General features: G+C 39.0%; 190 protein-coding genes and 3 pseudogenes (2 of these 193 running past the window's edge). 88 read left to right on the forward strand and 105 right to left on the reverse strand.

The window, feature by feature from the left end; translation table 11 throughout:
• The 5 genes from cobU to EHQ52_RS02405 all read left to right on the forward strand — a co-directional run.
• A protein-coding gene (gene cobU / locus EHQ52_RS02385; RefSeq protein ID WP_135613688.1) for a bifunctional adenosylcobinamide kinase/adenosylcobinamide-phosphate guanylyltransferase crosses the window boundary here: on the forward strand, positions 1-282 show its 3' portion. The gene continues 273 nt to the left of window position 1, outside the view; the window shows 282 of its 555 coding nt (coding positions 274-555); its start codon lies off the left edge, out of view; the stop codon is at positions 280-282.
• A complete protein-coding gene (locus EHQ52_RS02390; RefSeq protein ID WP_135613689.1) occupies positions 279-2,879 on the forward strand; it encodes a cobyric acid synthase in 2,601 nt (866 codons plus the stop codon). The genes cobU and EHQ52_RS02390 overlap by 4 nt, the downstream gene beginning before the upstream one ends.
• Positions 2,876-3,847, forward strand: a complete 972-nt coding sequence (cbiB, locus tag EHQ52_RS02395; RefSeq protein ID WP_135613690.1) for an adenosylcobinamide-phosphate synthase CbiB — start codon at positions 2,876-2,878, stop codon at positions 3,845-3,847. Before EHQ52_RS02390 ends, cbiB begins: the two co-directional genes overlap by 4 nt.
• A 9-nt stretch (positions 3,848-3,856) precedes the next feature.
• Complete coding sequence (locus EHQ52_RS02400) at positions 3,857-4,456, forward strand: histidine phosphatase family protein (protein WP_135613691.1); 600 nt, start codon at positions 3,857-3,859, stop codon at positions 4,454-4,456.
• Between the two features lie 414 nt (positions 4,457-4,870).
• Positions 4,871-7,021, forward strand: coding sequence for a TonB-dependent receptor (locus EHQ52_RS02405; protein WP_135613692.1), 2,151 nt, complete (start codon positions 4,871-4,873; stop codon positions 7,019-7,021).
• A gap of 3 nt (positions 7,022-7,024) precedes the next feature.
• On the opposite strand, the gene EHQ52_RS02410 is transcribed toward EHQ52_RS02405, so the two are convergent.
• The 10 genes from EHQ52_RS02410 to EHQ52_RS02455 all read right to left on the reverse strand — a co-directional run bounded on the left by EHQ52_RS02410 (position 7,025) and on the right by EHQ52_RS02455 (position 21,462).
• On the reverse strand, positions 7,025-7,786 hold the full coding sequence (locus EHQ52_RS02410) for a response regulator (RefSeq protein WP_135613693.1): 762 nt from the start codon (positions 7,784-7,786) through the stop codon (positions 7,025-7,027).
• A 60-nt stretch (positions 7,787-7,846) separates the two neighbouring features.
• Complete coding sequence (locus EHQ52_RS02415; RefSeq protein ID WP_135613694.1) at positions 7,847-8,326, reverse strand: response regulator; 480 nt, start codon at positions 8,324-8,326, stop codon at positions 7,847-7,849.
• Positions 8,323-9,498, reverse strand: a complete 1,176-nt coding sequence (locus EHQ52_RS02420; protein WP_244244765.1) for a sensor histidine kinase — start codon at positions 9,496-9,498, stop codon at positions 8,323-8,325. The genes EHQ52_RS02415 and EHQ52_RS02420 overlap by 4 nt, the downstream gene beginning before the upstream one ends.
• 5 nt (positions 9,499-9,503) lie before the next feature.
• Positions 9,504-15,554, reverse strand: a complete 6,051-nt coding sequence (locus EHQ52_RS02425; RefSeq protein WP_135613695.1) for a hybrid sensor histidine kinase/response regulator — start codon at positions 15,552-15,554, stop codon at positions 9,504-9,506.
• Positions 15,555-15,748: 194 nt separating this feature from the next.
• Complete coding sequence (locus EHQ52_RS02430; protein ID WP_135613696.1) at positions 15,749-16,381, reverse strand: response regulator; 633 nt, start codon at positions 16,379-16,381, stop codon at positions 15,749-15,751.
• Positions 16,378-17,736, reverse strand: coding sequence for a GAF domain-containing sensor histidine kinase (locus tag EHQ52_RS02435; RefSeq protein WP_135613697.1), 1,359 nt, complete (start codon positions 17,734-17,736; stop codon positions 16,378-16,380). Before EHQ52_RS02435 ends, EHQ52_RS02430 begins: the two co-directional genes overlap by 4 nt.
• A 122-nt stretch (positions 17,737-17,858) precedes the next feature.
• Positions 17,859-19,007 carry a hypothetical protein gene (locus EHQ52_RS02440; protein WP_135613698.1) on the reverse strand — a complete coding sequence of 383 codons (1,149 nt, stop codon included), beginning with the start codon at positions 19,005-19,007 and terminating at the stop codon, positions 17,859-17,861.
• 87 nt (positions 19,008-19,094) lie between these two features.
• On the reverse strand, positions 19,095-19,487 hold the full coding sequence (locus tag EHQ52_RS02445; protein ID WP_135613699.1) for an OsmC family protein: 393 nt from the start codon (positions 19,485-19,487) through the stop codon (positions 19,095-19,097).
• 103 nt (positions 19,488-19,590) lie between these two features.
• Complete coding sequence (locus EHQ52_RS02450; protein ID WP_135613700.1) at positions 19,591-20,850, reverse strand: MFS transporter; 1,260 nt, start codon at positions 20,848-20,850, stop codon at positions 19,591-19,593.
• A gap of 15 nt (positions 20,851-20,865) precedes the next feature.
• The gene (locus EHQ52_RS02455) at positions 20,866-21,462 is read right to left on the reverse strand and encodes an NADPH-dependent FMN reductase (protein ID WP_135613701.1); all 597 of its coding nucleotides are present in this window, start codon (positions 21,460-21,462) and stop codon (positions 20,866-20,868) included.
• Between the two features lie 186 nt (positions 21,463-21,648).
• Here EHQ52_RS02455 and soxR point away from each other — a divergent pair, with 186 nt between their 5' ends.
• The gene (gene soxR, locus EHQ52_RS02460) at positions 21,649-22,101 is read left to right on the forward strand and encodes a redox-sensitive transcriptional activator SoxR (RefSeq protein ID WP_100724480.1); all 453 of its coding nucleotides are present in this window, start codon (positions 21,649-21,651) and stop codon (positions 22,099-22,101) included.
• 2 nt (positions 22,102-22,103) lie between these two features.
• On the opposite strand, the gene EHQ52_RS02465 is transcribed toward soxR, so the two are convergent.
• From EHQ52_RS02465 to EHQ52_RS02490, 6 genes are all read right to left on the reverse strand, one after another.
• A complete protein-coding gene (locus EHQ52_RS02465) occupies positions 22,104-23,231 on the reverse strand; it encodes a sensor histidine kinase (protein WP_135613702.1) in 1,128 nt (375 codons plus the stop codon).
• A gap of 4 nt (positions 23,232-23,235) precedes the next feature.
• Positions 23,236-26,886, reverse strand: coding sequence for a response regulator (locus tag EHQ52_RS02470; protein WP_244244782.1), 3,651 nt, complete (start codon positions 26,884-26,886; stop codon positions 23,236-23,238).
• Between the two features lies 1 nt (position 26,887).
• Positions 26,888-27,457, reverse strand: a complete 570-nt coding sequence (locus tag EHQ52_RS02475) for a chemotaxis protein CheB (RefSeq protein WP_135613703.1) — start codon at positions 27,455-27,457, stop codon at positions 26,888-26,890.
• A gap of 18 nt (positions 27,458-27,475) precedes the next feature.
• Entirely contained in the window at positions 27,476-28,300 is an 825-nt protein-coding gene (locus EHQ52_RS02480; protein WP_135613704.1) for a CheR family methyltransferase, read from the reverse strand.
• Positions 28,301-28,489: 189 nt separating this feature from the next.
• Entirely contained in the window at positions 28,490-29,686 is a 1,197-nt protein-coding gene (locus tag EHQ52_RS20010) for a hypothetical protein (protein WP_167492151.1), read from the reverse strand.
• 10 nt (positions 29,687-29,696) lie between these two features.
• Positions 29,697-30,404 (reverse strand): OmpA family protein, encoded by a 708-nt coding sequence (locus tag EHQ52_RS02490; RefSeq protein WP_244244766.1) that lies wholly within the window; start codon positions 30,402-30,404, stop codon positions 29,697-29,699.
• 244 nt (positions 30,405-30,648) lie between these two features.
• On the opposite strand from EHQ52_RS02490, the gene EHQ52_RS02495 reads away from it, so the two are divergent.
• The 4 genes from EHQ52_RS02495 to EHQ52_RS02510 all read left to right on the forward strand — a co-directional run bounded on the left by EHQ52_RS02495 (position 30,649) and on the right by EHQ52_RS02510 (position 35,934).
• Positions 30,649-33,786 (forward strand): DUF1554 domain-containing protein, encoded by a 3,138-nt coding sequence (locus tag EHQ52_RS02495; protein ID WP_167492152.1) that lies wholly within the window; start codon positions 30,649-30,651, stop codon positions 33,784-33,786.
• 82 nt (positions 33,787-33,868) lie between these two features.
• Positions 33,869-34,171, forward strand: a complete 303-nt coding sequence (locus EHQ52_RS02500; protein ID WP_100709835.1) for an ArsR/SmtB family transcription factor — start codon at positions 33,869-33,871, stop codon at positions 34,169-34,171.
• A gap of 134 nt (positions 34,172-34,305) precedes the next feature.
• Positions 34,306-35,055 (forward strand): SDR family NAD(P)-dependent oxidoreductase, encoded by a 750-nt coding sequence (locus EHQ52_RS02505; RefSeq protein WP_135613706.1) that lies wholly within the window; start codon positions 34,306-34,308, stop codon positions 35,053-35,055.
• Positions 35,056-35,151: 96 nt separating this feature from the next.
• Positions 35,152-35,934, forward strand: coding sequence for an enoyl-CoA hydratase/isomerase family protein (locus EHQ52_RS02510; protein WP_135613707.1), 783 nt, complete (start codon positions 35,152-35,154; stop codon positions 35,932-35,934).
• Positions 35,935-35,948: 14 nt separating this feature from the next.
• Here the strand turns inward: EHQ52_RS02510 and EHQ52_RS02515 are convergent, their stop codons facing one another.
• Positions 35,949-37,769: an FG-GAP-like repeat-containing protein gene (locus EHQ52_RS02515; protein ID WP_135613708.1), complete on the reverse strand. Its 1,821-nt coding sequence runs from the start codon at positions 37,767-37,769 to the stop codon at positions 35,949-35,951.
• 170 nt (positions 37,770-37,939) lie between these two features.
• Here EHQ52_RS02515 and EHQ52_RS02520 point away from each other — a divergent pair, with 170 nt between their 5' ends.
• From EHQ52_RS02520 to EHQ52_RS02550, 7 genes are all read left to right on the forward strand, one after another.
• Entirely contained in the window at positions 37,940-38,290 is a 351-nt protein-coding gene (locus tag EHQ52_RS02520; RefSeq protein WP_135613709.1) for a hypothetical protein, read from the forward strand.
• 94 nt (positions 38,291-38,384) lie between these two features.
• A complete protein-coding gene (locus EHQ52_RS02525; RefSeq protein WP_135613710.1) occupies positions 38,385-39,185 on the forward strand; it encodes a hypothetical protein in 801 nt (266 codons plus the stop codon).
• Between the two features lie 167 nt (positions 39,186-39,352).
• Complete coding sequence (locus tag EHQ52_RS02530; protein WP_135613711.1) at positions 39,353-41,020, forward strand: hypothetical protein; 1,668 nt, start codon at positions 39,353-39,355, stop codon at positions 41,018-41,020.
• 27 nt (positions 41,021-41,047) lie between these two features.
• Entirely contained in the window at positions 41,048-43,465 is a 2,418-nt protein-coding gene (locus tag EHQ52_RS02535) for a hypothetical protein (RefSeq protein WP_135613712.1), read from the forward strand.
• Positions 43,466-43,502: 37 nt separating this feature from the next.
• Positions 43,503-44,021 carry a DUF1993 domain-containing protein gene (locus EHQ52_RS02540; RefSeq protein ID WP_135613713.1) on the forward strand — a complete coding sequence of 173 codons (519 nt, stop codon included), beginning with the start codon at positions 43,503-43,505 and terminating at the stop codon, positions 44,019-44,021.
• A 263-nt stretch (positions 44,022-44,284) separates the two neighbouring features.
• Complete coding sequence (locus EHQ52_RS02545) at positions 44,285-44,632, forward strand: ArsR/SmtB family transcription factor (protein WP_135613714.1); 348 nt, start codon at positions 44,285-44,287, stop codon at positions 44,630-44,632.
• The gene (locus tag EHQ52_RS02550) at positions 44,619-45,107 is read left to right on the forward strand and encodes an SRPBCC family protein (RefSeq protein WP_135613715.1); all 489 of its coding nucleotides are present in this window, start codon (positions 44,619-44,621) and stop codon (positions 45,105-45,107) included. Before EHQ52_RS02545 ends, EHQ52_RS02550 begins: the two co-directional genes overlap by 14 nt.
• 73 nt (positions 45,108-45,180) lie before the next feature.
• Here EHQ52_RS02550 and EHQ52_RS02555 read toward each other — a convergent pair whose 3' ends face one another.
• Genes EHQ52_RS02555 through EHQ52_RS02575 form a run of 5 tightly spaced genes read right to left on the reverse strand, consistent with a single transcriptional unit; the run spans position 45,181 to position 50,378 of the window.
• Positions 45,181-45,648, reverse strand: coding sequence for a hypothetical protein (locus EHQ52_RS02555; protein ID WP_135613716.1), 468 nt, complete (start codon positions 45,646-45,648; stop codon positions 45,181-45,183).
• A 56-nt stretch (positions 45,649-45,704) separates the two neighbouring features.
• Positions 45,705-47,483, reverse strand: coding sequence for a nitric oxide reductase activation protein NorD (locus EHQ52_RS02560; protein ID WP_135613717.1), 1,779 nt, complete (start codon positions 47,481-47,483; stop codon positions 45,705-45,707).
• A gap of 1 nt (position 47,484) precedes the next feature.
• Positions 47,485-48,306, reverse strand: coding sequence for a CbbQ/NirQ/NorQ/GpvN family protein (locus tag EHQ52_RS02565; RefSeq protein WP_135613718.1), 822 nt, complete (start codon positions 48,304-48,306; stop codon positions 47,485-47,487).
• Positions 48,290-49,660 (reverse strand): cbb3-type cytochrome c oxidase subunit I, encoded by a 1,371-nt coding sequence (locus EHQ52_RS02570; RefSeq protein WP_135613719.1) that lies wholly within the window; start codon positions 49,658-49,660, stop codon positions 48,290-48,292. Before EHQ52_RS02570 ends, EHQ52_RS02565 begins: the two co-directional genes overlap by 17 nt.
• Positions 49,661-49,691: 31 nt before the next feature.
• A complete protein-coding gene (locus EHQ52_RS02575) occupies positions 49,692-50,378 on the reverse strand; it encodes a c-type cytochrome (protein WP_135613720.1) in 687 nt (228 codons plus the stop codon).
• Positions 50,379-50,553: 175 nt separating this feature from the next.
• On the opposite strand from EHQ52_RS02575, the gene EHQ52_RS02580 reads away from it, so the two are divergent.
• On the forward strand, positions 50,554-51,240 hold the full coding sequence (locus EHQ52_RS02580) for a Crp/Fnr family transcriptional regulator (RefSeq protein ID WP_135613721.1): 687 nt from the start codon (positions 50,554-50,556) through the stop codon (positions 51,238-51,240).
• 67 nt (positions 51,241-51,307) lie between these two features.
• The gene (locus EHQ52_RS02585; RefSeq protein WP_135613722.1) at positions 51,308-51,778 is read left to right on the forward strand and encodes a MarR family winged helix-turn-helix transcriptional regulator; all 471 of its coding nucleotides are present in this window, start codon (positions 51,308-51,310) and stop codon (positions 51,776-51,778) included.
• Here the strand turns inward: EHQ52_RS02585 and EHQ52_RS02590 are convergent.
• Positions 51,775-52,680 carry an NHL repeat-containing protein gene (locus EHQ52_RS02590; RefSeq protein WP_244244767.1) on the reverse strand — a complete coding sequence of 302 codons (906 nt, stop codon included), beginning with the start codon at positions 52,678-52,680 and terminating at the stop codon, positions 51,775-51,777. The genes EHQ52_RS02585 and EHQ52_RS02590 overlap by 4 nt on opposite strands.
• Positions 52,681-52,704: 24 nt before the next feature.
• On the opposite strand from EHQ52_RS02590, the gene EHQ52_RS20215 reads away from it, so the two are divergent.
• The gene (locus tag EHQ52_RS20215; RefSeq protein ID WP_244244768.1) at positions 52,705-52,842 is read left to right on the forward strand and encodes a hypothetical protein; all 138 of its coding nucleotides are present in this window, start codon (positions 52,705-52,707) and stop codon (positions 52,840-52,842) included.
• Positions 52,843-53,149: 307 nt separating this feature from the next.
• Here EHQ52_RS20215 and EHQ52_RS02595 read toward each other — a convergent pair whose 3' ends face one another.
• From EHQ52_RS02595 to EHQ52_RS02635, 9 genes are all read right to left on the reverse strand, one after another.
• Complete coding sequence (locus EHQ52_RS02595) at positions 53,150-54,772, reverse strand: glycerol-3-phosphate dehydrogenase/oxidase (protein ID WP_135613724.1); 1,623 nt, start codon at positions 54,770-54,772, stop codon at positions 53,150-53,152.
• Positions 54,769-55,617 (reverse strand): phosphotransferase family protein, encoded by an 849-nt coding sequence (locus tag EHQ52_RS02600; protein ID WP_135613725.1) that lies wholly within the window; start codon positions 55,615-55,617, stop codon positions 54,769-54,771. Before EHQ52_RS02600 ends, EHQ52_RS02595 begins: the two co-directional genes overlap by 4 nt.
• A gap of 77 nt (positions 55,618-55,694) precedes the next feature.
• On the reverse strand, positions 55,695-56,045 hold the full coding sequence (locus EHQ52_RS02605) for a DUF3147 family protein (protein WP_135613726.1): 351 nt from the start codon (positions 56,043-56,045) through the stop codon (positions 55,695-55,697).
• A gap of 69 nt (positions 56,046-56,114) precedes the next feature.
• Positions 56,115-58,250, reverse strand: a complete 2,136-nt coding sequence (gene amt / locus EHQ52_RS02610) for an ammonium transporter (protein ID WP_135613727.1) — start codon at positions 58,248-58,250, stop codon at positions 56,115-56,117.
• Between the two features lie 75 nt (positions 58,251-58,325).
• Positions 58,326-58,604 (reverse strand): GFA family protein, encoded by a 279-nt coding sequence (locus EHQ52_RS02615; RefSeq protein WP_167492153.1) that lies wholly within the window; start codon positions 58,602-58,604, stop codon positions 58,326-58,328.
• Between the two features lie 129 nt (positions 58,605-58,733).
• A complete protein-coding gene (locus EHQ52_RS02620) occupies positions 58,734-59,162 on the reverse strand; it encodes an SRPBCC family protein (protein ID WP_135613729.1) in 429 nt (142 codons plus the stop codon).
• Complete coding sequence (locus tag EHQ52_RS02625; protein WP_135613730.1) at positions 59,159-59,488, reverse strand: ArsR/SmtB family transcription factor; 330 nt, start codon at positions 59,486-59,488, stop codon at positions 59,159-59,161. Before EHQ52_RS02625 ends, EHQ52_RS02620 begins: the two co-directional genes overlap by 4 nt.
• A gap of 147 nt (positions 59,489-59,635) precedes the next feature.
• Positions 59,636-60,349, reverse strand: a complete 714-nt coding sequence (locus EHQ52_RS02630) for a tail fiber protein (protein WP_208653438.1) — start codon at positions 60,347-60,349, stop codon at positions 59,636-59,638.
• 80 nt (positions 60,350-60,429) lie between these two features.
• Complete coding sequence (locus EHQ52_RS02635) at positions 60,430-61,098, reverse strand: hypothetical protein (protein ID WP_135613731.1); 669 nt, start codon at positions 61,096-61,098, stop codon at positions 60,430-60,432.
• A gap of 179 nt (positions 61,099-61,277) precedes the next feature.
• Between EHQ52_RS02635 and EHQ52_RS02640 the strand changes: the two genes are divergently transcribed.
• The 3 genes from EHQ52_RS02640 to EHQ52_RS02650 all read left to right on the forward strand — a co-directional run bounded on the left by EHQ52_RS02640 (position 61,278) and on the right by EHQ52_RS02650 (position 64,220).
• Positions 61,278-61,976: a lysozyme inhibitor LprI family protein gene (locus tag EHQ52_RS02640; RefSeq protein ID WP_135613732.1), complete on the forward strand. Its 699-nt coding sequence runs from the start codon at positions 61,278-61,280 to the stop codon at positions 61,974-61,976.
• Between the two features lie 291 nt (positions 61,977-62,267).
• The gene (locus tag EHQ52_RS02645; protein ID WP_135613733.1) at positions 62,268-63,230 is read left to right on the forward strand and encodes a lipin/Ned1/Smp2 family protein; all 963 of its coding nucleotides are present in this window, start codon (positions 62,268-62,270) and stop codon (positions 63,228-63,230) included.
• A gap of 252 nt (positions 63,231-63,482) precedes the next feature.
• Positions 63,483-64,220, forward strand: a complete 738-nt coding sequence (locus tag EHQ52_RS02650; protein WP_135613734.1) for an MBL fold metallo-hydrolase — start codon at positions 63,483-63,485, stop codon at positions 64,218-64,220.
• A 13-nt stretch (positions 64,221-64,233) separates the two neighbouring features.
• Here the strand turns inward: EHQ52_RS02650 and EHQ52_RS02655 are convergent, their stop codons facing one another.
• The gene (locus EHQ52_RS02655) at positions 64,234-65,799 is read right to left on the reverse strand and encodes a helix-turn-helix domain-containing protein (RefSeq protein ID WP_135613735.1); all 1,566 of its coding nucleotides are present in this window, start codon (positions 65,797-65,799) and stop codon (positions 64,234-64,236) included.
• Between the two features lie 85 nt (positions 65,800-65,884).
• On the opposite strand from EHQ52_RS02655, the gene EHQ52_RS02660 reads away from it, so the two are divergent.
• From EHQ52_RS02660 to EHQ52_RS02670, 3 genes are read left to right on the forward strand one after another with little or no spacing between them, the layout of a single operon-like run.
• On the forward strand, positions 65,885-69,130 hold the full coding sequence (locus EHQ52_RS02660) for an efflux RND transporter permease subunit (RefSeq protein ID WP_135613736.1): 3,246 nt from the start codon (positions 65,885-65,887) through the stop codon (positions 69,128-69,130).
• A complete protein-coding gene (locus EHQ52_RS02665; RefSeq protein ID WP_135613737.1) occupies positions 69,127-70,341 on the forward strand; it encodes an efflux RND transporter periplasmic adaptor subunit in 1,215 nt (404 codons plus the stop codon). The genes EHQ52_RS02660 and EHQ52_RS02665 overlap by 4 nt, the downstream gene beginning before the upstream one ends.
• Positions 70,338-71,954: an efflux transporter outer membrane subunit gene (locus tag EHQ52_RS02670; RefSeq protein WP_135613738.1), complete on the forward strand. Its 1,617-nt coding sequence runs from the start codon at positions 70,338-70,340 to the stop codon at positions 71,952-71,954. Before EHQ52_RS02665 ends, EHQ52_RS02670 begins: the two co-directional genes overlap by 4 nt.
• Positions 71,955-71,986: 32 nt before the next feature.
• On the opposite strand, the gene EHQ52_RS02675 is transcribed toward EHQ52_RS02670, so the two are convergent.
• A complete protein-coding gene (locus EHQ52_RS02675; RefSeq protein ID WP_135613739.1) occupies positions 71,987-73,585 on the reverse strand; it encodes a Na+/H+ antiporter in 1,599 nt (532 codons plus the stop codon).
• A 108-nt stretch (positions 73,586-73,693) separates the two neighbouring features.
• Here EHQ52_RS02675 and EHQ52_RS02680 point away from each other — a divergent pair, with 108 nt between their 5' ends.
• Positions 73,694-74,989: a phospholipase C/P1 nuclease family protein gene (locus tag EHQ52_RS02680; RefSeq protein ID WP_244244769.1), complete on the forward strand. Its 1,296-nt coding sequence runs from the start codon at positions 73,694-73,696 to the stop codon at positions 74,987-74,989.
• A gap of 67 nt (positions 74,990-75,056) precedes the next feature.
• On the opposite strand, the gene EHQ52_RS02685 is transcribed toward EHQ52_RS02680, so the two are convergent.
• Complete coding sequence (locus tag EHQ52_RS02685) at positions 75,057-78,509, reverse strand: adenylate/guanylate cyclase domain-containing protein (protein WP_167492154.1); 3,453 nt, start codon at positions 78,507-78,509, stop codon at positions 75,057-75,059.
• A gap of 253 nt (positions 78,510-78,762) precedes the next feature.
• On the opposite strand from EHQ52_RS02685, the gene EHQ52_RS02690 reads away from it, so the two are divergent.
• The 3 genes from EHQ52_RS02690 to EHQ52_RS02700 all read left to right on the forward strand — a co-directional run bounded on the left by EHQ52_RS02690 (position 78,763) and on the right by EHQ52_RS02700 (position 84,175).
• Positions 78,763-80,385, forward strand: coding sequence for a 7TM diverse intracellular signaling domain-containing protein (locus EHQ52_RS02690; protein WP_135613741.1), 1,623 nt, complete (start codon positions 78,763-78,765; stop codon positions 80,383-80,385).
• Between the two features lie 172 nt (positions 80,386-80,557).
• Positions 80,558-81,580: a VOC family protein gene (locus tag EHQ52_RS02695; RefSeq protein ID WP_244244770.1), complete on the forward strand. Its 1,023-nt coding sequence runs from the start codon at positions 80,558-80,560 to the stop codon at positions 81,578-81,580.
• A 306-nt stretch (positions 81,581-81,886) separates the two neighbouring features.
• Positions 81,887-84,175, forward strand: a complete 2,289-nt coding sequence (locus tag EHQ52_RS02700) for a glycoside hydrolase family 5 protein (protein WP_135613742.1) — start codon at positions 81,887-81,889, stop codon at positions 84,173-84,175.
• Positions 84,176-84,277: 102 nt separating this feature from the next.
• Here EHQ52_RS02700 and EHQ52_RS02705 read toward each other — a convergent pair whose 3' ends face one another.
• Positions 84,278-85,123, reverse strand: a complete 846-nt coding sequence (locus EHQ52_RS02705; protein WP_135613743.1) for a class I SAM-dependent methyltransferase — start codon at positions 85,121-85,123, stop codon at positions 84,278-84,280.
• 99 nt (positions 85,124-85,222) lie between these two features.
• Between EHQ52_RS02705 and EHQ52_RS02710 the strand changes: the two genes are divergently transcribed.
• Entirely contained in the window at positions 85,223-86,074 is an 852-nt protein-coding gene (locus tag EHQ52_RS02710; protein WP_135613744.1) for a helix-turn-helix domain-containing protein, read from the forward strand.
• 28 nt (positions 86,075-86,102) lie between these two features.
• Here the strand turns inward: EHQ52_RS02710 and EHQ52_RS02715 are convergent, their stop codons facing one another.
• Complete coding sequence (locus EHQ52_RS02715; protein ID WP_135613745.1) at positions 86,103-87,257, reverse strand: adenylate/guanylate cyclase domain-containing protein; 1,155 nt, start codon at positions 87,255-87,257, stop codon at positions 86,103-86,105.
• Between the two features lie 187 nt (positions 87,258-87,444).
• Between EHQ52_RS02715 and EHQ52_RS02720 the strand changes: the two genes are divergently transcribed.
• Genes EHQ52_RS02720 through EHQ52_RS02735 form a run of 4 tightly spaced genes read left to right on the forward strand, consistent with a single transcriptional unit; the run spans position 87,445 to position 90,161 of the window.
• Positions 87,445-88,485, forward strand: a complete 1,041-nt coding sequence (locus tag EHQ52_RS02720; RefSeq protein ID WP_135613746.1) for an MBL fold metallo-hydrolase — start codon at positions 87,445-87,447, stop codon at positions 88,483-88,485.
• 5 nt (positions 88,486-88,490) lie between these two features.
• Positions 88,491-88,916 carry a YeeE/YedE family protein gene (locus EHQ52_RS02725; protein ID WP_135613747.1) on the forward strand — a complete coding sequence of 142 codons (426 nt, stop codon included), beginning with the start codon at positions 88,491-88,493 and terminating at the stop codon, positions 88,914-88,916.
• A complete protein-coding gene (locus tag EHQ52_RS02730) occupies positions 88,913-89,350 on the forward strand; it encodes a DUF6691 family protein (RefSeq protein ID WP_135613748.1) in 438 nt (145 codons plus the stop codon). Before EHQ52_RS02725 ends, EHQ52_RS02730 begins: the two co-directional genes overlap by 4 nt.
• A 4-nt stretch (positions 89,351-89,354) precedes the next feature.
• The gene (locus tag EHQ52_RS02735) at positions 89,355-90,161 is read left to right on the forward strand and encodes a sulfite exporter TauE/SafE family protein (RefSeq protein ID WP_135613749.1); all 807 of its coding nucleotides are present in this window, start codon (positions 89,355-89,357) and stop codon (positions 90,159-90,161) included.
• A 99-nt stretch (positions 90,162-90,260) separates the two neighbouring features.
• On the opposite strand, the gene EHQ52_RS02740 is transcribed toward EHQ52_RS02735, so the two are convergent.
• From EHQ52_RS02740 to EHQ52_RS02775, 8 genes are all read right to left on the reverse strand, one after another.
• Entirely contained in the window at positions 90,261-90,977 is a 717-nt protein-coding gene (locus EHQ52_RS02740; RefSeq protein WP_135613750.1) for a DAPG hydrolase family protein, read from the reverse strand.
• 183 nt (positions 90,978-91,160) lie between these two features.
• Entirely contained in the window at positions 91,161-92,141 is a 981-nt protein-coding gene (locus tag EHQ52_RS20015; RefSeq protein WP_167492156.1) for a sulfatase-like hydrolase/transferase, read from the reverse strand.
• Positions 92,142-92,791: 650 nt separating this feature from the next.
• Positions 92,792-94,972, reverse strand: coding sequence for a transglycosylase domain-containing protein (locus EHQ52_RS02750; protein WP_135613752.1), 2,181 nt, complete (start codon positions 94,970-94,972; stop codon positions 92,792-92,794).
• Positions 94,973-95,011: 39 nt separating this feature from the next.
• Positions 95,012-100,783, reverse strand: a complete 5,772-nt coding sequence (locus EHQ52_RS02755; protein WP_167492157.1) for an Ig-like domain-containing alpha-2-macroglobulin family protein — start codon at positions 100,781-100,783, stop codon at positions 95,012-95,014.
• 169 nt (positions 100,784-100,952) lie between these two features.
• Positions 100,953-101,780, reverse strand: coding sequence for an SH3 domain-containing protein (locus tag EHQ52_RS02760; protein ID WP_135613754.1), 828 nt, complete (start codon positions 101,778-101,780; stop codon positions 100,953-100,955).
• A 52-nt stretch (positions 101,781-101,832) separates the two neighbouring features.
• Positions 101,833-103,260, reverse strand: a complete 1,428-nt coding sequence (locus tag EHQ52_RS02765) for an aldehyde dehydrogenase family protein (RefSeq protein WP_135613755.1) — start codon at positions 103,258-103,260, stop codon at positions 101,833-101,835.
• Between the two features lie 9 nt (positions 103,261-103,269).
• Positions 103,270-104,565: an MFS transporter gene (locus EHQ52_RS02770; RefSeq protein WP_135613756.1), complete on the reverse strand. Its 1,296-nt coding sequence runs from the start codon at positions 104,563-104,565 to the stop codon at positions 103,270-103,272.
• Positions 104,562-105,572, reverse strand: coding sequence for an NAD-dependent epimerase/dehydratase family protein (locus tag EHQ52_RS02775; protein WP_135613757.1), 1,011 nt, complete (start codon positions 105,570-105,572; stop codon positions 104,562-104,564). The genes EHQ52_RS02770 and EHQ52_RS02775 overlap by 4 nt, the downstream gene beginning before the upstream one ends.
• A 247-nt stretch (positions 105,573-105,819) precedes the next feature.
• Here EHQ52_RS02775 and EHQ52_RS02780 point away from each other — a divergent pair, with 247 nt between their 5' ends.
• The 5 genes from EHQ52_RS02780 (at position 105,820) to EHQ52_RS02800 (ending at position 111,609) form a co-directional block, all read left to right on the forward strand.
• The gene (locus EHQ52_RS02780; RefSeq protein WP_135613758.1) at positions 105,820-106,791 is read left to right on the forward strand and encodes an AraC family transcriptional regulator; all 972 of its coding nucleotides are present in this window, start codon (positions 105,820-105,822) and stop codon (positions 106,789-106,791) included.
• Positions 106,792-106,892: 101 nt separating this feature from the next.
• Positions 106,893-107,831 carry an alpha/beta fold hydrolase gene (locus tag EHQ52_RS02785; protein WP_135613759.1) on the forward strand — a complete coding sequence of 313 codons (939 nt, stop codon included), beginning with the start codon at positions 106,893-106,895 and terminating at the stop codon, positions 107,829-107,831.
• A 781-nt stretch (positions 107,832-108,612) separates the two neighbouring features.
• Entirely contained in the window at positions 108,613-109,008 is a 396-nt protein-coding gene (locus EHQ52_RS20360) for a helix-turn-helix domain-containing protein (RefSeq protein ID WP_425269374.1), read from the forward strand.
• Between the two features lie 228 nt (positions 109,009-109,236).
• The gene (locus EHQ52_RS02795) at positions 109,237-110,709 is read left to right on the forward strand and encodes a pectin acetylesterase-family hydrolase (protein WP_135613761.1); all 1,473 of its coding nucleotides are present in this window, start codon (positions 109,237-109,239) and stop codon (positions 110,707-110,709) included.
• A 114-nt stretch (positions 110,710-110,823) separates the two neighbouring features.
• Positions 110,824-111,609, forward strand: a complete 786-nt coding sequence (locus tag EHQ52_RS02800) for a LamG domain-containing protein (RefSeq protein ID WP_135613762.1) — start codon at positions 110,824-110,826, stop codon at positions 111,607-111,609.
• Between the two features lie 80 nt (positions 111,610-111,689).
• Here EHQ52_RS02800 and EHQ52_RS02805 read toward each other — a convergent pair whose 3' ends face one another.
• A complete protein-coding gene (locus tag EHQ52_RS02805) occupies positions 111,690-112,262 on the reverse strand; it encodes a hypothetical protein (RefSeq protein ID WP_167492159.1) in 573 nt (190 codons plus the stop codon).
• A 376-nt stretch (positions 112,263-112,638) separates the two neighbouring features.
• A complete protein-coding gene (locus tag EHQ52_RS02810; RefSeq protein ID WP_135613764.1) occupies positions 112,639-113,208 on the reverse strand; it encodes a hypothetical protein in 570 nt (189 codons plus the stop codon).
• A 173-nt stretch (positions 113,209-113,381) separates the two neighbouring features.
• Here EHQ52_RS02810 and EHQ52_RS02815 point away from each other — a divergent pair, with 173 nt between their 5' ends.
• Positions 113,382-114,113, forward strand: a complete 732-nt coding sequence (locus EHQ52_RS02815) for a hypothetical protein (RefSeq protein ID WP_135613765.1) — start codon at positions 113,382-113,384, stop codon at positions 114,111-114,113.
• A 135-nt stretch (positions 114,114-114,248) separates the two neighbouring features.
• Here EHQ52_RS02815 and EHQ52_RS02820 read toward each other — a convergent pair whose 3' ends face one another.
• Together EHQ52_RS02820 and EHQ52_RS20025 are read right to left on the reverse strand one after the other, a co-directional pair.
• A complete protein-coding gene (locus EHQ52_RS02820) occupies positions 114,249-117,299 on the reverse strand; it encodes an STAND family AAA ATPase (protein ID WP_135613766.1) in 3,051 nt (1,016 codons plus the stop codon).
• Positions 117,300-117,566: 267 nt separating this feature from the next.
• Positions 117,567-119,879 carry a hypothetical protein gene (locus EHQ52_RS20025; RefSeq protein ID WP_244244784.1) on the reverse strand — a complete coding sequence of 771 codons (2,313 nt, stop codon included), beginning with the start codon at positions 119,877-119,879 and terminating at the stop codon, positions 117,567-117,569.
• 118 nt (positions 119,880-119,997) lie between these two features.
• Between EHQ52_RS20025 and EHQ52_RS02830 the strand changes: the two genes are divergently transcribed.
• A complete protein-coding gene (locus EHQ52_RS02830; RefSeq protein ID WP_135613767.1) occupies positions 119,998-120,657 on the forward strand; it encodes a site-specific integrase in 660 nt (219 codons plus the stop codon).
• A 606-nt stretch (positions 120,658-121,263) separates the two neighbouring features.
• Here the strand turns inward: EHQ52_RS02830 and EHQ52_RS02840 are convergent.
• Positions 121,264-121,716: pseudogene (locus EHQ52_RS02840) on the reverse strand (nucleotidyl transferase AbiEii/AbiGii toxin family protein); the annotation flags it as partial.
• A 102-nt stretch (positions 121,717-121,818) separates the two neighbouring features.
• The gene (locus EHQ52_RS02845; RefSeq protein WP_135613968.1) at positions 121,819-122,400 is read right to left on the reverse strand and encodes a hypothetical protein; all 582 of its coding nucleotides are present in this window, start codon (positions 122,398-122,400) and stop codon (positions 121,819-121,821) included.
• Positions 122,401-122,572: 172 nt separating this feature from the next.
• On the opposite strand from EHQ52_RS02845, the pseudogene EHQ52_RS20220 reads away from it, so the two are divergent.
• Positions 122,573-122,824, forward strand: a pseudogene (locus EHQ52_RS20220) (transposase); the annotation flags it as partial.
• Entirely contained in the window at positions 122,796-124,070 is a 1,275-nt protein-coding gene (locus EHQ52_RS02855; protein ID WP_135613768.1) for a transposase, read from the forward strand. The pseudogene EHQ52_RS20220 and the gene EHQ52_RS02855, both read left to right, overlap by 29 nt.
• Here EHQ52_RS02855 and EHQ52_RS02860 read toward each other — a convergent pair.
• Positions 124,038-124,901 carry a flagellar hook-basal body protein gene (locus tag EHQ52_RS02860; RefSeq protein WP_135613969.1) on the reverse strand — a complete coding sequence of 288 codons (864 nt, stop codon included), beginning with the start codon at positions 124,899-124,901 and terminating at the stop codon, positions 124,038-124,040. The genes EHQ52_RS02855 and EHQ52_RS02860 overlap by 33 nt on opposite strands.
• Positions 124,902-125,571: 670 nt before the next feature.
• Between EHQ52_RS02860 and EHQ52_RS02865 the strand changes: the two genes are divergently transcribed.
• From EHQ52_RS02865 to EHQ52_RS02880, 4 genes are read left to right on the forward strand one after another with little or no spacing between them, the layout of a single operon-like run.
• On the forward strand, positions 125,572-126,822 hold the full coding sequence (locus tag EHQ52_RS02865) for an ATP-grasp domain-containing protein (protein ID WP_135613769.1): 1,251 nt from the start codon (positions 125,572-125,574) through the stop codon (positions 126,820-126,822).
• Positions 126,809-127,444, forward strand: coding sequence for a class I SAM-dependent methyltransferase (locus EHQ52_RS02870; protein ID WP_135613770.1), 636 nt, complete (start codon positions 126,809-126,811; stop codon positions 127,442-127,444). Before EHQ52_RS02865 ends, EHQ52_RS02870 begins: the two co-directional genes overlap by 14 nt.
• Positions 127,420-128,307: a class I SAM-dependent methyltransferase gene (locus tag EHQ52_RS02875; protein ID WP_167492162.1), complete on the forward strand. Its 888-nt coding sequence runs from the start codon at positions 127,420-127,422 to the stop codon at positions 128,305-128,307. Before EHQ52_RS02870 ends, EHQ52_RS02875 begins: the two co-directional genes overlap by 25 nt.
• A complete protein-coding gene (locus EHQ52_RS02880) occupies positions 128,304-130,556 on the forward strand; it encodes a YhjD/YihY/BrkB family envelope integrity protein (RefSeq protein WP_135613772.1) in 2,253 nt (750 codons plus the stop codon). The genes EHQ52_RS02875 and EHQ52_RS02880 overlap by 4 nt, the downstream gene beginning before the upstream one ends.
• A 39-nt stretch (positions 130,557-130,595) precedes the next feature.
• On the opposite strand, the gene EHQ52_RS02885 is transcribed toward EHQ52_RS02880, so the two are convergent.
• The 4 genes from EHQ52_RS02885 to EHQ52_RS02905 form a co-directional block, all read right to left on the reverse strand.
• On the reverse strand, positions 130,596-131,546 hold the full coding sequence (locus EHQ52_RS02885; RefSeq protein WP_135613773.1) for a sensor histidine kinase: 951 nt from the start codon (positions 131,544-131,546) through the stop codon (positions 130,596-130,598).
• Between the two features lie 394 nt (positions 131,547-131,940).
• On the reverse strand, positions 131,941-132,891 hold the full coding sequence (locus tag EHQ52_RS02895; RefSeq protein ID WP_135613775.1) for a fumarylacetoacetate hydrolase family protein: 951 nt from the start codon (positions 132,889-132,891) through the stop codon (positions 131,941-131,943).
• Between the two features lie 16 nt (positions 132,892-132,907).
• Complete coding sequence (locus EHQ52_RS02900) at positions 132,908-134,017, reverse strand: VOC family protein (RefSeq protein WP_135613776.1); 1,110 nt, start codon at positions 134,015-134,017, stop codon at positions 132,908-132,910.
• Complete coding sequence (locus EHQ52_RS02905; RefSeq protein WP_135613777.1) at positions 134,010-135,608, reverse strand: FAD-dependent monooxygenase; 1,599 nt, start codon at positions 135,606-135,608, stop codon at positions 134,010-134,012. The genes EHQ52_RS02900 and EHQ52_RS02905 overlap by 8 nt, the downstream gene beginning before the upstream one ends.
• Before the next feature lie 131 nt (positions 135,609-135,739).
• Here EHQ52_RS02905 and EHQ52_RS02910 point away from each other — a divergent pair, with 131 nt between their 5' ends.
• Positions 135,740-136,372, forward strand: coding sequence for a TetR/AcrR family transcriptional regulator (locus EHQ52_RS02910; RefSeq protein ID WP_135613778.1), 633 nt, complete (start codon positions 135,740-135,742; stop codon positions 136,370-136,372).
• Between the two features lie 4 nt (positions 136,373-136,376).
• Here EHQ52_RS02910 and EHQ52_RS02915 read toward each other — a convergent pair whose 3' ends face one another.
• From EHQ52_RS02915 to EHQ52_RS02940, 6 genes are all read right to left on the reverse strand, one after another.
• A complete protein-coding gene (locus EHQ52_RS02915) occupies positions 136,377-136,850 on the reverse strand; it encodes a rod-binding protein (RefSeq protein WP_208653448.1) in 474 nt (157 codons plus the stop codon).
• Positions 136,847-137,914 (reverse strand): flagellar basal body P-ring protein FlgI, encoded by a 1,068-nt coding sequence (locus EHQ52_RS02920; RefSeq protein ID WP_135613780.1) that lies wholly within the window; start codon positions 137,912-137,914, stop codon positions 136,847-136,849. Before EHQ52_RS02920 ends, EHQ52_RS02915 begins: the two co-directional genes overlap by 4 nt.
• The gene (locus tag EHQ52_RS02925; RefSeq protein ID WP_135613781.1) at positions 137,911-138,576 is read right to left on the reverse strand and encodes a flagellar basal body L-ring protein FlgH; all 666 of its coding nucleotides are present in this window, start codon (positions 138,574-138,576) and stop codon (positions 137,911-137,913) included. Before EHQ52_RS02925 ends, EHQ52_RS02920 begins: the two co-directional genes overlap by 4 nt.
• Position 138,577: 1 nt before the next feature.
• On the reverse strand, positions 138,578-139,486 hold the full coding sequence (gene flgA, locus EHQ52_RS02930; protein WP_135613782.1) for a flagellar basal body P-ring formation chaperone FlgA: 909 nt from the start codon (positions 139,484-139,486) through the stop codon (positions 138,578-138,580).
• Between the two features lie 5 nt (positions 139,487-139,491).
• The gene (gene flgG, locus EHQ52_RS02935; RefSeq protein WP_008590869.1) at positions 139,492-140,289 is read right to left on the reverse strand and encodes a flagellar basal-body rod protein FlgG; all 798 of its coding nucleotides are present in this window, start codon (positions 140,287-140,289) and stop codon (positions 139,492-139,494) included.
• 106 nt (positions 140,290-140,395) lie between these two features.
• The gene (locus EHQ52_RS02940; protein ID WP_208653439.1) at positions 140,396-141,547 is read right to left on the reverse strand and encodes a DNA methyltransferase; all 1,152 of its coding nucleotides are present in this window, start codon (positions 141,545-141,547) and stop codon (positions 140,396-140,398) included.
• Positions 141,548-141,813: 266 nt separating this feature from the next.
• On the opposite strand from EHQ52_RS02940, the gene EHQ52_RS02945 reads away from it, so the two are divergent.
• The 3 genes from EHQ52_RS02945 (at position 141,814) to EHQ52_RS02955 (ending at position 145,414) form a co-directional block, all read left to right on the forward strand.
• Entirely contained in the window at positions 141,814-142,320 is a 507-nt protein-coding gene (locus EHQ52_RS02945) for a hypothetical protein (RefSeq protein WP_135613783.1), read from the forward strand.
• Complete coding sequence (locus EHQ52_RS02950; RefSeq protein ID WP_135613784.1) at positions 142,317-143,177, forward strand: penicillin-binding transpeptidase domain-containing protein; 861 nt, start codon at positions 142,317-142,319, stop codon at positions 143,175-143,177. The genes EHQ52_RS02945 and EHQ52_RS02950 overlap by 4 nt, the downstream gene beginning before the upstream one ends.
• Before the next feature lie 77 nt (positions 143,178-143,254).
• Positions 143,255-145,414, forward strand: a complete 2,160-nt coding sequence (locus EHQ52_RS02955) for a cation:proton antiporter domain-containing protein (RefSeq protein WP_135613785.1) — start codon at positions 143,255-143,257, stop codon at positions 145,412-145,414.
• A 10-nt stretch (positions 145,415-145,424) separates the two neighbouring features.
• Here the strand turns inward: EHQ52_RS02955 and EHQ52_RS02960 are convergent, their stop codons facing one another.
• The 7 genes from EHQ52_RS02960 to EHQ52_RS02990 form a co-directional block, all read right to left on the reverse strand.
• The gene (locus tag EHQ52_RS02960) at positions 145,425-146,096 is read right to left on the reverse strand and encodes a response regulator (RefSeq protein ID WP_135613970.1); all 672 of its coding nucleotides are present in this window, start codon (positions 146,094-146,096) and stop codon (positions 145,425-145,427) included.
• A 10-nt stretch (positions 146,097-146,106) separates the two neighbouring features.
• The gene (locus EHQ52_RS02965) at positions 146,107-148,782 is read right to left on the reverse strand and encodes a sensor histidine kinase (protein WP_135613786.1); all 2,676 of its coding nucleotides are present in this window, start codon (positions 148,780-148,782) and stop codon (positions 146,107-146,109) included.
• Between the two features lie 10 nt (positions 148,783-148,792).
• Positions 148,793-149,362 carry a potassium-transporting ATPase subunit KdpC gene (gene kdpC, locus EHQ52_RS02970; protein ID WP_135613787.1) on the reverse strand — a complete coding sequence of 190 codons (570 nt, stop codon included), beginning with the start codon at positions 149,360-149,362 and terminating at the stop codon, positions 148,793-148,795.
• Complete coding sequence (kdpB, locus tag EHQ52_RS02975; RefSeq protein WP_135613788.1) at positions 149,359-151,449, reverse strand: potassium-transporting ATPase subunit KdpB; 2,091 nt, start codon at positions 151,447-151,449, stop codon at positions 149,359-149,361. Before kdpB ends, kdpC begins: the two co-directional genes overlap by 4 nt.
• Positions 151,450-151,460: 11 nt before the next feature.
• The gene (gene kdpA, locus EHQ52_RS02980; RefSeq protein WP_135613789.1) at positions 151,461-153,197 is read right to left on the reverse strand and encodes a potassium-transporting ATPase subunit KdpA; all 1,737 of its coding nucleotides are present in this window, start codon (positions 153,195-153,197) and stop codon (positions 151,461-151,463) included.
• Positions 153,198-153,206: 9 nt separating this feature from the next.
• Positions 153,207-153,290 (reverse strand): K(+)-transporting ATPase subunit F, encoded by an 84-nt coding sequence (kdpF, locus tag EHQ52_RS02985; RefSeq protein ID WP_008590037.1) that lies wholly within the window; start codon positions 153,288-153,290, stop codon positions 153,207-153,209.
• Positions 153,291-153,407: 117 nt separating this feature from the next.
• Positions 153,408-154,121, reverse strand: coding sequence for a nitroreductase (locus EHQ52_RS02990; protein WP_135613790.1), 714 nt, complete (start codon positions 154,119-154,121; stop codon positions 153,408-153,410).
• A 104-nt stretch (positions 154,122-154,225) separates the two neighbouring features.
• Here EHQ52_RS02990 and EHQ52_RS02995 point away from each other — a divergent pair, with 104 nt between their 5' ends.
• Positions 154,226-154,819, forward strand: a complete 594-nt coding sequence (locus tag EHQ52_RS02995) for a TetR/AcrR family transcriptional regulator (RefSeq protein ID WP_135613791.1) — start codon at positions 154,226-154,228, stop codon at positions 154,817-154,819.
• Positions 154,820-154,855: 36 nt separating this feature from the next.
• Here EHQ52_RS02995 and EHQ52_RS03000 read toward each other — a convergent pair whose 3' ends face one another.
• The 4 genes from EHQ52_RS03000 to EHQ52_RS03015 form a co-directional block, all read right to left on the reverse strand.
• Positions 154,856-155,356 carry an LIC20153 family lipoprotein gene (locus EHQ52_RS03000; protein WP_244244772.1) on the reverse strand — a complete coding sequence of 167 codons (501 nt, stop codon included), beginning with the start codon at positions 155,354-155,356 and terminating at the stop codon, positions 154,856-154,858.
• A 189-nt stretch (positions 155,357-155,545) separates the two neighbouring features.
• Positions 155,546-156,589 (reverse strand): arsenosugar biosynthesis radical SAM (seleno)protein ArsS, encoded by a 1,044-nt coding sequence (arsS, locus tag EHQ52_RS03005; RefSeq protein WP_135613793.1) that lies wholly within the window; start codon positions 156,587-156,589, stop codon positions 155,546-155,548.
• A 14-nt stretch (positions 156,590-156,603) separates the two neighbouring features.
• The gene (locus tag EHQ52_RS03010; RefSeq protein ID WP_135613794.1) at positions 156,604-156,945 is read right to left on the reverse strand and encodes an arsenosugar biosynthesis-associated peroxidase-like protein; all 342 of its coding nucleotides are present in this window, start codon (positions 156,943-156,945) and stop codon (positions 156,604-156,606) included.
• 21 nt (positions 156,946-156,966) lie between these two features.
• Complete coding sequence (locus EHQ52_RS03015) at positions 156,967-157,452, reverse strand: DUF4395 domain-containing protein (RefSeq protein ID WP_135613795.1); 486 nt, start codon at positions 157,450-157,452, stop codon at positions 156,967-156,969.
• Positions 157,453-157,532: 80 nt separating this feature from the next.
• Here EHQ52_RS03015 and EHQ52_RS03020 point away from each other — a divergent pair, with 80 nt between their 5' ends.
• The 4 genes from EHQ52_RS03020 to EHQ52_RS03035 all read left to right on the forward strand — a co-directional run bounded on the left by EHQ52_RS03020 (position 157,533) and on the right by EHQ52_RS03035 (position 164,391).
• Positions 157,533-158,906: an MptA/MptB family glycosyltransferase gene (locus EHQ52_RS03020; protein WP_135613796.1), complete on the forward strand. Its 1,374-nt coding sequence runs from the start codon at positions 157,533-157,535 to the stop codon at positions 158,904-158,906.
• Between the two features lie 38 nt (positions 158,907-158,944).
• Positions 158,945-160,249, forward strand: coding sequence for an adenylate/guanylate cyclase domain-containing protein (locus EHQ52_RS03025; RefSeq protein ID WP_135613797.1), 1,305 nt, complete (start codon positions 158,945-158,947; stop codon positions 160,247-160,249).
• Positions 160,249-160,977, forward strand: a complete 729-nt coding sequence (locus EHQ52_RS03030; RefSeq protein ID WP_135613798.1) for a class I SAM-dependent methyltransferase — start codon at positions 160,249-160,251, stop codon at positions 160,975-160,977. Before EHQ52_RS03025 ends, EHQ52_RS03030 begins: the two co-directional genes overlap by 1 nt.
• Positions 160,978-161,103: 126 nt before the next feature.
• The gene (locus tag EHQ52_RS03035) at positions 161,104-164,391 is read left to right on the forward strand and encodes an efflux RND transporter permease subunit (protein WP_135613799.1); all 3,288 of its coding nucleotides are present in this window, start codon (positions 161,104-161,106) and stop codon (positions 164,389-164,391) included.
• Positions 164,392-164,400: 9 nt separating this feature from the next.
• Here the strand turns inward: EHQ52_RS03035 and EHQ52_RS03040 are convergent, their stop codons facing one another.
• A complete protein-coding gene (locus EHQ52_RS03040) occupies positions 164,401-165,000 on the reverse strand; it encodes a TetR/AcrR family transcriptional regulator (RefSeq protein WP_135613800.1) in 600 nt (199 codons plus the stop codon).
• Positions 165,001-165,003: 3 nt separating this feature from the next.
• Positions 165,004-165,993, reverse strand: a complete 990-nt coding sequence (locus EHQ52_RS03045; RefSeq protein WP_135613801.1) for an aldo/keto reductase — start codon at positions 165,991-165,993, stop codon at positions 165,004-165,006.
• A gap of 151 nt (positions 165,994-166,144) precedes the next feature.
• On the opposite strand from EHQ52_RS03045, the gene EHQ52_RS03050 reads away from it, so the two are divergent.
• Entirely contained in the window at positions 166,145-167,719 is a 1,575-nt protein-coding gene (locus EHQ52_RS03050; RefSeq protein WP_135613802.1) for an FAD-dependent thymidylate synthase, read from the forward strand.
• Positions 167,720-167,952: 233 nt separating this feature from the next.
• Positions 167,953-169,131, forward strand: a complete 1,179-nt coding sequence (locus tag EHQ52_RS03055; protein ID WP_135613803.1) for a M20 metallopeptidase family protein — start codon at positions 167,953-167,955, stop codon at positions 169,129-169,131.
• Positions 169,132-169,537: 406 nt separating this feature from the next.
• Here the strand turns inward: EHQ52_RS03055 and EHQ52_RS03060 are convergent, their stop codons facing one another.
• The 4 genes from EHQ52_RS03060 to EHQ52_RS03075 form a co-directional block, all read right to left on the reverse strand.
• Positions 169,538-169,966 (reverse strand): hypothetical protein, encoded by a 429-nt coding sequence (locus EHQ52_RS03060; RefSeq protein ID WP_135613804.1) that lies wholly within the window; start codon positions 169,964-169,966, stop codon positions 169,538-169,540.
• Between the two features lie 324 nt (positions 169,967-170,290).
• Positions 170,291-171,580: an aminopeptidase P N-terminal domain-containing protein gene (locus EHQ52_RS03065; protein WP_135613805.1), complete on the reverse strand. Its 1,290-nt coding sequence runs from the start codon at positions 171,578-171,580 to the stop codon at positions 170,291-170,293.
• Positions 171,581-171,582: 2 nt separating this feature from the next.
• A complete protein-coding gene (locus tag EHQ52_RS03070; RefSeq protein WP_135613806.1) occupies positions 171,583-172,605 on the reverse strand; it encodes a glycosyltransferase family 9 protein in 1,023 nt (340 codons plus the stop codon).
• The gene (locus EHQ52_RS03075; protein ID WP_135613807.1) at positions 172,605-173,729 is read right to left on the reverse strand and encodes a thiolase family protein; all 1,125 of its coding nucleotides are present in this window, start codon (positions 173,727-173,729) and stop codon (positions 172,605-172,607) included. The genes EHQ52_RS03070 and EHQ52_RS03075 overlap by 1 nt, the downstream gene beginning before the upstream one ends.
• A 131-nt stretch (positions 173,730-173,860) precedes the next feature.
• Between EHQ52_RS03075 and bfr the strand changes: the two genes are divergently transcribed.
• The 4 genes from bfr (at position 173,861) to EHQ52_RS03095 (ending at position 178,185) form a co-directional block, all read left to right on the forward strand.
• Positions 173,861-174,328, forward strand: a complete 468-nt coding sequence (gene bfr, locus EHQ52_RS03080; protein ID WP_135613808.1) for a bacterioferritin — start codon at positions 173,861-173,863, stop codon at positions 174,326-174,328.
• 1,146 nt (positions 174,329-175,474) lie between these two features.
• Positions 175,475-176,641: a THUMP domain-containing class I SAM-dependent RNA methyltransferase gene (locus EHQ52_RS20365; RefSeq protein ID WP_135613971.1), complete on the forward strand. Its 1,167-nt coding sequence runs from the start codon at positions 175,475-175,477 to the stop codon at positions 176,639-176,641.
• An 18-nt stretch (positions 176,642-176,659) separates the two neighbouring features.
• Positions 176,660-177,838, forward strand: coding sequence for an acetylglutamate kinase (locus EHQ52_RS03090; protein WP_135613809.1), 1,179 nt, complete (start codon positions 176,660-176,662; stop codon positions 177,836-177,838).
• Positions 177,838-178,185, forward strand: coding sequence for a DCC1-like thiol-disulfide oxidoreductase family protein (locus EHQ52_RS03095; RefSeq protein ID WP_135613810.1), 348 nt, complete (start codon positions 177,838-177,840; stop codon positions 178,183-178,185). Before EHQ52_RS03090 ends, EHQ52_RS03095 begins: the two co-directional genes overlap by 1 nt.
• On the opposite strand, the gene EHQ52_RS03100 is transcribed toward EHQ52_RS03095, so the two are convergent.
• The 3 genes from EHQ52_RS03100 to EHQ52_RS03110 are packed head-to-tail and all read right to left on the reverse strand — an operon-like array spanning position 178,182 to position 181,230.
• Positions 178,182-178,859 (reverse strand): iron-containing redox enzyme family protein, encoded by a 678-nt coding sequence (locus EHQ52_RS03100; RefSeq protein ID WP_135613811.1) that lies wholly within the window; start codon positions 178,857-178,859, stop codon positions 178,182-178,184. The genes EHQ52_RS03095 and EHQ52_RS03100 overlap by 4 nt on opposite strands.
• Positions 178,856-179,959, reverse strand: a complete 1,104-nt coding sequence (locus tag EHQ52_RS03105) for a D-alanine--D-alanine ligase family protein (protein ID WP_135613812.1) — start codon at positions 179,957-179,959, stop codon at positions 178,856-178,858. The genes EHQ52_RS03100 and EHQ52_RS03105 overlap by 4 nt, the downstream gene beginning before the upstream one ends.
• On the reverse strand, positions 179,956-181,230 hold the full coding sequence (locus tag EHQ52_RS03110) for a KamA family radical SAM protein (RefSeq protein WP_135613813.1): 1,275 nt from the start codon (positions 181,228-181,230) through the stop codon (positions 179,956-179,958). The genes EHQ52_RS03105 and EHQ52_RS03110 overlap by 4 nt, the downstream gene beginning before the upstream one ends.
• 98 nt (positions 181,231-181,328) lie before the next feature.
• Between EHQ52_RS03110 and EHQ52_RS03115 the strand changes: the two genes are divergently transcribed.
• The 6 genes from EHQ52_RS03115 to EHQ52_RS03140 all read left to right on the forward strand — a co-directional run bounded on the left by EHQ52_RS03115 (position 181,329) and on the right by EHQ52_RS03140 (position 185,908).
• Positions 181,329-182,000 carry an HAD family hydrolase gene (locus tag EHQ52_RS03115; protein WP_135613814.1) on the forward strand — a complete coding sequence of 224 codons (672 nt, stop codon included), beginning with the start codon at positions 181,329-181,331 and terminating at the stop codon, positions 181,998-182,000.
• Positions 182,001-182,057: 57 nt separating this feature from the next.
• Positions 182,058-182,891 carry a GerMN domain-containing protein gene (locus EHQ52_RS03120; RefSeq protein ID WP_167492163.1) on the forward strand — a complete coding sequence of 278 codons (834 nt, stop codon included), beginning with the start codon at positions 182,058-182,060 and terminating at the stop codon, positions 182,889-182,891.
• Between the two features lie 66 nt (positions 182,892-182,957).
• Positions 182,958-183,578, forward strand: coding sequence for a TetR/AcrR family transcriptional regulator (locus EHQ52_RS03125; RefSeq protein ID WP_135613816.1), 621 nt, complete (start codon positions 182,958-182,960; stop codon positions 183,576-183,578).
• A gap of 11 nt (positions 183,579-183,589) precedes the next feature.
• Complete coding sequence (locus EHQ52_RS03130) at positions 183,590-184,054, forward strand: hypothetical protein (RefSeq protein ID WP_135613817.1); 465 nt, start codon at positions 183,590-183,592, stop codon at positions 184,052-184,054.
• Between the two features lie 2 nt (positions 184,055-184,056).
• Positions 184,057-184,359 carry a DUF3817 domain-containing protein gene (locus EHQ52_RS03135; RefSeq protein WP_135613818.1) on the forward strand — a complete coding sequence of 101 codons (303 nt, stop codon included), beginning with the start codon at positions 184,057-184,059 and terminating at the stop codon, positions 184,357-184,359.
• Positions 184,360-184,657: 298 nt separating this feature from the next.
• The gene (locus EHQ52_RS03140; protein WP_135613819.1) at positions 184,658-185,908 is read left to right on the forward strand and encodes a GGDEF domain-containing protein; all 1,251 of its coding nucleotides are present in this window, start codon (positions 184,658-184,660) and stop codon (positions 185,906-185,908) included.
• Here EHQ52_RS03140 and EHQ52_RS03145 read toward each other — a convergent pair.
• Together EHQ52_RS03145 and mqnC are read right to left on the reverse strand one after the other, a co-directional pair.
• A complete protein-coding gene (locus tag EHQ52_RS03145; protein ID WP_135613820.1) occupies positions 185,856-186,254 on the reverse strand; it encodes an LIC11299 family lipoprotein in 399 nt (132 codons plus the stop codon). The two genes, EHQ52_RS03140 and EHQ52_RS03145, sit on opposite strands and share 53 nt — an antisense overlap.
• Positions 186,255-186,344: 90 nt before the next feature.
• Complete coding sequence (gene mqnC, locus EHQ52_RS03150; RefSeq protein WP_135613821.1) at positions 186,345-187,445, reverse strand: cyclic dehypoxanthinyl futalosine synthase; 1,101 nt, start codon at positions 187,443-187,445, stop codon at positions 186,345-186,347.
• A 266-nt stretch (positions 187,446-187,711) separates the two neighbouring features.
• Here mqnC and EHQ52_RS03155 point away from each other — a divergent pair, with 266 nt between their 5' ends.
• Together EHQ52_RS03155 and EHQ52_RS03160 are read left to right on the forward strand one after the other, a co-directional pair.
• On the forward strand, positions 187,712-189,793 hold the full coding sequence (locus EHQ52_RS03155; protein ID WP_135613822.1) for a heterodisulfide reductase-related iron-sulfur binding cluster: 2,082 nt from the start codon (positions 187,712-187,714) through the stop codon (positions 189,791-189,793).
• 21 nt (positions 189,794-189,814) lie between these two features.
• On the forward strand, positions 189,815-190,036 hold the full coding sequence (locus tag EHQ52_RS03160; RefSeq protein WP_135613823.1) for a hypothetical protein: 222 nt from the start codon (positions 189,815-189,817) through the stop codon (positions 190,034-190,036).
• A 291-nt stretch (positions 190,037-190,327) separates the two neighbouring features.
• Here the strand turns inward: EHQ52_RS03160 and EHQ52_RS03165 are convergent, their stop codons facing one another.
• The 5 genes from EHQ52_RS03165 to EHQ52_RS03185 all read right to left on the reverse strand — a co-directional run bounded on the left by EHQ52_RS03165 (position 190,328) and on the right by EHQ52_RS03185 (position 193,669).
• Positions 190,328-190,528, reverse strand: coding sequence for a DUF4926 domain-containing protein (locus EHQ52_RS03165; protein WP_135613824.1), 201 nt, complete (start codon positions 190,526-190,528; stop codon positions 190,328-190,330).
• 42 nt (positions 190,529-190,570) lie between these two features.
• Positions 190,571-190,966 carry a hypothetical protein gene (locus tag EHQ52_RS03170; protein ID WP_135613825.1) on the reverse strand — a complete coding sequence of 132 codons (396 nt, stop codon included), beginning with the start codon at positions 190,964-190,966 and terminating at the stop codon, positions 190,571-190,573.
• Between the two features lie 12 nt (positions 190,967-190,978).
• A complete protein-coding gene (locus tag EHQ52_RS03175) occupies positions 190,979-191,380 on the reverse strand; it encodes a hypothetical protein (RefSeq protein ID WP_135613826.1) in 402 nt (133 codons plus the stop codon).
• A gap of 13 nt (positions 191,381-191,393) precedes the next feature.
• Complete coding sequence (locus EHQ52_RS03180) at positions 191,394-191,798, reverse strand: DUF7878 domain-containing protein (protein ID WP_208653441.1); 405 nt, start codon at positions 191,796-191,798, stop codon at positions 191,394-191,396.
• Positions 191,799-192,043: 245 nt separating this feature from the next.
• Positions 192,044-193,669 (reverse strand): peptide chain release factor 3, encoded by a 1,626-nt coding sequence (locus tag EHQ52_RS03185; protein ID WP_135613828.1) that lies wholly within the window; start codon positions 193,667-193,669, stop codon positions 192,044-192,046.
• Positions 193,670-193,963: 294 nt separating this feature from the next.
• Between EHQ52_RS03185 and EHQ52_RS03190 the strand changes: the two genes are divergently transcribed.
• The gene (locus EHQ52_RS03190) at positions 193,964-194,896 is read left to right on the forward strand and encodes an ornithine carbamoyltransferase (RefSeq protein ID WP_135613829.1); all 933 of its coding nucleotides are present in this window, start codon (positions 193,964-193,966) and stop codon (positions 194,894-194,896) included.
• Positions 194,897-194,998: 102 nt separating this feature from the next.
• The gene (locus EHQ52_RS03195; RefSeq protein ID WP_135613830.1) at positions 194,999-195,988 is read left to right on the forward strand and encodes an HpcH/HpaI aldolase/citrate lyase family protein; all 990 of its coding nucleotides are present in this window, start codon (positions 194,999-195,001) and stop codon (positions 195,986-195,988) included.
• Positions 195,989-196,113: 125 nt separating this feature from the next.
• On the opposite strand, the gene EHQ52_RS03200 is transcribed toward EHQ52_RS03195, so the two are convergent.
• Together EHQ52_RS03200 and EHQ52_RS03205 are read right to left on the reverse strand one after the other, a co-directional pair.
• On the reverse strand, positions 196,114-196,557 hold the full coding sequence (locus EHQ52_RS03200) for an LIC11177 family protein (protein ID WP_135613972.1): 444 nt from the start codon (positions 196,555-196,557) through the stop codon (positions 196,114-196,116).
• 137 nt (positions 196,558-196,694) lie between these two features.
• A complete protein-coding gene (locus EHQ52_RS03205) occupies positions 196,695-197,720 on the reverse strand; it encodes a rhomboid family intramembrane serine protease (RefSeq protein WP_135613831.1) in 1,026 nt (341 codons plus the stop codon).
• A gap of 162 nt (positions 197,721-197,882) precedes the next feature.
• Here EHQ52_RS03205 and mtnA point away from each other — a divergent pair, with 162 nt between their 5' ends.
• Complete coding sequence (gene mtnA / locus EHQ52_RS03210; protein WP_135613832.1) at positions 197,883-198,962, forward strand: S-methyl-5-thioribose-1-phosphate isomerase; 1,080 nt, start codon at positions 197,883-197,885, stop codon at positions 198,960-198,962.
• On the opposite strand, the gene EHQ52_RS03215 is transcribed toward mtnA, so the two are convergent.
• The 4 genes from EHQ52_RS03215 to EHQ52_RS03235 form a co-directional block, all read right to left on the reverse strand.
• Complete coding sequence (locus EHQ52_RS03215) at positions 198,963-200,453, reverse strand: DUF342 domain-containing protein (protein WP_135613833.1); 1,491 nt, start codon at positions 200,451-200,453, stop codon at positions 198,963-198,965.
• A 254-nt stretch (positions 200,454-200,707) separates the two neighbouring features.
• The gene (locus EHQ52_RS03225) at positions 200,708-201,733 is read right to left on the reverse strand and encodes an alpha/beta hydrolase family protein (RefSeq protein ID WP_135613834.1); all 1,026 of its coding nucleotides are present in this window, start codon (positions 201,731-201,733) and stop codon (positions 200,708-200,710) included.
• 25 nt (positions 201,734-201,758) lie between these two features.
• Positions 201,759-202,271, reverse strand: coding sequence for a chemotaxis protein CheX (locus EHQ52_RS03230; protein WP_135613835.1), 513 nt, complete (start codon positions 202,269-202,271; stop codon positions 201,759-201,761).
• The gene (locus EHQ52_RS03235; RefSeq protein ID WP_135613836.1) at positions 202,262-203,362 is read right to left on the reverse strand and encodes a hypothetical protein; all 1,101 of its coding nucleotides are present in this window, start codon (positions 203,360-203,362) and stop codon (positions 202,262-202,264) included. Before EHQ52_RS03235 ends, EHQ52_RS03230 begins: the two co-directional genes overlap by 10 nt.
• A 67-nt stretch (positions 203,363-203,429) precedes the next feature.
• Here EHQ52_RS03235 and EHQ52_RS03240 point away from each other — a divergent pair, with 67 nt between their 5' ends.
• Together EHQ52_RS03240 and lpdA are read left to right on the forward strand one after the other, a co-directional pair.
• Entirely contained in the window at positions 203,430-204,173 is a 744-nt protein-coding gene (locus EHQ52_RS03240) for a class I SAM-dependent DNA methyltransferase (protein ID WP_100711522.1), read from the forward strand.
• A 56-nt stretch (positions 204,174-204,229) separates the two neighbouring features.
• Positions 204,230-205,648, forward strand: coding sequence for a dihydrolipoyl dehydrogenase (lpdA, locus tag EHQ52_RS03245; protein ID WP_135613837.1), 1,419 nt, complete (start codon positions 204,230-204,232; stop codon positions 205,646-205,648).
• Between the two features lie 6 nt (positions 205,649-205,654).
• On the opposite strand, the gene perRB is transcribed toward lpdA, so the two are convergent.
• Positions 205,655-206,104 (reverse strand): peroxide-responsive transcriptional repressor PerRB, encoded by a 450-nt coding sequence (gene perRB, locus EHQ52_RS03250; RefSeq protein ID WP_135613838.1) that lies wholly within the window; start codon positions 206,102-206,104, stop codon positions 205,655-205,657.
• 408 nt (positions 206,105-206,512) lie between these two features.
• Here perRB and EHQ52_RS03255 point away from each other — a divergent pair.
• A pseudogene (locus tag EHQ52_RS03255) lies at positions 206,513-207,817 on the forward strand (sodium:proton antiporter); the annotation flags it as partial.
• A 39-nt stretch (positions 207,818-207,856) separates the two neighbouring features.
• Here EHQ52_RS03255 and EHQ52_RS03260 read toward each other — a convergent pair.
• Entirely contained in the window at positions 207,857-208,855 is a 999-nt protein-coding gene (locus EHQ52_RS03260; RefSeq protein ID WP_425269375.1) for a hypothetical protein, read from the reverse strand.
• Positions 208,836-209,450, reverse strand: a complete 615-nt coding sequence (locus EHQ52_RS03265) for a helix-turn-helix domain-containing protein (RefSeq protein WP_100707703.1) — start codon at positions 209,448-209,450, stop codon at positions 208,836-208,838. The genes EHQ52_RS03260 and EHQ52_RS03265 overlap by 20 nt, the downstream gene beginning before the upstream one ends.
• Before the next feature lie 96 nt (positions 209,451-209,546).
• Between EHQ52_RS03265 and EHQ52_RS03270 the strand changes: the two genes are divergently transcribed.
• Both EHQ52_RS03270 and EHQ52_RS03275 read left to right on the forward strand, forming a co-directional pair.
• Entirely contained in the window at positions 209,547-210,254 is a 708-nt protein-coding gene (locus EHQ52_RS03270) for an RluA family pseudouridine synthase (RefSeq protein ID WP_135613840.1), read from the forward strand.
• 31 nt (positions 210,255-210,285) lie between these two features.
• Positions 210,286-211,131 carry an SDR family NAD(P)-dependent oxidoreductase gene (locus EHQ52_RS03275; protein ID WP_135613841.1) on the forward strand — a complete coding sequence of 282 codons (846 nt, stop codon included), beginning with the start codon at positions 210,286-210,288 and terminating at the stop codon, positions 211,129-211,131.
• Between the two features lie 90 nt (positions 211,132-211,221).
• Here the strand turns inward: EHQ52_RS03275 and EHQ52_RS03280 are convergent, their stop codons facing one another.
• From EHQ52_RS03280 to EHQ52_RS03300, 5 genes are all read right to left on the reverse strand, one after another.
• Entirely contained in the window at positions 211,222-212,046 is an 825-nt protein-coding gene (locus EHQ52_RS03280) for an HAD family hydrolase (RefSeq protein ID WP_135613842.1), read from the reverse strand.
• Between the two features lie 5 nt (positions 212,047-212,051).
• The gene (locus EHQ52_RS03285) at positions 212,052-212,837 is read right to left on the reverse strand and encodes a M23 family metallopeptidase (RefSeq protein WP_425269370.1); all 786 of its coding nucleotides are present in this window, start codon (positions 212,835-212,837) and stop codon (positions 212,052-212,054) included.
• Between the two features lie 571 nt (positions 212,838-213,408).
• Positions 213,409-213,822 (reverse strand): thiol-disulfide oxidoreductase DCC family protein, encoded by a 414-nt coding sequence (locus EHQ52_RS03290; RefSeq protein ID WP_135613844.1) that lies wholly within the window; start codon positions 213,820-213,822, stop codon positions 213,409-213,411.
• A gap of 65 nt (positions 213,823-213,887) precedes the next feature.
• Positions 213,888-216,044 carry an alpha-glucosidase gene (locus EHQ52_RS03295; RefSeq protein ID WP_135613845.1) on the reverse strand — a complete coding sequence of 719 codons (2,157 nt, stop codon included), beginning with the start codon at positions 216,042-216,044 and terminating at the stop codon, positions 213,888-213,890.
• A 62-nt stretch (positions 216,045-216,106) separates the two neighbouring features.
• Complete coding sequence (locus tag EHQ52_RS03300) at positions 216,107-216,958, reverse strand: sulfurtransferase (RefSeq protein WP_135613846.1); 852 nt, start codon at positions 216,956-216,958, stop codon at positions 216,107-216,109.
• A gap of 194 nt (positions 216,959-217,152) precedes the next feature.
• Between EHQ52_RS03300 and EHQ52_RS03305 the strand changes: the two genes are divergently transcribed.
• The 4 genes from EHQ52_RS03305 (at position 217,153) to EHQ52_RS03320 (ending at position 221,861) form a co-directional block, all read left to right on the forward strand.
• Entirely contained in the window at positions 217,153-218,037 is an 885-nt protein-coding gene (locus EHQ52_RS03305) for an LIC11113 family protein (protein ID WP_135613847.1), read from the forward strand.
• Complete coding sequence (locus EHQ52_RS03310) at positions 218,030-219,499, forward strand: S1C family serine protease (RefSeq protein WP_135613848.1); 1,470 nt, start codon at positions 218,030-218,032, stop codon at positions 219,497-219,499. The genes EHQ52_RS03305 and EHQ52_RS03310 overlap by 8 nt, the downstream gene beginning before the upstream one ends.
• Complete coding sequence (locus EHQ52_RS03315) at positions 219,496-220,869, forward strand: PDZ domain-containing protein (RefSeq protein ID WP_135613849.1); 1,374 nt, start codon at positions 219,496-219,498, stop codon at positions 220,867-220,869. Before EHQ52_RS03310 ends, EHQ52_RS03315 begins: the two co-directional genes overlap by 4 nt.
• 92 nt (positions 220,870-220,961) lie before the next feature.
• Entirely contained in the window at positions 220,962-221,861 is a 900-nt protein-coding gene (locus EHQ52_RS03320; protein WP_135613850.1) for an ATP-binding response regulator, read from the forward strand.
• A 60-nt stretch (positions 221,862-221,921) separates the two neighbouring features.
• Here the strand turns inward: EHQ52_RS03320 and EHQ52_RS03325 are convergent, their stop codons facing one another.
• Positions 221,922-223,223 (reverse strand): oligosaccharide flippase family protein, encoded by a 1,302-nt coding sequence (locus EHQ52_RS03325; RefSeq protein ID WP_135613851.1) that lies wholly within the window; start codon positions 223,221-223,223, stop codon positions 221,922-221,924.
• A 4-nt stretch (positions 223,224-223,227) separates the two neighbouring features.
• Positions 223,228-224,232, reverse strand: coding sequence for a phosphatase PAP2 family protein (locus EHQ52_RS03330; protein ID WP_135613852.1), 1,005 nt, complete (start codon positions 224,230-224,232; stop codon positions 223,228-223,230).
• A gap of 198 nt (positions 224,233-224,430) precedes the next feature.
• Between EHQ52_RS03330 and EHQ52_RS03335 the strand changes: the two genes are divergently transcribed.
• From EHQ52_RS03335 to EHQ52_RS03355, 5 genes are all read left to right on the forward strand, one after another.
• Positions 224,431-227,799 carry a methylmalonyl-CoA mutase family protein gene (locus EHQ52_RS03335; RefSeq protein WP_135613853.1) on the forward strand — a complete coding sequence of 1,123 codons (3,369 nt, stop codon included), beginning with the start codon at positions 224,431-224,433 and terminating at the stop codon, positions 227,797-227,799.
• 83 nt (positions 227,800-227,882) lie between these two features.
• Positions 227,883-228,194: a hypothetical protein gene (locus tag EHQ52_RS03340; protein ID WP_100711408.1), complete on the forward strand. Its 312-nt coding sequence runs from the start codon at positions 227,883-227,885 to the stop codon at positions 228,192-228,194.
• Entirely contained in the window at positions 228,191-228,637 is a 447-nt protein-coding gene (locus tag EHQ52_RS03345) for an LIC_11090 family protein (RefSeq protein WP_135613854.1), read from the forward strand. The genes EHQ52_RS03340 and EHQ52_RS03345 overlap by 4 nt, the downstream gene beginning before the upstream one ends.
• A gap of 97 nt (positions 228,638-228,734) precedes the next feature.
• The gene (locus EHQ52_RS03350; RefSeq protein WP_135613855.1) at positions 228,735-229,679 is read left to right on the forward strand and encodes an MbnP family copper-binding protein; all 945 of its coding nucleotides are present in this window, start codon (positions 228,735-228,737) and stop codon (positions 229,677-229,679) included.
• Between the two features lie 51 nt (positions 229,680-229,730).
• A protein-coding gene (locus tag EHQ52_RS03355) for an MbnH family di-heme enzyme (RefSeq protein WP_425269376.1) crosses the window boundary here: on the forward strand, positions 229,731-230,686 show its 5' portion. 190 nt of this gene lie beyond the right edge of the window; the window shows 956 of its 1,146 coding nt (coding positions 1-956); it begins with the start codon at positions 229,731-229,733; its stop codon lies beyond the right edge, outside the window.

Below are 230,686 nucleotides of genomic sequence, written 5' to 3' on the forward strand. Positions count from 1 at the left end.
CTATTTGAAGCTAATAATAAAAACCAGAGTCTTACTCAAGACCAAATTAAAGACATTTGTACAAAACTAGGAAAACATATCATAGCTTCAAAAATGAAAAATGTATTTTTAGTTACGAACGAAGTTGGAATGGGTCTAGTTCCAGAAAACAAAGAAGGTAGATTATATAGGGATCTACTGGGGATATGTAATCAAACCTTTGCTTCCATCGCGAATGAAGTGTATTTTTTAGTAAGCGGGATTCCAATCCAAATTAAATTTTCTCCGGAAATCAATATATGAAATCAGATCAGATAAATTCACATGGAGGAAATTTATATAAAATGGCAAATATTGCCGGAGTAGGTCCTGAAGAAATTTTGGACTTCTCTTCTAATCTAAATCCTCTTGGTTTTCCGGATTGGGTCCGCCCACTGATCAATTCCAGGATCAGCGATCTGATCCATTATCCAGATCCAAATTATACTAATACCAGAATTTCCTTAGAAAAATATTGGAATATTCCAAAAGATGAAATTGTTTTTGGAAATGGTGCCTCGGAATTAATACATATTCTGCCTAAGATCAAAAAGTTTGATTTAGCTGTAATCGCTCAGCCATCTTATATAGACTATCAAAAAAGTTTAAAATTAGCCGGACTTCAAATCCAGGAAATTTATCTACAAAGAGAATCCGACTTTGAATTAGACTATGAGGTGCTGGCCGGGATCCTCCAAAGGAATCCTGAAAAACAAATATTCGTTCTATTAGGCCATCCAAATAACCCATCTGGAAAATTATTAGATAGAGATAAAATCCTAATATTATCCTCAGAATATAAAAATGCATTTTTCGTAATAGATGAATCTTTTATAGATTTTTGCCCAGGCGATGTTTCTTTTAGAAATTATAGATCTGAAAATCTAGCTGTTCTTTGGTCTTTGACTAAAATTTTAGCTCTTCCTGGGCTCAGGATTGGTCTTCTACTAACAGATCCCAAGAATGCTTCCAAAATTTCCGAACTTCTTCCCAGCTGGTCCGTAAATAGTTTAAGCGCTTCAATTCTAGAAAAATTTGGAGAAGATCGAAACTTTTTGCTTAAGACCAAAGAAAAAATTTTTGAATGGAAGCATTCATTTCAGAAGGAAGTAGAGGATTTAGGTATTTTTAAGATCTTTAATACGAATGCAAATTTCATTCTGTTAGAACTTACTGACACAAAATATAATATTTCGGAATTAGAGAACCTTCTTCTTAAAAAATTTAAAATTGGGATCCGAAATTGCAGCAATTTTACAGGATTAGAAAATAATTATATAAGGATCGCGATAAAAACTCAGGAAGAAAACGAAAAGCTTATACAAGCTCTTCATTCTATATTTAAGAAAAATCCTAAACCTTCTAAAATCAAAAAAGAAAAACCGGCTCTTATGTTCCAGGGAACTGCTTCCAATGTTGGAAAAAGTATATTAGCTACTGCATTTTGTAGGATATTTACCCAAGATGGTTTCAAGGTTGCACCTTTCAAATCCCAAAATATGGCCTTGAACTCTTTTGTAACTTATGAAGGAGCAGAAATAGGAAGAGCACAAGCTTTACAAGCGCAAGCTTGCAAGATCAAAGCGGATTACAGAATGAATCCTATCCTTCTTAAACCTTCCAGCGAAAAAGATTCACAGGTTATCTTAAATGGAAAACCAGTGGAAGCAATGGATTTCAGAGATTATATAAAATTCAAAGTAAGCGCTTTTGACGAGGTTAAAAAATCATACGATTCACTTTCGGAAGAATTTGATATGGTAATTTTAGAAGGAGCCGGCGGAGTATCAGAAGTTAATTTAAAAGATAAAGATATAGTAAATATGAGAATGGCCGAGTATGCCAAAGCAAAAGTATTATTGATCGGGAATATAGATCATGGAGGAGTATTCGGGTCTTTTGTGGGCGCAATGGAAACGATGTCCGAATGGGAAAGAAGACTAGTTTCAGGTTTTCTAATAAACCGATTCAGAGGAATAAAAAGTCTACTCGATCCCGGTCTGAAGTATTTAGAGGAAACCACTCGTAAAAATGTATTTGGGATAATTCCATTTTTAAATGATCTGAGATTACCCGAAGAAGACTCCTTAGAATTCAAAGCTGGAAGTTTAAATGATACTTCTCCATTGGGAGACAGGATAGATATAGTCTTAATCGATACACCCAGAATCTCAAATCATACAGATCTTGATTCTCTCAGAATAGAACCAGATGTTAGAGTCAGGATTGCTCAAAGAAAAGAAGAAATAGGAAATCCGGACGTTTTGATACTCCCCGGAAGTAAAAATGTGATCACGGATCTGAACTACCTAAAAGAATCCGGAATTTCAGAAACTATTTTAAATTTCCATAAAGAAGGAAAAACTGAAATTATAGGAATTTGCGGCGGCTACCAAATGTTGGGAGAATCTGTCCATGATCCTTTTCAAATAGAAAGCAATTTAGGCTCCGCAGAAGGTCTAAATCTAATCAGAGTCAAAACTATATTAGAAAAAGAAAAATTACTAAAACAAACAGAAGGGACTCACCTTCTGTCAGGAAAAAAAGTATCCGGCTATGAAATACACCATGGAAATACAAAAGAAATATCCGCAAAATCTATATTTCATAGTGACTCAGGGGAAAGTTTAGGCCACCAAGGAATTTCAGAACAAGTCTGGGGAACTTATCTGCATGGAGTGTTCGACGAAGACGAGTTCAGGAGATGGTTCTTAGATAGGATACGAATTAAAAAAGGAATGAGGCCCTTGGGCAAGATCCAAGCAAAGTATGAATTGGAAACCAATCTCGATCGTTTAGCGGATGAGGTCAGAAACTCAGTTAATATGTCAGAAATTTATAAGATCTTGGGACTTACATGAATTCCATTTGGGTTCTTCCAGCTTCTCTACTTTTAGACTTAGGCTTTGGAGATCCTCAAGGTCTTCCTCATCCAGTTAGGTTCATCGGAAAATTTGCTAGATATATGGAGAAGGTCTCAAGAAAATATATTCGCTCCGAGCGATTCGCTGGATGTATCACTGCATTTTCAGTATATTTACTTTCTTTTATATTCCCTTGGATCATTATAAAATTATCAAGTTACATTCATCCTTTTTTAGCAGAATTAGCATCTGCATTTATTATATATACAAGTATCGCGTTAAAGGACCTATTAGATCATAGTAATGATGTATACTCTGCGCTCAGAGAAAATGATCTAAAAAAAGCCAGGATCATGGTGGGCAAAATTGTAGGTAGGGACACTGCAAATTTAGAAGAACCTGAAATAGTCAGAGCTGGCCTCGAAAGTCTGGGGGAAAGTCTGGTAGATGGGATCACTGCTCCCCTATTTTTTGCAGCCTTGGGCGGCCCTGCTTTTGCAATGTTATACCGTTCCATCAATACGTTGGATTCCCTATTCGGCTATAAGAATGAAACCTATCTGAAATTTGGTTGGGCTTCTGCAAGAATAGATGATATAGCGAATTATATTCCAGCGAGACTAACTGCTCCCATACTTTGTGTTTCTGCTGCAATTTTAGGTTTTCATCCATTAAGATCCTTTAAAATACTAATACGAGATGGGAGAAAGCATCCAAGTCCTAATTCCGGACTTTGTGAAGCTGCCTTGGCTGGAGCCCTAAAAATACAATTAGGAGGCCAAAATTATTACTCAGGAATTCCAAGCGAGAAACCAAAATTAGGAGATCCTGATCGAAAATTGGCACCAACTCTTATCTTAGATGCAAATAAAATTATATTCTTAACTTCTATCCTATCCTCACTTTTGTTCTTAGGTTTGGGACAGATATCTCATTTAATACTTGGGACCTTCTACAATTTATAAACTAATCCTATGAAAAAAGAAGAATATAAACTTTTCCTAATTAGGCATGGGGAAACAGAATGGAATAAAGAAAGAAGGTTACAAGGACAAATAGATACCTCTCTTTCAGAATATGGTATAGAACAAGCCTTCGCATTAGCCAATAAGTTAAAGAATAAAGAGATAGAGATAATCTTTAGCAGTGACTTAAAAAGAGCGAAAGAAACTTCTGAAAAAATATCTGATAAATTAGGAATAGAGATCGTATATGATCCAGGTCTCAGAGAGATCCATTTAGGAGAAGCACAAGGAATTTTAGAATCGGAACTTTCTAGTATATTTGGAGAAGGATCATTTTCCAACTGGAAGAGTTCTGATCGGATCCACGATCAGTTTAGATTTTCTGGTGGAGAAAGTAAATCCGAAGCAGGGTCAAGGATCATCAAAACTATATTAAATTTATTGAAAATTTATGGAAAAAAGAATGTAGCGATTTGCAGTCATGGATTTGTTCTATCTAGATTTTTTGAGCACTTTTCTCTACAGGAATTTCCTCATTCTAAAATTGGAAATTGTGAAGTATTAGATTTATCTATTTCGTTAGAGATTTCGGAAAAAATTTATCAATAATGATTAAAAATTAGAACAATCTTTTTTGAAACTTATAAAACTTTTTTCATTGAATAAAAAGATACGATCCAAAAGATCGACTTAACTTTCAGGATGAAGTTGGGTGTAATTCCCACGCTGACCCGCAACTGTGATCGGAACAGATCAGAAAGATTTTATCTTTTTGTTTTTACTCCGCAAGCCAGATCTCCCTGCAGACTGATACCTCGAGGTTAGGTACGTTAGCATTCTCGCCAAGCACGTCCGTGCATTCGCGAAGGGCCCCGGAAGTTAAAAATCGGGGCTCCGCAAACCAGGATAAATCCTAATTTTGTATATTAGAATATTTATATATTCCTATTTTGACATAAATTAGACTAACATTTGTTAGTTTATCTTTGTTTCGGAAGTTTTCCAAAGAAAACGGACGAAAACATGAGGCAAAACATTCTTCGGTATGCCGGCATCGGCATATCCATATCGTATTTTATATGTGCGATCTTCTCCCCTATCCTTTCTCAGGATGAGGAAACAAAACCGACTAACGGAAAAGAAAGGACAGAAGCAGAAAAATTAGAGCTTAAGAAAAAAATCTCTGAATACAAACCGGATGCTATCGTGATCAGAGATAGAAGATCTAACTTAATAGGGATCGCTTCTTCCGCAAGTGAAGGAGTTGTAGGTTCCGATCAGATTAAAACAAGACCAATCATGAGACAGGGAGAAGTCGCAGAGTTAATCCCAGGTGTGATCGTAACCCAACATAGCGGTGGAGGAAAAGCAAACCAATTCTTCTTGAGAGGTTTTAACTTAGACCACGGAACCGATCTTGCTTCCAATGTGGATGGAATGCCCGTCAATAATGTTAGTCACGCCCACGGCCAAGGTTATACCGATCTGAACTTTCTTATTCCAGAACTTGTGGAACAAATGCAATATAAGAAAGGAGTTTATTACGCAGACCAAGGAGATTTTGCATCTGCAGGTGCATTCAATATTTCTTATTTTAAAAGTTTAGCAAAAGGTATTGCGAGTGTGGAAGGTGGAACCTTAGGTTATGCAAGAACTCTTATAGCAAAGTCACATAAAGTCGGACCAGGAGATCTTTTATACGCAATCGAAGCATCTCATAATGACGGTCCTTGGGTGATTTCAGATAACTTTAGAAGAGTAAATGGTGTTACAAGTTATTCTGTAGGTGATAAACAAAAAGGATTTAGCATCAGTCTTATGGGCTATAAAGGTAGCTGGCATTCAACAGGACAGGCACCTAAAAGAGCACTTAGAATGGGAGATTCTTGGTTAGATCCTGATTCAGGTTTGAGCAGATTCGAAAGTGTGGATCATAACGATGGTGGATGGTCAAACAGAGCAAGTGTTAATTTTGAAGCTCATCGTTTAGAAAGAGGATACGAGGCAAAAACTCAATTTTATGGAATATATTACGATTTACGATTATTCTCTAACTTCACTTATTATTTAGATGATCCAGTAAGAGGAGACCAACACGAACAAGCAGATAGAAGAACGATAGCTGGAAGTAAATCAAGTTATAAAGATATCAGCGAATTTTGGGGGCTTCGTATAGAGAATACGATTGGGCTCCAAATCAGAAGAGATTACATCCAGAACGGTTTATTTCATACTGAAAAAAGAGCCAGGTTAGAAACAGTTAGAGAAGATGGAATTATTCAGTTAAGTTCAGGACTATATTATGAAAACAAGATACAGTGGTCTAAAAAATTCAGAACAGTACTCGGCGTCCGAGGAGATTATTATAAATTTAATGTAGATGATTGGGGAACGAAAGAAAGATCAGATAGAAATGCAAGGATCTATAGCCCAAAAGGAAGTATTATTATAGGACCATGGTATAAGACTGAATTTTATATAAGCGGCGGCTACGGATTCCATAGTAATGATGCAAGAGGTGTGGTGCAAAAAACAGATTCTGCGGATCCACTGGTTCAAACAAGAGGTGGAGAAGTTGGACTAAGGACCGAACCAGTACACGGTTGGCAATCCACATTCTCAGTTTGGCAATTGGATATGAATTCTGAACTTTTATTTACAGGAGACAATGGAACCACAGAAGCAAGTAGACCAAGCACTCGAAAAGGATTCGAATGGGCAAATTATTATTCTTATAACTCTTGGCTCATGATAGATGCTGACTTTGCAACTTCCAGATCCAGATTCAGAGATGATGATCCTTCAGGAAATTATATCCCAGGATCCATACGCAATACATTAGCATCAGGGATCACATTAAAAAATCCTGATGGATTTTTTGGATCTCTAAGAGTAAGATATTTCGGAAATCGTTCATTGATTGAAGACAATACAGTCCGCTCTCCTGCAACAACTACTGTAAACTTCCAGTTTGGAAGGAATTTTGGAGAAGATCTGAGTATTGTTTTCGAAGTATTCAATTTATTGAATACTCATGTAAGCGATATAGATTATTATTATGCTTCCAGATTAAAGAATGAAGCTGTCGGTCCGAACGAAGGAGGATATAATGATATTCATACCCACCCAGCTCAGCCAAGATCAATTCGACTTTCTATGAGGTCTTCTTTTTAGGATCTATTTTTTGACGTAGTCTCGTATTACTAAAATACGGTCTACGTCTACTTCCTTATTTTTAGGAACGGATTTAGTGAATGTAAAAACCTCAGTACTAAGTCCATTTTTAGAAAGTAAAACACCATGCGAAGGAACTGACTCCAAAGGGATTTTTTCTGCTAGATGATTATCTAACTCGAAACTTTCCATATCAGGAAGATTTTTCATACTCAATACATCACCAAGAGGTTTCCCAATTGCATCAGATTCCAGCCAACCGGTGAGCTTTTCTGCAGACAAATTCATAAAAGAGATCTGCCCTTTTGAATCAAAAGCAATCACTCCTTCGTGCATATTTCGAAGTTCAGTAGAAACGAGCCTCGCCTTCTCCAATAGCTCCTTCTCAACTTCATGTTTATAAAGGATCAATTCGATCACAATCTGCAGTTCTCTTGTCTGAAAAGGTTTCAGGATATATGCATTCGGTTCTGTTAATTTAGCTCTGGTCAATGTCTGAGAATCCGAAGAAGCAGTGATATAAACAATAGGAACATCTAAAAATTTCCTGATCCTTTTAGCAGCGTCTATCCCATCCAAATATCCATTCGCAAGAACTATATCAATTAAGATCAGATCAGGCTGAAGAGCAATTGCCTGTTTGACCGCAGTTTCGCCTGTATTTGCAATACTAGGCTCGGGATATCCCATCCTTATCAGTCTATGACGGATATCCTGGGCAACAAGCCCTTCGTCCTCTACGATCAAAATCCTAGTATCTTTCATTTTCTTTTCCAAAATATTCGAACTTTATTAAATTAGAATATTATTATTCCTCTAATTAGATCAAACACCAGCTTCTTCCGAGGAAGGTTTGATCAGGTCTCTTACTCCGTGGAGTATGGCAGACATATTCCTTCTTTCTCTTTTTCTTTTTTTATCCAACCCATGTTTATTCAAAGCGATCTCAATCGCTATTTGCAATTCTTTGGTTTGGAAAGGTTTAAGTAGATAACCGTATGGCCTTGTTGGTTTACTACGAACAAGAGTAGACTCATCTGCATAAGCAGTAAGATAGATCACTGGCAGATCCATCTTATCCAAAATTTCCTGGACTGTTTCTATTCCGTCGTAATTCCCTCTAGACAACATAATATCCATAAGAAGAAGGTCCGGTTTATCTAAATAAACCTTTCTTAATGCTTCATTTCCTGTAGAGGCGATACTTACGAAATCATAACCGAGATCGGATAATTTACTAAGTATATCTTTGGCTACGATACTCTCGTCTTCTACTATCAGTATTTTTGCTTCGCTCGAGATCATTTTCGGACACGGCTCCTTTCGCGAAAGACTAACGTGAACTTAGTCCCCTTGCTCCGATCCAAGATCAAACTTCCGTCTATTTGCTGGGTCAAAGTATTGACTAATTGTAAACCCAAAGAATCTGTTTGTCGATAGTCAATTTCTTCCGGAAATCCCACCCCATCATCTTCTACAGTCAATGAATACTCTTCGTATTTAGCTGTAATAGAGATCTGAATAGTCCCTTCTTCTCTGTCCCTAAATCCATATTTTAAGGAATTTGTAACAAGTTCTGTGACAATTAACCCGCAATGGATCGCAGTATCTAACGTTAGATGGACTGATTCTGCGTGTATTTCAAATCTGATCCTAGAATTTACCCTGTAAGTTCTTAAGAGGTTGGTAACCAAACTGTTGAGGTATTCTTGGAAGTCAGTATGCGCCAGATCTTCATTTTGGTATAACAACTCATGAATGAGAGCTATAGACTTGATCCTGGATTGGCAATCCTGGAACATTTCTAAAGACTTACGATCCGTTATATAGTTTCCTTGCAGACTTAAGATACTGGAAACAATCTGAAGATTGTTCTTAACCCTATGATGGATCTCTCTTAACAGAACTTCTTTTTCTTTTAAAGAAGCGGTTAATGCTTCTTCGGCCCGCTTCCGTTCTGCAATCTCGGTCATTAGCTCATTGTTTACTCTATGTAGCTCGAAAGTCCTTTCTTCTACACGGATCTCCAACTCATCATGACTTTGTCTCAGAAGCTCTTCTTGGATTCTTAATATTTTATTTTTCCTATGCAGATCAACGAAAACGGCTGCTTTAGATCTAAGTATCTCCGGTGCAGTTGGTTTTACTAAGAAGTCCACCGCTCCCAAAGAATACCCTTTGAACATTCCAGTTTCGTTATTTGCGTAAGCAGTAAGAAAGATGATTGGGATCTTAGCACATTTTTCCCTTTGACGGATGAGCGCCGCCGCTTCGAAACCATCCATTCCAGGCATTCTTACATCCATGAAGATCAATGCAACTTCGTCCGGTTCGTCCAGAAGTGCCTTTAATGCTTCTTCTCCTGAACCAGCCTTGATCAAATTTAATTCAGGGCTCTTAAGAATATGCTCCATTACCTGTAGATTATCAGCATGATCATCTACTAACAGAATACTCACTTTCATTGGTTGTTCCATATCTTCTACCTGCACAACAACACCCTAAGTAGAGAAAGCAAATGGTCCACACTTACCGGCTTAGTTATATATTCGGTCGCGCCGGCCTCTATACATTTTTCTCGATCCCCTTTCATCGCTTTTGCTGTAAGCGCTAAAATAGGGAGGTTTACAAATTCGGCTTTAGACCTGATTACTTTCATTGCCTCGTATCCGTCCATATCAGGCATCATCACGTCCATGAGAACGATTTCTATGTCCGGATTTTTTTCCAAAATTTTAATTCCGTCTAAGGCATTCTCCGCATAATGAATTTTCATTTTATGTAATTCTAACATACTCGTTAATGCAAATATATTCCTTACATCGTCATCCACGATCAGTACTTTATGACCTTCGAGAGAATAAGTGTCTCCTGATTTAGAAATAGATTCTGGTTCATGTAAATGGATCTTCACTTCTTCCAAAGAAGTCGCATAAGAACTTACAAATTTCAGAATATTCGAACCATTAAAAGATAGAAGTTTCTGAAAATTTTCCGGACCATTCTGCTCATCGGAATAAAAAAGTATCAATGTTCTTTCCGGATCCAATAAAGTGATCTTGGAAACCAAATCAGAAACAGACATATCCTTAAATTCGTTTCCAATCAGTATACAATCCGGGATCTCTTTTTTCAGAATGTCCAAAAGTTCCTGACCTGAATCAATACTTCTCAGTACAAGATCCTTAGAGGTAAGTTTATCCATTAGGAATTCAGAATGTTCCTTCCCTATTCCACAAACATAAAGTGTTTTGTCTGTTTTGTGTAGATAGGTTTTGATCTTCTCGAATGCCTCGTTCAAAGATTCTATTCCTACAGGTTTTCTCAAATGAGAGATCGCTCCTATTTCCAGACTTCTTCTCCAATCATTTTCTCCGGAAAGAACATGAACTGGAAGTTGTCTGAGTTTAGGATTTCGTTTTAGCCAATTTAGGATTAAACTTCCATCCATATCCGAGAGTTGGACGTCCAACAAGACTGCATTAAAAGAAGATTCCTGCAATGCAGAGATCCCGCTCTTTCCATCTAATGCAACTGTTCCTTTAAAACCGTTACTTTTAGCGATCTCTAAAAGTGATTTAGCGAATGTTTCATCCTCTTCTATGATCAAAACCTTTTCTTTGGATTCGTTTTCCGTCTCATCTTCCAGAACTCTTCGAGTGGCTTTGATCTTACTTCTTACATAAGAATCGCTGGAGCTAGCAGGATCATAGTCAGGATTTTCAGACCATTTGATTGAATCTGGTTCGATTGGATTTTCTTCTACCTGGATATAATCCAGCGGAAGGTATAAAGTGAACTTACTTCCTACCTCTGGCTCACTTTCCAGTTTCAATTCTCCACCTAAGATACGTGTAATCTCTTTACTGATAGAAAGTCCGAGTCCTGTTCCTCCGTATTTCCTACTCGTACTACCATCTGCTTGTCGGAATGCTTCGAAGATCAGCCCCTGTTTCTCTGCAGAAATTCCAATACCCGTATCTATCACGGAGAATGCGATCACACCGCCTGCTTGGCCTAAGATTTTATGATCTTTACTCCAGCCGGAAGGAGAAGATTCGATCCTTAATTTCACTCCACCTTTATGAGTAAATTTGAATGCGTTTGATAGAAGGTTCTGCAGGATCTGCTGCAATCTTTGTAAATCAGTAGTGATCCTGGAAGGTAGTTCATGGTCTATTTCAACTTGGAATTTTAAATCCTTATTCCTTGCAGTTTCTCTAAAGGAACGATCCAGATACCCTCCTAATTCTTCTATGGAAACCGAATCCAGATCCACACTCATTTTACCGGACTCAATTTTAGAAAGATCTAATATATCATTAATCAATTGTAATAGATCGTTTCCGGAACTATGGATTGTTTTTGCATATTCAGTCTGCTTTTCAGAAAGGTTTCTACTCTCGTTATCATATAATAAACGAGAAAGGATCAGCATATTATTCAAAGGAGTTCTTAACTCATGAGACATGTTTGCCAAAAACTCAGATTTGTATCTGGAAGTGAGCGCAAGCTGACGCGCCTTTTCTTCCAAGGAATGTCTTGCTTGTTCTACTTCTCTGTTTTTTCTTTCTACCTCACTGTTCTTTTTGGCAAGTAGCCTAGCTTTTTCTTCCAACTCTTCGTTCTTTTCCTGCAACTCCTCCCTTTGGTCCTTGAGCATATCCTCGGAAGCTTTCAGGGATTTGGCTTGTTCTTCCAAACGTTGGTTGGTATTGGTCAATTCTTCTTGTCGTCCTTGCAACTCTTCCGTCAAAGTTTGAGATTGGATCAGAAGTTCTTCTGTTCTCATACCTGCAGCAATCGTGTTCAATACAATCCCGATACTTTCAGTCAACTGATCCAAGAAGTTCAAATGGATAGGAGTGAAGTTGGAGAAGGAGGCAAGTTCTATCACTGCCTTCACTTCTCCCTCGAATAACACTGGTAAGACGACTATATTAATAGGAGGCGCTTCTCCTAAAGCCGAATTGATCATGATATAGCTGGAAGGAACTTGTGTAACGAGTATCCTTTCTTTCTCGAGGAAACATTGACCAATCAAACCTTCTCCCGGATAAAAACGATTGGATACATTCTTTCTTTCTTGGTAAGCATAACTTACAAGTAGTTTGAGTAATGGGCCTTCTTCCACGTTTTCTGTAATGAAGAAAGCTCCATGTTGTGCAGAAACAAGTGGCGCAAGTTCAGACAAGATAAGCTTACTTACGTTGACTAAGTTTCTTTGCCCTTGTAATAATCTTGTGAATTTTGCAAGGTTTGTTTTTAACCAGTCTTGCTCTGTGTTGATCCGAGTTGTTTCCCTTAAGTTTCGGATCATTTCGTTGATGTTATCCGATAAAGCTGCCACCTCACCGGCTGCTTGGATAGTAACTGTTCGAGATAGATCTCCCTTGGTCACACCCGTTGCCACTTCTGCAATTGCTCGTACCTGTGTGGTCAAGTTAGATGCAAGCTGGTTCACGTTATCTGTGAGGTTTCTCCAAAGTCCTGCAGCACCAGGCACACTCGCTTGGCCTCCTAATCTTCCTTCGATACCCACTTCTTTTGCAACAGTAGTTACCTGGTCTCCGAAAAGTCCTAATGTATCGATCATGTCGTTGATCGTATCGGAGAGTTCTGCGATCTCTCCTTTTGCTTCTAAATATAATTTTTTCTTTAAGTCTCCATTCGCAACCGAAGTCACGACCTTCGCGATACCCCTAACCTGTGTGGTGAGATTATTCGCCATGAAGTTCACACTATCTGTTAAGTCTTTCCAGATACCTCCAACCCCTTGCACATTTGCCTGACCACCAAGTTTTCCTTCTGTACCTACTTCTCTCGCAACCCTAGTTACCTCAGAAGCGAATGAGTTCAACTGGTCCACCATCGTGTTAATGGTGTCCTTCAATTCAAGGATCTCACCCTTAACATCCACTGTGATCTTCTTAGACAAGTCACCTCGAGCCACAGCTGTAGTAACTTCAGCAATATTACGAACCTGACCGGTTAGGTTGGATGCCATCGAGTTCACACTATCTGTTAAGTCCTTCCAGGTTCCCGCAACTCCTCGAACGTCTGCCTGACCGCCTAACTCTCCTTCAGTACCTACCTCTCTCGCAACCCTGGTTACCTCAGAAGCAAATGAGTTCAACTGGTCCACCATCGTGTTAATGGTGTCTTTTAGTTCTAGGATCTCACCCTTAACATCCACTGTGATCTTCTTAGATAAGTCACCACGAGCCACAGCTGTAGTAACTTCGGCAATATTACGAACCTGACCTGTTAGGTTGGATGCCATCGAGTTCACACTATCTGTTAAGTCCTTCCAGGTTCCCGCAACTCCTCGCACATCCGCTTGCCCACCCAGTTTACCTTCCGTTCCTACCTCTTTAGCAACCCGAGTCACCTCAGAAGCAAACGAGTTCAACTGGTCCACCATTGTGTTGATTGTGTTTTTGAGTTCTAAGATCTCTCCTTTAACATCCACTGTGATCTTTTTAGATAAGTCACCAGTCGCAACTGCCTTGGTAACTTCTGCGATATCACGAACCTGGCCAGTTAAGTTACCTGCCATGAAGTTCACACTATCCGTTAAGTCTTTCCAGGTTCCTGCAACTCCTCGCACATCTGCTTGTCCGCCCAGTTTACCTTCTGCACCTACCTCTCTTGCAACCCTGGTTACCTCAGAAGCAAATGAGTTCAACTGGTCCACCATCGTGTTGATTGTGTTTTTGAGCTCTAAGATCTCTCCTTTTACATCCACTGTGATCTTTTTAGATAAGTCACCTGTTGCAACAGCTGTAGTAACTTCGGCAATATTACGAACCTGACCAGTTAAGTTAGACGCCATTGAGTTCACACTATCTGTTAAGTCCTTCCAAGTTCCCGCAACACCCTGAACGTCCGCTTGTCCACCCAGTTTACCTTCCGTTCCCACCTCTCTTGCAACCCGAGTCACCTCAGAAGCAAACGAGTTCAACTGAACCACCATCGTGTTGATCGTGTTTTTGAGTTCTAAGATCTCTCCCTTAACATCCACTGTGATTTTTTTGGATAAGTCACCTCGAGCTACCGCTGTAGTAACTTCGGCAATATTACGAACCTGACCCGTTAGGTTGGATGCCATCGAGTTCACACTATCTGTAAGGTCCTTCCAGGTTCCCGCAACTCCTCGCACATTTGCCTGACCACCAAGTTTTCCTTCTGTACCTACCTCTCTCGCAACCCTGGTTACCTCAGAAGCGAATGAGTTCAACTGGTCCACCATCGTGTTAATGGTGTCCTTTAACTCAAGGATCTCCCCCTTAACATCCACTGTGATTTTTTTGGACAAGTCACCACGAGCCACAGCTGTAGTAACTTCGGCAATATTACGCACCTGGCCGGTTAGGTTGGATGCCATCGAGTTCACACTATCTGTAAGGTCTTTCCAAGTTCCCGCAACACCCTGAACGTCCGCTTGTCCACCCAGTTTACCTTCTGTACCTACCTCTCTCGCAACCCTGGTTACCTCAGAAGCGAATGAGTTTAACTGGTCCACCATCGTGTTAATGGTGTCCTTCAATTCAAGGATCTCACCCTTAACATCCACTGTGATTTTTTTGGATAAGTCACCTCGAGCTACCGCTGTAGTAACTTCGGCAATATTACGAACCTGGCCGGTTAGGTTGGATGCCATCGAGTTCACACTATCTGTTAAGTCTTTCCAGGTTCCCGCAACACCTCGCACATCCGCTTGTCCACCCAGTTTACCTTCAGTTCCTACCTCTTTCGCAACCCGAGTCACCTCAGAAGCAAACGAGTTCAACTGGTCCACCATAGTGTTGATTGTGTTTTTGAGTTCGAGGATCTCCCCCTTAACATCCACTGTGATCTTTTTAGATAAGTCACCTGTTGCAACTGCCTTGGTAACTTCTGCGATATCACGAACCTGGCCAGTTAAGTTAGACGCCATTGAGTTCACACTATCTGTTAAGTCTTTCCAGGTTCCAGCAACTCCTCGCACATCTGCTTGTCCACCAAGCTTACCTTCAGTTCCCACCTCTTTTGCAACCCGAGTTACCTCAGAAGCAAATGAGTTTAATTGGTCTACCATGATGTTTACGATCTTTGCAGTTCTAAAAAATTCACCCTTAAGAGGTCTTCCTTCTATTTCCAAAGACATGTTCTGAGAAAGGTCACCACCCGCAACTGCACCGATCACCCTCATCACTTCAGTGTTTGGTTGTACTAAATTTCCGATTAGAGAGTTGATAGAATTCATACAGGTGCCCCAAGAACCTGTAGAAGAAATTCCGCTTACCCTTTGGGAAATTTTACCTTCTTGTCCTACTTCATTACTGATCCTTTCAAACTCTTTGACCATTCTATCGTTCTGGTCCATGATATCGTTTATTAAGTCTGAAATTTTGCCTGCGATCCCTACTTGATCCAAAGGCATTCGTTTTGAAAAGTCCCCTCGCTTAAATGCTGTTAGAACTTCTAATAATTGTTTTGGATTTATAGAGTCTTTATCTTGTTTGGGTTCTACTGTTGGGGCATTCTTCATATTGGGACCTGAACCTATAATAAAAGGTTAATGCGCACGAAGGAGAATGATGACGTAAAATGAAAGGAATAACAACAAAAATTATTTCATAAATAGATCGTACGGATTAAGTTAAACGAGGAATTTTTCTGTCACAAGAAATGTGACAGAAATCAAAAGACATTACAAAAACAAGCTAGTTCAAGTTTAAAGATCTATTCCAGAAGTTTATGGTCGTAAGCGTAACGAACAAGTTCTTGTGTGGATTTCAAACTCATCTTTTCAAAAATCCTAGCTCTATATGTGTTCACTGTATTTACACTTAAGCCAAGATCTTCTGAAATTGATCGAACATTTTTGCCTTTTACCAAAAGCATAAGTATCTGAAATTCTCTTTCAGAAAGAGTTTCATGAGGAAGTCTATCAGAAGGTTTAGAAAGTTCTCTGACCAACATCTCTGTTGCTTCCGGACTAATATACCGAGCACCTTCAATCACCTTACGCACTGCAGAGATAAGTTCATCCCCTGCACTTGCCTTAGTGATATAACCGGAAGCACCTGCCTTTAAAGCTCGAACTGCAAATCTATCTTCTGGATACATACTCAAGATAAGAACTCTTGTATCCGGAGAAAGTTTATGAACATATTTTAATATATCCAAACCGCTCATCAAAGGCATATTGATGTCAAGGATCAGAACTTGCACGGATTGACTTGCAAGATAATCCAAAACCTGTTGTCCATTTTCTGCCTCGTAAACGATCTCTATATCTTCCTCTTCCGATAGGATCTTTCTTAAACCTTCTCGGATCAATAAATGATCATCAGCAATCAATGTGGAAATCATAGGAAATCCTCCTTATTTCGATTTGAGATTGGTATTTTTACGATCACACTTGTACCTTTTTCGGATCCACCTGAGATGGAAACTTCGCCGCCTAAGACTACCGCCCTTTCTCTCATTCCTATGAGCCCTAGAGATTTAGATTGGTTCATTTTTTTAGGATCGATCCCGATCCCGTTGTCTTGGATTTTTAGAATTAGAAATTGACCTTCTTCCAAACAGGATACTTGGATAGAACTTGCCTTGGAGTGCCTTGCTGCGTTAGTCAATGCTTCTTGGAAAATTCGGAATAATGCAATTGATGCGTCTTTTTCTAAAGATAGAATTCCTGCAGGGATCTTGATTTCGCAGCGAATTCCCGATCTTTTCTCGAAATCTTTAGCATACCATTCTATCCCTTCCAATAGCCCTAAATCCTCTAAAATCAGGGGTCTAAGCTCTGTAGCAATCCTCTGCACAGATTCAATTCCTGAGTCGGCCACCTTGATCATGGATAGAAGTTCAGATACTAATTTAGAATCCGATCCTTTCGATTTCTGAAAATTATTTTTTAATAATGTAAGATCTATTTTGAGAACAGTTAATAATTGTCCCAACTCATCATGGACTTCTCGAGCAATCAGAAGCCTTTCTTCTTCCCTTACCTCTTGTAATCTTGCTGATAATGCTCTTAACTGTTCTCCGGAGGTTTTTAGATGGTTCTCAGCTTCCCTTCTTTCAAATACTCTACCGATCTGAGAACTAATATGAGAGACCGCCTCGAAAAAAGAAGGGTCAGTAGATTCATTTCCCGAATAAAATTCCAAAACTCCTACTAGGTTTTCCTTTACTAAGATTGGAATTCCAATTGCCTCTTTGATGCCTGCTTTAAGTGAAAGTTCTCTTATATCTCCTTTTAAATAAGAAGAAAAGTTTTCGAGTAGGATTGGTTTTCTGCCGCTTCTTACTCTTTCAGTAAGAATAGATTCTTGTTTTTTAGATTTGGTCCTTAATAAATTCCTAAACTCCTTTAGGAATTTATCCTCTCTGGAGAAGGAGATGGAAGAATATTCTGGCCTTTCAGACTCTTCCAATACTAAACATACGAGACCTAATTTCCAATCTGCAATCGCACAGATCCTATCCACAGAGAATTGAAGCACTGATTCTACATCATTTGCTTCGTTTGCAGCAGTAGCTACTTGTTGTAGAAGATTTAAAACAGAGATCTTTTTTAAGAGTTCGTCTTTTGTGTTCTGGTCTTCTTGATTTGATCTATCAGCCGGATCTTCTTTAGAAAATCCTTCGGATTCGCGAGGAAAAGGTTCAGAGAAAGAACCGTAACTCGGCTCTTGGTCGATATTCGAAAAGCCTTGCACCCCGCGATTATCTAATTAAAATTTCCATCTTTCAATCTGTTTTTTCGCCTAACAGCGAAGAAAAAGAAAATAGTAATACATTAGATCAAAAGTAGTAGTGATATAAATATTGGAGAATATTCTTATTTTTTAAAGAATAAACGGATATAAGAGGACTTCACCTCTTTCCCGGAAAACTCTAAACCTAAATCTTCCTTTCTTTCTCTAAGTTTCTGATAAAGAGTTCCACCGTTATATAACGCTTCTATTTCTAAAACAATTCCTTTATTAGGGTCAGAACCAGAACTTTCAGTAACCCGATTCACTCCCTGGATAGTCTTGATTATCCCTTGTACATCCTTATCCAAGTATTCATCATAGCTTAACCCTTCTATTTTGATACGTATCAGATTTCCAGGTTTCCATTTATTAGAGATCTGTTCTTTGATCTTAGGATAAGCTTTCTCCACTGATCTTTTGATAGATTCTTGTATGCCTGTATTCGGATTAATATGAGGTGAGACTCCGGAAGAATTATCTGCTGCAATAATACGCGCTGTATTTACATCAAAAATTTTGAATCTTAGAACAGATTGATAAGAATGAAGTCCTGTATCTTCTATCCTTCCCAAATCAGTGACCTCTGTTTGTCCAACGAGTAAGATCTGTGCATCCGATTCAGATGCCAAAGATAATATTTTATCTTCAAAAGAATATTCGGGAGAAGCAGCCGGATCCACCTTACCTTCTTTAAAAAGGACCCGATAGAATTGTTTTTTATCTAAAAAATCAAAATCCGAGAAAACCCTTATGATCTCATTCTCAGTAATCCCGACCTTCTCCTTTATATTTTGTTTTCCTAATATTTTTTCTTCTATAAAAACTAAAAACTTAGGTTTTCCAATATCCTTGTATCTTTCTTTCAAAGCGTCCTGGACTGCCTTTTGGTTTACTTTACCTTTGGCGTCTATTTCTAAAAGGCCGGTAGATAATTTACGAGTAGCTCCAATTTTAGAATATTCTAATACAAATCCCTCCACAGAAGAATTTACGATACTTTCCCTCAATTTGCCGTTTACAACCTGAGAGGATCCTTGGACCAATTCTCCCAGTCCATTCTCCAGGATTTTCCGTTTAGCATTTAATTCTAATTCTTCTTCATTTTTTCCTGGGATGTTTTGTACATAAACAAACTCGTCTTTCGGATCTTTTACGGAAGAAAGACAAGAAATTAAAAATACAAAACTAAAAGATAAGAAAAATGGAATGATCTTGCAGATATTGAATTTCATACAATCGAAAGGATATCGACTTATTGGACCTGATTTTCCAGCCTCCCGTTTCCTAAAGAATAGATAAAGAGGCTTGGAAAAATAATTTTAGCCCAGTTTGGTATCTATCTGAATAGGATGAGTCAGGGTTTTGTGGACTGGACAAGCATTTGCAACTTGTAAAAGTCTCTCTCTTTCCTGTTCGCTTAAATTCCCTTCCAGTTTTACGACCCTTTGGATCTCAGTGCGATCCGTCCATCTAGTCAGATTTAGTTCGACTGTTACTTCCTTTAGATCCATTTTTTTTCTTTGGGCATACATTCTGATAGTGATATCAGTACAAGCTCCCAAGGAAAGAAGAAGGTATTCATGCGGAGAAGGTCCGAGGTCCCCACCACCATCTTCTTTGGATTCATCTGCGATTACTTCGTGGTTTTTACTGCGAAGGATTGTTTTGTAATTTTCAGGAGTGCTAAGTACTTTAACTTCTATATCGCTCATAAGGTAAAGAGGATAGGAAATCTGCTTTTTAATGCAATCTTAAATCGTATATTAGAATTTCCAGAGAAGAAGAGTTAGCCTTCTTCCCTGAAATATAAAACTATTAGGTTTCGGAAACTAAGGCAGCTTCTTTTTCACCTTTAACAGGTACCGGATGTTTAGAAGAAACGTATTCGTTTACTTTGTACATAATCGCCACAGTGATCAAAATAGCTACAACCACAACATAACCTAGGTTTGGATAACCCTGGATATATCCGCTTGGAGTTTGGACTACAATAAGCCCGGCCGCATAAGAAGCGATTCCTCCGGATAATTGTTGCAGAGAAGAACTGATCGCCATATAAGCTCCTCTATCTCTTAGTTCAGGCATCGCAGAATTCAATGCTTGAGCCGAAATCACTCTACCTGTAATCACTACAAATAATGCAGAGTTGATCAATATCACTAACCAAAGTGGAGTGATCCCCATTGCGGTGTAATAGAAAAGGATCCCGCAAGCAATTAAAGAAGAAATCATAAATACAGGATACTTTCCGAATTTGTCCGCAGCTCTACCGATCAAAGGACCAGCAGCCATACTTACAATCCCAGTTACAAAATACACTAAAGGAAGATCTTCTAAAGTAATTCCTAGATTATGAACACTGAATGCAGAACCGAAAGGCATAAGCATATACCCGCCAGTCGCCAAAAGCATTGTTGCTAAAAACCCAGGAAGATAATTTGAATTTCCAGCTGTTACAATCAAATGTTTGATCGCTTTATTTTCGGTTCCATGACCCAAGTGAGAAACGATTGGCTCTAACTTAAATAGAGCTGCAACTCCCACAAGACCACTAATGATAGCGATCATCCAGAAAGGAGACTGCCATCCCCAAAGATTAGAGAAGAACACACCGATCGGAAGACCAAAAACTTGGCTGGCAGCAAACGCTGTCATCACAAGTCCCATCACTCTTCCTCTGGCTTCCATAGGAAATAGATCTGCAATGATCGCAAAGCTGATAGAAGCGATTACTCCACCGAAAAGACCAGTTACGATCCTAGCAAATAGTAGAAATTCGTAATTTGGTGCGATCCCGCAAAGAACAGTTCCTAAAACAAAACCAGTATAAAAGAATAGTAACATCTTTTTACGATCGAATCTATCCGCAAAACCAGCAGCCAAAATCCCAGAAATTCCCGCGCTAAATGCATAAGCAGAAACTACTAAACCGAACTTGGTTGTGGATATTTTTAATTGATCCATGACCTGAACTCCTAATGGAGATAAGATCATAAAATCAAGAACCACTGTGAATTGGATAAATGCCAATAAGGCGACTACAAAGATTTGGTATTTACTAAACGTAAATTTCATATTTATTCCTTAAAATCAGGACCTAAGAACAGATTGTGGGAAATTCGTTCTAGCTTGTTTCAAAACGTTTCCCCACCAATACAATTCATTCAATAATTTCTCAGCCGAAGATGCGTAGCGAAATTCCTCTGTGGGTCTTCCGTTATGGAACCTGGCATGAGCCCAATGAAAACTAACACAGTCTCGAATGGTAGTCATTCTCAATTCTGCAAATACATTGCGAAGTTGTTCTACCGCTCTTAAACCGCCGGAACTTCCTCCATAGGAAACGAATCCAAGAGGCTTCGCATTCCATTCTTCATGAAGTGAGTCAATTGCCAACTTTAAATAAGCAGGATATCCGTGGTTATACTCCGGTGTAATTACTACAAAAGCGTCCGCTTCTGCTATTCTATCCGAGAATAAAGGAAGATCCGAGTCCATATCCTTTGACATGTCCCAAGGTAAAGAAAATTCAGAAAGATCGATCAAATCAGTTTCAAATCTATAATCCTGTTTCGCAATCTCTTCAAACCATTTTGCGACAGTTTCTCCGAATCTACCCTTTCTGGTACTAGCTAATATAATTCCTAATCGAAGGCCTGAGCCTGTACTGATCTTTTCTAATAACATTATAGAACACCCTTTCTTTATTTAGGTGATCATATTCTACAAGTTAAAGTGAACTTGAAGTAAAGAGTCGAGAGCTGTTTTTTTACGATTTTTCGAGAAAAAATTCGAAAATGTTTGTGCTTAGAATGCTGTTTATATAAAATAAATACCTAAAGTTCACTTTAAGTTTAGATTTAGGAGAATGTAGTGGATAAGGACGAATTTTTAAGTATCGGTCAAGTATCCAAAAGAAGCGGGGTTGCTTCCTCTGCATTACGTTTTTATGAAGAAAGAGGACTGATCCGCTCCGTAAGAGCAGGTTCCGGCCATAGACAATACCCCAGACACGTTTTGAGAAGGATCGCATTCGTAGTATTTGCACAAAGAGTAGGACTTTCTTTGGATGAGATCGCGGCAGAGATCGCAAAACTCCCGGAAGATCATACTCCTAATGGACAAGATTGGTCCAAACTTTCTAAAACCTGGAGCTTACGTATAGAGGAGAAGATCGCAGAACTTCATAGATTGAAAAATGGACTCTCTGTTTGTATTGGTTGCGGTTGCCTTTCTCTTCTTACCTGTAAATTAGCAAACCCACAAGATAAGTTAGGAAGATATGGAAGTGGGCCTTTACGTTGGATGGGAAAACCTAAAAAATAAAATTAAATTTCTTGGATCTGTGGAAATGTAATATAGAAGGTCGCACCCTTGTCCACTTCACCTTCTGCCCAAACTTTTCCACCATGACGAGTGACAATCCTATGAACGATCGCAAGTCCTATGCCGATCCCCTCGAAATCCCGATTATCGTGTAGTCTTTGGAACACTCCGAAAAGTCTGTTCTGGTATTTCATATTAAAACCGGCGCCATTATCTTTTACGAAGTAAGTATTTTCTCCGTTGGATTGGTTACATCCTATCTCTACAATCGGTTTCTCTTTTTTGGAAGAATACTTGATCGCATTAGAGATCAAATTTATAAAAACCTGACCGAGTAATTCTATATCTCCCATCACTGGAAATAATTCTCCAATCTGGATCTTTGTTTTTTCATTTTGTGTTCCTGTTTGTAATTCATCCAGAGTATGTTGCACAAGTTCTGAAACATTTACTATAGTTTTAGTAATTTCCTTTTTACCCATTCTAGAAAGTAGAAGCAGACTATCTATCAGACTGTCCATCTTGAGAGTGCTTCCTATGATCACTCCCAGTATCCTTTTTGCCTCATCGTCCAGATCTTTTGCGAAATCTTCCTGAAGTATTTTTGCAAAACCTTCTATAGCACGTAACGGTCCTCTTAAGTCATGGGAAACAGAATAACAAAATGCATCCAGTTCCTTGTTCGCAATTTCTAATTCTTCATTTTTCTTTTGTAGATCCTGATTTAGATTATAGAGAGAGATCTCCTGCATATGCTTATCTACAAAAAATTTCACCTTATTTCGAAGTATTTGAGGCTCGAAAGGTTTGGTGATGAAGCTGAACGCTCCTCTTTCGTACCCTTTAAATACGTTCAGATTATCCGTGTACACGGCAGAGATAAAAATAAAAGGAAGCCTGGAGGTCTTCTCTTCTTCCCTTAGAATACTCGCCAATTCGTATCCGTCCATTTCTGGCATTTGGATATCCAACAATGCCAACGCAAAATCATGATGTAATGTTGCTCTTAATGCCTCGTTACCGCTTAACGCACGGATCAGATCCACATCTAGATCTTTCAATACAGTTTCCAATGCGACCAGGTTTTCCGGCCTATCGTCTACGATCAGGATTTTAGGCTTAGTATTCATAAATTTAACGACTCAACCAAACTCTCATCAAGGAAAGTAATCTTTCTACATCTACAGGTTTTGAAATATAATCGTTTGCACCTGCATCTATACATTTTTGACGATCATCCTTCATTGCCTTTGCAGTAAGCGCAATGATTGGAAGTTTATTGTATTTAGCGTCGGAACGTATATGTTTCATGGTTTCGTATCCGTCCATCTCAGGCATCATGATATCCATTAGAACAATATCCATATCCTGCCTGGAATCCAGAGAGGTAAGAGCGGTCTTCCCATTATCCGCTTTAAATACTTCCATTCCCCTATCTTTTAGGATTTTAGATAATGCGAATACATTCCTCATATCATCATCCACTAGCAGAACTTTCTTTTTCTGAAAAATAGCTTCCTTATCATAAAGATTGTTTATGATCTTTTGTTTTCCTTCTGGAAGCTTACTTATTGTCCTATGTAAAAATAAAGCAGTTTCATCCAATAATCTTTCTTCTGATTTTACTCCTTTGATTATAATACTTTCTGCATATTTTTGGAGTTCCGCATTTTCTTCCCTGGTTAGTTCTTTTCCAGTATAGATAATAATAGGAGGCATGGTTTGACCTTTTATTTTTTCCAGCTCGTAGATAAGTTCGAATCCGCTCATGTCCGGAAGACCTATATCTAAAACGATACAGTCGAAATAATTTTCTTGGTAAGCCTTGATTGCATCCTTACCATTACTTGCCTCGAAACATTTTACGTCCCCGTTACCGATCAGCTTTCTCATGGCAATCCTGGAACTATCATCATCCTCTATGATCAGAAGATTTTTCATTTTACGATTAATAAAGTTCTCTATTCGATTGAATGCCTCTTCCAATTCCTTTTTGTTTACTGGTTTTACCAAATATTCTACGGCACCTTCTTTAATAGGTTCTATAGAATACTCACTACCCGAAATTACATGAACAGGAATATGCCTCACTTTAGGATTCGATTTGAGTTCATTCAGGACAGTATGACCATTGATCCCAGGAAGATTTAGATCTAATATAATCGCGCTCGGTAAATGTTTTTCAGCAAGCACCAGCCCATCCTCACCCGTAGAGGCGGATAAACATTTAAAATCCTTATCATGAGCCTGTTTGATCAAAACGGATGCGAATTTCAAATCGTCTTCGATCACCAAAACTACTTTATCATTCTCTAAAATAGTATTTCTATCATCCTCTGCGTTTGGAGAATCTATAAATCTATTTTCCCTAAGGGCATAAGGGACTTTTGTTTCTAAAGAATGACTTTCTTGCGGGAAAGAAGAAGTAGAGGCAAAAGTTTCTTTTTGGATCTCTAAAGGGAGCAAAAGAGAGAATGTAGATCCTTGGTTGATCTTACTTTCTAAATTGATATAACCTCCTAAAATTTTGGCCAATTCTCTGGAGATAGATAATCCAAGACCAGTTCCACCATATTTACGGGAAGTACTTCCATCCGCCTGTTGAAATGCTTCGAATATAGACATTTGTTTTTCTTCAGGGATACCAATTCCAGTGTCTGAAACAGATATTAGGATTTTCTGATGTCCATCCGGACGGATTTCTATAGAGATTTTTCCTTTTTCAGTAAATTTTAAAGAATTAGACAATAGATTTTTGAGTATCTGGTTCAAACGCAGAGGGTCCGTAAAAATAAATTCAGGTGAGTCTGAAGTTATATTACCTGTTAAACTTAATCGTTTTTTATCTGCCTGGTGTTTAAAATCTCTCAGCAACCCATCCACAAATTCTCGAAGTGATACTTTTTCAATATTGACCTGCATTTTTCCGGATTCAATTTTAGAAAGATCCAATACTTCGTTGATCAGAACGAGCAGATCTTGGCCGCTTTTATAGATGATATTTGCACTTTCCACTTGATCAGAATTCAGATTCTTTTTACTGTTTTCAGATAGGTCCTTAGAGAGGATCAAAAGACTGTTTAAAGGTGTCCTAAGTTCATGGGACATGTTAGCTAAAAATTCCGATTTATATTTGCTGCTGACTTCTAGCTGTTTACTTTTTTGTTCTATATCTACTTTGGCCGCTTCAACTTCTTTGTTCTTTGCTTCCAAGGATTGGGTTTGTTCCTCTAATTCTTCATTCGTGATCCTAAGTTCTTCTTGTTGTTGTTTTAGAGTTTGGGTCTGCTCCTCCAACTCCTCGTTCATTTGTTTCAATTCTTCCTGCTGAGATTGTAGTTCCTCGCCTTGGGCCTGGGTTTCTTCTAATAACTCTTGGATCTTTTTTCTAGAGATGGCAGAATATATGCTAATCCCTATATTCTCCATACAATTTTGAGAGAATTCAACTTCCAACTCAGTGAATCGGTTTAATTTTCCTATCTCTATCACTCCCAGAGTTTGGCCTTCATATAAAAATGGCAGGACGAGCAGATTTGTAGGTTTTGTATCTAAGATAGAAGAAACAATTCGTATCTGTTCATCCTTCAGATCGGTCAATAGTATTGCTTTTTGTTCGAATGCAACTTGGCCTACTAAACCTTCTTTGAGAGAAAACTTTTCAGAATTTTTTCCTCCGCTAAAAGCATACTCTCCAGTCAATCTAAGAGATTTATCTCTCTCATCTAAAAGATAAATGGCACCTATTTGTGCTTTCACGTATTCACCCAAAAAATTTACGATTTCTTGAGCGAGAACTTCTACGCTCTGGTCCCCTTTCAATTTTTCGTTCAATTGATTTTGGCCTTGGGTTAACCAATTATGCCTTTCGTTCTCTGAAGTTGTTTGTCGAAGAGCCTGGGTCATCTTCTTTAGTGCAATTCCCAAAGCATCCTTCTCAGATCTGGGAACAGGATCCATGGAATAATTTCCGGAAGCGACTGTGTTTGCATTATATGTAACTTCTCTAAAACTTTCGTTGATATTCACTAAAGAATCAAATATCAATTTGAGTTCGTCCTTAGTAGGATCCGAGAGTGTCTGCCCAGTGAACTCCCTACCTGCGATCTTTTCCGCCTCGCCAGCCATAAAACGAATTCTTTTTGTGATACTTATAACGATCCAATATGCAAAAGCCACAACCACAGACGCACTTAAGATAACTATAACGATCAAAAAGGAGAAGGTATATTCGTAATCTTTGATATTTGTCTGTTTTTCGGCCTCCATGGCTTTCTGGTTTTTTTCCACTATCTTGATGATCTGTTTGATTGCCAGATCCCTTAAGGTAAGTCCCCTTCCTGCAGAAAGGACAAATGCCTTTTCATTATCATTTTTTAATGCGAGTGAAACGATCTCATCTAGATAGACCTTGAATTCTTTCCAGGTAATCTTAAATTCTCCTAATAATCTCTTGCCCTCCTCATCCAAAAGCCCGTCCAGTTGAAATATTTTTTCGTCTACTGCTTCGGAAGCAAGATTGAATCGATCCCTGAAATATCCCATTTTCGTAGGAGATTTTTCTAGGATGATATTTTTTTCATGGCGAGTCGCTTCTAAAAGATTGATCAAAATTTCATTGGATAGATTCACTTTTTTTGCGGCACCATCTACGATCTTCTGTAATCTAAAATTAGATTCAGATAGTTTATCTATCATAAATATGGATGTGCCTACGAGTATCGAAAGCAGTATGGAAAAACCTATAAATAATCTAGCTCGGATAGTTAAGTTTCTAAAATACACGTTAACCACTCTTTCCCAATTGGATCAGAAGTTTCTGGATCTCTTCTATAGGAAGAATATAATCTACCGAAGAAGTAGATATCGCATGTGCTGGCATAGAAGGAGATTCCGCGGTCTCGGGGTCTTGTACGATAGTCAATCCGCCTTCTTCTTTTATTTTTTTAAGTCCAAGAGCTCCATCCGAATTGGAACCTGTCAAAATAACCCCGATCAATTCGTTCCTGTAAACTTCTGCAGCTGATTCAAAAAATACATCTATGGACGGTCTTGCAAAATTCACCTTTGATTCTGTACTTAATGAAAAGGTTCTATCTTTTTCTACCAAAAGATGGTAATTTGCAGGAGCCATATAAATATTCCCTCGTTCTATTTGTTCTTTTTCATTTGCTTCTTTCACAAACAATTTACAGAGTTTATCCATACTCTCTATCCAGTATCCATCCGAACGAGGACTCAAGTGTTGCACGATCACTATCGGGATAGGATAATTTTGCGGCAGAGAAGGTAAAAGTTTTGTAAGAACATTTAACCCTCCAGAAGAAACTCCGATTACGATCGCGTCGTATCCCATAAATTTAATTAAAGATCCTTAATACTTCTTCTTGAATATTTTCTGCCTAAGATCTAATTCTTGGTAGGCATCTTTTAGTTCACTGAAATACATCCCTTCTTTCGAACCCAAACAAAGAACTCCTCCATTGATCAAACTTTCATAAAACATTCTATGCACCTTGTTCTGAAGTTCCCTTTTGAAATAAATAAGTACATTCCTGCATAATATCATATGCACTTCTGCAAACACGCTGTCGGTCACTAGGTTATGATTTGCCCAGACTATATTCTTCTTTAGATCTTTATTCATGATTGCCATATTTTCATCGGCGGTATAATAATCAGAAAAAGAGGACCTTCCCCCAGAAGCTTGGTAATTGGCAGTATATTCCTTTATTAGATTATTCGAAAATATGCCTAGCTTGGCGTCGTCCAAAGCACGCTGATTAAAATCTGTTGCGTAAATGGTTGTTCTCTCGATAAGACCCTCTTCCAATAGAAGGATTGCCATGGAATACGCTTCTTCGCCGGTGGAACAACCCGCATGCCAGATCTTTATAAAAGGATACGTTTTTAAGATAGGTATGATCTTTTCACGAACGGATCTATAAAAGTTTGGATCTCTGAACATCTCTGTAACCGTGATGGACAGATCATGCAAAAGATCGTTCGCAAAACTTTTATTATGTAGAAGTTGAAACTGCATCTCCGAAACCGTACTATATCCCGATAATACCATCCGATTCGTGATCCTGCGTTTTATATGAGCATCTGAATATTGCCTAAAGTCGTACCCATATTTCTGATAGATAGCCTCCAATAATAAATCGATCTCTATCTCAGTACTATCCTTAGCTGCCATATTTTAATATTTTATAAAACTTCCCTGAGCCAAACCGAGGGGATATTCTACGGTTTTTAGGAAACGGAAATCAACTATTTATTTCAAATTTGAGGCAAAATGGAGGAAATTATGCGGTTTTAATCGGAAGGGATTTAGTCATAAAATCTAGGAACTGAGATCTCCCTCAAGGACCCCCATTAGAATGGATTAATAGATCCCGTCAGAATCGTAGAAAAAGGAGGCTCCAGGCATGATATAAATTTCAGTTAAAACCTGTTTGGAATGATGACTCATTTGCCCCAGATCTATATTCGGGAAACGTAATAGATAATCATTTGTAGAGACACTTCCTATAGTGTTACCCACATACATAGAATAAGATCTAGTAATATCTTGTCGGATCAACCCGATATCTAAACTGAATCTGCAGTATCTAAAAGATGACTCGAACATAAAGATGGTTCCCTTATCTGAAACCTTTCCTGCATATGCAGGAACAGAGATACTATAAGTTCCAGGTCCTGCGGAAATTGACTCTTGCAAAACTTGAGTTCCTATTGCGGAAAAATCCCCCTTTCTATCCAGATATTCCAAACGAGAACGGATCTCCCACCATTCAGTAATTTTGAATTTCAGATAGATCCCAGGAAGGACACCCTTCATGGAAAAATTAGATTCTACATTTCCGCCTACGGACCAAGTCGCCTTATCCGGAACAGGAGCACCAGGGCGAGAAGTAGAATAAGACCCATAAGAACTAGTATCTTGTTCAGTATATCTATGAAAATTTACAGAAGGCCCAATCCTAAATCTGGAAGTAAAAGGATGAATATAAGAAAATCTTAAATGATCATTTATTCCGTTAAATCTAAGCAATCGATTCCCTTCGAATGCAGAAGCCCAATATAGATCCGTTCTAGGAGTAATAAAACTTGCGGAAGCAGGTTCTTCTTTACCATATTTTCCTAATGCAGAATTTCTAGCAGATTGGATCTCAAAACGATTTTTCCATCCATAACTGATATCCCAGGCTTGGGTTTGGACTCCTAAAGATTTCGCTTCTTTATATGGAAAAGAAGAAGGAGAATCAGGATCCATTAGATTTCGTAAAATAGAATCCTTGGACCAAGCAGGTCCTGTTTCATTCAATATAGCAGGAGAAAGATTTCCAATTCCTGCACCAGCTCGAAACATCAATCTATGTTCGAAAACTTTACTAAACTTATCATTTGGATCAGTAAACCAAGAAGAAGTTTCTTTAGGAGTCTCGTCCTGCTTAGGTGCAGGTTGTTGCTCTGTCTTTTCCGGCTCCAGAGTTTGGCCTTGGGCAAAAACTGGGTTTATAAAAGATAATAATAATAAACTTAATAAAATTCTAAAATTCAAAATGGGAGAGAATTTCATTCAGATCCTCTTAATACACGATCCGAACTGTTCCGACATATATTTCGGTTCTTCGATTCTTTTTTTCTGAGAAGAAAGTATCTACGATCTTGCGCAAATCTGCGTATCCATCTACTTCCTTAAATCTTTCCTCTGTAATATCGTGAGATTGTTTAAGTTCTTGTTTTACTGCCTGAGATCTTTCTTTACTCAATTTTAAATTTGAAGTAAATGACCCCGGAGTATCTGTATGTCCCCCGATCCTAACATTTGTTTCAGGATAAGCAACTAACGCGTCTGCGATTTTAGAGATAAGTTCCTTTGCCTTTGGGGTCAAAGTAGATCTTCCGGAAGGAAACGCAACGTCCCCATCTATGGTGATCAAAAGTTCTTTTAACTTTTTATCTTCTTCTATTCGTTTGAGTTCTACACCAGGAGCCTTAAGACCTTCTTCTGATTGTTCAAATGTTGTACCGGAATATTCGAATGCCTTTTTCAAGCCACGATACATGATCTCCAGGTAATTTGGAGTTCCTAAATCATCTAATGAGCCTTCGCTTAATTTGCCTAAGGCCTCTTCTTTAGAGTTTGCAGGAATTTCGTCTTCAGGGACGCATCCACAGAATTTTTGGAATGATTTAGACTCCATAATAGCATATCTGGTCCGAGCACAGTTCAGGAACAAAAGTGATATGAGTAAGAAGAATAAGAATAATATACGAGAATTAAAAATCAGCACTCGAGTTCGGTTAGAAGAAGAAAGTTATGACCCTTGTGCAGGATAGAGTCCGGACAAGATACTATTTTTTATAATATTCATGAAGTCTTATGTAAGTTTTAGAATTTTCTGAAAGACGAAATCACTACTTGGCACTTAAGGAATGGTCTAAAACTTTTTTACGAAATTTCTGAAAAAGGTTAGAGTTAATATTCGTCTGAGAATGCGTAGACTTAAACTGCAGAATATTACTGGACCGAGGTCGATGAAAAGAATCCGCAAAAGTCATCCAATTTCTATCTCTATTCTTCTGGTTTTATTTTTGCTCCAATGTAAGGGTTCGACGAATTCTTTAGATTATATACTCTTCGGCGCGAGCGAAAAATATCTACAAAGTTCAAATGGGGTCGCGATCTCTTCTCCCAATTATTCATATGCAGTTCCGGAAAATCCCACAAATGGGACTTTGGATATAGAAATCCGGCTGAATAAGATCCCAACAGCGGACGTTACATTACCTCTTAGCCTCAGCCATACTGATCGAGCTACAGTTTCTGTTTCTACAGTAACTTTTACTGCAGGCAACTGGGATTCTCCCCAGACAATCACGATCACTGGTATAGATAATTTAGCAGTCGAAGGAAATAAGGACATTTCCCTTTACGTAGGCAAGGCAACTAGCGACGATAAATCGTACAATGGCCTATATACTCCTTCTATCGGGATCACAGTAATTGATGATGACTCTTATAGTATTGTAGTTTCTCCCAAAAAGAATCTAATCACTACCGAAAAAGGAAATACTGCCAGTTTCACAGTGGTTTTAAGTAAGGCACCTTCTTCTAATGTTGTAATTCCTACAGTCCAGAGTTCTGATCTTTCAGAAGGAACAGTATCCCCTTCTTCTTTAACATTTACTAGTGGAAATTTTAGTATTCCTCAGATCGTCACGATCACCGGAGTGGATGATGTTCTTACAGATGGAAATATCCAATACAAGATCAATTTAGGAAATTCCACTAGCTCAGATACAAATTATAATAATATAATATTACCTTCTGTTTCTGTCACAAATATTGATTACGAAGAACCTGCAATTATAGTAACACCTACTACTTTGAATATCAATGAGGCCGGTGCTGCAAAAACGTTCACAGTAGTATTAACTGTAGAACCTCCTGGAAATGTAACAATTCCTGTTTCCAGTTCAAATCCATTAAGAGCGACTGTAGATACTTCGCTACTAACATTTACTCCTGCAAATTATAATACACCTCAAACTGTGACTGTAACTCCGGTCAATAATGAGATCGCGGATGGGAACGTGATCGCAAACGTAGTGTTAGGAACAGCTACTGATTACGGAAATGAAAACCCTCCTGATGTAAAAGTAAATATTACGGATGATGATAGTCCAGGGATCACAGTTTCGACCTTAAGCACGAACACGAATGAGGCGGGACAAAACGCATTTTTCACAGTAGTTCTTACAAGCGAGCCTACATCCAATGTTACTGTTTCTTTTAATGAAAAGAAAGATTCAGTAAACTCAAGCAACCAAGAAGGTACGATTGACCAAACCCAGGTTGTATTCACTCCTTCTAACTGGAATACACCTCAATCAGTTGTGGTTACCGGAATTGACGACGATGTGATGGATGGAAATGTTCAGTATCAAATTAGAGTGAATAAGGCCACAAGTTCAGATTCTAAATACAGCAACAGAACTCCTAGTCCGAATTTTGTGACTGTAAATAATTTGGATGATGATACTGCCGGATATGTGATCGTTGCTAATGGAAATACCACTCTTACAAGTAATTCTTCAGTTTCTATCAATGGGTTTGCTACTGATGATTCGGCAAAACTGGATCCTCAAACTTATTCCAAATTTACGATACGATTGAGATCCCAACCTCTTTCCAATGTTACTTTAAATCTGTCTAGCGGCAGCTCAACGAATGACGGAATATTAAACGCCTCTAACTTAGTATTTACTCCTTCTAAAGATGTGGCGGGCGGATGGAACCAAGATAGAGAAGTTTACGTAACAGGAAGTTCCAACGGTGCGAATGAAGGAAACCATGATTATACTGTTTCCACGTCTACAACAACTACTGACGATAAATACGGAAGCACTACATTTGTAAGAAATCCTTCCTTCGTTTATTATAGTTGTGATAATGACGTTTCAAATCTGATCTCTTCCTGCAGAAGGTCCGGAGGATTCTCCACAAGTGAAGGAGGAGGAACCGCGACCATTTATCTGATCACACAATCTTCTCCAAGTTCGACAGTAACCGTTCCTGCTTCTAGTGATGACACTTCAGAAGGAAATGTGACAGCATCCGCTACAATTACTTCAGGGAATTGGAATACAATGATCTCTTCTGGAACGAATAAGATCGTAGCAACCGGTGTGGATGATGCGCTTGTAGACGGAAATGTTCTATATAATATAGTTTATGGAGCTGCAACAGGCGGATTAATATTTACTTCACCTTCTACTCCTATCCGAAATATTGACGATGAACAAGTATTAACATTCTCGAATATATCAGGGGACACTAGCGAAGATGGTACAAGCGCCACTTTCAAAGTAAAACTGGGACTTGCCTCTCCACCTACTGGGGATGTTACATTTACTCTTTCCTGCAAATCAGGAAGCACTGAATGTGCGAGTGTGAGTCCTACGAACCTAACATTCACTTCTTCAGATTATAATGTGAACAAAACGATTACAATCACCGGTAAGAACGATAATCGAGTGGATGGAACCCAAAGTAGTTGTGTATCTTTCAGTCTTCTAACAAGCAGTGATGCAACTTTTGATCAGTATCAACCTCCTGATTATTGTGGAGTCCAAAATTTGGATAATGATAAGCTGATCTGGGTAACCTCACTTACTAAAAGTGGAAACCTGAACTCAGGAATGACTGTTGCAGACGATAGTTGTAATGATGGTGCAGATCCGAATAAACCAACAGATATGGGAAGCGCCACTTACAAGGCATTGATTGTAGATGGTTCTACGAGAGTTGCGACCACTACTGGGACCAATGCAACCGGACAAACCAACTGGGTATTAGATGCGAGCAGAGACTATTATTTGAAGAGCGGTAGTTTACCTTATTCTAATAAAGTATTTACTACAAATTCTTCTAAACTTTTTAGTTTTGGAAGTTTAACAACTGCATTTACTGCGAGTGGTTCCGACTCATTCTGGACTGGTTTGAACTCCAACTGGACCACTGCGAGCAACCATTGTAATATGTGGACTGATGATATTACTTCAGGAATTACAGGACAGTATGGAATTGGAAATGCTCTGGGTTCAGGGGCCATCAGTTCCGGAAATGATAGCTGTTCTGTTTCCAAAAAGTTCATCTGCATTCAGCAGTAAGAAGAATCTTCCAAAGAGTTTGGGTCAGGATCACTCTCAAAAATGAAAATTTCTTTAGACAGAACCGTCTAAAGAAGTAATCATGGAGAGAGTGCCGAACCCCAAACCTGTAAAACTAACGGAAAAGGAATTTACTAAAATTTCCAGGGCCCTTGCTGAGCCTAGGAGATTTCAGCTTCTACAATGTATCGGCTCTACTAAAGAACCTACTGCCTGCAGCGCCTTGAACAAATCTCAAGATATTAGCCCTGCTACCCTATCTCATCATATTAAAGAATTAGAAAATGCTGGTCTGATAGAAACCTCTAAGGATGGTAAATTTGTGAATATCATTCTCAGAAGAGATGTATTCAAGGCCTACCTTGATAAACTTTCCCAGATCTAGATCAAACCGACCGACGCTCATTCTAGTTTCGTTATTTTGATAATTATCGAAATATCAAAATATTTTCAAAACAAACACTTCGATACTTGTCTAACTATAAAATTATTTAGATCCTAATATTCAGGAGAGATCTTATGAGTCAGTTGAAAGGTAAAGTCGCAGTGGTAACAGGAGCTTCTAAAGGAATTGGAGCAAGCATCGCTAAGACATTAGGTTCCGCAGGTGCTTCCGTAGTAGTGAACTATTCTTCCAGTAAAGAAGGTGCAGATAAGGTTGTAGCAGAAATCAAAAAAAGCGGAGGTAAAGCAATCGCAGTCCAAGGTGATATGTCCAAATCTTCTGACGTTAAACGTTTATTTTCAGAAACGAAGAAGGCTTTCGGTTCTGTGAATATTCTAGTGAATAACGCAGGTGTATTTGAGTTCGCTCCGTTAGAAGCAGTTACAGAAGATGAATTCCATAGACAGATGAATACAAATGTGCTTGGACCAATCCTTGCTACCCAAGAATCTATAAGTCATTTTTCACCAGAAGGTGGTTCAGTGATCAATATCAGTTCTGTTGTCAGTGAGATCCCTGTGCCAAATTCAGTTGTATATGCTTCCACAAAAGGAGCTCTGGATACTGTTTCGAAAGTATTAGCATTGGAGCTTAGTGCTAAAAAGATCAGAGTGAATACGATCGCTCCGGGCGGTGTAGAAACAGAAGGAGCTCATCGACTTGGAATGATAGGAAGTGAAATGGAAAAACAGATTATTTCCAAAACTCCTTTGGGAAGATTAGGCCAACCAGACGATATCGCGAAAGTTGCGTTGTTCCTAGCTTCTGAAGATTCTTATTGGCTTACTGGAGAAAGGATCAGTGCATCCGGTGGTTTTAGATAAAATTTTCAAATAGAACTGCGAAGTGCATGATTAGTTTGTAATTTAAACAATAAAATTCGAGTGGATCACTTATGTTGGAGTTCCTAATCATGCACTATGAACTATTTGCGGGAACCAATCCAATTAAAAAACGGCAGAGCCGAATGTATAAAAATACAAACTAACGATCAGAATTCTCTAACTAGGGAGAATATGATAGAACTGGAAAATATCCTGGCGGAGATCGATAAGGATGATAATATCCGTGCAGTCCTTATAAGTTCCGACAATCCTAAATTTTTCTCCAATGGTATCGACGCTGAGAATATCTTAAATACTCCTAGAGAAAAACTCACAGCAGAAATGGGTCAAATCGTGATCCTATTCGGCAAACTTTTGAGTTTTGGAAAACCTCTTCTGGCGGAGGTAACCGGTTACGCGATGGGCGGTGGTGCTGTAATCACCCTATCCTGCGATTTTAAATTTATGTTAGAAGGTAAAGCGAGAATCGCTTTTACAGAAGTTCTGGTTGGACTTCCACTTCCTATCAGTTTTATTGATAAATTAAAGATCACTGTTAAATCAGAATACCTAAACGAGGTTTGCCTTTTGGGAGCTGCTTATAAAGCAGGAGAAGCAAAAGAAATTTCTTTGATCAATGAAACTGCAGAGAATAAGGAAGATTTACGTAAACTTGTTCTGAAAAAATTGGATGAGGTAATGGCAATCGCACCAAGTGCCTACAGAAGAACAAAACTTGCGATTAATAAAGAGATCAATGATAAATTCGAATCTCAATTGGAATTTACTAAGAGTAGTTTCGAAGATCCTAAAGTAGTTGCAAATCTATTAGAAGCAATGAGCGCTTTGAAAGAAAAAAGAAGACCAAAGCTGACTTAAATATTATAGCTTTCTTAAATTTGGATCCTATAATTTTCTAAACTCCCGAAGACCCAAACTCCTAAAAATTTAGGATAAAGGTCTTTCGGAATGTTTGCATCTACGACATTACTTCCGAATTCACCTGCTGTAACTCCGGAGATAGTTGTATTTGCCATGTTTGCACCTGACGCTGGATACCCGTTTCCGAAACTATGAAAAATATAAACTCTTCCGAATAATGCAACTCCATCCGGATAGGTAGTCGCTCCTGCAACCAAGTCCCCTAACCCATCTCCATTTATGTCTGAGATCATAAGGGAATTTCCGAAAGTCTGACTAGCTGCTTCTCCCACAATTATATTTACGGAACCACTAGAGACATCGTTTCCATTGCTTAAATTTACAAAAACTCTTCCCTGGGCAGAATTATAGACAGGGGCGCTCGTAACAAAATCGTCAAATCCATCTCCATTCACATCTCCCAAAATAACTGAAGATCCCAAACCACTAAAAACTGCAGAACTGACTATCGAGGTAGCACTTGTAGCAGCAGAGACAGTGATCCCACTCGTAGTTCCCGTACTATTAAATACATAACTTCGCCCAACAAAGCTGCTGTATTGAGGCCCGCCTACAGCAAGATCTGCATACCCATCTCCATTTACATCTCCGGTAAAAATACGGATCCCAAAATTACTAGCAGATTCGCCGACTATCGTAGTGTTTGCTGATGTATAAGAAGTTACCGTAACTCCAGCAGATCCAGTGCTGTGGAAGATCCAAACTCCTCCTGTAGAACCGCCGGCGTATGCATTTCCACCTACTACCAGGTCTGAAAATCCATCCCCGTTAATATCTCCTAACCCTATCCCACAGGCGAAATTGCTTCCTCCAGGACCTGAAATAGTTGTTCCGGCACTAGAAGAGATACCACCGGATCCAGTGCTATAATAGATAAATGCAAGCCCTGCAAATCCACCAACACGATACGCACCATTTGCAAGATCATCGTACCCATCACCATTCACATCTCCGAGTGCAATAGCATATCCGAATTCATTTGAACCTGTATAATTTAAGATACGATTTGCACCTGCAGCAGTACTTGTGATAATACCTGAAGTACTTCCATGAAAGATATAAGTGATCCCTTGTAATCCTGAATAATCAGAGGCTCCTATCGCAAGATCTCCGTATCCATCTCCATTCACATCTCCCATCGCAGTAGTATATCCCATTCTTCCCTGGCCAGTGATGGAATGATCTGCCATGGTCGTGCTTGTTGCAGCGATACCTGCAGATCCTCCGTAAAAAATATAAGCCACACCCATTCCAGAAGCATCTCCAGGAGCCGTCGCAACTACGTCTGCATAGCCGTCTCCGTTTAAGTCTCTATTATAACCTTTTCTAATATTCAAACTTAGAACTGAGGAAATATTTCCGCTAGAGTCAATACTTCTGATATCGACAGAATGAAAAGAACCATGCCTCCAAGTAAAAGAACCACTTGGCAAAGCAAAACTCCAACTAGTAGTTCCGGCAGCAGCTGTATAAGTTCCCCCATCAATGCGGATCTGGACTGAGGAAACTAAAATATCATCTGTAGAAGTCCCGTAAAGAAATCCAGTCTCCGCTGTAGGTCTTCCTGTAGTGGGAAGATTTGTGATTGTGACTGTAGGGGGTGTTACATCACCTACTGGCGTGGTGCTTGCATCTACACATGTATCACCCGCAACTAAGCAAGCGATCTGTGCCTCAAGCATCGCTTCGAATGCAAGATTCATAGATTTGAGTGAGCAGGACTCTAAAAAGAAAAGAAAAAGTGCCGCTAAGATGTAAGAATATTTTCGCATTCGAATATATTTACATTCGATCGCAGTCCCTGTTACAATCCAATTCTAAAAATTTGAGAAACAAACCGGGATTTTAGAAAAAAAACCTACTCCCTCGTTTGGGGGATATCTTCGAAATTTCTAATTTTCAATTTGGCCGGTTTTTAAAAACTGTCCTTAGGTTTCTTTGAATGCCTCGTTTGAATATATTCATACTGGCCTTGGTAGCATTCTTTCTGACTGCGCCAAACGATTACGAAGAAACTGCTTATCAAAACTACCTCCTTTATAAAAGAAATCATTCTTCTAATTTCAGACTTCCTTCTCAAAAATCTAAACTAAGATTTTCTTCTAATCATTTTGCACAATTCGACCAAAATGAGGACTATCACCAAAAGGATAAGAACAAAAAAGATCCTTCTTCTTTGGGAGATCTTAAAAGAACTTTTTCAATCTGCTTAATTGTATATTCCAGAACGTATCTTCGTTCTTTTGAATTAGAAACTTATTTATTTGCAAGGCCCCCACCTATTCTTTCTTAATCCGGCTCTTCGCCCAGTGCGAAGAATATTATAAATTCTAGATATTCTCATATTTTAAGAATATCCATATATTTATGGATCAAAGGAATTCTATTTGGGTCAAAAAATTTTCCCTTCTTTCAAAAGGGTACTCATATATTTTAAACTATTCTTACTTCCCTCTGGGTTTTTATTCTCCCAGCAGGATCTATTCAATGTGCCTGACATGAAAATCACAGGAAAAGATAGGAATTTTGTACAAGAACAGGTCATATTTTATTCTGATAGAACACAGTTTGATACAACCTACATGTATGGACTCGGGGATAACCAAGAGATCGGATTGTATGCTGGAAATTATTTTTTACAAACTTACTCTCCTCAAACTGGAAATTACCCAACTACAAACATTTTGTATCCTGAAGCCTATGTTTCTCCTAACTTACTCTTAATTTATCAGAAGAAGATTGAAGCTTCTGAATCCTTAGCATTCAGTTTCGGAACAAAGTCAGGTGTTAGCCTCGGCCAAACAGTTTCCGATTCTAGTTTTGCGAGTTTCAATTTTGGAATGGGCTCTTACGAGCTCAAAAGTTTGGGCGCTAAATTTTATTTAGGAGCCTATATGGGAAATAACGCGTTCTTTGGAAGATATAAACAAAAACTGCTTCCGAGTCCAGAACCTGGCGTCCAGTTAAGCGGGTTTATGTACGGACTCAGTGTAGAGATCATTCCGAATCGTTTGGATTTTTTATGCGATAGTATCTCTGGAGTAAATTCTCTAGGAGTTTCTGTCTGCGGTTTTTCTCATAATCTAAGCGAAGAATATTCCATCTCTTTTGGCTATCAGATCCCAAATTATAGGGGAAGTAACTTCAATCCTCACGCTTTTCTAATAGAGTTGAACGGATATTTTTAGAAAAAAAATGCAGACGATTTCTTAACTGCACCCCCATTCCGGAATCAGTAGCGTTCATTCCCAGATCGCTTCCAAACCGGCTTTTCCTCTCAAATTAAACGGAACGACTTGTCTGTTTTTTAGAAGCCAACCCTAAAACAGTGAGAGTTACACGAGGGAGTTAAGACATGCAAAAATTTCTGAAAGACGAGGAAGTCCAAGACATTCTCCTAAAAGCTGCCCTAGTTGTGACCTTCTTACTCTTGATCGTACTTCTTTTCACTGGGTGTAATAACGCAAAAGCAGTGAGTATAGACGCAAGCTCCTCCGCGATAGGCGCAATTGCATTCGACGGAAACATAGGAGTTTTCGGTAGCAATACTTCTGGGCCTTCTCTTGTTAAAGTTAATATTATCGGATACATGAATAAGTCAGGTAATGAGATGAATCTGACCTTAACAAATACTGATACTTCTGAGACACAAACATTACAGATTTCGAATAACGGGACCTTCTCCTTTCCTGACTCTTTAGATGCGGGAACAAATTTTACTGTAGATCTTGGAACTTATACTGGAGGACAAAATTGCACTCTAACAGGAGATTCCGGAAAAGTCGGTTTAACAGCTGCATCTAAAATCGACTGTGAAAGGAACTTAGCTGTTTTCGGGAACTGGTTTTCAGGAAGCACTCCGGTCATGAATCTATATCAGGTAAATCAAAAGACTTCTACAGTGGTAGGAGCTCCTATGTTTTTCGGCACCAGTGCAGGACTACCTATGCTGGATCTAGTTTGGTCTGGAAGCAAATACCTAGCGGTTTGGACTTCCACAGGAAATACGATCAAAGCTAGATTATTGGATATAGAACAAATTGCTATAGGTTCAGATATTACAGTAGCTGGAGTAGTTTCTACCGGATCAGGAGCAAAGTTCAGCACATTATCTGCTGCATATAATTCGGACCTAGATGAATTCGTTGTCGTATTTGTAGAATTCGGAGGAAGTACTTCTTTCTCGAATTTAGTGAGATATGTCCGCATTCATCCGGATGGAACCTTGATTGGAACTCCTACAACCATTAAATCAGTTCTTGGAACAATAGGGTCCACTTTCGGATATTCAGATGTAATTTGGAACGGAAGTAAATATGTAACTGCATTCGAATTTCATGATAATGATACGGATGATGCTCCTAATAATTACTTATCAGTATATAGTTTTACAAATGGTGCTGCAACTCAAGTAAATCAATTGTTCTTATCTTCCGGAAGCGGTTCCACTGGAGCAATCTTCCCGGTAAGTTCCGCAGGTGCGGCTTATCCAAAATTTGTAAGAACGTCTTCAGATGTATGGCTTTTTTATAATAGATCCAATATGGGCACTGTAGACAACACAATTGATTCCAGCTTAATGGAATGGAGAAATTTATCCGGAGTTCCTACTCAAATCAGAAGGGACACAGTCCCGAATGGCTGTAATCCAAACGGCACAGGTTTCCAAACCTATGTACCTTCTCCAGGAAATATAGGCTCAAGAGTTTTGCTAGGCTATGATCTTAGATGTACCCAAAGCGGTTCCTCATTCTTTGATGTATATCATGGACCTTTAAATTCAACGAGCGGTGCTTTAGGAACTATTACAAATTATTCCGGAAGTATGCTTGGCATGAACATTACAATGGGAAGTTCCACTACTTGCAGAACTTCCAGATGTTATACTAGTGCAGGCGCATTAGGAGACGGAGTTTATATTTTCGATCCTAATTTTGATGGAAGCACTCATACGTTCTACCCGATCAAAATCTCTTCTCCAGGGAATTCTGTGGATTTTCCAGCCCAGACTTCCATCCAGTAAACTTCAACCGGACCCTAGTTAAGAAAAATGAAATATTACTCTTACAGGGTCCTATTTTTTTTCTTCTTCTTTTTATCAAATATTTATTGCTATAAACCACCACAAGCATCTACACTTTTAGATCTTTTCAGCCTAAAAACAGATCTGGATGCATTCAATACTCCGATCAAAGTTTTTGTCCAAGTTTCAGGCTTAAGTTCAGGAACTCTTACTGTTTCCAATCTATTGGGAGAAACCTTAGATTTTCCGAGTAATGGGACTCAACAATTCCCTACTCTTGTTAGAATAGGAAAGGAATATTCAGTTTCTATAATAGGAATATCTGGAGCTTCTTCTCAACAGGAATGTAAGATCAGCAATTCAGAAGGACCGATCCTATATCCAAAGACTGTAATTTTCATAAGTTGTGGAAAAATATTCTATGATCTATCCGTAAAAGTGATAGGTCTGGATCCTTCTGTTGCAGGGACTTCTCCCTTAGTTTTGCAGAATCAGTCTGACAAAATTACTTTTGCTGCGGATGGGACAAAAACATTCGCACATAAGGTGGGAGATTCTGCGAATTATTCTGTTAGTTTCATTTCTATTCCGACAGGACATTCTTGTAGTTTTATTCCAAACGGATCGGAAACCGGGAACATGTCTGGAGCACCTCTCACATTACTACTGGATTGTATTTCCGTTTTAGAAATTTTTCCTAAATCTAAGATACTCACTCCGAATGGAAATATTTCTATTAAACTATCCTTTCACGGAGTGGACCCGGGAAGCTGCAGTTTCGATCCAATCACTATTGCTGGAAAAAATAATGTGGCTTCTCTAGGAAATCCGCCTAGTATTACTTATCCTTCCGCACCTAGTGATCATACGATTGTAATCACTCCGAATTCTCCAGACAAATGGGGACCTCCTGGAAATTCTTTCTTTGAATTAGTCGGGTGTACTGCAAAAAGTTTACCCGTCCAAAATGGAAATCCAATCCATTACGATTTTGTAACTTCTTCCAATATTCGTTTGGTAGATGAAAGTAATGGAATAGATGATCCAGGATGCGGAACAGGTTCTGGCCCGAGCGCTTTCTGCAGAAGTATAGAAAAAGGTGTCCAAGAATGTGATTTAAGCGGATCTATCTGCTCTGTTTTTGTTGCAGAAGGAAGTTATACTCCTCTTTCCCAAATTTTCTTAGGTGGAACTACTTCCTTATTCGGTGGATTTGCTTCAGGTTTTCCGGATCTGGATTCGGACCCAAATATTCATCCTACAAGAATTATAGATGATTCACTTTCCAGTTGTGGGACTTCCTTCACAAATTTTTGTAATACAATTTTGATCTCTACTACTTCTTTAAGTTTGCCCACTACAAACCTTTCAGTGAGTGGATTCCAAATACAAATGAATCAAATTGGGGATTATTCTACTGGGATCCAAGTTTTAAACTCAAGGACCAATCTAGGACAGATCATTATTTCTAAAAATATGGTCTTTGGAAATGAAACAAACTCAAATGGTTTCGGCATTCGGGCGGGATTAGTTATCAATCTATCGGATAATGTTATAGTGACAGAAAATTGGTTGAGAGGAGGTTCAGGAAGATCTCATTCAATAGGAGCAATGTTAGAAGGAGCCGGTTCAGCCGCACAACCTATCATACTTTCCAGGAATATTTTAGATGGACTGGTTAGTATAGAACCTGCAGGATTCAGTGCAGGAATTTGGATTGAAACAGGGATTTTCGAAGGTGCGATCATTTCTGAAAACAAGATCAATGCGTATCAATATTTAAATCCAAGTTTAATTTCTGAAAATTCCTATGGGATCGTTTTTACGGATGCAGTAGATTCTAGTAATATTATAAATAATGATATTTATATAGGTAATTCTACAAATTCTTCTCTTGGAAAATCTACAGGGATATTTACTCAGGCAGGATTCGGAGTTCATAAAATTCTAAATAACCAAATTTTCTCCAGAAATTTATCCGCAAATAGCGCTGGGATTATTTTTGGAAGTCCTCCTGAGACACCTTCCATCATAAGAGGAAATAATTATTTTGTAAGTGTTCCAGTGGTCATAGGTTTCGACCAATATATCTTCTGCGGAACAACATTAAACCAAGAAGATTGTGCTCATCCAATTTCTGGACAATCCGTAGGAGATTTTTCGAATAGTTACGGTGCAGATCCTAAATTTGTAGATACAATAGATATAGAAAAAATTTGGAATTTTAATCTTCCTTTTGGAATTCCATCATCTGCAAATTCTCCATGTTCTTCTCTTTTTGGTGGAGTGGATCTAAATACTATTACACTTCCGATCACAGCAATCCCATTTATTCAAATTGATTTTTATGGAAGTCCAAGGACAAATTCTAACAGCCCATTTACTCCTCCGGGAGCTGGTGCCATTTCGATTGGCGCAATAGAATCAGATGCAAATTGTTTTTAAGGCTTGATCGATCCTTATCTGAGCTTTCCATGGAAGTATGTCAGACATTTCGATTTACGAAATCACAGTAACACAAGTAATCAAAAACCTAGAGCTCCTAAAACGATTTATAGATAAGGGCAAAAGTTTCGCCGAATCCAAAAAGATCGATATAGATGTTTTGTTAAATTCAAGACTCGCTCCGGATCAGTATAATTTCATCCGCCAGATCCAATTGGCCTGCGATACTGCAAAATTAGGAGCAGCCCGCTTAACCGGAAAACAATTCCAAACTCATGATGATCAGGAAAAAACTCTTTCTGAAATAACCGACAGGATCGATTCGGTCGTTGGAATTCTGAAAGGCCTGAAACCAGAAGATTATAAAGAAGCTTCTGATCGGACAATTTCTCTACCTCGTTGGGAAGGCAAATCCCTGACCGGAAAAGAATATGCTCTTCATCATATGATCCCAAACTTCTTCTTTCATATCGTAACTGCTTATGATATTCTCAGACATAACGGAGTCGAACTCGGTAAGAAAGATTATCTGGGAGATTTTCCTTTTAAATCATAGATTTCAATTTTTGAAAGTTTGGGCGCCTGCCGCTTCGCGGCACCGGACTCTCCGCTCCAATCAGCGGTTCGCCATAAACGGCGCACCACCGGATTTCCGCTTCGATTCCTGGCGTAAGCTGCAATAATCTCACGCAGAGCCGCGAAGACGCAGAGATCTGCAAATGTAGTAACTTCGACATTTCTCAACTTTTTTCCCCAAATCTCCACTTTTTATAAACTTAGGTATTTACCTAAGTTTATTCTTATGCTATAGTTAGGTAGGTGCCTAAGTATAGTAACAGTCTGGATAATCTGTTCCACGCTCTCGGAGACCCTACAAGAAGGTCCATTTTAGAACGTTTGAGCATGGGATCAGCAAGCGTAGGAGAACTGGCGGAGCCATTCCATATGGCCCTTCCATCTCTAATGCAACATCTTGGTGTGTTGGAAGATTGTTCTTTGGTTCGGTCCCAAAAAGTGGGTCGAGTACGAATTTATAACCTTACCCAGGACAGCATGAAAACAGGAGAAGACTGGTTCGTCAGACAACGCACCCATTGGGACAAAAGGTTAGATCAACTGGACAGTTACTTACTTGAAATGAAGGAGAAAGAAAATGGCAAAAACTAATTATTACCAACCGGACCCAAAAACAGATTTAGTTCTTGAGAGGATCGTAGATGTTCCTACAGAACTAGTTTGGAAAGCATGGACCACTCCGGAACATATCTTGAAATGGTTTACCCCTGCCCCTTGGAAAACTATTGATTGTGAGATCGATCTTAAGCCTGGCGGGATCTTCCGCACAACAATGTTGTCTCCAGAAGGACAAGAGTTCCCCAATAGCGGATGTTTTTTAGACATCGTTGAAAATGAAAGACTTGTATTCACTGATATTTTCGAACCAGGTTTTAAACCCACTGAAAGTGGCGGATTTTTTACTGCGATACTTACATTAGAAAAACATGGTAATGGAACTAAGTATCATGTTCTTGCTCGTCATAAAGACGAAGAGACTAGAAAAAAACATGAAGATATGGGTTTCCACGACGGTTGGAACGCAGCTCTAGACCAATTAGTAGAACTCATGAAAGCGGTTCGTTAATAATTAAATAAAGACTATCATCTAAAATCGGGAGAGGTAAATCTTCCGGTTTTTAGTTGGTCTTTCTTCGATCCTAAAATGCGATTTTATACGTAGCGTGACATCTAACACAATTTTGAGTGAGTTTATCTAATTCTTTTAGAATCAATTTTGTATCTTTCTTTTGTCTTAGATCTTCTGCGATCTTATCGAATTGGCCATGAGTGCCAAATCCCAATTGTTTGAATTCGATCGGTAATTTTAGAAGGATCGTCTTTTCCTCATCTTCCAGTTTTTTTACCATCTCCATTCCGCTCGCAGAAGCTGCTAATTCTGCCCTTCTATAATCATCCTCTGCTAATGCAGAAACAATCCCGTTTACGGAAGTAAGCAATCCCCTCATCTCAGTTAAAACTAAATTTTTTTCTTGAGGATTTAAGTGGATCGCAATCCTTCCGTCTATCGACTCTGAAACATTTCCGGAGAAGAAAAAATACAGAAAAACAGAGGCAGAGATTGCCCATAACACAAAAGAGATCAATCCTAAAGGAATTTTTTTCACAATTTACTCCAGTCTATATATAAATTTTTCCTAATACAATAAAAGATTTTCCAGGCTTAACGGATTAGTTTAATAAAAAAATCAGTAAGAGCTTCTGGTAATTCTTTTGGATTTGGCAGGATCCTGTAAGATTCTTTCCCGATCATAGCGGGAAGATATTGTTTCGCACTTTTATCTATTGCAAGTGCAAACACTCCCACGTTCGATCTTTCACATTCTTTGATCGCTTTTTTGACATCTTCTATTCCATATTTCCCTTCGTAACGATCATAATCATTCGGCTTGCCATCCGTCAGAAGAAGTATCCAACGTTTTTGGCTCTTCTCCTCTTGCATCAAAGAAAGAGAATGCCTGATCGCGGGTCCTATTCTTGTATATCCTTTTGCTTCCATGAGTCCGATCTTGTCTCTGGATCTTTCCCAAGGTTCATCAAATCTTTTAATATTAGAATAATCGCAATGGTTTCTGGTATTTGAATAAAATGAATCTATCCTAAAACGATCCCCAAATTCAGAACAGATCTGCCCGAATAATACTAAAGATGTTTTTTCCACATCTAAGATCCTTTGGTTATCCACATAAGAATCCGTAGACAAACTCATATCAGCAAGTAGAAGTATAGAAACTTCCCTTAGTCTCTTTTTATCTGATAAATATACATTTTCACTAGGAGTTTGTCCACAAGACAGATCCGAAAAATATTGTAGAGCTGCATCCAGATCCAAATCTTCTCCGTAAGGTTGTTTTTTGAGAGAAGTTTTAAGATTAAAGAATCGATTCATCCTAGATCGAAGTGAATTTAATGTCCTGCAATTTTCCTCTAAGATTTTTTGAGTAAATCCGTAATTGCCATCTGGAAATCTTTTAGGAAATACCTTACAATGATCTTTTCTATATATCCTTTTTTTAAAGTCCCATTCATCGTAAGAAATTGGATCTTCTTCTGAACGATCATTATCTACTTCTCCTGCAAATAATCCGGAGAAAAAATCAGTCCTAAAAATAGAATGTGTAGGCTCATTGGAACGAACTGTATGCCTAAGATCCAATTCTCGGATCGCCTCTTCTTGTTCCGATAAAGTATCGGATCCATCAAAGTCTCGCCAATTTCCTTGGAATTCTTCTGCAGTTTCTACCTTTTCGAATTGATGTATTAAAGTATAATCTTCTTGTGATTTCAGATCCGCTTGGATTGTTTCTATTCTTTCCCGAGCAATACCTTCTAATTCTGTTTCAATCTTATCATTTTCATTCTTTTGGGAATATAATTCTTGAGAAGAGATAGAACTTTTGAGTTTAGATAAATAAGAAGACATCCAAATTCCATGCAGCATAGAAAGATCCTCAGAAATGTTCTTATTTTTTATTTTAGATTTTTGGAATTCTCTCTCATTTTCTATTACAGATCTAAAAAGAAGTTTTGCATCTGGATAATTTTTTCCCAAGCTTGCGAGAACCTGAGGATATGTGCGCTCCGCAGCTTTTAAGGATTGTTCCCTGCTCTTATTTTCTCCCTTTTTCCAGCAGAACCCTAATCTTCTTTGTTCAGTAATATAAAGTATTCTGAATATATAAAATTGAATATTGGCGTCAATATCCGGTCCATTCGAATAGAATGGAGGCAAAAAGTAGATTTGGTCCTGGAATCCTCCTTCTTTTTCCGCAGGGAATATTTCTATATTTTCTCCCGTTAAGGATTTTGCCAAAAGTAAGATTCTCGGCTTAAGTTCTGATAGTTTTACTATTTTATCTTTTAAGGATGGATCTTTTTTATAAGAGAAAATTTCTCTTACAGTATTATAGGTTTTTTTGAATACAAATTCTTCCCAACCCATATCAGATCATCAAAGAGACCAGATCTTTTAAAGAACGGATCGTTTCTGGATCATCACTTAATGGTTGTACAATTGCAACTTCACAAGACAAACGTGAAGGTAAACCTGTAGAAATTAATTTTGAAGCATCTACAAGTAATCTAGTGGAACAAGATTCTAATAATCCTAACTCCGTAAGATTTCGGATCTTTTCCGCAATTTTTACAAGTTTAGAAGCGACTAAAGAAGAAACTCCAGTTTCCTTACTCAATATCTCCGCTTCTGTTTCCTTATCCGGATAATCAAATTGAATAGATATAAATCTTTGCCTTGTAGAAGGTTTTAATTCCTTCCAACCTCTTTGGTAACCAGGATTATAAGAAGCTACTAAAACGAAAGAATCTGGAGCCTTTAAATTTTCATTCTTTCTATCTATAAAAATTTCTCTTCTATGATCCGTTAAAGGATGGATAGAAACAATAGTATCGGGTCTTGCTTCAGCAATTTCATCTATATATAATATTCCACCTGATCTTACACTTAAAGTCAAAGGTCCATCCTGCCAGACGGTTTCCGAACCTTGGATCAAAAATCTTCCCAGCAGATCTACTGCAGAAGTTTCCTCATGACAAGATACACTTGTCATTGGAAGACCTAATTTAGAAGCCATAAATTCTACAAATCGGGTTTTGCCACAACCAGTAGGGCCTTTGAGCAAGATAGGAAGTTTATTCTTATACGCGTGTTCGAATATTTCTATTTCTTGCCCAATTGGTTTATAATAAGGAATGTCAGCTTGCGCTAACATTCCATTTTTATGATCTATCTTAGGATCTGCGGGCAAGAGAAATATCTCCTGAAGATTGTTCCGCACCCAAAGCCTCGTCTGTAGGAGTTCCAAAACGTATGAAGTTTATAATAAACGCGGCAATCCCTGAAGTAAACACAAGTGCCGCAAGTACCAAACCTAAGAAATGAACTTGGATCTCCTTCTGAACAGTTAAGAAGTCTAGTCCAAGCTTTCTTTCCAAGTAAACCTGCGCAATACCCGCCACCGCAAAAGCTCCAGTCATTCCTAACATCCCAATATTAGAAGCCCAGAATGCAAAAAGTCCTGTTGGATTATTCCAAAGTTTTCTGCCTGTAAGTAAAGGCATCGCGTATGTTAAGATAGCAAAGACGATCATTGCATAGGCTCCCCAGAAAGCGAGATGTCCATGCATAGCAGTTATTAATGTCCCATGAGTATATAAATTCACCTGAGGAAGAGTATGAGCAAATCCTAAAAATCCAGCCCCCACAAAAGACATGACCGCACTTCCGATAGTCCAAAAAAGTGCGATTGTATTCGGATGGTTTCTTCCGCTTTTTCTATACATGGAGATTGCAAACATTGCCATTGCAAGGAATGCGAGAGGCTCTAACATAGAGAAAAATCCACCTACCCATTTCCAATATTCAGGAACTCCAATATAATAATAATGGTGGCCTGTTCCCAAGATCCCGGATAAAAATGTTAATCCTACAATCACATACAACCATTTCTCGATAACTTCTCTGTCCACGCCGGTGAGTTTGATGAGAAGGAAAGAAAGTATCCCTCCCATGATCAATTCCCAAACTCCTTCTACCCAAAGATGGACTACCCACCAACGGAAATAAGAATCCACTGTTTGGCTATTGAATTGGATCATTCCCGGAAGATATAAAAGTGCGGCGGAAAAAAGACCAAAGTATAAAACAAGAGCAGTTGTAGTATATCTTTTTCCTTTCCAAACAGTCATTCCTATATTAAAAAGGAATAATAGAACGTTAACCACTACTAGATAATCCAAAGGACGAGGAATTTCTAAAAACTTTCTGCCTTCCCAGAAATTAAAATGGAATCCAATAATGGATACAACTCCGACCAATATCAGAGAGATCAGCTGAATATAAGCAAGTTTTTCGGAATAGATCTCTCTATCAGATTCGTCTGGAATAATATAATGAGCAGCCCCCATAAAACCTGTGAGTAACCAAACCACCAATAAATTAGTATGAGTTGCCCTGGCTGCATTGAATGGGATCCAATCATGCAAAACATCGAATCCCATTCTAGCAAACCCCATCACGAATCCATAAATTATCTGCAAAGATAATAAGAGCATGCAGGTAGCAAAAAACCAATATGCAATTTTTTGAGATTTATATTTCATAAAGAAACCGTTATATTCTAATCCTATTTGTTTATTTCAATTGAGAGAGATATGAGGATATATCTTTGATCTCACCATCACTTAGAGGAAGTTTAGGCATTGCAGTTCCAGGTTTGATCTTTTGTGGATCTCTCAGCCAATTTTGTAGATATGCGATATCATATTTTTTCCCGACTGAGTCCAATGCTGGGCCAACATTTCCTCCAGCACCTCCAACAGAATGACAGGCAGTGCAGATCTGTTTAAACTTTTCGGGTTGAACAATAGCGGCCGACGTAACATCTACTAGTTGGGTAGAAGATTTGTATTCTGGCTTAGGGGGAAATCCTTTCAGATCCAGCTCTCCATTCCATTTTAAGAATGCGATGATATCCGAGATCTGAGATTCAGAAAAATCGTATTTCACCATTTTTCTTTCTCCAGGATACATAGCTTGTGGATCCTTTAAGAAAACACGGATCCATTCAGGACCTCTTCTTTCATAAACCTTGGTTAATTCAGGTGCGTAATACGCTCCTTCTCCCAAGATTGTATGACATCCCATACAATTATTCTTTTCCCAAAGTTCTTTGCCTCGAATTACATCCTCACTTAAGGTTTTGGAAGAAGGAGAAGAATAAACGTATTTTAAAGAATCATAAGTAAGAAGCAGGAAAACTGCGGAAAATAAAAATGTCCCAACCAGGAAAAATAATTTCGCCTGAAATTTTGTAAGCATACCCTCTTCCTTATATTTAAAAAACCGCGAGCTCGCGGGAAACAGTGATTTAGAAATCGGGAGTATTTTCAGTGATGTCTCAAAAAATTTCCTTGATATAGATCAATTTGGTTAAGAAAATTTTCGAACTCTTTTGGCTTGAATTATTTCATAAAACGAACATAAAACAAGTGTTATGGCTAAAACGTTAAGTGTTCAAGCGAGCGACCATTGGACCGAAATTCAAAATGAGTTCCCTAACGAACTTTCATCCATCGGTATTCGAAAAAAAATTCTAAAAGGCGAAGTGGTTTTCGGAGAAAGAGACCCATACGATGGTTTTTTTGAGATCGTATCCGGTATCTTTAAAGTGTATTCTTTATCTCAAGAAGGTAAGGAAGCCATCTTAAAAGTATTTTATCCAGGTGAATTGATAGCTTCTCATCCAATCTTTCAACCAAATGAACCTTGTTTTTACCCAGCTTTCTGCGAAGCGCTAAAAGATGGAGAACTGGTCTATTATCCTAAAAGAGAATTCACGGCCTTCTTGTTCGAAAACACAAAAGCACTGTATTTATTTTCAGCAGTTACAATCCAACATCTCAACTATTTTAGAAAAAAATTGGTAGAGAACCTATATCTCTCCGTAAAAGACAGGATCTTAAATTTTCTAAAAGAATGCGGAGCCTCTCAGAAATTTATAACACTTCCTATCACAAAAAATCAATTAGCTTCTCTGATTGGAACCACTCCTGAATCAGTGAGCAGAGCGTTTAGATCTCTTTTAGATGAATGTATTCTCGAAGAAAAAGATTCTGCTTACCACATAATAAAAGAGAACAGATCCAAACAAACGAATGAATACCCGGTTTTAAGGCAATAGACTAGATTAAAGAGCACTTTTCCACTTGACCTAAGAATAGTGCATACACACCATTTGGACAAAAGATATGAAAACTAAACCTTCCTCTTTAGAACTCAAAAAAATAGGACTTTCTTGCTTGAACGTAAGTTTAAGAAGAACTGCAAGATTAGTTACTTCCTATTATGATTTTATACTTAAACCTTCCGGACTTAGGATCACACAATTTAGCATCCTAGTAGGAATAGGACATGAAGAAGAATGTAGTATCACAGATCTTTCCAGGCTCACTGATATAGATAGAACTACTCTACAAAGAAGTTTGGAGATCCTAAAAAGGGATAATCTGATCAGGATCGAAAAAAAAGAAGCCGGGAATATCAGAAATCTTTCCCTAACTAAAAAGGGAGAATCTAAATTAGCAGATGCTATTCTACTATGGGAAGAAGCACAGAGTAAACTCACTAAATCATTAGGAAAATCTAAATTCCAAGAAACCTTAGGGATACTTTCTGAAGTTAGAAAAATTCCAGTTCTGGAAACCCAAAACCAAGTTTAAGGGAAAAAGAGGACTCGCCTATTGAAAGAATCAGTTACCCAAAGGCCGCAAGGAGCAACTGCCACAGAAACAACAGTTCCAGTATTTTTTGCATTAGCAGTGCCGTCAAAACCGGCATTAAAATCAGGTTTACCAAGTATTCTATCTGCTCCTTGCCCAATCGTAAACGGAGGGGAGAAACGGACAGCTCTTCCGTTATTCGAATCAGCTACCCAAACTGCCCCATTGGGCTCGATGCTAATTCCATTCGGGCCCTGTAAGGCAAAACGGCTTGCTCCTCCGGCTGAGGCAGAAAAGTTAGGCTGCCCTAGAACCATGTTTGCTTGCATTCCATTAGTAAAAGGAGGGCTAAATCGAAGAACCCGATTATTTGTAAAATCTGAGACCCAGATATTTCCTGCTAAATCTGCTGCAATACCGGTGGGACCGGTAAACCTAGTATTCGATACTGTCCCGCCTCCCAATGTCGTGAAGTCATCTGCGCCGATTACCAGGTCAGCATTCTGGCTTGAACTAAATGACGGTGAAAAACGTACGACCCGATTATTAAAATAATCCGTAACCCAAACTTTGTCCCCTGGGTCTACCGCAACCCCGTATGGATTACTCAGAGTGTTTATAGTCCGGGAGGATGCTCCAGTTCCAAGCATCAGATCAGACGAATCTCCGGAACTCATTCCAGTAGCAAAATGTAGAACCGCGTTCCCAGTTGAAGTAGTTCCAGAAACCACCCAGATCCCACCGCTTAAATCCATTGCGATTTGTCTCGCCTCCATTGGGGAAGCAGTAAGTATAATGTCTGCGCTCTCATTAGTTTGCAAAGGTGAGGGAAAATGCATGATTCTGGCATCAGTCGGACTGCCATAAGAATCCGTTATCCAAAGACCACCTTGACGGTCCATTGTGGCTCCGGAAACCGATCGAAATTGATTAGGGGCTGTTCCAAAAGAACTGTTGTCCGTAAAATCCGATTGGCCTATAACGATTGTAGCCGCTTCTCCGTTCTTAAAAATACTGCAGGAATTTCCGGCCACTCCGGTACAGGTGGAGCTCGTATCGTTTAGAAGGAATTTTATAAGTTGAGTGTTCAAAAAAGCATTACTTGAGGGATCACAAGGGTTCTCGGTGGAAATGGCCCCACAATTTGCAAAGAATGAGAAACAGATAATATATAATAAATTCTTAATATTATTAAACAAGGGGAAGATCCGGGTATTCGATAAGTAATTTAGACGAACTATATTCGGCTGCAAAGCAATTTATTTACCAAACAAGCAAAATCCGGATCCCTCAAACGAGTAGTTTCTTTCGATTTAAATAGAGTTTGTTATGATTTTGATGCAGCAATTCCCCGATCGGGAAAGATCTAAATTAGAAAGAAACTGGAAGTTGTAGTCTTCTTTTTAGTTTCTGGATCTCTTCCGATTTTTTTTCAAGAGACCAATTCCATTCTTTTCCAGCAACCTCAGCCACTTTAGAAAGCACCTCATCGGATGGAAGTCCAACAGTCCCAAGACCTGTTCGTCGGAGAAAAATATCGGAAAGTGTCATTGCCATTTCGAAACGAATTGCATATAGAACTTGAGCCGCTAATTCTCCATCATCATCTAATACTTCTGATAATTGTTTGGAAGAATTCGCTAATTCCAGAATAGGTTCATATTCAGTTCCATAATGTCGGACCAGATACTCAATCGTATTTTCTGGAAAATTAGAGTGAGAAGATTTCGCATTTTCTAAATAAGATTCTATATTTGGGATCTCACATCCTTTTAAGAATTTTTTTCCAGAAACATTCGGTCCTGTTTTTTTAGATAATTTCTTTTGGATGAGTTTAAATATCTTTTCTGCGAAATGACGACTAGTGGTATATTTCCCACCACCTGCACTGATTAGCCCCTCTATTTTATCCTTAGAATGATCCTGTAGTTCTGATTTTCTGGATGCAGAATATGTTTCTTTATCTTCTCCACCAGATTCTGCCAGAGGCCGAAGCCCGCCATAAGCAAACTCAATATCTTGGACTTCTAATTTTTCAGAAAGTAAGCCGGATGAATTGATATATTCCAGAAATTCTAAAATACTTTCTTTAGAAAGTTTCCAATCTTCTACAGAGCCATAATATGCTTTTTCAGTCGGCCCAATCATATTTTTACCTCTCCAAGGAGCAAAACTGAAATGACCTTTTTTACCTACGTGAAGCACCATTGTATCAAAGTATTTTTTAGTGATTAGATAGATCCCTTCTGATCTTGTTTTAGGAACAGGGACTTTTATCTTTTTAGTTCTATTCAGAAGTTCCTGGCTCCAAGAACCGGATGCATTCACGACTACTGAAGCTTTTAATTTTACGTTTTTATTATGAATTGTATCTCTAACAAGCGCTCCAATAACTCTGCCTCCATCAAATATGAGCTCTTCTGCTATTGTATAATTGGAGACTGATGCACCTTCTTGGACTGCTGATTTTAAAAAAGCCAAAGTTAATCTTTCTGGACTGGGCATAATACAATCATAAAAATAGATCGCGGAATCCATTTCTAAGCCACGACTTTGGATCTCTTTCTTAGAAAGCAATTTATGTGCAGGGATATTTTTAGATTTGTCCCAGGTCCGATTTCGATCAAAAGAAAGTAGATCATATACAAATAGACCAACTCTCTCCAAAAGACCAGGATTTGGGAGAATCATTGGATAAGGATAGACTAAGTTTGGAGCAATATTAGAGAGTATTCTTCTTTCTTTAAGCGCTTCTCTGACTAACGAAAGATCAAAACGTTTTAAATATCTGAGACCACCATGGATCAGTTTTCCCGTGGCAGATGATGTTGCTCCACCAAAATCTTCTTTTTCTACCAATACAACAGAAAGTCCCCTGCTTGCTACTTCATAAGCCAAGGCACAACCGGTGATCCCTCCACCTATGATCAATACATCAAAATAAGCTTCATCACCTATGTTTTCGATAAATCTTTCTAATTTTTGAGGACTCATTTACCTGCCTTAGAAGAAGAAATGATCTCTTTGATCTCTTTTTGGAGAGCCGGTCTTTCACTTTCTATATTCCATAGTCCTAAACGAAAAATTAATATAGGAAGCCTCCATCTTTCCACTTCTTTCCAATCCATTCCTGAAACAGAAAGATATCTTTTTAAATAACCTTTTAAGATGAACTTTCGAACTATATTATAAAATATCACTTTTAAGAATGGAGTTCCTGGCCAAAGCTCTGCGTCCTGAAAGAGAAAAACAGTGGAAGCGACGTCCGCAGCAGGTTCTCCTTTTAAAGCAGTCATCCAATCTATGATCACATTAGAATCTTTTGTAACGATCACATTCTCCGGATGAAAATCCATATGTAAAACGGAAGATCCTTTCGGCAAATTTTCTATAAATTGTTTTGCGATCTTCTTTTCTTCTTTGCTCAAAAAAGAAAGCGGATCTCTGGAAAGGATTTTAACGGCCTCCAATCTTATATCCTGCATCTTTTTGGTTTGTTTATTATGCAAATCCAGATGCAAGTCCGCGAGTATTTTAGAAAGACTGAAAAGAGCTAAAGGATTTTTGTCTGGAAGTTTTGTAAGAGAAATCCCATCCAGTCTATCAAAAATCAATCCATGTCTATCTCCTATCTTTACCTTCTCATAACATTTCATAGAAGTAGCACCGGAAGAGAAAGCGATTACAGAATTAGAATATTCTGTATCTACTTCAGATACTGGGAATTCTTTAAAAAATAGTTTTAGGATCTTATTCGGTCCATATTCCGAAATTTCGGCTGACCTACCTATTGCGAGTGATTTTCCAGGACTTGGTCGGTTTGATTTTTTAGCAGGCATGATTCTCTTCTCTATCTATTAAGCAAAAACTGATTCTATACTCATAGATGGACGAGCAAGAAGTAATTTCAGGAAACTTAAATAAGTTTGATGCCGAATCTTTCAAGAACGCAATTGAAAGATATAAAAAGTAAAACAGTCAGTAAAATGCAGGATCCGAGTGCGGCCCAAAAACCGAATATAGAATACAATTTAGGAAATACCAAAAACATAGGTAAGGTGGGGATCACAAACCAAAAAGTATAATATGCATGATTAGATATCTTTTCAGGATCTGTTTTTTCAAACTGTAACCATAGTAATGTCAGAATGGTTATTAAAGGAAGAGAAGCAATTAATGCTCCGACCTTATCATTCCTGCGAGCAATTTCAGAAATTAGGACCACTAATGCAGAAGTCACTGCGTATTTAAGTATAAGATATAACATAGAACTTGAGAATTATCAAAGTAGAAATTTACAGATTCAGTAAAGGTTTACAACTTAAAAAAGGAAATTTTACTTTTTACTCTTCCTACTAATTCCTAAAACGGAAATATCATCTTGTTTAGGAGAACTAGCTAAAAATTCATCTAATTTCTTTAATATTTGATCAATCCCTTCTCCAATAGGAATTCCTTTTAGATTGCCGATGATCTCTTCTACCCTTTCTTCTCCAAACTCTTCTTTATTAGAGTTCCATTGTTCGAAAAGACCGTCCGTAAAAAGTATTACTTTAGAATCTTGGGTAAATTGTATTTCATTGGAAGTGTATTTAGTATTCGGGATCACACCCATAATCCTTCCGGTTTTTTCCAGAGAGTGAATATCTTGATCCTGGATCAAATATTGAGGCACATGTCCTGCGGAAGAATATCGGATCAAATTCAAATTAGTATCAATATCGACCACTATACAAGTAAAGAATTGATTCAGATTTTTGAACGTATGTAAGAATTCATTATTTAGATGATATAAAATCTCGGTAACACTATAAATCCCACGCTTTAAGGATTCATAAATTGCTTTGATAGCCATTGTTAAAAGAGCCGCTTGCACTCCATGACCTGTTGCATCTGCAAGAAACACACGGGTCAACCCAGGACGAAGTTCCATGATATCGAAAAAATCTCCTCCTACTTCTGTAAGTGGAAGATATCTTACTATAATTTCTAAATCTCCAGTAAGTTTATCTTCTTGGGAAATGATCCCAGATTGGATCTTTCGAGCAGTAGACAAATCACTTTGGAGTAAACTTAAGTTATGTTCTAACTCAATAGCCAAAGTTTCCTTTTCTTTAATATTGGTTCTGATTTTATCCAATACCAGATTATATCTCTCTGCGATCTGTCCTACTTCTGTAAATGGCTCTATCGAAAGATCCTGGCTTAGATCCCCAGTTTGTTTCTGGTATTCCATTTCTAAAAACAGATCAATTAGCTCTGTAGTCGCTCTATGTTCTGTGTAATTCAAACCCTGGTATTCATTTTGAGGAGAAACTCTCAGGCTATAAAAACGATGTATAATAAAAAGAAGAGGATAACTTACACCAAAAGAAAGAATAGCACAGGAAACCACCCCAAGTAACTGAACAAGAACCTGAGTAGTTCGATCCAACCCAGTTCCTAAAATGGAAAGATCTCCAAAAAACCCAACCGCTAATGTGCCCCAGATCCCCGAAACAAGATGAACAGGGATAGCTCCTACAGCATCATCCAGTTTTAGTTTATCTAAAAGAACCCCGGCTTCGAACATTAGAATTCCTGCAACAAATCCAATCAATAGTGATTCTATTGAATTTACTGCATTACAAGGAGCGGTGATTGCAACAAGTCCTGCCAAAGTTCCATTTAAAGGAAGAGTGGCTTCTGCATATTTTAAACGGATCCAACCATAGATCAAACTAGAAGCCATTCCTCCGGAAGCTGCAAACATAGTATTTACAATGATCTTTGGAACTTCAGATGTGAATGCAAGTGTGCTTCCACCATTAAATCCGATCCAACCAAACCAAAGGATCAGTGTCCCAAGCATAGCAAGTGGAAGATTATGCCCAGTGATCTTTCGGACAGATCCATCTTTGCTGTATTTACCAGTCCTGTTTCCGATGAGCATCATCGCAGAAAGCCCGACCCATCCGCCTACACTATGCACAGCGGTGGAACCAGCGAAATCCATAAAACCTAAATGAGCAAGCCAACCAGAAAATTTATCCCAGTCTTGCAGGTCTCTTCCCCAAACCCAATGACCAAAAATCGGATAGATCAAAGAAGAAATGATAGTAGTAACAATGATATAAGCGCCGAACTTCATTCTTTCCGCAACAGCACCGGAAACAATAGTGGCCGCAGTCCCGCAAAACATGAGTTGGAATAAAAAGAAAACAGAAATTTCAGGACTTGTTTTTGAAAAATCAGGAAAGAACATATCTTTTCCTATCCAACCATAATAGGTTGAACCAAACATAAGCCCGAATCCTATCGAATAAAAAACAAGAGTAGCAATTCCGAAATCTGTAATATTCTTAATTGCTACGTTAATCGAATTCTTGGTGCGCGTTAGGCCGGATTCTAAACATAAGAACCCAGCTTGCATAAAAAACACCAATCCGGAAGAGAGGATGATCCAAAGAATGTCGAAATTCGTTTTAGGCATCGAATTTCTTATTTCAGGAGATGATAAGCGAATTGGCAAGAACCATTTCTTCCAATTACTTAATATACGATCCTTTTAAAGGTGAGAGAAAAATTCCGGTTCTCGGTCCCAACGATCATGTAACCCATCATAGTAGCTGACTGGAGACTCCACCCATTCCTTAGGGTCTAAATTGTCAAAGGTTCCCAAATTAATTGAGATAAACTTTCCTCCTGCCTCTGGAAAATCGCCTCGTCCCCCAATTCCCACTCCACAATGCTTACAGAATATTCCATCGATACGACTAGGATAAACTGTTACTTCTTCCTCGCCTTTTAAGAATCTAAAATTTTCAGGTTTAACAGAGACTCCCAAAATCTTCTCTTTACACAATTAGTACAATTACATTTAAAAGTCCCGAGAGAAAGATCGATCAAAGCCTCGAAAATCACCTTCTTACAGAGACAACTTCCCAAATATTTTTTCAAAGCCATACTTAATTCGTTATGAAAACTGTAGTTCCAGATTTTCTAAAGTACTGATCCAACCTTCTTTATGGCCTTCCATAGAACCTTCACTAGGAAGTTTTTCGTGTGTAAGGATCACTTCTGTTCCGTCTTCTTTGTCCCTAAAGATAACTGTGACTAAAGTATGACCTTGGTCAGGCCCTTCCCATCCATGAGTAAAACTGAGTTTTTCGTTTAAAACGATTTCTTGATATACTCCTGTAGCGATATAGACATCTCCGTTTCCAAGCATAGAGGTCCTAAATTTGCCTCCAACTCTGAAATCCATTTGGATCTCACCAATCTTTAACTCCTTGGGACAGCCCCATCTTTTCATAATTTCAGGGTTAACCCATGCTTCGAAGACCTTCTCTCTTTTGGCCTTTATAAACTTAGATATTTGCAGTTTGTATTCTGCTGTTTTCATTCTATTTCCTCCAACAGTTCCTTGAGAGAATCCAACTGATCCTCCCAGAATTTCTTATAATATTGAATCCATCTATCAGCACTCATCATCGCCTTTCCGTTCAGGCTTAAATAGGAGAAGGAACCTTCCTTTCTTCGATTCACTAACTTCGCCTTTTCCAAAACCTTAATATGTTTAGAAGCGGCAGCTAAGGACATTTCGAACGGTTTTGCGATTTCTGTGATCACCCTCTCCCTTTTGGAAAGGCTTTTGAGCATTGCTCTCCTCGTAGGGTCAGACAATGCCTGGAAGATCAGATTGAGGTCGTATTTCCTAGATTCAACCATATGGTTAAATGCATATCATAAGGCGAAAACGGAGTCAACCATTTGGTTGAATGTTTTTAGAAAAAAATTTTCAGACTGAAGCAGGTCTTCGAATCAGATATAATATTTTAAATATTCGGATAGAGATCTACTTCAGCCCTTATTCTTTTAAATTACTCTTACTATGTATTGTACGGAAGTCGAAGCAGGCGAAGTCTCAGTCCCAATCCGAGGAGCTCCGCTCGGCCCGTCCGTAATCGGATCTAATACATAGACCATACCTTGCCCAATTTGAGAAGTTCCTGCTCCAGAATACCCATCCGGATGGATCAAATCAGCGGATATTCCGATTGCTGAGTGCCTATGACTTTGGAATCTATCCTGGTTTTCTTGACCAATTCCCCCGCCATCGTAATTTCCTCCGGCAGCTTTTGCCCGACTAGAATGTTGTCCAGAACCTCTGGCAAAAATTCCTCTTCGATCCGGCACGTTGAACGTTGTGGATCCGTTCCCAAAACCATACTGGCAATGAGTCAAGAGATCTCCCGTTTGATTCGTAGTTAGATCAATTGCGGATCCCCCTTGAGTGAGAGAGATTTGAAAGTCATTAGAGGTCGGATTTAATACAAAGTAAGGAACATTAGTTGTGATCCCTCCTCCGGTAAAAGAAAACTTAACCAATTGACCTGCACTAAGTCCATGAGAAGTTGATTGTATCCTGTCTGTAGCTGGAACAAGACCAGCTATAGTTCGATGCACAAGGTTCCAAAGAGAAGAATATGTAATCCTTGAAATCGCCTGACCGTTCGCGGTCATATAGGTCGAAGGAATATTTGGAAAATCAAATTCAATAATTGCACCAAATAGGATAAAAAAAGACATATATTGTTATCCGAAGTAGATAACGGAACAAATTCTATATTAGATTTTATATGGATTTTCTAATCTGAGAACTGCTACAATTAAGAAAGAATAGTAGCAGCAGTACTTTGATCTAAGACACAATAACATATGTAAGCTTGCGAGTGAGCTGAAATTGCCTTCTCTATCGTTGAATAAAATTCTAACCAAGATGGATCTGTCCAAGTCGAGTTCAAAACAGTGCACCCTGCACTTGCCATTTCTACAAACTTAGAAGAGCTACTCTTGGCATGAATATCGATCGCAAAAAAACCAGTTTGAGTCACAACCGAAGATTCGTCTTTCCACTTGAACCATGGTTTTGTGTTTTGATGAGGAGCATATCGGTTAACGGTTACTTTTGCATATTGGTTGAATGCCTTATGCCCTCTATGCATTCCTAACTTGTATTTGTAAATTCCTTCTGCTACCCTAGCCGTTCCGGCCGGATTCATCGGTTTATTTAGCCAATAACGACCTGGATCAATCGTACATGAGTATGTTTTGAATTCCAAAGATTTATTCACAGTTCTGATCAAAAATAAAGCATCATTATATTCGTTTATAGCATCGTTATTCGCCTTAACAATACCATCTTTAAAATCAATTCCCCTGACTCCTATAATTACCCAACGATCATAAAGCAGACCATATTTTTTAGAACCATATGCCATAAGTCGCTTTACGAATTTTTTTGTATCCATCGTACCTTTTTTGCGTAAGATCGGCATATTAATTCCCCTATGAACAGTTTCTGTTCAAATTAACTGTGATGGCGCAAAATAATTCTCCTTCGAAAAACATGTCAACTAAGATCTATTAAATTTTTCTTCTAAATGAATACAATATCGTCAAAAGAAGGAGCTCGGAAAAATCATTGCCATCCAATCTCGAATAATAAAATTTCCTCATGCGTTTCTGCATTACCACCTCACTGCTCTTAATTACATTTTCTATTTTTGCTAAACCATCCGAACCGGTAGACGTATGTTCTAAGATCAAAAGCAAGAATGACCAGAAAAAATGTTATTCTAAAGAATACCAAACCTCTGACAAAGAATTGAATGTGACTTATAAAAAGATAAGAGAAGGTTTATCTGAATCCCAAAAAGAAGATTTAAAAAAATTACAAATTCTTTGGATCGGATATAGAGATGGGGTTTGTGAAGGTCCTATGTATGCTTCGGATGAATCTGGTATAGAAACAATCATCTGTAAAGCGGGAACTACCGCAGAAAGAACTAAATATTTAAATCATGTTTGGAAATTCGGCACAGCTTCTAAGGAAGGACTTGGTTCTTATACGGATGGTTTTGGTGGTAGTTTAAAACTTTTCAAAGATAAATCGACTAAGGATATCCAATTTTCTTTCGAAGTTGTCAGAGGTCCTACAGCTCATTTGGGAGAAGTGAGCGGGAATTGGACTCCAGCCAAAGAAGGTAAATGGACCTGGGCCTCCACCAAAGATTGTAAATCTGAAGATCCTGATTGCTGCTTATTAGAATTTGAATATTTTCAAAACAGGATAGAAGTGGAAGAAGTTTCTTGTTCTGCGTATCACGGAGCAAGAGCCTATTTCGGCGGAAGTTATAGATACGAATTCAAATAAGGAATATAGAACGCTAAACAGTTTGACTTCGAACTGAAATCATAATGCGATTTTTATTCTTTATGCATTTCTTATATATTAATTATATATAAGTTATTTATAACAGTCGCATCTCATTTTATTATTCTTTTGTATTTTATATTTATATAAATTGTCACGCTCATATTTACTTTATTCTTGCTCTGCATACCTAACTCCAATATATTCGCCGCTGTTTGGATAATTTTTGTAATCAGTTTACAAAAATTTTTCAAAAGAACTTTCAGATGAAAAAAATATTTGGAGATCCCTATGCGATTCTTTTTGTTAGCACTATGCTTAACCGCGTTCTCGATGGGCGTTTGGGCAGATTGTCCGGACTATACCACTCCTTCTAACCCACCTACCTTTTCAAAACCTACCAAAAGAAGTTTTCGAAATTTCGGAAATACGATTTTAGCGGGTTTATATGTACCTTATCATATGGTTTACGATACGATCGTAAAATCAGGATCGAATGCAACTATGGTTGGTAAATTTGATTATGATGCAGTATTTCATAAAGATTTGGAAAATGAATACATTCACGTTTATATCTACGGAACTGCGATGAGTGGCTGGACTTATGTTGGTCGTTATACCACAAATGGTGATGGTAAGATCACTGCGAACTTAGGTATTCGTGCAACTGGCGACTATATTGTTCGTATGGTGGTAGAAGGTGATCTATCTAGTGCTGACGGTTATTTAACTGTGGCTGATCCTGGTCGCCAAACTGTTCTATTCGATGTGGATGGAACCTTGACCACAAATGATTTCGAAGCTCTTGCAGATTATGCAGGTATCAAAATTGCGGACGCATATTATTATGCTCCGGAAACCGTGAATGCATATCGTAACAAAGGATATCAGATCGTTTATTTAACTGGTCGTCCTTATTGGAATACAAAGGATACTCGTGAATGGTTCCCTCTAAAAGGAATGAAATCTTGGCATTACCATCCTAGTTCCGATTATTTAGGCGCGAATGTGCAAGCTTACAAAACTGATTATATCAACTATTTGCGTAATACAGTTGGCCTGGATATTATCCGTGCTTACGGAAATGCAAGTACTGATATCGCTGCATATGCAGCAGGCGGTATTCCAAAAGCGGATACATGGATCATAGGAGAAAATGCAGGCAAAGAAGGGACTCAATCTATTACTGGAAATTATTCTCTTCATTATAATACTGTAGTAGCTAGTACTCCTCAAGCTTCTTCCTGTTATTAAAATTAAGGAAAATATCTCCCTCATTCGTGGGAGATATTTTCCTTATTACAAATCAGATTCAGGAAATTAATTTAAGAGAAGTATAAACTATATTGACCCTCGGTCGATCACCATACTTATCTTTACAAACCACAAAACGAGAAATAGTCTGGCTCTCCGGATCTATTTAGTTTCCAAACATTTTGGAAAAGAATAGATCAAAAATTAGGAGAACTTATGCAATCCATTCAAAATGTTTTTCTCAATAAGAGAATGATTACGGCCCTTGTCCTTGCTTTTACACTCGCCTACTGTGCAACAGTAGAGCCAAAACCTAAAATCGAGATCCCAAGTTCTAAAACTTCTATCCAAATCCAGCCAATTTTTCATGGAAGTTTAGTTCTGACAATTGGCGAGAAAACAATCTATGTAGATCCTTCTTGGGGAGGAGAGAAATATAAGGATCAGAAAAAACCAGACCTGGTCTTAATCACTGATATTCACCCGGATCATATGGATCTGAAAACTTTAGGAGAGATCGCTACTAAGGAAACCCAGATCATTGCTCCAGAAGCAGTTGCGAAAGAAGCAAAAGAATATACCAATATCACTCGTTTAAAGAACGGACAAGCTACCTCAGTAGGTGATATTAATATATCTGCTATTCCTATGTATAATATTACCAAAGAACATTTGGATAAACATACTAAAGGAAGAGGAAATGGTTATCTCATCAAGTTTGGCGGAAAGACCATCTACATTTCCGGTGATACTGAAGATATTAAAGAAATGAGATCTTTGAAAAATATTGACATCGCATTTCTTTGTATGAACCAACCTTATACCATGACTGTTGAAAAAGCAGCAGACGCAGTGAAAGACTTTAAACCTAAGGTTGTGTATCCATACCACTACCGTGGTAAAGACGGACTAAGCGATACTGAAAAGTTTAAAGCGCTTGTAAAAGAGTCCAGCCCTTCTACACAAGTTGAATTGATCAACTGGTATTGATCCCAACACCGAATCATTTCCCCTCAGGATCAGGCGAAGCTGATTTTTTGAATTCCTGAGGGGTCTGTCCCGTATACTTTTTAAAAGAATCGTAGAAGGACGACTTAGATTGAAAACCCACAGAAAAAGCAAGATCCAGTATATTTGCAGAAGGATCAGTCAAAATAATTCGTTTAGCCTCTTCTATCCTATATTTCTTAAGCAGATCTGGAAAAGAAATATTCAAGACTTGGTTTAGAAGTTCTGAAACCTGATGCACAGATAAACCTAAAACCGCAGCAAGATCACTGATCCTCAATTCTTCTTCTAAATAGATCTTATCCTCATCTAAAAGTTTATTCAATCGAGCTAATGTAATATCAACATTGATACCAATGATCTGGGATTTTTTCTTTCCAGATATATCCGAAGATGTCTTATCTATTTGGAAATTCTTAAGTTCTTCTCTTCTTAATGAAATCTCATGTTCCAATTCTCTGATCCTTGTTCGAACTGAGCGGCTGGTCAGGAATATGTTTACCGGGACGAAGAATGCTATGAAAAATAAGAAACTTTTCCCGTCGAAGGAAAAGAATGCCTTATATGAAATGATATTTAATACTTCTATCGCAAGTAATGAGAACATCCCAAACACAAACCAACGAGTCTGGATTGTCTTTCTTTTTGTAGCAACCAAACTAAGAATGATCGCTGTCCCAGTCACAGCCAAATAGAAAATAGTAAAAGAACGAGAAATAAACTGCCTTGGAAATTGAGTAAAACTTAAAGCGATCATGATCGCAGTCAGAATATTCACTACATTATAAAAGTACCAAACTGGTTTGAAATTCTGTCTGATCTTTAAAAAATGAGAAACCCAAAGAGTTCCTGAAATGATCAGAGAGCCTATCATGATCTTCTTCCCTAAAGAAAGAGGGAAACCAAACCCTGGAAATAGATACCTGGAAGCTATCCCAGACACGAATAAAAATGTAAGACCTATACCAAAAGAAAATAAGATCTGATACAAGATCCATTTGGAACGAAGTCGAATATAAGAATTGATCAGATAAGCGATCTGAACGATCACAAGTGCAAGAAGTGAAAATACAATCCCTGAATACACAGTGGAAATGGAATATAACTCTTCTGCGCTTACTAAACGAACCTCTGAGAGTATATAATTCCTAGACTGTATCCTAATATTGATCTCTTGGCTTTCTTCCAGGAATTTCCTGAGAGGAAAAACAGGGAAAATCCCAGGGATCAGCCATTCGTCCACAGGATGAATAAAACCTGCCTGTAAACAATCTCCTTTTAGATCGCAAACTCGAACTGAATCCAGCAGACTCCAAGGAAAGATCAAAAATTCTGTCTTAGATTCCTCTGGCAAATTACCAATTCTAAAACGCAAATCGATCGGTTCCGGATAAAATCCCCAATCAAGCAAAACTGAAAAGTCATCTATCTGCTTCCAATGAGTTTGATCAGAGTCCAGGATGCGAAGATGCCCTACCTTCTTCTCATCCCCTTGGGAATAGACCTGGGCAGAAATCCCTAAAATCAGGACACAAATCAAAAATACTTTTATTCTAGACATATTGATCATTCAAGAATCCTGTCCAAACTTATAAACCGGGACGATTTTCTCCACCTTAAATGCTACTAATATATGAGGAAACAAAATGAATGAAATCGTTCTCATTGCTCTAAAAAGACCCTACACCTTCGTGGTCCTCGCTATTCTAATCCTGTTCTTCGGGATACAATCTATTTTCAAGGCCCCTACAGATGTTTTTCCAAACATCAAGATACCGGTGATTTCGGTAGTATGGGGATACCAAGGTATGCTTCCTGAAGATGTTGCAGGAAGGATCACCTACTTTTTTGAAAGAGCATTAACTAGTACTGTAGAAGGGATCAAGAGTATCAATAGCAGATCCTATTACGGAAGTAGTATTATCAATATCGAATTGCAACCTCATACAGACCTTGCGGGTGCAGAAGCGGAGGTGGCTGCGATTTCGCAGACAGTAGTCACGTCCTTGCCCCCGGATATTTCTCCTCCTATGATCATGAGGTTGGAGGCGTCTTCTGTTCCGGTTGCGATGCTCCAAGTTACATCCGAGAAGATGACTCCTGCGGAACTTTATAACCTCGCATTCATGAGGATACGTTCTCTACTCGTTACCATCCCTGGCGCAATCATTCCTCAGCCTTATGGAGGAACTCCTATGCAATTGCTTGTCTCCCTAGACAAACAAAAACTTTTGTCTAGGAACTTATCTCCTATGGATGTATTCAAAGCGTTTAATGAACAAAGCGCTGTATTACCTGCGGGAGACCAGAAGATCGGCAAGACTGACTGGATGGTAATGACAAATGCAATCCCAATCCATGTAGAAGATTTTAATAATATTCCAATCAAGAGAGTTGGGAATAGCACATTCTTCATGAGAGACGTTGCAAGCGTTGCACTCGGCGGCCCTCCTCAATTGAACTCAGTTCTCGTGGATGGAAAACAATCCGTACTAATTGTTGTAATGAAAAGTGGTGATGCATCCACTCTGGATGTGGTAGACGGAATTCGTAAGACCATGCCAAGGATCAAAGAGATCTCTCCGGACGATGTAGAGATCAAACTATTAAACGACGCTTCCGTATTCGTTAAGGATTCTATTGAGAATGTTGTTCACGAAATGGTATTGGCTGCGGCTCTTACTGGACTTGTGGTATTACTCTTTTTAGGTTCTTGGAGAGCGACTACGATTATCGCTACTTCTATTCCTCTTTCTCTTTTAAGTTCCATTATCGGCCTTCATTTGATTGGAGAATCTATCAATGTAATGACCTTAGGAGGTCTGGCCTTAGCCGTGGGTATCCTTGTGGATGATGCCACAGTGATGATCGAGAATATAGACACTCATATTGAAATGGGTAAACCATTGGAGACAGCGATCATTGATGCTGCGAACGAGATTGTAATTCCAACATTCGTAGCAACTCTTGCGATAGTTATCGTATGGTTCCCTCTATTTCAATTGAGTGGGGTTTCCGGTTGGTTATTCAAGCCAATGGCAGAAGCGGTGGCACTCGCAATGATCGCTTCCTTCATTCTTTCCAGGACACTTGTTCCGACCATGGCGAAATATTTGCTAACTGCTCACCATTCTCCAGATCACGGTAAACATGGATCCCATTCAAAAGCAGCAGCAAAACATATTCCTTATACTACTCCTAAGAAAACAAACTCTCGCTTTGCTTTCCTTACTGAATGGATAGATTTCTTAATACGTTTTCAAAAAGGATTCGAACGTAACTTCACTGAATTCAGAGAACGTTATTATATTCTTCTACAGAAAGTAATAGCGGATCGTAAAAGATTTGTGAAGATATTCTTAGCGATAGCAACCGGATCTCTTATTCTATTCTACATGAATGGTAGAGACTTCTTCCCTGAGATCAAGGCTGGAACCTTACAGATGCATATGCGTGCACCTTTGGGAACCAGGATAGAAGTTTCCGGAAGGATCGCCACTTTGGTTTCGGAAGATATTAAAAAATTACTTCCGGGAAAAGTAGAAAGTGTTTTGAGTAACTGTGGTCTTCCAGTTGGACCCCATAACCTTGCATTCATTCCTACCCCTACAATCGGTTCTCAAGATTGCGACTTAACTATTTCATTAAAGGATGAGGAATCTCCTGTTTGGGAATATAGACAAACTCTTAGAAAAGGATTGAATGAATTGTACCCAGGAACTGTATTCACATTCCAACCTGCGGACTTAACTTCAAAAATTTTAAACTTCGGCTCACCTTCTCCAATTGATATTCAGATCAATGGAATGGATTTAGAGAAGAACTTCGAATTCGCTCAAAAACTTCAGGGTAAACTGAAAACGATTCCAGGCGCAGCAGATGTTGTGATCCAACAAACTATGAGCACTCCTACTCTTCTTGTAGATGGAAATAGAAGTTTAGGGATCAACGTTGATCTTCCTATGAAATCAGTTGCAGAAAATATGTTACTCGCAACTTCGGGAAGCCAGCAGATAGACCAAGAGTATTGGATGGATCGTAAAACCGGTCTTTCTTATCAGATCAATATCTATGTGCCTCAGCCTCAGATGAGAAGAACGGAAGATTTACTTACTGTTCCTGTCAATCGAGGAGACTTGCAGGATAATACAGAAAATGGAATACAACTCTTAGGTAACGTTGCCAATATAACTCCAACAGGAACTCCAGGTTTAGTAACTCACCAAAACCTTTTACCTCTCATAGACGTGTACGTTTCTGCAGAAGGTAGAGACTTAGGAGGAGTTTTGAGTGACGCCCAAAAGATCATGGACTCAATGAAAAGCGAACTTCCGAGAGGAGCCGCAATTGAGATCCTTGGCCAGGCAGACACAATGAGAAGCGCCTACATAGAATTAATAGGTGGTCTTTTTGTAGCAATTCTTCTGGTTTATCTTTTGATCGTAGTAAACTTCCAGTCTTGGACAGATCCATTCATTATCATTACTGCATTGCCTGGCGCATTAGCAGGGATTGCTTGGTCTCTATTTCTAACACGCACATATATCTCAGTGCCTGCATTAACTGGAGCAATCATGTGTATGGGAACTGCAACTGCAAACTCTATATTAGTAGTTTCTTATGCAAGGGACCGTTTAGAAGTTCATGGGGATGCCGTGAGAGCCGCAATTGAAGCGGGATATTCCAGGATTAGACCAGTTCTTATGACTGCTTCCGCAATGATCATAGGAATGGTTCCTATGTCCATAAGTAACTCTCAAAATGCTCCACTCGGTAGAGCAGTGATCGGAGGACTTGCTGTTGCTACTTTCGCAACACTATTCTTCGTGCCTTGTATCTATGCGATCATCTATAATAACCGTGCAAAAATTCAAAAGGAAAGTTCCAAATGATCCCAACAGTACCTAAAAAGAAACTTGTAACACTATCTTCAATCTCATTCGGAGTTATATTCCTGTGCTATATATTCTACCAACAGATACATAGCGCAGAAGAATTCAAAAGGGAAGCCTTGGAAGCATCTATTCCAAATGTTTCTGTAGTAAATCCTACACCTCCCAACCCTCTGGAGACAATCACTCTTCCGGGAACAGTTCGTGCATGGTATGAGGCAGTCATCTATGCTCAGGTTCCTGGTTACGTTAAGATGTGGTATAAAGATTATGGAGCAGAAGTGAAAGAAGGAGACGTACTTGCCCGTATTAAGGTCCCTGCTTTGGATGCAGAATATGCACAAGCAGAAGCAGATTTAGATTCTCAAAAAGCAAAATACAAACTGGCAGCAGTTACTGCGGATAGATATCTAGCATTAAGAAGTTCTCATGCAGTTTCAGAACAGTCTATCTCCGTAGCGGTAGCTGATAAAAACTCAGAAGAAGCAAAAATGAAATCTGCAGAGAAGAATGTGGATAAGTATAGGGCCAGGATCAATTTCAAAACGATAGTCGCTCCTTTTAATGGAGTGGTGATCCAAAGAAATATAAACGTGGGTGATTACGTAACACAAGAAGGTAATATCGATGATAGCAAAACACCTTCTAACCTATTTACTGTAGCAGATATTCATAGAATGCGTCTATTCGTTTCTGTTCCTGGAACCTTCGCTTATTTATTGAAGCCTGGATTAACTGCAGAACTCACAGTACAACAATTCCCTAACCGAAAATTTGTAGCAAACTTCCTTACTCTTTCTAAAGGGTTCGATCTAAATATGAGAACTGTAATTGCAGAATTCACTATAGATAATAAGGACAGATCTTTATGGCCGGGTTCTTATGCACAAGTGACTCTTACTGCACCTGTTAAAAAAGATCTTTTAACAATCCCTTCCAGCTCTTTGGTCTTTGATGAAAATGGCACCCAAGTTGCAACTGTCACCGAAGACAATAAGGTACATTTCAAACCAATCACTGTGAATAAGATCATAGATTCTATTATAGAAGTAAGAGATGGAGTTAGCACAAACGATAGAATTGTGAATAACCCTTCTGCTTCTTTATTGGAAGGTGATCAAGTTAGAGTGGTAGAACCAAGAAACGGATATTCGGATATGAATTCTTCTAAAAAAGAAGATACAAAACATCAGCCAGTAGCATCCAAATGAACCCATCTCAAAAAAAATACAAAACAAAAGAGAGGAACATCGTCTTAGGACGATGGATCTCACTTTTACCATTGGCAGTCTTATTGGTTTCTTGTTTGAATGGTCCCGCATTTGATCTTGCTCCTAAGTATCTAAGTCCGGACTATGTGGTCCCTGATTCTTGGAGTGGATCCGGTCCTTTTGTAAAAGCAAATCCTTCTGAAGGAGAAGCGATACAAGCAGATTGGTGGAAACTTTTTAACGATCCTGTATTAAACAAATTAGAAGAACAAGCAATCGCTGCGAACCCAGATCTGCAAGCTGCCGCAGAAAGATTTGTGCAAGCAAGAGATGCAATGCTTAAAGTTCGCTCTCAGTTGATCCCTCATCTTGGAGTTGGGCTAAGCGGTTCCAATAATAGACAATCCGACAATCGACTTTTCAGAGGAGCTGGAGAAGCAAATCAAGAAGGAACGGCATCCTTAGGCGGAATTGCCTCTTGGGAACCTGACTTTTGGTCTTCTATCAGAAATTCTACAAGAGCACAAATTTATAATGCACAATCAGTCGCTGCTGATTTCGCTTTGGCTCGGTTGAGTTTGCAAGCAGAACTTGCCGCTGATTATTTTACTTTTAGAGGTTTGAATGCTCAGGATACAACGTACCGTCAATCCATAGAATTTTATGAGCAATCTTTAAATCTAGTAAATGAAAGATACAAAGGTGGAATCGCACCTGAACTGGATGTGCAGAGAGCACAGTATCTTCTATCCAGCACCCAAGCAAAACGTTTAGATATTCAATCTAAAATGAGAGTCACTGAGAATGCGATTGCGATCTTACTCAATAGAGCTCCTACAGGATTCAGTATCCCTCCAGTAGAAGAGATCCAAGTTGTCGCATTTAAAGTGCCAACTACCCTTCCTTCTACCCTGCTAGAACGTAGACCTGATATTGCTTCGATGGAACGAAAAATGGCAATCGCTAATCGTAATATTGGAATAGCTCGCGCAGCATTCTTTCCTAATATTTCGTTTAGCGCTAATGGAGGATTCGAAGGAGGAGTGAATTTAGTCCAACTTGCAAATAGTTTTTGGTCTTACGGCTCCACAGTTTCTCTTCCAATATTTCAAGGTGGATATCGTAGAGCTCAATTACAACAAGCATGGTCTGCTTATAGAGAAACAGAAGATGTATATCGTTCTACTGTCCTAAACGCTTTTAGAGAAGTGGAGAATGGACTTACAGAAACTACATATATGTCCGAGCAATCCCAAAGACAGGACCAGGCAGTAGAAGCAGCTTCTCAAGTGCAAAACATGACGATGGCTTTGTATAAAGGAGGTTTAAGCAACAGTTTGGAATTGATCTATGCCCAAGTAAATACTCTGGATGCTCGTATAGACGCAATCCTTGTTAAGACTGAATTAAACAGGGCATCTGTCAGATTGATCAGAGCATTAGGTGGCGGTTGGAAAAATACCCAATTACCTGGAGACGATGAGATCCAACCTTTCAATATATTTGATTTTTCTAATTCCAAAAAACCTGATGCAGCTGGTGGAATAGATGTAAATGCTGAAGAGGATAATTCCAAGAATAAGAATTTAACTGCACCTATTCTAGATAAATAATCCAGAGTAGACCATAAGAACCAGAGAAAAAATCAGTCACTTTCTCTGGTTTTAAATTCTTCAATATCAATGAGCGCATGGTATTTACGGATCACTTCTTCGTCGAACCCTGAATCATGATTTAGATCGTTCAAAACATCTCTCTGGAATTGAAGAAGTTCTAAATATACATCTCCATATTCTTTCCTTTCTCCCCTATGGGTTCCAGACATTCCTTTTAGTTCTTCTTCAAAATATCCTAATTCAGTTTTCAAACGGGAAATCAGATTTTTAAGATGTTTATTTTTGTGGGTGCCTGCTTTATTTTTATCTTCTAGATAATGAAGCGACTCTGTTGCTAACTTTTTCTGGATCATCACTTCCTGTCTATGAACAGGAATAGGAGTTTGGAAATCCATTACATTCAATTTTCGAATAAGCCATGGGAGAGTTAGTCCATTAAAGATCATAGTAGTCAAGATCACTATGAATGTGATAAACAAGATCAAATTTCGATACGGAAATGGAGTTTCTCCAATTGTATATAATGGAATAGAAAGTGCTGCCGCAAGTGATACAACTCCTCTGATCCCTGCCCATCCTAAAACAATTGGGATCTTCCAACCAGGATTTACTTCTGTTACTTCTATAAAATTACTCATGATCCGAGTAAAACCAGATGTACAAAGCGCTATAATGACCCTAATGAATACCAAAGCAAATGAGATCAATACTCCATAAAGAATTGCACTCGTTAAACTTATATCCCCTAGTTGATTTACTATAGAAGGAAGTTGTAAACCAATCAGTAAGAATACAAGTCCATTCAGAATAAATACTATACTACTCCAAACATTCTCACCCTGGATACGACTCGCATAACTCAAAAGACCTTGGCGTTTGCTGGAAAGAAGAAGTCCCCCACATACCACAGCCAGAACTCCAGAAACATGAAAATGTTCCGCCAAATAATACATACAATATGGAGTCACAAAAGTTAAAACGATCTCTATACTTGGAGTAAGTGGGAGCCATCGATGGATCCAATAAAATACAAAACCCACTGCCAAACCAATCAATGAACCAGCAATCACTACCCAAACAAAACTGAAAGTTGCTTCTTGGAGATTAAACTGCCCGGTAATCACCGCCGCCAAAGCAAATCTAAACACGATCAAAGAAGAAGCATCATTCAGTAAACTTTCTCCTTCCGCGATGCTTACCACAGATTTAGGAGCCTTCGTCTGTTTCATGATAGTCACAGAAGAAATAGAATCAGGAGGAGAGATAATCCCTCCCAATAAAAATCCTATCGCTAAAGTAAATCCAGGGATCAATGAATTAGAGATAAGAGCAATTACACAAGAAGTGATGATAACAATTGGAAATGCAAAACCTGCAATGATCCTTCTCCATTTCCAAAATTCTTTCCAAGAGATTTGCCAGGCAGCCTCATATAATAAAGGAGGAAGAAATATTAGAAAAACAAGTTCAGGTGTGATCGTAATATTTTGGAAGAATGGAATTGTACTTACGACAAGTCCTCCGATCAAAAGAACAATCGGATAAGCAAGCCCAAGTCGATTGGCAATCACAACCAATCCGAGAATGATCAAAATCAAATAAACGTATTCAACTAGGATATTTTCCATCTGTTCCTGTTTGAGTAATAGATTTAACAGATCATCACGAACCTTTTCTTCTACTCAACAACTTTACAGTTTGAGTTGACTTCTCTTCCTTATCGAAAATACTTTGGTGTGCTCAAATTCAAATATTATTCTAGTCTAATCTGTATCTTCTCCCTTAGTTTGTTTGCTACACCTGCAGAAGCATGGTGGAATCACTTTCTATTCAACCGACCTGCACTCGAAGCTATGCCAGAATTGGTATCTGCTCCTAAGGTAAAAGTAGAATCTCTTGAAGATTTTTTACTTAAAGAACAAGACAAACTCATCCCTCTTATGAGGGATATGGAGAAGGAAGCAAATCTAAATTATGATAAAAAAGCACCTCTTCCTGAAGCGCTCTCATTCAAAGGAGGAGATAGAAAAACAATCCGAAATCATTTCTTAAGAGCACTTAGATTAAATACCGGAACACCGTTAGGTTATTTTTTACAGAATCTTCCAGGGAATCCTTTGCCTGGAAAAAAATCGGACCCGATGACAGTGAGTATTTACGGGAAAAAGGATCTAAAAGAAGATTACGAATTTTATGATATTCGAATAGGCGAGCTTGTAAGTCCACTTGAGGTGCTCGCAACCGCTGGCGACGAGCCAGATTTCGGATTAGATCTAAATCTATTCGAAGATAATGGAGAAAGTTTCGGAAAAGATTATGGTTTTGGAATACAGTCTTTTGGAGATCCAAAGATCTATTATGCAACCCAAGTTCCATTTCATATAGGTTATTATCATGAATCTCCTATTATCTTTGCAGCAGCAGACTTTTTAACACACACCTATCCTAAATATAGAGTATATCAATTCATGACACTCTCTCGTTATGCTTTTGAGACTGGACATACATATTGGGGTTATCGGTTCTTAGGTTGGGGAATGCATTATGTTGTGGATTTAACCCAACCATATCATTCCAGAGTTCTTCCAAATTTTGGGACAATCAGTATGCTTTGGATCAATATAAAAGCAATCCTTGGATTTGAAAACGCCAAGAATGAAGCAATCGAGAGGATTTCCAGCCGCCATACCACCATCGAAAAATACCATTTCAGTACATTAAGAAATGCTTATAGAGCTAAGAATCTAAATCACCCCTTTATAGTAAGCGTAAAACAAACTGATCTGGATAATACTTACGGTAAATATGATAACTCTTATATTGTAGATGTAGTCACAAAACAAAGCTACGATATTTCAGATAAAATTGATACTCTCATAGATGAATCGAATCTATTAAAAGGTTTTTCAGAAGATAAACTATTGCCTGAGATCAATCAAAAGTCATTAGGAGACTTAAACTCTACAATTACGGATCATATGAAAAGTGTAGGTTCTCATATCCGTAATTATGTGAGAAATGGATTGAAATAGAGATTAAATATTTTCAGGCTGATGATTCAAAACAAAAAGGGAAAGCAAAATCAGCCTGAAATTTCGTTCAATAAAACGAAAGATATTTCTCATGAAATATTTTATTAGGGACCTTTCCGTCGGTTAAAGAATACTCTTCTCTAAGCCCTTCTAAAAAATACATCGCCATATAACCCTTGTTCTTAACGGGCACAGTGCCTCGATATTCAGTTTTAAAAAAATCATCCACGAGCTCAAAAGTATTTTGAGAAATATTGACCTTCCCTACTTCTCCACCGGACTCCAAACGTGAAGCAGTATTAACTGCATCTCCCCATACATCAAAAGCAAATTTTTTCTTTCCGATCACGCCTCCTATAACCGGACCCGTATGAATTCCGATCCTCATCTGCCAATATGGTAATCCTAATTGTTTCTTAATTGATTGCATCTGATTCATAAATGCCTGAAGCTCTAAAGCTGCCAAACAAGCATCAATTGCATGGGTCCTATTTTTTGCAGGGATCCCGCCCACACACATATAAGAGTCGCCGATCGTTTTCAATTTTTCCAACTTATAACGATGCACTATTTCATCAAATTGAGTAAAACAACTATCCAACTCTCTAATCAGATCAGATGGGGAAAGTGTTTCTGCGATTTGAGTAAAACCTTTAAAATCAGTAAATAGAATGGTAGCAGATTCGTATAAGATTGGCCTGACTTCTCCTTTTTCTTTTAATTCCTCAGCAATTTCAGAAGGAAGAATATTCAGAAGTAATGAATCTGCTTTTTCGCGGGAAGTCTCCGCTTCAGTGAAAAGATTTTTGATCTGATCATACAAAGAAGCATTATGTAATGCAGTAGTAATTTGTTCGCAGATCCGCATGATCTTATTTCTTGCCTTAACACTTAAACCTATTCTTTTTTCGAAAGCAGTTAAGTTCAAAATTCCTATCACTTCTTGATTCAGCAGTAGAGGGATTTGGAACATTGAGTATAAGTGGCAGTTCTTTGCGATCCTAAGATCTAACTTAGAAAAGCGGACCTTGTTCCCATTGAGTAGATTTGTAAAACCGTTCTCAGATCGTATATCATCTATATATAATGGTTCTTTTTCAGAAAATGTTTGATACATACTTCCGCCAGCTTCGTTTAACGGAATTTCCAAATCGCGAAAGTATTGCATTTCCTTTTCTGTAAGTCCATGCATAGCCGAACCGCCAGAATAGGTTTTTAGCACTCCATTCTCTTTATCTTTGAGTAGTAACCACATAGTGTCCACTGTGGTCTTAGAAACAATATAATCGAATGCAGACTGAAAGACTTGATCCAGGTCCAGTGAAGAATTTAAAATCCTTGCGAACTGATTTAATTCTTCTATTTCTTCCGCAGAATCCTTTGTCTCTTGTAATAAGACTGCATTTTGTACAGCACCTGCAATTTGATCTCCCAATGAAGCTATTTCTTTCAGATCCTTCTGAGTCAGAGATTGGATTTTTGACCAAGTTACGGAAAGAACTCCTAACGTTTTTTCCTGCACTACCAATGGAACATGAAGAACCGATTCCAAATTAAAAGTCCGAACAAGTATCGCATCAAAAGGAGAAGCATCCAACCATTCCGATTTTATTTCTGCCAAATAGATTGGCTTTTGCCTTTTGGATGTCCTTGCAAGAATCCCTCCTTCTAACCCTAGAGGAATCTTAAGATCCGAGATCTTATCCATAATATCCGAATCAGTGTTTGAGATCAGATGATATAATGCTAATGCTTGGTGAGCATCGTTGACCGTAAAGAGAGCAAGTATAGGATTTTCACCAAATCTTAAAGAAATATGATCTTTAACAAATTGTAAAATTTCCGTTAGGTCGCTAGTCGAATTGATCCGCTTAGTAAGTTCAGCGAGGATTTCAGCTTCTTCTCTTGCCCGATCCAATTTTTGCAATAAAAGATCCAACTCAGAAGAAATTGGTCTAGTTAAAAAGAAAGCGAGTTGGTATCCCAAAAGAAGTATAGGAAATAATATTAAAAGAATATAAAGTATCCTTGAGTCTAACGGACTGCTCTTTGGCAAAAAAGGAAACAATAGAAAAGTAAATAATGGGATCAAGGAAAGCGATAAAAGAGAGATCCTATGACTAATCTTAAACGCTTGCTGGGTTTCTAACCTCGTGGATTTTTTTAAAACTCCATAGGCTAGTATTCCAGTTGGAATAATAGTTAAATTCCCAAGAGGATAAATAGGAAATCCTTGGGTTGCAGGAAGATTTAAAAGAAGCATAATACTTCCTACAACTAAAAATAGAATTGCTAAATTACCTAAGAAGTCAGACTCCTTTCTTTTTAATACGGAAATCCATTCTAATAAAACAATCAGGATCCCGATAAAACCTATTGCCCCAAATCCTTGCACAACAGGTCCCGATGCAAGTATCCTACCCCAAGGAAATTCATAATATCCTACGAAGAGCCAAGGAGAAAGAGCGGCTATACTTAATAAAAACACCAAAGTATCAAAAACAGGAAAGTATTTCGGTAAAGGCCTCTTTAGAGCAAGATATGCAAACCGTATATGGATCGAAGGCGCAAGGAAAAAGATTACGTAAGAAATCTGAGTAATCCTAAGACCTATTATAGGATCTGAGATTATATTGATCGCAAGAACAGATACTAGTTGCGCACCATAGATATAAAGAGAGAATGCAGCAATCTGATTTAAGGGAGAAGCAGGATTTGTTCCTCCAACAATAATCCCTAACCAAAAAACCGCCAAAGTAGAAATCAGCGGAATAAAAACCCAATGTATGCTTTGAGATTTGGCCAGTTCTTCAGGGGAAAGCAGATATACAACCGCCCCTGATATTCCCAAGAATAAGAACGCAATGATCGCATTCAAAAAATAAAATAAAGCATTTTTATTAAATAGAAAATCGCTTAAATTAAGAAAATCAGATCTAAATACTCCATACGCGAGTATAAGCATAGGAATAAATGAAAAATTCCCACCAGGGAAAAATGGGATCCCTACAAAACTAGGCAAATTGGAAGCGGTTAAGATGATTAAAAGGTTTTGTGCAAGTAAGAGTGTCTTCTTATTCTTTAAAGAATTATGTTTTAGAAAATGCAGAATACATGGAACACCAAAAAGAAAATAAGAAAAAACTCCAATAATTCCCCAAGGTTTTAAGAAGAAAGTAGAGACAGGATACTTTCCGAATGAATAGAGAATAAAATCTCCAGTGAAGGCCCGATTTAAAACGATTCCCGATAGAGCAAATACGACTGCTCCCCAATTCAACCAAGTTATCCAACGAATGATCCTGTATTTTTTTTCCAGGATCTGATCCAAAATATGGCAACTCATAGGAGTGAATAAAAGAACAATAGGATAAAGGATCGTATTGATCGCTAATAATATACCTTCATTCAGGATGATTGCCCTTAAACCTAAAAGAAGTCCAAGAGTTCCAAAGGAAAGGCAACTGATTGCAAAACTAATTAAAAGGGCTTGAGATCCGTTCTTTTTTGCCCTGATCATGCCTGCGACAAATAACAGAAACCCTACAATGAAAGTTGTGAGCCCAGGAACGGCAAATGGCAACTGGTACCAAAAATACTGAAGGTCGGTCGGATTCGAAGGAATAATTGGCCAAGGATTTTGCGATAGAGCTTCCATATTCGGGACAATATAATAGGCATAAAACATCATCCGTCGTCTGTGGTTATAATTCTGGACATTTATTTCCAATAAGTATTGCTATCTTTTCTTTATCTGAAACAACTCGCCGTGAATGTGGAGATCCTATATAACCTGCCTCCTGGTCTCCTTACTCGCGATAGGCGCTTGTAAGTTGCCAAACCAAGGAGAGAAGGAAACAAATTGTAGCCTTGAGGTTCTACAACTAAGAACGAGTTCAGCTGGAGAAAGGGACCCAAATTCTGCATTTACTCAGGTTTTTGAGGATTTGGGCCAACCAACTATTGATTTTGGATTTACAGACCGTACGATTTGGATAAAACTAAAGAGTAAACCTTTCTCAAATGAAAAAAAATGTTATGCAATACTCGAATGGCCTACTATTACTAATATAGATTTTTTTCTGCAAACTAATACCGGTGAATGGAACTTATACGGCCAGGCTGGATCCATTTTAGAAAGAAGTAAATGGAAAGTTTCATGGTTGGATCATCCGAGCATTCCACTTCTTCAAAATAAAGAAATACTAGTCAGGATCAACACTCGGTCTCTTATTCGTATACCTATCACTATTCTTTCGGAAGAAGAAGCCAGAGATAGAACCAATGACCGCACAATGTTCAGTTCGTTCTATGCTGGGTTCATGCTCGCTATATGTTTGTTCTCTTTATTCTTCTTTTATACCCTCAAAGACCAAATCTATCTTTGGTATGGAGGTTATATATTCTGCGTAACTTTAAACTTTAGCCTGGTATATTCTTCTGCACCTAGGATTATTTGGCCTGAATCTCCTTATTGGATCAATCACGGAATTTTTTTCAGCCAGGCTTTGACATTATTTTTTGGGGTCGCTTTTTTCAGGGAGTTCGTGGATTTGAAAACATTCTTTCCACGCATCGATAAAATTGCCGTAGCTTTACTAATCTTTTCCCTTATAAGCTCCATAGCTTCCGTACTTTCAGATTGGAACCGATTATTTTCGAGAGGATTCTCTCTTATTTATATGATTTGGCTCCCTGCTTTCCTAATCGTCACGATCAGAATGTTAATACAAGGACAAAACCATCTATTGACGTTCATTATCACATGGGGAGCATTTTATTCTGCTGCATTCGTATATATATTATGGATTATGCAAGTTCTGCCTCCTAATCCATTATTCCTTTATCTGCCTGCCTGGGCTCTACCATTGGAAGTTATCTTTTTCGCAGCAAGTATCTACCAAAGATACAAAAATTTAGATTTAGTACGAAAGAAATTAGAAATGGAAATGAAAACCGCGATGGATCGGTTATCGGAATTTTCTATCAACTCAGAAGGATCAAGGATATCAGATCAAAAGAGCTCTAAATATCTTAGAAGTAAGATCCATAATACAAATGTTAATGAGATCTTGGGAGAAATAGAAAGATTATTCACCCAAGAAATGATCTTTAAGGAAGAAAATCTTTCTTTAGCATCTCTTGCTGCTAGGTTAGAATTAAATCCTCACCAGCTTTCGGAAATATGTAATACTCAATTGAATACCACATTTCCGAGACTTTTATCCTATTACAGAATACAACATTCAATCCAACTGCTAAAGGAAAAATCTGAATGGAATATTTTAGAAATTGCTTATGAATCCGGATTCGGTTCCAAAGCGGCGTTCAATGCAGAGTTCAAACGGATAACAGGAAGGACTCCAAAACAATTTAGAATGTTTGAATTTCCTTAATAAAAATTCTTTCTTAAACTAAGGAAAAAATAACACTCTATTATTAGTAACATCCACACCCCATACTCCGCAAGGGGTTACTGCCACTGCTAAAAGGGGTCAGAATCACTTGTTCAGGAGGCACAGTTTTTTCGCTCATACCGGATTCATTCAAGCCTAGAATAGAATACCCATGCTATTCTTAGTATACATGAAGAAGTTTCTGATCGTTCTATTCTCTATACTTTTCTTAATTACTATCTGGTGGATTTTAACTCCTTCTCCCCATGAATATCAAAGGATCCCAAATTCGGATTTTACCTTTGAGACTGTAATTTTCAGAAGTCCAGAGCCAAAACGTCTTGCGGATTTTTACAAAAACGTATTTAAAGCAAAAGAAGCAACGACGGAACAAAGCTGGACCCTCGGAGATCCCCCCTCTTCTGTCATTTCTCTCAGAACTCCTGATTACCAAGAAGAAGGCCCAATATTTACTATATTAAAATCAGAGAAATCGAATCACGGAACACCTGGTGCAAACGACCTGGGTTACGCTCATATATGTTTCGAAACGGATAATGTTCCAGGTCTCATCCAAACAATACAAAAGAACGGAGGAAAGATAGACAGTAGTTTCGAGGATTTGCAAAAAGTTCCTGCAATCTATGGAAAGGATCCGGATGGGAATATAATCGAGATCCATATTCCATTTCCAACTCCTCTTAGCCCAAGCACTATCTTTCGAAGTATAGACTCATTCGTAAGAACCCGCTTTAAGCTAGATCCGCCTGGGATCGATAAGATCCGATTCCTTCACGTAAATATCAATTCCAAGGATTGGGCTAAGGCCCTCTCATTCTATGGCAAGGTATTTGGGACAAATCCTACTGGCTTCGAAAGGGATTATAAGGGAGACTTTATAGAAGACCTAACTGGGATCCAAGGTGTAGAGATCAAAGGTCGCCATCTTCCCCTCCCCGGATATGAGGAAGGGGGCCCTACCTTCGAAATTTTTACTTATAATAATTTCAGCACAAGAGGCCCATTAGATAAATCTGATACTGGAAGAATAGCAGTGGGATTCCGGATTTTGGATTTAAGATCATCAGTAAACAAAGTGCTCGAAGAAGGTGGGATCAAACTAGAAGAACAAGGCAATACGGCGATACTTAAAGATCCAGAAGGAAATCTTATCCTTCTATCCCAGAAAAAATGAAAACCTTAAGCCGATCGGTCCCTCTTGAACACTTGAACAAGTTCTATTCAAATAACAGAACCGCCCTACTGAATATATTATAAATTCATAATGTATGAATGTTTTGCAATATATGGATTTTAAATATATGGACTGTTCGTTCAATATTTTTTATCATAACAAACGCTTTAAAAAGAAAAAACTTCAGATATAAAATAGAATCTTGGAAAAAAATAAACGGTATATAAGTATGTACTGTTTAATATCCCCCACACATATATAAAAACAATCCGTGATTGATTGGGAATTCAATGGAGAGAATTCAAAATGTTTAACAGAAGAAAAATGAAAATTTTTTGTTCTGTTTTGGTGGTCTTTGCTATATTAGCAAGTTGTTCCCCTGAAACGGACCAAGCGTATTTACCTTTCTCACTTCCAAAATCGGCTCAGTCCGCATATCGCTCCGTGATGTCTTTAGCAGTAGCGACCACTCCTCCGGTCGTTCCTCTGAGTACTAACGGTAGATATATCGTGGATTCGAATAATAACCGTTTCAAATTGAAAGCGGTAAATTGGTATGGTGCAAGTGATACCCGTCAGGTAGTGGGAGGACTGGATAAACAACCTATCTCTCATATTATTTCTCTGATCCAGGAATGGGGCTTTAACTCAGTTAGATTACCTTTTTCCAATATAATGCTTCATGATAATAATATCGTTCCGGACCAATATGTGGCAGCTAACCCACAATTTTTCGGAAAGACTGCATTACAGATCTATGATGAAACAGTTGCTGCTTTAACTGCTGCAGGGATCGTAGTTGTATTAAATAACCATACTACCTTCTCAGAATGGTGCTGTGGATTTGACTATAATGGTCAATGGTATCATACAGGATCTTCCTTCGCTTATAACCAAACTCCTGAAATGTGGAAAGCAGATTGGGTGTTCCTCGTAAATCGTTATAAGAATAATAAGTTAGTTGCTGCTGCGGATCTTAGAAACGAAGTTCGCACCCAACGTTTTAACGATACTCATTTACCGAATAGCCCTAACTGGGGTTGGAATAATATAGACGATTGGCGTAAGGCTGCTGGCGAAGCTGGAAATGATATCTTACGAGCAAACCCAGACATGGTAATCGTTGTCGAAGGTATCAACTGGTGGGGAGCGATCCCAATCTTAGGTTCAGGAGAACGTCCTCACTTAAAACCTGTTAGAGATCTTCAAGTCCATATTCGTAATGTAAACAAACTGGTGTATGCCGCTCATAACTACGGATTTATCGGACCTAAACATAACGGTGACGATGCTACTTCCGGCGGAAATATCAAATACAAGGATATGGATCTAAATACATTCAGAAACACTATCACAGACGAATGGGGATATGTAACTGATCCAGACGCAGTTACTACGGCTCCTGTTTGGGTAAGTGAATTCGGAGCTTCTCCAGGGGAAACAAATCCTGCAGATAGAGAATGGCTCAAAAGACTTGTGGATTATTTAATTGAGAAGGATCTTGATTTCGCATTCTGGCCTCTGAACGGAGAGGACGAATGGGGACTTGTAACTTCTGACTGGTCTCAAACCAAAAGAGGAAATTGGCGTGATGAGCATATGGATCGCCTTCTTGCTTTCAATGGTAAGACTGGATCTGTTGCATATGTAGATCATTTGACTAAGATAGGATTTAACGGTGTAGATGATAACGTAAGTACTATCGATAATGATTGGTTATCAGGTGCAAACAAAGGAACCTGTCCGGATGGAGAACGTCTATTAGGATTAAGCCGTGACCAAAGAGCACTTTGTAGTGATACAAAATATGGAAAACTTTGGCATGCAGACCGTGCGACTAACGTGCAAGCAGTCTATGAAACCACTACTCGTTACCATGGAACAGGAGATTGGGCAGGCGGATTTACAAAATACGAATGTCCTAATGACTATTATGTTGCAGGAGCAACTAAACACTCTTGGGGAACAAGTGGTATCCTTTGTGCTCATAGTAAGGTCCCTCTTGCTAACTCTTGCCGCACAATCTGGTTCGACAGAGGAGACAGCCGTTCTTCTCAACGCGGAGGAGATTGGGCTCCAGGTTCTTACAAAGGACAATGTGCTGATACTGAATACGTAGCTGGAGTTGCTCAAAGAGATGGAGGAGGAGCTGCACTACTTTGTTGTGCTTCTCCATTGAGCGGAGAATTACCTTTAGTGTATAAGGCAAAAAATCTTTCTCACCGCATTGGATTCGCAGAAGGTGATGCTTGGGTTGTTACCACAGCTGATCATTGGGCAGACCATATGATATATGGACCTTATGATAGAGGTCGCTGGGGAACTGGGAACAAACGAGCAGTATTCCGCATGTTAGTAGATGTTACTAACGCGAATAATGATAAGGTTGTGACCATAGATGTTTACGATGGCCAAGAAGTATTAGCAAGAAGAGACGTATACAGACATGAGTTTGTAGGTCCAGGCCAATACACTAACTTCTCATTAGATTTTAATATAGCACCTGATAAAGCAGATCGTCCTATGGAAGTTCGTGCTTGGTGGTTTGATACTTCTTATGTGAAGACTGAGAATGTAACCATTCAAAATAGATAATCTTATACTAAGTAGATCTTACTTGGTATAAGATAATTCGAAAAAGCCGGCTCATATGAGTCGGCTTTTTTATTTTAAAGTTTAATCTATATAATTTTGTGATTATAGCTCAACAGTCACCCTCAAAAAAGTAGCAGGAATTGAAATTCCGATCGAGCCACTTTGATTCTGAGAAGTAGCAAGCTCAATTAGCTGCCTACGTAACTCTTTTATTCTTCCGCTCTTCTGCGCAGCCTCAAAAGCATTCATAGTTGGTCCGTAAAATTTTCCGAGTAACTCAATCAAATCTTCAGGAGTTTTATCTGGTGAAATAAAACTATATGTGTCTTTAAGTAGAGAAATTTTCTCCGCTTTTGCACCAGCCTTAACAAAATAATCCATCACATAAGATTTCATTCCCCAGGTCATTGGGCTTACAAAACCTTCTGGAGGCGGAGGCGAGAAGGATGCGCTAATCTTCAATAGTTGAGAAACAAATGAAGTCGGATCATTTGGGATCCAATTCCCCATAACGATACGACCACCAGGTTTGGTGACCCGGACCATTTCGCTTGCTACATCAAATGGTTTAGGAGCAAACATTGCACCAAATACAGAAAGAGTAAGATCAAAAGAATGATCGGAGATTTCTTTTAAATCACATGCATCTCCTTCTTGGAATTTTAAATTGTAAAGACCTTCTTCTTTTGCTCTTTTATTTCCTGCCTTCACTAAGTTTTTTGCGATGTCTATCCCGACTACCTCTGATCCGGTCCTTGCGAGCGGGATTGCAGTAGTCCCATCTCCAGATCCTAAATCTAAAATTTTTAATGGAGATATTATTCCAAGATGAATTACGAGCTCTTCTCCCGATTTGCGCATCAAAGAAGCGATCTCAGTAAAATCGCCTTTCTCCCATAACATTTTGTTTGGATTTTCCGATCCAGATTCCAAGGCAAGTTCGATCATATAAGTGTAAATCCTATTATAGAGTAGTATCTTCTTTCCAACCTTCTACCCAAATCAGGGCAGAATAAATTCTCAGTGACAGGATGATTATATTTGCAGATGATGAAAGCTCCTTGTATAATTCTGCAACCTATGGAAATTAATTCTCACCCACTCGATCGACAAGAAAGGATTTGTATTTGGGGGAGCCGTTGTTTGTTTGCGGGATATCTTCCCGATCTAACATTACGTCGAAGAGCCGCAGCTACAGTTTGTATCAGCTTGGACGGAGAATTCCAAATTTCTTTAAATGATACTGATTGGATCTCTTTTCGTTCCGCACTCATCCCGCCGATGGTAGATCATTCTATCCGATTTACGGGAAAGTTCTGCATATTACTCTTTATGGATTTAAGTAGTCCTAATTATGAATCGTTAAGAGCAACTAATCTTGAAAGTGAAACAGACGGTATCTTTATTTCATTAAGGGAAGAAGAACAATTATTCAGTAAGATCAACCAAATCCTTTCTAATGATCCTAACTCAGAAGAAACATTATTAGAATTATTAAATCAAATCCCTCCGATCGTGGAAAATGATTCCAGAACGATAGACCAACGTATCCAAAAAATCGTAGAATTGATCACTACAATGCCTCATGAAGATCATTCAGCAAAAGATCTGGCAGAATTTGCGGGAATGTCTGTATCTAGCCTAGAACACCAATTTAAGAAGGAGATTGGTATTCCATTTCATTCTTTTCGCACTTGGTTTAGACTCAAATTAACAGTGTATTCACTTTTACATGGAATGAGTCATACTGATTCTGCACATCGTGCTGGATTTTTTGATTCCGCTCATTTTACTCGGACCTTTCGAGCAACATTTGGTTTACCTCCTTCTGAAATATTCAGAAGTACAAGACATCTGAAATCATTTATAGAAGTACCGGCAAGCTACGCAGAAGCTTAATAGAATCTGCGTTTTTTATAATTTTCTTCTATTCGTAACTAAGATACGTTCTCATCTCCCCCTTACCTTTCACATCTATTAATCTTCGAATTTCTATTTGAGAAGTATCTTCCAGAAGCTCATAAGTTGTTTCAGAGATTTGGATCCGGCCTGGTACACCATGAGATTCTAAACGACTTGCAGTATTCACAGCATCACCCCAAAGATCGTATGCAAACTTTTTTTTACCGATCACGCCTGCAACAACCGGTCCAGAGTGGATGCCAATTCTCATTCTTAAAGGTTTTCCAGAAGGATCATGCAAGGTTTTTACGAACTTTTGCATTTCAATCGCCATCTTCATTGCTGCTTCCGCGTGCTTTTCATTCCAAATCGGAATACCAGAAACAGCCATATATGCGTCTCCGATCGTTTTAATCTTTTCCATACCGTATTTTTCAGCGAGAAGATCAAAATGGGAAAATACATCATTCAGAAAATGAACCAAAGTTTCGGGAGAAACCTTTTGAGAAATTACAGTGAAGTTTTCTATATCTGCAAATAATATAGAAACCATTTTATATCCATCTGCAATTGTAGATGGATTATGTTTTAATCTTTCCGCAATAGGTTCAGGCAGAATATTCAGAAGAAGATTTTCTGCTCTATCATGCTCCTGTTTGTTTTTAGAAATAAAATAGTATAAACTAAAAAAAGTAAGAGTCCCTGCTCCTACAATATTGATCACAAAAAATAATATCTGCATATTACGCTCTACCTTTGGCACGGGCAGATGCAGATAAAATTCTGCAATTCCAGTTAAAACTAAAACGATCAGAAATAATCCAAACCAGACTAGTCCCTGACGAATTGGAGCGAAAGAAAGAGCTCCCAGTGGACAAAGGATCGCCCAGATGATCACAGCTCCAGAATTTTCAAAACCACCTAAACTTAATTGTAAGAGTACAGGAAGTATTAAGATAAAAAGAAATTGAAGAAATCTAAAAGCTAAGTATTTACCTGTAACAAAAACAAAAAACAGGCTCAATAAACTTAAGACAGCATAACCTCCCGGGATTACAGCAGATTGAGGAAAACCTAATATAAAATATAAAAAGCTCCATAAAAAACCAGCAGCAGTAAATGCCATCGAAAAATTGATGAGCCCATCCTTATGAAGTTTATCTCGTTCTTTAGTTCTCATAGTTTTTAACTCTCATTTCTTCAATAGACTAAGAAGAAAAGATCCAACATTTGTATAATTCTGCAAAACCCTAAAAAATCTTCGGCCTCTATAAATTTTTTCCAAGTATTGCAGGATTATACAAGATCAAGAGATCGAAGAATCGTATATTGATGTATATGCACGTTACAAAAGGTAAAAACAAAAAATGAATGATATTCTTTTTTACCAACTATACGAATCTCAATCTTCTACCTATACTTACTTGATTGCTGATCCGGAAACCAAAGAGGCAGCGATCATAGATCCGGTTTGGGAAACTGTTGATAGAGATCTAAAACTGATCAGAGAATTAGGTCTCTATCTAATGTATATTTTAGAAACTCATATACATGCGGATCATATCACAGGAGCTTCTGAGATCCGTAAAAACACTATGGCTCAAACTGCAGTAAGCGCTCTGGCGGAAATAGATTGTGTAGATATTCTTCTGGAAGATGGACGAATACTTCCTCTTGGAAACAAAAGTATAAAAGCAATCGCAACTCCTGGTCATACAAACGCATGTATGAGTTTTCTATTCGAAGGAATGGTATTTACAGGAGACTCTCTATTAATTCGAGGCACAGGAAGAACAGATTTCCAAGAAGGATCCTCTGCAAAACTTTATGAGAGTATTACTCAGAAATTATTCTCACTTCCAGATGAAACCAAAGTTTATCCAGCTCATGATTATAAAGGACTAACTAGCACTACAATCGCTTTAGAAAAGAAATTTAATCCAAGGATCGGAAGAAACCGTTCTAAAGAAGAATTCCAAAAGATTATGGAGGAATTACAATTTACAACTCCTAAAAAAATGCATTTGGCACTGCCCGCGAATGCAGGCTGCGGTAATTTAGAAATCGTAAGAACCATGAGCCCTCTAAGTATATCAGGAATTCCTACTGTTCTGAATGAAGACGTATTTAAGAAAATTGGAAACATTAAGATCATAGATGTACGTTCTCCAGAAGAATTTCGCGGAGAGTTAGGACATATTCGAACTTCTCAACTCGTAACATTAGGCCCTGATTTAACAAAATTTTTAGAAACAGGTGATCGTTTCGAAGAGATCATCTTTGTATGCCGCAGCGGAAAACGCTCACAACAAGCAACGGAAGAAAGCATTCGTTTAGGATATAAATTCACATCCAATATGGCAGGAGGGATGGTGAATTGGAATGAGAAATACCTGCCCAAGGAGTAAGAAGAATGGAAACAGATTGGATAATGGGACTCGTTGGCGGAGTGATAATTGGTATCGCTGTCTCTTTAATGCTTTTATGGAACGGAAGAGTAACCGGAGTCAGTAGTATTGTGTATGGCGTATTGATCCCTGTCAAAGGAGATCTAGCTTGGAGATGGTATTTTATAATTGGATTACTATTAGGCGGTCTTTCTTTGAAAATCTCAGCGCCGGAACTTTTAGCTGCAGAATTACAGACAACGGCATGGATCGGATCACTTGCAGGAGTGCTCGTTGGATTCGGAGCAATGTTAGGAGGAGGCTGCACGAGTGGACATGGAGTTTGTGGAGTAAGTAGAGTCTCTCCAAGATCCATAATAGCTACAATCGTATTCATGAGTGCTGGAATGGCAGCAGTAGTATTCCTCAGAAAAACAGGGCTATATATATGAAATATAATATAGGAGCACTCATCGTAGGTTTATTATTTGCAATTGGGTTAGGAATGTCCGGAATTTTACAACCTTCAAACATCCTAGGATTCTTAGATGTATTCGGAAAATGGAATCCTACCCTACTTTTCACAATGGCTGGAGCAGTTGGAGTTCATTTTATCACTTACAAATTGATACGAAAAAGAAAAACTCCAATGTTCTCAAAAGACTGGTTTATTCCGACCAGGCAAGAAATCACTCCTGCTTTGATAATCGGAAGTTTGATTTTTGGAATCGGCTGGGGACTTGGAGGTTATTGTCCTACAGTTTCAGTCACAACTCTTGCAAGTTTTGAAACAAGACCTCTAATCGTTTTTGTGAGTATCATTATAGGAATGTTTCTGTTTTGGTTCCTGGATAAAAAAATGAATTTAAAAAGCAGATTAGAATAAACGAATGCTAATCCTAGGATATATATCTTCCTTTATCATGGGAACTATGCTCGGCCTCATTGGTGCGGGAGGTTCAATTCTCACAGTTCCCATTCTTTTCTATTTCTTTGGACAAGATGCAATTTTTGCCACAACAAACTCTTTGTTCGTAGTTGGAATAGCAGCTTTAGTCGGAGCAATCATCCAAGCAAAAAAGGGAGATACAAATATAAAAGTTGGAATATATTTCGCAGTACCCAGCTTTTTAGGAATTTATATTGCGAGATATATACTTCTTCCCTCCATTCCGAATATCTTAATTTCTGATTTCGGGGTCACACTCACAAAACCTTTATTGGTAATGATCATTTTTTCGGTATTAATGGGTTTTAGTTCTTGGGCGATGATCCATTCAAATAGCTCATCTAGCATAGAGAGAACTAAACTCTCAGCAATACCACCTAATATTATATCGATTGGAATCAAAGGATTTATAATCGGGATAATCACAGGCTTTGTAGGAGCAGGAGGAGGATTTCTGATTATTCCAGCTCTGGTAATTGTACTCAAACTTCCAATCAAAAAGGCAGTAGGTACATCACTTGCGATCATTGCCGCAAATTCCCTTTTCGGGTTCGCGATCAGCTTCAGAACAGCACAAACTGAAAATTGTCCGTTACTTCTCACTATTTGTGCTTTAGGAATTGCAGGAATGTTTTTAGGACAGAATCTTTCAACCAGAATGAATGAAAGAAATCTGAAAATTGGTTTCGGTTATTTTACGTTGGCTATTGCTTCTTTCATCTTATGGGATCAGGGGTTTAATTTATAGAAAACATAATTTTATTTATTCCAGAAATTCAAACGAACACATTGAAAAAATATTATAAAATCATAATTAATAATTCTTGCACACTTCATTAAATATACATTAGATATTTGAGTTTTCCTTATGGAGTGAAGGAAGAAATCCAGATAGTATGCTCATTTCTTCCAAACAATGAATCTGCAGATCTTTCCCTCCAGAACGACTTACAGCTACCAGCCGAATAATAGGCAAATTGGCAAAAGATGAAAGCCTGAAAATACTGAATTTAGAGCCTCGAGCCTTTACATGACCCAGCCAAAAACGAGATCGCATTTCAGAACCATCTTCTGTTCGCTTAACCGCATGGCATAAAAGACCAAAATTTACTGGCAAATCCAAATCACCTACGATAGCACAAGCAACAAAATGATCCTTATCATTCGGATCCACATCGAAGAACAAAGCCGGATCTACAAAGTTGATCCGGAGTTTCATCAGAATAGAGCCTATATATTCATGAACAAGGTGACTTGCGCCGACTAAGGCTCCGGGCTCTTTCGATTCCCAATCCATCCAGACATGAGCTTTGGGATGCCAACGTTTATAATCTTCCGTAGTTTGGAGATATTCAGAAAACCAGAGCCTCACCATTTCCGGCGTCACTCCTGGCATAGGAGTAAGTGCCGAGACTTGCAATGTGCCATTCAAAAGTCTTTCTAAGGCTGTCGCGAAGTCACCGTTAAGAAGATCATCCAGTTTCCTAGGTTTGGAAAAGGCCGATAACCCCAAATTCAAAATCAGAAATATTAATACAAATCCGGCAAACCACAGTAATCCCATAATACAACTCTGTGCATTTTCTTAAGATCTGTCAATAAATTAGATCATGTTCTAGTTTTATTTAAAATCGGTTTTCAGCCTAAAAGCCTCCTACTTACCAAACTTAGGCTTTCCAGATTTCAGATTTAATTTCTTCTCCAATTCTACTAAGAACTTCCCGTATATTTCCTGCACTTTCTCTCATCAATGTCTTTGCAAAAATTTTAAAATATTATAATTTTTTGATACTTTCATTTCGGATTCACCCAAATCGCTTTCAATAAGATCTCCGCCATTTTCTTCTAAAAAGTATTTTTTATCCTTATACAAAATTCCTCTGGAGTTTTTCGGCCCCCAGGAATAGAGCGGCATTTGAAACTCGTAGTTAGAATTAAAAAAGGAGGTCCCATCCTTTTCATCATAAGATCCAAAATCCAAAAGTTCTAATAAAGATGGAAATACATCATGGATCCCACCCTTTTCCGCACTTGACATCAAAAGCCCCGGAGAATAATAAAGAAAAGGCACTCGTACTTCCTCGTTTCGAATCGAGAATCCATGCTTATAAACCCCGAACTTTCCAAAGGACTCTCCATGATCCGAAAGAAGTAAATAAATTGTTTGGTTTGGCGTCCTATCTTCATTTTTTCGCACAAAAGAATCTATGAGATGGAGTTCGTTCTCCAAGGAATTTAAATAGCGTCCGTAATCAGAATCTTCTTCAAATTTATGAAATTTCTCGGGAAGGGGATTAAAGTAAGGAGAATGAGTATTCGTAAAGTATAAAATATACAAATAGGGAGAAACATCTAATTTAGAAAAATCGGATGCAAAATCTACAAGGACCGAATCTTCCAAGCCCCATTGAAACTCTTTGTAATCCTTTTTTGCATTGCTTCTAAAATAATTTCGATCGTAAAAATAAATTCGCCAATCCTCCATCATCCTTCGAATATTTTCGAAATAGCCTGGGCCAGAAAATAAAAATCGTATCTTATAACCAGCTCTTTCAAACTCTGCTGTTATAGGTTTTGCAGACTTTATATCTTCAGAATTTGGCTCTCTTCTCGAATCAGAATAGTTCCCAGTAAATAATGAAAATAAAGAATTCGAACTATGAGGAACTGGTACAAAAAAATATTCAATCTCTCCCCAATTTTTGAATGAAGACCGATCTACTTGCATAAAGGCTTCTTTACTAACACCTTCCAAAAGAAAAATAATTATATTTTTATTATATTTTGGTTTAGAATTCGAATTTGATTTTGAAAATCGATTTAAGGTCTTTAGGTCCGGATCAGAGACTAACTTTCCTGCAAATAACAGGGTATAATTACACCCGACTATGAGAAGAAAAATTAAAATTGGAATCGCGGGAAATCCGGTTCTACCCTTTTCCAAAAATAGCCTATTGGCTTTCGGGATAAAGAGAAGACATACTATACTAGAGAATAAGAACCAGAAATGGTAAAGGAACCCTAACCTACTCAAGGCAGAAAAAGAATCGTAATATAAAATTCCTAAATTTTGAAAGAAATATAATGTTAACCCAAAATCGGGAACTAATTTCAGGTTTGCATACGAAAGCCCAGAAAGATAGAAGATCAAATGAATTAGGATTAAATATAGAATTTGAACATAGCCCAGATAGGGAGATCCGTCTTTCTTTTCGAAAAAATATAAGGCAATAAATAAAAAAATCGTTAAGAAGCAGATCGCTACAAAAAGAAAAAGCGAGATCCGAAACAAGCCAGGCCCTATCAACAAACCGAAGTAAGATGAAAACAAGGAAATGATTGGAAAGATCAAATAAAATCCAGATCGCCAAAACATTTCTATTCCACTTTAAAATAAAATTCTTCCAATACAACTTGGTTGCGATAAATCGAAAATCGATGGGTACCTTTACTCAAAGAAATCGTTAACTCAACCTCCGCAAAGAATGGTTTTCTTCCTTGTTCGTCAATCTCATAGGAGTATTCTTCGCTTCGAGCTTGGCCTGGATATAGAATTCGAATCGGAATTTTCTGTAGCTTGCTGGGTAGATTCGAATCGATTATATATGTCTCTCCTTCCGCTGGAGACAAGACAGAAGGAACATCCTCGTGATAAAAATTAAGTTCTGAAAAATTTTTGGGATGATCCAATTTGCAAACTTCATTATTTGAATCTGATTTAGGAAATATCTCCCGATATGTAAGGCAATTTTCTCCAGCAGGGGATCCGCTTAATCTACAATACGTCCTTTCCTCGAATTCGGAAGGATACAGAAATGAATGTTTTTTATCCTTATATAGATGCCTCATAACTGATTGGAAAATCCTGCCCGCGCCAAAAGCTCCTGATATATTTGCAGTTCTCTCTCCATTAAAATTTCCAACCCAAACCGCAACGATATACTCTTCCGTAAAACCGATTGTCCAAGAGTCGCGATAATCTTTTGAAGTCCCCGTCTTTGCCGCAACCGCAAAAGGAAAATCGAGAAAGTTACGCGTCCCAAAGACCCTGCGACGAATTTCTTTGTCTGCAAGTATATGTTTGATCTGGATGGAACTCCTTAAACTTAGGACTTTTTTCGCAGAGCCAAAATTAACAGACTCTCCATTTTCCATTCTACCTAATCGAATAGGAGTTAGCCTTCCCTCATTAATAAAAAGAGAATATACTCTCGCGAGTTGAATTAGATTCGACTCTCCCACCCCTAATGCGATTCCCGCTCCATAATATTCGGGTTCTTTAGTTAGATGAGCCATTCCCACGTCTCTTAAGGAACGAAGAAAGAAATCGATCCCTAATTTTTGCATCATTCGATATGCCGGAGTATTTCTGGATAATGCCAATGCTTCTCTCAGAGTCATTCTGCCCCAAAAACTTAGATCGCTATTTTTGGGACGAAAACTGGACTCAGAATCCACTTTTACACTCACTTCGGAATCGGTCAGAATTGTGCTCGGTTTGTATCCGAATCGATCCATCGCAAGCGCATATAGAAATGGTTTTAGGGTACTCCCTGCATTTCTCAAGGCAATGGTTCCATTTATTTGGCCGGAAACCTCTTCACTATAATCTTTAGAACCGACCATGGATACCAATTGTAAAGCTCCGTCTTCTTCACTTTTTCTTAATACTAGAACAGCACCGTCATTCGCACGAAATTGTTTTAGGTAAGTAAGTTCGGCGGCTAATATACTACGAATTGTTTCCGTCAAATTCAAAGAAAATTCTGATTGGAATTTACCAGACAGATTCGGGTATTCCTTCCGAATCCAATCGATATAATGAGAAGCGACCGTTCCTTTAGAACCGTTTGAATACTGCCTATTTTCAAATATTCCCGTTTCGATCTGAGAAATATTCGCGGAACATTCAGCACAAATCTTAAGGCGAACAGATTCATATCGTTTCAAAAAAGATTCCCTCGTCATCGATGGATTTCTAAGGAGAATAACTAAGGATATCGAATCTTCTCTCGTCAGGAAATGTACATCTTTCCCTAAAATCCGTTTGGAAGCGACAGAAAAGCCAGATTGATTGAATTTTGTAGGAACTCGATTTAAATAGGCTTCCAAAATCCTATTCTTGTCGAATGCAAGGTTTAAATAAATAGCATATAGAATCTCTTGCAATTTACGCAAATAGATATTCTTGGATAATGTAGAAGAAAAAACGATCCTAGCCAATTGCTGATGGATTGTGGAGCCTCCAGAAACGATACGACCTTTGGAATAATTTTGGTAAGAGGCTCTAACGATCGCAATTGGATCTATTCCTAAACTATAATAGAACCTCTTATCCTCCAATTCTAGCACAGTTCTTTTCAGGTTTTCAGGATATTCGGAAATAGGAATCCATTCTGTGAATGTCTCCTCTTCCTTTGTAGGCAAACGACTCATTGCAATCTTCTCTGAAGAATAAAATGCAAGAGACTGCTCCCCCTTTAAATATGCCCCGTCGATAGGTAACAACCTTAGGATAAAAAAAAGAAGTGGGATAAGATAAAATTCAAGCCAAAGCATGATTCGCTCCGGAAAATTTCAACTTCCTCATCTCACAACCTAATGAACATTAATCGGACCACCTGCAGTTCGTCCGAAAATTTCTGGCTCATACATCAACTTCGCCTGTGCGGCAGGGAAATTCGCAGTCCCTCTTTGGGTAGGCCTTAGGAAATAAAAATACTCATGTGCGCCTTCCCAAAGATAATTTGCGGTGAACAGGAATTGATCGTCTCTGTATTCGGTCCTTTCTCCAGAATAATTCCAATAGTATTCTTCATTAAGAGTCTTTTTGGGTAGATTCAATGAAACACTTTCCGTATCGAATTCAGGATTCATAATCTCCATATTGGAAGGGATCGGATCGGTCAAAACGAATTGTCTTGCTGGTTTCGGATTGATCACCGTCAATTTCACCAGATAGATTTTACCTCTTACGAAATCGTTTTTGACCTTACGTCCGAAAGGAAACGCCTTGGATTTGTCGGAAATATCGAAAATCTCCCGATGAACTTCAAACCCTTCGTCTCTTGCTTTTACTTTAGGTAAGATTGGCTTATATTCCAAAGATGCTCGATAATACATTCTCCCGGAGGACTTTTCGTTTCTTACGATAAAGTCCTGAACCGTTCCTGGACTCACCAAAGAGTAGAGATCGTCCAAAGAGAACGTGAAATTCGCAGATCGTAATTCATTCGGAGGAAATGTGGTCTTCGCAATCTGTTTACTCCCGATGGACGCGCTTATTATTTTTTCTTCGGTAAAATTCTTTTCGTAAACGTCACGATACATCTTGAGACTGTAAGCCATGGCACCCGTACTTTGGCTATCGACCCAATATCTATTATCTCGATCACTTATCACTGCTGAAACGATCTTAGGTATCAAAGGATTTCCTGAATCAAGAATCATCAATGCCCTCAAAACAATCGCCAAACTTGAGGAAGACGTATAGAACGCTCCTCTGTAACTTCCCCAACTATGTTCCTTTACAAATACATTTTCGTTCGTGATCTCCAAGGAATTCAAAATCGATTCTATTAAAAACTTGGTATTACTATCTTCTTTGTAGTTTTTCACCTTTTCGATCTTACTGATCGCGATCGCAAGATAGGCCCTGGCTCGAATCGAGAGCGACTTTTCCTTATCCATTAATACGGATACAATTCCTTTATCATAAATGCCCTCTTCGGAAAGAACATACGCTATATAGGATAAGGTTTCGAGGATGTAAGAATAACCATCCTTAGGCGGCTCTTTTACATAATTCCTTAAATAAGAAATACCTTTAGAATATAAGGATGAGTTCACAGAATAACCCGCCTTCTTTGCAGCCTGTAATGTAAACATAACATGGGCGCTCAAGTACGGATCCGAGATTTGTTTAAAACTACTATCTTTCCAAAGAGTGAATCCTCCGTCCGAATTCTGAAATTCGTCTATCTCATCTAAGAATTGATCCTTGATCTTAAAAAAATCATATCCGCTAGAATCGGAAGGTTTAAATCCAAAATCTTCAAGTAGGTTTCCGGATGTCATCGCCAGTAAGAAAGCTGAGGTTCGTTGTTCGGCACAAGAATAAGGATTTGTCTTATAAAAATGGAACCCCTTTTCCAGACCGATAAGAGCACTCGTTGAAAATCGAATATTCAAAAAACCGGAACCAGGCTCAATCCCGCTAGGACTCGGAAATTTTATCGCTTCCTTTTCTTCTTTCTCTGTGAACCAAGAAAGTGCAAAGGCTTCTTCTGGATTGGATTCCTTGATAGGGAATTGGAATGCGAGACGATCCTTATACTCGAATTGAGGAACCTTTTTATCAATATATCGCTGCCAATTGGTAGGTTCCGCCCCTAAGACTCCTTTTATTATTGGAAGAAAATTCTTTTTTGTCTTTTCTGAATTCTTTTCCAACTCGATAAGTTTATAATTCAAAGAAACACGGAAGGTAACTTCTACTGACTCGTCCTTAAATACGAAAACTTTTTTTGCAAGTTCATTCGATCTCAGATAAGGACTTTCCAAGTAAACCTTGAATTCTTGACTATTTCCCGTTTGGTTGATGAGGGTAACGCCAATTTCCATCGAATCTCCGGAGCGAATAAATCTAGGAGTGTTGCCGAGTAAAACAGTTGGCTTAGCTACCTTGAATTCTTTTTCGAATTCGTCGTATTTTCCATTCAAACTTCCAGTAGCCATCATCTTAAATGTAGTGAGGTTATCCGGAAGTTTGAATTCGATATTCTTTTTTCCGTCGGCTCCCATGATGATATTCGGGGACCAAAATGCGGTATAACGTATGTTTTTCCGAGTTCCGTCTTCCGAATCCACATTAAATCCTCCGGATCCGTTTCCATACACATCTCCTCCCGGGTTTTCCCCTTTCTGGGCTGCATAGAATTGGTCGATCAATAGTTTCCGTATTTCTAATATTCCTACCGATAGAGGCCAGTTTTTATAAAAGAAATGAAGGGGATCTTCATAGGAATAAGAGATTAGATCTAAAACCCCTCTGTCTGCTACACTTAAGGAAACTTCCGCATTCGGTTCTGATTCAATTGAGAGACGAACTATTTCTCCGGGACGATAATAATCCTTATCTGCATTAATTACTAATTTCAAACGTTTAGATTCGTTGGAAACATCCAACTTAATTACGTTGGTCTTAATTTCCGGTTTTCCCAGATCCTTTTCAAGAAAATCTTTCTTTTCCTTGGGACTGAGTGAGTCAGCAGGAAACGTTCTAGGTCGGATCACAGTCACGCCTACATAAACGTTTGGAAGATAGTCTTCCTTAATCGGAATCTCCAAAGGAACTCCCGCCTGGGTCAGATCTATACTTTTCTGCCAAAGCACCTTTTCCCTTTCTATAGTCACGATCGCCTTAGCTTTCGGAAAATTTGATTTAACTAGGATCTTAGCAATATCTCCAGGTTTGTAATTTGTCTTATCCGGAATAAGTCCTACAGTATTATCGTCCTTAGAATCCCAATAGATTGCTTCTCCACCATATGCATAGAAGAGCACTTTAGCAAATCCTAACCCACCTTTCTCTTGGACAGTAATGCTATAGGAGCCTGGAGAATTCGGTTGGTAAATAAAATCGATCGGATTAGAAGAAAGGACCACCTCCGATTGAGAAACAAGTTCGTTCATTAGAGTATTCTTAGTTTGGAAAGAACCGTTAGGTCCCTTTGTCCTTACAGAACTCCATACACGTTTTAAAACGCGAACCACCGCAGACTTACCTGAAATTGCTATTCCTCCCTTAGGGTCCACAGCGATTAGATTAAAATGGAATTTTCCAGTATATACACCATAGCGGTTAATTGATTTTATACCTGGAGAAAAATTTCCAGAATATACATTAAACTCTTTGGTCTTGGTTACCGTTTTATCGTCCTTATCATGAACGGTAGCAGAAGCTGCTACTCGATAAGGAGAACTCATACGGAACTCCATTACAGAAGGTTTATGGATTTTCTCCAAAATCAGCATCGGTTTTAAATCCACGCTGAATTTAGCTTTTCCGTCGATACCTAATTTTTTTTGATCTCCACTAAAAAAACCAGTTTGAGAATAATCTCTTTGTTCACCGTAATCATTTTCTTCTCCGAATTGGTATTCCGGATAACCTTGGTGATTGGAATTTTTGTAACGATCTAATTTATAATCATAGATTGCCTGTGACATAGGAGCTCCAAAAAGATAACGCCCTTCGACACTGATCTCTTTTTTAGCACCTACCTTATCATCTTCCAATCCGCTCAAATCCACATAGAAGTTGACCGGACGGAAATCCTCCACCTGGAAAGTATTATCCGCAAACGTATTATCTCCCTTAGAAACCGAAATCGTGTAATGCCCGAGATTCGCATCTTCCGGAATTTCGTAATCCCCCCAAATCCCACCTTGTTCTGAAGTCATTAAGCTCTCCGATTTTTCTTCGGAGTTCTCAGGATTCGTAATCTTAACGATAACGGTTTGCTTTTTGAGTGGATTCAGTTTACCATTTCTGATCTCAGAGAGAATTGCCTTCCAGTGCATCTTCTCTCCTTTTTTATATAGCTTACGATCAAAGTATATATTTCCTCTCAAAAAGAAGTTATCACTGGAATAACTGAAATGATTTGAAAAAGAATACATAGAGACACTGTAATTCTTATCTTCTACGAAAGATTTGTCTTCTCCAGACTCTGCTAAATAAATATTTCCAGTTACAATCGAACAATGACCCGACTCATCAGTTTGACAGTTCCCCAACTGTTTTTTATCCTTGGAGAAAGATTTTATCGAGACTCCTTTAATCGGAGTTCCTAACGTAATGGAATGCACCCATACTTCGGAGCCAAGCATAGATCTCTTTACCGTTAAACCCAAATCTGTGGACTGAACGAATTGTTTCGCAGGTTCCCCATCCACGGAATCCGATGAGAGTTTAATGGCGAGCCAACCTGTTTTATTCTTCTTTAAATAAGGAGAAAGATCCAAACCGACTTTTGCACCCTGATGATGTCCTACACCTGTTTTCCATTCATAAGATTTGAAGCGGAGCCGATTAAAATTATATTTAGAATGATATTCTCTTTCGAAGTCGTAAACGGAAGAAAATGGAACTTCTGCAACTTCCAACTTCATGTTTTGAATATTGGCAATATCGATTCCTAAAGTTTGTTTGAGACTTGATTCTAATACTGAGTCATATGTATTTAAATAATAAGAAGGGCGATAATCCGGCATCGTAAATGTAAATTCGCGACCCCCTACTAATGGATGCCCGTATTCATCTCGTAGAGTCTCAGGGAATGTGAATTTATATGTCACACCTGACTTTAGATCCCAGGAAGAAATTCCGATCGAACGTACGGATCCAGCATATTTTTCTAATATTCTTGCTTGAGGTTGGATCTGAACCGAATCATAGACAGTTTTTCCGTTCACAGGATTATTAAAAGAAAGCCTGCAATATCCTCTTCCTTGGAAATACTCGAAATTACAATCGTTCAAACTGATCTTTAAATTTTCCGGTCCCTTAAAATCTCCGCTTAATTCCTTTGAAAGAGAAACATCAGTCTTACTCGCCTTTATACTCTTGTTTGCCTGCAAATGTATGGCAGAATCGATTGGAAATGCCTGAGAGGCTTTTAGAATAATCAGTCTTTTGGAATTTTTGGCAAACCGAGTCTGAAACGGGAACGGCTTTCCATTTACTAAGAGTTCGATTCCTTTATCCAAAGATTTCGGATCCACATCTTCGCTGAAAGAAAATTGGAATTCCTGATTGGGGTGAATCGGCGCCGAACTGTCTTGATAATAATAGCCGTATTCTTCATCCTCATAATCGACGTTATAATCCTTCCTATCTTGGTACAAGGATATATTATGAATTTCCAATTCCGGATATTGTATAATGAAATTCTCTTGAAAGTCTTTTGGGAGATTTTTACCATTAATCGACTTTAGGCCGGCCTTGACAGTGAAGGTATATTCCTTTCCGGCAATCCATTCTCCGTCCGGAACAAAGGAGCAGATCCGAGTTCCGTACCAACGGAATTTTCCTGCAATTGCAGGTTTGATTTCGAATACCCCTTTTGTCTCCTCTTCTAAACTTGTAAGAGGAATGAGAGGGTGATTGAATACGACAGTGACTTCTTTCTTACTTCCTGTATATGGGAGATTTCCACTAGGAGTCGCTTGCAATACGAGTAATATAGAATCATCTACAGGAGGAGGGGGTTCTGAGAATTTTCCCAAATCCAAATCCAGTTTTTGCTGCCAAGGGAATCTAAATGGAAGATCAAATGCAAAGAGTGTCGCACTGAATAAGAGCATGACTGCGATGCAAATAACGGCAAAAGGTCTAATTCCTAGGATTCTCAATAGCGCAAGTCTCATCAATAATTCTCTCGTAGAAATGATTACTAATGAAATCCCCTGGCATTTTCGTTAAGCCATTTTCGAGCAAGATTTTGAGGTTTTTTCAGATTTTGGTATTCGATGCCTATCTGATACTTATTCCAAACTGTTTACTCTCCCCTTGAAGCCATGGTAAAGGCCTCATACATCCCATATCAGCCGAACCAATATAGTCACCTGTCACGTAAACTTCCCCATTTTCCGATATAGATATTTCGTAAGATCTCTTCCTTAACCAACATCCTTCTTCGCATTCTTCTAATTTCGAGCGGGAAAGATTTTCTTCTCTACATCTTTGTTCACAAACATTCCGACTGTCTTGATCAGTTGTCTCATGCCCGGTAGAAATCTTGATACGATTTCCCTCTATTTGCCAAGACCCATAACGTGAAATCCAATCGCTTTCATGCAATCCAACACCATGATCCGGATATAATTTAATGTCCATACATCCATTATCTGAGCCACTGCATTCCTCACCGGTGCAGCTTCCGATCATTCCTGATTTAAAATCTTTTGGGAAGTTCTTGCGATTCACTTTGTAACAGCCGTTTTCCGTTTCGTATTTATTAACTAAAGCTAATTGTATATTAGTTGCATTTGTTAAAAACGCAGAAAAAATCCAACCAGTAAATTCAGTATTGTCAGATTGAACGTCTGGGTATTGAATCGGAGAATACTTAACTCTAACCCATTTGCCAGACTTGCCGGAGATTTTCATTTCAGTCGGACTTTCTTCCAATATCAGAACGGGGGTTGAATAATTGATTACCTTCAATTTTTCAGAATCAGCACTTGGCTTTTCGCGAAGTATAATTCCGTTCAGGCTATTTACATAAAGAAAATTTGACGTGTTTTTATCAGGTGCACATGCGATAAAGAAAGTAACTATAAGAATAAACCAGAATTTCATGGAAGCAATTGTATAATCCTAACTTCAAGAAACAAGATATTTAACGGACAGCCTATCCATAGATAGACTGTGTTTGCAAATACTCTTCTATTCCGTATACTCCTAGCTCTCGTCCGATTCCTGATTGTTTCATTCCACCTGCCGGAATTTCCGGATAAGCGGCAACATTCTTAAACTCATTGATCATAACTCCTCCCGCTTCTATCCTCTCGGCAACTCGCTTTGCCCGAGACTTATCTTTGCCGCTAATCCATGCGAAAAGACCGTACGGCGAATCGTTCGAAATCTTGATCGCTTCCTCCTCCGATTCGTACGTAATAACCGAAAGAACAGGGCCGAAAATTTCCTCCTGAGCAATCTGCATGCTATTCTTGACATTCACAAAAATCGTCGGCTTCGTAAAATATCCATCTTCCAGTCCATCAGGAGATCCAAGTCCCCCTATAAGTACTTCCGCACCCTCATCGATTCCTTTTTTGATATAGTTCTGCACTCGAATCCATTGCTTCTCCGAAACAAGGGGACCAATGACCGTATCGGACTCAGACGGATTTCCGACTTTTATATTCAAAGCGGCTTTCTTGAGCATAGATTTGATCTCCTCAGCACGGCTCTCCGGAATTAGTAGCCTGGTCCCTGCTATACAAGCTTGTCCGTTATTCATGAAAGCTGCTCGAAGAGAAAATGGAATCGCTTCCTCAAGGTCTGCATCATCAAGAAGAATTGTCGCTGACTTTCCACCTAGCTCTAGAGTAACCCGCTTCATCGTATCGACTGCTGCTCGCAAAATATGTTTTCCGACGATCGTCGATCCGGTGAAGGAAATCTTATCTACGAACGGATGGGTGATCATTTCCTGACCGACTACTTCCCCTAATCCGTTTACGACATTGATTACTCCGGATGGAAGTCCTGCTTTGTCGATGCATTCTAACATAACGTTCGTTTGTATCGCGCTCAACTCGCTCGGTTTTACAACGACCGTGCATCCGGCAGCAAGGGCAGGAGCGATCTTAATAGCAGTATTGAATAAATCCGCATTCCAAGGAGTGATGAGAGCCGCAACCCCGATCGGGCGCAAAACAATCTCTGCTTCACCAAAGTTTCGAGAAAAGGGAACCTTATCTATCAACTGCTGAACAGTCTTATATGTTTGAATCGCTGCATCGACGGAAGCAGCCGCCCCGGCCAAAGTGCGACCCGCGTATTCTTCCATAATCGCATCGATATGATCCTTTCGCCTACTTTGAAGAGATTCATAGATCGCTTGAAGATATTTCTTTCTTTCCTCTATCGTTGTCATAGACCAATTTAGAAACGATACTTTCGCGGCGTTCACCGCCAGGGAAACATCTTCCCGATTTCCGAGAGTTACTCTTCCGATCACTTTTTTGTTTATCGGACTGATTAAATCGAGCGTCTCTTTTCCTTTTGATTCGATGAATTTTCCATCAATATAATGTGTGGTGATTATTTTCATTACATCCCCCTATCCGTTTTGATCCGGAATCAAAGCTCCGTATTTTCGGGAAGCAGCCGCTGCATGAGATTTTCCTAGCCAAAGAAACAAGGAGGCAAGAGATCCCATTACAGCAAAATTGATTGCAATTGCTATCCCGAGTCGCTCCGGCCCAACCACATAATCGCTGATAAAGGCGATGAAGCTAGGTCCCAAAGTCATCCCCACTGCATTATAGAACATAATGAACGCGGCGGAGATCCTTCCTCGAACCGCACTCGGAGTAGATATTTGCAAGGATGCCCCTGCTACTCCCGAAAACGGTTGAATCAATCCCATGAACGCGAGAGCGGCGATCGTCAAAGGAGCGGATTTAGAAAATGAGAAAGTAAGGCCACCTATTAAAACCATAACCGCACATACATTAGAAAAATGAGATAAATGGATATCATGGCGACCTTGTGCATAGGCTCGATCCGCAAACCATCCTGCAAAAATCACCCCGAATGTACCGATTGGAAATGCAAGGATCGCTAAAATAACTCCAGTGGTCGTGACACTAATCTCTTCGATGCGTTGCAAATATGTAGGTATCCATGCCGCTGCGCCGAGAACCATCGCGCACTGGAATCCGAATCCGAGAAAATGGTAGGTCAGGAACTTTCTTTCCTCATGAATAAAGGATTTAAGGCCTAACGAATTTTCTCCTGTATCTTCCCTATTTCCTTTTCTCTCTTTGGGAGCGATGAATATAAGAAAAGCCAGAAAGATTCCTGGAATTCCCGAGACTAAAAATACAATTTGCCAAGGAGTAAGAAGTCCGACGAAAGAGCTCGCAAAAGAACCGATACGTACAGATTCCGCAAGAATCAAGCCGCCTAAAATATATGAAAAAGCGGCTCCGATTTGTGCTCCTGAAGAAAGAATGCTGATCGCAAGTCCGAATCGTCGCGCAGGAAAAATCTTTGCGACCATGCTCCATCCTGCCGGCTGCAGAGTCGCTTCTCCCAAACCGACGATACATCGAGCGATTACCAAAGCGAAGAACGAATTTGCAAATGCGCTCGCTATCGTAGCAAGAGACCAAACGGTTACACCAAGATAGATCGTCCACCGTTTCGAATAACGATCTACGATCCATCCCATCGGCAGACTCCCCAACAGAAAGAAGAGCGCGAAAGCTGGACCCTGCAAAAGTCCCATCCTGAAATCATCTATTCTAAAGGAGTTCTTAATCGGATCGACCATCAGGGAAATGGAAATGCGATCGATGAACGCTAGGATTGCAAAGATTAAAATGATGAATGTCGTTGCCCAAGCTCTCATAATCTTACAGAATTCCTCAAGCTATTCGCACAATCGACTATGGTTTCAACGGCGGAACGAGCCTGAAAACCGAGAATACGCTTCGCCTTTTCGGAGGATTGCTCGAATTTCTTATGAACCAAAGGACTGATACTTCTCATTTGTGAACTGAAAGGTGCAAGAAGCTTTACCACGAAGCCGGGTAAACTACTTGTAGAAACCTTTGTGGCCACCGTACCAAGATGTTCTTTCAGGGTTTGCGCAATCTCCTTCATCCACATAAATTCGCCAGCGACAATGAACCTTTCCCCCGCAGCATTGGGACTTAGTATGGCACGGATATGTGCATCTGCTAAATCACGAACATCGACGACGTAAAATCCTATCGGAGCTAAGAGGGGAAACTTTCCTTTCAACATCCCGTCGATTATTTGAACCGAACCATGTAAGTTCTCTTCGCTCATAATCGGACCGAAAACTGCTCCGGGCAAAATGCTAGTAAATTCCGTTTCTCCTCCTTCGGAGCGCATGAACTCCCAAGCGATTCTCTCCGCACGGATCTTAGATTTTCGATACTCGTCGAATTGAGAATCCTCAGGATCCGCCCATACATCTTCCACGCTCTCCCTTCCCGAGTCTAATGGTGGGCGAGCTGCTGCAGCTGCAGAAGTCATCACCACACGCTTTACTTTTTCCCTTACTGAAGCTCTTAGGACGCGCAAAGTTCCTTCTTGAGCAGGCAAGGCGAAAACATCCGGATTTCCCTCATCTTTTCCTATTAAGGGAGAAGCGATATGCAGAACAAATCTACATCCACGAACAGCCTCATCCCAACCCGCATCACTGGTAAGATCAGCCACAAATACTTTGAGCCGCTCATCGAAAACGTTCAATGTCGAACGGAGCAAAGACTCCTTTCCTGAACTACGAATCGTAGTATGCACAATAAAATTCTTATGAAGAAGTTCGCGAATGCATCGGCTTGCAACGAATCCGGTCCCGCCGGTTACTAAAACTGTTTCGGCCACATTCCCTCCAATTCATATTGAATCTTACACATCCAAAAATTCTGCGCCACGCTATTCGTCCGAAAATATTGCATAAAAATTTTTTTGAGTGATCTTCGATAGATTGAGGTTGCATTTTCTTTGGAATGGCATTGCAACTATTTAGGCCGCCAATAAATTGAATGAAGTTTTATGCAATAATCTTGCAGTAATGGGCGAGACTAGTTTATATTTTAACCTTACAATTCCGGAATAGGTAGGCTGTAATATGAAGGGACCATTACTCCATGTTAAGAATACGGAAGAGACTTCAACACAGACAAACTTTCAGAAATTGTTGGATGAAGTCGTAGCATTAACCCATGGCTACGGCGAAGGAAAAACACAGACAATTATTCCCTTTTTGCATATCGCTCGACGGAGTGCTCCGACTCAAACCAGCTGTGGAATTATCAATCCTTCCTTTTGCATAGTTGCTCAAGGGAGGAAAACCGGATTTATCGGAACTGAAGTAGTCAGTTACGGTGCAGGTGATTTCGTCGCTGCCTCTGTGGATATGCCTGCGACAGGACACGTATCTAAAGCGAGCCGAACCTCCCCTTACGTCGGAGTTACGTTAGACTTCAATCGTAAGGAAGTTGCTACAATCATTACCGAAGCAAAAATTAGAATCCAGCAGTTCGATGTAAAACCTATGGCCGGAGCATTGATCGGAAAATTCGACTCAGGAATTCTCGAACTTTTTATTAAACTCTTAAAATTATTAAAAAAATCGGAGGAAGAGGCACTTTTCGTGGGAGCTCTCGTTAAGAAGGAATTAATTTACCGCATTTTAATAAGCCCGTACGGACAATTATTCGCAAAACAAGCAATATCCGAACAAAAGTCCGATCAAATTGAAAGAATTGTAGAATGGATTCGGGACAACTTCAATGTACCGATCACGATCGAACAGTTAGCTAAAAAACATCATATGAGTGCATCCGCTCTTCACCAAAAATTCAAGATCGTGACTACAATGGGACCAATCCAATATCAAAAAAGACTAAGACTGCTCGAAGCGAGGAAGCTGCTACTAAGCGGGATGATAGATGTGACTACAGCGGCTTTTGAAGTCGGATATGAAAGTCTGTCCCAATTTAACAGAGAATACAAAAGACTTTTCGGGTTAGCTCCACTGAAAGATATCAAACGAATTAGAAATACATCCGGTTTGTTCTCGGAACTACGAGGCGAGTAATTTGTTCAGATTACCGTCCGCAATATCCGTTTTCTGCATAACGCAAACGATGTCGAATAATCAAAGCAAACATTTATAAGATGTAACGGAGATAAGAATATATGAAAGTATTAGTAACTATTGTAAGCCTGATCGTACTTACAGGACTGCAATTAAACGCGAAAAGTATTGATGAAAGCCAACGTGCTATACTTCTACAAAATGGAGACGCAAGTGAGTTTATCTCATTGCCCATGGGAGTCATGCATGTACGAATTTCCGGTCCTAAAGACGGCCCGGTAGTTTTACTCGTTCATGGTGCGGTAATTGGAGGCTATGCATACAAAAATTGGCAAAAGCCACTTGCAGATGCAGGATTTCGAGTTATCGTTCCCGACTTATTCGGCTACGGACTTTCGGATCGACCCGACATAGACTATACAAAGGATTTCTATGTTTTACAGTTAAAACAACTGTTGGAAAAACTTCGGATTGAAAGTCCCGTTCAAATCGTAGGCGCCTCCATGGGGGGAGCGATTGTTGCAGCGTTTACTGCAAATTATCCCGAGAAAGTAAAGTCCGTCGTATTAATGGCACCGGCTGGAGTTGGTAAAGACAATCGTCCCACAAGCAGTATTTTACTTTGGCCGGGTTTGGGAGACTTGATTTTTCATTTCTTTGGGTCTGCTCAGATGAAAAGACAAATGGATGAGGCCAACGTAAATTCTCCGGACCGTCAAAATATTGCTCACTGGATGGAATTGCAGACGCAATACACTGGATTTGCCGAAGGAATATTGAATACCCTCCGACATTATAAAATATATTGGCAACCGGAAGATTTCCAAGCACTTGGAAAAACGAAAAAGGCGGTACTTACACTCTGGGGAACTTCGGATACCGTGAATGCATTTGAGCAATCTCAAACACTTCAAGAATTCGTTCCTCAGGCAAAAATCATTCCGATTCAAGACAAAGGTCATGCGATTACGTTTAACGTAAGTGAACGCGTATTGGAATTCGTAATCGACTTTCTGCTGGGAAACTCTTTGCGCAAATAACAGGCGCTCACGTTGCCCGTCATGATCGCTTTAACTATGGACTCTTCGAACGATATCTTTCTAGTCAAAGAGATTTGAAAGATATATGAACGCATATTTACTTTTTATTTACCTTGGCCTTTCCCTTTCTCTCCTATTGCTACTGAGAGGCTTACTTTTATTCAAGAATCAATATCCCTTATCCTCATACTCTGTTCCTCTGTACGGATTAAAATTTGCATTCTTTTTCTTCGGATATATGTTTATTTCCGAAAGCTACTCTCAATGGAGGATCTTCAATTATTTATATATTCCGGCAACGAGCGCTTTCGGATATATCGTCTATCATTTCTATTTTTATATATTTCGAGACAGACGCCGACGAAAACGTTCTCATTGGATCGGTCTTCTGCCGGCATTTTTCTCTATAGCAATATTAACCGGATCAGAACATTTCAATTTCCCTTTACCGGACCGTCCAGATACGATTTTCAAAGGATCAGAAACCGTTTGGACCGATTGGCTATTTAGAGCCTCGTCCGTCGTTCTTCTATACTTTTATGCATCTATTTTCGCAGATTCAATTTTATTGTTTAGAACTTCTAAGAATGAAAAAGGAAAGAAGGTCAGAAAGGGACTCATCGCTTTATGGATCGGTCTATCGATTAACTTAATTCTTTGCAGCGCCTTCTATTTGGGCAACCAAACCGTACTAAAACTGGGACTAACAGCGCTGACAATACAATGCGCTCTCGCTTTCGCTTCCCTAGATTCGATCAATCTTTGGAAAGAAATATATGAAATGTCCAAAAGGTCTGCGGACCGAATTCGAAGATTTACATCCTATAAAACTATTAGCCTCTCCGATTCCTTGGACCACGCTATTTATGTAGATAGGATCTACCAGAAAGAAAGACTTACGATTGAAGATCTAGCAAAACATCTGAAAGTAACGGTCCGACAACTCTCTCAGTTTATTAACGAGGAAAATCGCCAAAATTTTTCTCAGTATATTAACGGAAAGCGAATTGAATATGTGCTTCTTCGATTAGAATCCGAATCGAAACCCAATTTGCTTCGAATTGCCCTCGACGCCGGATTCAATTCGAAATCCAGCTTTAATTGGATTTTTAAATTAGAACTGGGTATGTCGCCTTCTGAATATATAAAATCAAAACGCAAAATCCAAGTGAGATGACGAATTAATCTTTCAAGGAGAACATTCTAGATTAAGATACCATTCCCATCTCGCTTCTTTTTTGATAAGGTTTGTCGGGCGGCTTTTTCTAAGCTCCTTTTTAACAAAAATCGGGTCCAGAATTGCGATCCTGGACGCAGCGAGGTCGTCCCCAGGATACAATCTCTTCCGTCAAGTTTCGGTAAATTCCGACACATTGCCATATATAGAATAGGAAGAGAAACCACTATGAAATATTCATTTTGCCTAGCTTTGATAGCATTGGCATTCTTAATCACGTGTAGAAAAGAAAGCGAAGGAATCAGTTCAGAAGAACTACTTCTATACTCAATTTTTTATACTCCATACGAAGAGATCAGCGTTGGCCCGGGAACGATCCAAATAAATACAGCAGCAACAGCCGGTTCAAGTTATCAGACTGGCCGCTCCTACACTCCTAAATGCCCAGATAAAAATGGATCCGGAGAATTGCCTTTCACATTCTATCGAAGAAAAACTGCGGAAAAAAATTCCAAGTTACTAATCAACTTCATGGGGGGAGGCAGCTGCTGGAGCAGTTACAATTGTTTCGGAAGTAATACTACAACATATGTAAATTACAAAGATTACCCGTTTTTCATCGTTTCTAAGTTTTTCTTTAGTGAAGGGATATTTAATAAGGATATAGCAAGCAATCCGCTCAAAGATTACGATGTAATCATTATTCCACATTGCTCTGCTGATTTGTTTTTTGGATCCAAAACGGCAGCATACCAAGATCCGACTAAAGGAAACACCAATGTGGATTTTCCCCATTACGGGCATGACAATTTCCTCGCAGTCTTAAAATATATTCAGGAAAATTATCAGGGGGTCACAGATGTATTTGTCCTCGGACAAAGTGCCGGAGGATATTCTGCAATATTAAATTATCCTCATATAAGGGAGGCTATAACAGAACTCAGTCCATCGGCTTCGGTTAACGTTTTAACTGATTCATCCGTAGGGGTAACTTCAGCCAGCTTATTCAGTGCCATGGTAGGCAATTGGGATGCAAATAAAAATCTACCGACATGGGTAACCGGAATCAACTCGACTTATTTTTCAGGAAGCCCATCGTTCGACGATTATATTAAAAAAATTGCTGCCTATTATTCAAGCGATAGAGTCGGAATGTTGACATCAGCATTTGACACTACCCAAAGATACTTTTACAAGTTAGTAGATACAGTAGCTGGAATTTCTGATCCTAGCGAATATACGAATGCGATAATACAAGATCCATATGATTCTAATAGAAAAAACTCCGCGCTTTTCGGGAGTTTTCCTCTTGGAGATACTGTACCTGACGGATCGGTGGGGGTCTCAGGTTCAAACTGCGATTGGGTAAGTCAGACAATCCAGAAAGCAAAATCAATTGCAACTGCCTCGCCAAATTTCAGTTATTATATTGCTCCAGGAGATATTCACACAAGAACAGGACATAACGAAATGTTCCAACTCAAATCGGCAAACCAACCGTTTGTCTCCTGGGTAAATTCGATGGTAAATGGTCCGTTACCGAGTTCCGTTCGATGTTATGATGGCGGGAGTTCCTGCATATTAGATAATCTAACACCTACATTTATCAATCTGGCGTTAAAAAAACCTACCTCAAACGAATCTTATGCTTCGAGTAAGGACCTAAGCCAAACCTGTAACACCGCCTCTTTTTTTAACTAGAGCACTTCAAACACGGTCGCTTCATAGCGACCGTGTTTGAATAAAGAGTGTTTCGATAATGATTGCGTTGCATCTTTATTTTCTCCACTATTGGTCAAACTTTAAAATGCGACTATGTCTAACCTCCGTTATCCTCTCATCGTTATCCTTTTCGTAATTTTCAGTTTTCAAAATTGCGGAACTGCTCTTCTCTTGAATGCCCTTTGGCCTTCAGGAGGAGATGATCGTATTGAGAACATAGGAGATCTTTTCCTTGCGAACATAAACGTTGGCTTGATCCATTATTGGCCCTTGGATGGGGACGCAACCGATAGAGTCGGATCTATCCACCTAACTGCATTTGGAACCGCCGGACCTAAGCTAATCTCCGATCACAATGGTTTACCCAATGGAGCCTACAGTTACGATGGTATAGACTCATGGCATAGCTCGGATGCGATTGCTGGGGAACCTATACTAACTGGAATCGCTTCCTTTACTCTTAGCGCTTGGGTAAAAGGAAAATTTAAACCCTCTGCAGGAGGTACAATTATGGGACAAGGAGACGGTCTAGGATTTCAGTTTTTAGACGGGTCCACCAATTGTTTACATGGAATCCGAATTTACACAGTAAGCGGAGGATCGGGAGTCGTGAGCAATGTCAGTCCTTGCGGAATCTACCAAGACGATGTTTGGTATCATGTAACTTTCATCTGGGATCTTCCTAATAATACTGCCAACTTATATGTTGGAAATGATCTAGTAAAGTCGGTAGTATATAATCCAAATGGAACCCCTTGGAACTCCGGTGCCCCCTTTACCTTAGGATACGGCACACTTGGCGGAGGCTCTCAGCCCATCAGTATAGACGAAGTTCGAATTTATGATAGAATTGTTCCTCCGATATTTTTCAGTTTTTAATTCCTATCCGCATAACGGATACCGCAGATCTAATTAAGAAGCTTCACCTAACTATCGCCGAATTTCTAAAATGAATTTCTTTAGAGGGAAGCTTGGAAACAATACAAGGCTCTCTGGACATCGCAAGGGGCCCAACCTGTATCGTTCACCCAAACCCAGAAAGAATCCAGCCTAGAAACAAAACCAACTTCTCCCCAATCCGGATTGGAACTAGACGTCCAATCTTTGCAGGAAGTCTTGGTCCCGTTCACGTAATATCCGTCCCATCTGGTTCCGGTCCAAACCGAACGATACGTCCCGGAAGAAGGAGCATAGTTGCCTTGCTCATTACGAATCTGTGTCGCGATCGTCCCGTCAAAAAGATCCGAGACGGAAAGAGCGATCGTTTCTCCTGCGGTCGTCACATACTTCGCATTTGGCATCCTACCTCGAGCATGCATTGCAGAAGTAGAAATAACCGCTTGAAAAGTTCCTGATAAACCGCCCGCTCCTGCAGTGGAAGCACAACGAAAATCCGCTCCGCTTACTCCACCTAGATTTCCGTTATAGACGCTGCTAGTAATGAAAAGAATTCGGGAAGGATCCTCCGGGGGAGGAAGTTCTTCTCCCGGAGTAGTCCCGCCACCTCCGGAATTCGACAAGGCTAATGCCAAAATCGCTTGGGATCCGTCCGATGAACCTTGTTCGCAACCAATCAAGGTGAAGAATAAAAGAATCACACATGACGACGAAAATACACGTATCATAAAATGAATATAGACCTTTTCTTTTTTTAAAAGAGCCCTGCAACTTAGTTATTCGGCTCTTTCTTCTTTATATACATGTCTGATTCCAAGTCGGACTATATAAATATTTTTTTAAGAACACTTGGAACTACACTGCCAAACTCTATAAGAAAAACTTTTACAGCGGCGATCTAAGCAAAACGAAAACTGAATCGGATATCCCAATATGGTTACTTAACTTCAAGATACCATTTGCTGAACCCGATTTAACATATTCTTCCGCAGGTTTTCGTGAAAAGAAAGTTCACTTGCCTAACTTAGGCTTTCCGGATTTTAAGTTTAATTTCCTCTTCAACTCTGCCAAAAACTTCCGAATATTTTCTTGTGCAGCCGCTTCAGTAGCCATTTGTGCTCGATAAAGCGCAACGCGTTGGTCCGAAAATTTTCCAATTCCCTGAGCCTCAATAAGTTCATTGAATACAGAGGTTCCTTTATTCTTCAGGATATACCTAACTGTAAGCTTATGAGTAAAATCCATAGCTCCAAATGATGGATTCTCTAATTTCATAATCGCTGCGCCCAAAGTCCAGTCTTCGTTCATATTTATAGAAATGGATTCGCATAAACCTGAATTGATAATTGATTCTTTTAAAGCGTTTGTAAAATTTCTATCTGTAATTGTAGGAGATCCCCAAGGGACTGTCATTTCTCCCCCTGTAGAATCACTTATGTAAATTCTATCTGCCACTTTCTTATTTGTGCCAGAGTCCCAAACAATCATCTCAGTAATTCCAGCCGTAGTTACACAACTATGATTAAGACAAATAACTGCAAAATGGCTACAGTAAATAATAGCAAATTTCAGATATTTCAAAATACACCTCAAATTTACACGATAGTCTATTATTGATATATCTTGAAATTATAAAGTTGAGTCAACTTTTTCTAAAAAAAGAGAATATGACTCAGTATTAAATAATTTAATTTTATTGCATTCAATGTTTTACAATAATTTGTTTAACTACTATCACTCACCTGGAGTTTACATTGAACAAAAATTTGGGCCTTACGGTTCTCGTTTATCTGCTTCTTCTGACACCACTTAATGTATTGAGATCCCAGTCTCAAGGTGAAATTAGAGAAAGAAAACCCTTTTCCATAAGTGCAGGTGCATCGACAAATGCAGCATTCAATTATTGGAATGTTAATTTTGGATATAATATAAACAAATTCGTCAGTGTCGGAACTTCCATTCAATACACAATCCGCCAGACCAATAACTACGATAATCAGGTAATTAATTGTTCGTACGATGCTGACTATATTACAAATTTAAAAACCTGCGATATGTATAAGTCTTGGGATAAAATTTCAGGAGATTTATTTATAAACTATTTCCCTTTCGAAGGTATTTTTTTCATTTCGGCGCATGTTAGTACTATGCCTACTTCACGAAGTAATGTCCATTTTACGGACCCTTATCAAATTTATCCAGGATCTGTTTCTTACTCGGCAGAACGAAAAAATACTGTAATGGGAACACTCGGTATAGGTCTTCAATGGACGCATTCGACCGGTATTTTTATTAAAACGGAGCTTGGTGTACAGAATCAAATTTATGGGCAAGAGAAAATATATATCTATAATGATGACCGTGGTTTGTTTGGATTAGGTCGAGCTGCATCTCTTGCTGAATTAGAACTCTTAAAATCAGGCGCAAGTTTTCCATCTCTTCATGGACTTAGCTATATTAGTATTGCAGCGGGTGTATCTTTTTAAGCTATTTGGACTTTACGTAGCATCTCAAATAGAAACCTTGCTCAATGCGACAGATTGTCAATTATGGGAAGTAAGAAAAAATCTCAACCATTGATCGTTTAGAAAATAGTATCAGTAAATATGCGACTTGAAAAATCAATGCGTTTTACGATTATTAATGATCTTCATATCAAGAATTTGAGCTAACTTCATTTTTTCTCTATGATCAACATAGTTATAGTAGATATAAGATTTAACTCGAGCCTTTAAAATAAATAACGCTACAAAATTATCTTTGAACTCTTCCGCTAATTCTTTGACATCTTCACTCGTCACTTTGTTAAAATACGAGTTAATACTGAATGAAACAAGTTTTGCTGCAGGAGTACCAATTTCTTTTGCAACTTCCATATATATTTCTTTAAGATCTCTCATTCCAGTTGCTTGGATTATTTTCGCAAATACAGATAAACAAGTCTCCAATGTAATCAAATTAAAAAATACCTTAATCCTTTTCGAAATCTTGTCTTCGTCTTCACTCTTCTCCAACATCCATTTTTTATCTTTATATTTCTCTTCTCTCTCTTTCTCGAATTTTAATTTAATTTCTTCCGTAATAAGATCCTTCTCTGCAGACAAAATTCCACCAAAAGAAGAAATCATACGGAACCCATTTAGGTATATTTCTTTTATCATATTGGACAATTCATCTTTTTGCAGTGATCCTTTTCTATTCTTTGCAATTTGTCCAACAATGTCCATCAGTCTAAAAGCCTTCAAAAACGGCATCATTGTGTCTCTAATCTCTTGATTAATGGTTGATGCGTCTACATTCCTTCGTTCCGTTTCTCGATTAGCAGAATCCTGTGCTTGTAACGCCTTTTTTCGCTCTTCCAAAGGTTTATTTCGAGAAGCGTCAATAACATCGTTTTTAATTGATTCAATTATATCTCCTATTTGGAGATATGAATGACAATCCTTATCTAAAGTAATTTCCTTAGTTTCGGAAAAAGATAACATCGCATGCAAAACAGAATCTTGGATAAACGATGAGTCTATATTGTGGTGAGTAATAAAGACCAATATATTTGCATTTATTTCAGCTTCTAAATTTTCAAACAGAGATTTGATAGCCTCTTTGCCGTCCTCAAATGCAATTCTTTTCGCCAAATATTTCGCAACTAAATAATAAAAAATATATTTATATCCAAACTCGTAAGTTCCATTTTCATTCCTTAATATTTGTGAATCGACCAATTTTTGAGTAACTCTACTAGCATCTGGCAATATCCATTTTTTTGCATATTCAGCCTGAAAACCAATATAATCAGCTTCTGAAATTTGATATTTTGGCAACGTAAAAAGCTTATAAGAAAGAGATTCTAAAAAGTTAAAATAGACACTCAGATCTTCATTTTCAACTTTAGCTTTTCCAACAAGAGCGAGAGTTAAAAGGGTTTGATAACAATAAGCAAACGATGTTTCCTTTAGCTCATACGAAGCATTACTTAAAGCATGAAGCAAGGTAAGCAAAAAAACAGGATATGATGGTAAAACTTCATTACCCAAAAGATTCCCAATTTGTTCATATGTATTTTGAATCTTCTTTAAAAATTTTTCTTCATCGATGATTGAAGTATTGTCTTGTAATTTTAAATACTTCTCTATGATCTCATTTCTTTTCTTATAGCCAAAGGCTTTGATTTTAAAGCTCTTATAATTACTAAACTCAGAGTGAACAAAAGGCAAAATCCCGTTAGCCGTATCTATAGTCAAAATCACATTGGAAAACTTTTCAGTCAATTTTCTAAGAAAATCCTGCTTTAACTCCGATCCTCCTTTCATTCTATGAAAGTTATCGATCAAGATTACTTTTTCGCTTTTAGGCAGTTGCTTATATCGATCATATAATTTAGAACTTGTTTCATATATTCTATTTAATGAATTTTTAATAAATTGATCAGATTCGACATTCTTTATTTCCGTTCCGTCAATCAATATTGGGTAGACACCCTTTTCATAAAATCTTGTAAAAATTGTTTTCAACAAGGAAGATTTCCCGGATTGGCTCTCCCCCTCTAAAATACAATACTGTAAATCAGAATCGGATAATAAATCTCCCGACTCTGTATATTCGTCAATTTTTGTATCCTCGACGCCCATTCTTTCTAAATGAGGATAAATAAAAATATCGCCAAGTTTTAACTTGTGGCTATTTATATTGAGGGGAATTCCAATTTCAGCAATCTTACTCAAAAATTCCTTTTTAATTATTAATTCTCTTTTTTCTTTCTTCGAGTAATTTATTTTTTTAGATTCGGAAGATATAAAAATTTCGCCATCCCAAGAATATTTCGTGTATTTCAAATCTTCATTCAATAAATCTACTTCGATTAAGTTGAAACCACAACTACCCGGTTGGTTTTTAAGATTAAAATTTTGACCCGAAATACAAATTGTATATTCAATTTTATCTAAGTTTTCAGCAGCACTACCAGTAGCAATGTGCTCATGGCCAACCAGCTGAATAGAACAGGTCTTTTCCAAAAATAATTGAAATTCAATTTTATTATTCTCCTCTGTTTTCGGTGTAAACCAATTGATCGGATGATGATATAGTCCGATATCAAGGTGAAAGTTCTGCCCATCTGCCTGAAAGTTCTTTACTGGAAAGAATAAAGTTCCGGGTTTCTCTTTTAAATTTGACATCCATGCAGTGTTATAGCAATGAAAACATATCGCAAAGTTTCCAATTTTATCTTCAACACGGTAATATAATTTATTTTCAGGAATGGATCGAAACTTAGAATAGTATTCCCAAAATTCGCTCTGAACAGAAAGAGCACAGTCAATGACGCTATTGTCCGATCCTAAAGAATTATAACTGATGTTATTAATAATACTTTTTCTCAAATCGCTTTCAGATTCAAAATTACAATCATGATTTCCAGGAACAAAAAGAATCTCAATTGCAAGCGAAGGTTGAACAGCTTTTAAGCCTTCTATTAATTTCCGAAAGAAATCCTCAGCTACTAAATATTCTTTCGTTGATCCTTTTTCAGCAATATCTCCAGTTACTGCTATATACAACTTCTCAATACTTATAAAATTCGAATTAACAATATTCTTAATACTTTCAATTTTGGGTTGGACATTAGTTGTTGGAGAAAAGTGAATATCTGTTAAGTGCAATAGCCCTATTTTCATTTTGTTCCCTATATAGAGACTAATCCGGAATTATCTTGGATTTCAAAAAGGAATCCAAAAGATCACCGCGATGTCTGACGTAGCTTTCGTGAATTCATAATCATGAATTCACAATCATTATGTCAAGAACATCTAACGTTTATATCCCTCATTTCGAAGAGAATTTTTCCATTCAGATTTTATTCGAATTTTTTTCAACTTCCGAAAAGAGGAAGTTTTCAGAAGTTAAATTATAAATAATCATTTCTTAAATTTTATCATACACCATTAACTCGTAACCGCATCCTCCGTTTCTGAGCGTTGATACATGGCAATATAGTGATAGGGGATTTCCTCATCATCGACATTTTTAGCAATCACTAACGATTTCTTCACATGCTTCGTTTGAAACACTTGGGATGCTGCATTTTCAATGAACTCATATTTTCGATGCAATGTTGAGTCACTAAATAAAACATATGCTAACCCATACTCATTTCCTACGGGAGGCGCATATAATAATATGTTTTTCAGGTCAGGCGAACTCCACTTATTCTTCGCTTGCATTTTCAGCTTGCTAAGAAAATTTTCAATTTTTTCTTGATCATCAGGAGTAAACATATTTAAGGCGACGCCTATCTCAGTCCATCCTGGAATAGATCGTTCTTCTAATTTTAAAAATATTTCTTTAAACAACTTCTTAATTTTTGGTCTTGGCTTTGGAACTTCTTTTCCAAGATCCCTGGAATGATAATAATGATCAATGGGAGATGACATAGAAGTAATCACTAAAAGATCCCTACCATTTTCATAAACGTAACCTTGGCTGAGAAGAGTGGATAAATAGAATCCTAGATAGTCCAACTCATCTCCAATTATCTCTGTCTTTACATCTCGTTCCAATTCTGCTCGCCTTTCGAAATAGTGAAGAATCTGAACTGGATGCTCGAGAAAATCAAAAACAGTCTCGAAGTCTGCTAAATTTAATGTAGGACAAGGTACGAACGATTGTGGGAACCACTTTGTATGCTTAAATCTGTTTAAATTAGATTGAACAGTTGCAAAATCTTCCAAAGAAACAGATATTCTTATAATTTTACGAATTGTGCTTAAATCGACAGGTAATTTTTGTTTTAGTGGATCTTCAATTCCCGGGTTTGCAATAAGCAACCGAAGTCTATCCTCAAACCTTTTGGATTGAATACTAGGTTCCACAATTAGATCCTTTATATGCCGCTTAACTCTTTCCGGGGCTCCTCTTAATCCTTCTTTGCTAACTTTTGCAGACTTAGCTTCAATAATAATTGCATAAGAATCTATAAAAGTAATTAAATCTGTTTCGTATTCCTTATCACCATCTTTCCATTTAGTTTTAGGAACGGTTAGTGTTTCTGGAAATCGACGCTTTACAATCGCTTCTATTTTTTGCTCAAGATATTTAGATCTCCTCTCATGTAAGGAATCCTTGTCTATTTCTGAAAGCATAGAATCAATTATAAAAAATGAAGACCCAAAAAACAACTGCGCTATAATACAAAAATACTCTTCACCTACTTTCAAAATTGATTTATTCCAGACTGGATTATCTAAGAAAAAATGCTCTGACTCCCAATTCTCTAAATCTCCAGGTTTTAAAGAAAAATAATCTACTATTCTACCGATAATCTTCTCATCTATCCCACACTTCTTACATAAGTCTTTCGATGATAATTGAAACATCTTATAAAGACTATGATCTTCATGAACAATTAGCCTAATCAGAAGTTCTTCTTGACTCAATTCCAAGTCGGCTAATTTTTGTAAGGCTTCACTAATTTCTAATTCGCTCGCCCCTTTACCTTCATAGTATTTCATTATTATTTCAGATTTAGAGTTTAAGCCTCCCAATGAAGAAAAATGCTTAACACGCTCAGTCATTAATCTTCCGGTTTCTGCAACTAAGGTTTTAAATAATACAATTGCATCGCTAATCGAAAAACCAAACCTTTGTTTCGTGGAACTATCAAAAGGGGAATACAACTCAGTTAAAATCACAATAACTTGTTTAAAATAACCCCAATATCGAACGCCCGCTGTATGGCTCCTAATCATTTCTTGAAATTGAATAATGCTTTGCTCTTCAACTGGTAAATCAAGTATTTCCGATTTCATTCGAGATAAAGAGAATGATGAGGTAATATTCTTTAAATTATTTACTACAAGTTCTATCGTATCTGGGAATGCCGGCATTTTACCCCAGGATTCTTGTTTTACTTTTAGCATTAAAGCTTGAAATATTTCCACCTGAGGTTGACCAATAGGACGTTCACCGTCTAGTAAATCGGCTCCGTCATCACCAACATTCAAGCTTAAATAATAATTTGCCAATATCGAGATAATTGATAAAGGATTATGTTTATGAATTATCTCGATTAGCGTATTTAGAGAATCGCGTAGCGATATAGAATTTTGATTACCGACCTCTGCTATAACCTTCTTTCGTTCATCAAGCGAAAGTCCAGCCAGAGGACTTTCAAATGTTCTTAAAAATGCAGACTTATTCTCTTCCTGAGATTTTTTACCCGCCTTTCTTCGACTACTTCTTCTCTTAACCATAATCATCACAAGACTTTATGATTTTTTTATATTTAAAGAAATCTCAGTTTCCAAAAAAACCTTTTCGAAAATTCCAATAAAGAAAAAAGTCCGCTTAGATTAATTTTTCACTTTTTTAATATTCATGTCAAGTAGATCTAACGTTGTAAATATTATAGATTATCAAAATAGAAGACCTACAGGTCCTAAAAATTCGGATCCAGAATCGGGAATCATGCTCGGAAAAGGACTTACCGATCAGACGATGATTGAACTGGTAAGAAGGTTTTCCGAGCCTACAATGGAAAGAGATTATCGAAACCGAGCCCTGCTCTCGCTAATGAGTAAAACTGGACTCCGAGCTAAAGAGATCGTTTCTCTAAAGTTTTCTCACCTCTTCCAGGCTCCATCTGGCGAAATGCTAATTTCCTATATTAAGAAAGGCGGAAGGACCGGATTTTCAGTTATCTCAGAGGAAACATTAGAGTTTATTCGGGAGTATCATTCCATCACTGGGGAGAGTCATGACTACTTTTTCCTATCTCTCCCAAGTAGAAACGGAACCTCCCGCTCCAATCTTAGCACAAGAGGATTACAGCTAATAGTCAATTCCTGGAGAGTAAAGACTTGCTCTGGACGGCTTGTGCATCCTCATGCAATACGACATACAACCGGAGCTAAACTCTTAGAAACTTCCGGTTCAATAGCTGCACAGAAAGTTTTAGGTCACTCTACACCTGTGACTACTTCGAAATATTACACCAAACCCTACTTTGACGGATCAAAATATCTTACTTGGGAATGAAATGACCTTATTAGACAAATTGGAAAATAGCTCGATCAAGTAATTAATCAAATCCGGCGAAGTCGTAAGCTTAATGGTGATTCCATATAAGTATAGAGTGGAAGAGTTTTACAATTGTCCGGTTTATGTTTCGAGAACGGTCTGGGATGAGTTAAACTCAGTGTTCAACAAATCAAGAGATAAGAAATCTCCATCGAGAATAATCTACAATCTAATGTCAGGCAGCTTAAATCGAATTATTGCCGAAGCGGAAGAAGGTATAGAAATATTCTTAGTCTATTTTAAGTATCTACTACCATCCTTAAATAGATACAGAGCTTTTAGAAAAATTCTACTACCAAAAGATTCGGAAGATCAATACCTACTAATTTTAAGTATAAACGAAGACTAAGTTTCTTTTTTTTATAATTTCCGTTTTTTCCTTTTCGTATTTCACTCTTTTCGAATATTATTTTCGTGACTGAAATACAAAATCAAAAACATGAATGGCTTCAAATAAATAGCGATGGATTAGAGATATTCAATAAAATCCTAAACATGACAGATATTTACCTAAAACATTGTGAGCCTTATCTAGGAGAAATGTGCAGTATTTCTATCTCTAATTTATAATTCTTTTAGATATGCGCGGAGTCGTTCAATAATGGAAGTTAGAGAAGGCATTTCTCCATAATAAAGTGCCTTTGTAGTTTCAGATCTTTCCTCAATTTTCTTTCGCATATCGGGATTACTTAATATGAAAGCATCGTTCTTAGTTAAATCCTTTTCATCACCATTCCTAAATCTATTTTCTTTATGACTTTTATACTTATCAGTTCCAATGAAATCTTGAACTTCTTTCATCTCCAACAACTTATAAACATCGTAGTAATGCCTTGCAAAATTTGCTATTTCTTGTCCGTCTGCAAGTTGACGATACTTAGTGGATATAGCCTGCAACTTCTCCACAAAAGTGTATTCGGGATGATAGCAACGAACTCCAACTGCTCGATTATCTATATAATCTTGCATCTTATTGTTCTTAATCAAATACTCAGTAACCCAAGAAGAAATCGTCTTCTCGCTAAATAGTCTTTCTCAATCAAACTTGGAGAGAGATTTTCGGCAGAAGCTACCACTCGAACTAATTCTTTCCATTCTTCATCGGAATGTACAAAAGGTTTATTCATTTATGGAAGACAGTAACTCTCTAAACTTTTTCCTAGCAGCGACTTTTCCGAATTGCTCCGCAACCTTTTTCAGCTGAGTCGAATTCAACTTTTTAACAAGCTTCTGCATTTTCTCATTTAGATTAACGGGAACCTCTGCTAACGCTTTACGTTCATTCAATAATTCGACCAGTAAAAATTCGCGTGAAAGGGTTTGCGGGTAACCAGGACGTCTTTTAAAATTAAACTTAACTCCTCCAAGTTCAACGAGGCCATGTCTTTTTTGATTATAAACAGTTAGCCAAGTATAAAGCTGTGTTAAACCTAAATCCAAAGAATTCAGCGCATTATAATCTACGATTAAGAAATCTTTTGTTTTCAAATACCTTTCCACAAGTGAAGAGGCATCTGCTGAAACATCCCCAAACTTACTTTTCTTAGGGCAGAAATATAGTCCTGTACGCTCTTTCTTAAGAAATCCTTGCTCAACAAGTTGTTTTAACTCACGATCAACGCTAGAGGAAAAAGCGGTCAAATCACCACGCCTATAAACCTTGCCAGGCTTTAAGTGCAATTTGAGGGTATCCAGACTCATGATAATAATTAGACGTTTCATAGAAAAAACGTCAACGTTTTTTGTAAAAATTCATGCATTTAAAGAAAAGGAAAAAACTGTAAAATAAGTAATCTTTTTTCTACTTCTACCCTCCCCTGTAAAACGTAGGGGAAAAGAAAGTATAGGTAGTTTATTTCTATTAGGGGGAGTAGATAATAGATATAGATTTGCTCGTAATCAATGGAGCAAGCATGGAGTTCATTCTCAAGTAGCAGAAGGAAACCAGAGATTACTCAAAACTTCCTTCGGTGCATATTGTTATACAACACCAGAATACTCGACTCCGTATCTGAACGAATTTGCCTTCCTCAAGAACGCAAAAGTCCTCGGACTCGACGCTTTAGTTCAGAAGGAAGAGGAAGGTTCTGTGAGGATTGGAGCTAGGTTATTTTTACCTATTTAATACACGTAATCCGAACCGAGGACCACCTTTCCTCCAATCCAGAACCGCCCCTTCCATTAGAAATACCGAAAATATAAACCTCTTCCCAACACCCCTACCTAAACACTACAACCCAGCACTAAACACTGATTACTTCACGGAAATAACCAAGAAGATACTTAATGACTTCTACCCAAAACACTGTCCTACTCCTGAATGTAACAATAGAATCTTAGATAAGGAAATCTCAACAAGACCAGATCTAATTAGATGTCCTCAATGTAGATATCTAACATCAAGACTAAGTTACACTCCCCTTCATCATTTCAAACTTCCAATATGGATGTTCGGATATATCCTTTATGAATCACTAATACAATACCCAAAGGTAGTAACAGCAACAGAACTAAGTAAGAGGCTAAGAATAGGATATAATGCAGCCAGCTTACTAAAGAGAAGATTCCAACTCTTTGCATCAAACCAATTACCAAAGTATAAGAAGCTAACCTACGAGGCTCTAAATGATCAGTTCAAGGACTTCCTACTCCCTCCAAATGAGAATAGAGACATTACTAAGATCATGGCAAAGAAGCCTTATACTTGCGTAGACACTGTTGTATTATATTCAGCAGGTGAAAGAGCGAGCCAAGGTAGGAAACGTTACAGACATAGTGGACAAACCGCTTCTATATACCTTTCAGAGAAATTAGGAGGGAGACAAGTCGGAACTCTCGTCCAAACTATAGCAATAAAACAAGGACCAGTATTCTTCTCATCAGTATCTAATCAGAAAGCGGATACGCTTGGACCTCTAATCAAAGAACATCTCCCTACTTGCACTCCCCTTTTTACAGACCAAGGATACCCATGGCTTTGGGGAATATACAAGAACCACAGATCAGTAAATCACTCTGCAAGATCAAAGGACAATAGATTCAGATTCGCTCGAAATCGTTGGTCGAAGAATGGAGTCCACAATCAAGTAGCAGAAGGAAACCATAGAGTTTTAAAAACTGCTTTTGCTGCTTACGGATATATCAAGCCTAAATATTCCCAAATGTATCTGAATGAGTTTAGCTTCATTAAGAATGCTAACGTATTCGGACTGGATGTGCTGGTTGAATGTGATGGTGATGATGCCAACGAAGGAATGAGGTGTAGAGATAGGGATGCTTTTGCTGTCAATCCGAGAGCCGGGATGAAGGAGGCGGTTCGGATTGAGAGGAAAGGATTTTTACCTCAACACATCATTCAGAAGTTTGCCTAACATCTGATCCTGAGTTTGAACAGTTTTCTGATTCGCCTCGTAAGAGCGGTTAACTTCGATCATCTCTACCATTTCAGTCACGACACTTACATTAGAAGCTTCTAAATAACCTTGGAGAAGATTTGGTTCTTCTTCTAAAAGAAATGGTCTTGGTTCGCCCGATTCAGGAGTATCATTATAAAAAGAGTCCCCTTCTTTATCCAAGTGACGAGGATTTTCAACAGTGCGGATCTTGATACGATCTAAAAGAACAGGAGTTTCAAATCTATTCTTATCTGCTCCGACAGAATTACGAGGATCGTTACCGATCTCACCGTTGATCCAAACTTCTCCGTTCTCTTTCACCAAAAAATTACCACGAGCAACTTTGATCGGGCCATTTTCACCCATTAAAGGAAAACCTTGAGGAGTCACGAGGTAACCATTCGTATCCAAAACGAATGCACCTGAACGTGAAAGTCTTTCCCCTCTATTGGTCAGAATGCTAAAAAATGCAGGATGTTCAGTGCCGGGCCTATCTTGCAACATCATGTCGAAAGGATTGTCTGTCTTCTTCACAGCACCTTGCTCGAATCTTGTATAAATTTCATTCACCTCGGCGCCTAATCCTAGTTTGCCGACCACTGGAGCAGTATCAAACGAGCCCATAGGCACCTTGCCCACGCCGTCCTCGCTGAATCTATGGATCAAAAGTTCAGGGAAAGTTTTGAACAACGTTGTGTCTCTTTTGAAAGCAGTCTTGTCCACGTTTGCAAGATTATTGGAGATCACATCCATGCGCGTCTGCTGCACGATCATCCCATTGGATCCGGTGTACATTCCTCTTAACATTCTACTTTCTCCTGCTCCATTTAAGGATCGGAGTTTTTCAAAAATCCCATTACGCTTTTGAAGACATAAAAAGAAAAAATAAGAAGGAGTTCCTACCAATTTCAAAATCCCATTATGGGATTTGGCCGCCTCCCGCCCGATGGCGGGACCGGGCTGCTACGGGTTCGGCGAGTCCGCCTCATCCCACCTTTGGTGGGACAAGCCCTTCGCATCCCTGGCGAATAGTGATTCGGGATATTTTAGCCTAAACTGGAACCAGCCCGGAATTCAGAATCTACATTCCATCCCAATGCAGGGCGGAGGCTCCCTTCATTTCATTTATGTTGGAGTTCCCACTCAGTAGAAGTATCACCCGAAGCTCTTAAGATAAGAAGCTATCGGATGTCCAACTGGGGAACCTTCTTTACTTAGCGGCTTTGCGTGAAAAAAAACTCCCCTGCTGGCAGAATGTGGTCGTTGCCTCGCTCCCGATGGGTCGCTGCGGCAGGGATACGAAGGGCTTTAGTCCGGCTTGCCGGATGAGCGCATGCGCGAACCCGTAGTAGCCCGATACGAGCAAAGCGAGTAGCCGCCCAAATCCTTTGTTGGAGTTCCTACAAGGAAGCTGGATTTAGTCTCATTTCCAAAAAACCTTTGACATCTCTTGTTCTGAGCACTATCTATCCAGAGGATGAAGAAAAAAGGGTATTTTCTCTCCTTAGGAGCCGGTAAAAACCAGGTACCCTTAATCTCTGCCGCGAGAGCCTTAGGCTTAGAAGTAGCCGCAGTAGATAAAAACGATAAGGCCCCTGGCTTTGCCTTGGCGAGCATGAGGATCATAGAGTCCACCTTCGAATATAGAAGGATCTTAAGAGCTGTCGCCGAAAACCCATTGCCCACTCCAATTATCGGAGTAGGAACAAGATCCTTTGGCAAAGCCACTTATAGCACAGCCTATCTTGCAGAAAAATTAAAACTAAAATATGCAAGCACACAATCTGTATTAAAATTTTCTGATAAACAAATTTTGAAAGAAACCCTGGCTCCAAAAGGGATCAGAGTTCCAAGAGAGATCCCTTCTTCTGAGATCAAAGCAAAGTCTAAAACTTTTCCTTATCCTTGGATCTTAAAACCAAGCCAAGGCAGCGGCAAATCAGGGATCCAACTCGTGGGATCCGATTCTGATCTGAAATCACTTACAAATATATTATCTCCTAAAAAACAGCCCAAATCAAAAACTACTGCAAATTCTCCTCATCCTGAAACCTGGCTTTTGGAAGAGTATATTCCAGGTCCCGAATATACTGTTTTGGGATTGGTAGAAGGTTCTGAATTTCATTTAGTAAATATTTCCTTAAAGGAAACTTCTTCTTTTCCTCCTTTTTTAGAAGCAGCTCATAGACTTCCCTTCCCTAAATCTGAATTGGAAGGCGAGATCAAAATGTTATGCAGAGCAATCGTAAAGGCTACTGGTCTGAAAAACTGCCCTTTTGTGGCGGAGTTTAGATCGGACGAAAATGGAGATCTTGTTTTGATCGAAGCCGCTCCAGAAGTAGGCGGAGAATACTTGGCAGATGTTCTGGTTCCTGGTTACTCAGGTTACGATTATTTCACGAATCTGGTAAAACTTTTGGTGGGAGAACCAATCACTCCTCCTCCTTCTAGTTTAGAAATTCCTAAAAGACTAAAATCTCAAGTTCGTTTTGATATTCCGCCCAGAGGTGTTTCTGTCCTAAAATCCTGGGAAGATTTTCCTACAAATTCTGGTGAAACAATTCTTTTCAATCAGAACTTAAAAGAGCCCGGTACTAAATTGGATACTTCATTAGGAAATGAAACAAGAACAAGAGTTCTTTGTTTAAGATCAAAGGTTTCTTCTTCAGAAGAAGAATGGAATGGTTCCGTTAAAAATCGTTTGAAGGCGGAATATGAAGCCCGCTGATCATCCTTCCAAAGAAGCTTGGGAAACTCATTATACCAGACCTAAGGCCAAACTTTCTTATCCGGATGAAAACTTAGTTCGTATGATCTCTAAGTTTCCCTCTTCTTCCCCTTCTCCCAAAGCTTTGGATTTTGGTACTGGTTCAGGAAGACATTGTGCTCTTTTAAAAGATTTTGGTTACGAAGTTTCTGCCGCGGATTATAGCGAGAATTCTATCCAATCAGTTAAGGAATCTTATCCTTGGGCAAAAACTTTTCTTCTAAATTCTCCCCCTTATCCTTTTGCGGATGAAGAGTTTGATCTTATTGTAAGTTGGGGAGTTCTACATTATAATTCTCCAAATCTCGCAAAATCGATGTTAGATGATACCTTTCGTATTTTAAAAAAAAGTGGTTATCTGGCAGCTTCTGTAAGAGCAGAAGGTGATACTCATCTTAAGGCAGAAAAAGGTAAAATAGGAACCGCGGATCTTGCTGGCGGCGCCACTTGGTTTTATTCCAAAGAAGATTTGCAAAACCTTCTTCAAAAATTTTCTTCTTTTGAGATCGGTTATACGGAGAGAACTCCATTAGGAAAATTGGATGAGAGGATTTGTCATTGGATCTTTCTCGCCAAAAAATAATCCAAGAAGAATGTCCTCTTGGCGGGGACTGCGACTGGGAACCTTTATACAGATCCGAATTCGGAAACTTCGATCTTTCTATCCAAACTTGTAAGACCTGCGGTTTCCAAGCCCAATTCCCAAGACCTGAACCTGAATCATTATATACGGAAGAATATTATACTGGTAACCAGGAATTCACTTATAGAGACGAAAGAAAGACTGAAAAATTTGATCGTTATGTTTGGTTTGCTCGTTTAAAAAATATTTCTAAATTCAAATCTTCCGGAAATTTCTTAGATATTGGCTGTTCCTTCGGTGGTTTTTTAGAATGCGCTAAAGAAAAAGGATTCATGCCTTATGGTGTGGAAATTTCTCCCTTCTCCGCCAAACAAGCAGAAGCGAGAGGTTTCAAAATTTGGCAGGGCCAATTCTTAGATGCAGATATTCCAGAAAACTTTTTCGATGTGATCACACTCATTGAAGTGATAGAACATCTAGAAAACCCAAAAGAAGTATTTAATAAACTCACCAAAGTTTTAAAACCTGACGGATTACTTCTCATTCAGACTGCAAATTTCGACGCCTGGCAGGCAATGGAAGCAGGTAAAAATTATCACTATTATTTGCCCGGCCATGTGTATTATTATTCTGCAAAAATCCTTCGGAAAATTCTTGCCAGAAGAGGATTCGAAAGACAGATTACTTACCTCGGAGTGGACTTCCCTCTTTCCGCCAAACTTTTAAAATCCAGGGGAAGTTTTTCAAGCTGGAAGGATTATTTAAAATGGTTTCGGATCTCTTTTTACCATTTTAAAAGTAAACTTTCCAAAAAAGGAATACCACTCACATCTTCTATGGTGCATTACGCGATTAAGAAATGAATTCTCATCCGAATACAAAGTACAGTAGATTTTTTGATTATATTCCGGACGCTGGTTTAGGACGAAAGCTGAACTTTACAGTCCGAGTGTTAGCAGCTTCGGCTTATCGTTTTGTCAAAGACGAATGCCTTATCAAGGCTTCCGGTATTTCTTATACCACAATCGTTTCCCTGATCCCAATGCTTGTTGTGGCTCTTTCACTTTTGACAATCACTTCCGGATTGGACAATCGTAAAGAAGAAATATTCGATAAAATTAATGCGTTTTTCTTAGTTAGCAATATCAATTTAGATATCAATCCTTACTTAGATACTCTAGGAGAATTGATTGATGCTGCCAGGCAGATCGGAGCGATCGGTTTTATCCTTTTAGTCTTTTCTGCAACTACCGTACTAAGATCTTTAGAAAACTCTTTTAACTCCATCTGGAGAATAGAAGAGAAAAGATCTGTTCTGCAAGAATTCGTATTTTACTTTTTTGTTCTTTCTATAGGACCTTTACTTCTTGTTATCGGAGACAATCTTGCCAAAAAAGTGACCGATGTATTTCGCCCTCCTCATTATCTGAGTATGGACAAAGATCTAGAAAATCATATTTGGATTTCAGGAGAGAATGGAACACTATTCCGAATGGATTCCGGCTTAAAACAGGATTATTATCTAGACGAGAAGGACATTGATCTCAAAAATATTCGATGCCTTGATTCTTTCGGGGTTCGTGTAGACTTTTGCGAAAAACCAGACATCTCCAAAGAAAATTTTGTTAGAGTTTCCATCAAGGACGGAAAAGTATATGCACTTTCCGAAAAAGGACTATTTCTTTCTAAACCAGTGGATGGCTCTGTATGGAATGCAATCTATTTCGATAATTCTAATTTTAAAGATTTTGAATATATTAACGAAGGTAATTTTTACCTAATATTCTCCAACGGAGAAGTCCTACACTTTTTTGCCCAAGGAAGAAGTTATAAACCAGTATTCACAAACGTTCTGAAAATCAGAGCAAATCGTGTTTATTTTCCGGAACCATATCTAGGATACATCGTAGATGAGGACGGAAATGTTTGGAAAAGTGAAGACGGTGGTTATACCTGGAACGCAACTAAGATCACTGGCCATGGTTTAAAAGATATTCATCGGATCAGACCGGGAGAATTTTTTGTAACAGGAGAAAGAGGTTCCGTTTTCAAAACAGAAGATGGTGGTTATTCCTGGAAAAACCTCAGTCATAAAAGATATACATTCACTAAAGTTTGGTCCATAGAAAACGAAGAATCGGCCGACATTTTCCTTTTGGATGCTCTTGGAAATATTTTAGTCTCCATAGATGGTGGAGAACATTGGAATACATTTTATATTCCTGCCAAAGGAAAAGTATTCGCTTCAGGCTTACTAGACAGAAGTGAAAACGGAAGATTCAGATTATTGAATATTGGAGAATATAGAAAGATCAGTCTTTCAGAATATAAGGATGTTAAGTACGAAACAATCATCCTGCAGGGGGGAGAGTCAGTATTCTCACCTTATAATATTCTAAAATTCTTCTTCCCATTGATAGGCATCTGGCTTTTCTTCTTAGCCTTATTCACTTTGATCCCTAATACAAAAGTCCCTATTAGAGCATCTTCCTGGGGAGCAGGCTTTACAAGTGTGATCTTTTTGATCTTCCTGTATGGATTCCAAGTTTATATTACCTCCTTCTCCGAAACCACAATGATAGTGTATAAGGCACTCGCTTCCATACCTATCTTCTTGATTGGAGTATATTCATTATCACTCATCGTTCTATTCGGTGCAGAAGTGACTGCATGTGTGCAATACCCAGAAAGATATTACGCGCCTTTCCAATTGATAGAAGAGCATCATACTTCTTTCAGTTATGAATTTAGAAAACTGATCGGAGTTTTGAAAGCAGTCTACTCTGTACAAAAAGAAAGTAAAATTGCTCCTCGCAGTGGAGACCTTGCAATCAAATCTGGCCTGCACGCAGAAGAGATCCCAAGATTAACTAAAACATTATCCGCAGCAGGATTACTTGTAGAAACAAATGAAGGTGGAGCCTGGCTGCCTGTGGTCTCTGGAGAAGATTTAACTCTCGGAGATTTTTACCGCAGGATACCAGAACCGCTCCTAAAAGAAGATCCGTCTTTCCATGTATATCCTGATAAGGTCAGAGAAAAAATGGATAAGGCAGAAACTTCTCTCCAGAAAGATTTGGATGCGATCAGTTTTAGAGATCTGATCGATTGAGGCGAGCCATATTAAAAAATTATAAACTTAAGAAATTTCTCAAGGAAGAGAAAATACTATGTTAGGTCTTCCTTCCTTGGGAACCGCGATCCTTACTCGCATCCCATCTTTGGAATCTACACGAACACTTCCCCTAACCTGCAGCACCAAACTTTCGACCAATTTCATTCCGATCCCTTCTGTCTGATTAGCTGCATCTTCTATTCCTTTTCCGGAATCTGAAACTAGTAATATTAGATTTTTATCATCCTGTTCCAATCGAACTGAAATTTCACCATTTTCTCCTTCACAAAATGCATGTTTTAAGGAATTTGTAACTAGCTCATTTAGGATTAATCCTAAGGGCATTGCAGTATCCGGATCCAATTTGATATTTTTATCTATTTCAATATTAACTGATATTTTTCCAGAGGTATTCTTATAAGTATTTTCCAAATTTTGGATCACAGGATCTAAAATTGAATCGGCACCTATCTGCAAAAGATTATTAGAATCATAAATAATCTGATGGATCTTAGCAATAGATTGGATCCTATTTTGTGCGATCCTCAGAGCTTCCGAAATATTTTCATCTTCCTTATTCGCTCTTTGCATAGAAAGAAGACTCGAAACTATCTGTAGATTATTATTCACCCTGTGATGGATCTCAGTAAGTAAGAATGCTTTTTCCCTCAGCTCATTTTGTATTCTTTTTTGGTCCTTCTCTCTTTTCGCCTGTTCTCTATGCATGGAATCCACATATAAAAAGATGAGAAGAAACATCACAAAAAGATCTCGAGCAAATCCCTCATAATCATCCAAAATATCACTGATGCCTGAATGTTCTAAAAAATTGGAAACACATACAAAAAATCCGGTAGAAAGAGCAGCTGCAGCAAATATCCCAGGCCCAAACTTTACACGATTTTTCATTATACTTTTGATCAATAGAGTTAAAGAGATCGCATATAATAGAAAAGTCACGAGGCTCATGGAAGATATAACATTCATTTCAGACTTCCTGCCGTTTTAAGAAATAAACGTTTATACCGAATAAAAAGAATACTCCGGACAATAAGAAAGTGAAATGTTCTAGAAAATTCAAGAAGACCGGCCAGAAAAAACCTTCCAGGACAGTAAAAAGACTACTAAACCAGACGCAAAGGAATCCAATAAATAGATATTTATATTTTGGTATGAGTCCGATCCGATAAAGAGCGACTATCGCAATCAAACCTATGGAGTCGAAAATCAGATTTAGAATTTCGCTGATTTGTATCATGCAAACCGGAAGTAATTTATAGAAGAAACGAGCGAAATGTCAATTCTGTTTCTCCTACAAATCTAAAACAGACCGGTCTGCGTTAAGAATAGAAAGGGGATACTTAAAAAAAATTGATCTGACTTACGATCCTTGGACCACCTTTAAAAATTGGTCTCCTAGATCAATCCTACGATCCGCAGTTCGAATAGTAGAATGGATCATATCCCCAGGTTGTAAATACTGAGATCTTTTACTTTGCCCTTTTACGAACAGCTCCCATTTTTTTCTTTCGGAAAGAAGGCCAGCGATCTTTTGTAATATCTTTCCCGGAGCTCTAAGAGCACATCCAGAAGGAGTACCTGTCAACAAAACGTCACCAGGAGATATATTACAAAAACTAGATAATTCAGTAATAGTCTCCTCCGGTTTAAATACTAGATTAGAAATAGTATCATGCTGTCTGACTCTATCGTTCACAAGCAAAGTTAATTCCAAACTATTCAATATTTCAAAATCTCCCGGCTCCAAAACTGCTAAGACTGGCCCTGCTGGCAAAAAAGTACGATAAGATTTTCCTTTATACCACTGCAATTGAGGAAGTTGTATATCTCTTGCGGATACATCGTTCGCCATAAAGATAGCAGCAACATATTCTGATATATTTTTAGAATTTACTTCTGTATAAGATTCGATTGATTTTCCAAAAACAAGGCCTAGCTCGATCTCATAATCCAGAAGTTTAACATGTTTAGGCCGGATCACCTCTCCTAGGGGAGAAGTTAAAGATGCATCTGATTTAGTGAAAAATAGATTATAACTCTTATCATCTGGATCAAGCCCAGATTCTATCAAATGTTGTCTATAATTCGCACCTTGGCAAATGATCTGACAAGGCGAAGAAATCGGAGAAAGTAATATTATATCCGAAAGATTATAACTCTTGGATCCAGGATTAGTGCTGTCCGTCCTAGCGAATTCCAAAAATTTGCGGGTATCTAAGTCCCCTAACCCGAGAGGATATACCTTACCCTCTGTAACTTTTGCCCAATCTATCTGTTTATTTTTTTGAAAACGTATATAATTTTTTGCCATAGTATATTCCTTTTTCTCAATATTTGATCCAACTTCTGGGAGATAGTTCCGCTACCTTCTTTAATTCAATCAGCTTTCGTAGCTCAATTTTCCTTCCTGAAAATATCCCTTTTATAAGCTGGATCAATTTATCTAAAGAAAGTTCCGTATCTAAAAAATCCTCAGGCATATCTTGTCCCCATTGGTACAGACTCTCTCTACTGATAGGATGAAAGCCTACGGGAACAGTATCATCAAATTTATCTCCATCAGTATAATGTTCCACGAGCATCCCGCTTGGATCTCTCTGATAATCGAATATCTGGCTTCCTAAAATATGCCTTCCAATTCCCCAAGCAGACTTCCATCCTCTTTTCAAAAGCCATTCCCTTCCCTTAGCAACCTCATCCAAATCTTCCAATTCGAAAGCACAATGTTCCAATCTATCGTCTATTCCAGAGGCAATTACTATAGTATGATGATCTGTGAGTTTTTCTCCCAAATCACATCTTAAAAAAGCGATCACAGGTTCCTTGGATCCTGGAAGTATTTGTATATCGGATGGGATCATTCCAAATACATCACAATACCACTGTGCATTCTTTAAGAACTCCTGTTTTAAGAAAACTGCATGTCCTAAGCGATTTACTTTAGCTGGTCCTATATCATATGGTTGGGGCGTATTTTTGCGTAAGATCTTTCCATCACTATTCCAATTTTTAGACCTTCCATCCTTCTTTTTTTCTTCCAAGGAAGAAGGGAGTAATACTACATCTACTGGAAGACCAGAAGGATCTTTAATCGTTACCGCTGGAAAATGATCCCTTCCGAATCTTCCTTGAGGCCAGACCTCGGCTCCATCCATCTGTTTTAACCTTTCAAATTCTTCAGCAGAAGATATATAGAATCCGAATCCGAGTAAAAAGTCCCTGTCGGCCTTTTCCAAAGACCAACAGGGAAGATTGGAGCTAAAGCCATGAAACAAAATCCTGTCCTTAGACAATTCAAAAAGAGAAAGCCCAAAATCCTTATAGTATTCGCCAGCCAATTCCAGATTTTTTCTTCCTAATCGAACATAAGCGATATCTCTCGCCTTACTGATAGGATACTTCGATCTCCTAGGACATTCGGAAGGTAATTTATTCATGGCACTTCCTTTGGTAGATTTCTGCAAATCTCAAAATTGTATCATCTAGTTCCTTTCCATAAAAGACTGCGGCCACAATCTTATCCGGACGAACAATCGCGAATCGATCCGCGCCACCGAAAAATTTCAAAAAAGAAGAAGTAACATCTTCAGCTGAATTAGAAATAATCTCAGAAACCTGCTGTTGATTCGAAATATATAATATTCTTCCTCCCATTTTTTTCCAAATTTCAATATTAGATCGGCTTAAGTTACGGGAAGGATCTGCTCCATAACCAACAAGACAGAGATTTGAGCCTAATAAAGAATCTGATAATTCCCAATTCCCTTCTTTTAATCGGAGAGGAGCTTGTGGGAAAATGGATCCTGGAGAAAGTGAAGATTTTTTTAAAGTATTCGTCTTTAAGAATAGACCTTTACCGAACGAATTATCCGGTTTTAATCTCAGATCCGATAAATAAGGACGAGCAGGAGTAAAAGACAGGAATATCATCAAAAAATCCCTAAAAAAAGCAGCGATCCTACTTCTAGTCATAATGATCGATCCCAAAAACACAGCCAAACGTATCATCTTTTTTGCATGTGGTTTTCTCTCTAGGTTATAGCTCGAAAGTATATCCCTAGAAGCTTCTTTACGTAAAACGGATGCAATTTTCCAGGCAAGATTGAAAGAGTCTCTCATGCCACTTACTAATCCTTGTCCAGCGAATGGAGGAGTTAAATGAGCAGCATCTCCCAGTAAGAATACTCTTCCCTTTCCCATACATTCTGCTGTCTTAGCTTGGAATCTATAAACGGCCTTTCTTTGTACCTTCATGGAAGAAAGTTCTCCCCAAGGACGAATGAGTTCCGCGACCTTTTCGGACTTTTCCATTTCTTCCCTGGTTTCTCCTTCCTTAAGAAGAAACTCCCAACGTTGTGATTTTCCTGGACCAGGAACATGTGCGATAGGCCTTTTAGGATCACAAATAAATTCGACCTTACTAAGAACGTTAGGCATATCTTCTACATCTAAGATCAGCCAATCTTCTTTGTAAGCAGAACCTTTCAGTTTCCATCCTTGTTTTTCACGGATAGGACTATGAGCGCCGTCACACCCTAATAGAAAACCTGTCGAAATTTTATAAGTAGTTCCGTTACATTTTACTTTTAAGATAATTTCCGAATCCGACTCAACATGAGTTAAATATGTACACTCTGACCAAAGCCTTACATGATCGAATCTTTCGAGACCCTTTCTTAAAAGTCTCTCCAAGTCCGGTTGATAAATTGAAACCAAACGAGGATGTCCGTCCATAGATCCCATCGAATTAATCTTAGCTAATGTTCCTACGTAAGGAGAGATCATTTCGACCCAGGAGATAGAAGGCATAATTTTAGAAGCTTCTTCTCCTAGCCCGGAAGCTTGGAGAATTCTCAAGGCATCTTGGTCCAAGGAAATGGCTCTCGGAATTTCCAAAATTCCTGGATTCTGATCTATAATTAGGACTGGAATTCCTTCCCGTCCCAATAGGTTCGCAGTCAGAAGTCCTACCGGACCCGCGCCTACGATCAAAACGTTCGGTTTCTCCAACTCCTCGATCCTATCCATAAAATGATATACTAATCAAAAATGATAAAAACGTCAATTAATTAAGATCAAAAATAGATAAATCTTTCTATTTTTGATAAATCTATCAAAAATGTATTTGTGTCACATTACAAATAAGGGATTGATATCTTATGAGTTCTCCCCCCAAAAAACTACTCCCGAAAAGAGAACGGACCAGGCTCCAGATCCTGAAAGCTGCCCTCAAACTATTCGCAAGAAAAGACGCAGGAGAAGCATCAATCTCAGATGTGATTGCAGAAGCTGAAATCGCAAACGGAACCTTTTATAATCATTTCAAAACCAAAGAAGAACTTTTAGAAGCTTCTTCCTTATCTTTAATAGAATCTTTAGCATCCGAAGTGGAAACTCTTATGGGAGATATGGATGACCCTGCAGAAAGAATGGCGCTTGCAGGGATCTATTTTTTCAAAAAAGCCAGGATGGATTCGAATTGGGCCTGGGCACTGATCCGGATCGCAGCTGTAGCGCCAAGAATGAGTGATATGCTTTTAAGTTATCCATTGAGAGATCTGCAAAGAGGCGTAACATCAGGAAAATTCTCTATTGAATCTACTGAAACCGCACTAGGACTTTTTGTGGGTTCCCTACATTACGGGATCAGGAATATATTAGAAGGAAGAGCGAAAAATAGATTACACGATAGAGAGATGATGACTCTTGTACTCAGAAGTTATGGAGTAAAGGCCGAGACTGCAAAAAAACTTGCTTCCAAAGGTTTCGAAAGGGCCTGGAAAGAAGACTAACCTATTAAATTTTAGAATCTAGCTTAGAGATCGGCGGAAGATTAGAAGATAGAGACTGATAGATCTGTTCCGCAAGTCCCAAAGATGAATTCGCAGATAAATTCTTAGAATATTCGTCATAGAGCATATCTTCGAAAATTTCTTCCGCGTATCCACCGTCAATAAGCCCAGACTTATGAACTGTAGCCTTCATCTCTTTCAACATCATCTTAACAAACATGGATTCGAATTCACCGGAAGCATCGAATAACTTTTTGCGATATGGATCAGCAGAAATTTCCTCTTTAATATTATGAGGCATTCTCACTTCAGAAGAAGAAATTTTTCCAGATAGAGTATTATTAAACTCTTCTCTTAATTGATCAGGGAAACTTTGGCCAGGCTTTGCATTTTTTTCTTCACGCAAAAGTTTTTGGACTTCCGGTCTTTCAGTAAGATCCAATTTAGATCGATAGTCTTGTATTTTATCTATCATTATTGTATCTCCAGTTCTGCATGAAGAGCACCTGCTGACTTCAATGCTTCTAAAATTGCTATAATATCTTTTGTAGAAGCTCCTACTTTGTTCAATGCTTCCACCACATCAGAGACCTGAGTGGCCTCTTCTATTACGAAAGATTCTTTTGTAGGAGGTTTCTCTCCGCTCAGTCTCAAAGGTCTTCTGTTCTTATCTGCGACGGAAAGACTTAAGCCAGATCTTGCAACTGCAACTTCATCAATCGTGATGTTTCCACCCATCACGATCACCCCAGATCTTTCATTGATCACTACTTTCGCTCTTGGATTTGATTCTACAGTGATGTTTTCCAGATCAGAAAGAAGATTGAGTAAACCCGGAGACTTAGCAGAAAATCCAGCACCGACTTCAATCACGATCTCAGAAGGAGTTAACGCTTGAATAGATTCAGCTTTTAGTCCAAATTTTTCAGGGACAGTTTCTTTGATACGATTCACTACATTATTCATCAAAGAGAAGTCTTGGCTGTTCAATCGAATGACTACTCTTTGGTTAGAAAAGAAATCTTCTTTCAATTCAGTTTCTACAATTGCACCTGCGTGAACTATCCCTACTGTCTTTTTGGAAGCTCTTCCGAGTCCACCTGCGGTGTTTTCTTTTCCACCGAAAGAGATAACTCCACTTGCAACTGCATAAATTTTATCGTTCGCAGTTTTCAAAGGAGATTGAAGAAGAACTCCTCCTTCCAGAGACTTTGCATCTCCGATAGAAGAAACAGTCACGTCTAATCGATCACCTTTACGAGCGTAAGAAGGAATATTAGCAGTAATTAATACGGATGCTATGTTCTTAGTTTGTTCTGGCTTTAGATTTGCATCCACTCCCAAGTTCTTGAGGTAATTTTTCATACTCTCAGTAGTCATTGGAGTTTTAGAATCTCCAGTACCAGGAAGACCAACTACGATCCCATAACCAGTGATCTGATTATCTCTAATCCCTTCTATCTTAGCTAAATCCTTTAAACGAACTTCTGCGCTGGAAAGAGATAGGGAGAATATTATAAAAAGTAAAATTGCTCTTTTCATTTAGATTCTCCCAATAAACGATTCAACTGCTCCAGAATATATCTTTGTTTTTCTTCTTCCGAAAGCTCAGCTTTGACAGTTACTGTTCCATCAGGGTTATTGATCGTTTTTAAAGTAATAGGAGGTTGTAAATTTTTAGGTTCTATCCTACCAGTAAACTGGATCTGTAAATCAGCAATACGATCCGCATCCACAGAATTGTCTCTGGAAATAAACTCAGGGGATAATCTTCCAGTTAAAAGAACTTGAGAAGGTTCCCCATTATAAGTAGAAGAACGTTGTCCTTGTAAAGTTAAAAGACCGGTATTTGTATCAATCGCTGTTACTACGGCAGTCAAATTTCCTTTTAGCTTACCTAAAGATTTGATCTTACCTTTATTTTTACGAACGATTGTTCGATCCGTATTATAAGTAGGATTCTCAGGGATCACTTTTTTATCAGGAACAGCTTTGATAGTGATATTCTCATCTGCAGTTGACTCGATCTCGAACTCTGCCGTAAAACCTTCTTTCAATTTTACAAATATAGTAGTTCCCACTTTTAGATTTTGGCTTCTGGAGTAAGGATTTTTGTCCTGCCATTGAGAAAGATCCTGAGCAAAAAGTGCGATCATTCCGGATAAAAATAAAAGTGGAAGTATAAATTTCAAACTACGGATCATATCAATTCTCTAAAAGGACTGTGCCCTTCTCCACTACTCTTGCGGAAATTTTTCCTTCTTTGGAATGAGAAGAAACGTCTACGATCTCCCCAATATTACCGGAACTTAATGCTTTTGTCTTGGATTTTACTACGAGGTTCCCCTTGGTATAAACAAGGTTCACATCCCCGCCTCTTTGCACATCGAATAGAAATCTAAATTGTTTTTTGCGGAGAAGTTCCCCTGGAAGTAGATCCTTAAGTGCAGTGGAGCCAATATCCTTACCGGAAATTCCATCCGTAAAAGATTCTTCCATATAGACAGTTTTTTCTTCCAAATCTTCTGCCTGTAATTTTTGTCCCTTACGGATCTCTTTTTTGGCGAAAAGTGCGTTCGTTCTTCTTTCCAATTTAAATTTGATCCTTTGGGTATGGACTTTTCTATTCTCGAAATAAAAATCCAAAGAAGCAACAACTTGTCCTGGATGGATGACTTGAGGAAGACCTGCCCATTTCAATTCCACACCTTGGCTTGGAACAAATCTGTCTCCGCCCAAATAGGAAATTTTAAAATCCCCTTCTCTATCCTGAGGAAGTTTGGAAACTTCTTTTTTAAGGCTTTCTTCTAAGTCTTCCGGATCCAATTCAGAATCTAAAGGTAATACTAATGTTTCTTTTCCAGAAACTGGAGTTCCTGCCAAAACTTCTTTTAAACTTTCTGGACGGATCACTGTAGGTGCATTTAGATTTCTTAATACAACCTTATCTTTCATTCCGTCCGGAAGTTTTGCGATCTCAGACAGTAGGACTTCTTTCTTTTGGGTTATAAGTTTTCCGCGTAAATAAACCGCTTCCATTCCTTCTATCCTTCCTAAACCGGATACAAATAGTCCGGTCAAGATAGATAACGAAATGTAATAGCGGAAACTCATATTAATTAACGTTTCAGTCCGATTGCAGTAGATAACATGTTATCGGAAGTCTGGATGGCTTTAGAATTAGATTCATAAGCTCTTTGAGCCACGATCATATTCACCATCTCTTCTACGATTTTAACGTTAGACATCTCTAAGAATCCTTGCAGAACATTCCCAAAACCTTCCATACCAGGAGTTCCAGGAATTTCGGGACCGGAAGCAACAGTCTCTTGGAATAAGTTTTTACCGATCGCTTGGAGACCCGCAGGGTTCACGAAACGATAAAGTTCCACCTGACCGATCACAGTGGGACGGATATCCGCTCCAATCTTAACTGTAACTTCTCCCTGCTCTGAGATCATCAGAGTGTTTAGGATTGCTCCTTCTGGAAGAATAAGAGGCGGCTCCAACAAATACCCGTTAGATGTAACTACTTGTTGGTTAGAATCTATTTTATAAGAACCGTCACGAGTGAATGCAAAACTTCCGTCAGGCATTTGGATCTTGAAAAATCCCATCTCACTTGTGATCGCAAGGTCCAACTTGTTACCTGTTGCTTGGAAGGAACCGATCTCGAATAATTTCTGAGAAGCAGCTGCCCTCACCCCGTGACCCACATTCACACCTGTAGGAATTTCGCTCACGGAAGTAGCAGGAGTTCCTGCCAAAACCATATGTTGGTAAACTAAGTCCTCAAAATCCGCGCGGTTCTTTTTGAAACCGGTGGTATTCACGTTTGCCAAGTTGTTGGAAATAGTATCTATATGAAATTGCTGAGCGATCATTCCGGTCGCGGCAGTCCAAAGGGAACGCATCATTTGAGTTTATACCTCGATCCCTTAACCTATCGGCCAATCCCCAAAAATCCTCAGGGTAAATAAGGATTTTTGAGACAAAATACAGGTTTTTAGGAAGATGTAGGAACTACTTCAGATTCCGGAAAACAACACAGCGATTTGAATTTGTGCCCTTTTCGTTATTGGAAACATTCCAGCAATTGGCAAGTTTCGTGAACTTCTGATCGTTAATATATGTATTTTCCCAAACAAGGCCGGTGGATTCCGCACATTTGATCACATATTCGTCCAAGTTGAAGACTGTTTTACCTTTTCGAACTTCTCCTACTTCCATGACCACTGTTCCGCCGGGTTTTACTACTCTGGAAAGTTCTGCCAAGGTTCCTTGGATAAATTCACACCAACCTGCAAGAGTTGCGAATATACTTGGTTTCTGGTCCTTCTCCAGTTCAATATCTAGGAACCAATATCTAAGCCAATTATCCTCTTCATAATTTACCTTGTCCAAAAATGGAGGGCTTGTCACTACAAGATCAACTGAATCATCTTCGAGACCAAAAAGATCCAAGGAAGAATGATTTGTGTATTCGTTTCTGGAAGAAAATTCATGATAAAAAGGAGTAAGAGATTCTTTTAGATCCCTTCTCATCTTTTGTAGAATTCGAGGTTTGATCTCTCTATAATCAGGGATAACTCCTCTCTTCTCATTATTTCTTTTTTGAGCCAAAGTAGGAATGGAGATCTGAGGAAAACTATATACTGAAAAGAATCCATTACTATGGCCATGGAGCCTGGATAATGCGGTCAGACCCAAATATCTAAGTTCAGGAGAATCTGAATCAGCCAGGATCTTTTTCAGGTTCTTAATCTCTTTTAAAGTATCTTTATGATAAAAATGTAAAAGACCTTCGTCTTCTTTTTCTTCTTTGATCTTAGAATTCAGATTGAGAGAATCAAGCGCTCTTTCTAGTTTTTCGATAGAAGGAACAGTTTGTCTAGACTTCGCCAAAAATAAAGACATTGGACTGATATCATTATGGATGGCAGCATAACCTTCTAAATTTGCTTGGACCGCAGTGGTCCCTCTTCCTCCAAAAGGATCAAATACGATTCCTTTTCGATTCTCTAAATATTTTCCAATGAAGAAGGCAGGCAATTCAGGCTTGAACGAAGCTCTGTAACTAACAACGTAATGGATTGGATGAGCCTGTCTTTGTTTAGATGTCCAAAATTCACCGGTGAGTATCTTTCTTTCTTTTTTACGAACTGCGCCGCTCATCCGTTCCGCCTTTTCTTTTTTCTTATTTTCGGAAGAAGGAGCGATTTTCAGTTTTGCTTTTTATAATCTTGCCTGAGACATAAGAGCCTTTCGGCTCTTGAAGCCCGGGACAAGACACTTACTAGGCAACCTAAGTGTACCGAAACGGACTATAAGAACAGATTGGCGGAAGTGAGATCAGAAATACTTGTCTCCCTGCCGAATCCAAAAATCTTAGCATTCAGATCCAGAATTTTGGAGAAGTCCAAGCTCGGATTGATAAGAGAATGAAAACTGTATCCTCTCAACTGTACGAAGAATTTTTAAAAGAGAAAAAAACGAATCGAAGATTCGAACTCGCCGGGTTATATATAGGATATGGAGCTTATGTGGTAAGTCTTGGGATCGTTTTCTGGTTCAAAAGAGAAAATCCACTCTTCTCAGCCATGTTCTTCCTAGGATTATTTACAAGAGTCTCAAGCCTAATGATTGGAAGAGTGTTCTTAGTTCCTAAAGTTTTTTTACAACTTCTCTCCTCTAATGCCTCGGAAAGAGAAGAAGCCTGGGATACCATCCAAGCTCATAAAGACGAGATTATAGGAAGACTCGCCAGGAACATCTATGGTTGGAATGACGCAAGCGAACTTTATTCCATGGATAAGGAAGAATTAACCGAGTTTGTGAGAGAAAAGACGTCGACCAACTGGAGAAAGATCGGAAAAATTTTCCTGCTGTTCTATGTCCCACTTGCACTATTCGTTACTTATCTTACGATTTACGCCTGGTTCCTATGAGGGGAATATTATATTTTTCTTTTGCGGTATTTCTTCTTTCCTGCTCCGTAAAAACAGGAACTGAATCACTAGCCATACAAAAAGACGAACTCAATCTCTCCGACAGAAAAGTCTGCCTATTCCTTGCCGAAATGGAAGAAGGTACACTTTTAAAAGTGGGAGAAGACAACTGCAAAAAAACCTCTCCTTCTATGTATGTATTCCAACCAGTGCTTGCTCTGGCGGCATTGGAACTAGGAACATTAAAAGATCCTCATGGATATTTTCCTTGGGACAAAACCAAATTCCCCTATATCAGATGGCAGAAGGAACAGAATCTAAGGTCTTCTTTGGAAAATTCTACAGTTTGGTACTTCCAAAAGATATGGACTGATACAGGAACTACTAAACTTAAACCTTGGTTGTCTTCTGTTGGACTTCCTACATCGGTCCCATTTGAACCTTCTAAATCTTTTTGGATGGATGGAGGATATTCTTGGACCGCAGAGGAATTCTATTTATTCTTATGGAAACTATTCAATGGAGAGTTAGAGGTCAGAAAGAAGAATCTGAACTCAGTCTTAGAAGGCTTAGAAAGAAATCCAGGAGAGATCAAAAACCCAACAGGTACTCACAGATTAGATGGCCACTTTGGGAATTTCTCCGGTTTTTATTCTGATTCAGCAACAGGATACGCCCAAGGAAGATCAGTCTCTTGGTATTGGTTTTTTTGGAAAGGCCCAAAAAGATCTTATCTATTCTTATCTCGAATAGAAAGTGAATCCGAAACCTTATCTCCCTTAGAGGCTGCAAAGTTTGGTATGGAATATCTAAGAGAAAAAGGCTTTTGGGAAAAATATTTCTATTCATCAAACTAAGTATTATTCTTTTCTCATTCTTTCCATTTTTATAGTATGGAGGAACTCCAACATTCCGAGGGTTTCTGATTCTAAGAATGAAACGAAACGCGATTTTCTACATAACCCTATTAGTATTTTCTTTCGGAGCCTTCTTCTTTGTAGCGAATCAAGGCAAGTCATTAGAAATTGGTAAAGTTACTCGTGTCGAAGTTAACACTTCTACCTCGGTCGAGTCCACTGAAGATACGATAGATGTTTGGAAAAAAGCTGGGGCGAAACTTTGGAAGGGTTTTCATGAGCCTCTTCCACTTTTATTATTACAGATCGGAGTCGTAATAGCAGCCACTCGAGTAATGGGTAAACTTGCAGTTATTGTAAGACAACCCTTCGTAGTCGGAGAGATCCTCGCAGGTATATTATTAGGCCCATCCTTATTCGGGTTATTATTCCCAGAACAGTATCAATTCTTATTCCCCAAAGTTTCCTTAGGTTCACTACAATTACTAAGCCAGATCGGTTTAGTATTTTTCATGTTTGTAGTCGGAATGGAATTAGATCTAAAAATACTTAAAAACCAAGCAGATTCCGCGATACTTATCTCTCATACGAGTATCCTTCTTCCATTCTTACTAGGTGCGATCTTAGCCCTTTCTATTTATAAAACATTAGCTCCTCCGGAGGTAAGCTTTCTCTCCTTCTCCTTATTTATGGGAATAGGTATGAGTATCACTGCCTTTCCAGTACTTGCTCGAATCGTTCAGGAAAGAGGACTTACCAAGACAAAACTTGGGGGACTTGCACTTACTTGTGCAGCTTCTGATGATTTGACTGCTTGGTGTTTACTTGCAGTAGTGATCGCCCTTGTGCAAGCAGGCGGAATTCTTGCGGCTTTATTCACTATAGTTTTAGCAATAGTTTATGTTTTCATAATGTGGAAGATCGTTCAGCCTGCAATGCATAGAGCAGGAAGGATTTTTACAAACAGGGAAGCGTTCACTAAAATGGCTGTGGCTCTGTTTCTTCTCTTCCCTATCGCATCCGCTTGGATCACTGAATCAATCGGTATTCACGCATTGTTTGGAGCGTTTTTAGCTGGTGTTGTTATGCCAGACAAACCTAAACTTAGGACACTTCTTGCCGAAAAGGTAGAAGATTTAAGTACCGCAATCTTTCTTCCGTTATTCTTTGCGTTAACCGGGATCAGGACCCAAATCGGTCTATTAAACCAAGGTAATCTATGGTGGGATTTCCTAATGGTACTTATAGTTGCCATTTTAGGTAAATTCGCAGGAAGTACGATTGCTGCGAGAGCTTCCGGAAATAATTGGAAAGATTCTCTATCCTTGGGCGCACTCATGAACACCAGAGGGTTAATGGAATTAATCGTACTCAATATCGGTTACGATATTGGAGTATTATCCTCTGAGATTTTCTCTATGATGGTACTTATGGCATTGGTCACAACTTATATGACCGGACCAAGTTTGAATTTAATAGAGAGAATTTTCTCAGTAGTCAAAGCTAAAAGAGAAGAAGGTATATTACTCGCTTTTGCGTTACATTCCAGAGGTGTGGATCTATTAAGACTCGCTTCCGGCTTATTCCAAAGCGGAAACAAAACAAAAGAAGTAACAGCACTTCACCTCACTCCAGATTCTTGGATCTCAGGTAAAACCGCTCAAAAATATGAGAAAAAAAGTTTTGAACCTTTATTCAAACTTTCTAAAGAACTTGGGATCAAATTAAATACTTTATATAAGCCTTCTGACAACGTCACAAGAGATATACTAAAAACTATCCAATCGGGAAATTATAATATATTCCTAACTGGTGGAGCAAGATCCTTATTCAGCGACGATGTGCTTGGAGGAAAGATCAGAACACTCCTTTCTGAGTCTGCGACAAACGCAGGGATACTCGTCGCAGAAAAATTAAAAGAATTAGATAGTTTTATCTTAGCGGTTTACTCAGACAAAGATGTAAAACTATTAGGTTTTTCTCTCGCGATGGCAAAGAAGATAGGAGCTAAACTTTCCATCTGGGACCCAAGAGGTAAAGTTCCTCAATTCTCTCAAAAGGAAAGAAACCTTCTCAAAAAGGAAAAGATCATAATCCTAAAAGGAGAAAATCCTCAGGTGCTCTCAGAAGCAGACTTAGTGATCTGTGATCTGGAAACCTGGGAAGAAGAAACCGAATTTAGAAATTGGGAACTTTCAGACGGTTCAGGATTATTTTTAGTTCGTTATAAAGATTAAGAAAACTTAATTATCCGTCTGATTTTAAAAAATAGCCAACCCCGGGTTCAGTGATCAAAATTTCAGGATTACCCGGGTCCCTTTCTATTTTTTTACGGATCTGATTTACGTATACTCTCAGATAACCAGATTCTGTTATTTGGTTAGGACCCCAGAGCTCTTTTAATATTTGGGTTTGAGTTACTATCTTTCCTGGATAAGTGGCTAATAATTTCAGAAAAGAATATTCAGTCGGAGTCAGACGGACCTCTTTACCTTCTTTTAAAACTTTTCTGGTACCAAAATCCAATTCCAAAAGACCAATTCTTACTTTTACATCAGTCTTTTCAGGAGAAGAATGTCTCAATAACACTCTAATCCTTGCAAGTAACTCTCCAATCCCAAAAGGTTTGGTAAGATAATCATCCGCACCTCTATCTAACAAAAAGATCTTATCTTTCTCTGAATCTCTAACGCTTAAAACAAGTATTGGAATTTTAGAACCTGATTCTCTTATCTTTTTTAAAAATTCTTCTCCGCCTTTTTCTGGCAGGCCCAAATCCAAGATAATACTATCAGGACGAACCATATAAACTTTTGATAATGCATCGTCTACTGAAATTGCTTCTTCTACTTTATACCCTTCTTTTTCAAGGGCTACTCTGAGAAGCCGACGGATCTGGATCTCATCGTCTATGATCATTATGATTGGACTAGACAATCGAATCCTCCAAAGGAGGAAAAGTAAGCACTGGAATTCGTATTAAAAATCTGGCTCCACCCTCTTGTTTATTTTCCGCCCAGATCTTTCCACCTTGAGCTTCCACAAGTCCCTTGCAGATAGAAAGTCCAAGACCTGTTCCTTGCATAGAACCGGAAACTTTGGTGAACTTTTCAAAAATCCTATTTTCTTGTCCGGCAGGTATTCCAGGCCCATTATCTTCTACGGTTAACAAAAGATGATCCTTGGGAACACTCGCTCTTACTATAACTGTACTATTCTTTTCAGTATGTAAAAATGCATTTTGTAAAAGATGGATCAACACTTGGATCATCAATCTTCTATCCATTCGAACAAGAGGCATAGTTTCATCCGTTTGAACTGATAAAATATGTTCTCCCTTTTCATATTCTGCGATCCGAATTGTTTCATTTACTAAGTCTAGGGGATCTTCCCATTGTAGATCCAGCATCAATCTTCCAGACTCCAATCTGGACATATCCAAAAGATCTCCGACTAATCGATCCAATTTTTTATAAGCAATTCTGATCTCAGAGAATAATTCGGACTTCTCCTTATCATTCTTTCCATTACCTGTTTCTAATAGATCTAAAGAAGCACGGATAACAGTTAAGGGAGTCCTGAAATCATGACTAACAGAATTAAATAATGCAGAATAAAACTTTTCAGATTCTTCTACTAACTTTGCGTTTGCTCGGATCCCAAGTAATTGTATTCTTTCTAAGGATAAAGCAATTTGATTTAGCATAGAAAATAGAAGTGTCTCTTCTTCTAATTCCAAACTTTCCTTATTTTCTCTATCTAATCCAATAACTCCGAAACAACCTCCGGGAGTGAGTAACGGGAGATACAAACCCTTAGACATTGGAACCGTATCTGTATCTTTTCCAGATGATTTTCGATTTTGAAAAGTCCAGGCAGCCAGGGCGGACTCTTTCATATCCGGTTTAAAATTACTTTTAGGCTGAGGAGTGAGAGAAAGTAAAGAATCCTGATCTGAAAGTAAGATCAAAACAGAAGATTTAAATGTATTTTCTATCGTTTCCACAGCTACGGATGTAATTTCATCCAGGCTATGAGTCCGGGAAAGTGCAACAGAAAGTCTATAAAGACCGGAGAGAGCTTCTTCTCCAGTTTGTAATGCTTCTTCTCTATCTCTTAATCTTGTGGTCAAAACTCCTAAGACTAGAGCCAATACAAAATAAGTCCCAAACATCATCCAATCTTCTACTTTTTCAATATAGAATGTGAATTTAGGAGGAATGAATAAAAAGTTCCAGAAGATAGCACTCAAAGAAGCTGTGATTAAAACAGGGCCTCTTCCCGCAAATAGCGCCACAAACATTATAAAAAACAGATATATGAGGCCTATGGACCAATAACCTGCAAAAATATTTAATAAAAGATTAAAAGAAGTGATCCCAAGTAATGCCAGAAAAGCAAAAAAATACTGAATAGGTTTGGATCTAGTTCCTCTTGTAAAAAATCCGAATCGAATTTTAGGTTTTTCCTTAGAAATTTCAGTAGGAGCAAGAAGTATCTGAAAATCCCCAGGCTGCTCGCTCAATTTATCTATGAAGGAGCCACCTTTAAAAATCCTAGAAAGTTTAGATTTACCACTTCTGCCTATTACAACATGGGTTGCCTTGGCACGGTTGATTGCTCTTAAGATCCCAAGAACTGGATCTCGATCTGAAATATTTAATATCTCTGCACCTAACTCTCTTGCAAGACTTAAGTTTTCTCTTAAAAGTTCCTTTTCTTCCGGAGATAATACTTTGCCGTCATCCACATGCACTGCCACCCAATTACATTTTAATCCGAATGCAATTCGTTTTGCATAACGTATCAAATTAGCGGCTTGGGGAGAAGAAGATACTGCGACTAAAATTTTATCTGAAAGTTTGGAATCCTTAGTCGGCTCCAAACGAGAAAGCTCTCTATCCACGAGTTTCGAAGTAAAATTTAAAGAAAGTTCCCTAAGTGCAGTCAGATTCGGGATCTTAAAAAATGAATGAAGTGCCTGAGGAACTTTATCAGAAGGATATACTTTTCCCTCTTTCAAACGTTTGATCAAGTCATCTGGAACAAGATCGATCAATTCTACTTCATCAGCAATTTCTAAAATAGAATCAGGAACTCTTTCAGAAACGGGGGCTCCTGAAATTTCCTCCACTATACCTGCCCTACTTTCCAAATGTTGCACATTTAAAGTAGAATAAACGTTTATTCCTTGGTCCAAAATTTCCAGAACGTCTTGGTATCTTTTGGGATGTCTGGAACCTGGAACATTTGTATGAGCAAGTTCGTCTATTAATACAAGATCCGGCTTTTTCTCCAGAATTGTATCTAAGTCCATTTCTTCCAGATCAACTGATTTATACTTAAATTTTTTCCTCGGAATAATAGAAAGACCTTCTGCCTGAGCTTCTGTATCTTTTCTATTATGAGTTTCTAAATAACCGATCCATACATCAATTCCTTCCGACTTTGCTTTTTGAGCATCACGGAGCATTTCAAAAGTTTTACCTACACCTGCGGCCATACCAAAGAAAATTTTCAATTTTCCTCTGATCTTAGCCTCTTCTCCTCCGATCCGAGAAAGTAATTCGTCCGGATCCGGTCTATTTTCTTCAGCAGGTCTCACTCTATGTACTTTATTTTTTTAGAATCTTATTCTCTAAATAAACAGATCTCAATTTTAGATTCAATTTTAGAATATTCACCTTATGAGAACCGAACAGTCCCCATTCAGGAGATTCAATTGTCTCTTCTACCAATCGAACTAGTATATCCTCCGAAATTCCATTTGTTTTCGCCACCAATGGAATTTGATATTTCACAGCTTCTGGACCCAAATGAGGGTCTAATCCACTTCCTGAAGAATATAAAAGTTCAGAAGGCACAGGCTCAATCCCTCCTCTTGCAACCCAATAACTTCTTCTCTCCTCCACTTTTTTAGAAAGTTGAGCGCTAGTAGGCCCAAGATTAGAAGCACCAGAAGAAGAAGGATCATATCCAATTGCAGAAGGCCTGGAATGAAAATATTCTGGAGATTCAAAAGACTGAGCGAGTATCTCAGAACCGATCACCTTTCCATCTTCCTCTACCAAGGAGCCTGAACTCTCTTTTGGAAAAGAAAATTTAGCAAATCCATACACAAGAACAGGATAAAAGATCCCACATACAAAAGTCCAAAGCCCTAATTGTAAAACTGCTCTTATCATGCGAAAACTCCCTTAGTAAAACCCAAAATCAGATCGATTGTTTTAATCCCGAAAAATGGAAGTATGAGTCCACCAAAACCATAGATAAATACATTTCGAGCCAGAACCGAATCAGCACCTGCAGGCCTATAACTCACACCTTTAAGCGCGAGAGGGACCAAGAATACAAGGATTAGTGCATTAAAGATCACTGCACTTAAAACCGCAGATTCGGGACTTGCAAAACCTAGAATATTCAAAATAGATAAAGCACCAATTCCGCCGATTGGAAATAATCCTGCAAACATAGCAGGCAGGATCACAAAATATTTAGATACATCATTTGCTATACTGAAAGTAGTCAAAGACCCTCTTGTCATCAAAAGTTGTTTTCCTATCTCAACAATCTCTATCAATTTAGTGGGATTACTATCCAGATCTATCATATTCCCTGCTTCTCTTGCAGTTTGGGTTCCTGTATTCATCGCAACACCTACATCGGCCTGTGCTAAAGCGGGAGCGTCATTTGTCCCATCACCTATCATCGCTACAAGTTTTCCTCCGGACTGTTCTTCTCGGATACGTCTTAGTTTTGTTTCAGGAGTTGCCTCTGCGATAAAATCATCCACTCCTGCTTCCGCTGCAATTGCAGCCGCAGTCAAAGGATTATCTCCTGTGATCATCACAGTTCTAATCCCCATTTGCCTAAGCCTTGCAAATCGTTCTTTGATCCCGCCCTTTACGATATCTTTCAGATGAATGACGCCTAAAATTTCTCTTCCTTCTGAAACTACTAAAGGAGTTCCACCTTCTCTTGCGATCTCATCAACTATTGCGGAAATTTCCTTTGGATATTCTCCACCTAAACTTGTAATATGATTTCGAATAGATTCTGAGGCTCCCTTTCGGATCGAAGGTTTTGTTTTTCCTTCTGAGTCCGGATCAAAATCTACACCACTCATTTTACTTTTCGCAGTGAATGGAACAAATCGTCCTCCTAACTCAGACAGATTTCTTCCTCTTAAATCGAATTTTTCCTTTGCGAGTACTACGATAGATCTTCCTTCCGGCGTTTCGTCAGAAAGAGAAGCAAGTTGTGAAGCATCTGCGATTTTCTTTTCTGAAATTCCAGGAGCGGGAACGAACCTAGTAGCCATTCTATTTCCTAAGGTAATTGTTCCTGTCTTGTCCAATAATAGAACGTCAATATCTCCTGCTGCTTCTATTGCTCTACCTGATTTAGCAATTACGTTCCTTCTCATGAGTCTATCCATGCCGCTGATCCCAATCGCGGACAAAAGTCCGCCAATTGTTGTAGGTATTAAACACACCAAAAGACCAACTAACGCAGGAAAAGAGCCTGAAAGTCCTAAATTCCCACCACCTTCTTTTTGGCTATAGAATACTGCAGGCACAAGAGATGTGATCGCGACCAAGAATACCAATGATAATGCAGAAAGAAGAATGGAGAGTGCGATCTCATTCGGAGTCTTCTGTCTGGAAGCTCCTTCTACAAGAGAGATCATTTTATCTATAAAAGTTTTTCCTGGATCTGTCGTGATCTGAACTACAATCTTATCACTTAAAACTTTTGTGCCTCCGGTAACTGCAGATCTATCTCCTCCGGATTCTCTAATCACTGGTGCAGATTCTCCAGTAATCGCAGACTCATCTACAGAAGCTATACCTTCTACCACCTCTCCATCACCAGGAATTTGATCTCCCGCTTGGCAAACCACCCTGTCTCCAGTTCTTAACTCTGAAGAAGGAACTATGATAACAGAACTCCCGCTTAATTTGTTTGCCTTGGATTCTTTTCTATTTTTTTTCAAGGATTCCGCTTTTGCCTTTCCTCTACCTTCTGCCAGTGCTTCGGCAAAATTCGCAAATAGGACAGTCGCCCATAACCAAATTGAAATTTGTAGGCCAAAACTTAAATTTACAGGATGGAAAATAATATCATAAGAACTTAATATTGCCCCTATATATACTATGAACATTACAGGATTTTTCCATTGAACTCTCGGATCCAATTTTACAAAAGAATCCAAAATCGCCTTTAGCAAAGACTTCGGATCTTGGAAAAAAGAATTACTTTTATTTTTCATAATATTAAACCTTAAAATTTCGAACCTGAATGAAGTAGTATATGCTCACTTCCAGGTCCTAAAACCAAAACAGGCAAGAATGTTAGAGCTCCTACCAAGAAGATTACAGAAAGAAGAAGTAACACAAACAAAGGACTTTCCGTAGAAAAAGTACCTTCTCCTTTTGGAGCGATCTTTTTACCCAGTAGCGCTCCGCCGAGCCCCAGAGCAGGAATGATCACTGCAAATCTTCCCACTAACATACAAACTGAAAGAGTTATATTATAAAATGGAGTGTTTGCATTCAAACCTGCGAATGCAGATCCGTTATTCCCGGATGCAGAAGCAAATGCGTATAAAATTTCAGTCAGACCATGAGGCCCCAAATTTGTCCGAGACGAAAGAGCAGATTCATGAAGAAGTGAAAATGCAGTGAATAAAAGAATACAAAGCCCAGGAACCAAAACTCCAACAAGAGCGAGTTTAACTTCTTTTGCTTCTATTTTTTTTCCTAAATATTCAGGAGTCCTTCCTACCATAAGTCCTGCGATAAAAACAGTAAGGACCACATAGAATAACATTCCTATAAGCCCAACTCCTACACCTCCGAATACAACTTCGCCCAGAAGAATATTCCAAATAGCGAGTCCCCCGGCTAGAGGAGAAAAACTATCATGCATCGCATTCACTGAACCGTTAGATGCTGCTGTGGTTGCCATTCCCCAAAGAATACTTTGGGCGACTCCGAATCTTGTTTCTTTACCTTCCCAATTTCCGACAAAGTTACTTTCAGACCAAAGAGATAGAGAAAGACTTAAGATAAAAAGAAGAGTCATTCCAAGAAAAATTGATAAGCCTGCTTTCCAGGAACCAACCCATCTTCCATAAGCAAAAGGTAATGCTCCAGGAAGAAGTAAGATCAAAATACATTGGATCCAACTGGAAAAAACAGTAGGATTCTCAAATGGATGAGCTGAATTTACTCCAAAAAATCCTCCCCCATTCGTTCCTAACTGTTTGATAGCAATTTGAGAAGCAGCAGGCCCAAGCGGGATCTTTACAGACTGACCCTCTATTCCAATCGCAGTTACATATTGAGAAAAATCCATGACCACACCTTGAGAAACCAAAATGAATGCGACCAAGATTGAAATTGGTAAAAGAATATATAATATACTTCTGGTTAGATCAATATAGAAGTTACCGATCCCAGAGGATTCTCCTGGCTTAGAGTTCATTCCTCTTGCCATGGCAGCTAGTACTGCAATTCCAACTCCTGCGCTTACAAAATTCTGCACTCCTAAGAGTAACATTTGGCTTAAATAAGAGAGAGAAACTTCTCCAGAATAAGCCTGCCAGTTTGTGTTCGTCACAAAACTAACAGATGTATTCCATGCCAGTTCCCAAGGAACTCCTAACTTACTTTCCGGGTTTCCAGGAAGAAGATCCTGGAAATGTAAGCCTAATACAACTAAGCCCAGGCTTAAAAGAGTAAAAATCCCAATATCAAATAGATAAACTTTCCAATCCGAATTTTGATCTTCCTTTATTCCAGAAATCTTATAGTCCGCTTCAAAGCTACGGGCTTCAAGAGCGGGGACCTTTAGGGACAGGCTCTTATATAAGAAAGATTCGAATTTGGAAAGGAATGGTAATCGTCTGGAAACTTCTCCCTTGAGAACATCCGCTATATAAATTCCTAAAAAGGGAGAGAGAAGAAATAAAACTGCAAAATATAAAAAGAAGAAGATCGAGTCGTTTCCGTTCATTGGCATCTCCTAAAATTTTTCCGGTTTTAAAATGGAGAAGGAGAGATAACCACATAATGCGATGACTAAAACGATTAAAAATGTATAAGACAAGATTCCTCCCAGGCAGAAACATTCCGTCTATTCCAAAAACATAACCTGCTTTTCGGAATTCGTCAATGCGAACCTGCGTGAGAGGAGCCGAGATTAGCGTTAATTTTGCGTTAAGATCTAGGTGTAAAATTTCACTAAATCAGATACCTCTTCCCTAGGTGTATGAAACTTATTTAATGTGGAATCCGGTTTAGGATAACCCAAACTTAAACCGCAGACTATTTTTTCGGATTCAGCTAGACCCAATTCTTTTCGTACCACTTCAGGGAATGCAGATAATGCAGCCTGAGGAACAGTGCCAAGTCCATAACTTCTGGCAAGAAGCATAACTGTATTTAAAAAACAGCCTATGTCCAATGCGATATAAAAATTGAGTTCGAATTCAGTTGTGATAAACACTGCTGTAGGAGCTCCAAAAAACTCAAAGTTGCGGAGCATGAACTTATCTCTGGCTTCCTTATCCTTTCTTTCAATTCCAGCAGCGCCGTAGATCTTCATTCCAAGATCAAACATTCTACGCTTTGCATCGGAAGGAAAGCCTGTAGGCCAAATTGTATCAGGCACAGGAGTTTCGGATTGTTTTGCTCTTTCTTGTAGTAGTTCCGCCATTCTATCTCGTTTAGCGCCGCTCACTACGTGCACCTTCCAAGGTTGGCTATTTTTCCAACTTGGAGCTCTCAAAGATTTAGAGAATAATTCCTTTAATACAGAATCTTCCACAGGTTTTGAAAGGTAATCCCGGATGCTATGGCGGGTAAAGATCGCTTCTTCTACACTGGAAGCAATTCCTGAAATATCAATTGATTCGGTTTCTGAGGGTAAAGAAGACACACGACCTCCGATTTAGACTTGCATTTTAATTAATTTAGGTCTTTCTATACATAGAAGAACCGGACAGACAAGTCTGTCTGTTATTCGATCCCAGGAAAAAGAAAATGTCAACCAAAGAAAAAGGGGTAAAAGACAGGATTTTGGAAACAGCAGTCAGGCTTTTTCAAACCCAAGGTTATGGGAACACTGGGATCAATCAGATCATCCAAGAATCCCAGACCGCAAAGGCTAGCTTCTATGATTATTATCCTTCTAAAGACCTATTGGGAAAGGCATATATAGAGTTTTATGGGAAAGAACAACTTATCTTATTAGAAAAACTACAATCCAGATCGGAGAATGCCAGAGACTTTATACTAGCCTGGACACATATCTTAAGAAGACAGACTAGGAATAGCGAGTTCGCTGGTTGTCCTATGGCAAACACTGCTGCACAAATTGCATCCACTTCTCCTTCCATCTCTGAAGAAGTAAAAAAATTGGCCCTCAGAACTGTGGATTTTCTTTCTATTTATTTAAAAGAAAGACAGAAGAAGGGGCAAATCCCTAAGAATGCTGACACACAATCCTTAGCCAGAAAAATTTTTGCTAGTTACGAAGGAGTATTACAGATCTGGAAACTAACCGGAAAAATTTCCGCGTTAGACGATTTGCCAGAGATGGTAGATGCGATTATTAAAAGTTCAGGGAAGAAGTAAGCGGACCTGGCATTTCACCAGGTCCTGAAAGAGTGATTAGTTTTGGAAGTCAACAGTGACAGTTGGAGGTGTTCCAGCTCCAACGATGTAAAGTAGGAAATAATAAGATCCTGCTACTGTATTTTGATAGTTATATGGATCAGACCCAGAAACGTTAAATTTGACAGTTGTATTATTGTCAAATAGATCAGATTCAGCTAACGGACAGTCGGAAGCTTCATAAATAGTAGGTTGAGTTCCAGAGTAATTTGGATTATCAATCACATCCAATCCATGAAAAACAATAGTGTCACCACCTTGCACTCCAAGAGTTTCCACAATTGCAATCGGGTGATTTACAAATGGAATTGTTCCCCAGATAACTTCTACCCCACTAGCTCCACTAGTTACTCGAGTACGATTCACAGTTACAGCAGCCTTACCAGGGAAGTCAACTACGCAGTCTCCCCCACCGCTAAGAGCGCTTAATACTGCCAAATCATTCAGACCATCATCTTCTTTTTTACAATCAACGAAAGAGGCCGAGAGCAAAAGCACCAATAATAACCATATAGCTTTTTGTTTCATTTTAGGTTGTCTCCACAGAACAGTCGTTCCTTATACTCGTTTCCCAAGAACGGGTCTGAGTTTCAATCTCAATATTTAAGAAAATATAGAAATTGATATTAATTTCTGTCAATGTGGCTTGATATTTGGAAAAAAAGTCAGGTTTCCTGTACTTTTTTTTTAAGCGATGGAACCACCGCAAGAAGAGCCTGCTCCTGCTGTACATCCATAACAATGTTGGTGTAATAATATCTCTCTGGAATCAAGCACCGATTTATTAAATTCGGATATTTTGCTAACCTTACCTTCTATCTTCATATCCAACATCTGGTTAAAATCACAATCGTATAGGCTTCCGTCCCAACCAACACTTAACGTGTTTCGGCACATAACTCCTGCGGCGGCTACAGGATTAAAAGCGGTCACTAGTTTTTCCATATATGCTTCTAAATTTCCACTTTCAAGTAAGGACTCCAAAAAACGACTGATTGGCATATTAGAAAGAGCAAATAATGAATTAAATTCAACGTCGTGGACTTGTTTTAATTCTTTTTTGAAATCGTTCTCTAAAGTGGATTGCCCTCCTGCGAGAAAAGATCCTACAGGATTATAGACTAAATTTAATACTAAGTCAGAACCTGAGATACCATATCCAATAGAATTCAATTTTCTTAATGCTTCGATAGAACGATCGAATACACCTTCTCCCCTTTGAGCGTCTGTTCTTCTTTTTTGAAAATAAGGAAGACTGGAAACTACTTCAACTTTATGTTTTGCAAAAAATTCAGGAAGGTCTTTGTATTTTTCTCCGGCAAGAAGAATGGTAAGATTACAACGGATCATGATCTTCTTCCCGAGTTTGGAAGCTTCTTCTACGAACCATCTAAAATTAGGATTCATCTCAGGCGCACCACCTGTGATGTCCAAGGTAGTAACACCAGGTGTTGCTAATGCAACCAAACATTCCTGTAAGGTTTCTTTGCTCATGATCTCTCTGCGATCCGGACCGGCATCCACATGACAATGTTTGCAGGTCTGGTTGCAGAGTTTCCCTACATTCACTTGAAGTATATCCACCCCCGTCGGGCGCAAAGGATAGAGTCCCGCTTCTTTTAATTTTTCGGAAAAACTAGGCAGATTATTTTTTCCGGAAACTTCCGTAAGAATTTTTAATTGTTCTTTGGAAGAAGCGAGTTCGCTCCCTCTTGCTAATAGGGATTTCATACTTTAAAAACTTCTTATAAACCGAGTTCTTTAACTTTATTTAATGCTTGGACGCTATGAACTAGGCTTGCTCCTCCACGGATGGCTGCTCCAACATGGATTGCTTCCCAGATTTGTTCTTCGGTTACACCTTTTTCTACTGTGTCAGTAGTATAAGCGTCTATACAATAAGGACATTGTACTACATGCGATACTGCAAGAGCGATCAATGATTTTTCCTTAGCAGATAAGGCTCCATCTGCAAAAACTGCTCCGTAATAATCGAAAAACTTCTTTGCTAGATCTGGCTCGAATTCTCCGATATTTCCGAATTTTTTCAGATCTTCCGGTTTGTAATAAGTTGTTTCTTGAGCCACGAAAGGCCTCCGTCGTTTGATTTATTTTTTAATAGCGAACTGGATATTATTGCACTTCTCGCAAACTTCTTCCGGGATCCATCCCCATTGTATCAGAAATCCAAAAACAAAACAACCGGCACAGAATCCCAAAATAGATTCTAAACTTGCAAAAAGTACAAGAACTCCAAGCACAAGTTGGAAGGCGAATATCTGTCCGAAAAACAGAAGAGCAAATGCTGTCCCGCTGAAGATGACTCCTACAAATTGTGCAAATCTTTTAGGAGGGCCTGCCACTGTTTTGGAGCCAAGACCGAGTAACGGTACAATCCCATGTATCGCGAGTTTTGCAAATGGTGAAAACTTCGGTCCGTACAATACTCTGGCTGAAAATCCGTAGAAAAGTGCTCCCACCAACCAAAGCGATTGCGTAATTATTGCGGCCAAACTTAAGATGACAACCAGGCCCGCAACGGTCCTTGCTGCATATTCATTGACAGTGTCTGGAAAATTACCGATTCGAATCATTCTTTCTTGCCTAATGCCTTTTCGCCTAGTTAGACTAATCCTCTCGGAAATACAAGAATATTTTCGTTATATTGGACAAAATGGTTAATATATTCATACGATACACAAATAATTACCGGGGTTTTGTAGTAACTTCGACAGTTTTACTCCTCTGGGCCCTTCCCCTCGCCTTCTTCCCATTATTCTTCGGAAGAAGTGATATTTGGTTACTCTGCGGAGCATTCTTTCTTAGCCTAAGTGTCTATCTCATATTTCTAAAATTCTTTTCAGTAGGAAGAGAGAAGTTCGGCATCTGGGCGGGGATCTTACTTAGGATCTGGTTCTTATTCACTCCAGTATTTTTGTCGGAAGATACATTTCGTTTTTTATGGGACGGGCTTTTGGTCTCAGAAGGTTTATCACCTTATTCTGAACTTCCAACACATATAAGTTTAGGATTTAATCAAAACTTGGAGAAGGAACTGATCTCCAAGATGAATTCTCCCAATTATTATTCAGTATATCCCCCTATATTACAATTTTTATTTATAATTCCTGTATTCTTCTTAAAAAAAGGAATTTCTGTCTTCTGGGCGATCTCCATCTGGAAAGGAATTTTAATTTTATTTGAATTAGGAATTCTTTATATATTTTCAAAAAGAAAAAAAGAAGAAGGTTCCGGGAATTTTCTGAAATACTGGCTCCATCCTCTCGTCCTTTGGGAAGGAATTGGGAACGGTCATCCGGAGCCAATTCTATTCTTCTTTCTATTTTTAGGAATACTCTCTTGGGAAAAAGGAAAAGTCCTGAGAGGATCTATACTTTACCTCGCTTCCATTCTAACAAAAATACTTCCTTTATTAGCACTCCCCTTTTTATTTTTTTATTGGTGTAGAAGGTCCACTACTCGTAATATTCTACTCTTCTTCGGCACTAGCTTTCTGATTTTCGGGTCTGCACTTATTTGGTTTTTATTTTCAGAAGCAGGAGAAAAAATTTTAGAAGAACATTGGAGAAAAGGAATAGGGGTATATTTTACATTATTCGAATTCCACGGAGGATTTTATTATCTTCTGAAAAACCTAATCAAGCTTACTTGGTATCCCTATTCCACAGGGATTCTATTAGCTATCTTAAGTATATTCACTATTTGTTTTTATTCTTTTAGAATTTCGAAAATCGAAACAGAAAATAAGACAGTTTTTCTTCTGACTGTATGGATCCATTTATGTGGAATTTATTATTTGTTCTCTAGCACTGTTCATCCTTGGTATTTTCTTCCAATTTTAGCAGCTTCCGTTTTTACAAAAACGATTTGGCCCTTGGCCGCATCGGGTATTTGGATTTTATCTTATTCTACTTATTCTTCTGCTCCATTTTATGACAGGGATTGGGTCCTGGTCCTGGAATATTCGATTGTGCTCGGGGCTTTTCTCTTTGAAAATTTTCTCTTGCTTAAAGAAAGAAGGAGATGAACATACTTCGAAAATTCTCCCCTTCTTAGGAATCATTCATGTTATCCAGACATTTCGAAACATTATCAAATACCTTGGAAAAAGAGATCCTTGCAAGTGAGCAGATCCGAAGTAAGATCCTTTTGGCAGCATTCGCATTTGCTGGAATTTCCTGGACTGTCCTTTTCTTATTCTTAAAAGAAGAATTCAATCAAAGTACTGGGATAGATTTTCCTTTCGAAGTATTAATTGGCGCACTTACATTTGGGACGGTTTACGAATTCGGATTTCTAAAATTACTGAACTATCTTAAAAAAAGAGAATTCAAACTTCCTCTTCTACCCAGATTCGGGAACGCGCTGATAGAAACCTCTCTACCGGGGATCATATTATTTATTTTGATCCAAAAACATTCCCATCCGGTTGTTCCTTCTAATTCTCCTATCTCGAATTTATATTTCATTTTTATAATACTTTCAGTATTGAGGATGGAGTTTGGGCTTTCTTTCTTTACTGGAGCGATAGCAGCGGCCCAATATTTGATCACTGGTTTATTTTTTGTTCCAGACTCTCCTTTAGATGGAGAATCTGCTTATAGCTTCTTCTATTCTAAAGTTCCTACATACATGCGTTCTGGATTATTTTTAGCTTCAGGGATCGTGGCAGGACTCGTGGGACTCCGACTTAAGAAAATCCTTAAAAACTCAATAGAACGTTTAGAAGAACGAAATGAAATTTTAGGAATGTTCGGACAATATGTTTCTCCTTCTGTAGTGGATAAACTGATGAGCCAAAAAGCAGACACCGCATCCGAAAACAAAGATGTATGTGTAATGTTTTTGGATATCCGCAATTTTACAAAATTTTCAGAAGATAAAAGCCCTTCTGAAGTAATCTCTTACTTGAATACCCTATTCGAAGATATGATAGAGATCGTAAATAAACATAATGGTATCATAAATAAGTTTTTGGGAGATGGGTTTATGGCAGTATTTGGCGCCCCACTTTCAGATAATGGAAAAGATGCAAAGAATGCAGTTTCTGCCGCGCTGGAAATTCAGAAAAAAGTAATGGAGATGAATGTCTCCGGTAAGATCCCTGAAACTAAAATTGGTATAGGTTTACATTTTGGAGAAGCAATGACAGGAAGTGTAGGTTCTTCTCAAAGAAAAGAATACACGATCATCGGTGATACAGTCAATCTTGCCTCCAGAGTGGAACAATTGAATAAAGACTTCGGAAGTGAAATTTTAGCTACAGATACAGTTTACGAACATGTAAAACATTTCTTAGAAGCAGAGTCACTTCCCCCAGTAAAAGTAAAAGGAAGAGAAAAAGAAGTTCTTATCTATAAATTAACCTAATGCAAACTTCAGAATCACATTACAAAAACTTTTTAGCCGAAAAATATTCCTGGATGTTGGGAGATCTTTCTTCCAAGGAAAAGGAACAATTGGATGTATTCAGATCTTTTGAGATTTCTCCCAAAAGAAATGGAGTCGCCTGGGATTTAGGAGCAGGAAGCGGAATACAATCCATTCCTTTAGAAGAATTAGGATTTCAAGTTTTAGCGATAGACTTTAGCGATAAATTATTATCTGAGATCAAACTTAGAAAACCGGACACAAAGATTAGGACAAAAGTCGCTGATATCAGATCCAGAGACTTATACCAAGGAGTTTCTCCGGAAGTCCTTTTATGTATGGGAGATACGATCACTCATCTGGAATCAGAAAAAGATTGGGATACTACAGTAAGTCTTTGGTCTAGTTTTCTTTCTACTGGAAGTAAATTAATTTTAGGTTATAGAGATCTAAGTTATGGAAAGCCTGGAGACAAAAGTATTTTTGTAGTCCGTTCAGAAGAATCTCAAATTTTCACCTGCCAATTACAATTCGCTCAGGATAAAGTTGATATTACAGATATATTTCATGAGAAAACTGGTAAAGGTTGGGCTGTTTCTTCCAGTTCGTATAACAAACTTATACTTCCAATTGATGATCTGATCAAAACTATATCTCAGAAAAATTTCGAACTGAAAAGAAAGGATGAGAAAAACGGGATGAAGTTTTTACTTTTCGAAAAGCTTTGATTAGACCCTTCACATTCAGATCCGTTCCTTTTTAGAGTTATATTTAAGAGATCCTTTTTCCCAAAAACCATTCGACAAGTCCGGACTGACTGGGAATTTGTACGTATCCTTGCCCGGGACCCTTCCATGATAGATAAACTGATACGTCTCTCCATTAAGAACAGGATTTTTGTCCTGATACTCACTGCAGGAATAACCATAATAGGTTTTTATAACGCGTATCAACTTTCAATCGATGCGATCCCAGATATCACAAATGTTCAGGTTTCCGTGGTTACTCAATCTCCGGGCCTTTCTCCTGTAGAGGTTGAACAGTTTATAACATATCCGATCGAGATGGAACTTACCGGAATTCCGAACGTGACAGAGATACGTTCTATCTCCAGAACAGGAGTGAGTAGTGTTACAGTTGTCTTTAAGGATGGAACAGATATTTATTTCGCAAGGCAGCTAATCAACGAAAGGTTGAGAGCGGCTGAGGCAGTGATCCCTAAAGGTTATGGAAGTCCTGAACTTTCTCCTATTGCAACAGGTCTTGGAGATATTTACGAATTCGTCCTAACAAGCGATCGCCATACTCCAGAAGAACTCAGAACTTATATGGAATGGGAACTTGCAAGAGAGATCAAATCTACGGAAGGCATTATCGACGTAAATATAGTTGGCGGGGAAGCAAGACAATACCAGATAAAGATAGATCCCCAAAGATTAGCAGTCCATAATATTACATTATCACAACTTTGCGAAAAATTGGAAACAGCCAACCAAAACACCGGAGGAGGTTATATTTCCAAAGGTGCGGAACAGATCGTAATCCGCGGAGAAAGCCAGTTCAAAACGGTGGATGAGATCCGTAACGTTGCAGTCCAAACAGAAAGAGACGGAGTTCCTCTACTGCTTGGACAGATCGCTACTGTGGAAACAGGCCCAGCACTTCGTTTCGGACTTATGACCAAGGATGCTAAGGGAGAAGTTGTTGGAGCCACAGCAATGATGCTCATGGGCCAAAACTCCTTGGAAGTAGTAAAACGGGTAAAGGAAAAGATAGAAGTATTAAGATCCAGACTTCCGGAAGGAATGAAGATCGTAACATTCTACGATCGTTCCGAATTTATCGGAAGAACATTAGGCACAATTTTCACAAATCTTGCAGAAGCAGCAGTACTTGTAATCATCGTTTTAATTTTTGCACTCGGAACAGTAAAAGGTGCGCTACTAGTAAGTTTATCTATCCCGATCCCAATGCTTGCCGCTACAATATTCATGAGAATGTTTGGTATCGTTGGTAACTTGATGTCTTTAGGAGCTCTAGACTTCGGGCTCTTAGTGGATGGAACCATCGTGATGTTGGAATCGGTTCTTCACGGTTTTATCTTAAAACAAGCATTCTATGAACAACAGAATTCTCAAGAAGATAGAAAGTTAGCAGCAGAACAGATCATCACAGATTCATGCGTGAGAGTAGGAAGGGCTGCTGCTTTCTCCGTTGGAATTATCTTATTGGTATACTTACCCCTCATGACATTAGAGGGTGTAGAAGGTAGAATGTTCAAACCAATGGCGATGACAGTTGTAATCTCCTTGGGTATGGCGCTTTTATTCTCTTTGACCACCTTTCCTGCAGCAGCAAGCATTCTATTTCAAAAACCAATCTTCCACCATAGCAAGTTTTGGGAAAGAGCAGAAGAATTGTATCTGCAACTTCTCGACTTTGGTATGGCCAACAAAAAATTATTCTTAAGAGCCGGCTTAGGAGTATTTGCAGTTTCCTTAATATTGGGATCTACTTTAGGGTCAGAGTTCCTTCCACGTATCGACGAGGGAGAATTTGCAATAGATATCAAAAGACTTCCATCTACTTCTATCAATTATTCCAGAGATACAAATATGGAAATGGAGAAAGTGATCGCACAATTCCCTGAAGTAACAAGCATAGTCAGCAAGATGGGTAGAGGTGAATCTGCAGCGGAACCTATCGGAACGGAAGAAGGTGAATCCACCGTAAAATTGATCCCACCGAAAGAATGGACGAGCGCATCTTCTAGAGACGAACTTATGGATAAAATGAAGGACGCGATCTTAAAATCAGTTCCTTCCAGTACGATCTCGCTTTCTCAGCCGATTGAAAACAGGGTGAATGCACTTCTCTCCGGATCCAAAGCAGACGTTGTAATTAAAATTTATGGAGATGATCTCCAGACCTTAAAAGATACTGCGGCAAAATTCGCAGATAAGATCAAAAAGGTTCCCGGCGCCGCTGACTTAAGAGTGCAAAGAGTTCTCGGACTTCCCTTAATTCAGATCAAAGCAGATAGACAAAAGATGGCGCGTTACGGTGTCGCCGCAGAAGAAATTTTGACCACCGTTGAATCATTACGTATCGGACGAAAAGCAGGAAAGGTATTCGAAGGATTCAAACGATTCGACTTAGTAGTTCGTCTTCAGTTGGATGTTTCAGATCTGGACAAATTAGAAAATATTCCAGTCATGACTTCTACAGGAGTTACAGTTCCTCTTGGGCAAGTAGCAACGATAGAATTTGTAGAAGGTCCTGCCGCAATTTACAGAGAATCCTTAAAACGTAGGATCATGGTAGAAGCAAACGTTCGAGGAAGAGACTTAGTAGGTTTCGTGAACGATGCTCAGAAGGCCACTGCAGACATCGAAAAGAATCTACCAGAAGGTTATCGAACGGACTGGGGCGGCCAATTCGAGAACTTCCAACGAGCAAAAAATAGATTGATGCTCGTGGTGCCAATTGCACTCGGGATCATCTTCGTGATGTTAATCGCTGCATTCGGAAACATATATTATGCGGCGGGAGTATTCATTGTAGTACCACTCGCAGTTGCTGGAGGGATCATAGGACTTGTTCTTAGAGGACTTCCTTTTAGTATTCCTGCTGGCGTTGGATTTATCGCGGTAAGTGGTATCGCAGTATTGAACGGGGTTGTATACGCTTCCACCCTTAAAGAAGAATTAGAAAAAGGGATTACAATCTCGAAAGCAGTCTTGTCCGCCGGACTTCATTCACTTCGTCCTGTAATGACAACTGAGATCATTGCAGCAGTTGGATTTATCCCGATGGCAATCTCAACGATGGCTGGAGCTGAAGTACAAAGACCATTAGCAACTGTGGTGATCTTTGGAGTAATCGTTGCGACTATTCTATCTCGTGTACTTCTTCCTATCGTGATGGAATTCCTACTGAATATTTACCAAGACCAAGAAAGAAGAAAAGAAGCTCGTAAAAGAAAATTAGAGTCCGAATTCCAAGCATCCAGAGCACAAGAAAGACTTCCGGAAACTCTAGAAGAAGTTTCCTGGGACTCAGAAGAGATCCAAGAAGGACCGGAAGAAATAGTACGTTCTAAATCTAAACGCTCCAAGAACGGATTGAAAAAGAAAAAGTAAGGGGGCGGCTTACTTTTTACTCTTCAATCCGGATAGGATCGCATTCACGACGGATCGTAGAAATTCGATCCGATCTTCTTCTATATTATCAAATACTAGGCGAGGATGATGGAAGGCAGCAGTTCCTTCAAAAATGATCCGAGCACCCTCTTTAGACGTATTACAAAAAAATAATCCTTTTTGGATCCCCTCTTGGACCATAGCTTCTAATTGTTCGTACATTGTCTGGATATGTTTTTTAACAAATGGTCTTGTTTTCTCTGCGGAATTATTGAATGCAGTATAAATCCTAGGATCTGATTGGACCTTCTCTCTTTTCATCATATGGAGAGTCATGAGCCACTCTAAAATTCTTTCTTCTAATGGATTTGTTTTTGCAGAAACTTCAGCGAGAGCTAGATCAATTCGATCCAGCCATCTTTTGGAAATAGAATCGAGTAATGCTTCTTTGTCTGCGAAATGTTTATATAATGCGGCGTGGCTTAGGTTTAGATTCCTAGCCACGTCTGTAAGTTTCAAACGCTCGACACCGTTTCTTCTGATCTCAATCTCTGCGGCATCGAGCACTTTTTCTTGTAATTCTTCTGGCTTTAAACCTGTTTTAGGCATCTCTCATTTAACGACGAGCTGCATCGAATGAGAAGGATATCTATCTCCTTGGAAGGCGCCTTCCGGAAAAGTATCATCCAGGGTTTTCACTTCTTCCGGAGTCAATTGAACCGAAAGAGCTTCTAAATTTTCCCTAAGACTTTCTCTTCTTGTGGAACCGATTAAAGGAAAAATATCTTCTCCCTTATGAAGCACCCAAGCGATAGCAAGTTGAGCAGTAGTACAACCCTTCTTCTTTGCAAGCTCTTGAAGCAGACTCACACGCTCCAAATTCGCTTCAAGGTTTTTTCCCTGGAAACGAGGAGAAATGGATCTAAAATCAGAAACTCCCAAAGAGCTTTCTATCTTTCCTGTAAGAAGTCCTCTTCCCACAATTCCGTACGGAACGATTGCGATTCCAAGTTCTCTCGCGGTTTCTAGGAGTTCCCTCTCTATCACACGAGTTGCTAAAGAATATTCAATTTCCAAAGCTGTGACCGGATGAACCTTATGAGCCCTTCTTAAATTTTCGGGAGAAGCTTCCGAAAGTCCGAGATAACGCACATATCCTTCCTTGATCAGATCTGCAATTGCACCAACAGTATCCTCGATTGGAACTTCTGGATCGACCCTGGAAGCTTGGTAAATATCGATCACATCTACTCCAAGTCTAGTAAGAGAATGTGCCGCAAAGTTTTTCACAGAGTTCGGTCTAAAATCATATCCGATGAATGCACCATTTGGATTGCGAAGTCCACCGAACTTCACACTGATCACTGGTTTGTCTTTTCTACCCTTAAGCGCCTCAGAGATCAGAAGTTCGTTATGACCAATCCCATAGAAGTCACCGGTATTCAGAAAATTGATCCCTGAATCCAAGGCCTCATGGATGGTCGCTATGGATTCTGCCCTATTTCTAGTCTCTTTTGTGCCGTAAAAGTCCGACATCCCCATACAACCCAAGCCGACTTGCGAAATCTCTGGGCCGTTTTTGCCTAATTTTCTCAGTTTCATTTGAAACCTCCATTTAGTTACAATTTACATTTTTTATAATTTGTAACTAAATTCAAGCATTTTTCCAAAAGGTTTTTGTGGGAGTTCCAACATTTCTTGCTTTTCGCTTTCCGACATAATACCATTCTAGCGTTCCGGAGTAGCAGATCCCATGGAACACCAGAAACCAATCGTCCAACTTTTAGACGCGACCACAGAACCTTTCAACCTAGCCATAGCTTCTGCCAGAACCTGCTATTCTTCCAAGGGGATCCTTCTTCCTGAAGACATGATCCGCACAGAAAAATCCCTGGAGATCAGGGACAAGGTGGCAAAATCCACTAAGAAAGCGGGTCACCTCACCACAAGACAACATCCTCATTTTATATTTACACTAGACAAGGTGTCTCGCCAGTTCGTTTGGTCTTTTCTGCATTCTCATCCGTACTATAACTCAGAACAGGTGAGCCAAAGATATGTAGAAGTTAAAAAGGAAAATTATTATATCCCACCTACTCTATCAGGAAAGCAAAAAGAGCTCTATCTGGAAGCGGTGGAATCTGCGTCTAACGCATATTTTGAATTTGTGGAGTTACTACATCCATTCATCCAGGACGAATATTTCTTAGTTTACAAGGCTCGCGCAAATTATCCTGAAAAATGGCAGCAACCAATTAAGAAGAAATGTCTGGAAGTAGCGCGTTACCTTCTTCCTTTAGGAACCTATACTTATTTATATCATTCAGTAAATGGACTTACTCTTCATAGATACCATCGTTTGATGAATTCTTTTGATGCTCCTGAAGAACAACGTTTAGTTGTAGAAGAGATGATCGAAAAAGTAAAAGAGATCGATCCTCTTTATGTGGAAGAAATGGATGATCCGATCCCTCTGGAAGAAACTGCAGAGTATAAATTTTTCAAAGACTTCTACCAAGATGGTGCTTCTGAATATAGACCGGAAGCAGCTAAAAATTTCGTAAGAGAATTCGATGAGGATATGGATAACCGTTATGCAAGACTAGTTTCCTATTCTTCTAATGGACCAGAAGTTTTGGCTTCTTCTGTTCGTGCTGTTTTAGGTTTGTCTAAAAATTCCTTAAACGACGAAGAGGCAATCCGACTCGTGATGGATCCTTCCAAAAATAAACATCTGACTTCTACACTGAATGAAACTACAATGAGCCCTCTTTCCAGAGCGATGTTCAATGTGCATTATTCTTTCAAAAAAAGGATCTCTCATTCTGCGGATAGTCAAGATCAAAGACATAGAATGGTTCCTGGTTCTCGTCCAGTGCTCATGAGCCAATATACAGGAATGCCGGATTATATCGTTCCTAAAGTAGTATTAAAATATCCTCAATTAGAAGAAACTTATAGAAGAAGAATGGATGGCATCTTCAAAAGCCTGAACCGTTTTATTGAAGCGGGTGGATCAGCTGAACATGCGTCTTATCTTCTTCCGAATGCGTTCCCTGTCCGTTTTTATGAAAGTGGTGATCTATTAAATCTTCATCATAAATGGAGAGCGAGAACCTGCTATAATGCTCAGGAAGAGATTTTTCAAGCTTCTATCAATGAACTCGTAGATTTGACAAAAGTCCAGCCTGAGATCGCAAAATGGATCAAGGCACCTTGCTGGATTCGTTTGCAAGGCGATATCAAACCATATTGCCCAGAAGGGGATCATTATTGCGGAACGCAAGTGTGGAAAAGAGAATTAGACGAGTACGATAGAACTCTGTAGTTTTCGTTTCTTTATCTGATTTCTGAAAATTTTTCCGTTATAGTCTATCACATAGACTTCTCCATTTGTATCTTCCCCAAAGGAAGATACATGGGAAGAAAATCCTATTTCAGAAGTATGTTCTATTAGGTCCGTAAGTTTAGTCCCAGTGTTTGCAGCTTCTCTCTTTTCAAAAAAATAAAAAAAGAAGGGACTAAAAACCGATTTCGGAGTAAATCATCCTTAGATATATCATGAAAACAGTTTCCCCTACAAGGACCGAAGAACTGGTCCGATACCGCAGATTCATTCACAAACATCCCGAACTCAGATATGAAGAAGTCGGGACAGCGGATTTCGTTTCTAAACATCTAGAATCCTTAGGTTATACTTTCCAATCAGGGATCGCAAAAACAGGGATCGCTTGTTTGATAGATTCAGGAAAACCAGGAAAAACACTTCTGGTAAGAGCGGATATGGATGCACTTCCTATCTTTGAGGAGAATAAGACGGATTACACTTCTATTCATAATGGAGTTATGCATGCATGCGGTCATGATGCTCACACTTCCGTTTTAATGGGACTCGCTTCGGAGCTAAAAGAAAATCCAAGTGCTATCGTTCCAAAAGGAAAAGTGTTGTTGGTATTCCAACCAGCCGAAGAAGGCGGACAAGGCGCAGACCGCATGATAGAAGAAGGAATATTAGAAAAATACGATGTATCTGCTGCGTTAGCACTTCATGTTTGGAATCATATCCCAGTAGGAAAAGTGGGAGTCGTAGACGGCCCGATGATGGCTGCAGTCGATGAATTCCAGATCACTGTCCAAGGAATCAGCGGCCACGGAGCAATGCCTCAACATACAGTGGATCCTATATTAGTAGCTTCTCATATAGTTACCGCGTTACAAAGTATTGTGTCCCGAAATACTGACCCACTCGATTCTTGCGTGGTCACAGTAGGAGCTTTTCATGCAGGACATGCATTCAATGTAATTTCTGAAACTGCTGAATTAAAAGGAACGATCCGCACATTCACAAAAGAAATGTTCGATAAGGCACCTGAGTTATTCAAAAGAGTCGTAGAGAATACTGCCTCTGCTTTTGGTGCAAAGGCGACCATTCATTACGAAAGAACGAATGCTCCAACAATCAATCATCCTGAAATGGCAAATATCGTCCGAAAGGCTTCGGAAAATATTTTGGGTCCAAACTCAGTCACAGAAGAACATGCTAAGACCATGGGCGGAGAAGACTTCTCTGCATTTTTAATGAAAGTCCCAGGATGTTACTTTTTTGTAGGCTCCATGAATGAAGAGAAGGGACTTATTCACCCGCATCATAGTTCTAAGTTTGATATAGATGAAACTTCACTTCCAATCGGATTATCCGTGATGAAGGAAGCGATCAGACTTTACTTGGAGAATAACTGAAGATCTATCCCATGTAGGAATTCCTACATGGGAGTGGAAACCGCCCCCGCCCCTTCGCAGCGACCTTTTGAGCGCCCCATAGGAAGCGAAAAACCCGAAGGGTGACTGAGTAAAACGAAGTCAAATTTCAAATCAAACAAACTGCATTTAAATCATCAGAAATAGGGAGCGAGAAGACGACCAACTTGCTTGAGTCGGTGACGAAAGTCAAACGAGTCGGCCTCTCCATCGATCACAATAGGTTTGACCGAAAGCAAATTTGAAAAACCGGCCCCCACCCGAGTTCGGGTGGAGGAGGTGGGCTTGTGGGAGAAGCCATTCCTCCATACACTAAAAACCACTAAACTTCAACCACATTTTTCACCCACACTTTATGTTGGAATTCCAACATTGTGCTCCTGCCGGTTCAAGCTCCCCAACGTAGAAACTTATCTTCGTTTTTCTCAATTTCCTTTTTTATGGCCGGATTATTCTTTCCGAAAGATTGAAATCCGGAACTTAAATTCCATTCCATTTTCAAAAGTGAACTTAAAAAACTACTAGTAGAAACATTTCTTTCATTAGCGTAACCCATTGCTTCCCAATAATCGGCCCCATAAACTCTAATCCTCTTTCGAGAATCGCTACTTTTGACTTTTTCGAAATCAAATCTTGGAATTTTTCCTTTTTGCTTTCTCTCTCGAAAAGAAGAAATTAAAAACTGTAGGATATCCTTTGGCTCTCCTAAACAAAAGACCGCATCTCTCCAAATCGATTCCATCTCAAAAGGAATCCTCCAATCTATTTGGATCTTCCCGTTATTCTCTAAAATTTGCTTTCTAAATACTTCTTCCATATTCTCTCCTAAATGTTAGGATCGAATCCATAATATAGAACAAATATATTCAAATGAAAAACAGAATGAATATTGAAATTTTTGAATTTAGTTCGTCTTAGATCCAAATTGGTCGCTAAGACGAAAAGTTTGGAGACGTAAGTAAGAAACTGAGACATCAGCCAAACACAAAACTGACTGGCCTATTACTCTAAAAAGAATGGTCGGAATCAGCATTCCATAGAATATTATAAAAATTGAATTAAAAAACGAGAAACAAAGGTATGCAAGAGGAACCTTAATTCCATTCAGACTCCTGTTTCTATAAGAAGAGGATCGGGTAGCTTATGCCCTCATTGCCTCAATCTCATCCACTTCCTTCGCAATCATAGAAGTTAGAACTACAGGACTATCTCCATTCACAAGAACATCATCCTCAATTCGAACTCCAATTCCCCTGAAGCCTGCGGGGATCGTTTCGTCCGTAGGATCAAAATATAATCCAGGTTCTACAGTTACAACGAGTCCGTTATGCATCGGTTTACTTTTTCCATTCTCAAAATAGCGCCCTACATCATGCACATCCATTCCTAGATAGTGGCCAGTCCTATGCATATAAAATCTGCGGTATTCACCCTTTTCAATGACCTCAGAAAGATTCCCTTTTAATAACCCAAGGTCAATCAATCCAGAAGTTAAATTTTTAACAGTCTGCTCATGAACTGCATTGAATTCTACGCCTTGTTTCGTATCCAAGATCGCTTGCTTTTGCACATCCAATACGAGTTGGTAAATTGTTCTTTGTTCTGAAGTGAATTTTTTTCCGGAAGGGAAAACACGAGTAACATCTGCGGTATAATAATCCTTCTCTGCTCCGCTATCCACTAATATAAGTTCGTTATCACCTATCCTTGCACGATTAGTTGTATAATGTAGAATAGTTGCATTTTTTCCTGCGGCGACTATATGACCATAACCTCCGCCCCAAGCACCATGTTTCAAATATTCAGATTCCAGAATGGACTCTAATTCGAATTCGTACATTCCAACTTTGGTCTCTCTGAATAATCTTTCGTGACCGAGAGCTGTGATCCGGGAAGATTCCTTTAATTTTTCGATCTCTTCCGGGGATTTTAACATTCTCATTTCATGAAGAAAGTTTGGGATCTCCCATCTTTGAGGACCAAATTTACCTTCTCTCAATCTTCTATTCAAAGAACTGATGAGTTCGAGTAATTCTGAATCTCGTTTGGAGTCCTTTCCAAAAAAATGATATAATGTGAATTGATTAGTAAGAACGTCTGAAATTTTAGAATCCCATTCTCCAAGATCAAAACTTTGATCCAGCTCCAATCTTTTTTTGATCTCTTCTTTTCCTAGACGAATGCCAGTCCAAATTTCTTTTTCTTTATCTTTAGGAAGAGCAAAATGTGAGGAGAAGTCTCTACGTAAAACCAAAACACCGTCTTCTTCTTCAACACCAGTCAGATAATAATAATCGGAGTCCTGTCTGAACTTATACTCTACATCTCTATTACGGATCTTTTGAGAAGCTGCAAATAGTAGCAGGACTTCCGACTCTTTTAAAAGATTCTGAACTTCTCGGATCCGTTTTCTAAAAATGTTTTGGTCCATAATTATCCTTTTATTAGACGAATTCCTTCTTCCACCATTCTGTCCGTATCCTGTTCTAACATACAACGAAAATGTTTTTTAGGGCAGACCCTTCCCCCATGAATACCACAAGGACGACAGTCTAGGCCGTTCACTTCTGATATAAAAACTCGACTCGCTAAAGGAGTATAACCGAATGCAGGGATTGTGGCTCCAAAAGCAGCCAAAGTAGGAATATTGAATGCAGAAGCAAAATGAATGGGAGAAGAATCATTGGTTACAAGAAGTGCTGCACCACTCATCAAATAACTCATCTCAGGAAGAGAAGTTTTGCCAGCAAGATTGATCCCGAAACCTTCCCCTACTTCTTCGCAAAGTTTAGAATCGCCCTTGCCTCCGGTCAGAACAATTTTCAGACCAGTTCTTTCATGCAGAAGTTTACTAACAGTTTTGAATTTATCCGCTGGCAAACGTTTTGTTTCCCAAACAGAAGAAGGAGAAACTAATATATAATTTCCTTTTTCCAAACCATTCTTTTTCATTTCGGATTGGATCCCAGTAACAGATCCCGGCTCCCAATATAGTTCAGGTTGTCTTGAAATATTTTTTCTTTCTTCTTCTGAATAGATCAAAGAAAGAAGTTTGTCCACCTCGTGTGGTCCTCTTAATAATCTAGATTTTCTTTCATTTAATAAAAAAGAAAACCCTGCTGATTTATATCCGATCCTTCTTTTAGCCCCGCTTAAAAAAGAAATAATAGAAGAACGAAATGAAAAATGTGGAGAAATACAAAGTGTAAAATTATGTTTTCTTAATTCTTTGCAAAAATCCCAAAAACCAAAAAAGGAAGATTTGATCTGTTTTTTATCCAAAGGAATAATAATATCTATCCAAGGATTCGCTTCTAAAACAGATTCAGTCCCCTTGTTCACAACCACTGTCATTTTAGAACCAGGAAACCTCCTCTTAATCTCCCTAAAAAGTGGAGTAGTTAAGATCAGGTCTCCTAAGAATGCAGTTTGGATGACTAAAATATTTTCAGACATTATTTTTTTGCCTCTAGGATGGTTGCAAAATTATTCACACCCAATCCTCCTATGGATAAACCAAGTGCAGTGTCCGAATCATTCATATTCATAAATTCGCAAAGTTCAGCAATTTGTGCAAGCCCCGAAACTCCCACTGGATGACCTCTTGTTTTCAAACCCCCAGATGGATTGATAGGAAGCCTTCCTCTTTTATCGGTGATCCCTTCTGCAACATTTGCAAGTGCCTTTCCTTGCGGAAATAAACCGGCATCCTCTGCAGCAATGATCTCAAAAATAGTAAATGCATCATGCAGTTCAGCAACTTGGATATCAGAGGGTTTTTTGTCTGCTTCTTCATAAGCCTGCTTAAATGCAGATTTGGATGCAGTAAAGCTAAGTCCGCCAGGAACACCATTGACTTGGCCTAAACCATGTCCTGTGCCAGTGATCTCAATCTTTTTGCGGTCCTTCTTCAGTCTTGCCGGGTCCGTTTCTAATAATAACGCGCAGGAACCGTCAGATAAAGGAGAAATATCATATAAACATAATGGACTCGAAAACATCGGAGAGGAGAAATATTCCTCTTCGCTTAAGTTTTTTTGAATATGTGCAATCTTATTTTCAAGACCGTTATCATGAAGTTTTTTAGATAATCTAAAAAGTTCCTTTCTAGTATATCCGAAATCCCTTAAATACTTGGTGGCGGTCAATGCCCCGCCTTGGGCCATAGACATCGCAAGATTTTTTTGCTGGGAAGAAAGTACCGAACCTAAAAGAAGATTATTCTCTTCTCTCGGAAGTCTACTCATGACCTCAGTTCCGATCACCATCCCTCTTTTAAATTTTCCTGATAGAAGAAGATAACGGGCTAGATGCAAAGCAGAAGCCCCACTGGAAGAAGCAGTCTCTGAACGGATCGCGAATAAGGAAGAAAGTCCAAGATCTTCTTTGATCTTTGCTGGTAAAAAAATTTCCCCAGTATAACGTTCCGGGGCCATACATGCGAATATTAGAAATTCAGGAATAAAACCCGGGTTCTTCTTAAGTAAATGATTCGCAGTATCATAGGATAGCGATTGATAGTCGGACTCAGTCTTGCCAAATTTACTTAAATGAGAGTCTAGCACATAGGCCGAGGTCATATTCCTACAAATTTCCCGGCGAATGATTTCGAGCAAAGTCAAAAACTTAAGAGTCGACGCTGCCTTTTTTAGAATCTCGCTTTTCAAAATAGGCACTCTCGTTTATAGTGATCTCAGGTAGGAGAAACGACGTGAAAGGAAACCAAGAAGTCCTCGATATCTTAGCGGAAGTGCTCTCCGCCGAACTCACAGCGATCAACCAGTATTTTATCCACGCTAAGTTGAACAAGAACTGGGGTTATGACAAGCTTGCTTCTTACATGAAGAAGGAATCCATCGAAGAGATGAATCACGCAGACCAAGTGATCGAACGTATTCTCTTCCTGGACGGAATTCCTGATCTGCAAAGATACATGAAGATCAATGTAGGCAAGGATATCGAAAGTATCCTAAAGAATGATTTAGACGTAGAGTATAATGCCGTAGAACGTTTGAATCGTGGGATCGAAATCACCACCAAGAATAAAGACAACGGCACACGTGAATTGCTCGAGAAGATCCTCGTCTCCGAGGAGGAGCATATCGACTGGCTCGAGGCCCAGCTAGAGATCATCAAAACCATTGGGGTCCAAAATTATTTGGCCCAACAAATTGCCTAAGCATTGAATTCCAAAAAACCATCCCCTAAAAAATCCCCTTCTTCCGGTTATGGCAAGAAGGGGCCTGCTAATAAATCAGGTTCTTCTTTTTCAAAACCGACTCGCTCCAAAAGTTCGGACTCAAACCGAGATTCAGATCGTAAACCATATCGCTCAAAAGAAAGAGGCGATTCAGAAAGACCTTTCAAAGCAAGAAAAGAAGAAGGATCCGAAAGACCTTATCGTTCCAAAGACGGAAATTCTAAATCAGGATATTCTTCCGACAAACCAAAAGAAAGAGGCGGCTCAAAACCTTTTCGCTCTAACGATGATCGAAAATCCCCTGCACGCTCCGGTAATCGTAAATTTTCAGACGATGACAAGAAACCTTACCGCGAAAAAGATTCGGGCAGAGAAGATCGTAAACCTTTCTCACGCAATTCAGATCGTGGTGAAAGAAAACCTTTCTCTCGCGACGCTGAACGTGGTGGGGATAGAAAGCCATATTCTCGCGACTCAGACCGCGGAGATAGAAAACCATATTCTCGTGATTCAGATCGTGGCGATAGAAAACCATACTCTCGTGATTCAGATCGTGGCGATAGAAAACCATACTCTCGTGATTCAGATCGTGGCGATAGAAAGCCATTCTCCCGTGACTCAGACCGTGGCGATAGAAAGCCATTCTCCCGTGACTCAGACCGTGGAGAAAGAAAACCATTTTCTGGAAATACAAGAAGAGGAGAAGGTAGAAGTTCCTACGGAGAAAATTCTGACCGCGGCGAACGTAAACCATTCTCACGCAATTCAGATCGTGGTGAAAGAAAACCTTTCTCTCGCGACTCTGACAGAGGCGAAAGAAAACCATATTCTCGTGATTCAGATCGTGGCGATAGAAAACCATACTCTCGTGACTCAGATCGTGGAGAAAGAAAACCATTTTCTGGAAATACAAGAAGAGGAGAAGGTAGAAGTTCCTACGGAGAAAATTCTGACCGCGGCGAACGTAAACCATTCTCACGCAATTCAGATCGTGGTGAAAGAAAACCTTTCTCTCGCGACTCTGACAGAGGCGAAAGACGTCCTTTTTCTCCTCGCGGAAAAGAAGGTGGGTTTCGCTCCGAACGACCATCTCGCCCTTATGAAGAAGATAATTTCAGAGAAGGTATTCGCGCTGGATGGCAATCCGCAAAACTTTCTCTTTCTGAATTCGATAGACCAGAAGCACTCACCTATCACGCGTCATGCGGAGATGGACTTGCATTCTTATTAAAAGAAGAAGTGAAAGAAGCAGGTTTAGAAATTCTCTCCGATAATAGAGGAGGAGTTTTCTTTACTGGACCTGCTAAAAAGGTCAGGGACTTCTGTTTGAGTTCAGGAATTTCTTCCGGGATAAGCTTTGAATTATCGTCTTGGCAGGACATACAAGGCCCGGATGATCTATACGAAGTCGCGGCAATGTTCCCATTTGAGAAACTACTTTCTCCAGGCACTAAGTTTAGAATAGATGCCGCAACAAAGGATAATCTGCAAGATTCACGTTATGCGACTTATCGTTTAAAAGACGCGATATTCGACAGATTCAGAGCGCAAGGTCTGGAACTTCCAGAAGCAGATCGTGAAGAACCGGAAGTTTTATTCTATCTTCGTTCTAGAATGAACCAGGTAAAATTATTTGTAGCATTACATGCTCAACCTTTACAAAGAAGGGGTCATGGAAGAGAAGGTGGAGAAGCTCCGCTCAGAGAAACCTTGGCCCAAGCATTGCTCCGTTTTTCAGGCTGGAAACCTGGAGAAACATTATACGATCCATTCTGTGGTTCCGGAACTCTATTGATAGAAGCAGCACTCAGAATGAGAAACGGCGGCTGGGTGAATTATAAAAGTTTATCCAGATCTTCTATCTTCACTAGACTTTTTGGACCTTGCAAAGCAAAAGAAGAATGGGCCTCTAAAGAGACCCTACTCTTTGGTTCTGATATTTCGGAAGAAGCAATAGAACTAGCAAAGAAAAATGCAAAAGAAGCTGGAGTAGTAGATCTGATCCGCTGGAAGGTTGCTTCCGCAGAAGAATTGGACTCCGACCTTGGCTTTAAAGAAGGGAAAATTGTAACCAATCCTCCTTATGGAGTCCGATTGGGAGATAAGGAATCCGTTTCGGAACTATATTCCAGCTGGGGAGATTCTTTAAAAAAGAACTTCTCTGGATCCTATGTGGCTTTAGTTGCGGGAGATCCTTCCCTTTTAGGCTTCTTAAAGCTGAAGTCTGATAAAGAACAATCAGTCACCATAGCTAAGTTAAAAGGAAAATTAGTTGCCTACCGGATCGACTAAACCAGACTCCCGGGAGAGATGAACCACCAGGAGATCCTACTCAAACTTTTAGAAGTTACAGAAAACTCCAAGGACAGCTTTCAGTTCCTGAAACTCTTCCAGTCCTTGGAGCCTGAAAAATTCGCGGTAATACACGCAAGTTCAGAGACCTTGACAGAGTCCGCGGAAGCGTTCCTATATAATTTAAAATTATTACAAAAGTTACAGCTATTCCCTGTAGTCGTTCTGGAGAAAGACGGAGTATCTTACGCGAATTTATTCTATCGTTCTCCAAATTCTAAGACCAGTTTGGAATCTATCAAGGACTCATTGGAAGAAGGCCAAGAACTTCCTGGTTCCAGAAACCTTCCAGCAAAGTGGTTCAGAAATCCAAGCCAGGCATTAGAATCAGTTCTTTCCTCTTTAAAAGAAAAGAAGATACCAGTCTTCGTGACAGACCAAGGCGGATCTGAAATTTATCCTTATCTTTCTAATTTATGCAAAGAACTTAGAACTAAAAAGTTAATCCTTCTTACTACAAGAAGTGGTCTTTACAATTCTGAGGATAAGAAGATCTCTATTTTAGATTTCGAATCAACTGAAACTCTCCAAAAAGAAGACGAGTCTTTATTCAAAGAATGCAAAATGATCTTTGAATATACTGGAGATCCAAATCTTCAAATCGCGATCACTTCTGCTCCAAGTTTATTAAAAGAATTATTCACCATCAAGGGTAGTGGAACTTTATTAAGAAAAAAGAATAAAATAGAATTCCATACTGATTTCCAAAATTTGGATCCTAAACGACTGAATGGCCTAATCGAAGATTCTTTTGGAAGAGGATTAAAACAAGGTTTTTGGAATAAGGAATTTTCTGGGATCGTTCTGGAATCCGAATACAAAGGATGTGCTCTTCTACAAGACACTCCTTGGGGAACTTTTCTTTCTAAGTTTGCTGTGAACGAAATAGCAAGAGGAGAAGGTGTAGGAAGAGATATCTGGGACGAAATGTTAAAAAAAGCTCCTGTTCTTTTCTGGAGAGCAAGAGCAGAAAATACAATCTCCAAATGGTATGCAAAAGAATGTAGCGGCCTTCAAAAAGAAGGGATCTGGATCTATTTCTGGATCGGTTTACAAGAGAAAGAAATTCCTGCGGTTTGTGATTTTTTAAGAAACCTTCCGGAAGATTTGGAATCTAAACAACGGATCGATTCCTAATGGAACAAAATGTTTTTTTATACGATGGGGACTGCGACTTTTGTTCAAACCTCGCTTCTAAACTTTCAAAACTATCTTTAGATAGAAATATAAAATTTGTAAGTTTTAGAGATCTCTCTTCTGAAGATCTAAAAGAATACCATCCAAGTTTAGAACCTAAATTAGTCGCGGGAAATGTACAGTATATCTCTGGAAATATGAGATACCCCGGTTTTTTTGCAGTCCGAAAACTTTCACATTCTTTAAAAGGATGGAGATGGGCTTCTCCCCTGCTTTATTTGCCTCTGGTTCCGTTACTCGGAATGTTTTTTATGAGCCTTTTAAAATCGATTCGATCTAAGGGTTAAAGAGAAATAGGAGAAGTTACCTTTCTTAGACCTTCATAAAATACTAAACGTGCATCCAATGCAAGCCTGGAACCTTCTCTTACTTTTTGCATTTTTTCAGGATCGACCGCTACAGCTTCAATCAATCTAAACAGTTTTTCTGAATGAGATTCATCTGCTTCCAGATTCACTTGAAAAAACTTTCCTTCCGGAAGCGCCATTCTGGATTTTAGATCAGAATAAGACTTATACATTCTGGAATATTCCAATTTTAGAAGGTATTCATTCGCTGGTCCGAGCGCCCCCAAGGCAGAATAGAAATCGGTAGTAGTAATTCTTTTCATCAAAGCAAGATAGCCTCCAGTTTCAGGAAGCATATCTTCCTTAGTCACTGTCTCTCCCATCTCAGAGAGAAATTTCCTAAGGATAGAAACATGTGAATCTTCTTCCTTACCTTCTCCCAATTCTTCCCATATATTTTCTACGAGTACTATTTTAGAAGGTACAAAATTAGTGAGAGCGGCAGTGTTTAAGAACCAGTTCACAAATTCAACAGATACAAAATATTCTTGTTTCAACCAAAGGAGAAGATCAGAATGTTCCATTCTTTCTTCTTTTTCTTCTAACCATAAATTCGCAGTCAATACAGAATGATATTTGACCTGGTCTATTAATTCTTCTCGAAACGTTTTCATCCTTCGATCCCGTTCGTTTGTTTTTCTTTTTTCAGTTTGGAATATGAAAATCTTTCCGTTAAAAATTCTAATCTCGTGATTTCCAATAATTCTCCTATCAGATCCGAATAAGTTCCGAAACTTTCGGAATAACAGATAGGAAAACTACTATAATAAGATGATAATCCAGGAGTCAGATTCCACTCCAAAAACATTGGTTTTCCTTTTGCATCAGCCTTCCAATCCAAACGGACAGCTCCCGAAGTTTTGAGTAATTTACATAATCCTAATGCGCTATTCTGGATATACTCCGATCTTTCTTTGTCCAGATCGAAATATAATTTTTCAGGCATACTGAGTTTGGTTTTAGTAATTTCTCCGTAGATTGTTTCAGGAGAATTTTCCAAACCAATCCTTGCCACCTGACTTGCCTTATATCCGTATATTGGCGAACCGATAACGGCAAGTGTCCATTCTTCTCCCGGCAAATAAGATTCGCAGATCCAAGAGGAATATTCATTAAATTTGGAATTAAGAAATTGATTTAAGTCAGCTTGGTTTGAGACCAGATTTTCTTCTCCCACTCCAAGGCTTGAACCTTCGAATCTGGGCTTGAAGAAAACCGGAAATTCTGAATCTACTGGAAGTTGGAAGCCGCGGAATGTGGAATCCAAGTTCCGCGCGAGATTTGTAGTATCTTCGACAGAATCTTTCTCAACGACGTTCCAAGGACTGGTAGGAACACCTGCAGACATACAAAACAATTTAGAAAGATGTTTGTCCAAACTCAAATTCTGAGCGTACGCATCTGATCCAGTATGTGGAAATCCTGAATATTCTGCGATCGCAGGAAGAAGGGCTTCTCTATTTCGGGAACGGAAACCTTCTACCAAATGAAATAGAACAGGTCGATCCCCAGGTTCTAAGGAAGAATAATCTGAGAGTTTTTGTAGTAGCTTCGACGGAAATTCAATAATTTCCACCTTCTCTCCCAACTCTTCCAGACAATGTTTAATCTTTTCGACAGAACCCCGATCTTCCCATTCTTGGGTGTCCTTTGGATCCAAGTCTGGATTTTGAATATCTGCAACGATCAAGACGGTTGGAGAATCTGAATTCATTTTCCGGATTCTCCTAAAGGTCCGAGACCTTTAAATGCGGAATAGGAATTCTGTAGTATCTGCACCCAAGTCTCCTCACTGATCTCAGGATAAAATTCCTCGTATTCACTATCAGTTGGTTCCGGGCTTAAATGATAAGTCCCTCTTACAGCAGATCGAAACACATGATTGCGAGAAGGTTTATGAAATCCAAGATACCAATTTGGTCCAAGGCTCACCTTTCCTCCACCACCAGGAAGATCATTCACAAACTGTGGAATTCCCATGCCTGCAACTTTCCCACGCATGTATTCAATTATTTGAATACCTTTTGCAAGTGGAGTCCTAAAACCTCGAGATCCTGGAATTAGTTCAGGATCATACATATAATAAGCTCGAATCCTAAGTTCCAAAAGTTTTCGATGGAGTCTGAGCATTGTTTCTCCATCATCATTGATCCCTTTCAGGATCACGGATTGGTTTCCAACGCTTACTCCTGCTTTTAGAAGTTTTAGAATTGCCTCTTTTGCTTCGGAAGTGCATTCTTTTTCATGATTGAATTGAGTATTACAAAAAATGGATAAACGATCCGTATTATGGGATTCTATAATTTTACATAGATCAGAAGTAATTCTCATTGGAAGGGTGACTGGATTTCTTGTCCCCAATCTGCAAATTTTTACATGAGGGATCTTTTCTAAATTTTCCAAAATCCAATCTATTTTGGAATCAGCAAGATTAAGTGGATCTCCTCCTGATATCACTACATCTGAAATTTCAGGATGATTTCGAATATAATCAAAACATAATTCCAGATCCGCAGTTTCCATTCTTTCAGAAGAATCTGAAACCTTTCTTCCCCTCATACAATGCCTGCAATACACAGAACATTCATGATTCGAAAAAAGTAATACTCTATCAGGATACATATGAGTAAGACCTTTTACAGGAGAAAGATCTTCTTCATGCAAAGGATCTAATGTTTCTTCCGGAGAGAAGAAGGACTCTTCCTTACGAGGAACGATCATTTTTCGGATGGGGCAATTTGGATTTTCTGGATCAGAAAGAGAAAGATAATAAGGAGTAGTTCCTACATTGAGTCGAATGGTTTCTTGTATCCCGATTTTCTCGGATTCGGTTAAATGAAAATATTTTGGAAGGTCTTCTGCCCTCACTCTTTTTTGGAGTTGGGCCTTATAATCTGTCCAGGCAAAAGAAGAATATAAACTCTTTCTAGAATCAACAGGTGACTCTAGATCCACTATTCCCCGGTTTTTCCCCAATCTCTCCATCCGGAACTCTTTTCCCATCCTTATGCCCGCGCAGGGAAAATCAAGCGAAGGAAAAAAGGAATGCCCCGAATTCCCCGCCCAAAACTATTGTCTTGCTAATGGATTGGAATCCCAAACGGGTCCGCGCACTTGCCTTCGATGTGGACGGAACCCTATTTTCTTCTGAAGGAATCATCTTAGAAACCTATGCGGAAGCAATCCGCAGATTTTCAACGGGCTCCCAGATCCCTCTCGAGGTCCCGGACAGAGAAAGGATCATGCTCGAGATCGGAAAACCGGTCAAAACCATCTTTTTGAACCTGGTCCCCCAACTTAAGGAGTCCGAAAGAGATCAGATCTCCGACTCAGTCCTGGAACTTTTAGTGTCTAAGATCCGACAAGGAGAAGGTGAATTCTACCCTAAGGTCAAAGAAACTGTCACTTCCCTCAAAAATAAGGGATACCAGATCTTGGCCGCTTCCAATGGAAGAATGCCCTACGTCAAAACCATCCTAGAAGTTTCAGGGATCCTGTCCTTATTCGACCCGATCGTGGTTTTGGACAATGAAACGATCAAAACCAAGCCTGACATTGTTGCAAAGTATATCCGAGATTATTCTTATTCTCCGGACGAGATCCTGATGATCGGGGATAGAAGTTCCGACCATGAGGCGGCCCGCAAAAACGGTAGCCCATTTGCATTCTGCGCCTACGGCCACGCTCCTGAGGGAGAAATCCCAGACTGGGAAGTGAGTCTGGCGCAATTGGAAGATCTGGATCGAATATTCTAAGCTCTTTTCCTGGGAAAAAGTGAGAAGGCAGTTTCCGGATCGGCCGAAAATTATATTGTGCCCGAATCGGATAAACTTAAATCACTTCTTTATATCCTGACAGGGGCTCTATTCGTTTTAGTTTTATTGGATAAGTCTATGGGGAATAAGGTTACATCTTCCCCCGGACAAGAATCCCCTTCTTTCTTTTCAAAATTTAATACAATCGGAAAAACAAATCCATTATCTCCTTCTTCTTCAGAGAACAAAGGAAAACAAACCCATGAACAGGTAATGGATCAGGCAGAAGACGAAATTTTAACCGAGTTAATGCAGAATGGAGAAAACTCTTCCTCTGAAGAAGTATCCTCCGATTCAAATGATCCGGAAGAAATGTTTATCCCGATCGTGGAAATGCCTAAGCCTGGGCCAACATCCGGACCTTCTCCAAAAATTCGTTTGGATCATTCTCCAGGAGAGATCAAACTTTACTTTCTGAAGTTTTATGGAAGAGGAAACAAAAGCCATTCTAGACTAGTTCAGCTGAAAAGAAAATTTGATCAAGGGGATAAGATCTTATTTATATTGAAGGAACTTACCAAGGGACCTTCTTCAGACGAGAAGACACAAGGTGTTCTGAACGCACTTCCAAACAGAATGGAATATTCTAAAGAATACTCTGTAGAAAATGGAATCTTAAAACTATATCTTGGTCCTGACTTCGAAGCAGGAGCAGGCCCCGAACTTCTGAAAGATAGAGTGGACCAGATCTGTTACAGCATTCTGGAAAATTCTGAGCTAAGAGGGATCAGGCTCTTTATTAATGGAAAACAAGTCCGCTCTCTAGGCGGCGTAGGACTTCCTATCCCGGAAGTTCTGACCAAAAATCCAAGAAAGATCGCTACTCTTTAAACAAATCTTTTCGATTTCTGTTTATTTTTCTTGAATAAATAGCACGATCGGTCGTTCTTTTCATTTATGATCTCTGGCGGAAAACTAAGCCAAGAAACCAGGAACCGTATTTTAGATAAAGGACTCCAAGTAGTAAGCAAATCCGGTCTAGAAGGTTTAAGTCTTGGTCCTTTGGCAGAACTTTCAGGTATGTCTAAAAGTGGATTATTCGCCCATTTCGGCTCCAAAGAAGAAATTCAAATTTCCATTCTAGATCACACTGCAGAGTTCTCTAAAACAAAAGTTTTGGAACCTGCCTTAAGATCTAAGGAAGGACTTCCTAGACTTCGTTCCTTAGTAAAACATTGGATGGGTTGGTCTAAAAAAGCGGGACTACCTGGGGGATGCCCAATTGCCGCAGGATTATTTGAATTGGATGATTCAAAAGGTCCAGTCCGACAAAGACTATTGTCAATGGAATCTGAATGGAGAACTCTTTTAAAAAAGCTCGCAAAGGAATGTGTGGATCTGAAAGAATTAAGATCTGATCTGGATCTAGATCAATTTGTCTGGGAACTTTGTGGGATCTATTTAGTTCATCATACTTCCTTACGATTTTTAAAAGATCCTAAGGCAGATTATAGAGCAAATAGATCATTCGAAGATCTGTTAGAAAGATCCAAACCTAAAAGAAAAACCAAAAAATAAAAGAGAGAGCAATGTATCCATATTTATTAATACTTCATTCATTCACAAGATGGGTCGTTCTATTCTTACTAGTATTCACCTTGGTTAGATGTATCCGAGGAATCCTATTAAAAAAGAATTTTGAAAAATGGGATAATTTAGGAAGGATACTAACGATTGCATTTTCACATTTTCAGTTGGTACTAGGATTTTTTCTATATTTCAAAAGCCCGATCGTTCAGGCTTTTTTCCAAGATCCCATAGGAGCCTTGCAAATATCAGATATAAGATTTTTCGCTTTGATCCATATTTCTATCATGATCATTTCGGTAGTATTTCTTACCATTGGATCTGCGGTCTCCAAACGTAAGAAAGAAGATTCTGAAAAATTCAAAAGTTTATTCCTATGGATCTTAATCTCGATAATTTTAATGTTTATCGCGATCCCTTGGCCTTTTTCTCCATTCGCACATAGACCCTATATCAGAGAGTTTTAGAAATGACAAAATTTTTTACAACAGAGCTTGGAAGGCTCAGACTTTTAGGTTTTTTAGAAGGAACATCCCTACTTCTTCTAATATTTATAGGAATGCCTTTAAAATATTATTTCGGATCTCCGGATATTGTTAAACTTTTAGGCCCTATTCATGGAGGATTGTTTCTTTTATTCCTTCTTGGAACATTTCATTTCTCGATCGAGAATTCATGGAGTTTTAAAGAAAGGACTTGGAAGGTAGCACTTGGCTCAGTCTTTCCATTTGGAACTTTTTATATAGATAGTACCATTCTCAAAAAATTATAACTAGTCCAAAATCCATCCCTTTGCGGATAAGTTTTGTAGCAATCCCAACCTCGCAGTTAATACTGCGATATTCCAATTTAAACTGCGATGTAGGAACTACTACATCGCGCTCCTAAAGCGAGAGCCTATTTATCCTAACGCATTAGAATTCCAATCTTCTGACAAAAACGACAATCACTTGCCCTAGAATTTTTTTGACTAAAATTAGATTCTTCCTTGCTCGGAGATACGTTATGCTTGAACCGTGGTCTTATTATGGAGGTTTTTCCAAAAAGCCTTCCATGCGGAAATGAAAACAATGTTCAAGTGGTTCCCAGGCATAGACCGGAGAATTCGCTTACTATCTAAGCGGATCTTCTTTAATCGGTATCCCCAAGGATTTTTAGAGACCAATTGGAGCGAAATTCGCCAATCCTTGGTGGCCCACTATTCTCTTTGCATCGTAATCAGTTTAATTACCTATTTCCTGCCGAATTCGCGGGACTTCGAAGATGAGTCTCTGATCCTACTCCAATCTAGCCGGATCACGTTAATTGTTCTTTCTCTTGTTTTCCTTTGGAGACATGCACGTAAAAAAGATTGGGTCCCTAAAAAACTGGAGTTCTATAAGGTATGGACTTCTTCTACCCTTCTCATCTCCTTCTTTCCTTTTTTATATCTCGATAAGGTCCATTACGATGTCTATCTTCACCAGGCATCTGCGATCTTACTTAGTATGAACCTTCTTCTTTGGTTAACCACTACCACTGCGGTTGCTACAAACCTTGCATTTTGTTTGATGTTCTTAGGCGTATGCTATTTAGGAGATTCTCCTGTAGAGGCCATGCAAGAGTTTCCGATCCTTCTCACCTATCTATTCGTAGGAACTTTCGGGAATGTGATCATGAACTATTGGAGAACCATGGATTACAGGGATAAAAGAAAATTATCCGGCGCGGTCCTGAGACTACAGGCAAAAAATCTGCATATCAGAATGATCTCCAACTTGGATGATCTTACTGATCTTTATAATCGCAGATATCTAATAGAACAATTCGATATATTCAAGAAGAGAGCAAGACGTCATCAGTTCCAAATGGCACTTGTGATCTTGGATCTAGATCATTTAAAAGAGATCAATGATAAATACGGACATATGGCAGGAGACGACGCACTCCAAACTCTTTCTGCAGTTATGAAGTCCAGAGTGAGATCCACTGATATTTGTGCTCGTATTGGTGGAGACGAATTCTGTGTTCTTTTAGATTCAGTAGATCCTAAAAGTCTAAAAACTTTATGTGAGTCCTTACGTAAAGGTGTAGAAGCTCATGCACTTTCTGTCAGAGATCCGAACGACAAGCCAGTGAATATCACTGTATCCATAGGCGCTGCCATTCTCTCTTATGATGAAGATTTTACTTTCGATGATCTATACCAATCCATTGATTCTGGATTGTATAAATCAAAATCCGCTGGTCGAAACAGAGTTACAATAGTAGAAGCTACTAAGCTAAATACTAAGGTTGATCTTTCTGCTTCTTGGCCGGAGGAAGTTCGTATATATAAGTAAGTTCGCAGTATTCTCCGTCGCCAAAATATTTCTGCTCTTTTTGTTCTAAGAAGAATTGTCTATGCTTTTGGTCTGATTCCAACTCATCCAATCTTTGGGTGACTTGCAATTTTGCAGCCTCACAAGAAGTCTTTTTCATTTTGAAAAGATCCTGCTCTTCTACGGAAGGAACGGAAGCTCTTCCGATTGCAACGAATTGGTATTTATGAGGACCCAAGGTCTTTACGCTGACTCCGGTATCCATATGGATCCTTTCTCTATGAGAATCCAAACAATTTGATACACAAAATAGAAATCCACAGATCGCGGATAACTGCAGTATTTTAGAGCTCAAAGATTTTTTCATTCTTCCCCCGTTCGAATCTATCTATTTAGGAAAGTTTACGGACTAAGTCATCCGGATTTTTGAAAAAAATTTACAAAGACAAGAAAAAGATCAAACTGCGGAAAGTTCTCTTCCCTCATATCTTTCGTAATTATAGAGAAGGTCTCTTCTTTTAGGTGTAAATCCACCTTCTTTCAAGAACTTGACGGCTTCTTTTTCAGTTTTCAGACCGAAGGAACGTAACACATTCTCTTCGATCACCACGGAAGAAATATCATCCGCACCACTTGTAAGCGCCAACTGACCCACACCTTTTCCGAGAACCATCACAGAAGTTTCAATATGTTTAATATTGTCTAAGAAGATCCTGCAAATCCCAAGGACTTTCAGATATTCTTGTGTAGAAACTGCTCTTACTTTAAATCTTTTTGTTTGTGGTTGGAATGTCCAAGGAATAAAGGAAAGAAATCCTCCAGTCCTATCCTGAAGATTGCGAACTACTGTAAGATGTTCTATGACTTCTTCTTTGGTTTCTTCTGAACCAAAAACAATATTTGCACTTCCGAGCAGCCCTGCTTCATGACAGGTTTCCATTGCACGAACCCATTCTTCAGTAGTGGCTTTTTTAGGAGAGATGATGTTTCTCATTCTATCCGTTAAAATTTCGGCGCCTGCTCCAGGAACAGAATCCAAACCGACTGATTTCAAGATTTGTAAAACTTCGAATAAAGATTTGCCTGTGATTTTTTCTAAATTGATAATTTCTACAGGAGAGAATGCACGAATATGCATGTCAGGGTATTTGGATTTTACAGTGGAGATCACATCCAAATAATAATCGAAAGGGAGATCTGGATAAACTCCACCTTGCAAAAACATTTGGTCCGCTCCTTCCGAAACGGCATAATCCATTTTTTCTAATATTTCTTCTTTAGAAAGTACGTAACCTTTTCCATTCCCAATCTCGTCCATGAAAGAACAAAAATTGCATTCAACATTACAATAATTAGTGTAGTTCACTACTCTGAACATTGTGTAACTTGCACTAGTGTGAGGGAGAACTCTCTCCCTCAAGGCTCTAGCAGTTGCCATAATTTTAAGATGATCTCCAGACTCGTACAACTCCAACGCTTCCGCAGGAGAAATACGTTCTCCGTCTAAGGCTTTTTCTAATATAGAATCTGTGGAATGATTTGGGAATATTTGGCTCATCTGGATGGAAAGTTTTCTTCCTTAACTTTTTCAAAGTTTTCTATTTCTTCAAAAATGCACGTCCTTTTTAAATCACATTCTTATTTATTGCGATTGAGTCGCAGTTAAATATGTACACGATTTAAAAGAAGAAGGGACCGGATCTTTTCTAAATATGTAGGAATTCCTACAAAGAGACTAAGTATCTTTTTTCCTGGACAGGGCGCCTCCTAATCAGTAGCCTGCTATGAAAGACCATCCAAATACAAAGGGTAACCTGAAAAACTATGGCTATTTCTCAAATCGCCTTCCACGTGATCTTCACGGCTCTATTTATCGTAGCAAATGTTGTATTCGTTCGTGCCATTCTCTACAGATTAAATCTTGTATTTAATGCTAGAAAGGCAAACGGAACTGAAAACTTCCTGGAACATAAAAACTGGGGATTCCGGATCAAAAGTTTCGTATTAAACGTAATCTTACAAAAAAAGAACTTTAAAGAACCAGTACGCGGTATCATGCACGCATTCGTATTTTACGGATTCGTCACTTACTTACTGCATACTACCAGTCAGTTTATCTCCGGTGTATTTGGATATGCGTTGGATGATCCTTACAAATTCACCTTAGTTGGAAGTTTATTCGGAGAAACTGCGAACCATTATTATGAAGCTGCTCTTCAAGTAGTTTCCATTTTGGTATTAGTAGGACTCGGCTTCTTTGCATGGAGACGTTGGATCCAAAAAGCAAAAGGATTAGATGTTCATTCTCCAGCTTCTGCAATCGTAATCTCAATGATCTCCATACTCATGGTCTCTACCCTATTGGGAGAAGGTGCAAGAGCAGTTGGAGCAGATTACGCTAACCCATTCCATGATGCGGCTCCAATCGCTAGCGCAATCGGATCCTTTTGGGAATTGATCGGTATAGAATATTCTTCCGCTGATCTAGTTTTCCAAATCATGTGGTGGACACATATTCTTTCAGTGTTCGCGTTCATGTTGTATGTTCCAACATCCAAACACGCACACTTGATCTTCGCGCCATTTAACTATTTCTTACAATCAGATACTCCTAAGGGTGCTCTTTCTAAATTAAATCTGGAAGATGAGACTGCTGTTTGGGGTGTTACAAGAACGGAAGACTTCCCTTGGCCAAACCTTTTAGACGGACTTTCTTGTATTGAGTGTGGTCGCTGCCAAGTGCAATGTCCTGCAAACAGAACAGGTAAAGTTCTAAATCCTAAAGCGATCATCGTGGAATTAAAACACGCGCTTATGGATAAAATGCCAGAAGTTGTAAAGATCAGAGAAACGAATCCAGAAGGAGCTGCAGATGCAGTTGCTGCATTAGATACTTCTGTGATCGGAAAATATGAAGGACTTTCAGAAGAAGCTCTTTGGGGATGTACTACTTGTTACGCTTGCGTAGAAGCTTGTCCTGTTGGAAACAACCAAGTGAACGCAATCATGGAAATGAGAAGACACTTAGTACTTGTTGATTCTAACTTCCCTGCTGAATTACAAGGTGCATTCGTAAACATGGAAAACAACTCCAACCCTTGGGGAGTTGCTGCGCACTCCAGAGCGGATTGGGCAGAAGGTCTTGGCGTTAAAACCATGGCAGAAGATTCCAATGTGGATGTTCTATACTGGGTAGGCTGCGCTGGAGCTTTTGATGATCGTAACAAAAGGATCGCTCAGTCCTTCGTTAAGATCATGCAAAAAGCAGATGTTAAGTTCGGTATCTTAGGAACTGAAGAAGGATGTTCCGGAGATTCTGCTCGTAGAGGTGGTAACGAATACCTCTACCAAACATTAGCACAATCTAATGTGGATACAATGAACGGATACAATGTGAAAAAGGTTGTAACGGCTTGTCCTCACTGCTATAACACAATCAAAAATGAATATCCTCAGTTCGGTGGAAACTTCGAAGTAATTCACCACTCTGAATTCATCAATGAACTTTCTAAAGAAGGAAAGATCGATGTAGGCGTTGCAGAAGATGCAAATGCTGGAAAGTATACCTACCACGACTCCTGCTATATCGGTAGATATAACGACAACTACGAGAATCCAAGAGACCTGGTTAAAAAGGTTTCCGGTGGAAAACTCGCAGAAGCTTCTGACCACCACTCCAAAGGACTTTGCTGCGGTGCAGGTGGAGCTCAGATGTGGATGGAAGAGCATGGCGAAAGGGTCAACGTTAAGAGATCCAATCAGCTTCTGGATACCGGGGCGACTACGATCGCAACCGCTTGTCCTTTCTGTATCACTATGATCACAGACGGAGTAAAACAAGAAGGAAAGATCGAAGAAGTAAAAGTAAAAGATATCGCGGAACTAGTCGCGGAAAACTTAAAATAAGAAGAAGTTTAATATCTTTGAATGGAAGCCTCGGCAGTAATGTCGGGGCTTTTTTATTTTAAGGAAGATCGTTCTGTAATCGGTGGATTTGCGGTGTTGGAGTTCCTATATCAGATGAAACGCTCGCAAAGGCAAAAAAATAGCGGAATGTTTCCATCCCGCCCTGAATCATCTGGTGCAAATACATTATATACGACGGCGCAAATATACGCCACACTACAGGAAATTATTTATTTTCTTTAGAAATAAATTTCGGGATCAAAAACTAGACTAAAAGGATTAGATATCCCTATTGATTCCCTGCATTTTCCTGTAATTTTTTCACAAACTTCTCATATAGTTTGTTCTCGGTATCTAACAATGTTTGCTGTCCGTTGTAAATGGAGTATGCTCTTTAAAAGTGGATTCCAATAGGATCTCTCCAGTTTCGATATCCACCCCTTTTAGGATAATTTCTGCTGGTAAATGTTTGCGAAGTATAGGTTTTGCAACTGGGCAAATAAAGGAATCTTAGAAGAAAGCCAGAAACGTATATTAAACCTTGGGTGCTTTTTCTATATTTTCTTCTTCAACAGCCAGGATAGCCAAAGTATTCCCATCATTGTCTAAAAATTCAATTTCATATGCAACACGAGGATCATGATAAACAAAAACAATCGTTCCAATAGCTCCTGCAGGAATCGAATCTATACTTCGTTTTAATCTTACAATTTCATGCTCTTTAAAAGGTGACATTAAAAATCCAATAGCCTTCAGTTAGTCTATAATTCCAACAATTTACGTATATTTCCTTACTTCCCCAGTGGCACGAAGTAAGAACCTATAAACTTCCCAGACATCTCGTAGCCTTTCTTTCCCACCTAAAACTTTCACCTCAATTCGACTACCGTCTTTTCTTTCAATTGAAATAGATTCGGCGACTTCCTTTTGTTCTATAACTTTTAAATTTAAAATTTCATTATATTCAATATATTCAGATTTTTCTTCTGATTGAATAATATACATTCCCAAATCAGTGAACAAGATTGAATCTTCAAAATAAGATGAGGAGTTTAAATAAATTCCTAAAATTTCATTCTGAGCGATCTTATGAAGACTTGAAGGCACTTCCGAATGAAAATCATTTAGTTTTTCTAAGATACGATATGATAGTTGTTGTATCTTATTTTTCATCGAATGGGTAGATTAAAAATTTCTCTGATTTTCACTTAATTCAGCAAGTTGATGAAGTAAAGTTGCTAATATTGAAAAGACAGGAAAAGGAAAGAGCATTCTTATTCTTTCTCCGTTTCTTAAAAATAACTCAATATCCATATCTTTGTTTTTAGCATCTGGTCCAAGTTGAGAGATCTCTCTTAATGAAGCAAACTCTACTTTTGAGATATCTTTGAAAAATATTTTTTGCCCGCCCCATTCTAATCCCCGGACTCCTAGATAAAATGTTTCTCCTCTATGCTCGTAATAATACAAACATATACCTAATTCATTTTCTCTATTTGAACAAATTTCGCCGTACCCGAATTTCACAAGATTTTGAACAGCTCTTTCAATTCGCTTCTGAATCGATTCATCCATTTGAGAATTCATCAGCCTCCGCGTCTTAGTAGCAATTAAATTCTACCCGAAACATTTCCATAATAGTTTTCGAGAAATCAAATATAAATCCTTCAGAGACACGGCATAAATCTACTCCTTCAACTAATGAGACCGATTCTGCAAGTTGCCATACTGATTCTATATTGTAGCTTGAATTGATAAGTTTGAACTTTATTATTGTGCCGTTAAAATCCATTGACTCATAGATAAAATCCTCAATGTAACCTTGCTTAAACTTTACAATCCATTGTTTTAAAGATAATGCAAATTCTAAGAGCAAAATTCCGCTATAATCAAAAAGAACAATATCATCAACTATTATGCGTAGGCTTCCTTCTAAATAAGCCATGGGATTTTCATTTATCTTATCCCGTAGTGATTCATTTATTTCAAATTGAAAGATCATCATTGATGTAATTATTTTACAGGGAAGGCATTAGCCACCTTTCAATCTAACTTCAGAATGATTCTGATCGACTGCTTGCTCGATTATTAAAGAAGACTTTTAAAGTTTTTGTTCTCTGAGGATTAAAGGTAAACCGCAACATATCAAGTCTAATTCGACTACGATGAAAAACTAAAATTCTCCACAATTCTGCGACTCCACGCCTTTGCGTGAAAAACCCTTGTGTCCTCTTTGCGAACCCTTGCGCCTCAGTATTCCTGATTTAACTCAGAAACATCTTGCGTAGGATAATCCAGAAGTCTGATCTCAGGATTTTTCTTTTGGAAATAACCCTTCTCCCATTCAGAATCGAATAGAAGAGCAGCTCTACCCAAACTATCAGTCACAAGATTGGAACCCACAGGAACCTTTGGGATATCTTCTTCAAGCAACCAGCAAGAAACTTGGTAAGGAAGAATATTAATATTCGTAGGAGCAGAATACTCGTCTTGGAGCCTTCTTCTAAATACCTCGAACTGCAACTGGCCCATTGCACCTATCACAGGCAATCCACCACCCACAGTTTGAGAAGTGAATAAGTGAAGGATGCCCTCTTCTGCCAATTGTTCTATTCCCTTTCTGAAACTTTTGAGAGCTCCTGTTTCTACACAGGAAAGAGTAGCAAAAATTTCAGGAGCAAATACTGGAAGTGGTTTTAGATCGGGAACTTTGCCAGTCGCCAATATATCTCCGATAGAATAAGTGCCCGGGTTCACAAGACCTATAATATCTCCAGGATAAGCCTCATCCACAGTGTTTCTGTCTTGGCCAAAAAATGCAAAAGAAGAAGAAAGTTTTACAGCTTTTCCGAGTCTTCCGTGATTCACGTTAAGTCCTCTTTCGAACTTACCTGAACATACTCTTAAGAATGCGATCCTATCTCTATGGGCCTTGTTCATATTGGCTTGCACCTTGAATACGAATCCACTGAAAGGAGTGGTGATCGGATCCAAACGATCTCCATTCTTCAATGGAAAATATAAAGGAGGAGGAGCGATCTGTAAAAAATGGTCCAAGAATAATTGGATCCCGAAGTTATTCACTGCCGATCCGAAAAATACAGGTGTGATCTTAGAATCTATAAATTCATCTAAAGAGAATGCAGCGATCCCTTCTTCTACGAGTTCTACTTCTTCCCTAAATTGTTTTAAGACCCAGTCCTCAAACATTGAGTCGAGATTTGTATCTTCTATCCCTGAACTTTGGAATGCAGACTTTTGGGAACCACCTGGAGTTTTATCATAAGTGTAGATCTTTTTATCCACACGATTATAAACTCCACTGAAATCCACTCCAGTACCAATAGGCCATACCATCGGGATCGCAGTGATACCTAAAACTTTTTCGATCTCATCCAAGAGCTCGAACATTTTTTTAGTGGGGCGGTCCATCTTGTTTACGAATGTAACAATCGGGATCCCGCGGTCCCTACAGACTTTAAATAATTTAATTGTTTGGGGCTCTACTCCTCTTCCTGCATCTAACACCATCACTGCGGTGTCGGCTGCGATCAAAGTGCGGTACGTATCTTCGGAGAAGTCTTCGTGACCTGGAGTATCTAATAAATTTAATACATGATTTTTATATTCGAATTGTAGCGCTGCAGAAGTGATTGAGATCCCCTTCTCTTTTTCCATCTCCATCCAGTCGGAAGTGGCTGCCTTACGATTTTTACGCGCCTTTACTGCGCCCGCAAGCTGGATAGCGCCTCCGTACAATAGAAGTTTTTCGGTAAGGGTAGTCTTACCCGCATCCGGATGGGCTATGATTGCGAAGGTTCTCCTACGTTTGGTTTCCTCTTCTATTATATTCTGGCCAATAGCGCTTTCCGACACGGTTCCCCTCTCTATTAGGAAACGTTTTTGGAACGATGGCCCTTGTCAGCATGAAAACAGAGCTTAATTCTTCACGGATTCGTATTCCTTCGGTAAAACCAGCGTAACCAAAAGGTCTTAATCTTCCCGCCGAATCCATTTCTTATGAAGAAACTGGATCACGCTTTTTTCCCCGGAAAACACTTAGGGAGGGAGATTCATATCCCTCCCCCTTTTCCTTCCCTACCTATAAGAGTTTTGAGATTGTCGAATCTAACGACGCTGATTTTCTAGACTGTAATAGTTTACCGGTCTATGGAAGCACCTAAAATCAAACATCTTATCTCTTGGCAGGATTGGTCGGACGCAGAAGTCCTGGACCTTCTACAATTTGCTGTCCATGTGAAAAATCATAGGGCCAATTATCTGGGACATATGACCGGCAGGACTCTTGCTATGCTCTTCCAAAAGACTAGCACTCGTACAAGAGTTTCTTTTGAAGTGGCAATGACTGAGATGGGAGGACATGCAATCTATTTGGATTGGATGACTTCTAACTTTCTTCTTTCCGACATTGACCTCGAAGCTGAATATCTTTCCAGAAACGTTTCAGTCATCATGGCTCGGATGAGAAAACATGAGGAACTTTTACAGCTCAAATCAGGTTCACAGGTTCCAGTCATCAATGGATGTTGTAATAAATTCCATCCCTGCCAATCTCTTGCGGATATTCTCACGATCGTGATGGACAACCCGAAACCTCTGAAAGAGTTAAAGCTCACCTATATTGGTGTGCATAATAACGTAGTAAATTCTCTTATAGGGATCACTTCTGCTTTGGGTATGGAACTTACTCTTCTCACCCCGATTGCTGAGACTGAAAACATAGATCAAGACACTGTGGAAAGGGCTAAAAAGAAGGGCACGATCCAATGGGAGACTGATCTGATCCGTTCCGTAAAAAATGCGGACTATATTTATACGGATACCTGGGTAGATATGGAGTTCTTCAACGATCCTTCTTTCGCTGATAAGAAGAAGGAACGTATGAACCTGATGATGCCTTTCCAGATCAATGAGGCATTACTCAAAGAGACCAAGGCAAAGGTTATGCATGATATGCCTATCCACTCAGGTTACGAAATAACTAGAGAAGTAGTCAGAAGTCCTAGATCTATTATCTTCCAACAGGCGGAGAACCGCTTGGATGCACAAAAAGCGGTCATTCTACAACTCTTAGAAGCTTAGGTCTTTCCTCCAAAAATCCGTTGCCTGGAAGGCCTTTCCTGAAAACCCTGTTCTAAGACAGCCGAGCTAGGCTAAAATCGCAAAAACTTAAAAGGTACTTGTATGTCCAAATTACCACATCCTAAGGATGCATTATTCGAAGGAGAAAAACCTTTCCCTATCATCCCGGCCTGCGAACATTTTGCCGGATCCGAAAAACTGATCACTAAAGCTCTAGAGTTACAAAACAAACTCGGCGGTCTTTTCGACATCACCATGGACTGCGAAGATGGTGCTCAAACCGGAAAAGAAAAAGAACACGCGGAAATGATCGTCCGTATCCAAAACTCCGAACTCAATAAACATAATATGAGCGGTGTTAGGATCCACGATTATACTAATGCATTCTGGAAACAAGACGTAGACATTATCGTTCCGGGTGCAGGAAACAAGATCGCATACATCACAATTCCTAAACCTACAAAAGCTTCCCAAGTGGAAGAAATGATCACTTATATCCAAGGTGCTGCTAAAAAAGCAGGGATCACTAGAGAGATCCCAATCCACGTATTGATCGAAACTCACGGAGCACTTGCTGATGTAGATAAGATCGCTGCTCTTCCTTGGATGCAAGTCGTCGATTTCGGTCTAATGGACTTCATCTCAGGACACCATGGAGCAATCCCAGCTTCTTGTATGAAAAGCCCAGGGCAATTCGATCACGAATTATTAAGAAGAGCAAAAGCTTCTTGTGTGGCTGCATCTCTCGCTCACGGAGTAATCCCAGCTCATAACGTTACTCTTGACCTTAAAAACCAATACCAAACTTATAAAGATGCAAAAAGAGCTCATGATGAGTTCGGATTCCTTCGTATGTGGTCCATCTATCCAACTCAGATCCAAGCAATCTTAGATGCGATGGCTCCAGACTATAGCGAAGTCCAAACTTCTGCAGCTATTCTTATAAAAGCACAAGATGCAGAATGGGGACCAATCCAACACGATGGAGATCTTCATGACAGAGCAACTTACCGTTACTTCTGGGAAGTTCTTCAAAAAGCAAAACTTACCGGTATCGCAATCCCAGAAGAAGCTTCAAAAAGATTCTTCTAATCTTGTAACCAAGCTTCAAAATGAAAAAGCCGCAGAATCTGCGGCTTTTTTTTATTCCTTCGAAGAATGGTGACTCTGGTTGCAATGTTGGAATTCCTACATCCAGTTCCGTTCTATAGATAATCTTACTTATTAAACTTCTCGTTTAATTTTCCGATTAATTCGGATAAACTTCTTTCTAGATACTCCCAACCCTTTTTGTTCATGGGTTCCAAAGGCATTTTTTTCTGTAATTGTTTGAAACGATCAAATGACTCTCTTGCGAATTCCAAAAATCTACGAGGAGTGATTCCTAATCTGTCGAATTGGCTTTCATTACGATTGAAAAGTTCGGCGACCTTGTCTCCATATTCTCCTTCCAGAAAATAATATCTAAGATCAGAAAGGGATTCGTCTATAGCCTTAAAAATTTTAGAGCCTGGCCCATCTTCCTTTCTTGGATCGGATTCAGAGCCGACTTTATCGGATCCTACTATCCTGGCTGCTTTTGCTTTTTCGTTAAGGGCGATCTTTTGTAATTTCTCCCTCATAAGAACGTCGGGGAGAATTGTTTTCTTTTTATCCGCCAATTTTACTGAGGTCCTCAAAGCCGATTGTCCGAATTTTCGGACGGAAACTATTCTATGGACGTATTCGATTTATGTCCAGAAATTTCCGCCCTATACTTGTTATAACAAGATAGACGAAAAAGTTCTCATAAATTCTTTCAAAGCCCGGGGTTATCTTTTTTTAATTTTCTTAATTCGCAATTCTGGAGCCATTCACAACGAAGACAAAACATATCCTCTGGATTATAGTCCGAGGGAGGACATAGATTCGTATTCTCGGCTTGTATAGGAGAGAGAATATCTTCCTTCTCCTTTGGGTCCGAAATTCCATATAGCTTGCTTAAGAGTTCTCTATTTTTCCGGACCTGTGTCTCAAAAGGGTCTTCCAAATTTTTAGGACGAACGATTACCCTTTCCTGATTTTCCTTAGGCTTTTCCCATCTTCTTACAAAAATTGGAGTTCTAGTTTTTCCTCCGAATTTCTGTAAGCCAAGAAGACTGACTAGACCGAATACTGCTCCACCCAAATGCCCGGAGTTACTCATCATCCCAAAAAGACTTTGAGACATGACACCACTGGAATGGAATTGAAGAAGGTAATAAGCATCTACTGAAAATCCAACACCAATCAAAACCCAAGGAGCAAATTTTGCTCTCACAGGAGGAAATACAAATCTTGCTTCAGGGAACATTAAGCTGAATGCAGCAAGCACTCCGAAAACTCCCCCACTTGCACCTACAGTAGCAGAATGATAACTATCCCAAATAGAATTTTCAGGAACGAGTCCTGTCTTCCAACCTATATAAGAAAAAGACAAAACAAAAAGTCCCCCACCTAGTTGGGAGAGAAGATACACACTTAAAAATTTCCAACCGCCGATATATCTGCAGAGCCAGAAACCAACTGTGAATAGTCCGAACATATTCATCCCAATATGAATGAGAGAAGAGAAAAAATCTCCACCAACTACGTGCAAGAATCCATAAGTGAATACCTGCCAGTACATTTTCTTTTCAATGACTAGGCTTGGGTTTAATCCGAAGAAGTAAGTAATAATTCCTCGTCCACCTTCCATCATCAGAAGTGCCCAGACGAAAATATTGAAGAATAATACCAGATTCAGTGGATGAACTAGCGAGAATCCGAAAAGCTTCGGACCTGAGGTCGGATTTCTCTTTGCCATTATGTAAGGATTAAAGGTACTGGTATCCTAGTCAAGTAGGCAAAGCCGGGGCGGGATCTGCCCCGGTTCGTCCTCATCCGCCGGGGAGTCGGTGGATGATTTCAATCACAGTTTTATCATCGAAAAAACGAAAGGCCTGCTTTAGCCCCGGAGAGTAAAAAAATGAAAAAAGAGAACTTAAGGCCGATTTTTTGGGAAAAAGAAGGACTCAAACTTTTAGACCAAAGACAAATCCCCGGCAAGAAAGAATGGTTCACTGCTAAAAACTCCGAGGACGCAATTTTCGCCATCAAAGAAATGGTGGTTCGAGGAGCTCCTGCAATCGCCATTACCGGATTATTCGGAGCGGTTCTAGAATTAAAAAAGTTTTCTAAAAAACCGGATTACCAAGAATTCCAAACTCTACTTTCTAAAATCCTGGAATCTAGACCCACTGCAGTAAATCTTCGTAGAGCATTCGAAGAATTATCTTCTATTTTTCCGAAAGACAAATATGATACGGTTTCGTTGTCGGAACTCCAACAGAAATCGGAAGAATTCGCGATCCATGTTTTCGAAGAAGATATCAGAAACAATTTAGCATTAGCGAAGAATGGAGTGGGACTTTTTCCTTCTTCTCCTTCTAAACTAAAAATTATCACTCATTGTAATACAGGCGCACTTGCAACCGCAGGTCACGGAACTGCATTAGGAGTAATCCGTTCCCTAAAAGAAGCAGGACATGATCTTATTGTATATGCAGACGAGACCCGTCCTTATTTACAAGGCGCAAGACTTACCGCCTGGGAACTAATGGAAGAAGGGATCGAAAATTATCTGATGACAGACAGTATGGCCGGCTGGCTCATGTCCTCTCAAAAGATAGACGCAGTTATTGTAGGTGTAGATAGAGTTGCAGCTAATGGTGATTCTGCGAATAAGATTGGAACTTATCCGTTGGCAGTTTTAGCAAAACACCATGGGATCCCATTTTATATTGCGGCCACGGAAAAAAGTTTTGATTTTAAGATCACGGACGGTTCTCAAATCCCAATCGAAATGAGAACACAAGACGAGGTGACTCGTTTAAACTTCTTAAAAAATGAAAAGGGAGAAGCAATTCTTGCAGAAGGTGTAATTGCCCCAGTAGGAGTAAAAGCACTCAATCCTTCTTTTGATGTAACTCCTGCAAGCCTTATCAAAGCATTTATCACGGAGAAAGGAATTGTTCCTCCGGATAAGATCAAAGAGTTTTTTGGCTGATTATTTCTGAGGTTTGATAGCAACCATGGCAGCCTTGTCCTGCCCTGGTTGGAAACGCATCATAAATGCAGACTGGAATTTTTCAACCTTCTCCACCTGCCTTCGATACTTGATGATACTTCCCTTATAAGAACCTTTACGAACTACAATCTGTACTTCCCCTGGATTAAACCTGGAAGATTTTAAAACTTCCAACTTTTGTTTCACGAGTTCTATAAACTTGTTCTGTTTATTATATTCTTCAAAGACCTGACGATACCCTTCTTTTTTATCCTCAGGGATCTGGCCTCTGGACCTTTGGACCATCTGTTTAATCTGTTGGACCTTAGGAAGGATCTTCTCTATTTCTTTTTCTGCGACTTGAAGACGTTTAGTTAGATCTTGGAAAGTTTTTTCATTCCTAAAATGAAATCCGAGCTCCACAGTTACATCTAGCTCCGCCTGAGAACCCAAAGTTGCGCAGGTCAAACCCATATAAGTAGAAACTGTAGAAGATACTAAGTTCCCACTGGAACCATTCAGGATCACATTTCCTAAAGAGTGGATCTTTGAGTTTAGAATAAAACCTTCGACAATGACGTCTCCATCTACTTCTATCTCTGCGTTTTCAATAAACTTAGCATAAAGATGTCCGCCGATCTTGATTACATTCTTTCCATCACCCTTGATCCCGCCGCTCACCTCTAAGTCACGAGCAATTATTAAGTCGGAAGTCTCCACATTTCCTTTTACCATCAAGTTCCCTTGGGTCTTGATAGAAGTAGCAGCTTCGACATCTCCTTTTACGAGAACGTTTCCGTCATAATTGATGTTTCCAGTTCCGAGTCCAACATTAGAATCGATCTGCAATTCTTGGGAAACAGTGATAGAAGTTTCGGTAGAGAAAATTGCACCGTTGCAGGTAGCAAAATATTCTACCAAAGGTTTGTTCTCTTGGACGAGACCCTTCTCTTGAACATTTTTACCTATAGTAAGTTTAGGTCTTCTGATGGGAGGAGGAGCGATCGGTTTTCCGAAAACATCCATTCCTGGTTTACCTGGGATCCCTTCGAATAGGGTCGCAAGTTTCTCCCCTGCTTTTACATAAATATATCTTTCGATATTTCTGTAATCGGCGTGGCCATCCTCACCGATCTTGACCCTTTGCGCTTGGGGATGATAGAATTTTACCCAACCGTCCTCTCCTCTAACAGGAGGAAACCCTTGGGCAACCACAAATGAAATTGGGGAAAAATCCATCCGAGAAGTGGATGATTGTAGTTGTTTTAATGCGCCGTAGATATTGTCCCCGATGATACGATCTTGGGAAATATCCTTATTATGAAGATATTCTATAACGATGCTAGTGGAAAGAGCCCTGCCCTTGATCATCCCTGGACGAATAGTTAGATCGGCGCCCAGATTATCCGAACTGATCTTTAGAGAGAATACACTCTCCCAACTTGTCTCTTGATCTGATACACCCGAAGTTTGCTCTGTACTCACAACCATACTACCTAGCTAACAATTCAATAAGAAGTTTCCTCCGCCTTTTTTTATCACGGAAGAAATCCTTTCTCGAAACCTTCTGAAAGATCCGAAAAAGATCGTATTTGAACCTGCGAGGTTATTCCTTTTCGCGTTTTTAACGACAGACCACTATAACCTTTTGCTCCGAATATACAAGAGTCCGGAGCCCAAAAAAAAGACACAAGGGGCCTATCTCTAAGGACGGAATATTTTCAGAAAATATAACGTAAACAATATTAGAGACCAGAATTTTTTAGAAAAAATCCCCATAGTCCGGCAAGCTTTGGGATCTCACCTAATTGAGTATAGAAAGGAAGATGGTCCCCATGTGTGATCAATTTGGACCTTAAGATCACCTTCCATTCTTCCTTTCCATTCCCCAAAGAATCGAATAATTGCTCTGATTCGTCAGGAGAGATAACTGGATCGTCTGATCCATGCAATAAAGCAATAGGTGCCTTCCAATCGGCAAGGAAGTTCTTAGGAGAATTGCGCAGAATGAAGTTAGGCGGCAGTACGGATAGAATAGGCTCTACTAAGCTCATCCTAAATCCTGGATCGGATTGAACTGAGTATACAAAATCCTTTTCCTTCTGGTTTAGTTTTTTCAGAAGTTTAGGAGACTTCTCCTCTTCCCCCGTTCTTTTTAATCCATTATCTAAGGCGGCTTCAAAATAGAACTCTTCTAATTTGGAAAGTTTGGGCCTAAGCTTAGAAATATAATTATAAAGTAAAACATGAACCGCATAAGGATCCACTTGGTAATTGGATAGAATGAAAGGAAGAGTATCCGCGAAGTCAGAATATGTTCCAACAAGTAGAGCAGATTTTAGATTTTTCTGTTCTTCCTTGCCGGACAATGCCACCATCCCCATCCCAGCGGAGAAGCTTGCAGATAAGAATGAGATCGCCTGACCTTCTCTCTTAACGATCTCTTGGAATAAGGATTTGATATTCGGAACAGTATCAACTGAGATCTCGAGTCCCTTAACTTCTGTAAGTTCAGGAAGATATACAGTGGCTCCAGAATTTTTCAGATGTTTTGCAAGTGTTAGAATCCGGGGATCATCAATCCCTCGATTACTCATCCCGTGCTGTAAATAGATGACAGGAGAATTTTTAGGACCTGGAAAAATTTTGGTCCTGAAGGAAGACTTCTTAGAAACTTTTAAATTTTCCTCTCTGATTTCTGAATCAGGAGAATCTATCATGTCTGCGTATTTGAGTAAGAATGGGAGTCCCTGGAAAGAGTATTGGATCATGCTAAAGAAAGCCTTTTTATATATATTAATATTTTTGCATCAGAAGAACGAGATAGATCCTGCCCAAATATTCTTTGGCATCCTCGTCTTTTAAAAAATATATCAAAATGTACTGTCTTAAATTTTCCAGATCGATCGGGACCAATTTATTATTCAAATTTTCAGGAGGAAGAATATCTATTTGGAATCTTCCCAATTTCATTTCAGAGATAAGTTCGGCGCAAATTTGGTTGGCAAACTCCAACATGATAGAAGCAGCATGACTTCGGATTGTAGGATCTATATGAAAGGATCTGGCGATCTTAGGTAAAAGTTTCAGTTTAGTATAACCGTCCATTGCAAGAAAAAGCCTTCCCTCAGCTTCTCCTTGGAACTCCACAGCGGTACAATTTTCGTAACATAGACCTTCGTTTTTAGAAGGACCAAATGCTTCGCGTACAGCATGGACCCCCAGGTTCTTTTCCAAAAACTCAGGAAAGATCTGGGAAATTGTAAGTATGAATTTTTCATCCAATAAAGGATCTATGTTCAAAGACATACTAATCGGTTCGGTCCCTCTTCTTTAGAAGAATGTAATGCTTTTTTGGCTCTTGGTTCCCATTCCGAGTCTTCTTTTCTGACCCGAACAGATGCACCTATATTCAGCCTAGTCTTATCCGGGCCTAAAAATTCCATAAGTCCGGAAAGTGAGTTTTGGAATTTTATCCAATCTTCCGCATTAAAGAAGGTAGCTAATCGGTTTTTTCGGATACGATAGATGGGAGAATTTTCTCCAAATCTAGATTTCCACCAATTGCCTAAACTTCTAAAATCGGAAACCAAATCTCCGTCTGACTCGAATTCCATAAAGACCAGAATTTTGGTATCTGCTCCCTCGTATTTCTCCCTTTCTAAATGTTGGGAAAACACTGGGTAGGAACTCCAACCTGTCTCTCCGTCCTGGGATTCTCCGGCAAGTACCAGTCCTTCTACAAGTTTATCTAACCTAAAAGAAATTTCATCAAGGGAAAATTCGGAAGGGGAAGAAGAAGTTTGTCTGACTTCTCCCAAGGAAAAGGAATCCCATTCCAATTTCCAAACGATTGCTCCCTCTTTTGGTTCTGAGGCCCTATTTCTTTCAGATGGATATACTGAAATACTTCCGGTCTTACTCGCTACAATTTGTAAATCACCTTTAGAATCATGGAGTAGGACTTCCCAATATTCTTCTCCAACACGGATAGAATCTAAGAATGATTTCACTGCCTCATACGTTTTTCCTCGAACTGGAAAATAGAAGGACTGGAATGGAATTGTTTCCTTGGGAATATCTTCTTTGAAAATGTATGAGGGCAAATCTTGGGAGATGCTAGGAACACCTTCCTCAGAAATATTCGGGCCGGCGGTTACCGTTTTTTGGACTTCGGAAACTTCTTCTTTTGAAATGGATTGGAAAAATGGAATATCTGATTCAGTTCCATCCTCCTCTTTTCTATCCATTGTAGTATGAACTACGTAACCAAAAAGGGAAAGAAGACAGAAAGAGATTCCACCCAAGGCCAAAACTTCCCCATCGATCCAGGTAGAAAGAGAAGTAGAAGCCATTGGAAAAACTTCTGAAATTGGAAAAAATTCGAGGAAAAATTGCATTTTGTAAACTTCGGTTCCGTTACTATATGTAACGGGTTTTCCCCGGTCCGGCTCAAACGATTTTTCTATGAAACTCTACTCGGAACTGGCAGAATATTACTTCGATATTGAAAAGAACGCTCGAAAATTCGAGATGGAAACCCAATTTATAGACAGGCTTTTCCGAAAACACAGGGTCCGAAATATTTTGGATCTGGGTTGTGGAACTGGAGAGCATGTCACCCATTTCCAAAGCCTTGGATATAAATCCAGAGGAATAGATTCCTCCATCAAAATGATAGAGGTCGCCAAGAAAAGATACTCCCATTGTAAATTCGAAGTGGGAGCAATGCAATCCTATAAGTCCCAGGAAAAATGGGACGCAATCATCAGCCTATTCGGTTCCTTTAATTATTTATTATCTAATGAAGAAGTAGAAGCAGCTCTCAAAAATTTGGAGCTGAATCTGAAACCTGCTGGTATCGCAGTTTTAGAAGTTTGGAATGCAGAACCTCTTCGCAAGATCAAAAGAAAAGCAATCGGCCCAGTTGCTCAGATCAAAGCCAAAAATACTACCATACAAAGAAACAGAGGATTTCGTTTAGTCAGAGCGGACCAATCCACAGTAGTAGAAGTAAATTATATCTATAACCTAAACGCAAAAGAGATCAAAGACAAACATTTGATGAGAGCTTACTTTCTGGTGGAATTCCAAAGAATGCTCGCAAAACACAGGATGGAAATCCTACAAGTTTACTCAAACTATAATGAAGTAAAATTCAAAAGTAACGCGAGTAGAATGATCTTAGTTCTAAAGAAAAAGAGTAACTAAAAAACTTCTTCCCAGAGTCGGAATAAAAATCCAAAATTGCCATCCGGAGGAATGAGATGGCGGAAAACTACGACCTGACTGTGATCGGCGGAGGCCCTGGAGGATATGTGGCCGCCATTCGAGCTGCCCAACTCGGATTGAACGTATGTCTAGTAGAAAAAGAAAAACTAGGCGGAGTTTGTTTGAACTGGGGATGTATTCCCACAAAAGCACTTTTAGAATCCGCACATTTATTAGAGTCCATTCGCAAATCAGAATCCTTCGGCCTGAAGGTAGAAAAAGTATCTCCAGATTTCCCGAATATAATCAAACGTTCCAGAGGTGTTGCAGACACAATGTCTAACGGTGTTGAGTTCTTAATGAAGAAGAATAAGATTTCCGTAAAGAAAGGAAGCGCAGTTTTCAAAGACAAAAATACGATCTGGCTTCCCGATACTTCTAAAGAAGAGATCCAATCCGAATATTTTATTATAGCAACTGGTGCCAGACCAAAAGAATTTCCAGGACTTCCATTCGATGGAGACAAGGTATTATCCAGCAAACATGCAATGATACAAGACTCTCCTCCTAAAACTCTGGCAGTCATTGGTGCAGGAGCTATAGGAATCGAATTTGCAGACTTCTACTCTAGCATGGGAACCCAAGTCACAATCATAGAGATGCAGGACAAAATCCTTCCGTTAGAAGATCCTGAAATATCCAATCTACTCAATCGCTCTTTTGTTAAAAGAGGCATCCAAATCCTTACAAGTGTAGGAGTTTCAGAACCAAAATTGGAATCAGATGGAGTTTCTATTCTTCTAAAAGGAGAAGGGATAGCACAAGAAGGAGAAAGAAAAAAATTCGATAAGGTATTAGTTGCGATAGGAGTGACTCCAAACACGGAAGGTATTCATCTGGAAGAGATCGGAGTATTTCTTCAAAAAGGATTTATCAAGGTAGATACTAAATTTAAGAGCAAGGTCCCGAATATCTATGCAATCGGAGATTGTATAGGAGCTCCATTACTCGCTCACGTAGCTTCTACAGAAGGAGTCAAAGCGGCAGAAGCTATCTCCATCCAGAACAAAAATCCTCACGGTTTAGTTTACGAACCATTAGATTATCTTAAAATTCCGGCATGCACATACTGCCATCCGGAAGTCGCATCAGTCGGTTTAAAAGAAGAAGAAGCCAAAAAATCAGGTGTTGATGTAGTCGTAGGAAAATTCCCATTCAGAGCAAACGGTAGAGCGCAAGCCCTAGGCGAAGTAGAAGGAATGGTAAAACTAGTAGCCGACCGTAAAACCGGAGAAGTATTAGGTGCCCATCTAATCGGGCCGAACGTGACCGAAATTTTAGGAGAGATCAATTTGGGAATGGGATCCGAACTGACTCTTAAAGAAATTGCAGGAAGGATACATGCCCATCCTACACTTTCAGAATCCGTAATGGAAGCAGCGGGACAGGCTTTAGGCGAAGCGATTAATATCTAATCAGAATTAAACGGAAGCGTTTGATTCTTCCAAGGAGCCGGTGAATAGGATATCCATCTTATTCACTTTAAATTCTTTAGGAAGTTTAGAATCAATTGTTAGAAGTTCCGCGTCCAGATCATGGAATTTACCCGAGTTCTCATCGAAGAAATGGAAATGGTCATCGATATTACTGTCGAATACTGATTTACCTAAACAGGAAAATTTAAACTCTCTTAATAGACCTGCAGATACTAAAACGTTTAAAGTATTATAAACGGTCGCTAAACTCATTTTCAAAGAACGTTTATCTACCCATTCTTTTACTTCTTCTGCGGTTGGATGATCCGCTTCACAAAGTACATATTGGCAAATGGAAATCCTTTGCATTGTCGGTTGTATTGAAACCGATTTTAATCTACTCTCTATTTCGTCCGGAGTCAGGCAGTATTGTTTGTGTTTACCTAAAACAGTCATGGTCGTCGGTTCTCTCTATGGGCCTATATATCTGACGGTCCGAAAGACCCGAATATAAAGCAAAAAGTCTAGAAGATATGAATTCCTATAAGGATCTTGCAAAAAAGGAAGGATTTAGGCAATCCAAAAAAAGAAGTCCAAAAAACCAGGGAAATCATGGATTTTCCTTTGAAACTTATCGGAATCTCTATAACCTGACGAAAAATCTTTGAAAAGCAGAGAATGATGAGAAACAAATTTTTTACTACCCTACTCTTTCTCTCCCTGGTCCTAAACGTTTCCGTTTGGGCGGAAACGGGGGCATCCCCTCAAACAAATACACTGGCTCAATCCGAAACGGATACAGGCCATGGGGAACATGGGACTGGAGGCCAACACCAAGAGACTGCATCAGCTCATGGTGAGGCAGGAGACGATCTTCCTCTTTGGTCGGTCATTCCTTTCATTTTAATCCTACTCAGTATTGCACTTCTACCTCTGATCTCTCATACAACAGAGCATTGGTGGGAAAACAATAATAACAAACTTCTACTTTCCTTAGCTCTTGGAGGAGTTTCTTTCGGGATCTTAATGGCTCATAGCTGGGGTGGAAAAATTTTCCACACTATGGTATTCGATTATATTCCGTTTATCATTTTGTTAGCATCACTCTTCTATATTTCCGGCGGGATCGTCCTAAACGGAGATATAGAAGCTACCCCTGTGAATAATACGATCTTCTTGATTGTGGGAACTTTCCTAGCTTCTTTTATCGGAACGACTGGGGCTTCTATGCTTCTGATCAGACCTTTACTTAAGACCAACTCGGAAAGAAAACATGTGGTCCACACAGTGATCTTTTTCATTTTTTTGGTTTCGAATATTGGCGGTTCCTTAACTCCTCTTGGAGATCCTCCTTTATTCTTAGGTTATCTGCAGGGAGTTCCGTTCGTTTGGACATTTAAACTATTCCCTGAAATGATCATCGCTTCCGGAATTTTACTCGTGATCTATTTTATCTGGGACACGATCATGCACGGAAAAGAAACCAAGAAGGATATCCGTTACGATCATTCTCATAGACAACCGATCGGGTTAGAAGGTCAGGTAAACCTACTTTGGCTTTTAGGAGTAATCCTTTCTGTAGCTTTCTTAAACCAAAACTATATCCCTGCGATCGAAAAATATCCATTCCTTGGCTTTATCAGAGAAGCAGTTCTAATCGGGTTGATCGCTCTCTCCAAAGTAACTTCAAACCCTAAACTAAGAGAAAAGAATAAATTCACCTTAGGTCCTATCCAAGAAGTAGCTTATCTGTTCATCGGGATTTTCTTAACAATGATCCCAGCACTTCTCCTGTTAGAACATCATGGAAAAGAATTGGGAATCACAGAAAGATGGCAGTTCTTCTGGGTAACGGGTGGATTCTCAGGAGTTCTGGACAATGCTCCTACTTACTTGACATTCCTATCATTAGCCAAAGGATTATTAGGATTCTCTAATGTAACTCAGATCCTTGCTGATCCAGTGGGAGAGGAATTACTAAAAGCGATTTCTGTGGGCGCGGTATTTATGGGCGCATTGACCTATATAGGTAACGCTCCAAACTTCATGGTAAAATCAGTAGCAGAAGAGAATAAGATCAAAATGCCAAGTTTCGGAGGATATGTAGTGTATTCTTTCCTACTTTTGGTTCCTACCTTCTTACTTTTAACCTGGATATTCTTTATCTAGAACTTTTTACTTCTCCGCTTGATCACAGGCGGAGAAGTTTTACTCTTCCTTCACAGGAACAAACACAACCGAATGGATTGTTTTGGTTCCCGGAGTTCCATCTTCCGTTAATCTTTGAGTGTACATCACTTCGGCTTTAGTGCTTCTTGCAGGTTTGTACATTATGATTTGATTCACGTAATCAAATACTGAAACAGAATAATCTATCACAGTCAAAGCAGCTTGCAATGGAAGAAATCTGGACCTGCTCAAAGGTTTCATTTCGGTTTCCTGAGGAAGTGCTAGCCATTTATACATTCTAGCGGATCTTCCTATACTTTTAACATTCTCCCATTCCAGTTTTGTTTCTGGAAAAGAAGCCTGGACCTGTTTGAAATTCACTCTGACTGGAAGATTTTTCTCTTTGGATTCTCTGAGTGCAGTGGACAATTGAAGATCGAACGTGTCTTCATCTAAATATTCTATTTCATTACAGGAAGAAAATACGGTCTCGCAGATATCACCGTATCTTTTATGAACGAAGAAGATCAGATTGATCTTTCCACTTCCTGGATGATATAAAACTTTTGCGTTATAAGCACCTGTCCTCTTGAAATATACACTTCTGTAAATTCTTCGGATAAGACCCCAGCCTATCAGACCAACATCTTTTAAAATTGGAGGATCTGCGATCTCTAATCCTCGGATGGCAATATGCAGTTTTTCGACGGCGACCCTTCCATCTCTTTTAGAAATTTCTAATAGAAAATCCCTGAGATCATCCAATTCATCATCTGCGAGTTTTAGATTTTTTCCGGAAAGATCTACTAATACTTTCCCGGCATTCTCTTCTAAAAGTTTTCGGACTTCTGATTTTCCACCTTTGGAGTTTAATTCATCCAAAGTATAGCGGATACAATCTTGCTCATGACAAGAGATTTGCTCTTCGTATCTGTCGATGCCGAAATAACCTGTAGAAGGATCGGGCGCTTCTGAAAATAGAAGGCCCGGAGTGAAAAATAAACTTAGGACTAAAAGTTTAGTTAGCTTCGTCCGTATATTCCATGACCAGATACATGAGAGTTTCGGTATCTGTTGGATTGATGTATTCGTGGGGAACATCCGCTCTAAAATATACGGAATCCTTTGCATCCAGTTCTACCACCTTGTCCCCCACACGGAGGCGCAATTTTCCTTGGACCACTACAAGGTTCTCAGTTGTTCCAGCTTTATGGGCCTCTGCAACTTCGATTCCGCCTGGTTTCAGGATCAGTTCGTAAAATTCTACCCTTCTGCCTCCGATAAATGGAAACAAGGCACGACTAGAATATACCTTTGAGCTGGAATATAAGACTTTAGTATTCTCTGCTTTTAAGAGAAAAACTCCCTCGGTTCCTTTCTCTTTTAGAAGTTCACTGAAAGGAACGTTAAGACCAGTTGCGATCTTCCATAATACTGCGATTGTAGGAACACTTTTACCTTGCTCTATTTGAGAAAGCATGGCTCGGCTCACACCACAACGAGATGCCAATTTGTCTAATGAGAGTCCTTTAGTATGGCGAATTAATTTTAGGTTTTCTTTAACGACTTCTGTTATATGTTCGCTGGAGATGAGTTCTTTCCCATCCAGTTCTTCGGCGTCGGCCTGTTTCATACCTAATTCGTCCAATATAACGGAAGATGTGTCAATCCAATTTCATTCCTTTCAAAAGAGGATGATCAAATTAGAGAAGAACCAACAGAGGAGTCTATGAGGGAAACCAAGCCGAAATTCCAGGTTCCAGAACATCCGATCCATAAATGGTATGAGAAGGGGTTCCTACTCGCCGTGGAAAAACCGGCCGGGATCCCGGTCCATGCCACCTTCGATCCAAACCGTCCTAACTTGGAAGATCTTGTTAGGCAACAGGAGAAGGAGCCGGATCTAAGACTACTTCATAGATTGGACAGAGATACAAGTGGCATACTTCTATTCTGCAAAGAACCATCCAAAAACAAAGAAGCGGATTCAATCTTAGCAGATTCAGAAAAAACGTATCTGACAGTTTGCGTTGGAATTCCAACAGAGAACGAATTTAAAGTAGAATGTTTTTTAAAAGATGGAAAAGGAAAAGTAAGTTCAGTTCGTTCCGGTGGCAAAAAAGCAATCACCGATTTTACTGTTCTTTCCTATTCAAAGGAAAAGAATATCTCTTTGATTGCCGCAAAATTAGTTACAGGAAGAAGGCACCAAATCCGATTTCATCTATCTTCTATTGGAATTCCTATTTTGGGAGATGATACCTATAGTGATCCTTCTATAAAAAGTTTAGTTCCTAAACCAAAACGTTTTTTATTACATTCATATCTTCTAAAATTCAAAAATGAATTCGGAGAAGATATAAAAATTGTTTCAGAGCTTCCTGCGGAATTTCAACCTTATATACGCTTTTTTTCTGGTATACGATTCCCAGAATGAGTAAGCTGGTCCTCACTTCCAGGAGGCGAAAATGAGTGAGTCCATAGCATTGATCATAGGTGGATCAGGAGCGGCAGGCCATAGCGCAATTGAAGCGATCCGAGAATATTCCTCCAAAACAGGACAAACCTGGAAGATCTACTCCACTACTTCAGGAGAATCTGAAGTGCAAGGATCTGACAAAACAATCCCACTCATCAAATTAGAAGAACCGGAAGAAGCTATTTCGAATATTCAGAAATTCTTAAATAAAGAAAATACAAAAGTAGATTTACTTATCTATACACCTGCCAGAGGAAATTTAGGATATCCTGTTTCCGAAACACCTGACGAAGATATTATCGCCACTGCTAAATTCTGTTTAGATCCAATGCTGGATCTGGAGAAAAAGTTAAATCCAAGGATTACGGTTGGATATTCTGCGTATTATTATCTTCCCCACTTACTTACATTCTACGGTTCTTTAGCATTTATCAAAAAGAAAATGGAAGAATGGGCAGTCCAAAAACCCGACTCCAGAAAGATCATCCGCGCGGGGACTTTTTTCAGCCAAAGTGTAAGAGGGATCACGATCATTCTGCAAAGACTTGCAAAATCTTCTCCTCATCCTGATTTACAAAAATTGATGGAAGAACAAAAAGTCTCAGGCAAAAAGTTCGGAGACTTCTTCATTGATTATATCCAACAAAAGGAAAACCAAAGTTTCGGAAAAAATTTTCCATCGATCCCATACAGGATCACCGAACCAAAAGATCTGAAGACTGCTTTACTCAAAATTTTAGAAGGAGAGAAGGCACCAATCGTTTCCTTAGTAGGAGATTGGATCTGGACAGAAGATAAACTACCTGAGATGCCTGAGTATCTGAAGAATAGATAGGATTTTCACGCAAAGGCGCTAAGGGAAGAAGAAATCTCAGAAACCAAAATTATAAACCTTCTTTACTTCGCGGCTTCGCGTGATATGCAGCTATAATGATTTTGCAATAGTTTTCCAGTTTTTCACATCTTGGATAAGAGTTCCGGGAGGTGGGACCTTCTTCTTACCCCTGTCCAAAAATAGTCCGTTAGACCTTCCATGAGAAAGCATTGGGAAATCATTCTCTGAATCTCCAAATGCGATATCATATCCTTGGTTTCCATTAGCAAGATTCACCAATTCTACTTTTCCGATCCCGTAAGTGAAAGGTTCAATCAATTCGTGGCTTAAGATCCCATTCTTTTCAATGAGTCTCATACCAAGCACATTCTCTTTAGGGATTCCCCATTTTTCCGAAACTACTTGGATGACTGGCTCAGGAGAAGCAGTTACGATCCAAATTTTAGTCCCGACCTTCTCCAGTTCTTTTACGAGTTCAGACATAGGGGCAAATGCTTGGACCGCATTGGGGCTCGTATCCGACTGGTGTCTTTCCCAAACAAGTTTTGCAGTATCTTGCAAATCTTTGGTAGATCTGCCTGAAAAGATCCAAGTAGACCATCTATAAGCGATTCCGAGTCCTTCTTTCTCTATCTTGGATTCATAATATTTCCAGATCTCATCCATGAAGGCTTTGGTATCTGTTTTACGTAAGGTCTCCATTTTTTCTGTGACTTCTTGTTCAGGAAAAAAAGGAGAAAGTGATTCGATCCAAGGAAGTCCGGCTTTTAGAAGTTCGCACATAACTTCTTCTCCGAAATCACCTCGGACAAGAGTATTATCAAAATCGAATAGAACTGTTTTGAATTTCCGACCAGTCAGGTTCTCTTCTAAATAAGAAAAGATTTCGGAAGACCAGTCGGAATTAGAGAACAATGTGATTATTGTTGGATGGTTTCTTTTGCGATCGCGACTTGGGATTCTTTATCCGCTAAGAAAGGAGGAAGATAATGTTCAGGATTCAGCACCACGTTTTGGTAACGAACTTCGAAGTGAACATGAGGTCCAGTCGTGTGTCCTGTGTTACCAGAAAGCGCGAGCACCTGTCCTTTTTTAACCTTATCACCCTGCTTCACGAAAAGAAGAGAATTATGAGCGTATAATGTCTGGATCCCGTTGATCTGAGAATGCGTAAGTACTACTCTGAGTCCATACCCACCGTCTCTTTTGGAATCAGTTACTACTCCATCAGCTGCAGCGATCACTACGGAACCGTTTGGACAGGCGATGTCTACACCAGCATGAAGTGCATTCCAACGTCTTCCTAATCTGGAAGTAACTCTGGAATATTTGAAGCTTAAAGGCCAGATCAATTCTCTTGCATCAGAGGTGAAAATCTCTCTTCCTTTGTCCTCTAATAGAAGATTGCGAGTATAATTTGCGTTATAAGGGAAGAATACTGGTTCTGAGTTTTGGATTTTTCCGCTGTCGTGGATCCCGTTCAGAAGGCGAACTTCTCTTTCTGAGGTTCCGAATTTATGGTAAAGATCCTCTAAGGATTCTTTTACTTTTCCCGGAACGATCCAGATCCCTTCTCTTGATTGATAAGTTTGGATGAATTGGTTATCTACCTTTACTTCTTCCAAATATGTATTTGCGAAAGATTTCCAGGAAAGGAATATGAGTGCAGATGCGCCTACTAGCGAAAGAATAGTTTTTCTTTTCATTTGGTTCTTTCCTTTTTGCGCCGCCAAAAATTCTCTTAAAAAACGGGTATTGCTTTTAAGATCGGCAGTAAATTTCCGAAAGTTCAACCTATCCTCCTGGTCCATAATCTCGGGACAAGGATTTTTCTCCACCCAAATCCAGGGGAATTAACGATATTAAACGAATTCGACCGAATCCTAATGAAATTAATTATTTTAATCCCCATTTTATCGATTTTTAACATATTTTGATAGATTTTCTGCGTTTTTACAAGGTGTCGCATATAGAGTCCCGAAAAAATGCAAACTTACTGAAAAGTTTTCAGAAATTTGGGGAAAGTTTCGTCGTGGTTTTAACTGCAAACCCTGATCATATAGACATAAGGGTAGGCTCTTAAAGGCCAGAGACTGGGTCGTTTTTTGGGACTTTTTGAGAAAGAGGCCTTGAAAGGTTAACAGGAAATGTTCGCACGGAGAACACAGAGTATTTCTCACGCAGAGACACGAAGCCGCTAAGGGCGAATGTAGGAATTCCATCATCACGTTCAGGCCATTTCTCCTCGGTGTCCTCCGCGAACTCTTTGCGAAAAACTTATCCGAGGATTCTCTCTTTCAATTCAGGACTAGGCATTCTGCAGGATTCTCTTTTTCCAAAGAGTCTGTATCTGTTTTTTGCGATTAGATCATAGAACAAATTCCGGATGGGCCTTGGGATGATATATGTAATCAGAAGAATTTTCCAAAATCCTCCGAGTTTACCGCAGATTTCAATGATTGCATTGGATTTGGTATGAATTTCTTTCCCATCCCAGAAAAGGATACTGTCTATGCCTCGGATTTTCTCTTCTAAGGCATTCGATTGGATTAGGTTTTGGGCATATTCAGATTGAAGGCTTGCAAATTTTAGCTTTTTTCGTTTGTCCAGATCCAAAAGTACATTCACAGCGCCATTGCATAAATTGCAAACTCCATCAAATAGCACGATCGGATCCGTAAATTCTGACAAAAGGCCCTTCTTCTTTTATTTAGACTGTTTAGAAGTTATGATCCAAATAAAAACTCTGCACTATTTCAGTTCTTTTTGAAAGTAGAAAGCGCAGATTTTAATTTTTCGTACCAGGCACCTTTCTTTTTCAAGAAGATGGCAGGAGATCCGAGTGGAGCTGGTGTTTCTATCCAAGTTCCACCTGTAAAAGTTTTGCCTGACCAAACATGTTCCCATTCTCCCTTAGGTAGATACCCTTTTACAGTATCTTCTCCTTTTTCTAAAACCGGGACTACAAGTAGATCCTCTCCGAGTAAGAATTGGTTTTGAAGATCTCTTGTATTATTGTCTTCCGGATAGGAAAGATAAAGTGGACGTAATAAAGGAAGTCCTGATTCAGAAGCTTCTTTATTTAGAAATTTGAAATATTCTTTTAATGCAAGATGTATCTGTCCATACCTTGCGAATTCTTTTATTGTATCTGGATCGGAATATGGTTGGTGGTTTTTAGCAGGTCTATTCCCTTCGTGAGTTCTAAAAACCGGAGTGAATACATTCAGCTCCGACCAACGTAGAAATAATTCTTTTGATCTGAAATAATCTTTAATAGGACTTGGGATCGTGGTGTATCCGCCTATATCGCTATGATTTAAACTAAGTCCTGACATTCCTCCACTCAAGATTCCGATTAAAGAAGATACGATCCCGTCATGTCTTCCCCAACTCACCATCTGGTCTCCTGCCCAAAACGAAGTGGAATATTTATTTGAATAACTATAACCAGCCCGAGTAAAAAATACGATCTGTCCCTCTTTTCCCGCCTCTTGGATGGCTTCTCGATTCAGTCTTGCCCATTCTACAGGATAACGATTATGATAGATCTCTGCAGATTCTTTAGAGAATATTACCGCATCCGTAGGCAACCATTCTCCAAAATCTGCCATCCAACCGGAGAGCCCGTTCCCGATCAGATTTTGTTTGATGATATTTTTGATCCAAGTTCTGGTTTTAGGATTTGTAAGATCCAAGAGTCCTGCGGGAAATCCTGCAGTTTGGACTATATAATCTTTTCCTTCTTTATCTTTTACTAAATAATTATTTTTGACCGCTTCTTCGAATAGAGGTCCTTCGGTAGCAAGCATAGGATTGATATATCCTAAAACCTGAATATTCTTTTGGTTTAATTCTTTTACGAAGTTTTTGAAATCAGGATATCTGGTTTCATCCGGAAACCATTTCCACCAGAGTTGGGAGCCGAATACTGTTTTTCTTTGCCCAACCCAATCTTGGATCCAAAGCGCGCTGATCGGATTTCCTGCTTGTTTTGCTTCTTCTATCTTTTCCAAAACAACTGATTTTCCGCCTTGGATGCCGAGCCAGGTTCCATAAGCCCAATCAGGTAAATTCGGAAATCTTCCAGTATGAGATGTATATTGTTTTAAGATTTCTTTAGGACTAGCAGCTTTCCAGGATTTGACATTGAGTCCTCTTTCTCTGAATTCTATTGCAATTTCGGAATCTTCTTCAAAATCAAAAACTGAATAAGAAGTATTTTCAAAGAAGAATGCTCTGTTTCGAGACGTGAGGAAAAACGGAATGGGCGTGTAAGTGCTGTATTCATTTCCACCAGCGCCTTCTAATAATTCTGCTCCCCATGTAATCGGTTGGTCTCCCCTTCCTACTCCTTGTTCTTCAGAGAATAAGAATGGTTTTTTACCTTTTAGATTTAGATGAGAAAATTGTTCTCCTAAACCATAAATACTTTCGGATTCGTCTGATTTGAATTTTATGAACGTGCGGTTTAATTCTGGGTTAGAAATTTCTACCTTCCAATCGAGTCCTGAATTGGAAGAAGAAACAAATCGGATCGAGTAAGACGTCTCACAATTTTTTCCGGTAAGTTTTCCTTGGACGACTAATGCGCCTGATTCTAATCCAAGACTTTCAATTGTTTGAGATCCACATTCTAATAAGATCTTATCTTTGATCTTGAATGTTGCCTTTCTATAATTTACGATCTGTTCTCCTTTTGCAGAAGAAAGAAATGGATCTTGGACTGAAAATTCTAAGATCCTACCCTTCGAAGTAATGAACGATAGTTCAGTTGGTAAGAATACAGCTTTGACACCGTTGCCAAGGGCGAATTCTTGAGGAGGAATGGAAAACGGTGAGATTTTTTCAAATCTGGATCCACAATCCAATAAAAATGCAAATAGTATGCTGATAATAAAAAAGAACCTCATCGTTATTCCTCTTAGAAACTAACGAGAGGTTCTTTTAATAAGCTTTAGAAGTCTTTCTTTTTTTAACTTTTTCTGTCTACGCCACCGACTCTTGGTGCAGAAGCTCCTGCCCCAGTCTGTCCGTAAATATTCGCTGCTTGTTTAGGTAGATTGGATTTTCTCCACTCAAACCAAGAGCCAACATAAACATTCACGTCGTTGTATCCAACTTCTTTGAGCATCATTGCAAGCAATGACGATCTTGCTCCGTTATAATCATAGATAACAGTGGTCCTTTCCGGCATGAAAGGAAAACCTCTTAACTTTTTATTGAAGAAGGTTTTGTCTACGAGCTCTCCGTTCGCGTCATACAACATTCTCCAATCCCAAAGGAATGCTCCTGGCAATCTTCCGCAAAGACTTCCTGGTTCAGGTGCAGTCAAACGTGGAAGTTTTCCATCATATTCTTCTGGTGTGCGAGTATCGAAAATTTGGAGCCTAGTTAAGTTCTTCTCTAAGAATGCTTTATCTATCACTCCTTCCAGTTTGCGGACTTTGGAAGAAGGACCTATATCTAATTCTTTAGAACCTTTTTCTTTGGCTCCATCTACAGGCCAACGTTGCCCTATCAAAAACGCATTTTGAAAACCTGCGCATCTCAAAAGGAAAACAAGTCTGGATGCAAACATCCCCATTCCTTCGTCAAAAACCAAAATTCTAGACTTCTCTTCTTTTTTAGCGAGAGCTAGTATCTCTTCTATCGGGCCCAATAATTTTTTAGAAGAGTCCGGATCAGAAGCAAAAGCCTTTTTGACAAATGGAAAATAATACGCACCCTTTAAGGTGGATTCCTGATATTGCGCTTGGGAGCGACAATCGATGAATAAGTCCTGTTTTTCGTTCAGGTCGGTTTTAAGAAAACTCCAGTGAGACAAGATGAATACCGTTATATTTTTTACTCTTAGTTTTAACCATATTCCATAGTCCCGTTTCAGAGTTTAACTTTTTTTTGGTATTCTTTGAATTTCGAGACATAATCACAAGAATTCTACGGAAATTCCTCTTCTATTTACAGATCTGTAAAATCCGCTTTTTCCCGAACCGATAATAATTAAGAATGTTTTCCCCGATGCAGAATATTTTCCATTTAAGAACGAAAAGACTCCTTCTTTCTTTTGTGAGCCTGGGAGTTTTATTGTTTTTTTCCGTTTTTATTCCGGATTCTGGAAGTTTCGCAGAAGAACCACCTCCTCAAAAAGCAAATTCCAGGATTGGAGACTTTGCTGAGAAAGAATTTCAGGAAGGTTGGAGAAAATACAGCAAAGAGAAAGACGCAAGACCTCTGAAAGAATGGTTCAAACAACATGGGACAGTTCATATTGGTGAGTGTAAGTTCAAAACTCTTCCTGAATCTGAGGAAATTCAGTATCTATCTTTGGATTGTCCCGGTAAAAAACTAAACGGTTTCGTTTATTCAGGAGAAGAAAGATTACGTTCTCCAGAAAGAATAGATTCTTTTAGAGTGAAAGGCCCTGTTAAGTTAGGAAAATCTGTTTATTGGGAGCTGGAATTTTCTGCAGAAAATTTAAAAGCCGCGAGTTCCAAACCTATGCCCGGTGATAAATCCAATCCGGAAACGAAACTTGTAGACAAAGCCTCCACTGTGAATTTTGGTCTGCAATATTTCTTAAGTATCGCAAAACATCCAATTGATCGCCCCACTCCTAAGGGAAAAGAGATCTTTTTTGATTCTTCCTGCCCTCTTCTCTACTTAGGAAAAGATGCGGATTTTTATTGGGATAAGTCTTTGTATTATTCTTTCCAGGCAAGTTGTTTACCGGATTCTCCTTATTCCTGGATCAGGATCAAAGCAGATCTGAGTGGAAATGTTTTAGTGGATAACCAACCAACTGAGGAGCTCCAAGAAGGAGCCCGTTACCTGGCAAAATTGAAATTAGAATCAGTAGAAAAGGATAAAATTGTATGGTCCGACGCGGAGTTGTTTCATGAATAAATTTTGGATACTTCGCGCAGGGATCATCTTAATCTTCAGTTTTCCCATTTTTTCTCAAACGAATGGGAACTCAGATCTTAAAACTTTATTAAACGGTGTTGTAATCGTCAGAAGTGATATTTATCCAGATGCAAGTGATCCTTTGGAATTTGGGGATCAGGACCTTTCCCGCGATGTAGGTTCAGGCTTTATCATTGCAGGAAATAGAATATTAACAAATGCTCATGTGATCTCTGAATCTAAGTATCTCAAGGTAAAACGTTTTAATAGCAGCAAATATTATAATGCAAAAGTAGAATTTATAGGTTTCGACTGTGATTTGGCTTTGATCTCTGTAGAAGACGAAGAATTCTTTTCTTCTGTAGAACCTTTGGAAATTGCAGAAGAATCCCCTTCTTTAGGAAGTAATCTTTTGATGCTTGGTTATCCAGAAGGTGCAGAAAATCTCACTTTGGAAAATGGACTAGTCAATCGTGTAGAAAGACTCAGATATTCTTTTACTGGTTTAGATTATAGAAAAGTAATCCGTGTAGGTGCCAATATTCTTCCAGGATATTCAGGCGGTCCCGCTATCCAAAATGGAAAAGTAGCTGGGATTATTTTCGAAGTCAGCCAAATCCAAGGGAATACAGCATATCTTATCCCTCCTGAAGTGGTTCAACATTTCTTAAAAGATATACAAGACGGACAATACGATGGATTTCCATTCGTTGGTTTTACTTTCCAAAACGGGAATTCTGAGTCTGTGAAAAAGTATTTGGGAGTTCCTCAGAATTTGCAAGGAGTGCTTGTAAATAAGGTATATCCGAATTCTTCTTTTTCAGATGTTTTGCAGACAGACGACTTTTTGTATAAAGTAGATGAGGCTTATCTGAATAATGAAGGTGGTCTTTTAGAATTTACCGGAAGAACGATTGTAGATCTGATTGAGCCTGGTTTTGTAGGACAAAAACTGACCCTGTATTTTTATAGAAATGGAAAAAACTTTAAGATACAAGCAGAACTAAAAAAGACAGATTCTCTAGAATTGTATAGAGATCGTCAGATCAGAAGTTTTTTAGGAGCAGGACTTTTATTCCAGCCGGTAAATCGTGCATTATTTGGCAAAGAAAGCCAAAGAGTGGAAACTGCTCTTAGATACCATTATAGTTATTTTATACAAGACGATCTTTTCAAATTTACAGAAAGAGATTTGATCTTAACCACTCTTTTCCCTGATCCTCTTAACTCTAAATACCTAAATTATCGTTTTAAAATATTAGAATCCATTAATGGAAAAACTCCTGCGAATATCGCAGAATTTAAGGAATATTGGAAAAAATTCTCCAATGGGACCTTAGTTTTAAAATTCAGGGGAGTTGGACTTCCTTTGGTTTTAGATGCCAAAACTGTTAGAACAATAGACTTAAGGGTCAGAAAAAGATTCGATATCAAGTCTGACGAATCCAAGGAGGGAAAATGAGATCCTATAAATTAGTATTCCTTCTTGTTTTTTGTTTAGGGTTTTTAGAAAATTTAGAAGCTAAAGCAGATTCAGAATTTTCTCTTCTGGTCCATTTTAGAAAGTATTCTCATCATAATCCTTTCCAAAAAGGAACTCCGTATCAGAAAAAAGTTCCTGCAATCCGTCTGGATGAAAGAACCGCACTTGCACTTTTAAAACCAGGAGAAGTTCCTCTATTTGCGGAAATCCATCCGGAAGAATCCGCGGGAAGAAAAGCATATTTCCAAAAAGTAGATCTGGATACTGGGCTTGGTATTGTACTTCTTCCTGAAAACTTAGGAAGATCTAAAAAGGCCTCCCCTATCGCTCTTTTAGAAGAAGGTGTAAGGACTGAAAGGACATGCTCCTCCTTCTTCACAAATTTTGAATGGGGAAGTTTAGAATTTTCTAAATCGATTTTGCCTCTTTCTAAACTTTCTAGAAAAGAAAATCAAGACGGGACCAGGAGTTTTCTATTTTCAGGAAAGAAAGTTTGCGGGTTTACAGACGGAACTTGGAATGCAGGCGCAGACCTTCTCCGTAGATTTTATCAAAGTAGATTTTCTTCTACTTCTCCATTTCCTCATCCAGGTTTTTCTGCGGAAGGTTCCTTAACTCCTGCAGAAGAAGATTATTATTTTCCGAAAGGCAGCCTTGGTGCGGTTGTTTCAGAAGTCCTACCTGGAGTTGGTCCAATGCATAATCTATTTCCAGGTGATGCAGTTCTTTCCGTGAATGGGACTCCGGTTGCTTCTAAACAAAAACAAGTATTGTATGATATCCTACTCAGCAAAGGTGGATCTTATCTAAATTCTGGAGAATGGGTCACTCTATCATTATACCGTGATGGTAGAAAAAGAGAAATACGTTATCAGCTAAAACCGTATAACGAGGATTCTTTTTTGATCCCTGAAAGTTCGGACAAGATCGCTCCTAAATATATAATCGCAGGTGGATTACTTTTTACCGAACTTACTCATACTTATCTAAAAGAATATGGAGAAAAATACAAATCTTCCAGCGATAGAAAGTTAGTATACTTAGCAGAAAGTTATTCTAAAAAACTTCATCCTGAAAGAAGTCGTATTGTATTACTTTCCAGAGCATTTCCGGACGAGAAGAACAGGGCCTATCAAGAATTCCAAGACCTAATCCTAGAATCTGTGAATGATAAGGTAGTGGATTCTGTAGAAGGTTTGAAAGCGGCCATTTCTGAGAATAAGGACGAATTTTTGATCTTCCGGTTTTCAGGAAATAAATTGGCAGTTTTTGATAAGTCAGAGTTAAAAAGTTTGGATGAAAGGATAAAATCCTTATATTCTCTTGATTCTCTAGACAATATCCGCTGACAAAATTCTTGACTAGAATACCTTTCCAGGGTTTTCTTTTGTTTTCCGAATGGCACCTCGAACATTCGGAAGTTCTGAATTAGGAATTTATTATGAAAATCCTTTTCGTTGATGACGAAGAAGTTATCCGAGATCTGTTCCAAGAAATTTTCGGCAGCGAATACGAGCTTGTTCTAGCCGGAACCGCGGAACAAGGTTTAACCTTAGCAGAGTCAGAAACTTTCGATCTTATCATCACCGATATTCGTCTTCCAAGGATGAACGGTATAGAGTTCATCACTAAATTGAGGGAAAAAGGAGTAGAAACTCCTTTTATAGTTATCACAGGAAATCAAGACATCCAGATCTCCATCAATGCTCTTCGATTAGGAGCAGTGGATTTTTTCCTCAAACCTTTTCGGATGGAGGCGATCCGTTATTCTCTCTTAAGATTTAAGAATTTATTCTATGCCGGCAAAGACCTTGTGGACAAAAGAATGTTCCAGGTCAGGGAATCCAGGCAGAAGTTTGCTCTTCTTCCTAGACTTGGAAATTTAAACCAATATGTTCATTTAATCCTGAGGTCTTTAGCCCATCTTCCCAATCTACATAACGAAGACCAACTCTCCTTAAAAGTTGCATTATACGAACTGATCGGTAACGCAATTGAACATGGTTGTGCTCGTATTACATATCATCAAAAACAAGAGTTGATGTTCCAAGAGAATGATTATTTCTCCTATGTGGACAAAATCTGTGAATCCAAAGAAGAATGGATCCGGGTAGAAGTGGATTATGATGATACAAGAGTGACTGTTATCTTGGAAGACGGAGGAGAAGGTTTCGATCCTGCAAGAGTTCCAGATCCAGTACAAGATCCGAATGCAAGCCAACTTTCAGGCAGAGGTATTTTCTTGGTTCGTATGAATGTGGATTCTCTTTCTTATAATGATAAGGGAAACCAAGTCACATTCGTAAAAAAACTTCAAAAAGCAGAAGTAAAACAAACTTAAGTTAATAATCTAACCGTAAAATAGAATATTCTAATTTTTGAATATATCTGATGACTTCTGCTAAGATTGTTTGGAAGAAGGTTTGTAATACGCCAAAAAATAACCGCTGAGCAAAAACCAAGAAGGGATTTGCCCCAGGAAAAATGCTCCCGCTGCTCCCATGGTCCCGTATTCAGGGATTAAAAGATTATCTAAAATTAATCCGAATATCAATCGCACAAGAGCAAGTATCGCAAGTAACCTAGGTTGGCCTAATGCAAATAATGCCATCCCAAGTGGAGAAAATACTAATTGGAATAGATAATTCGGGTACAATAGGTGGAATACTGGAACTGATTCAGGATATTTTCCTGAGAATAGTGCGGAGAAAACCCAATCTCCTAAAAACACCCAAGGACCCAATGCCAGCGCAAATACTACTGCGATTAAGATAGATTTGCCTAAGTAATTAGTGAATTCCTTATTTTCCGTTAATCTGGAGAGTTTAGGATAGATCATTGAATTCAAAACAGAGAACAAGATCACAAATCCGCTGAAAGGTTGTAATGCCACCCCATATGCTGCCACTGCTTCGTTAGAATGGTATTTGTTTAAGAAAAATAACTCCATTCTATCGGACACGATCGCAAATAAAGAGGCTAAAAACGCATAACGGTTGAATGAGATTAGTTCCTTGGTTTGTTGTCTGACTTCTTGCTTATCACCCGCCCAATGCAGCTTACCTCTCGGGAATAAAAGGAAGAAAAGAACAATTGTAAATACGGGTGCTACAGAGAAGATACCAAGTATATCCAAATGCCCGAGTGCATGATCTGAAAATTGATCCGCTAAATATAAGATTAAAATACGGATCAGGTTTGGAAGAGGATACCAAATCGAAAGTGCATGGTATTGCCCGAAAGAAACAAATATACTTTCGAAATATGAATTAAAAGAAAGAACGAAGCTACCAAATACTAGAAGAAATGCTGCAAGTGCATTCTCTTTTAAAAAATAAACAGCAATACTTGTTACAAGCACTAATAGAAATAATGCGGCCCATTTGACCCAAAGAGAAGATGCAAGAAGCACTCCAATTTTTCTTTTGTCTTCGGTCATTGGAGAAAGGAATCGAACTAAGGCGGTGGGCAATCCGAATTCTGCCACTGCTAAAAGTATAGGCAGAAATCCAGAATAGTATTGGAAGATCCCGTTCTCGTTTTTACTCAAAATCCGAACGGAATAAACCATGAAGATAAAATTCAGTAGGGAGGCGATTACCTTGGAAAACCCTACCGAAAAAAAGCTACGTATGAATCCGGAGGTCCGTAATTTTCCGATACTTTCGGAAATGAACTGTAAGGAGGATCCAAGGCGAAGCATGAAGTTAAGTTAGATAAATGCCTCCGCGTATTCTTTTTAAAAGAATGGGAGCGAGATGGCCAATATAGTAACACACGATCCCATACTTAAAGTATCTGGCAACCGGATTTTCCCCCAATAGAGAGGAGAGAATTTTTCCGAGAGCCAAATAAAAGATCAGGATCCCAAGAATGATCACTGCTACTCTGATCAAAAATACGATCCAAGAATCGACTGGTTTCCAATCCAACCCTGCCCTTTTATTGTACAAAATCCCGATCCCGAAACCTGCAAGAGCTCCCGCAGAAGAGATCACCTGCTCCCAGGATTTATTTGTGGATTCAGGCTGGCTTGGGTCATGAAGAAGAATACTAGGTACAGTAAGAGCCAAAATAAAAAGTACAAGTGACTTCAGTCTTTTTTGGTCTGGCACTTGTCCCGTAAAACTAGGCTCCAAAACTCCAGGATCTTTTGAAAACCAGAACTCCAATCCGAATAACACGAGTAATCCTAAAACAAAACCTCCTAGAGTATCACCCAAAAAGTGAAGTCCTGCATACATTCTTGCGATTGGCATGAATAAGATCAAAAACGCAGTGAGTATTCTCACCCAAGGAATTCGTACATGCAAAAATAAAGTTCCATATAACACCACTGCAGTCTGCACATGCCCGGATGGAAATCCGTAGGAACCTTCCATGAGTCCAAGCTCGGATGCAAATGGTAAACCGATTGGTCTTGGCATTGTAAGAAGCGCCTTACAAGCTCCATTCACAACACCAGCGATCAAAAGACCAAGTGTCATTCTAAGTCCTATCTTTCTATCCATACAAAGATAGATAAGAGAGACAAGTGCCATAAAAAAGAGAGAAGATCCCAAATGATGGAACACAATTGTAAGAGGATCCAACACTGGTTTTAAGGCAGAAATATGAAGAGCCTCTAAAGGCGAGTTAGAGAATAAGATCTCTTTCCAAAGGAAACTATCCGTCATAAAAACGATCCTATAAAGTTTCGGTTTTAAACGCAAAATGAATTCTTTGCAGGATAATCACCTTCCGGGTGTTTTTAGAACATTCGTTTTGTATGCCAAAATCCAGTTGATAGATTCGTATTCCTGCTGCATGATAGATATATAAGTGGAATTTATTGAACGATCGTTCTCCAAACGACAAAACAAACAAAGTTCGGTTAAGATTTACCTAAGGCCGAACATTAGGAGAATATAATGGAACCTGAAATTTATACACCTCATAATAAATTAAAATTTGTGACTGCTGCTTCCCTTTTTGACGGACACGATGCTTCTATCAATATCATGAGAAGAATACTACAATCCTCAGGAGCGGAAGTAGTTCATCTAGGTCACAATAGATCAGTTCAAGAAATCGTAGATTGCGCCATCCAAGAGGATGTACAAGGAATCGCAGTCACAAGTTACCAAGGCGGTCACGTAGAATATTTCAAATATATGATAGACCTTCTGAAAGAAAAAGGAAGTTCTCATATTAAAGTATTCGGCGGCGGTGGAGGAACCATTCTTCCTTCGGAGATACAAGAATTAGAAGCGTATGGAGTTTCTAAAATTTATTCACCTGACGATGGGCGTTCTTTGGGATTACAAGGAATGATCAATGATCTATTACAAAAATCTGATTTTATCCCACCTCATAGATTTAATGGGAATCTTTTCTCGGAGATCCGCAAAAAAAATCCGATCGCAATCGCAGAATCAATCTCCTTAGTAGAATCTTCTGAAAATGATCCTAAAAAAATAGATCCTGGAAAATTGGATTTTCCACTTTCTAAAAAAACAATTCCGATTTTAGGGATTACCGGAACCGGGGGAGCTGGAAAATCCTCTCTTACAGATGAACTTGTAAGAAGATTCATCCATGATTTCGAAGACAAAACAATTGCTATTATATCTGTCGACCCTTCCAAAAGAAAAACGGGAGGAGCACTTTTAGGAGATAGGATCCGTATGAATTCTATTTCTCATCCAAGAGTTTATATGAGATCGTTTGCAACTAGAGAAGCAAATATCGCATTAAACCGAAATGTCAAAAAAAGTTTGGATGTTCTTAAAAGTTCTGAATTCGACCTCGTGATCGTAGAAACAGCTGGGATAGGACAAAGTGATTCCGAGATTACAGAAGTTTCCGATCTTTCTCTTTATGTGATGACTCCTGAATTCGGTGCAGCCACTCAATTAGAAAAAATTGATATGATCGATTATGCAGATCTTATCGCAGTTAATAAATGTGATAAAAGAGGCGCATTAGACGCAATCAGAGATGTCCAAAAACAATTCCAAAGATCCAGAAAATTATTTGATCAGGGCCCGGAGAAGATGCCAGTATTCGGTACAATCGCTTCTCAATTCAATGATCCTGGCACAAATAATCTGTATGTTGCGCTTATCGAATCTTTGAACAAAAAATTCAATCTGGACTGGAAATCTAATTTTGCTTCCAGCTCCGAGACTAGCCAAAAGATACATATCATTCCCCCTGATAGACAAAGATATTTGGCTGAGATCGCAGAAGAATGCGAGAAATACGAAAACTTCGTCAAAAAAGAATCCGAAACTGCAGAAGTTTTATATAGGATCAAAGGTACAATAGAAGTATTAAAGGAAAGAGGCAAAAACATCTCCGATCTAGAAGAAGAATATTCCAAAAGAGAAGAAGGACTTCATCCTGATACGAGAAAGATCCTAAAAGAATGGGATTCTAAATTAGAAAAATATTCCGGAGAATTTTTCATATATAAAGTCAGAGACAAAGAGATCAAAGTAGAGAATTTTACAAAATCTTTAAGTAATTTAAATATTCCCAAAGTTTCTGTTCCTAAATTCCGCAACTGGGGAGAGATCGTAAAATGGTCTTATACTGAGAACTTCCCGGGAGAATTCCCGTTTGCTGCTGGAGTATTTCCTTTTAAAAGAACTGGAGAAGATCCTACTCGTATGTTCGCAGGAGAAGGCGGACCAGAAAGGACAAATGCAAGATTCCACTATGTAAGTCATGGAATGCCTGCTCATCGTTTGAGCACCGCATTCGATTCTGTAACATTATACGGAGAAGATCCAGGACTTCGCCCAGATATTTACGGTAAGATCGGAAATTCAGGAGTAAGTATCGCTACTTTAGATGATGCTAAAAAACTCTACTCTGGTTTTGATCTTTGTAGTCCTAGCACTTCTGTGTCCATGACGATCAACGGACCGGCACCGATGCTTCTATCCTTCTTCTTAAATACCGCAATTGATCAAACCTGCGAGAAGTATATTCATGCAGAAGGAAAAGTGGAAGAGGCAAAATCCAAACTTGCAGAGATCTATTCTAAAAAAGGAGTTCCGGTTCCCCAATACAAAGGAGACATCCCGACTGGAAATGATGGACTGGGTCTTCTTCTTTTAGGAACCACAGGAGATCAGATACTTCCTAAAGAAGTTTATGAAAAGATAAAAAAGGAAACTCTCTCTTCTGTTCGTGGAACTGTTCAGGCAGATATCTTAAAAGAAGACCAGGCACAGAACACATGTATCTTCTCCACTGAATTTGCTCTGAAATTAATGGGAGATATACAGGAATATTTTATCTGGAATAAGGTGCGTAATTTTTATTCTGTTTCTATTTCTGGATATCATATCGCAGAGGCAGGAGCAAATCCAATCACTCAAGTCGCATTCACCCTCGCAAATGGATTTACATTTGTTGAATATTATCTTTCACGCGGAATGAAGATTGATGATTTTGCTCCGAATCTTTCCTTCTTCTTCTCGAATGGAATTGATCCAGAATATGCAGTGATTGGAAGAGTGGCACGTAAGATCTGGGCCAAAAGTATGAAGTATAAATATAGTGGATCCGAACGTTCTCAAATGCTAAAATATCATATCCAAACTTCTGGCCGTTCTTTACACGCTCAAGAGATCGCATTCAATGATATTCGAACCACCCTACAAGCGTTATATGCAATCTATGATAATTGTAATAGTTTGCATACGAACGCTTATGATGAAGCAATCACAACTCCTACGGAAGAATCTGTCAGAAGAGCAATGGCGATCCAGCTCATTATCAATAGGGAACTAGGCCTTGCTAAAAACGAAAATCCTCTACAAGGTTCATTCATCATTGATGATCTTTCTGATTTGGTAGAAGAGGCGATCTTATCTGAGTTCAGACGTATCTCAGAAAGAGGCGGAGTCCTTGGTGCAATGGAAAGAATGTACCAAAGAAACAAGATCCAAGAAGAATCTCTGGAGTATGAACACAGAAAACATACAGGCGAGATCCCAGTAATTGGAGTGAATACTTTCTTAGGTAAGGATGGATCTCCTACAATTCTTCCAGAAGAAGTGATCCGTTCCACAGAAGACGAGAAAAAAGCACAGATCAGAGAATTGGAGGCATTCCAATTTAGGAATAAAGAGGAATCTTCGGAGGCCTTGAAAAATCTGCAGGCAGCTTGTTTGTCCGGAGAGAACGGATTTGAAGCATTGGTAGAAGCAGGAAAGGTTTGTTCTTTGGGACAAATGACCCATTCTCTCTACGAAGTGGGCGGTCAATACAGAAGAAGTATGTGACCGACTAAAGTGATACAAATCAATTCAGAAGACCTTTTTTTGTTTCCCTTAGGGTTTCAAGGTAGAAAATTTGGTCCAAGGCCATGACTTCTTCTGCAATCCAGTTTACAGAGACACATGTATACGCTGAAAAAAAACGGTTTAGAGTCGTTTTTGTGCGGAACGTATGTTCTGTCGAAACTGAAGAAATCGGCCTGATCTTGCAAAAGATCCAAGAAATCCAGCCGACCGTTGTAGAACTGGATCTTGAAAATGTTGTCGCTATCCCTTCTCTTATATTAAACCGGATCTTAAAACTTTTGGCGGAATTAAAATCCAAAGGAGTCCCGGTGGAAATTAAAACCAGCGAAGGACTCAAAACTGTTCTGAATCGGCTGAAAATCTCCCTACAATGAAAACGATTTCGATCATTCTGACCAACTGCTTCTTATTCCAAAGTTTGGTATTCGGAAGTGGTTGGTTCTGTGGAATGCTCGCAGGAGAGATCAAACTTTGCCATTGTAATCACGCTAGCCAAAAAGAAAAACATTCAGACTCTGAAGATTCAAGATTCTCTTCTAAACTTGCTGATTCCGGACAAGATCATTCGAATTCTAAACCTTCTTCCCTACCCGATTGCCATTCCGCTAAGTCTGGTGAGGCTCATAAATGCGCCTGTAAAAAAGCAAAAGACAAGGCCTCTTATTTAAGCGGAACTATCTGCACTCAATTTTTCACCTATTCCAAATTAGAAAACATAGCCCCTGAAACTCTTGGCTCAGAGCTTTTGAGCCGTATCCAAGAAGGTTTAGGAGTGTTTGTTTCTTTCGATATAGAAAGACCCCCTCAATTCTCCTAAACATTTTCTAAACCTCGAACGAGGAAGCATAGGATTATTATATCCTCATGCCTATACGAAAAATCGGAAAGTGTAACACTTTCCTCAGGAGAATATTATGAAATTATTATATAAATATATTGTATTACTTTTATTATCCGTTCTTGCATTCAATTGTGACGGATCATCTTCCAATCCAAACATGGCTCTTTTGGCTTTAGCAACCTTAAACCAGCCGGGAATCGAATTTAAAGCTGTGGTAGGAGACAGCGACGCTACATGCGGGGAGGATATCACCGGGCATGGAGATAGTCATTCCAGCTCTGTCGTAACTTCCAGTTCTACAGTAACGATCCAACACGTGGCTGGGGTTATGCCGATCGGACTTAAGGATCTCAGATTTTATGTTTCTGAATTCGAATTGGTAGACCAGAACGATAATATAGTTACATTAGATGTTCCTAATACTGGAGTTTGGCAGTATGGCGGAGTTGCACTTCTGGATTTTGAAAATGGAAAAGGAAGCTGCAGCGGAACCACTGAAACAAATAATTTTGTCCAAGCATCTGTAGAAAATAAAACCTATAAAACACTTAGATTCACTTTGGGTGTTCCTGAAAGTTTAAACCACATCGATTACAGTGTTGCCCCGAGCCCACTCAATGTTTCTGGACTTGCTTGGAGTTGGACAATGGGTTATAGATTTTTCGTAGGAGAATTTTTATCCAACGATCCAGCAACAGTCGGAAATGCTGCGGTTTTACATATGGGTGCCGCGGGCTGTTCTGAGACTAGTGGAGTTTATACCTGCACGAATTCTAACCGAGCCGTGATTGAGTTAACTCCAACTGGAGGATTCAATCCGTTCACTCAAAAGGTACAATTCGATCTTAAAAAAGCCGTGACCGGCTGGGATATCAGCACTGGAAGCAAATCTTGCCATTCTATGGGAGCCATGGACAGCGCTACCTGCTCATTAGTGTATCCAAATTTTGGTTTGGATTATTCTACCGGGAATGCCGGGTCCGCCGCTCAGACAGTATTTGGAATTGTCTCCAAATAAATACTAAACCGATGGTTTCGGTCTTTTAGGCCGAAACCGGAACATTTTATGATTAGATCTATTACGTTTTCTTTATTCTTCTTTCTTCTTTTCCAATGTACACAATTGGGATTGGAGAAGGAAAAAAGTTCCGGATCAGAAAGTTTACTTATACTTTTAGGTACAAGCACTCCGGAAGGAACTCCTTACACCTGGGATCTTCCTGCAGGATTTCCAGCTCCAAAAATTCCAAGTGATAACCCAATCACTGTGGAAAAAGTGGAGTTGGGTAAGTTTTTATTTTATGATACAAGATTATCCGAAAATGAAACTCAAGGCTGTGGAAGTTGCCATAAACAAGAGAATGCGTTTACCGATGGACTTACAGTTTCTGTAGGTTCTACAGGCCAAACACATCCAAGAAATGCACAACATCTTTCTAACGTAGCATATAATCTCAGACAAACTTGGGCAAATCCCGTTTTGAAAAAATTAGAAGATCAAGCAAGAGTTCCTATGTTCGGAGATAATCCAGTAGAACTGGGCATGAAGGACAGAGAAGATCTTTTGTTAGAAAGATTGGGAAACGATCCTGAGTATGTTCGTAAATTTAAGGCAGCATTCCCAAGCGATCAAAATCCTTTCAGTATATTAAATATTACGAAAGCTTTATCCAGTTTTCAAAGAACATTTATATCCGGAAATTCTGCATATGATAGATACCAAGCAGGAGATTTTTCAGCCTTAAGTGCTTCTGCGATCCGAGGTAAAAACCTATTCTTTGGAGAAAGAGCGGAATGTTTCCATTGCCATGGTGGTTTCAATTTTACAGATACTATCCTTCATGTGGGAACAGTTTTCGAAGAAGTTACATTTCACAATAATGGATTAGATTCTTCCAGGTTTGTAAGTCCGAACGGCGGACTTTACGAATTTACATTTCAAGAATCCGATAGAGGAAAATTCAGGGCGCCTTCTCTGCGTAACGTAGAACTCACTGCACCTTATATGCATGATGGCTCCATTCC

The sequence above is a fragment of the Leptospira koniambonensis genome (genome assembly GCF_004769555.1).
Lineage (GTDB): Bacteria > Spirochaetota > Leptospiria > Leptospirales > Leptospiraceae > Leptospira_B > Leptospira_B koniambonensis.

Excerpts from the sequence above, each read along its gene's own strand:
- EHQ52_RS02390 (WP_135613689.1), top strand. The coding sequence starts at position 279 with ATGAAATCAGATCAGATAAATTCACATGGAGGAAATTTATATAAAATG.
- cbiB (WP_135613690.1), top strand. The coding sequence starts at position 2,876 with ATGAATTCCATTTGGGTTCTTCCAGCTTCTCTACTTTTAGACTTAGGC.
- EHQ52_RS02400 (WP_135613691.1), top strand. The coding sequence starts at position 3,857 with ATGAAAAAAGAAGAATATAAACTTTTCCTAATTAGGCATGGGGAAACA.
- EHQ52_RS02405 (WP_135613692.1), top strand. The coding sequence starts at position 4,871 with ATGAGGCAAAACATTCTTCGGTATGCCGGCATCGGCATATCCATATCG.
- EHQ52_RS02410 (WP_135613693.1), bottom strand. The coding sequence starts at position 7,786 with ATGAAAGATACTAGGATTTTGATCGTAGAGGACGAAGGGCTTGTTGCC.
- EHQ52_RS02415 (WP_135613694.1), bottom strand. The coding sequence starts at position 8,326 with ATGATCTCGAGCGAAGCAAAAATACTGATAGTAGAAGACGAGAGTATC.
- EHQ52_RS02420 (WP_244244765.1), bottom strand. The coding sequence starts at position 9,498 with ATGGAACAACCAATGAAAGTGAGTATTCTGTTAGTAGATGATCATGCT.
- EHQ52_RS02425 (WP_135613695.1), bottom strand. The coding sequence starts at position 15,554 with ATGAAGAATGCCCCAACAGTAGAACCCAAACAAGATAAAGACTCTATA.
- EHQ52_RS02430 (WP_135613696.1), bottom strand. The coding sequence starts at position 16,381 with ATGATTTCCACATTGATTGCTGATGATCATTTATTGATCCGAGAAGGT.
- EHQ52_RS02440 (WP_135613698.1), bottom strand. The coding sequence starts at position 19,007 with ATGAAATTCAATATCTGCAAGATCATTCCATTTTTCTTATCTTTTAGT.
- EHQ52_RS02445 (WP_135613699.1), bottom strand. The coding sequence starts at position 19,487 with ATGAGCGATATAGAAGTTAAAGTACTTAGCACTCCTGAAAATTACAAA.
- EHQ52_RS02450 (WP_135613700.1), bottom strand. The coding sequence starts at position 20,850 with ATGAAATTTACGTTTAGTAAATACCAAATCTTTGTAGTCGCCTTATTG.
- EHQ52_RS02455 (WP_135613701.1), bottom strand. The coding sequence starts at position 21,462 with ATGTTATTAGAAAAGATCAGTACAGGCTCAGGCCTTCGATTAGGAATT.
- EHQ52_RS02465 (WP_135613702.1), bottom strand. The coding sequence starts at position 23,231 with ATGAATACTAAGCCTAAAATCCTGATCGTAGACGATAGGCCGGAAAAC.
- EHQ52_RS02475 (WP_135613703.1), bottom strand. The coding sequence starts at position 27,457 with ATGGGATACGACGCGATCGTAATCGGAGTTTCTTCTGGAGGGTTAAAT.
- EHQ52_RS02480 (WP_135613704.1), bottom strand. The coding sequence starts at position 28,300 with ATGGCAGCTAAGGATAGTACTGAGATAGAGATCGATTTATTATTGGAG.
- EHQ52_RS20010 (WP_167492151.1), bottom strand. The coding sequence starts at position 29,686 with ATGAAATTCTCTCCCATTTTGAATTTTAGAATTTTATTAAGTTTATTA.
- EHQ52_RS02495 (WP_167492152.1), top strand. The coding sequence starts at position 30,649 with ATGAAAAGAATCCGCAAAAGTCATCCAATTTCTATCTCTATTCTTCTG.
- EHQ52_RS02500 (WP_100709835.1), top strand. The coding sequence starts at position 33,869 with ATGGAGAGAGTGCCGAACCCCAAACCTGTAAAACTAACGGAAAAGGAA.
- EHQ52_RS02505 (WP_135613706.1), top strand. The coding sequence starts at position 34,306 with ATGAGTCAGTTGAAAGGTAAAGTCGCAGTGGTAACAGGAGCTTCTAAA.
- EHQ52_RS02510 (WP_135613707.1), top strand. The coding sequence starts at position 35,152 with ATGAACTATTTGCGGGAACCAATCCAATTAAAAAACGGCAGAGCCGAA.
- EHQ52_RS02515 (WP_135613708.1), bottom strand. The coding sequence starts at position 37,769 with ATGCGAAAATATTCTTACATCTTAGCGGCACTTTTTCTTTTCTTTTTA.
- EHQ52_RS02520 (WP_135613709.1), top strand. The coding sequence starts at position 37,940 with ATGCCTCGTTTGAATATATTCATACTGGCCTTGGTAGCATTCTTTCTG.
- EHQ52_RS02530 (WP_135613711.1), top strand. The coding sequence starts at position 39,353 with ATGCAAAAATTTCTGAAAGACGAGGAAGTCCAAGACATTCTCCTAAAA.
- EHQ52_RS02535 (WP_135613712.1), top strand. The coding sequence starts at position 41,048 with ATGAAATATTACTCTTACAGGGTCCTATTTTTTTTCTTCTTCTTTTTA.
- EHQ52_RS02540 (WP_135613713.1), top strand. The coding sequence starts at position 43,503 with ATGTCAGACATTTCGATTTACGAAATCACAGTAACACAAGTAATCAAA.
- EHQ52_RS02550 (WP_135613715.1), top strand. The coding sequence starts at position 44,619 with ATGGCAAAAACTAATTATTACCAACCGGACCCAAAAACAGATTTAGTT.
- EHQ52_RS02560 (WP_135613717.1), bottom strand. The coding sequence starts at position 47,483 with ATGGGTTGGGAAGAATTTGTATTCAAAAAAACCTATAATACTGTAAGA.
- EHQ52_RS02570 (WP_135613719.1), bottom strand. The coding sequence starts at position 49,660 with ATGAAATATAAATCTCAAAAAATTGCATATTGGTTTTTTGCTACCTGC.
- EHQ52_RS02575 (WP_135613720.1), bottom strand. The coding sequence starts at position 50,378 with ATGCTTACAAAATTTCAGGCGAAATTATTTTTCCTGGTTGGGACATTT.
- EHQ52_RS02580 (WP_135613721.1), top strand. The coding sequence starts at position 50,554 with ATGGCTAAAACGTTAAGTGTTCAAGCGAGCGACCATTGGACCGAAATT.
- EHQ52_RS02585 (WP_135613722.1), top strand. The coding sequence starts at position 51,308 with ATGAAAACTAAACCTTCCTCTTTAGAACTCAAAAAAATAGGACTTTCT.
- EHQ52_RS02590 (WP_244244767.1), bottom strand. The coding sequence starts at position 52,680 with ATGGACCGTCAAGGTGGTCTTTGGATAACGGATTCTTATGGCAGTCCG.
- EHQ52_RS02595 (WP_135613724.1), bottom strand. The coding sequence starts at position 54,772 with ATGAGTCCTCAAAAATTAGAAAGATTTATCGAAAACATAGGTGATGAA.
- EHQ52_RS02600 (WP_135613725.1), bottom strand. The coding sequence starts at position 55,617 with ATGCCTGCTAAAAAATCAAACCGACCAAGTCCTGGAAAATCACTCGCA.
- EHQ52_RS02605 (WP_135613726.1), bottom strand. The coding sequence starts at position 56,045 with ATGTTATATCTTATACTTAAATACGCAGTGACTTCTGCATTAGTGGTC.
- amt (WP_135613727.1), bottom strand. The coding sequence starts at position 58,250 with ATGCCTAAAACGAATTTCGACATTCTTTGGATCATCCTCTCTTCCGGA.
- EHQ52_RS02620 (WP_135613729.1), bottom strand. The coding sequence starts at position 59,162 with ATGAAAACAGCAGAATACAAACTGCAAATATCTAAGTTTATAAAGGCC.
- EHQ52_RS02625 (WP_135613730.1), bottom strand. The coding sequence starts at position 59,488 with ATGGTTGAATCTAGGAAATACGACCTCAATCTGATCTTCCAGGCATTG.
- EHQ52_RS02630 (WP_208653438.1), bottom strand. The coding sequence starts at position 60,349 with ATGTCTTTTTTTATCCTATTTGGTGCAATTATTGAATTTGATTTTCCA.
- EHQ52_RS02635 (WP_135613731.1), bottom strand. The coding sequence starts at position 61,098 with ATGCCGATCTTACGCAAAAAAGGTACGATGGATACAAAAAAATTCGTA.
- EHQ52_RS02640 (WP_135613732.1), top strand. The coding sequence starts at position 61,278 with ATGCGTTTCTGCATTACCACCTCACTGCTCTTAATTACATTTTCTATT.
- EHQ52_RS02645 (WP_135613733.1), top strand. The coding sequence starts at position 62,268 with ATGCGATTCTTTTTGTTAGCACTATGCTTAACCGCGTTCTCGATGGGC.
- EHQ52_RS02650 (WP_135613734.1), top strand. The coding sequence starts at position 63,483 with ATGATTACGGCCCTTGTCCTTGCTTTTACACTCGCCTACTGTGCAACA.
- EHQ52_RS02655 (WP_135613735.1), bottom strand. The coding sequence starts at position 65,799 with ATGTCTAGAATAAAAGTATTTTTGATTTGTGTCCTGATTTTAGGGATT.
- EHQ52_RS02660 (WP_135613736.1), top strand. The coding sequence starts at position 65,885 with ATGAATGAAATCGTTCTCATTGCTCTAAAAAGACCCTACACCTTCGTG.
- EHQ52_RS02665 (WP_135613737.1), top strand. The coding sequence starts at position 69,127 with ATGATCCCAACAGTACCTAAAAAGAAACTTGTAACACTATCTTCAATC.
- EHQ52_RS02670 (WP_135613738.1), top strand. The coding sequence starts at position 70,338 with ATGAACCCATCTCAAAAAAAATACAAAACAAAAGAGAGGAACATCGTC.
- EHQ52_RS02675 (WP_135613739.1), bottom strand. The coding sequence starts at position 73,585 with ATGGAAAATATCCTAGTTGAATACGTTTATTTGATTTTGATCATTCTC.
- EHQ52_RS02685 (WP_167492154.1), bottom strand. The coding sequence starts at position 78,509 with ATGATCAGGGCAAAAAAGAACGGATCTCAAGCCCTTTTAATTAGTTTT.
- EHQ52_RS02690 (WP_135613741.1), top strand. The coding sequence starts at position 78,763 with ATGTGGAGATCCTATATAACCTGCCTCCTGGTCTCCTTACTCGCGATA.
- EHQ52_RS02695 (WP_244244770.1), top strand. The coding sequence starts at position 80,558 with ATGCTATTCTTAGTATACATGAAGAAGTTTCTGATCGTTCTATTCTCT.
- EHQ52_RS02700 (WP_135613742.1), top strand. The coding sequence starts at position 81,887 with ATGTTTAACAGAAGAAAAATGAAAATTTTTTGTTCTGTTTTGGTGGTC.
- EHQ52_RS02705 (WP_135613743.1), bottom strand. The coding sequence starts at position 85,123 with ATGATCGAACTTGCCTTGGAATCTGGATCGGAAAATCCAAACAAAATG.
- EHQ52_RS02710 (WP_135613744.1), top strand. The coding sequence starts at position 85,223 with ATGATGAAAGCTCCTTGTATAATTCTGCAACCTATGGAAATTAATTCT.
- EHQ52_RS02715 (WP_135613745.1), bottom strand. The coding sequence starts at position 87,257 with ATGAGAACTAAAGAACGAGATAAACTTCATAAGGATGGGCTCATCAAT.
- EHQ52_RS02720 (WP_135613746.1), top strand. The coding sequence starts at position 87,445 with ATGAATGATATTCTTTTTTACCAACTATACGAATCTCAATCTTCTACC.
- EHQ52_RS02725 (WP_135613747.1), top strand. The coding sequence starts at position 88,491 with ATGGAAACAGATTGGATAATGGGACTCGTTGGCGGAGTGATAATTGGT.
- EHQ52_RS02730 (WP_135613748.1), top strand. The coding sequence starts at position 88,913 with ATGAAATATAATATAGGAGCACTCATCGTAGGTTTATTATTTGCAATT.
- EHQ52_RS02735 (WP_135613749.1), top strand. The coding sequence starts at position 89,355 with ATGCTAATCCTAGGATATATATCTTCCTTTATCATGGGAACTATGCTC.
- EHQ52_RS02740 (WP_135613750.1), bottom strand. The coding sequence starts at position 90,977 with ATGGGATTACTGTGGTTTGCCGGATTTGTATTAATATTTCTGATTTTG.
- EHQ52_RS20015 (WP_167492156.1), bottom strand. The coding sequence starts at position 92,141 with ATGCAAGTAGATCGGTCTTCATTCAAAAATTGGGGAGAGATTGAATAT.
- EHQ52_RS02750 (WP_135613752.1), bottom strand. The coding sequence starts at position 94,972 with ATGCTTTGGCTTGAATTTTATCTTATCCCACTTCTTTTTTTTATCCTA.
- EHQ52_RS02755 (WP_167492157.1), bottom strand. The coding sequence starts at position 100,783 with ATGCTCTTATTCAGTGCGACACTCTTTGCATTTGATCTTCCATTTAGA.
- EHQ52_RS02760 (WP_135613754.1), bottom strand. The coding sequence starts at position 101,780 with ATGAAATTCTGGTTTATTCTTATAGTTACTTTCTTTATCGCATGTGCA.
- EHQ52_RS02765 (WP_135613755.1), bottom strand. The coding sequence starts at position 103,260 with ATGAAAATAATCACCACACATTATATTGATGGAAAATTCATCGAATCA.
- EHQ52_RS02770 (WP_135613756.1), bottom strand. The coding sequence starts at position 104,565 with ATGAGAGCTTGGGCAACGACATTCATCATTTTAATCTTTGCAATCCTA.
- EHQ52_RS02780 (WP_135613758.1), top strand. The coding sequence starts at position 105,820 with ATGAAGGGACCATTACTCCATGTTAAGAATACGGAAGAGACTTCAACA.
- EHQ52_RS02785 (WP_135613759.1), top strand. The coding sequence starts at position 106,893 with ATGAAAGTATTAGTAACTATTGTAAGCCTGATCGTACTTACAGGACTG.
- EHQ52_RS20360 (WP_425269374.1), top strand. The coding sequence starts at position 108,613 with ATGTCCAAAAGGTCTGCGGACCGAATTCGAAGATTTACATCCTATAAA.
- EHQ52_RS02795 (WP_135613761.1), top strand. The coding sequence starts at position 109,237 with ATGAAATATTCATTTTGCCTAGCTTTGATAGCATTGGCATTCTTAATC.
- EHQ52_RS02800 (WP_135613762.1), top strand. The coding sequence starts at position 110,824 with ATGTCTAACCTCCGTTATCCTCTCATCGTTATCCTTTTCGTAATTTTC.
- EHQ52_RS02820 (WP_135613766.1), bottom strand. The coding sequence starts at position 117,299 with ATGAAAATAGGGCTATTGCACTTAACAGATATTCACTTTTCTCCAACA.
- EHQ52_RS20025 (WP_244244784.1), bottom strand. The coding sequence starts at position 119,879 with ATGATTATGGTTAAGAGAAGAAGTAGTCGAAGAAAGGCGGGTAAAAAA.
- EHQ52_RS02830 (WP_135613767.1), top strand. The coding sequence starts at position 119,998 with ATGTCAAGTAGATCTAACGTTGTAAATATTATAGATTATCAAAATAGA.
- EHQ52_RS02845 (WP_135613968.1), bottom strand. The coding sequence starts at position 122,400 with ATGAGTCTGGATACCCTCAAATTGCACTTAAAGCCTGGCAAGGTTTAT.
- EHQ52_RS02860 (WP_135613969.1), bottom strand. The coding sequence starts at position 124,901 with ATGTTAAGAGGAATGTACACCGGATCCAATGGGATGATCGTGCAGCAG.
- EHQ52_RS02865 (WP_135613769.1), top strand. The coding sequence starts at position 125,572 with ATGAAGAAAAAAGGGTATTTTCTCTCCTTAGGAGCCGGTAAAAACCAG.
- EHQ52_RS02870 (WP_135613770.1), top strand. The coding sequence starts at position 126,809 with ATGAAGCCCGCTGATCATCCTTCCAAAGAAGCTTGGGAAACTCATTAT.
- EHQ52_RS02880 (WP_135613772.1), top strand. The coding sequence starts at position 128,304 with ATGAATTCTCATCCGAATACAAAGTACAGTAGATTTTTTGATTATATT.
- EHQ52_RS02885 (WP_135613773.1), bottom strand. The coding sequence starts at position 131,546 with ATGAATGTTATATCTTCCATGAGCCTCGTGACTTTTCTATTATATGCG.
- EHQ52_RS02895 (WP_135613775.1), bottom strand. The coding sequence starts at position 132,891 with ATGGCAAAAAATTATATACGTTTTCAAAAAAATAAACAGATAGATTGG.
- EHQ52_RS02900 (WP_135613776.1), bottom strand. The coding sequence starts at position 134,017 with ATGAATAAATTACCTTCCGAATGTCCTAGGAGATCGAAGTATCCTATC.
- EHQ52_RS02905 (WP_135613777.1), bottom strand. The coding sequence starts at position 135,608 with ATGGATAGGATCGAGGAGTTGGAGAAACCGAACGTTTTGATCGTAGGC.
- EHQ52_RS02910 (WP_135613778.1), top strand. The coding sequence starts at position 135,740 with ATGAGTTCTCCCCCCAAAAAACTACTCCCGAAAAGAGAACGGACCAGG.
- EHQ52_RS02920 (WP_135613780.1), bottom strand. The coding sequence starts at position 137,914 with ATGAAAAGAGCAATTTTACTTTTTATAATATTCTCCCTATCTCTTTCC.
- EHQ52_RS02925 (WP_135613781.1), bottom strand. The coding sequence starts at position 138,576 with ATGATCCGTAGTTTGAAATTTATACTTCCACTTTTATTTTTATCCGGA.
- flgA (WP_135613782.1), bottom strand. The coding sequence starts at position 139,486 with ATGAGTTTCCGCTATTACATTTCGTTATCTATCTTGACCGGACTATTT.
- flgG (WP_008590869.1), bottom strand. The coding sequence starts at position 140,289 with ATGATGCGTTCCCTTTGGACTGCCGCGACCGGAATGATCGCTCAGCAA.
- EHQ52_RS02940 (WP_208653439.1), bottom strand. The coding sequence starts at position 141,547 with ATGAGCGGCGCAGTTCGTAAAAAAGAAAGAAAGATACTCACCGGTGAA.
- EHQ52_RS02945 (WP_135613783.1), top strand. The coding sequence starts at position 141,814 with ATGAAAACTGTATCCTCTCAACTGTACGAAGAATTTTTAAAAGAGAAA.
- EHQ52_RS02950 (WP_135613784.1), top strand. The coding sequence starts at position 142,317 with ATGAGGGGAATATTATATTTTTCTTTTGCGGTATTTCTTCTTTCCTGC.
- EHQ52_RS02955 (WP_135613785.1), top strand. The coding sequence starts at position 143,255 with ATGAAACGAAACGCGATTTTCTACATAACCCTATTAGTATTTTCTTTC.
- EHQ52_RS02960 (WP_135613970.1), bottom strand. The coding sequence starts at position 146,096 with ATGATCATAGACGATGAGATCCAGATCCGTCGGCTTCTCAGAGTAGCC.
- kdpC (WP_135613787.1), bottom strand. The coding sequence starts at position 149,362 with ATGATAAGAGCAGTTTTACAATTAGGGCTTTGGACTTTTGTATGTGGG.
- kdpB (WP_135613788.1), bottom strand. The coding sequence starts at position 151,449 with ATGAAAAATAAAAGTAATTCTTTTTTCCAAGATCCGAAGTCTTTGCTA.
- kdpA (WP_135613789.1), bottom strand. The coding sequence starts at position 153,197 with ATGAACGGAAACGACTCGATCTTCTTCTTTTTATATTTTGCAGTTTTA.
- EHQ52_RS02995 (WP_135613791.1), top strand. The coding sequence starts at position 154,226 with ATGTCAACCAAAGAAAAAGGGGTAAAAGACAGGATTTTGGAAACAGCA.
- arsS (WP_135613793.1), bottom strand. The coding sequence starts at position 156,589 with ATGAAATCCCTATTAGCAAGAGGGAGCGAACTCGCTTCTTCCAAAGAA.
- EHQ52_RS03015 (WP_135613795.1), bottom strand. The coding sequence starts at position 157,452 with ATGATTCGAATCGGTAATTTTCCAGACACTGTCAATGAATATGCAGCA.
- EHQ52_RS03020 (WP_135613796.1), top strand. The coding sequence starts at position 157,533 with ATGGTTAATATATTCATACGATACACAAATAATTACCGGGGTTTTGTA.
- EHQ52_RS03025 (WP_135613797.1), top strand. The coding sequence starts at position 158,945 with ATGTTATCCAGACATTTCGAAACATTATCAAATACCTTGGAAAAAGAG.
- EHQ52_RS03030 (WP_135613798.1), top strand. The coding sequence starts at position 160,249 with ATGCAAACTTCAGAATCACATTACAAAAACTTTTTAGCCGAAAAATAT.
- EHQ52_RS03035 (WP_135613799.1), top strand. The coding sequence starts at position 161,104 with ATGATAGATAAACTGATACGTCTCTCCATTAAGAACAGGATTTTTGTC.
- EHQ52_RS03040 (WP_135613800.1), bottom strand. The coding sequence starts at position 165,000 with ATGCCTAAAACAGGTTTAAAGCCAGAAGAATTACAAGAAAAAGTGCTC.
- EHQ52_RS03045 (WP_135613801.1), bottom strand. The coding sequence starts at position 165,993 with ATGAAACTGAGAAAATTAGGCAAAAACGGCCCAGAGATTTCGCAAGTC.
- EHQ52_RS03050 (WP_135613802.1), top strand. The coding sequence starts at position 166,145 with ATGGAACACCAGAAACCAATCGTCCAACTTTTAGACGCGACCACAGAA.
- EHQ52_RS03055 (WP_135613803.1), top strand. The coding sequence starts at position 167,953 with ATGAAAACAGTTTCCCCTACAAGGACCGAAGAACTGGTCCGATACCGC.
- EHQ52_RS03060 (WP_135613804.1), bottom strand. The coding sequence starts at position 169,966 with ATGGAAGAAGTATTTAGAAAGCAAATTTTAGAGAATAACGGGAAGATC.
- EHQ52_RS03065 (WP_135613805.1), bottom strand. The coding sequence starts at position 171,580 with ATGGACCAAAACATTTTTAGAAAACGGATCCGAGAAGTTCAGAATCTT.
- EHQ52_RS03070 (WP_135613806.1), bottom strand. The coding sequence starts at position 172,605 with ATGTCTGAAAATATTTTAGTCATCCAAACTGCATTCTTAGGAGACCTG.
- EHQ52_RS03075 (WP_135613807.1), bottom strand. The coding sequence starts at position 173,729 with ATGACCTCGGCCTATGTGCTAGACTCTCATTTAAGTAAATTTGGCAAG.
- EHQ52_RS03090 (WP_135613809.1), top strand. The coding sequence starts at position 176,660 with ATGAACCACCAGGAGATCCTACTCAAACTTTTAGAAGTTACAGAAAAC.
- EHQ52_RS03095 (WP_135613810.1), top strand. The coding sequence starts at position 177,838 with ATGGAACAAAATGTTTTTTTATACGATGGGGACTGCGACTTTTGTTCA.
- EHQ52_RS03100 (WP_135613811.1), bottom strand. The coding sequence starts at position 178,859 with ATGAAAACGTTTCGAGAAGAATTAATAGACCAGGTCAAATATCATTCT.
- EHQ52_RS03105 (WP_135613812.1), bottom strand. The coding sequence starts at position 179,959 with ATGAATTCAGATTCTCCAACCGTCTTGATCGTTGCAGATATTCAAAAT.
- EHQ52_RS03110 (WP_135613813.1), bottom strand. The coding sequence starts at position 181,230 with ATGGAGAGATTGGGGAAAAACCGGGGAATAGTGGATCTAGAGTCACCT.
- EHQ52_RS03115 (WP_135613814.1), top strand. The coding sequence starts at position 181,329 with ATGGATTGGAATCCCAAACGGGTCCGCGCACTTGCCTTCGATGTGGAC.
- EHQ52_RS03125 (WP_135613816.1), top strand. The coding sequence starts at position 182,958 with ATGATCTCTGGCGGAAAACTAAGCCAAGAAACCAGGAACCGTATTTTA.
- EHQ52_RS03130 (WP_135613817.1), top strand. The coding sequence starts at position 183,590 with ATGTATCCATATTTATTAATACTTCATTCATTCACAAGATGGGTCGTT.
- EHQ52_RS03135 (WP_135613818.1), top strand. The coding sequence starts at position 184,057 with ATGACAAAATTTTTTACAACAGAGCTTGGAAGGCTCAGACTTTTAGGT.
- EHQ52_RS03140 (WP_135613819.1), top strand. The coding sequence starts at position 184,658 with ATGTTCAAGTGGTTCCCAGGCATAGACCGGAGAATTCGCTTACTATCT.
- EHQ52_RS03145 (WP_135613820.1), bottom strand. The coding sequence starts at position 186,254 with ATGAAAAAATCTTTGAGCTCTAAAATACTGCAGTTATCCGCGATCTGT.
- mqnC (WP_135613821.1), bottom strand. The coding sequence starts at position 187,445 with ATGAGCCAAATATTCCCAAATCATTCCACAGATTCTATATTAGAAAAA.
- EHQ52_RS03155 (WP_135613822.1), top strand. The coding sequence starts at position 187,712 with ATGGCTATTTCTCAAATCGCCTTCCACGTGATCTTCACGGCTCTATTT.
- EHQ52_RS03160 (WP_135613823.1), top strand. The coding sequence starts at position 189,815 with ATGGAAGCCTCGGCAGTAATGTCGGGGCTTTTTTATTTTAAGGAAGAT.
- EHQ52_RS03165 (WP_135613824.1), bottom strand. The coding sequence starts at position 190,528 with ATGTCACCTTTTAAAGAGCATGAAATTGTAAGATTAAAACGAAGTATA.
- EHQ52_RS03170 (WP_135613825.1), bottom strand. The coding sequence starts at position 190,966 with ATGAAAAATAAGATACAACAACTATCATATCGTATCTTAGAAAAACTA.
- EHQ52_RS03175 (WP_135613826.1), bottom strand. The coding sequence starts at position 191,380 with ATGAATTCTCAAATGGATGAATCGATTCAGAAGCGAATTGAAAGAGCT.
- EHQ52_RS03180 (WP_208653441.1), bottom strand. The coding sequence starts at position 191,798 with ATGATGATCTTTCAATTTGAAATAAATGAATCACTACGGGATAAGATA.
- EHQ52_RS03190 (WP_135613829.1), top strand. The coding sequence starts at position 193,964 with ATGGAAGCACCTAAAATCAAACATCTTATCTCTTGGCAGGATTGGTCG.
- EHQ52_RS03195 (WP_135613830.1), top strand. The coding sequence starts at position 194,999 with ATGTCCAAATTACCACATCCTAAGGATGCATTATTCGAAGGAGAAAAA.
- EHQ52_RS03205 (WP_135613831.1), bottom strand. The coding sequence starts at position 197,720 with ATGGCAAAGAGAAATCCGACCTCAGGTCCGAAGCTTTTCGGATTCTCG.
- mtnA (WP_135613832.1), top strand. The coding sequence starts at position 197,883 with ATGAAAAAAGAGAACTTAAGGCCGATTTTTTGGGAAAAAGAAGGACTC.
- EHQ52_RS03215 (WP_135613833.1), bottom strand. The coding sequence starts at position 200,453 with ATGGTTGTGAGTACAGAGCAAACTTCGGGTGTATCAGATCAAGAGACA.
- EHQ52_RS03225 (WP_135613834.1), bottom strand. The coding sequence starts at position 201,733 with ATGATCCAATACTCTTTCCAGGGACTCCCATTCTTACTCAAATACGCA.
- EHQ52_RS03230 (WP_135613835.1), bottom strand. The coding sequence starts at position 202,271 with ATGTCTTTGAACATAGATCCTTTATTGGATGAAAAATTCATACTTACA.
- EHQ52_RS03235 (WP_135613836.1), bottom strand. The coding sequence starts at position 203,362 with ATGCAATTTTTCCTCGAATTTTTTCCAATTTCAGAAGTTTTTCCAATG.
- EHQ52_RS03240 (WP_100711522.1), top strand. The coding sequence starts at position 203,430 with ATGAAACTCTACTCGGAACTGGCAGAATATTACTTCGATATTGAAAAG.
- lpdA (WP_135613837.1), top strand. The coding sequence starts at position 204,230 with ATGGCGGAAAACTACGACCTGACTGTGATCGGCGGAGGCCCTGGAGGA.
- perRB (WP_135613838.1), bottom strand. The coding sequence starts at position 206,104 with ATGACTGTTTTAGGTAAACACAAACAATACTGCCTGACTCCGGACGAA.
- EHQ52_RS03265 (WP_100707703.1), bottom strand. The coding sequence starts at position 209,450 with ATGAAACAGGCCGACGCCGAAGAACTGGATGGGAAAGAACTCATCTCC.
- EHQ52_RS03270 (WP_135613840.1), top strand. The coding sequence starts at position 209,547 with ATGAGGGAAACCAAGCCGAAATTCCAGGTTCCAGAACATCCGATCCAT.
- EHQ52_RS03275 (WP_135613841.1), top strand. The coding sequence starts at position 210,286 with ATGAGTGAGTCCATAGCATTGATCATAGGTGGATCAGGAGCGGCAGGC.
- EHQ52_RS03285 (WP_425269370.1), bottom strand. The coding sequence starts at position 212,837 with ATGAAAAGAAAAACTATTCTTTCGCTAGTAGGCGCATCTGCACTCATA.
- EHQ52_RS03295 (WP_135613845.1), bottom strand. The coding sequence starts at position 216,044 with ATGAGGTTCTTTTTTATTATCAGCATACTATTTGCATTTTTATTGGAT.
- EHQ52_RS03305 (WP_135613847.1), top strand. The coding sequence starts at position 217,153 with ATGCAGAATATTTTCCATTTAAGAACGAAAAGACTCCTTCTTTCTTTT.
- EHQ52_RS03310 (WP_135613848.1), top strand. The coding sequence starts at position 218,030 with ATGAATAAATTTTGGATACTTCGCGCAGGGATCATCTTAATCTTCAGT.
- EHQ52_RS03315 (WP_135613849.1), top strand. The coding sequence starts at position 219,496 with ATGAGATCCTATAAATTAGTATTCCTTCTTGTTTTTTGTTTAGGGTTT.
- EHQ52_RS03320 (WP_135613850.1), top strand. The coding sequence starts at position 220,962 with ATGAAAATCCTTTTCGTTGATGACGAAGAAGTTATCCGAGATCTGTTC.
- EHQ52_RS03325 (WP_135613851.1), bottom strand. The coding sequence starts at position 223,223 with ATGCTTCGCCTTGGATCCTCCTTACAGTTCATTTCCGAAAGTATCGGA.
- EHQ52_RS03335 (WP_135613853.1), top strand. The coding sequence starts at position 224,431 with ATGGAACCTGAAATTTATACACCTCATAATAAATTAAAATTTGTGACT.
- EHQ52_RS03340 (WP_100711408.1), top strand. The coding sequence starts at position 227,883 with ATGACTTCTTCTGCAATCCAGTTTACAGAGACACATGTATACGCTGAA.
- EHQ52_RS03345 (WP_135613854.1), top strand. The coding sequence starts at position 228,191 with ATGAAAACGATTTCGATCATTCTGACCAACTGCTTCTTATTCCAAAGT.
- EHQ52_RS03350 (WP_135613855.1), top strand. The coding sequence starts at position 228,735 with ATGAAATTATTATATAAATATATTGTATTACTTTTATTATCCGTTCTT.